Annotated in this window: 204 protein-coding genes, 9 tRNA genes, 2 rRNA genes and 1 pseudogene; 109 read left to right on the forward strand and 107 right to left on the reverse strand. The window is 39.0% G+C overall.

Annotated features, from left to right (window positions below):
• The 3 genes from QXS89_00005 to QXS89_00015 all read left to right on the forward strand — a co-directional run.
• Positions 1-1,119 (forward strand): hypothetical protein (locus QXS89_00005; GenBank protein MEM3830578.1); only part of this gene is annotated, 1,119 nt, incomplete at its 5' end.
• A 189-nt stretch (positions 1,120-1,308) separates the two neighbouring features.
• Entirely contained in the window at positions 1,309-3,036 is a 1,728-nt protein-coding gene (locus tag QXS89_00010; protein MEM3830579.1) for a peptide-N4-asparagine amidase, read from the forward strand.
• Between the two features lie 66 nt (positions 3,037-3,102).
• Complete coding sequence (locus QXS89_00015; GenBank protein ID MEM3830580.1) at positions 3,103-5,565, forward strand: valine--tRNA ligase; 2,463 nt, start codon at positions 3,103-3,105, stop codon at positions 5,563-5,565.
• Here QXS89_00015 and QXS89_00020 read toward each other — a convergent pair.
• Together QXS89_00020 and QXS89_00025 are read right to left on the reverse strand one after the other, a co-directional pair.
• Complete coding sequence (locus QXS89_00020) at positions 5,558-9,406, reverse strand: hypothetical protein (GenBank protein MEM3830581.1); 3,849 nt, start codon at positions 9,404-9,406, stop codon at positions 5,558-5,560. The two genes, QXS89_00015 and QXS89_00020, sit on opposite strands and share 8 nt — an antisense overlap.
• A 69-nt stretch (positions 9,407-9,475) precedes the next feature.
• Entirely contained in the window at positions 9,476-11,047 is a 1,572-nt protein-coding gene (locus QXS89_00025) for a hypothetical protein (protein ID MEM3830582.1), read from the reverse strand.
• A 102-nt stretch (positions 11,048-11,149) separates the two neighbouring features.
• Between QXS89_00025 and QXS89_00030 the strand changes: the two genes are divergently transcribed.
• Both QXS89_00030 and QXS89_00035 read left to right on the forward strand, forming a co-directional pair.
• Positions 11,150-12,352 carry a thiolase family protein gene (locus tag QXS89_00030; GenBank protein MEM3830583.1) on the forward strand — a complete coding sequence of 401 codons (1,203 nt, stop codon included), beginning with the start codon at positions 11,150-11,152 and terminating at the stop codon, positions 12,350-12,352.
• A 4-nt stretch (positions 12,353-12,356) separates the two neighbouring features.
• Complete coding sequence (locus QXS89_00035) at positions 12,357-13,091, forward strand: ATPase domain-containing protein (GenBank protein ID MEM3830584.1); 735 nt, start codon at positions 12,357-12,359, stop codon at positions 13,089-13,091.
• Positions 13,092-13,096: 5 nt separating this feature from the next.
• Here the strand turns inward: QXS89_00035 and QXS89_00040 are convergent, their stop codons facing one another.
• Positions 13,097-13,456, reverse strand: coding sequence for a hypothetical protein (locus QXS89_00040; protein MEM3830585.1), 360 nt, complete (start codon positions 13,454-13,456; stop codon positions 13,097-13,099).
• Positions 13,457-13,553: 97 nt separating this feature from the next.
• On the opposite strand from QXS89_00040, the gene QXS89_00045 reads away from it, so the two are divergent.
• Complete coding sequence (locus QXS89_00045) at positions 13,554-13,769, forward strand: hypothetical protein (GenBank protein MEM3830586.1); 216 nt, start codon at positions 13,554-13,556, stop codon at positions 13,767-13,769.
• A gap of 25 nt (positions 13,770-13,794) precedes the next feature.
• Here the strand turns inward: QXS89_00045 and QXS89_00050 are convergent, their stop codons facing one another.
• Entirely contained in the window at positions 13,795-14,487 is a 693-nt protein-coding gene (locus QXS89_00050; protein MEM3830587.1) for a TIGR00296 family protein, read from the reverse strand.
• Between the two features lie 97 nt (positions 14,488-14,584).
• Between QXS89_00050 and ade the strand changes: the two genes are divergently transcribed.
• Positions 14,585-16,480 (forward strand): adenine deaminase, encoded by a 1,896-nt coding sequence (gene ade / locus QXS89_00055; GenBank protein ID MEM3830588.1) that lies wholly within the window; start codon positions 14,585-14,587, stop codon positions 16,478-16,480.
• A gap of 119 nt (positions 16,481-16,599) precedes the next feature.
• Here the strand turns inward: ade and QXS89_00060 are convergent, their stop codons facing one another.
• Together QXS89_00060 and QXS89_00065 are read right to left on the reverse strand one after the other, a co-directional pair.
• Positions 16,600-17,526, reverse strand: a complete 927-nt coding sequence (locus tag QXS89_00060) for a CBS domain-containing protein (GenBank protein ID MEM3830589.1) — start codon at positions 17,524-17,526, stop codon at positions 16,600-16,602.
• Positions 17,527-17,529: 3 nt separating this feature from the next.
• Positions 17,530-18,336: a CBS domain-containing protein gene (locus QXS89_00065; protein ID MEM3830590.1), complete on the reverse strand. Its 807-nt coding sequence runs from the start codon at positions 18,334-18,336 to the stop codon at positions 17,530-17,532.
• A gap of 105 nt (positions 18,337-18,441) precedes the next feature.
• On the opposite strand from QXS89_00065, the gene QXS89_00070 reads away from it, so the two are divergent.
• A complete protein-coding gene (locus QXS89_00070; protein MEM3830591.1) occupies positions 18,442-19,293 on the forward strand; it encodes a CBS domain-containing protein in 852 nt (283 codons plus the stop codon).
• Here the strand turns inward: QXS89_00070 and QXS89_00075 are convergent.
• The 5 genes from QXS89_00075 to QXS89_00095 form a co-directional block, all read right to left on the reverse strand.
• On the reverse strand, positions 19,290-20,234 hold the full coding sequence (locus QXS89_00075) for a hypothetical protein (GenBank protein MEM3830592.1): 945 nt from the start codon (positions 20,232-20,234) through the stop codon (positions 19,290-19,292). The genes QXS89_00070 and QXS89_00075 overlap by 4 nt on opposite strands.
• A 31-nt stretch (positions 20,235-20,265) precedes the next feature.
• The gene (locus QXS89_00080) at positions 20,266-21,078 is read right to left on the reverse strand and encodes an S-methyl-5'-thioadenosine phosphorylase (GenBank protein ID MEM3830593.1); all 813 of its coding nucleotides are present in this window, start codon (positions 21,076-21,078) and stop codon (positions 20,266-20,268) included.
• Positions 21,079-21,186: 108 nt separating this feature from the next.
• Positions 21,187-22,002 (reverse strand): KEOPS complex subunit Cgi121, encoded by an 816-nt coding sequence (gene cgi121, locus QXS89_00085; GenBank protein ID MEM3830594.1) that lies wholly within the window; start codon positions 22,000-22,002, stop codon positions 21,187-21,189.
• 2 nt (positions 22,003-22,004) lie between these two features.
• Positions 22,005-22,334 (reverse strand): DUF2175 family protein, encoded by a 330-nt coding sequence (locus tag QXS89_00090; protein MEM3830595.1) that lies wholly within the window; start codon positions 22,332-22,334, stop codon positions 22,005-22,007.
• On the reverse strand, positions 22,331-22,588 hold the full coding sequence (locus QXS89_00095; protein ID MEM3830596.1) for a 30S ribosomal protein S17e: 258 nt from the start codon (positions 22,586-22,588) through the stop codon (positions 22,331-22,333). Before QXS89_00095 ends, QXS89_00090 begins: the two co-directional genes overlap by 4 nt.
• Positions 22,589-22,743: 155 nt before the next feature.
• Between QXS89_00095 and thsB the strand changes: the two genes are divergently transcribed.
• Positions 22,744-24,402, forward strand: coding sequence for a thermosome subunit beta (gene thsB / locus QXS89_00100; protein MEM3830597.1), 1,659 nt, complete (start codon positions 22,744-22,746; stop codon positions 24,400-24,402).
• Between the two features lie 317 nt (positions 24,403-24,719).
• Here thsB and QXS89_00105 read toward each other — a convergent pair whose 3' ends face one another.
• Genes QXS89_00105 through QXS89_00115 form a run of 3 tightly spaced genes read right to left on the reverse strand, consistent with a single transcriptional unit; the run spans position 24,720 to position 27,253 of the window.
• Positions 24,720-25,505 (reverse strand): ABC transporter permease, encoded by a 786-nt coding sequence (locus QXS89_00105; protein ID MEM3830598.1) that lies wholly within the window; start codon positions 25,503-25,505, stop codon positions 24,720-24,722.
• Positions 25,496-26,299: a hypothetical protein gene (locus QXS89_00110; protein MEM3830599.1), complete on the reverse strand. Its 804-nt coding sequence runs from the start codon at positions 26,297-26,299 to the stop codon at positions 25,496-25,498. The genes QXS89_00105 and QXS89_00110 overlap by 10 nt, the downstream gene beginning before the upstream one ends.
• A 6-nt stretch (positions 26,300-26,305) precedes the next feature.
• Positions 26,306-27,253, reverse strand: a complete 948-nt coding sequence (locus tag QXS89_00115; GenBank protein ID MEM3830600.1) for an ABC transporter ATP-binding protein — start codon at positions 27,251-27,253, stop codon at positions 26,306-26,308.
• Between the two features lie 195 nt (positions 27,254-27,448).
• On the opposite strand from QXS89_00115, the gene QXS89_00120 reads away from it, so the two are divergent.
• On the forward strand, positions 27,449-28,405 hold the full coding sequence (locus QXS89_00120; GenBank protein MEM3830601.1) for a triphosphoribosyl-dephospho-CoA synthase: 957 nt from the start codon (positions 27,449-27,451) through the stop codon (positions 28,403-28,405).
• A 271-nt stretch (positions 28,406-28,676) separates the two neighbouring features.
• On the opposite strand, the gene QXS89_00125 is transcribed toward QXS89_00120, so the two are convergent.
• Positions 28,677-29,387 carry a phosphoribosyltransferase family protein gene (locus QXS89_00125; protein MEM3830602.1) on the reverse strand — a complete coding sequence of 237 codons (711 nt, stop codon included), beginning with the start codon at positions 29,385-29,387 and terminating at the stop codon, positions 28,677-28,679.
• A complete protein-coding gene (locus QXS89_00130) occupies positions 29,384-29,845 on the reverse strand; it encodes a CBS domain-containing protein (protein ID MEM3830603.1) in 462 nt (153 codons plus the stop codon). Before QXS89_00130 ends, QXS89_00125 begins: the two co-directional genes overlap by 4 nt.
• A gap of 346 nt (positions 29,846-30,191) precedes the next feature.
• Here QXS89_00130 and QXS89_00135 point away from each other — a divergent pair, with 346 nt between their 5' ends.
• The 3 genes from QXS89_00135 (at position 30,192) to QXS89_00145 (ending at position 33,168) form a co-directional block, all read left to right on the forward strand.
• Positions 30,192-31,085, forward strand: a complete 894-nt coding sequence (locus QXS89_00135) for a fumarate hydratase (GenBank protein MEM3830604.1) — start codon at positions 30,192-30,194, stop codon at positions 31,083-31,085.
• 3 nt (positions 31,086-31,088) lie between these two features.
• Positions 31,089-31,700, forward strand: coding sequence for a FumA C-terminus/TtdB family hydratase beta subunit (locus QXS89_00140; protein ID MEM3830605.1), 612 nt, complete (start codon positions 31,089-31,091; stop codon positions 31,698-31,700).
• 220 nt (positions 31,701-31,920) lie between these two features.
• Positions 31,921-33,168, forward strand: a complete 1,248-nt coding sequence (locus QXS89_00145) for an amidase (protein MEM3830606.1) — start codon at positions 31,921-31,923, stop codon at positions 33,166-33,168.
• Here the strand turns inward: QXS89_00145 and QXS89_00150 are convergent.
• The 5 genes from QXS89_00150 to QXS89_00170 are packed head-to-tail and all read right to left on the reverse strand — an operon-like array spanning position 33,163 to position 37,000.
• A complete protein-coding gene (locus QXS89_00150) occupies positions 33,163-34,278 on the reverse strand; it encodes a DUF373 family protein (GenBank protein MEM3830607.1) in 1,116 nt (371 codons plus the stop codon). The genes QXS89_00145 and QXS89_00150 overlap by 6 nt on opposite strands.
• Positions 34,229-35,155, reverse strand: a complete 927-nt coding sequence (locus tag QXS89_00155) for a hypothetical protein (GenBank protein ID MEM3830608.1) — start codon at positions 35,153-35,155, stop codon at positions 34,229-34,231. Before QXS89_00155 ends, QXS89_00150 begins: the two co-directional genes overlap by 50 nt.
• A gap of 45 nt (positions 35,156-35,200) precedes the next feature.
• Positions 35,201-35,869, reverse strand: a complete 669-nt coding sequence (locus QXS89_00160) for a hypothetical protein (GenBank protein MEM3830609.1) — start codon at positions 35,867-35,869, stop codon at positions 35,201-35,203.
• Between the two features lie 41 nt (positions 35,870-35,910).
• Positions 35,911-36,429, reverse strand: coding sequence for a hypothetical protein (locus QXS89_00165; GenBank protein ID MEM3830610.1), 519 nt, complete (start codon positions 36,427-36,429; stop codon positions 35,911-35,913).
• Positions 36,422-37,000 (reverse strand): hypothetical protein, encoded by a 579-nt coding sequence (locus QXS89_00170; protein MEM3830611.1) that lies wholly within the window; start codon positions 36,998-37,000, stop codon positions 36,422-36,424. Before QXS89_00170 ends, QXS89_00165 begins: the two co-directional genes overlap by 8 nt.
• A 107-nt stretch (positions 37,001-37,107) precedes the next feature.
• On the opposite strand from QXS89_00170, the gene hutU reads away from it, so the two are divergent.
• Positions 37,108-38,811 carry a urocanate hydratase gene (gene hutU / locus QXS89_00175; GenBank protein MEM3830612.1) on the forward strand — a complete coding sequence of 568 codons (1,704 nt, stop codon included), beginning with the start codon at positions 37,108-37,110 and terminating at the stop codon, positions 38,809-38,811.
• A 59-nt stretch (positions 38,812-38,870) separates the two neighbouring features.
• A complete protein-coding gene (hutI, locus tag QXS89_00180) occupies positions 38,871-40,103 on the forward strand; it encodes an imidazolonepropionase (GenBank protein MEM3830613.1) in 1,233 nt (410 codons plus the stop codon).
• A 41-nt stretch (positions 40,104-40,144) separates the two neighbouring features.
• Here hutI and QXS89_00185 read toward each other — a convergent pair whose 3' ends face one another.
• Positions 40,145-41,083: an arginase family protein gene (locus QXS89_00185; protein ID MEM3830614.1), complete on the reverse strand. Its 939-nt coding sequence runs from the start codon at positions 41,081-41,083 to the stop codon at positions 40,145-40,147.
• A 152-nt stretch (positions 41,084-41,235) separates the two neighbouring features.
• Between QXS89_00185 and QXS89_00190 the strand changes: the two genes are divergently transcribed.
• The gene (locus tag QXS89_00190) at positions 41,236-42,741 is read left to right on the forward strand and encodes an aromatic amino acid ammonia-lyase (GenBank protein MEM3830615.1); all 1,506 of its coding nucleotides are present in this window, start codon (positions 41,236-41,238) and stop codon (positions 42,739-42,741) included.
• Here the strand turns inward: QXS89_00190 and QXS89_00195 are convergent.
• Complete coding sequence (locus QXS89_00195; GenBank protein MEM3830616.1) at positions 42,738-43,034, reverse strand: acylphosphatase; 297 nt, start codon at positions 43,032-43,034, stop codon at positions 42,738-42,740. The two genes, QXS89_00190 and QXS89_00195, sit on opposite strands and share 4 nt — an antisense overlap.
• Before the next feature lie 80 nt (positions 43,035-43,114).
• On the opposite strand from QXS89_00195, the gene pth2 reads away from it, so the two are divergent.
• Positions 43,115-43,477 (forward strand): peptidyl-tRNA hydrolase Pth2, encoded by a 363-nt coding sequence (pth2, locus tag QXS89_00200; protein ID MEM3830617.1) that lies wholly within the window; start codon positions 43,115-43,117, stop codon positions 43,475-43,477.
• Between the two features lie 37 nt (positions 43,478-43,514).
• Entirely contained in the window at positions 43,515-44,774 is a 1,260-nt protein-coding gene (gene truD / locus QXS89_00205) for a tRNA pseudouridine(13) synthase TruD (GenBank protein MEM3830618.1), read from the forward strand.
• Between the two features lie 2 nt (positions 44,775-44,776).
• Here the strand turns inward: truD and QXS89_00210 are convergent, their stop codons facing one another.
• Both QXS89_00210 and QXS89_00215 read right to left on the reverse strand, forming a co-directional pair.
• Positions 44,777-45,295 carry a transcription elongation factor NusA gene (locus tag QXS89_00210; protein ID MEM3830619.1) on the reverse strand — a complete coding sequence of 173 codons (519 nt, stop codon included), beginning with the start codon at positions 45,293-45,295 and terminating at the stop codon, positions 44,777-44,779.
• 169 nt (positions 45,296-45,464) lie between these two features.
• Positions 45,465-46,490: a glycosyltransferase family 2 protein gene (locus QXS89_00215; GenBank protein MEM3830620.1), complete on the reverse strand. Its 1,026-nt coding sequence runs from the start codon at positions 46,488-46,490 to the stop codon at positions 45,465-45,467.
• A 163-nt stretch (positions 46,491-46,653) separates the two neighbouring features.
• Between QXS89_00215 and QXS89_00220 the strand changes: the two genes are divergently transcribed.
• Genes QXS89_00220 through QXS89_00230 form a run of 3 tightly spaced genes read left to right on the forward strand, consistent with a single transcriptional unit; the run spans position 46,654 to position 49,465 of the window.
• On the forward strand, positions 46,654-47,049 hold the full coding sequence (locus QXS89_00220; protein ID MEM3830621.1) for a translation initiation factor IF-5A: 396 nt from the start codon (positions 46,654-46,656) through the stop codon (positions 47,047-47,049).
• Positions 47,050-47,071: 22 nt separating this feature from the next.
• Positions 47,072-48,445 (forward strand): signal recognition particle protein Srp54, encoded by a 1,374-nt coding sequence (locus QXS89_00225; GenBank protein ID MEM3830622.1) that lies wholly within the window; start codon positions 47,072-47,074, stop codon positions 48,443-48,445.
• A 51-nt stretch (positions 48,446-48,496) separates the two neighbouring features.
• Positions 48,497-49,465 (forward strand): isoaspartyl peptidase/L-asparaginase, encoded by a 969-nt coding sequence (locus tag QXS89_00230; protein MEM3830623.1) that lies wholly within the window; start codon positions 48,497-48,499, stop codon positions 49,463-49,465.
• Between the two features lie 38 nt (positions 49,466-49,503).
• Here QXS89_00230 and QXS89_00235 read toward each other — a convergent pair whose 3' ends face one another.
• The 3 genes from QXS89_00235 to QXS89_00245 all read right to left on the reverse strand — a co-directional run bounded on the left by QXS89_00235 (position 49,504) and on the right by QXS89_00245 (position 53,189).
• Complete coding sequence (locus QXS89_00235; GenBank protein ID MEM3830624.1) at positions 49,504-51,336, reverse strand: type II secretion system F family protein; 1,833 nt, start codon at positions 51,334-51,336, stop codon at positions 49,504-49,506.
• 10 nt (positions 51,337-51,346) lie between these two features.
• Positions 51,347-53,032 (reverse strand): type II/IV secretion system ATPase subunit, encoded by a 1,686-nt coding sequence (locus tag QXS89_00240; protein ID MEM3830625.1) that lies wholly within the window; start codon positions 53,030-53,032, stop codon positions 51,347-51,349.
• 81 nt (positions 53,033-53,113) lie between these two features.
• A tRNA-Asn gene (locus tag QXS89_00245) sits at positions 53,114-53,189 on the reverse strand.
• A gap of 145 nt (positions 53,190-53,334) precedes the next feature.
• On the opposite strand from QXS89_00245, the gene QXS89_00250 reads away from it, so the two are divergent.
• From QXS89_00250 to QXS89_00280, 7 genes are all read left to right on the forward strand, one after another.
• Positions 53,335-54,057, forward strand: coding sequence for a hypothetical protein (locus QXS89_00250; GenBank protein ID MEM3830626.1), 723 nt, complete (start codon positions 53,335-53,337; stop codon positions 54,055-54,057).
• Between the two features lie 71 nt (positions 54,058-54,128).
• Positions 54,129-54,752 carry a hypothetical protein gene (locus QXS89_00255; protein ID MEM3830627.1) on the forward strand — a complete coding sequence of 208 codons (624 nt, stop codon included), beginning with the start codon at positions 54,129-54,131 and terminating at the stop codon, positions 54,750-54,752.
• A 23-nt stretch (positions 54,753-54,775) separates the two neighbouring features.
• Positions 54,776-54,904 (forward strand): hypothetical protein, encoded by a 129-nt coding sequence (locus QXS89_00260; GenBank protein ID MEM3830628.1) that lies wholly within the window; start codon positions 54,776-54,778, stop codon positions 54,902-54,904.
• Positions 54,905-55,006: 102 nt separating this feature from the next.
• Complete coding sequence (locus QXS89_00265) at positions 55,007-56,590, forward strand: DNA topoisomerase VI subunit B (protein MEM3830629.1); 1,584 nt, start codon at positions 55,007-55,009, stop codon at positions 56,588-56,590.
• 11 nt (positions 56,591-56,601) lie between these two features.
• Positions 56,602-57,768: a DNA topoisomerase IV subunit A gene (locus tag QXS89_00270; GenBank protein ID MEM3830630.1), complete on the forward strand. Its 1,167-nt coding sequence runs from the start codon at positions 56,602-56,604 to the stop codon at positions 57,766-57,768.
• A gap of 181 nt (positions 57,769-57,949) precedes the next feature.
• Positions 57,950-59,653, forward strand: coding sequence for a S9 family peptidase (locus tag QXS89_00275; GenBank protein ID MEM3830631.1), 1,704 nt, complete (start codon positions 57,950-57,952; stop codon positions 59,651-59,653).
• Positions 59,650-60,003, forward strand: coding sequence for a hypothetical protein (locus tag QXS89_00280; GenBank protein ID MEM3830632.1), 354 nt, complete (start codon positions 59,650-59,652; stop codon positions 60,001-60,003). The genes QXS89_00275 and QXS89_00280 overlap by 4 nt, the downstream gene beginning before the upstream one ends.
• Here the strand turns inward: QXS89_00280 and QXS89_00285 are convergent.
• Complete coding sequence (locus QXS89_00285; protein MEM3830633.1) at positions 59,995-61,116, reverse strand: NAD(P)/FAD-dependent oxidoreductase; 1,122 nt, start codon at positions 61,114-61,116, stop codon at positions 59,995-59,997. The genes QXS89_00280 and QXS89_00285 overlap by 9 nt on opposite strands.
• A gap of 385 nt (positions 61,117-61,501) precedes the next feature.
• On the opposite strand from QXS89_00285, the gene QXS89_00290 reads away from it, so the two are divergent.
• A complete protein-coding gene (locus tag QXS89_00290; GenBank protein MEM3830634.1) occupies positions 61,502-62,617 on the forward strand; it encodes a methylenetetrahydrofolate reductase C-terminal domain-containing protein in 1,116 nt (371 codons plus the stop codon).
• Between the two features lie 203 nt (positions 62,618-62,820).
• Here QXS89_00290 and speD read toward each other — a convergent pair whose 3' ends face one another.
• The gene (gene speD / locus QXS89_00295) at positions 62,821-63,186 is read right to left on the reverse strand and encodes an adenosylmethionine decarboxylase (GenBank protein MEM3830635.1); all 366 of its coding nucleotides are present in this window, start codon (positions 63,184-63,186) and stop codon (positions 62,821-62,823) included.
• Between the two features lie 395 nt (positions 63,187-63,581).
• Here speD and QXS89_00300 point away from each other — a divergent pair, with 395 nt between their 5' ends.
• A complete protein-coding gene (locus tag QXS89_00300) occupies positions 63,582-64,091 on the forward strand; it encodes a hypothetical protein (GenBank protein ID MEM3830636.1) in 510 nt (169 codons plus the stop codon).
• Here the strand turns inward: QXS89_00300 and QXS89_00305 are convergent.
• Both QXS89_00305 and QXS89_00310 read right to left on the reverse strand, forming a co-directional pair.
• Positions 64,088-64,819, reverse strand: coding sequence for a hypothetical protein (locus QXS89_00305; GenBank protein ID MEM3830637.1), 732 nt, complete (start codon positions 64,817-64,819; stop codon positions 64,088-64,090). The genes QXS89_00300 and QXS89_00305 overlap by 4 nt on opposite strands.
• 411 nt (positions 64,820-65,230) lie before the next feature.
• Positions 65,231-65,812, reverse strand: coding sequence for a Snf7 family protein (locus QXS89_00310; protein MEM3830638.1), 582 nt, complete (start codon positions 65,810-65,812; stop codon positions 65,231-65,233).
• Positions 65,813-66,018: 206 nt separating this feature from the next.
• Here QXS89_00310 and QXS89_00315 point away from each other — a divergent pair, with 206 nt between their 5' ends.
• The gene (locus QXS89_00315; GenBank protein ID MEM3830639.1) at positions 66,019-66,414 is read left to right on the forward strand and encodes a helix-turn-helix domain-containing protein; all 396 of its coding nucleotides are present in this window, start codon (positions 66,019-66,021) and stop codon (positions 66,412-66,414) included.
• Between the two features lie 8 nt (positions 66,415-66,422).
• Positions 66,423-66,908: a hypothetical protein gene (locus QXS89_00320; GenBank protein ID MEM3830640.1), complete on the forward strand. Its 486-nt coding sequence runs from the start codon at positions 66,423-66,425 to the stop codon at positions 66,906-66,908.
• Positions 66,909-66,913: 5 nt separating this feature from the next.
• Here QXS89_00320 and QXS89_00325 read toward each other — a convergent pair whose 3' ends face one another.
• The 5 genes from QXS89_00325 to QXS89_00345 are packed head-to-tail and all read right to left on the reverse strand — an operon-like array spanning position 66,914 to position 70,702.
• Positions 66,914-67,645 carry a 50S ribosomal protein L2 gene (locus tag QXS89_00325; GenBank protein ID MEM3830641.1) on the reverse strand — a complete coding sequence of 244 codons (732 nt, stop codon included), beginning with the start codon at positions 67,643-67,645 and terminating at the stop codon, positions 66,914-66,916.
• A 9-nt stretch (positions 67,646-67,654) separates the two neighbouring features.
• Positions 67,655-67,924 carry a 50S ribosomal protein L23 gene (locus tag QXS89_00330; protein MEM3830642.1) on the reverse strand — a complete coding sequence of 90 codons (270 nt, stop codon included), beginning with the start codon at positions 67,922-67,924 and terminating at the stop codon, positions 67,655-67,657.
• Positions 67,921-68,739 (reverse strand): 50S ribosomal protein L4, encoded by an 819-nt coding sequence (rpl4p, locus tag QXS89_00335; GenBank protein MEM3830643.1) that lies wholly within the window; start codon positions 68,737-68,739, stop codon positions 67,921-67,923. Before rpl4p ends, QXS89_00330 begins: the two co-directional genes overlap by 4 nt.
• Before the next feature lie 9 nt (positions 68,740-68,748).
• Positions 68,749-69,765, reverse strand: a complete 1,017-nt coding sequence (locus QXS89_00340) for a 50S ribosomal protein L3 (protein MEM3830644.1) — start codon at positions 69,763-69,765, stop codon at positions 68,749-68,751.
• Between the two features lie 40 nt (positions 69,766-69,805).
• Entirely contained in the window at positions 69,806-70,702 is an 897-nt protein-coding gene (locus QXS89_00345) for a putative RNA uridine N3 methyltransferase (GenBank protein ID MEM3830645.1), read from the reverse strand.
• A gap of 237 nt (positions 70,703-70,939) precedes the next feature.
• On the opposite strand from QXS89_00345, the gene QXS89_00350 reads away from it, so the two are divergent.
• The 5 genes from QXS89_00350 (at position 70,940) to QXS89_00370 (ending at position 74,892) form a co-directional block, all read left to right on the forward strand.
• Complete coding sequence (locus QXS89_00350; GenBank protein ID MEM3830646.1) at positions 70,940-71,083, forward strand: hypothetical protein; 144 nt, start codon at positions 70,940-70,942, stop codon at positions 71,081-71,083.
• An 83-nt stretch (positions 71,084-71,166) separates the two neighbouring features.
• Positions 71,167-71,346 (forward strand): chromatin protein Cren7, encoded by a 180-nt coding sequence (locus QXS89_00355; GenBank protein ID MEM3830647.1) that lies wholly within the window; start codon positions 71,167-71,169, stop codon positions 71,344-71,346.
• A 377-nt stretch (positions 71,347-71,723) separates the two neighbouring features.
• Positions 71,724-72,500, forward strand: a complete 777-nt coding sequence (locus QXS89_00360; protein ID MEM3830648.1) for an ATP/GTP-binding protein — start codon at positions 71,724-71,726, stop codon at positions 72,498-72,500.
• A 199-nt stretch (positions 72,501-72,699) separates the two neighbouring features.
• Entirely contained in the window at positions 72,700-72,993 is a 294-nt protein-coding gene (locus QXS89_00365; protein MEM3830649.1) for a 30S ribosomal protein S26e, read from the forward strand.
• A 66-nt stretch (positions 72,994-73,059) separates the two neighbouring features.
• Positions 73,060-74,892 carry a ribosome biogenesis/translation initiation ATPase RLI gene (locus QXS89_00370; GenBank protein ID MEM3830650.1) on the forward strand — a complete coding sequence of 611 codons (1,833 nt, stop codon included), beginning with the start codon at positions 73,060-73,062 and terminating at the stop codon, positions 74,890-74,892.
• Between the two features lie 6 nt (positions 74,893-74,898).
• Here QXS89_00370 and QXS89_00375 read toward each other — a convergent pair whose 3' ends face one another.
• Positions 74,899-75,396, reverse strand: a complete 498-nt coding sequence (locus tag QXS89_00375) for a ZPR1-type zinc finger protein (protein MEM3830651.1) — start codon at positions 75,394-75,396, stop codon at positions 74,899-74,901.
• A 49-nt stretch (positions 75,397-75,445) separates the two neighbouring features.
• On the opposite strand from QXS89_00375, the gene QXS89_00380 reads away from it, so the two are divergent.
• The 4 genes from QXS89_00380 to QXS89_00395 are packed head-to-tail and all read left to right on the forward strand — an operon-like array spanning position 75,446 to position 77,970.
• A complete protein-coding gene (locus QXS89_00380) occupies positions 75,446-75,721 on the forward strand; it encodes a hypothetical protein (protein ID MEM3830652.1) in 276 nt (91 codons plus the stop codon).
• 1 nt (position 75,722) lies between these two features.
• Positions 75,723-76,748: a hypothetical protein gene (locus QXS89_00385; GenBank protein MEM3830653.1), complete on the forward strand. Its 1,026-nt coding sequence runs from the start codon at positions 75,723-75,725 to the stop codon at positions 76,746-76,748.
• A 41-nt stretch (positions 76,749-76,789) separates the two neighbouring features.
• Positions 76,790-77,083 (forward strand): hypothetical protein, encoded by a 294-nt coding sequence (locus tag QXS89_00390; protein MEM3830654.1) that lies wholly within the window; start codon positions 76,790-76,792, stop codon positions 77,081-77,083.
• The gene (locus QXS89_00395) at positions 77,080-77,970 is read left to right on the forward strand and encodes a PfkB family carbohydrate kinase (protein MEM3830655.1); all 891 of its coding nucleotides are present in this window, start codon (positions 77,080-77,082) and stop codon (positions 77,968-77,970) included. Before QXS89_00390 ends, QXS89_00395 begins: the two co-directional genes overlap by 4 nt.
• Here QXS89_00395 and QXS89_00400 read toward each other — a convergent pair.
• The 7 genes and pseudogenes from QXS89_00400 to QXS89_00430 form a co-directional block, all read right to left on the reverse strand.
• Positions 77,954-78,439, reverse strand: a complete 486-nt coding sequence (locus tag QXS89_00400; GenBank protein MEM3830656.1) for a metal-dependent transcriptional regulator — start codon at positions 78,437-78,439, stop codon at positions 77,954-77,956. The genes QXS89_00395 and QXS89_00400 overlap by 17 nt on opposite strands.
• 41 nt (positions 78,440-78,480) lie before the next feature.
• A complete protein-coding gene (locus QXS89_00405) occupies positions 78,481-78,918 on the reverse strand; it encodes a hypothetical protein (protein ID MEM3830657.1) in 438 nt (145 codons plus the stop codon).
• A 73-nt stretch (positions 78,919-78,991) separates the two neighbouring features.
• The gene (locus QXS89_00410) at positions 78,992-80,011 is read right to left on the reverse strand and encodes an AIR synthase family protein (GenBank protein MEM3830658.1); all 1,020 of its coding nucleotides are present in this window, start codon (positions 80,009-80,011) and stop codon (positions 78,992-78,994) included.
• A gap of 20 nt (positions 80,012-80,031) precedes the next feature.
• A complete protein-coding gene (locus QXS89_00415) occupies positions 80,032-80,436 on the reverse strand; it encodes a hypothetical protein (GenBank protein MEM3830659.1) in 405 nt (134 codons plus the stop codon).
• 25 nt (positions 80,437-80,461) lie between these two features.
• The gene (locus tag QXS89_00420; GenBank protein MEM3830660.1) at positions 80,462-80,635 is read right to left on the reverse strand and encodes a preprotein translocase subunit Sec61beta; all 174 of its coding nucleotides are present in this window, start codon (positions 80,633-80,635) and stop codon (positions 80,462-80,464) included.
• A gap of 41 nt (positions 80,636-80,676) precedes the next feature.
• A complete protein-coding gene (locus tag QXS89_00425; protein MEM3830661.1) occupies positions 80,677-81,123 on the reverse strand; it encodes a metal-dependent hydrolase in 447 nt (148 codons plus the stop codon).
• 656 nt (positions 81,124-81,779) lie between these two features.
• Positions 81,780-82,058 (reverse strand): annotated as a pseudogene (locus QXS89_00430) (MGMT family protein).
• Positions 82,059-82,303: 245 nt separating this feature from the next.
• Between QXS89_00430 and QXS89_00435 the strand changes: the two are divergent.
• Positions 82,304-82,762, forward strand: coding sequence for an archaellin/type IV pilin N-terminal domain-containing protein (locus tag QXS89_00435; protein ID MEM3830662.1), 459 nt, complete (start codon positions 82,304-82,306; stop codon positions 82,760-82,762).
• A 55-nt stretch (positions 82,763-82,817) separates the two neighbouring features.
• Positions 82,818-84,332 carry a hypothetical protein gene (locus QXS89_00440; GenBank protein MEM3830663.1) on the forward strand — a complete coding sequence of 505 codons (1,515 nt, stop codon included), beginning with the start codon at positions 82,818-82,820 and terminating at the stop codon, positions 84,330-84,332.
• On the opposite strand, the gene QXS89_00445 is transcribed toward QXS89_00440, so the two are convergent.
• Genes QXS89_00445 through purB form a run of 5 tightly spaced genes read right to left on the reverse strand, consistent with a single transcriptional unit; the run spans position 84,329 to position 89,510 of the window.
• The gene (locus QXS89_00445; protein MEM3830664.1) at positions 84,329-84,910 is read right to left on the reverse strand and encodes an adenylate kinase family protein; all 582 of its coding nucleotides are present in this window, start codon (positions 84,908-84,910) and stop codon (positions 84,329-84,331) included. The genes QXS89_00440 and QXS89_00445 overlap by 4 nt on opposite strands.
• 6 nt (positions 84,911-84,916) lie before the next feature.
• Complete coding sequence (gene gatB, locus QXS89_00450; GenBank protein ID MEM3830665.1) at positions 84,917-86,353, reverse strand: Asp-tRNA(Asn)/Glu-tRNA(Gln) amidotransferase subunit GatB; 1,437 nt, start codon at positions 86,351-86,353, stop codon at positions 84,917-84,919.
• 10 nt (positions 86,354-86,363) lie between these two features.
• Complete coding sequence (gene gatA / locus QXS89_00455; protein MEM3830666.1) at positions 86,364-87,818, reverse strand: Asp-tRNA(Asn)/Glu-tRNA(Gln) amidotransferase subunit GatA; 1,455 nt, start codon at positions 87,816-87,818, stop codon at positions 86,364-86,366.
• The gene (gene gatC, locus QXS89_00460) at positions 87,819-88,124 is read right to left on the reverse strand and encodes an Asp-tRNA(Asn)/Glu-tRNA(Gln) amidotransferase subunit GatC (protein MEM3830667.1); all 306 of its coding nucleotides are present in this window, start codon (positions 88,122-88,124) and stop codon (positions 87,819-87,821) included.
• A 42-nt stretch (positions 88,125-88,166) separates the two neighbouring features.
• Positions 88,167-89,510, reverse strand: coding sequence for an adenylosuccinate lyase (gene purB / locus QXS89_00465; protein ID MEM3830668.1), 1,344 nt, complete (start codon positions 89,508-89,510; stop codon positions 88,167-88,169).
• A gap of 60 nt (positions 89,511-89,570) precedes the next feature.
• On the opposite strand from purB, the gene QXS89_00470 reads away from it, so the two are divergent.
• Positions 89,571-90,173 (forward strand): AAA family ATPase, encoded by a 603-nt coding sequence (locus tag QXS89_00470; protein MEM3830669.1) that lies wholly within the window; start codon positions 89,571-89,573, stop codon positions 90,171-90,173.
• Here the strand turns inward: QXS89_00470 and QXS89_00475 are convergent.
• Positions 90,151-90,804, reverse strand: a complete 654-nt coding sequence (locus tag QXS89_00475; GenBank protein MEM3830670.1) for a hypothetical protein — start codon at positions 90,802-90,804, stop codon at positions 90,151-90,153. The genes QXS89_00470 and QXS89_00475 overlap by 23 nt on opposite strands.
• A 77-nt stretch (positions 90,805-90,881) precedes the next feature.
• Here QXS89_00475 and QXS89_00480 point away from each other — a divergent pair, with 77 nt between their 5' ends.
• Together QXS89_00480 and QXS89_00485 are read left to right on the forward strand one after the other, a co-directional pair.
• Entirely contained in the window at positions 90,882-91,721 is an 840-nt protein-coding gene (locus tag QXS89_00480; GenBank protein MEM3830671.1) for a D-aminoacyl-tRNA deacylase, read from the forward strand.
• Complete coding sequence (locus QXS89_00485; GenBank protein ID MEM3830672.1) at positions 91,718-92,479, forward strand: ribonuclease Z; 762 nt, start codon at positions 91,718-91,720, stop codon at positions 92,477-92,479. Before QXS89_00480 ends, QXS89_00485 begins: the two co-directional genes overlap by 4 nt.
• A 3-nt stretch (positions 92,480-92,482) precedes the next feature.
• On the opposite strand, the gene QXS89_00490 is transcribed toward QXS89_00485, so the two are convergent.
• The 5 genes from QXS89_00490 to QXS89_00510 form a co-directional block, all read right to left on the reverse strand.
• Positions 92,483-92,644: a hypothetical protein gene (locus tag QXS89_00490; GenBank protein MEM3830673.1), complete on the reverse strand. Its 162-nt coding sequence runs from the start codon at positions 92,642-92,644 to the stop codon at positions 92,483-92,485.
• 66 nt (positions 92,645-92,710) lie between these two features.
• Positions 92,711-94,096, reverse strand: a complete 1,386-nt coding sequence (locus QXS89_00495) for an NfeD family protein (GenBank protein ID MEM3830674.1) — start codon at positions 94,094-94,096, stop codon at positions 92,711-92,713.
• Positions 94,093-94,917 carry a slipin family protein gene (locus QXS89_00500; protein MEM3830675.1) on the reverse strand — a complete coding sequence of 275 codons (825 nt, stop codon included), beginning with the start codon at positions 94,915-94,917 and terminating at the stop codon, positions 94,093-94,095. Before QXS89_00500 ends, QXS89_00495 begins: the two co-directional genes overlap by 4 nt.
• Before the next feature lie 117 nt (positions 94,918-95,034).
• A complete protein-coding gene (hjc, locus tag QXS89_00505; protein ID MEM3830676.1) occupies positions 95,035-95,493 on the reverse strand; it encodes a Holliday junction resolvase Hjc in 459 nt (152 codons plus the stop codon).
• Positions 95,490-97,064, reverse strand: coding sequence for an ATPase, T2SS/T4P/T4SS family (locus QXS89_00510; GenBank protein MEM3830677.1), 1,575 nt, complete (start codon positions 97,062-97,064; stop codon positions 95,490-95,492). Before QXS89_00510 ends, hjc begins: the two co-directional genes overlap by 4 nt.
• 155 nt (positions 97,065-97,219) lie before the next feature.
• On the opposite strand from QXS89_00510, the gene ndhC reads away from it, so the two are divergent.
• The 13 genes from ndhC (at position 97,220) to QXS89_00575 (ending at position 112,562) form a co-directional block, all read left to right on the forward strand.
• On the forward strand, positions 97,220-97,588 hold the full coding sequence (gene ndhC / locus QXS89_00515) for an NADH-quinone oxidoreductase subunit A (protein MEM3830678.1): 369 nt from the start codon (positions 97,220-97,222) through the stop codon (positions 97,586-97,588).
• Positions 97,573-98,136: an NADH-quinone oxidoreductase subunit NuoB gene (gene nuoB / locus QXS89_00520; GenBank protein ID MEM3830679.1), complete on the forward strand. Its 564-nt coding sequence runs from the start codon at positions 97,573-97,575 to the stop codon at positions 98,134-98,136. The genes ndhC and nuoB overlap by 16 nt, the downstream gene beginning before the upstream one ends.
• A gap of 11 nt (positions 98,137-98,147) precedes the next feature.
• Complete coding sequence (locus QXS89_00525) at positions 98,148-98,681, forward strand: NADH-quinone oxidoreductase subunit C (GenBank protein ID MEM3830680.1); 534 nt, start codon at positions 98,148-98,150, stop codon at positions 98,679-98,681.
• Complete coding sequence (locus tag QXS89_00530; GenBank protein ID MEM3830681.1) at positions 98,672-99,919, forward strand: NADH-quinone oxidoreductase subunit D; 1,248 nt, start codon at positions 98,672-98,674, stop codon at positions 99,917-99,919. The genes QXS89_00525 and QXS89_00530 overlap by 10 nt, the downstream gene beginning before the upstream one ends.
• Positions 99,916-100,953: an NADH-quinone oxidoreductase subunit NuoH gene (nuoH, locus tag QXS89_00535; protein MEM3830682.1), complete on the forward strand. Its 1,038-nt coding sequence runs from the start codon at positions 99,916-99,918 to the stop codon at positions 100,951-100,953. Before QXS89_00530 ends, nuoH begins: the two co-directional genes overlap by 4 nt.
• A gap of 1 nt (position 100,954) precedes the next feature.
• The gene (locus tag QXS89_00540) at positions 100,955-101,527 is read left to right on the forward strand and encodes an NADH-quinone oxidoreductase subunit I (protein MEM3830683.1); all 573 of its coding nucleotides are present in this window, start codon (positions 100,955-100,957) and stop codon (positions 101,525-101,527) included.
• A 9-nt stretch (positions 101,528-101,536) separates the two neighbouring features.
• A complete protein-coding gene (locus QXS89_00545) occupies positions 101,537-102,022 on the forward strand; it encodes an NADH-quinone oxidoreductase subunit J (GenBank protein ID MEM3830684.1) in 486 nt (161 codons plus the stop codon).
• The gene (locus tag QXS89_00550) at positions 102,023-102,346 is read left to right on the forward strand and encodes an NADH-quinone oxidoreductase subunit K (GenBank protein MEM3830685.1); all 324 of its coding nucleotides are present in this window, start codon (positions 102,023-102,025) and stop codon (positions 102,344-102,346) included.
• Positions 102,347-102,348: 2 nt separating this feature from the next.
• The gene (locus QXS89_00555) at positions 102,349-103,863 is read left to right on the forward strand and encodes a complex I subunit 5 family protein (GenBank protein ID MEM3830686.1); all 1,515 of its coding nucleotides are present in this window, start codon (positions 102,349-102,351) and stop codon (positions 103,861-103,863) included.
• Between the two features lie 6 nt (positions 103,864-103,869).
• The gene (locus QXS89_00560) at positions 103,870-105,933 is read left to right on the forward strand and encodes an NADH-quinone oxidoreductase subunit L (protein ID MEM3830687.1); all 2,064 of its coding nucleotides are present in this window, start codon (positions 103,870-103,872) and stop codon (positions 105,931-105,933) included.
• A gap of 1 nt (position 105,934) precedes the next feature.
• Complete coding sequence (locus QXS89_00565) at positions 105,935-107,395, forward strand: proton-conducting transporter membrane subunit (GenBank protein MEM3830688.1); 1,461 nt, start codon at positions 105,935-105,937, stop codon at positions 107,393-107,395.
• A 280-nt stretch (positions 107,396-107,675) separates the two neighbouring features.
• Positions 107,676-109,179: ribosomal RNA gene (locus tag QXS89_00570) — 16S ribosomal RNA — on the forward strand.
• Positions 109,180-109,332: 153 nt separating this feature from the next.
• Positions 109,333-112,562 (forward strand): 23S ribosomal RNA (locus tag QXS89_00575).
• The 16S and 23S rRNA genes sit together here, the layout of an rRNA operon.
• Positions 112,563-112,585: 23 nt before the next feature.
• Here QXS89_00575 and QXS89_00580 read toward each other — a convergent pair.
• The 6 genes from QXS89_00580 to QXS89_00605 all read right to left on the reverse strand — a co-directional run bounded on the left by QXS89_00580 (position 112,586) and on the right by QXS89_00605 (position 117,354).
• Positions 112,586-112,807, reverse strand: coding sequence for a hypothetical protein (locus tag QXS89_00580; GenBank protein MEM3830689.1), 222 nt, complete (start codon positions 112,805-112,807; stop codon positions 112,586-112,588).
• Between the two features lie 127 nt (positions 112,808-112,934).
• Positions 112,935-113,696 carry a metallophosphoesterase gene (locus tag QXS89_00585; GenBank protein ID MEM3830690.1) on the reverse strand — a complete coding sequence of 254 codons (762 nt, stop codon included), beginning with the start codon at positions 113,694-113,696 and terminating at the stop codon, positions 112,935-112,937.
• 320 nt (positions 113,697-114,016) lie between these two features.
• The gene (locus QXS89_00590; GenBank protein ID MEM3830691.1) at positions 114,017-114,487 is read right to left on the reverse strand and encodes a Zn-ribbon domain-containing OB-fold protein; all 471 of its coding nucleotides are present in this window, start codon (positions 114,485-114,487) and stop codon (positions 114,017-114,019) included.
• Positions 114,484-115,014, reverse strand: a complete 531-nt coding sequence (locus QXS89_00595) for a Zn-ribbon domain-containing OB-fold protein (protein ID MEM3830692.1) — start codon at positions 115,012-115,014, stop codon at positions 114,484-114,486. Before QXS89_00595 ends, QXS89_00590 begins: the two co-directional genes overlap by 4 nt.
• Positions 115,015-115,019: 5 nt before the next feature.
• Positions 115,020-116,201: a thiolase domain-containing protein gene (locus QXS89_00600; protein ID MEM3830693.1), complete on the reverse strand. Its 1,182-nt coding sequence runs from the start codon at positions 116,199-116,201 to the stop codon at positions 115,020-115,022.
• Between the two features lie 4 nt (positions 116,202-116,205).
• Positions 116,206-117,354 (reverse strand): thiolase domain-containing protein, encoded by a 1,149-nt coding sequence (locus QXS89_00605; GenBank protein ID MEM3830694.1) that lies wholly within the window; start codon positions 117,352-117,354, stop codon positions 116,206-116,208.
• A gap of 308 nt (positions 117,355-117,662) precedes the next feature.
• Between QXS89_00605 and QXS89_00610 the strand changes: the two genes are divergently transcribed.
• Together QXS89_00610 and QXS89_00615 are read left to right on the forward strand one after the other, a co-directional pair.
• Positions 117,663-118,547: a molybdenum cofactor guanylyltransferase gene (locus QXS89_00610; GenBank protein MEM3830695.1), complete on the forward strand. Its 885-nt coding sequence runs from the start codon at positions 117,663-117,665 to the stop codon at positions 118,545-118,547.
• Complete coding sequence (locus tag QXS89_00615) at positions 118,544-119,581, forward strand: DUF1464 family protein (GenBank protein MEM3830696.1); 1,038 nt, start codon at positions 118,544-118,546, stop codon at positions 119,579-119,581. Before QXS89_00610 ends, QXS89_00615 begins: the two co-directional genes overlap by 4 nt.
• A gap of 7 nt (positions 119,582-119,588) precedes the next feature.
• Here the strand turns inward: QXS89_00615 and QXS89_00620 are convergent, their stop codons facing one another.
• Positions 119,589-120,026, reverse strand: coding sequence for a hypothetical protein (locus QXS89_00620; protein MEM3830697.1), 438 nt, complete (start codon positions 120,024-120,026; stop codon positions 119,589-119,591).
• 111 nt (positions 120,027-120,137) lie between these two features.
• Here QXS89_00620 and QXS89_00625 point away from each other — a divergent pair, with 111 nt between their 5' ends.
• Positions 120,138-120,812, forward strand: coding sequence for a uracil-DNA glycosylase (locus tag QXS89_00625; GenBank protein MEM3830698.1), 675 nt, complete (start codon positions 120,138-120,140; stop codon positions 120,810-120,812).
• Here QXS89_00625 and QXS89_00630 read toward each other — a convergent pair.
• A complete protein-coding gene (locus QXS89_00630) occupies positions 120,768-122,747 on the reverse strand; it encodes a S16 family serine protease (GenBank protein ID MEM3830699.1) in 1,980 nt (659 codons plus the stop codon). The two genes, QXS89_00625 and QXS89_00630, sit on opposite strands and share 45 nt — an antisense overlap.
• Positions 122,748-122,928: 181 nt before the next feature.
• On the opposite strand from QXS89_00630, the gene QXS89_00635 reads away from it, so the two are divergent.
• Complete coding sequence (locus tag QXS89_00635; GenBank protein ID MEM3830700.1) at positions 122,929-124,398, forward strand: DUF2139 domain-containing protein; 1,470 nt, start codon at positions 122,929-122,931, stop codon at positions 124,396-124,398.
• 14 nt (positions 124,399-124,412) lie between these two features.
• Positions 124,413-125,402 carry an ROK family protein gene (locus tag QXS89_00640; GenBank protein MEM3830701.1) on the forward strand — a complete coding sequence of 330 codons (990 nt, stop codon included), beginning with the start codon at positions 124,413-124,415 and terminating at the stop codon, positions 125,400-125,402.
• A gap of 338 nt (positions 125,403-125,740) precedes the next feature.
• On the opposite strand, the gene QXS89_00645 is transcribed toward QXS89_00640, so the two are convergent.
• Complete coding sequence (locus QXS89_00645) at positions 125,741-127,270, reverse strand: M28 family peptidase (protein MEM3830702.1); 1,530 nt, start codon at positions 127,268-127,270, stop codon at positions 125,741-125,743.
• A 121-nt stretch (positions 127,271-127,391) separates the two neighbouring features.
• Here QXS89_00645 and QXS89_00650 point away from each other — a divergent pair, with 121 nt between their 5' ends.
• Positions 127,392-128,741 (forward strand): acetyl ornithine aminotransferase family protein, encoded by a 1,350-nt coding sequence (locus QXS89_00650; GenBank protein MEM3830703.1) that lies wholly within the window; start codon positions 127,392-127,394, stop codon positions 128,739-128,741.
• On the opposite strand, the gene QXS89_00655 is transcribed toward QXS89_00650, so the two are convergent.
• On the reverse strand, positions 128,731-128,976 hold the full coding sequence (locus QXS89_00655) for a hypothetical protein (GenBank protein MEM3830704.1): 246 nt from the start codon (positions 128,974-128,976) through the stop codon (positions 128,731-128,733). The two genes, QXS89_00650 and QXS89_00655, sit on opposite strands and share 11 nt — an antisense overlap.
• Before the next feature lie 16 nt (positions 128,977-128,992).
• Complete coding sequence (locus QXS89_00660; GenBank protein ID MEM3830705.1) at positions 128,993-129,187, reverse strand: 30S ribosomal protein S30e; 195 nt, start codon at positions 129,185-129,187, stop codon at positions 128,993-128,995.
• Positions 129,188-129,374: 187 nt separating this feature from the next.
• Between QXS89_00660 and QXS89_00665 the strand changes: the two genes are divergently transcribed.
• Positions 129,375-130,286 carry a methyltransferase domain-containing protein gene (locus QXS89_00665; protein MEM3830706.1) on the forward strand — a complete coding sequence of 304 codons (912 nt, stop codon included), beginning with the start codon at positions 129,375-129,377 and terminating at the stop codon, positions 130,284-130,286.
• Positions 130,287-130,763: 477 nt separating this feature from the next.
• On the opposite strand, the gene meaB is transcribed toward QXS89_00665, so the two are convergent.
• The 3 genes from meaB to QXS89_00680 are packed head-to-tail and all read right to left on the reverse strand — an operon-like array spanning position 130,764 to position 133,920.
• On the reverse strand, positions 130,764-131,744 hold the full coding sequence (meaB, locus tag QXS89_00670; protein ID MEM3830707.1) for a methylmalonyl Co-A mutase-associated GTPase MeaB: 981 nt from the start codon (positions 131,742-131,744) through the stop codon (positions 130,764-130,766).
• The gene (locus tag QXS89_00675; protein MEM3830708.1) at positions 131,741-132,199 is read right to left on the reverse strand and encodes a cobalamin B12-binding domain-containing protein; all 459 of its coding nucleotides are present in this window, start codon (positions 132,197-132,199) and stop codon (positions 131,741-131,743) included. The genes meaB and QXS89_00675 overlap by 4 nt, the downstream gene beginning before the upstream one ends.
• Positions 132,200-132,219: 20 nt before the next feature.
• On the reverse strand, positions 132,220-133,920 hold the full coding sequence (locus QXS89_00680) for a methylmalonyl-CoA mutase family protein (protein MEM3830709.1): 1,701 nt from the start codon (positions 133,918-133,920) through the stop codon (positions 132,220-132,222).
• Positions 133,921-134,176: 256 nt separating this feature from the next.
• Here QXS89_00680 and QXS89_00685 point away from each other — a divergent pair, with 256 nt between their 5' ends.
• Both QXS89_00685 and QXS89_00690 read left to right on the forward strand, forming a co-directional pair.
• Positions 134,177-135,952, forward strand: coding sequence for a long-chain fatty acid--CoA ligase (locus QXS89_00685; GenBank protein ID MEM3830710.1), 1,776 nt, complete (start codon positions 134,177-134,179; stop codon positions 135,950-135,952).
• 58 nt (positions 135,953-136,010) lie between these two features.
• The gene (locus QXS89_00690; protein ID MEM3830711.1) at positions 136,011-137,093 is read left to right on the forward strand and encodes a lysylphosphatidylglycerol synthase transmembrane domain-containing protein; all 1,083 of its coding nucleotides are present in this window, start codon (positions 136,011-136,013) and stop codon (positions 137,091-137,093) included.
• Between the two features lie 8 nt (positions 137,094-137,101).
• Here QXS89_00690 and QXS89_00695 read toward each other — a convergent pair whose 3' ends face one another.
• From QXS89_00695 to QXS89_00705, 3 genes are all read right to left on the reverse strand, one after another.
• Entirely contained in the window at positions 137,102-137,815 is a 714-nt protein-coding gene (locus QXS89_00695; protein MEM3830712.1) for an ABC transporter ATP-binding protein, read from the reverse strand.
• Positions 137,816-137,819: 4 nt separating this feature from the next.
• Positions 137,820-138,617 carry an ABC transporter ATP-binding protein gene (locus QXS89_00700; GenBank protein ID MEM3830713.1) on the reverse strand — a complete coding sequence of 266 codons (798 nt, stop codon included), beginning with the start codon at positions 138,615-138,617 and terminating at the stop codon, positions 137,820-137,822.
• Between the two features lie 331 nt (positions 138,618-138,948).
• Positions 138,949-140,271: an ABC transporter substrate-binding protein gene (locus QXS89_00705; GenBank protein MEM3830714.1), complete on the reverse strand. Its 1,323-nt coding sequence runs from the start codon at positions 140,269-140,271 to the stop codon at positions 138,949-138,951.
• Between the two features lie 179 nt (positions 140,272-140,450).
• On the opposite strand from QXS89_00705, the gene QXS89_00710 reads away from it, so the two are divergent.
• Entirely contained in the window at positions 140,451-141,404 is a 954-nt protein-coding gene (locus QXS89_00710) for a branched-chain amino acid ABC transporter permease (GenBank protein ID MEM3830715.1), read from the forward strand.
• 4 nt (positions 141,405-141,408) lie between these two features.
• Complete coding sequence (locus tag QXS89_00715; protein ID MEM3830716.1) at positions 141,409-142,476, forward strand: branched-chain amino acid ABC transporter permease; 1,068 nt, start codon at positions 141,409-141,411, stop codon at positions 142,474-142,476.
• A gap of 13 nt (positions 142,477-142,489) precedes the next feature.
• Here the strand turns inward: QXS89_00715 and QXS89_00720 are convergent, their stop codons facing one another.
• The 5 genes from QXS89_00720 to QXS89_00740 form a co-directional block, all read right to left on the reverse strand.
• On the reverse strand, positions 142,490-143,143 hold the full coding sequence (locus QXS89_00720) for a Kae1-associated kinase Bud32 (protein ID MEM3830717.1): 654 nt from the start codon (positions 143,141-143,143) through the stop codon (positions 142,490-142,492).
• A complete protein-coding gene (gene kae1 / locus QXS89_00725) occupies positions 143,131-144,138 on the reverse strand; it encodes a KEOPS complex N(6)-L-threonylcarbamoyladenine synthase Kae1 (GenBank protein MEM3830718.1) in 1,008 nt (335 codons plus the stop codon). Before kae1 ends, QXS89_00720 begins: the two co-directional genes overlap by 13 nt.
• Positions 144,139-144,152: 14 nt before the next feature.
• A complete protein-coding gene (locus QXS89_00730; protein MEM3830719.1) occupies positions 144,153-144,371 on the reverse strand; it encodes a hypothetical protein in 219 nt (72 codons plus the stop codon).
• A 61-nt stretch (positions 144,372-144,432) separates the two neighbouring features.
• Positions 144,433-144,507, reverse strand: a tRNA-Val gene (locus QXS89_00735).
• A gap of 60 nt (positions 144,508-144,567) precedes the next feature.
• Positions 144,568-145,614: a pyridoxal-phosphate dependent enzyme gene (locus tag QXS89_00740; protein ID MEM3830720.1), complete on the reverse strand. Its 1,047-nt coding sequence runs from the start codon at positions 145,612-145,614 to the stop codon at positions 144,568-144,570.
• A gap of 289 nt (positions 145,615-145,903) precedes the next feature.
• On the opposite strand from QXS89_00740, the gene QXS89_00745 reads away from it, so the two are divergent.
• Complete coding sequence (locus QXS89_00745; GenBank protein MEM3830721.1) at positions 145,904-146,803, forward strand: radical SAM protein; 900 nt, start codon at positions 145,904-145,906, stop codon at positions 146,801-146,803.
• A gap of 29 nt (positions 146,804-146,832) precedes the next feature.
• Here QXS89_00745 and QXS89_00750 read toward each other — a convergent pair whose 3' ends face one another.
• Positions 146,833-147,882, reverse strand: a complete 1,050-nt coding sequence (locus QXS89_00750; protein MEM3830722.1) for a radical SAM protein — start codon at positions 147,880-147,882, stop codon at positions 146,833-146,835.
• 116 nt (positions 147,883-147,998) lie between these two features.
• Here QXS89_00750 and QXS89_00755 point away from each other — a divergent pair, with 116 nt between their 5' ends.
• The 4 genes from QXS89_00755 to QXS89_00770 are packed head-to-tail and all read left to right on the forward strand — an operon-like array spanning position 147,999 to position 152,813.
• Positions 147,999-149,267 carry a BMP family protein gene (locus QXS89_00755; GenBank protein MEM3830723.1) on the forward strand — a complete coding sequence of 423 codons (1,269 nt, stop codon included), beginning with the start codon at positions 147,999-148,001 and terminating at the stop codon, positions 149,265-149,267.
• Between the two features lie 56 nt (positions 149,268-149,323).
• Positions 149,324-150,862, forward strand: coding sequence for an ABC transporter ATP-binding protein (locus tag QXS89_00760; protein ID MEM3830724.1), 1,539 nt, complete (start codon positions 149,324-149,326; stop codon positions 150,860-150,862).
• A gap of 32 nt (positions 150,863-150,894) precedes the next feature.
• On the forward strand, positions 150,895-151,893 hold the full coding sequence (locus tag QXS89_00765; protein MEM3830725.1) for an ABC transporter permease: 999 nt from the start codon (positions 150,895-150,897) through the stop codon (positions 151,891-151,893).
• Positions 151,890-152,813: an ABC transporter permease gene (locus QXS89_00770; GenBank protein MEM3830726.1), complete on the forward strand. Its 924-nt coding sequence runs from the start codon at positions 151,890-151,892 to the stop codon at positions 152,811-152,813. The genes QXS89_00765 and QXS89_00770 overlap by 4 nt, the downstream gene beginning before the upstream one ends.
• Before the next feature lie 2 nt (positions 152,814-152,815).
• Here QXS89_00770 and QXS89_00775 read toward each other — a convergent pair whose 3' ends face one another.
• The 3 genes from QXS89_00775 to QXS89_00785 are packed head-to-tail and all read right to left on the reverse strand — an operon-like array spanning position 152,816 to position 155,039.
• A complete protein-coding gene (locus tag QXS89_00775) occupies positions 152,816-153,817 on the reverse strand; it encodes an alcohol dehydrogenase catalytic domain-containing protein (protein ID MEM3830727.1) in 1,002 nt (333 codons plus the stop codon).
• 33 nt (positions 153,818-153,850) lie between these two features.
• On the reverse strand, positions 153,851-154,669 hold the full coding sequence (locus QXS89_00780; GenBank protein ID MEM3830728.1) for a hypothetical protein: 819 nt from the start codon (positions 154,667-154,669) through the stop codon (positions 153,851-153,853).
• 4 nt (positions 154,670-154,673) lie between these two features.
• Positions 154,674-155,039 (reverse strand): hypothetical protein, encoded by a 366-nt coding sequence (locus QXS89_00785; GenBank protein MEM3830729.1) that lies wholly within the window; start codon positions 155,037-155,039, stop codon positions 154,674-154,676.
• Between the two features lie 102 nt (positions 155,040-155,141).
• Here QXS89_00785 and QXS89_00790 point away from each other — a divergent pair.
• A tRNA-Ser gene (locus QXS89_00790) sits at positions 155,142-155,228 on the forward strand.
• A 58-nt stretch (positions 155,229-155,286) separates the two neighbouring features.
• Here the strand turns inward: QXS89_00790 and QXS89_00795 are convergent.
• The gene (locus QXS89_00795; GenBank protein MEM3830730.1) at positions 155,287-156,783 is read right to left on the reverse strand and encodes a gamma-glutamyltransferase; all 1,497 of its coding nucleotides are present in this window, start codon (positions 156,781-156,783) and stop codon (positions 155,287-155,289) included.
• Positions 156,784-157,015: 232 nt separating this feature from the next.
• Between QXS89_00795 and hisS the strand changes: the two genes are divergently transcribed.
• Together hisS and QXS89_00805 are read left to right on the forward strand one after the other, a co-directional pair.
• Positions 157,016-158,326 (forward strand): histidine--tRNA ligase, encoded by a 1,311-nt coding sequence (gene hisS, locus QXS89_00800; GenBank protein MEM3830731.1) that lies wholly within the window; start codon positions 157,016-157,018, stop codon positions 158,324-158,326.
• 2 nt (positions 158,327-158,328) lie between these two features.
• Positions 158,329-159,156: a GTPase gene (locus QXS89_00805; protein ID MEM3830732.1), complete on the forward strand. Its 828-nt coding sequence runs from the start codon at positions 158,329-158,331 to the stop codon at positions 159,154-159,156.
• 193 nt (positions 159,157-159,349) lie between these two features.
• On the opposite strand, the gene QXS89_00810 is transcribed toward QXS89_00805, so the two are convergent.
• The 4 genes from QXS89_00810 to QXS89_00825 all read right to left on the reverse strand — a co-directional run bounded on the left by QXS89_00810 (position 159,350) and on the right by QXS89_00825 (position 161,901).
• Positions 159,350-159,649 (reverse strand): hypothetical protein, encoded by a 300-nt coding sequence (locus QXS89_00810; protein MEM3830733.1) that lies wholly within the window; start codon positions 159,647-159,649, stop codon positions 159,350-159,352.
• A gap of 4 nt (positions 159,650-159,653) precedes the next feature.
• Positions 159,654-160,478 (reverse strand): SagB/ThcOx family dehydrogenase, encoded by an 825-nt coding sequence (locus tag QXS89_00815; protein ID MEM3830734.1) that lies wholly within the window; start codon positions 160,476-160,478, stop codon positions 159,654-159,656.
• A 219-nt stretch (positions 160,479-160,697) separates the two neighbouring features.
• Positions 160,698-161,249: a hypothetical protein gene (locus QXS89_00820; protein MEM3830735.1), complete on the reverse strand. Its 552-nt coding sequence runs from the start codon at positions 161,247-161,249 to the stop codon at positions 160,698-160,700.
• A gap of 97 nt (positions 161,250-161,346) precedes the next feature.
• On the reverse strand, positions 161,347-161,901 hold the full coding sequence (locus QXS89_00825; GenBank protein MEM3830736.1) for a hypothetical protein: 555 nt from the start codon (positions 161,899-161,901) through the stop codon (positions 161,347-161,349).
• A gap of 350 nt (positions 161,902-162,251) precedes the next feature.
• Between QXS89_00825 and QXS89_00830 the strand changes: the two genes are divergently transcribed.
• From QXS89_00830 to QXS89_00865, 8 genes are all read left to right on the forward strand, one after another.
• Positions 162,252-162,842: a hypothetical protein gene (locus tag QXS89_00830; protein ID MEM3830737.1), complete on the forward strand. Its 591-nt coding sequence runs from the start codon at positions 162,252-162,254 to the stop codon at positions 162,840-162,842.
• Complete coding sequence (locus tag QXS89_00835) at positions 162,839-163,120, forward strand: winged helix-turn-helix domain-containing protein (GenBank protein ID MEM3830738.1); 282 nt, start codon at positions 162,839-162,841, stop codon at positions 163,118-163,120. The genes QXS89_00830 and QXS89_00835 overlap by 4 nt, the downstream gene beginning before the upstream one ends.
• Positions 163,121-163,163: 43 nt before the next feature.
• The gene (locus tag QXS89_00840; protein ID MEM3830739.1) at positions 163,164-163,703 is read left to right on the forward strand and encodes a hypothetical protein; all 540 of its coding nucleotides are present in this window, start codon (positions 163,164-163,166) and stop codon (positions 163,701-163,703) included.
• Entirely contained in the window at positions 163,682-164,644 is a 963-nt protein-coding gene (locus tag QXS89_00845) for a DUF4350 domain-containing protein (GenBank protein ID MEM3830740.1), read from the forward strand. The genes QXS89_00840 and QXS89_00845 overlap by 22 nt, the downstream gene beginning before the upstream one ends.
• Positions 164,623-165,570: a MoxR family ATPase gene (locus QXS89_00850; GenBank protein MEM3830741.1), complete on the forward strand. Its 948-nt coding sequence runs from the start codon at positions 164,623-164,625 to the stop codon at positions 165,568-165,570. The genes QXS89_00845 and QXS89_00850 overlap by 22 nt, the downstream gene beginning before the upstream one ends.
• On the forward strand, positions 165,567-166,790 hold the full coding sequence (locus QXS89_00855; GenBank protein ID MEM3830742.1) for a DUF58 domain-containing protein: 1,224 nt from the start codon (positions 165,567-165,569) through the stop codon (positions 166,788-166,790). The genes QXS89_00850 and QXS89_00855 overlap by 4 nt, the downstream gene beginning before the upstream one ends.
• A gap of 1 nt (position 166,791) precedes the next feature.
• Complete coding sequence (locus tag QXS89_00860; protein ID MEM3830743.1) at positions 166,792-167,559, forward strand: hypothetical protein; 768 nt, start codon at positions 166,792-166,794, stop codon at positions 167,557-167,559.
• Positions 167,560-167,603: 44 nt separating this feature from the next.
• Positions 167,604-167,678 (forward strand) — tRNA-Val (locus tag QXS89_00865).
• 155 nt (positions 167,679-167,833) lie between these two features.
• On the opposite strand, the gene QXS89_00870 is transcribed toward QXS89_00865, so the two are convergent.
• The 9 genes from QXS89_00870 to QXS89_00910 form a co-directional block, all read right to left on the reverse strand.
• On the reverse strand, positions 167,834-168,325 hold the full coding sequence (locus QXS89_00870) for a Tfx family DNA-binding protein (GenBank protein MEM3830744.1): 492 nt from the start codon (positions 168,323-168,325) through the stop codon (positions 167,834-167,836).
• A 253-nt stretch (positions 168,326-168,578) separates the two neighbouring features.
• Entirely contained in the window at positions 168,579-169,595 is a 1,017-nt protein-coding gene (locus tag QXS89_00875; GenBank protein MEM3830745.1) for an alcohol dehydrogenase catalytic domain-containing protein, read from the reverse strand.
• Positions 169,596-169,606: 11 nt separating this feature from the next.
• A complete protein-coding gene (locus QXS89_00880) occupies positions 169,607-170,842 on the reverse strand; it encodes a glycosyltransferase family 4 protein (GenBank protein ID MEM3830746.1) in 1,236 nt (411 codons plus the stop codon).
• On the reverse strand, positions 170,839-171,453 hold the full coding sequence (locus QXS89_00885) for a hypothetical protein (protein ID MEM3830747.1): 615 nt from the start codon (positions 171,451-171,453) through the stop codon (positions 170,839-170,841). The genes QXS89_00880 and QXS89_00885 overlap by 4 nt, the downstream gene beginning before the upstream one ends.
• Positions 171,437-172,159 (reverse strand): hypothetical protein, encoded by a 723-nt coding sequence (locus tag QXS89_00890; GenBank protein ID MEM3830748.1) that lies wholly within the window; start codon positions 172,157-172,159, stop codon positions 171,437-171,439. The genes QXS89_00885 and QXS89_00890 overlap by 17 nt, the downstream gene beginning before the upstream one ends.
• A gap of 80 nt (positions 172,160-172,239) precedes the next feature.
• Positions 172,240-172,314 (reverse strand) — tRNA-Val (locus tag QXS89_00895).
• Between the two features lie 125 nt (positions 172,315-172,439).
• A tRNA-Ala gene (locus QXS89_00900) sits at positions 172,440-172,513 on the reverse strand.
• A 170-nt stretch (positions 172,514-172,683) separates the two neighbouring features.
• Positions 172,684-173,922, reverse strand: coding sequence for an NADP-dependent isocitrate dehydrogenase (locus QXS89_00905; GenBank protein ID MEM3830749.1), 1,239 nt, complete (start codon positions 173,920-173,922; stop codon positions 172,684-172,686).
• Positions 173,923-174,093: 171 nt separating this feature from the next.
• Entirely contained in the window at positions 174,094-175,536 is a 1,443-nt protein-coding gene (locus tag QXS89_00910) for a glycosyltransferase family 2 protein (protein MEM3830750.1), read from the reverse strand.
• A 159-nt stretch (positions 175,537-175,695) separates the two neighbouring features.
• On the opposite strand from QXS89_00910, the gene QXS89_00915 reads away from it, so the two are divergent.
• Both QXS89_00915 and QXS89_00920 read left to right on the forward strand, forming a co-directional pair.
• Positions 175,696-177,051: an aspartate aminotransferase family protein gene (locus QXS89_00915; GenBank protein MEM3830751.1), complete on the forward strand. Its 1,356-nt coding sequence runs from the start codon at positions 175,696-175,698 to the stop codon at positions 177,049-177,051.
• Positions 177,052-177,482: 431 nt separating this feature from the next.
• Positions 177,483-177,556 (forward strand) — tRNA-Ala (locus QXS89_00920).
• Between the two features lie 39 nt (positions 177,557-177,595).
• On the opposite strand, the gene QXS89_00925 is transcribed toward QXS89_00920, so the two are convergent.
• Both QXS89_00925 and QXS89_00930 read right to left on the reverse strand, forming a co-directional pair.
• Complete coding sequence (locus QXS89_00925; protein ID MEM3830752.1) at positions 177,596-178,633, reverse strand: hypothetical protein; 1,038 nt, start codon at positions 178,631-178,633, stop codon at positions 177,596-177,598.
• 21 nt (positions 178,634-178,654) lie between these two features.
• Complete coding sequence (locus tag QXS89_00930) at positions 178,655-179,230, reverse strand: helix-turn-helix domain-containing protein (protein MEM3830753.1); 576 nt, start codon at positions 179,228-179,230, stop codon at positions 178,655-178,657.
• 70 nt (positions 179,231-179,300) lie between these two features.
• On the opposite strand from QXS89_00930, the gene QXS89_00935 reads away from it, so the two are divergent.
• The 3 genes from QXS89_00935 (at position 179,301) to QXS89_00945 (ending at position 181,705) form a co-directional block, all read left to right on the forward strand.
• Positions 179,301-179,630, forward strand: coding sequence for a 4Fe-4S dicluster domain-containing protein (locus QXS89_00935; protein ID MEM3830754.1), 330 nt, complete (start codon positions 179,301-179,303; stop codon positions 179,628-179,630).
• An 84-nt stretch (positions 179,631-179,714) separates the two neighbouring features.
• The gene (locus QXS89_00940) at positions 179,715-180,632 is read left to right on the forward strand and encodes a 2-oxoacid:ferredoxin oxidoreductase subunit beta (GenBank protein ID MEM3830755.1); all 918 of its coding nucleotides are present in this window, start codon (positions 179,715-179,717) and stop codon (positions 180,630-180,632) included.
• A gap of 101 nt (positions 180,633-180,733) precedes the next feature.
• Positions 180,734-181,705, forward strand: coding sequence for a hypothetical protein (locus QXS89_00945; GenBank protein ID MEM3830756.1), 972 nt, complete (start codon positions 180,734-180,736; stop codon positions 181,703-181,705).
• Here QXS89_00945 and QXS89_00950 read toward each other — a convergent pair.
• Positions 181,680-182,453, reverse strand: coding sequence for a 6-hydroxymethylpterin diphosphokinase MptE-like protein (locus QXS89_00950; GenBank protein ID MEM3830757.1), 774 nt, complete (start codon positions 182,451-182,453; stop codon positions 181,680-181,682). The two genes, QXS89_00945 and QXS89_00950, sit on opposite strands and share 26 nt — an antisense overlap.
• Positions 182,454-182,996: 543 nt before the next feature.
• Here QXS89_00950 and QXS89_00955 point away from each other — a divergent pair.
• The 9 genes from QXS89_00955 to QXS89_00995 all read left to right on the forward strand — a co-directional run bounded on the left by QXS89_00955 (position 182,997) and on the right by QXS89_00995 (position 190,732).
• The gene (locus QXS89_00955) at positions 182,997-183,410 is read left to right on the forward strand and encodes a DUF120 domain-containing protein (protein ID MEM3830758.1); all 414 of its coding nucleotides are present in this window, start codon (positions 182,997-182,999) and stop codon (positions 183,408-183,410) included.
• A 42-nt stretch (positions 183,411-183,452) separates the two neighbouring features.
• The gene (locus QXS89_00960; protein ID MEM3830759.1) at positions 183,453-184,301 is read left to right on the forward strand and encodes an ABC transporter substrate-binding protein; all 849 of its coding nucleotides are present in this window, start codon (positions 183,453-183,455) and stop codon (positions 184,299-184,301) included.
• Positions 184,302-184,355: 54 nt separating this feature from the next.
• Positions 184,356-184,982, forward strand: a complete 627-nt coding sequence (locus tag QXS89_00965) for a methyltransferase (GenBank protein ID MEM3830760.1) — start codon at positions 184,356-184,358, stop codon at positions 184,980-184,982.
• A complete protein-coding gene (locus tag QXS89_00970) occupies positions 184,979-185,932 on the forward strand; it encodes a ketopantoate reductase family protein (protein MEM3830761.1) in 954 nt (317 codons plus the stop codon). The genes QXS89_00965 and QXS89_00970 overlap by 4 nt, the downstream gene beginning before the upstream one ends.
• Positions 185,892-186,737 carry a 3-methyl-2-oxobutanoate hydroxymethyltransferase gene (panB, locus tag QXS89_00975; GenBank protein ID MEM3830762.1) on the forward strand — a complete coding sequence of 282 codons (846 nt, stop codon included), beginning with the start codon at positions 185,892-185,894 and terminating at the stop codon, positions 186,735-186,737. Before QXS89_00970 ends, panB begins: the two co-directional genes overlap by 41 nt.
• Positions 186,738-187,658 (forward strand): helix-turn-helix domain-containing protein, encoded by a 921-nt coding sequence (locus QXS89_00980; GenBank protein MEM3830763.1) that lies wholly within the window; start codon positions 186,738-186,740, stop codon positions 187,656-187,658.
• 133 nt (positions 187,659-187,791) lie between these two features.
• Positions 187,792-188,520: a CdvA-like protein gene (locus tag QXS89_00985; GenBank protein ID MEM3830764.1), complete on the forward strand. Its 729-nt coding sequence runs from the start codon at positions 187,792-187,794 to the stop codon at positions 188,518-188,520.
• A gap of 29 nt (positions 188,521-188,549) precedes the next feature.
• Positions 188,550-189,539, forward strand: a complete 990-nt coding sequence (locus QXS89_00990; GenBank protein ID MEM3830765.1) for a hypothetical protein — start codon at positions 188,550-188,552, stop codon at positions 189,537-189,539.
• A 74-nt stretch (positions 189,540-189,613) separates the two neighbouring features.
• The gene (locus tag QXS89_00995) at positions 189,614-190,732 is read left to right on the forward strand and encodes an AAA family ATPase (protein ID MEM3830766.1); all 1,119 of its coding nucleotides are present in this window, start codon (positions 189,614-189,616) and stop codon (positions 190,730-190,732) included.
• 4 nt (positions 190,733-190,736) lie between these two features.
• Here QXS89_00995 and QXS89_01000 read toward each other — a convergent pair whose 3' ends face one another.
• Positions 190,737-191,915: a TGS domain-containing protein gene (locus QXS89_01000; protein MEM3830767.1), complete on the reverse strand. Its 1,179-nt coding sequence runs from the start codon at positions 191,913-191,915 to the stop codon at positions 190,737-190,739.
• Between the two features lie 81 nt (positions 191,916-191,996).
• Between QXS89_01000 and QXS89_01005 the strand changes: the two genes are divergently transcribed.
• The gene (locus QXS89_01005) at positions 191,997-192,326 is read left to right on the forward strand and encodes a hypothetical protein (protein MEM3830768.1); all 330 of its coding nucleotides are present in this window, start codon (positions 191,997-191,999) and stop codon (positions 192,324-192,326) included.
• A 178-nt stretch (positions 192,327-192,504) separates the two neighbouring features.
• Here the strand turns inward: QXS89_01005 and QXS89_01010 are convergent, their stop codons facing one another.
• Positions 192,505-192,723 carry a hypothetical protein gene (locus QXS89_01010; protein ID MEM3830769.1) on the reverse strand — a complete coding sequence of 73 codons (219 nt, stop codon included), beginning with the start codon at positions 192,721-192,723 and terminating at the stop codon, positions 192,505-192,507.
• A gap of 50 nt (positions 192,724-192,773) precedes the next feature.
• Positions 192,774-193,682, reverse strand: a complete 909-nt coding sequence (locus QXS89_01015; GenBank protein ID MEM3830770.1) for an MBL fold metallo-hydrolase — start codon at positions 193,680-193,682, stop codon at positions 192,774-192,776.
• 136 nt (positions 193,683-193,818) lie between these two features.
• On the opposite strand from QXS89_01015, the gene QXS89_01020 reads away from it, so the two are divergent.
• The 3 genes from QXS89_01020 to QXS89_01030 all read left to right on the forward strand — a co-directional run bounded on the left by QXS89_01020 (position 193,819) and on the right by QXS89_01030 (position 197,196).
• Positions 193,819-195,009, forward strand: a complete 1,191-nt coding sequence (locus tag QXS89_01020; GenBank protein MEM3830771.1) for a DUF763 domain-containing protein — start codon at positions 193,819-193,821, stop codon at positions 195,007-195,009.
• 77 nt (positions 195,010-195,086) lie between these two features.
• Positions 195,087-196,073, forward strand: a complete 987-nt coding sequence (locus QXS89_01025; protein MEM3830772.1) for a hypothetical protein — start codon at positions 195,087-195,089, stop codon at positions 196,071-196,073.
• 205 nt (positions 196,074-196,278) lie between these two features.
• Positions 196,279-197,196, forward strand: coding sequence for a geranylgeranylglycerol-phosphate geranylgeranyltransferase (locus QXS89_01030; protein MEM3830773.1), 918 nt, complete (start codon positions 196,279-196,281; stop codon positions 197,194-197,196).
• 78 nt (positions 197,197-197,274) lie between these two features.
• Here QXS89_01030 and arcC read toward each other — a convergent pair whose 3' ends face one another.
• Both arcC and QXS89_01040 read right to left on the reverse strand, forming a co-directional pair.
• Positions 197,275-198,213: a carbamate kinase gene (gene arcC, locus QXS89_01035; protein MEM3830774.1), complete on the reverse strand. Its 939-nt coding sequence runs from the start codon at positions 198,211-198,213 to the stop codon at positions 197,275-197,277.
• A 49-nt stretch (positions 198,214-198,262) separates the two neighbouring features.
• Positions 198,263-199,426: a hypothetical protein gene (locus tag QXS89_01040; protein ID MEM3830775.1), complete on the reverse strand. Its 1,164-nt coding sequence runs from the start codon at positions 199,424-199,426 to the stop codon at positions 198,263-198,265.
• Between the two features lie 85 nt (positions 199,427-199,511).
• Between QXS89_01040 and metG the strand changes: the two genes are divergently transcribed.
• Both metG and QXS89_01050 read left to right on the forward strand, forming a co-directional pair.
• Entirely contained in the window at positions 199,512-201,230 is a 1,719-nt protein-coding gene (gene metG / locus QXS89_01045; protein ID MEM3830776.1) for a methionine--tRNA ligase, read from the forward strand.
• 9 nt (positions 201,231-201,239) lie between these two features.
• On the forward strand, positions 201,240-202,247 hold the full coding sequence (locus QXS89_01050) for a hypothetical protein (protein ID MEM3830777.1): 1,008 nt from the start codon (positions 201,240-201,242) through the stop codon (positions 202,245-202,247).
• Between the two features lie 56 nt (positions 202,248-202,303).
• Here QXS89_01050 and QXS89_01055 read toward each other — a convergent pair.
• Positions 202,304-202,412 (reverse strand) — tRNA-Arg (locus QXS89_01055).
• Positions 202,413-202,464: 52 nt separating this feature from the next.
• Positions 202,465-202,574, reverse strand: a tRNA-Pro gene (locus QXS89_01060).
• A 349-nt stretch (positions 202,575-202,923) separates the two neighbouring features.
• Here QXS89_01060 and QXS89_01065 point away from each other — a divergent pair.
• Together QXS89_01065 and QXS89_01070 are read left to right on the forward strand one after the other, a co-directional pair.
• Positions 202,924-203,232, forward strand: coding sequence for a 4Fe-4S binding protein (locus tag QXS89_01065; GenBank protein MEM3830778.1), 309 nt, complete (start codon positions 202,924-202,926; stop codon positions 203,230-203,232).
• 4 nt (positions 203,233-203,236) lie between these two features.
• A complete protein-coding gene (locus tag QXS89_01070) occupies positions 203,237-205,003 on the forward strand; it encodes an aldehyde ferredoxin oxidoreductase family protein (GenBank protein ID MEM3830779.1) in 1,767 nt (588 codons plus the stop codon).
• 18 nt (positions 205,004-205,021) lie between these two features.
• On the opposite strand, the gene QXS89_01075 is transcribed toward QXS89_01070, so the two are convergent.
• Positions 205,022-206,284 (reverse strand): Glu/Leu/Phe/Val dehydrogenase, encoded by a 1,263-nt coding sequence (locus tag QXS89_01075; protein MEM3830780.1) that lies wholly within the window; start codon positions 206,282-206,284, stop codon positions 205,022-205,024.
• 195 nt (positions 206,285-206,479) lie between these two features.
• On the opposite strand from QXS89_01075, the gene QXS89_01080 reads away from it, so the two are divergent.
• Positions 206,480-207,322: a cation transporter gene (locus QXS89_01080; protein ID MEM3830781.1), complete on the forward strand. Its 843-nt coding sequence runs from the start codon at positions 206,480-206,482 to the stop codon at positions 207,320-207,322.
• Positions 207,323-207,426 lie beyond the last annotated feature (104 nt).

A 207,426-nucleotide genomic window follows, 5' to 3' on the forward strand; every position in this document is an offset into this window, starting at 1 on the left:
GACGCTATATCTTCTGTGAATACTCACGTGAGCAGATGGACTGCTGATAGTAATGGTGTTCTCACAGCAAGCTATCCAGGTGTTGGCGTGATAACTCCAGCTCTATGGATACCTGTGATAGAACCTGGAGCATATGCTATAAAGCTCATCTTCTTCAATGGAAGCACATATGGTGCGACAATGGCTGGCTATGTATTTGTCATCAACAACCTATCAAGAGTTGCAACAACGGAGCAGGTTTCAAGCATTGTAAGCTCTTCAACAGCAGCCATATTACAAGCTCTAAGCTCTCTAGATAACAAGCTATCAGCCTCCATAGCAGAGCTCTCAGGAAGATTAGATACATTAACATCGCTCCTTACCTCGCTTAACTCCAGCTTATCAACACAGATAAGCTCTCTATCATCGCAGATAGCATCAGCGAGATCAGATATACTGAACTCCATCTCATCGGCAAGATCAGATATACTGAACTCTATAGCATCAGCGAGATCAGATATACTGAACTCTATATCCTCTGTAGACGCTAAGGTATCAGCTCTTCAGACATCTGTAGCAGGATTATCTGATAAGATCGATAGCCTGACTACGACTATCAACAGTGTAGTAGCTACGCTAACCAACGTGACATCAGGACTTAACACAGTGTTATCACAGCTGAAGAGCTTAAGCGACCAGCTCACAGGAACACTGGCAACACTAACAACAACTGTGAGCGGTCTTTCAACGGCTGTCAATGATCTGAAGACATCCATAGCCACAGTCAGTAGCAAGATAGACACAGTAAATAGCAAGATAGACACACTATCAGGAACTCTGACAACCCTTTCAAACACCTTGAATACGGTTAATAGCAAGGTAGACACACTATCAGGAGCTGTATCAACTCTGTCAAACAATGTAAATACTGTTAGCAGCAAGGTTGACGCAGTGAGTAGCAAGATAGACACTGCTTCATCAAGTCTTAGCAGTGCTATATCAGATGTGAAGAGCAGTCTCTCATCACAGCTCGGAACAGCTTCAATAGTACTATACATAGCAGTAGTACTGGCACTACTATCATTCATATTCGCACTGCTATCCTATCTATCAGTGAGAAAGGCAACTATATCTAAATAAGCGCGAGTAGAGATCGCATCAGATAATTTAAAAAATATATTTTTTATATTGTATCCATCTCACAAGCTTTTACTCTGAAAACAAGATTTTTACATTAGAAGTCTTCAATAGCTTCTACATTTTATCATAATATTCTATCGGATGAAGATTTATAAGGGTATTATTTTCAAAATTTTTGAGTGTGACTATATGAAAGAGGTCTATACAATCCTTAGAAGAATAATAGTCCTAGCAGTATTTCTAATAATTCTAATACCTTCAACACTTAATGCCGAGAGCGTGAGCATAGTATACAGAAATCCTAGAGAGTTTTCCTCATACTGGTCTTTCGAACCTTTCAAACCACTACCACCTCGAGATGTGGAGCCTGTCGTGGTTAAGATATTCGAGAACAGAGAGTTTGCGACCACAGGATATACTCCTATAAGTACTGTGATTGACATACCTCCGGGAAGCTATGGCAGAGCTATTCTCAATGTAAGTCTGAGACTTACAGATAGACAGTACGATAGAATACTCTGGATCTTTGCAAACGGCATTCCCATATGGTGGGGATCTACAGTGCAGAGACTCAACTCAACAGCTGAAGCTGATGTCACTCTCTTCCTGAATCTCTTTAGAGGTCGTGTCAACTTCAGCATGGTTCTAGCCAACTGGGTTGTTCCAAATATTGCTCCAGGAGTATTCATTGTCAATGTAACCCTCTACCTCTACCCAGGTCCCACACCTAGATGGGTTCCAACAGATTACATACCATTATTTAGAGATCCTGATGGAAATTCACTCGCCGAATTCACCCCAGATAGAACTACTATAAACACCTCAGTATCACTTCCAGAGGGGAGCTACAGAGTTGCGGCATACCTCTTCACAAAACCTGGAAGACTTGATGAGTTCTTCTACGCCAACATACCATCGGTTAGAGACATACTAGTATACTATAATGAAAGGCTTTCAGGAGTTTTCCACGTGTTCCCAGTAATATACACAGGAGGAATATTCCCACTATACTGGAGACCTATGACTTCTGTGAATACCCACTATACTAAAAGTCCTGAGATAATAGATCTCACACCAAATCTAGTAGACGGTTTGAATGCTAATCTAAGCCTTAGAATAGTAGGAGTGAAGGAGGCTAGCTACAGAGCATCAAGCCCTTACTTTAGTGTGATTATTGGAGGAGCTCTACTGGTGTGGAGAGATCCTAGTGTGAGAATATTCGGAGGTTCTCTGATATCTTCAGAAGCTTGGTATAATACTTCTAGAAGTATAATTGATGTAGGAGATAGATCTTATTACACTGAGGTTGCAAGATACAGAATATCATACACAGCAAGACTTAATACAAGTTCAGGTATTCTAAATATATCAACACTATCAACAGGATACACAATCTCCACTATACTCTCAGGAAGTGATTTCACAAATCTAACACTTCTTCAGAGCTTTATAAACTACGCTACAAGCCCTGGATCTGGTTCTATAGAGAGATTTCTCGAGAGGCAGATAGGAACATGGTATATTGATCTGAGAAGCATTTATAAAGAGATCCTCGTATCTCCCACTAGAGAGATACCATATGAAGAAGATCTTGTGGAGACAGATCTTATAACTGTCACCCAGACCACTATGATGAGATTTAGAGTTGGTGATGACTGCTATAGAGAGGATATAAGCGAGAGTGTATATGTTGAAGGAAGTTTCTCGGTAAGACTAAGAGTAATAGATCCTCATGGAGGTGCTGTGATCATAGGACTTTCATCAGCTCAATCAACAACGAGAAAAACTCTTGACGCTACAATACTCTATAATTTCCAGGGTTATAGAGAGAGATTTAACATCGTCACAGAAGCATCTCTGGCAAAGATCTTTGGAGACTTCAAAGAGTTCTATATCGAATACATGTTAGTTCCATAAAGACCTTCTTCTAAAGAGAATTTTTTTATCTCTCCTCCTAAAATAGGTTCTAGGTGCTATCTTTAGGTGGATAAGACCGGTCTACAACCACGTATTAAAGAGACTAGGTGGAGAATAGATCTTGAGGTAGAGATATTAAAAGAATGGGAGAGAGAAGGACTTTATAATCATGAGATCTATGGAGATCCCGAGAAGATTATAGTTGTAGACACACCCCCACCATATCCTTCGGGTAGATGGCATGTAGGAGCTGCAGCACATTATGCTCATATAGATATGATCGTGAGATATCTAAGAATGAAAGGCTTCAGAGTTCTAGCTCCATGGTATGCTGATAGGAATGGTCTTCCAGTAGAGATACTTGTTGAGAGAGTCAGAGGTGTTAATCCTCATGAGATGGCTCAAACACCTGAGGGTAGAGAGAGATTTCTAGAGATGTGTAGAGAGGAGCTTGATAAAATAGAAGGAGAGCTTGTGAACATATGGAGAAGACTTGGATGTTCTTTCGAGTACTGGAGGAGTGGAACTGATAGTCCTGAGTATAGAATGATTACTCAAACAACATTTCTAGATCTCTTTAAGAGAGGATTGATCTATGAGGCTGAAAGACCTGTCTACTGGTGCCCCAGATGCAGAACAACATTAGCTGAAGCAGAGTTAGAATATACACCTCAGGATCTGAAGCTCTACTATATTAAAATAGAGATCTCAGACGGTTCAGAGAAGATTATAGCAACTACAAGACCAGAGCTTTTAGGTGCAATGGTTGCTCTAGCATACAATCCTAAGGATGAGAGATATAAGGGCTTAGCAGGATTAAAAGGTGTTGTTCCCATATACAGGTATGAGGTTCCTATAATAGAACTCGACGATGTAGATCCTAGTTTTGGAACAGGTTTCATGATGATATCAAGCTATGGAGATATAAGAGATGTTAGAGTTGTGAGAGAGCTAGGTCTCAAACCAAGAGTTATAATAGACAAGAACGGTCTTATGAACGAGCTTGCAGGACCTTTGAAAGGTCTTTCAATTTCAGAGGCTAGAGATAAGATCGTGAGCATGCTCAGAGAAGAAGGTTATATAGTTAGAGAGGAGGTTCTAAGAGGAAGAGATATTCCAGTATGCTGGAGATGCAAGACTCCTATAGAGATAGTACATTCAAGAGAATTCTTCTTAAAGCAGTTAGAGTTTTCAAAGGATCTTCTAAAGATAATAGATATGATAGAATTCTACCCTAGCTTTCATAAGAAGAAGCTCGTGGAATGGATACAGAGTCTTAGAATGGACTGGCCCATATCAAAGACCAGATACTACGCAACAGAAATACCTCTTTGGAGATGCAGCAGCTGCGGAGGTTATATAGCTCCAGAGCCGGGAAGATACTACAGACCTTGGAAAGAACCTCCTCCCGTTGATAGATGTCCTTATTGTGGAGCTTCTAGAGAGAAGATCTATGGAGAGAATAGAGTTTTCGATACATGGTTTGATTCAAGTATTTCAGCACTTTACGCGAGTAAATGGCTTAGAGATAGAAAATTCTATGAGAAAGCATCTGAATTTATAATAAGACCTCAGGGGTATGATATTATAAGAACATGGCTTTACTACTCTATACTAAGAATCTACCAGATCACAGGAAAACCAGCGTTCAAGGTTGTAAGAATCAGCGGCATGGGCTTAGACGAGAAAGGTGAGGCTATGCATAAGAGCAAGGGTAATATAATAGATCCAGAGCCTATCATAGAAAAATACGGAGCTGATGCGATAAGGTTCTGGGCAGCTTCATCGGCTAAGCTAGGTTATGACTACAGATACAATGAATCTATTATAAGAACAGGATCTCTATTTATCACAAAGATATTCAATATAGCTAGATTTATATCATTCTTCGACAAACCCTCTAGAGATGAGGTGAGACTGAGAGAGATAGATAAAGCACTTCTAAAGAAGCTCAACAAGGTAATAAGAGAGTGTGAAAACAGTTTTAGAGAGTATGATGTGTTTAATGCGATTCATAGTGTGTATAACTTCACGTGGGATATCTTTGCGAGCAACTACATAGAGATGATCAAAGGTAGAGCTTATAACAATGATAAGAAGTATAGTCTAGAAGAACAGAAGGCTGCATGGTATGTTCTTCACGAGACATTATCGATAATACTAAGACTTCTAGCTCCTATAATGCCTTTCGTAACAGATTATCTCTGGAGAAGAATATATGGATCTAGGAGTATTCATCTAGAGAGATTTCCACAACCTATAGCAGATTATGATTCATTCAACGAAAAAACACTCGATCTAGCGGTTGAACTTAATAGCATACTATGGAAGTATAAGAAGAGATCTGGCGTGAAACTCTCACAGCCACTAGATAGAGTAGTTTACATAAGCGATCCAGAAGCTATAAGTATTGTAGAAGAGTTGAGAGATCTTCATAAGATAAAAGAGATCAGAATAGGAGAACCTGAGAATCTCGAGAAATTTGAGAACTTAGGCAGAGGAGTTTTCATAGAGAGAAAAACTATATAACCTCCTCCTCTAATCTCTTCAGAATAACTCTTCTCAGCCACATTCCTATAATGATTATAGCTATGATAACACCTATACCAATATACAGTAATGTGAATCTAGAAAGAAGTGTAAATATTGTAGGACTTAGCACTATAAGCCTCTCCCCATCTTCATTAACACTGAGAGCAGTCTTACTAGGTATATATCCATTAGAATCCACAGAAACCTCATAAGAACCCGCCACAATCCTTACACTAGCGATTCCATCAATAGTGCTAACCTTATAAGAGAACGCTGGGTTCTCAAGATTCACAAGTTCTATAAACGCATTCTCAGGCTGATTAAGATCATTAACAACTCTAAATGTCAACGTGTATAATCTTCTATAAAGCTCTATAGATGTGTTTAAGGGAGAATCCACTCTACCGAGATTCTTTCCCACGCTTTGATAGAGATCCTTATTCTCATCAGATGGATCTATTCTCAGACTCACATCATAACCCTTAGGAACCGATACCTCGAATACAGATCTGTTTACTATAAAAGTAGTGTATGCTCTTCCTCCAACATAGATCATCACGTTAAGAGATCCTTTGATCGGTACTCCAAGCTGATCTACCAATTGTATCCCTATAGGTATTAGAATACTCTCTAGAGAAACTCTATATATATTAGTATCATTAACAAGATTTGAAGGATCTATTCTTATAGTAGTGTTAACATAATTAGTTGCATTAATTAGCACTATGAAGAATCCGTAGGGTAGTGTGATCTCATAAACACCACGACTGAGAACACCTGAAAACTTCATATCTTCTCTTTCAATGCTGGATATCGTTATGAAACCTTCTACAGGATCTCCGAACATATCTACAACCTCGAATCTAAACCTATAGAGAAGTCTGTCAATTCTCAGAGTAATAGAACTATCATCGGTAAAATTCATCGTAAACTCCTGAGACTGGTAGATATTCAAACTAGCATCCGTAGGTCTTATCACAACCCTTAGAGATCCTGTTGGGATCCTGATACTCAGATTACTCGTATTAACAACTCCTCTGAACATCTCTATACCATCTATATAGACCACAACATTTAATGGAGCTATGATCCTGCCCGATACAGGGTCTACAAGATTTATGTTTAAATTCTTCTTAACAGGTTCTACAGTGAATAAGATATAAGTAGAATTGATCGTTATCTCTCCATAAGTTGTGTTAAAATACTGAGCTTCAAGAGGTGATACCGTTATAGCATATCTATCATATGTGACATCATGAATAATAGCCTCACCAAGATCATCGGTCATAGCATTATATTCAGCGCCTGTTCTCATGTTCTTAAGATATATGAAAGCTTTACCAACATTCCTACCATATACATCTCTAAGAATCAGCTTTGTATCGAATGTAGTGGGTATGATACTTAGACTTCTATCCAGGTTTGCAAACAACTCTATGTCAGCTGAAACAGGCATGTAGAATATAGAGTCAATGTTAATTCTGTAGAAGCCAGCTGGCAGTATATAATATCTCCCAGGTGTTATAGCGAATCTCATGCCAGACCAGAAAGGTCCATTGAATATTATGCTCATATTAATAGCATCAGGATCTATCTGACTTCCATCAAGACCGTTCACAACATTCACTCTAGCAACATATGTTTTCGCGATAAGATCTCCGTATAAAATACCAGGGCTATCTACGATAATAGATCCGAGAGCTATTACATGGTCTCCGTAGAAGAGGTTTACAGTGTAAACCCCTTTAGCCATGTATATGGGAAGAGGATTAGAAGTGAGAGGCAGCTTCATACTATAGTTAAATCCTGTGTTAATTATCTCTACAGACAAACCCGAACCGGAAACCGATATAGGAGGTAGTGTGAACGTGGAATTATCAACTCTCACTCTTATAAATAGATCTATGGGAATAACGGGGGCGAGAAGAAAGATTTTTTCACTAGATCTGTTGAAGTCTACCCCATTATAAACTTCTCTCCCAACCTGAGCACTCTCGAGAATGATCGAATATGTTGAATACGGAAGATAGACAACACCTACAGAGCCGTTGACAGAAGCTCTAGCAATCTCAACACCTCCTTCGAAAAATCTTAGAACACCTGAAATCTCTATATACCTCTTTTCAGCAGATTGAATCTCAGGTATGATACTTATGGTAAATCTATCTATAGGACATCTTAACATGATTCTCCTCGCGTCAAGCACCATAGCAGTTCTACTACCTACGAAGACATTGTATGAGGAATCTCTTGAGATATAGGTATAGAGAAGAGTTGAATCTACCGGGTAACCTGAATACCCACCACTTCGAAGACATGGTATGAGTAGATTATTAGATATCCTAAACAAATGTGATCTTCCATCTTCGGTAGATACTGAGAGTATATTATCAGATGAAAGACTTATATCTGTTATTAAACTGCTAAATACATAAGAAGATGATGCAACATGCCTGGCAAGAGCCGGATCATATGAGAATAGATATAATCTTGAATCTAATGATACCAGGATCATAGAACCATCGCTTGATACCATGGAATTCACGGTAGAGAGATCTGATATAGGTGTGTAGTATCTCACATAATCCTCTGAATCAACTCTAATGATCCTTAGATTACTATCATAATAACTAATGTATACACCATCTTCTGAGAACATCAGCGAGAGAAATCTATATGGATATATGCTCTCCATAACCTCATAGAAGAAGACTCTTTTTATATTAGAAGGAATTATTAGTGTACTAAGTTTAGTTATATTATAAGGACTTCTAGATAGATCTATACTGATAAGAGATATGAAACTCCTAGGAGGCACTCTCTCAAACAACTCTGAAACACCGGCTCCACTTAACATTACAATTCTTATAGATCTAACCTCATCAGGATATCTAGGTCTCGTTAGAATTATAGAATCTAAGAATGTTTGATACATAGGATGTGTTACTCTAAGCTCATAAATAGAACCATTAGGATCAAGTATAGGTACATCGAGTTCCACGCTTCCATTAACCGAGATCGCTTTATAATATATATCTCTATTACCCGTATACGTTAGAGTTATAATAGCATTATCAATAGGATTACCATTCTGATCTGTTATATTTATAATAAGCCTGATCTTGGGAGGTGTATAGATCATGAAGATCCTTGAGACATCATAGCTTATCAAACTACTGCTAACTCTTATAAGAGGTGATATATCTACGACAGAAGCAGGGTAGAAACCAGCTAAAGCGCTACTTTCTATAGGACCTATCTCAAGCCATCTGGGAGAGGCGTATTTATAAGCGTAAATAAAAAGACCATCGTAAGCTACTATATAATACTCTCCACCGATTCTACCTATGAAAACTTTTGATATAGGATATCTAGAAGCCTGGATATATGTGATCTGATCTAAATTAAGATCTATTACATCAATCTCGCCGAGCTCCGTACCCACTACAATAAATCTACCGCTACTATCACTTGAAGAAATATAAGTAGCTCTACCATGAATAATGTAATCTCTAAAAGAATATCCAGAGAGATCTGATGAGAATCTAACCACTCTAATAACATCCCCAGAAGAACTTCTACCAGCTAGAACAAGAACCCTATTATCCATAGAAAGAACTTTGTAAACATCTAGATCTAGAGATGCCAGTCTTGCATAATACAAGTTGGACATACTCGTTTCCTCAGTACTAGTCTCAGCTCTGACTAACGCGAGATTCTGAAGATCTGAGTGTTCGCTAGTGAGGTAGAGATTTATAGGTAGTATGTATGCTAGGATAAAAACTATCATAATAACTCTTAAGAGAATTCTAAGAGTAGTTACTTCTCGAACTCTCAAGATCCCGCCATTAAAAAATCCTTTTGAGAGCTTTTATTATACTATTATATAGATCGTAGTAGACCATATCTAGATATAATGAAGATGATCTCTGATAACCTCATATTGTCTTGCAGTAGTCTCCTCAACCATGCTACCAAGATAAATCCTATCCCAAGGAAGATCTTCTCCGTATCTATATCCCTCGAAAACGTATCTCGTATCAATCTCTCTGATTATTCTCATGAAATAACTAATCTTCCTCCCAGATCTACTCCACTCAGCTAATATTCTTCCCAGTGGTTTCGGAGATAATGCTATAACAGCCTGGACTATACTCCATTCTATATCTAGAGGTCTTGTATCGATAAGCCCTCTCAATTCTCTACGGTAAACATCTAGGATCTTTCTAAGTCTTTCTCTATCGCTCATACCGATCCACTGGAAGACTGTTTTAGGCTTCGGGATCAGAGGATTGAGAGATAGAGATATTCTTTTATTTCTCTCACGCGCGTGTCTTGCTATTCTTCTGAGAGCTTCTATATTAGCTTTTACATCATCCTCCTTCTCCCATTTCACCCCATAGATCATATATATCTTGAGATCAAAACCTTTGTCAAGAATTTCTATAATTCTTCTCTCTAGAAGTTCTGAAGATTCTAAATACTTGAAGAAGCCCCTCCTAACTTTGAAGCTAAAACTTTCCGGAGCTATCGTCACTGTTCTCTGACCGAGTCTCTTGATAATCTCTAGTAAGTCTAATGAGAATAGATACAGATCATTCAATCTAATAGAAGGTATGGAAGCTATATAACCCTCTCCAGCGAGATACTCAAGAAATCTAACTTGATTAACAGAGGATGGTGTTAGAAGAGAGTAAATCACAACTCTTCTACCGGATATAGTATATCTAGATCCTTCTTCAAGAATTCTCTTGAGAGTCTCATAGCTTCTCTCTCTATAAGGTTGAGTAAGTCTACTTTCCATGCAGAAAGAACACCAGAACTTACAACCTCTACTGATCTCAAGCTTGAAACCTCTTCCAAACACAGGTTCAATCTCCATATTTTCTATCTGTCTTATTGGGTAGAATGATCTATCTAGATCCTGGACATATCTTCTGATAACTCTTTCCTCACTATATCCAGGCACATACACGTACTCCAATTTTGAAAGCTCTTCAAGAAATCTTTTCTTATTATCTACATACTCTAGTCTTAGATCTATTATCTTATCTAAAGTGTTCTCAGCCTCTCCTATCACGAAAGCATCTATAATATCCTCGAATGGTATTGGATTAGCCATGATACCAGGACCTCCAGCTATTATAGGTGTCTCTCTCACATTTCTGAAGAGAGGGATTCCTCCAGCGTCTAAAATACTCAGCAGATTAACTATGTCGGGTTCGTAATGTATGCTTGTTATATATAGATGAAAGTCTCTTAATGGTGAGCCGGTCTCAATACTCCTAGGATCAAATTCTCTACCTTGCAACCTCTCTGCATGAAACCTCTCTAGATAGACTTCATCTCTAGAATTAACCAGATGATATATGGTATCTGTTGCAAGACTTGATATCATTACTTGATAGAGGCTGGGGTATATAAATGCTATTCTAAGTCCTACTCTCATAGGGTTTTTCTTTACTATGTTTACCTCCATACTCCTACAACTAGTAACAATATACTCCTCATCAGAAAAATATTTCTTCAGATCTCTGGTTAATATCTTTCTAGAGCAGATCTACATGGGGGCTTTGTTCTCATGATAGTTAGATTCAGGAATGTAGTTGTTCTAGAAGCTCTGAGAACACCTATAGGCAGGTTTGGTAAGTCTCTGAAGGATCTTCATCCTTCAATTCTTGCGGCAGAACTCATTAAAGAAGCTTTAAAGAGACTAGATCTAAAACCTGAAGAATTAGACCTGGTAGCTCTAGGTAATGTTGTGAGATGCGGTTTAGGACAGCTTACAGCTAAGCAGGCTCTAATAAGGGCAGGACTGCCTCCTACTATTGAGACTATGAATATAGATATGGTATGCTCCTCAGGTATGGCATCTATAGAGATTGGAGCCTTGCACATATCTCACGGATCTGCAAGGATCGCTGTTGTAGGAGGTATGGAGAGCATGAGCTATACACCATTAATTCTCTCGAATAGATTCAGATGGGGTGTTCAACATCTTACGGGAAGAAGTATTGAGATCATAGATTCTATGGTATACGACGGCTTATCAGATCCTTTCACAGGATATCACATGGGCAAGATAGCAGATCTATTTGCCAGAAGAAGAGGCTTCACAAGAGAAGAATTAGATCTCATAGCATTTGAAAGCCATATGAGAGCTGCGAAAGCAAGAGATCATGGATTATTTAAAGATGAGATAATCCCCTTGAAAATATCTATCGAAGGTACTTCTATAGAACTTGCGAGTGATGAAGGTATTAGAGATGATACATCTCTGGAAAAGCTTTCTAAACTAAAACCAGTATTCACACCAGAAGGACCTCATACAGCTGGAAACTCTTCTCAGCTTAGCGACGGAGCTTCAATACTGATCCTAGCAGATGAGAACTATGCTAAGGAGAGAGGTTTCAAGGCTAAGGCCAGGATTCTCGGTTTCTCGGGAGTTGACACAGATCCCATGGATTTTCCAGGAGCTCCGATACCTGCTGTTCTTGAGCTTCTTAAAAGCTTCTCCCTGAGAGTATCAGATATAGATCTTTTTGAGAATAATGAGGCTTTCGCAGTGTCTACAGCTGTATTCACAAAAGATCTCGAGGTGTCCAGAGATAAACTCAATATATTCGGAGGAGCAATAGCTCTAGGTCATCCTATAGGTGCTACAGGAGCTAGGATAACTACCACGCTTATAAATGCTCTTAGGATTAGAAACCTCAGGTATGGAGTTGCATCATTATGTCATGGACTTGGAGGTGCTACAGCTCTTCTAATAGAGAGGTTGTAGGTATATGATGTCATTCGAATCATTATTTGGACTTGCCAGTCTAGATAGTTGTATTAAAACCTCTTCTAGAAATCACTTGGTTTTCATAGTAGGATCCTCTGGATCTGGTAAATCTCTTCTAATTAAGAACTCCGTGGCAGTTCATCTGAGAAGCGGTAGAGGTGCTATAGCTGTTTTACTAGATGAAGACATGGAATCTTTTCTAGACGGGCTTACTCAGATCATTCCTTCTAAAATAGTTCTAGAAGCTCTTAGCAGTAGAAAACTGAGAATAGTAGATACATTATCATCTAGAGGAGGATATACTACGATGAAGAAAGAAGAGTGGGATCTAAGAACCGCTAATCCTTCTAATCCTACGAGCATAGTAGATGTTGTGAGAATAATGCTTGAAGAAATGAGATCCTCTAATATTGAAACAGTTGTCATCATAGATTCTCTAAATGAAATATTTACATCAAGCGATCCTGTTAGAACGGCTGAGTTCGTTAAAACAGTTAAATCTCTCTTCACAAGATTCTTCAAAGTACTAACACTCATAACACTACACACAGATTCGGAAGCTATAGCAAACTGGTTCAGCGACTACACCTATCTCGCAGATGGATTAATAATTATGGGAGTAGCAGAGGATCCCAGAGGTGGCTCATATAGATTCTTCCAAGTGAGAAAATTCAGAGGCACAGAACATTGTACTGAAAGAATTGTATATAGAGTTGAATCAGGAAGAATCATGTGAAGACTCTAGATAACGCATTCTTGAGCTTGGTATATGAATTTTTCATCACTTGTTCCATAGATCTCAGGCTCTATATTGGGATCTCCTTCAGAATTCTTCTCTAAGATATTCTTTATAAACCATTCTACTGGTGGAGGGTTGTATTTTTTATAAATTCTCTTATCTATCTTGATATAAACACTTCTACTACTAAAATCATAGAGATCTTCTAGAAGACTGAATACAGGTACCGCAACCACTTTCTTCTCATATTCAAGTCTTAGAATTCTACTAGCCTCAATAGCATTTCTAAGAGTTTGATAGAAGATCTCATTCGTAGATCCCATGATCTCTATCATGACCTCGTGAGAACCTATATCATTCAAAATACTACAACCTCTAACTCTGGGGCTGGTCTAAAGAGCTTAAAAAACTATCCTATCAAGATCATAAATCTCTGATAGCTATATTAAGACTAGAAAGATGAAGAGAACAAGTATAGCGAGAATAACCATAGACAACACAATAAAAATCCTACCAGATCCCTTAATTATGATGGGTATAGGACCTATCAGGATAACTCCAAAAGCCTTACTCCTACTTTTATCAGGCTTGTACGAGAGTAGAAATAGGGCTACTCCTAGAGCTACTAGTAGTAATCCTGCTATAATGATTGTTAAAGCTAGTATCTCTATCTAAGACCACCTAGTAGAGCTTCTCATAATTATACATTGATAGCGCCACATTTATCCATATATTCTTTCACAAGATCTCTCATTATAACTCTTCCTCTAGGAGTTTCTTCTATATAGATCCTTCCTGGAATCCTATAGATCTCTGTATCCTCATCAAGCCAGCAAGAAGGCTCAAGCCCAGCTTTTATACATGTCTCCGCGAGAAAAGTCTCCACATCCCAACAATAATCAACTGGAACCTGAGGAAGCAGTATTCCACTGAATAGCTTCTTAACCATATAAAGACCGTCTCTGCCTATAGTTACTTCTTCAAGTGGTTTTCTCACTCTCTCAGGCATGCCCAGTATGGATATTTCTACAACTATTTCTTCTAACTCGGATTTCTCAACAGGATCAAATCTAGGGTCTTTGAATGCGGATGATATCGCAGATTCTATCACAGCTCTCCATAAAGGCATGTGGGGAAGCACAAATCCTATACATCCTCTCAGCTCTCTTACTCCTCCTGAGATCTTCTCTAGAGTTATGAATACAGCGCTATTCTTCTTCAGAACAGGATATTTCTCTATAGTATCAGGAGGTTCTGAAGGAGTCTCCTCATGATCTAGATAGTACTCTATAGCATTTCTAGCCATAATAATTAAAATTTTCGCAATTTCTTCATCTATATCCTCCGGCTTGACCATATTCTCGGCATTATATCTTCCTATAAAAATACTCATATATCATCCATATAGAAAGAATTACAGTGGTAGCTAAAAACCATTCATACGATTCTCACAAGCTCTAGCTTATAAGCTGTTCTGATAATATTAATAGATGGCATTAGAAAGAACTCTTAGAAATAGATCTTCAGACGTGATATCAGAGATTAGAAAGCTTAGATACTCATTAGAATTCCTAAGAGAACTTATTCTAGCTAGCAGAGGATTTATAAAGTCTGATATTATAATAGAAGGAACCAGAATCGTTAACACAGCCTCTGGGGAGATCTTAGAAAACGTCTCTATAGCACTGTACAGAGGTTTTATAATAAGAATCATAAGTAAGAAGGATTATAGCATGTATAAAGGAGATAATACTATAATTCTCGATGGTAGAGATCTATATGCGATCCCAGGATTTATAGATGCTCATGTTCACATAGAATCAAGCCTTCTATCTCCTGAGGAATTTTCCAAACTAGCTATAGCACACGGTACAACTTTAGTTGTTGCAGATCCTCATGAAATAGTCAATGTAGGAGGTGTAGAGGCTTTGAAACACTATTTCAGACTTTCAACAAGCACTCCTCTAAAGATCTTGCTTCAAGTACCCAGCTGTGTTCCTCCTGTAGATCCCTCTCTTGAGATAGATTCTCCAGGTGCTGTTCTGAGTGAAAAAGATCTAGAAGATCTGATCTCTGATCATATGTTCCACAGTCTTGGAGAATACATGGACTATTACTCTGTTATAAATGCATCAGATAGATCCATTAGATCTATAGCGAGCACCCATAGAGCAGGAAAAATTATCTATGGACACATACCTTCATCTGATGAAGAAATTTTAGACCCTTACATAGTTACTGGAATATCCTCATGCCATGAATCAACATACTATGAAGAAGCTTTAGAGAAACTTAGAAGAGGAATGTATGTTATGATTAGAGAAGGTTCTTCATGGAGAGATCTAGATTTAGCAGTAGATCTCTATAGAAAAGGTATAAGTCTTAATAGAGTTATCCTCGTCTCAGACGATATAAGTATAGTAGATCTCTATGAGAAAGGTTATATGGATTACATCGCAAGAGAATCTATAGAGAGAGGGATAGATCCTATTAATGTTTTCAAGATGATCACATTAAATCCCGCAACATATCTTAGAATAGATGATCTCTTCGGATTAATAGCTCCAGGAAGAGTTGCAGATATAGTGCTTCTTAGAAACCTAGAGAAGGTATATATAGATACTGTCATAGTAGATGGTAAGATACTATTCAGAAGAGGTATTTTAAACCTTCAAGAAGATTCAGAAGATCGTATCAGCACATCATGTAATACCATGTGCAGAAAGATAGGAGAAGGAGTTTCAAAAATCACATCAAGCGATCTCATTATAAGAACCAATGCGAGAAGAGGACATGCCAGAGTAAATGTGATCAAGGTCATAACCGGGAAAACTGTGACTCTAAAAGAGGAAGAGATACTACCTATAGAAGAGAACTTCATAAGAGCAGATCCTAGCAGAGACATACTACATGTAGCAGTCATAGATAGATATAGAGATGAAAAAATCGTGGGAAGAGGATTTGTAAAAGGTCTGGGAATAAAGAGAGGAGCTCTAGCTCAGACCATAGCACATGATACTCATAACATAATAGTAGTAGGATCAGATCCCGGCGATATGTTCGCAGCAGTGAGAGAGATAGTAAAATCTGGTGGTGGTATGATTCTCGTTGTAGATGGAGAAGTAGTAGCAAGGGTAGATCTCGAAGGATATGGACTCTTCTCTACATCAAACTATGAGAATGTATACAGGAAGATGAAGAATCTAGAGAAAAAACTTATATCATTAGGAGCTGCTGAGGAGAGGATCTACATGACACTATCTCTAATCCCGCTACCTGTAATCCCTGAGATAAGACTCACTCCAAGAGGTTTAGTTGATGTTAGAAGTCTCAGATTAATAGATGTGGTTGCAGAGATCCTTCCTAAAACAGGTGATATTAGCTAGATATCTAACCTTAATAGTATGAGTAGGTTCTCTTTATTTACTCTAGAGATTCGTAGAGAAATCAAGTTTTATAGCACTATAAAACCCGGGTTCAAGAAAGTAAGGAGAAATTAATCTTACTACGAGAGCACTGCTAAACCATATATTATATCTCTCTCAGTTATAATCCCTTTAATCTCCCCCTCTGAGAGCACAAGAAAGTAGTCTATATCTTCGCTGAGCATTCTCTCTGAAGCTTCTCCTATATCTCTATCATCTGATATAATGCTAGCCTCTTTCATCACAAGATCTACTGGAAGCTGGCAGAACTCATCATATGAGCCTTTTGTTAGATATCTGAAAACATCGTGAGATCCTATGAAATAAACTATATCGATAGCTCTCACAATACCTGCGATGCTTCCATCACTCCTTACAACAGGAAATCTTCTGACATTTAATATATTCATCTCTCTAATAACATCACAGAGCTTATCACCGTACCTCACAAAAGCTATGTTCTCGGTCATCACATCTCTAACTTTAATACCTGTTATCTTTTCTCTAAGATATCTTATCAAGTCTCTCTCTGTTATTAATCCAATAAGGTTTTGATCCTTGTCTAGGACAACTACATAACCACCCTCGCTTAAGACTATTGTCTCCAGAACTTCTCTAAGATCAGAGTCTTCTCCCACGGATGGAAAATCTCTTCTTGAGATAGACCTCGCAGTTTCTCTATTGAGTGTCTCTATGAAAAATCCTCTGTGTTTGATCTCTATGAGAGTGCTGAAAGATCCTCCTAGAAGAGATATGAATTCTCTTAATGACACTACAGAATCAACTTTTCTACCTATTTTTATCAGAGGGATCACTGTAGATCTATCCTGATAAGCTATTTCAAAAGCTTTTAGAATACTTATGTTAGGTGAGTAAATATTTTTAACAGGCTTTGATATAAGCCTCGCATAACCAGGTTTCCTAGAAAGTCTCTGACTAAAGTTAGGAGTTCCATCACTTCTGAGCCATCTAAATCTATCATAAATCCTCTGAACTCTGTGCAACATATATCACCTGAGAATCCTTATGATCTCTCTCACTATATCAGATCTATCTATAATACCTTTTAAAATACCTTTCTCATCAACAACAGGAACTCTACCTATGTTTCTTTTGATGAGAATCTCAGCTACATCTAGAACCCTATCATTCTCTCTAACAGTTATAGGAGGTCTGCTCATTAGAGTAGAAACCTTAGGACCTTTTCTAGGTCCTCTCTCACTTTGAAATGCTATGGATGTTCTAAGCAGATCATGCTGTGTTACCATGCCTACTACAACACCTTTTTCATCCACAACTGGAAAACCTGAGAACCTGAATTTGATCATATTCTTCCAAACTGTTGAAACATAGGTATTAGGAGTCAGGTAGATAGGTTTTTTACTCATGATATCAATAGCCTTAACCTCTTTAAGTATGCTGATAATCTCTGAATCTCTTATCATCTTTTCTATAAAGAATTCAAATCCGAACACTCCTTTATAGATCATCTCACTCCTAGAATCAGCTACAGGTATATACCATATATCATTATCAAGCATTCTAATAACAAGATCCAGCGTGTTATCACCGTGAAAACCTACTAGCTGAGGCTCTACCATGAGATCTCTTACGAGAAGATTAGATCTAGATGATGCAATAGCAAGAATATTCTCACGCCATAAAACTCCTGAGATCCTGCCATTACTCTCGACTACAACCAGAATTCTGAGACCTAGCTCTCTCATAAGAGCTCTAGCTTTAGTAGCAATCTCATCTTTAAATATGTAGGGATTTCTTCTCGTGAAATTTTCAATAGAAGAGATTTTGCTTTGCATAAGGAGTTAAGACCATAATAATAATTGCTTATCAAATTATTATTTTTGAGGATTGAAGCATAGAATATATATGGCTGAATTGAATATAGTCTAGAGAGGATTTTCATGGTTTCTAAAGTTGAGAGGTATATGAGCTCACCTGTTATATCTGTTTATGCCTCGGATAATGTTGCTAGAGCTAGAAATCTTATGTTGAGACATAAGATAAGCAGGCTCGTAGTTATAGATAGCTCTGGGAAGCCTGTGGGGATTATCTCTAGATCTGATATAATAAGATTCTTTCTTAACAAGAAGAAAGCGGTTAGACCTCTCGAAGAGGTTCTAGTTGAAGAGATCATGAGCAAACCTCTTATAACTATACCACCATCAGCTTCTCTGAAGAAAGCTTCAGAGATCATGTTGAAGAAAAATATAAGCAGTCTTCCTGTGGTGTCAGTGGAAAAAGGCTTGATAGGAATTCTCACAGCAACAGATCTTGTAAGAGCATTTAGAGATCTGGGTTCCGGCAAAGCTAGAGTTCTAGATTATATGAGAAGAGATCCTCTGAGAGTATCTCGAGGACACTCGATATTCTACGTAATAGAATTAATGAAAGCAGATCCCGATAGAAAGATCATTGTAGTAGAAGATCAGAAACCTATAGGAATTATAACAGAGAGTGATCTAGCATTTATAGAGCCTAGATCTATTTCAGAGTCTCGAGAAAGCTATATAAAGAAAAAAGGATATACAGCTAGAGGCTTCATTGGTGTTGTAAGAGATTATATAATACCAACAGCAGAGGATCTCATGACGCCAAATCCTATCACAATAACCGAGGAAGAAGATCTGAGTAAAGCTTCTGATACTATGGTTAGAAATAAGATAAGCTCTCTACCAGTAGTTGATTCTGGTGGGAATCTAACTGGATTGATCTCGAAGAGAGGAGTTCTGAAAGCAATTATAGATCTTCTTTAGATCTGAATTTTCATAAGATGTTTAAGAAATTGAAGTAGAATTCCAAAATATATTGGTGATATAAGAGGATCTGTTTTTAAAACTACTTCATGAAAACTCTGCTTGTTAAAAAGAATCTTCTTTCTAATCTCCGATATCATCTGCTGTTCGATCTCGCTATAGAATAAGATCATATGAGAATCACCTCTTATAATAACAGGTCTATCATAATCCGCTATGGATATCTCAGAATTTAAGCTATTCTGCACATACATTGTGATAAGCTCTTCACCTACAATCATAGAAGAAGGTGTTAAAATCACATCTACTCTAGAGAAGGGTTTTAGTAAAATCTCTCTTATTCCGATCAGATCTTTCTCATATCTTCTACACAGATCTTTTGCCACATCTCTTAAATTCATGATCTCGTTATAAAGTCTCGAGATCCTTGGAGAGGACCTATCTCTTCTTAAGGCTTCAAGACCTGAGTAGAGTAATAGGATGCTTGCTTCTAGTGAAAAGAATTCTTCATCTACAGATAAGCTATCGAAAGAGTCTCCTGTGTAGCTCCTGATCTCATTTAAATCTCCTGATGATATGATCACACCTCTGTGACCTGTTAGCTTAAGTGGTGGCAGACTTCTCATGAGTCTATTAAACCCCTCCCTAGAAGATATGATGATCAGATCAGGTTCTCTACCTTCATTGTAGGGTGCTATATATAGCGAGTAGCTCTCCAACCTGTTCAAGCACACGCTTCTACCTATGGACAGGCTTCTTAGTAGAAGATATAAAGATAGTGCCGGGCTACTTCTATAATCAGCATATAATATGTAAAGCTCTTTCGATGAATCTCTGATTCTCTCGGAGATTATCCTACTATCTAATTTAATTCTCCCAGCGATTCTCTCAATAAACTCATTCACATGCTCAACAGTATCGCAAACACTATTCTTACTCATTATAGTACTCTAACCTCGCTCTTGTAGTAATCTATATTAGAGCTACCTCGTGAGCTCTACAGCATGAGCACTTATCGTGAGGAGGTTCCTTGGCTAGTCTAGGTATTACTCTCTCTAGAATCTTTCTAGCCTTAGAAACGTTCTCGGACATAACTCTCGAAACCTCTTCAGCTGTCACAGGCTTTTCAGCCCACACATCGTAATCTGTGACAAGAGCTAGTGTTGCATAGCATAGCTCAGCCTCGCATGCCAAGCTTACCTCAGGTACTAGAGTCATTCCAATTATATCAGCTTTGAAGACATCCCTCCAAACTCTCGACTCAGCTTTAGTGCTGAATCTAGGACCTTCAATACATATGTAGGTACCTCTCTCATGTATTCTGAAACCTAGCTCTACACCAGCTTTATAAAGATTCTCTCTAAGATACTCACAGAAAGGTGTAGCCATAGAAACATGAGCTACCACAGGTCCTTCAAAGAATGTATTCTTTCTATAACCCTTAGTCATATCAATAAATTGATCTGGAACCACCAGATCTCCAGGCATGTAATCCTCCCTAAGACTTCCAACAGCACTCACCGCTATAACGAATCTCGCACCTAGATACTTTAGAGCCCATATGTTGGCTCTGTAGTTAACCATGTGAGGAGGTATTCTATGTCCTCTGCCATGTCTAGGTATGAAGCCTACCTTCCTACCTTCAAGCTCTCCTACTATGACATGATCACTAGGCTCTCCGTAGGGTGTGTACACCTTGTATTCTCTAATATTTCTAAGAATTCCCGGATCGTAGAGTCCTGAGCCTCCGATTATTCCAATCTCTATTTCCGTAGGAGGTTTCACAAGAATCTTACCCACCCAAGAATATTCTTAGAGATATTATTTTTAAAGTGATTGAAGATTCTTGTGAGAATGTGATCTTTTTTTAACATTCTTTAATTAAAGCTTTAATTAGAGAATTAAAGAGATCTTATTGAGAATAGATTTTTCAAGGCATTCAATCCTGGAATCCACTTTATCTATGTTATCACATATCACGGTATTAATCTCAAATTCTTTAGAGAGATTAGTAAGCCATCTAATCCTAGTCTCTTGATCTGGATTCAATTTTCTGAAAGAAATCTCAGGCTCATAATTCTCTTTACAAGAGATCACCGATATGACAGCTTTCTCTCCATCTTCAACACCTAGAAGTTTTAAAGCCTTTCTAATATCTCTAGAACCTCCTAATCTGAGAAGAAGTTCTATACTAGCGTTCTTCGCTATGTTAGTACCAGTCTTAAAAGCTCTGATAACCTTCGCAACTGAGAATAATAGGATCCTCTCAGTAGGAACTTTATCAGGATTAAAAATCTGAAAATAAAATCCTTCTCCCAATCCTTCTAACTCCTTCCAGAACTCTTTAGACCAAGCCTCCACCATATAATAGTATACTCTGCATCTTCTCTCAAGATCTAAAAACATGACCACAAGATCCTCAAGACCACCTGCAGAACCTCCGTGGCTGACAGGCATTATTGTAACGATATCTCCATCTCTAAGCTCTTGATCCAATCCCTGGATCTGATAGTCAACCTCATTTACAAAAACAAGATACCCTGGCCTAGGACTTCCATCATTATTAACAGCTCTCGAAAACTCTCTTCTACTACTCAGGATCTCTAGAAGAAGCTTTCTCAAAGATATTCTCTCATTGAATGTATAACTCTCTTCACGACCTAGAATAAGAGCTAGAGAACCTAGAAACCTGACTTTGATCCTGATCATTCCTAGGCAGCTTCCTTTAGATACTTGGATAAACCACTACTAAGTTGTGCCGAGTATTTCTCTAATTCTTTTCTAACTCCTATGAGCAGATTTTTAATCTCCTGATCCGAGGCTTTAGCCTCGGCATCTTTAAGCCTTATTATCGAGTAAGTGATAACCTCGTTTGCATCTAGTAGAGCTGTTAAATCTCTATTGACATTCTCGAGGTTTCTTGTAAGTTTTTCTACAACACATTCGAAATGTGCGAATCCTATATCTCTTATAAATAGAAATCTCTGACCTTCAATAACTGTTTCACCGCATAATCCACATTTCCAAGTTTTATACTTCAAGTTGTCACATCCCCCTTTGTTTCCTCAGTCATAGTTTCTAAGCTTGTTTCTGCACTTTGTTTCTCTCTCTCTTTAATCTTCAGAAGATGTGTTATATATCCTGCGATCTGATTTCTAACCTTCTTACTTCTGGTAGTTATAAGCTGTGCTACTAACTTTTTATTGTACTCAAAATCAGGCTTAAATAGATCTGGATATGATTCAAGTAGCTTTCTGGCTGTTGATTTAATATACTTTGTTCTTACATTCCCCAATCCGGCTACCTCCCTATATTCTCAGAGAGTATATTGGTTATAAAGCCTATTAAGATATTCATAACTATATGTGTTAGATCCTGTGATCCCTGGCGAGAGCTCTGATGTGAAAAAGCTTATATAGAACCTCAACTAATTGAGTTTGGGGTACACGAATGGCTCAGACAGGTTATATTGAACCTACAGGAATTCCCGTGATAATACTAAAGGAGGGTAGTAGCAGAACAACAGGAAGAGACGCCCTAAGAGTTAATATGATGGCTGCCATAGCGGTAGCTGAAATGCTTAGAACAACCTACGGTCCTAGAGGCATGGATAAAATGCTTGTAGACTCTCTAGGAGATATAACCATAACAAACGATGGAGCAACAATACTCGATAAAATGGATCTACAGCATCCAGCAGCTAAGATGCTGGTTCAGATCGCTAAAGGTCAGGATGAAGAAGTTGGAGACGGTACTAAGACTGCTGTAATATTCGCCGGTGAACTACTTAAACAAAGCGAGGAACTCCTTCTCAAAGAAATCCATCCTACAACAATTATATCAGGCTATAAGAAAGCTCTTGAGATAGCTACGGAATACCTATACAAGATAGCTGAGTCAGTAGATATATCTGATAGAAATACTCTCAGAGATATCGCTAGAACAGCTCTTACAAGCAAAGCAGTTCACGGAGCTAGAGATTATATTGCCGATATATCTGTTGAAGCTGTTCTAACAGTTGCCGAGAATAGAGATGGCAGATGGTATGTGGATCTCGACAATGTTCAGATAGTTAAGAAACACGGAGGATCTATACTAGATACAAAACTCGTGAAAGGAGTTATACTAGACAAAGAAGTTGTACATCCTGCAATGCCTAGAAGAGTGACTAACGCAAGAATAGCTCTTCTAGATGCTCCATTAGAAATCGAGAAACCCGAGATCGATGCAGAGATTAGAATAAACGATCCAACTTACATGAGGAAGTTCTTAGAGGAAGAAGAGAATATATTAGGCAAGTATGTTGATAAGATTGCTTCTGTTGGTGCTAATGTTGTTATATGTCAGAAAGGTATTGACGACGTAGCACAACACTTCCTAGCTAAGAAAGGTATAATGGCTGTTAGAAGAGTGAAGAGAAGCGATATGGAGAAGCTAGAAAGAGCAACAGGCGGAAGAATAGTGAGTAATATTGATGATCTCACAGAAAACGACTTAGGATATGCAGAACTCGTAGAAGAGAGAAAGGTTGGCGAGGATAAGATGGTATTCATAGAAGGCACTAAGAATCCAAAGAGTGTATCAATACTAGTGAGAGGAGGTCTTGAGAGACTTGTCGACGAAACAGAGAGAACCTTAAGAGACTCTATGAGCTCTGTAGCAGATGTTCTCAGAGATAGTAGAGTAGTATATGGAGGAGGAGCTACAGAAATAGAGCTTGCATTGTATCTCAGAGAATACTCTACTAAAGTAGGAGGAAAAGAAGCTCTAGCAATAGAAGCATTTGCAAAAGCTTTAGAAGGTCTTGCAATAACTCTTCTAGAGAATGCTGGAATGGATCCTGTAGAGTATATAATGAAACTCAGAGCAGGTCATAGAGAGGGTCAGAGATGGCTTGGAGTAGATGTTCTCAGAAGTACTCTAAGTGATATGAAGACTTTAAGAGTAATAGAACCTGTAGTAGTAAAAGCTAACGCTCTAAAAGCAGGCACCGAGGCCGCAACACTTATACTGAGAATCGATGACATGATCGCTGCAGCAAGAACTAAGACCACCGAAGAGAAGAAGAAGGAAGAGAAGAAAGAAGAAGAAGAGAAAGAGAAAGACTAAGGGTAGCATAGAGATTTAAATATTTGAACTAAAAACTCTCTTAAGACTTCCTGAATCTTTTTCTTTTAATTTTCCCACATCTAGTCATCTCACATTTTCTTCATCTAACGTAATCGCTTCTGGTTTCATATAGTGTTATAAGGTGTAGAAGCGCGTTAAAAGACTAGTGGTGAGATGCTGAAGTGCATTAGGTGCGGACCCACAGGAGATAGAGGTGTAATTACATGCGTCAACCTATTCCTAAGGATACTCAATAAGAGTTTGAGAGTGCTATTGAAAGCCTTCGAGAAACTAAGAGCTCTGAAAAGAGTTTTTCGCTATCTCTCAAGATTTCTCAGGTAGAAGTATCCTCCTAGTACTAGTGCTATTATAAGCCATACCCCGAGAAGCATTAGTATTTGGTATGTGGAGAATGCTGAGGGTGATATTCCCAGGATCTCTCTATAGAGAGATACTGTTAGAGATATAGGATTTAGTATTGCCACAGTATATAGAGGTTCCGGAAATCTCGTTTTTATCAAAGGATCTGGATAAAATACATTCGATATAAAGAATAGAATGAAATAAGAAAAGCTTCTTAATGTTGCTTGCATATCAAAGTTTTTCGTTGATGTAGAGATAGCTATCGAAAGGCTTGACATCGTAGATGCTAAGAGAGCTGAGGCTAAGATCATCTCAGCAAGGTTGAGAGGTTCTGGTATTTTGATTAGTATTATAGTTAGAATCATAAAAGGAGTCTGATATATCAAACCTCTTACAGTTCCTGATAGAATTCTTCCAATTGCAAGTTCATATCTTGATATGGGTAGTGAGAGGAGATATTGAGTGTATTCTCTCCTCACCTCTACCCCGACCTCTCTACCTATAGAGAATGCTGAGGCGAAAGAAGCTATGGCGGTGATACCTGGAGCCATGAATATGAAGTAGTCAGGTATCAGATCTCTTCTAACCATGTTATTAAATACAAGTGCGAAAATAAATAGATCTGCTAAATTCATTGTCACCAGCCCTGCAAGCCACCATCTGTACTTCCAAAATCTATTCAGATCTCTATCTATCACTATATAAAGAGATCTGGGATTAAGCATGCGAATCACCTCCATCCTCCTCCTTCAACTCTTCTCTCTATATATAAGCTGCTGAGAACACCTACAGAAACAGCGAAACCTAGTAGAAAGAATCCTAATCTAGCGGGATCCTGAAGTATCATCTTTCCAAGCTCTTGAGGATAGAAGATCCATCTCAGAAGATCCGCTAGATAGGATAGAGGATTTGAAGAAGCTATATAGTAGTATGGTAAAATAGACAAAAGTACTATAGCTGGATAGAATATAGTGCTAAGCCTAGCAAGCAGAGAATCCAGAATACCGAAAGTTATATCAGTTCTATCTCCTGACTTTAGTAGGAATACTAGAGAGATAGATAGACCTACTATCCCTACGGAGAATATTAAAGCTGATAGCATTGCCAGAGATATAGAATATAGATCCATAGTACCTAGAAGAATTAATACTATAACTAGCATAGGTATTGTAAGAATAAATGAAGCGAGACTTCCACCAATAATTCTACCAATAGCCAGAACTCTTCTTCTTATTGGTAGGGCTAGCATATACTCTATCATACCCTCCTCAAATTCCTGTGCAATCTCATACCCTCTAAACATAGAAATGGAAAAGAGTATAGAGGTATAAGCACCCAGAAGATAAAAATGATAATATGTGATCTGGGAACCAAATCTATAGCTTACCACAGCAGCTATAAGATATGCAAAGAATCCTACCTGAACGGTGAACCATGCAACCCTCATTAATATGAAGATCTTGTATCTTAGAATCTTTCTAAGATCATATATTATAAGAAGATAGAGCATCCTAAGATCTTCTTTCCAACTCATATACCTTCAACTCTCTAGCTTGGCACCCGTGAAGAATAGAAATACATCATCTAGACTAGGTTCTTTCATCGTGATCATTCTAACCTTAACACCTAAAGATGTTAATATATCAAGTGCTCTAGCTATCTTCTCCTCGCCCTGGTTAACATAGATCCTGATTATCTTATCTACCACGTCTACCTTATATGCATCTAATCTCTCTGCAAGCATGCTTTCTAAAGTACTTCTCGGAGGAGTTTCCAGCTGTATCTCTATGATATCTCCTCCAGGTATTTTGTCCTTTAGCTCTTTTGGCGTTCCCAGCCCCTTCAGCTCTCCCTTATATATTATCCCTATTCTTTCTGAAAGTATTTCAGCTTCATACATCTCATTAGTAGCAACTATCACTGTAGATCCTTCTCTGGCAAGATCTCTTATAGCATTCCAGACATAGTGCTTAGCTATAACATCTAACTGTGCCGTAGGCTCATCGAATATCGCTACTCTGGGTTTTTGAATCAGAACTTTAGCAACCTCAACCTTCTTCCTATTACCACCACTGAGCTCTGATATCATCTTATTCCTATGCTCCCAGAGATCTAGTCTTTCCATTACATCTCTAACAATAGCTTTAGCATCTGAACTGCTATACCCTATAACTCTTGCATGCCACATAAGTATCTCTATAGGTTTATCGATCCAGAGAGCTTTAGGTTCTTGAAAGGCTATTCCAACGAATCTTCTAACCTCATCACTTTCTCTAGAAACACTTTTGCCGTAAACAATTACATCTCCCTCAGAAGGTTTATAAACTGTTGCAATGGTGAGAAGCGTCGTAGATTTTCCAGAACCGTTCGGACCTAGAAGTCCGAATATCTCTCTATCATATATATCTAGATTAAGCCTGTTAACAGCTACAACCTTTCCAAATCTCTTAGTAAGATTGACAATCCTAACAGCTATATCTCTCTTCAATTCCACGATACCAAAGATAAAAATTTTCACGTCGTTAATAAGTTCAAACACCTATTAACGGAATATCGTGTCAGACCTCGCACCCTTTCTTCACTGATCTGATCATAACCCACTCATCATCCTCTACATATTATCTGCAACCCAGCATATAATCATTGATAAGGCTTCTGACGCATAATATATTTTGAAGATATAATGAGATACAATGATATAAGAGAAAGGCTCTTTATAGAGGTCTCTGTTTTACTAGCATCAGGACTATCTATAGAAGCATCGGTCCACAAACCTGGAACAACCAGTCCTCTTAAACCGGGTAAAGACATGTATCATCATGGATTCATAATAGCATCATCCATGATCTCTCACGCTATACAAATTCTTATGGAGAGAGCTTACCAGAGTAGCAGATGTACTGACATAGGGGAGGGTGTGAAACTTCTCTACGAATATGGTGAGAGAATACATGGTATGGGTAATCTACATCTGGGTTTCAGCATTCTTATAACACCCATAGCACTAGGTTTTGTTAATATGTATAGAAGATATGAGAATGAAGATCTAGAATCTTTGAAAGAAGCCTTGAAAAATATAGATCCTCTGATCAATGAATCATATGATTATCTAAGAGTTTGCGGAAAGATCTCTAGAGCTAAACCTGTTCTAGAGATCATCAAAAGAATCTCTAGAGATAAGATTGCAATTCACTCAGGACCTACTCCAGATGTATTTAATGAGGATGGCGAGGAAAGCATATGGAATCTTATAGTACATGGTAGGAAGGTAGATCTAATTCTTCTAGAACTATACGAGAAATATAGAAGAACAAGTATGATCTCGAAAGAACTTAAAGAAACTCTAGATAAGGATCTTTATAAAAAGATCTTCAATTTATTTATCGATCTCTCAAGCTCCTACATAGATACGCATATAGCTCGAAGGAAAAGTTTTCTGAGAGCATTCATCTACAGAGATTCAATAACCTATTGTATCTCTCTAGAGAATGAGGAGAAAAAAGATACATGCATCAAAGCTTTAGATCAGATCCTTAGAGAAAGAAATATAAACCCTGGCTCCATAGCTGATATTATTGCAACGGCTATCTCACTAAGTAATCTAGCTAAACATATCACACATGACCCTGCTAATAGCTGAAAGCTCATACTCTAAAACTAGATAGAGCATCAGATAACAATCGATCTCAGCAAATAGTTTAGAAAGATTTGAAGGCAATAGCTCTGAGAAGAGATCAAGATATACACCACCTATCAAATGCTCCTAATGCAAGACCTTAGATTAAAGTTTTTATTAGAATCTTTTAAATCATGGTTATGTTGTTGCAGAAGATCATAATTAGAGATGTAAACTATTCTATACTCCTCATAAAGATCTTATGCGTAGTCTCGTAGAGAGAAGTAGAGGAAGATCACTCAGGCAGGTGAACCATTACGTGAACCTTATCGATAGAGAATCTTCTGACAATCTCCATCCAATCGCTTCCCACTGCTACTATTGAAAACACACCTCTTGGAACAGCTCTTGCTTCTTTAATTATGTTGATGAGCGACGCCAGAGTTCTTCCACTTCTCAAAAGATCATCTACTATGAGTATTTTCGAATTTTTAGGAATGAGATCTTTCGGAACATATATCGAGGTTAGAACAGGTGGATCTCTTAAAAGATATGTTTCCTCATAGAACTCTTCATGACCTAATTCTTTCCTTCTCTTAGCAACTATCATATTTATGTCAAATAGCGCCGATAGAACAGTTGCAAGAGGTATTCCATCGATCTCTACCGTTGCCACAGCATCAATATCTGAGTTTCTAAAGTAGTAGTACGCCTCGTAAGCGGCTAGTCTAACAAGATCCTTGTTATATACCAGATCGAATATGTTCACAATATTTCTACCAATCAGCCTTATATGTCTAGATATGATACTTCTTAAAACTCCATTCTCTACCAATGATGATAAGATCTTCTCAGCTCTTTCATGACTTGGTCTCATATTGTTAGAGATATATCTCCACAGAACTGGAGGGGGTAAACCCGTGTACTTGTAGAGATCCTTATACTTCATATATCTCTTAACTATAATTAGAATCTCTCTTGCCACATCTCTTAAATCTCTCATCATGTTCTCCGAACTCTCCTGCCTAATCTAATCTTCTTCTGTTCTCTCATAGATGCTGTATATATTTCAAGGATCTCAAAGATCTCCGGACCTAATGCTATTATATCATACTCAGCAATGATTCCAACAAGTTTCTTCTCTTTATTAACCACAGGTATATGCCTCTTACCATGTCTTATCATTAACTCTACGATCTCCGATATAGGTGTGCTCTCCTCAACATATATAACGGGTTTACTCATAATATCGCTAGCAGTAACAAGATTCGGATCCTTACCTAACGCAACAACTTTCGAGATTATATCATGACTTGTTATTATACCTATAATATCTCCTCTGCTATTCACCACTACTACGGAACCTATTTTAAGGTCTGACATGATCTTTGCTATATCAACTACTGTGGTATCTGGATCTACGGTAATAGGGTTTGGAGTCATCACATCACTTGCCACGATCATCTCTATTCCTTACCCAATATATTTAGGTAGAACTCTTTAAAATAAAAAATGAAAATCTGCTTAACCCTTCTAATGATCTCCTCATAAATGGTTGAACTCTGGCATGGTATGATAGGTAGAGATCGACCATAGATTTTCTACATAATCTGCAGATGAGAATAGAACTGAGAAGATCTGTTTGTGCTTGAACAAGATAGAGGTATGGAACAACAATGTTCTATCCATATGTGAAAAGACGAGAAAATATAAACATCTCATATATTCATCGGATGCTATGTGAAGACTCCGGGATCTCTATAATTTATTTATATAAACTGTTTTCAGGCATTTATTAGTGGTGTTAGTATTGAGTTCTATAGAATCTATTATCAGGGATACTGCTATTAAGCTTCTAGAGAAGGCAGCAACAGATCTTCCTGAAGATGTTGAGAAAGCCATTAGAAATGCCTATGAGAGAGAGGTTAATCCTATGGCTAAATCTATGTTGAAATCTATTATAGATAATATCCATGTAGCTCGCAAATGGAAATATGCTGTATGTCAGGATACTGGGATAGTTATATTCTATGTGAAAGCAGACCCAACCTATCCTCTCTTAGGGAGGATCCCAAGCCTTCTCAGAGAAGCAACCATAAAAGCTACTGACATGATACCTCTAAGACCTAATGCTGTAGATCCTTTTACAGGCAGGAATAGTGGAGACAACACGGGAAGATACATACCATGGATTGAATGGGATCTTGTTGAAGGACTTGGATATCTAGAGATAACAGCAGTACTTAAAGGAGGAGGATCTGAGGCTCCTTCTATAGCCAGAACCTTGACACCAGCCGAAGGTGTTAAAGGCTTGGTTAAGACTGTTCTCGAAACTATCTATGAGAATGGTGCCAAACCATGTCCGCCGGTAGTTGTAGGTGTAGGGATCGGTCCTACAGCAGATATAGCAATGAACCTAGCTAAGAAAGCTATTTTCTTAAGACCTCTAGGAGTTAGAAGTGATGATCCTAATGCTGCAAAACTCGAAGAACTACTCCTAGAAGCCATAAATAAGATGGGTCTGGGAACACATGGGGTGGGCGGTGTTGTCACAGCTTTAGATGTTCACGTTGAATACGCTTATAGACATGTTGCTACATATAGTGTAGGAGTTATGGTAAGCTGCTGGGCTCTTAGAAGAGCTTCAGCAAGAATCTATCCTAATGGAAAGGTTGAATACCTGACACATAGGGAGGTGTCATGAATAATGGCAGAGTATAGACTTAGAACACCTCTTGAGGAAGAGATTATAAGAGCTCTAGATATAGGAGATATCATATGGCTCTCTGGAGTTATAGTTACTGCAAGAGATGCAGCTCATAAGAGAGCTTTAGAATTCTTCTCTAGAGGTGAAAAACTTCCAGTAGATCTGAAAGGTCTTGCAGTATACCATATGGGGCCTGTTGCTAGGAGAACCGAGAGAGGATGGGAGATCATATCTGCTGGGCCTACCACAAGCACTAGAATGGAAGCATATGAAGCAGAGTTTATAGAGAGAACAGGAATCAGAATGATCATTGGTAAGGGAGGTATGGGTGCTAAGACTGCTGAAGCTTGTAAAAAGTATGGAGCTGTATACGTCATATATCCTGGAGGAGTTGCCGCTCTAGCTGCAAAGGCTATAAAGAGAGTTATTGATGTACACTGGCTAGACCTAGGAATTCCAGATGCTATGTGGGTTCTCGAAGTAGAAGACTTCGGCCCCCTCACTGTGATAATAGATTCTAAAGGAAATAACTTCTACGATAGAATCTATGCAAGTGTAAGAGAGAGACTTGATAGGGAGATATATCCAGAGATCTTCTCTAAACTAAAATGATACCCAACACCTCATCTCTAAAAACCCTCAAATGATATAGAATTTTTTTCTACGTCATAGCTTCAAGCTTCTCTAAGCATATGTGATCTTTTGAAATTCTCTGCGCAATCAAGATAGAAAGGAAACAACATATTTTGATTAAGCTTGATTGAAAACCGGTATCCGCTGAAGCCGGAGAAATTAAATTATCATGTGAGTATCAAATTATCTAGGTGGAATTTTGGGAGGAGCAGATCTTGTGAGGCATGCTCTTTCGCTGAAGAGATTAAATGAAGAGATAAACGCTATAGTCACATGGAATGAAAGAGTGTTAGAGGAAGTAGAGCTTCTGGAGTCTAGAGAGATTCCTTCATATCCTATAGCAGTCAAAGATATCATAGATGTAAGAGGTCTAAGAGTGACTATGGGATCAAAGGTTTTTATAGATAGGATATCTAGTAGAGATGCAGAGGTTGTAAGAAGAATAAGAGAGTCTGGAGGAGTAGTAATAGGCATGGCAAACACCCATGAATTCGCATCCGGAGTCACAACGACCTCATCTGTTTTCGGACCCACTAGAAATCCTCGAGATAAGATGAGGATAGCAGGTGGGAGCTCTGGAGGATCTGCAGCAGCCGTTGCTGCAGGCATAGTTCCCGTCGCTCTGGGAACTGATACAGCAGGATCTGTGAGAATACCAGCATCATTAACAGGTGTTTACGGAATTAAACCAACTTATGGAGCTATAAGTCTTGATGGGGTGTTTCCATTAGCACCTTCTCTTGATACTGTAGGCATACTAGCTAAGGATCTATTCTGGCTGGAGAGAGTTTTTAGAGTAGTAGTAGAATATGAAAGCCTTACCAAGATGAGAAGATACCAGAGAGAAGTTCATGAAGCTAAAAGAATCAAATTCGGAGTTCCTAAGTGGTTTAGAGCTAGTGATGAGGTCTATGATAAATTCATGAGTCGAATTTCGTCTCTTAATTACGTGGAGATCGAAATGCCCGATACAGAGAAGAGAATCCTTAGATACTTTCCAGCAGTGAGACTTTCAGAGGGTTCATATATTCATTTAAAATATAGAGATAAATGGGATCTATATTTTCCAGATGTTAGAAGACTTGTTATGAAAGGGCTTAGTATATCGGCTCATGAATATATTGAGGCTGTGAACGCGAGGAGTGAGATGTACAGAGAATTTAGAAGCGTAATGAAGAAACATGGTATAGATGCACTCATACTACCTACAACGCCTGTGCCAGCTCCTCTTATAGAAGATGTGATAGGAGTAGAGGATAGTAGTATAAGAGATATCCTAGCATCGATAAATGTCACGTATCCTTCATTCCTAGGTCTTCCAGCTATTTCAATACCATCTATAGAGATCTCTCATCTTCCTGTGGGGATAGAGATTTTCAGCGATCGATTTAGAGATCTGTTTCTCATAAGCTTGGCCAGAGCTCTGAAGGAAGAGAAGATCCTATAATTTTTCTCTCTTCTTTCTAAAGTAAAGCCTGTTTATCATCTGAAGAATTGATGATGCTATAACAAGAACTACTAATGCTATCAATGCTTCTCCTAGAAAACCGCTTTCGATAATTCTTCTAACAAGTATATCGGTCGGTTCTGTAGGAGGTGTTCCTGATAGGATGATTCCGAGATCTCTTAAGAGCAATGATATGTATGCTACTGCAGTTAACGCCATGAAATACTTCCATGCGCTGAAAGATCTCTTAAACACTCTATTTAATCCCTCGCCTATCAGAGGTAAGGATATGCCGAGAGCGTAGATCCATACCAAAGTATTTAGGATGACACCGATTAAAGAATAAATACTTGCACCCTCATAGATCTTTGATGATGCTATGATATATGTAAGTCCTACAGCTATGAGAATCACTACAGCACTGCTTATCGAAGATATAACCCTCGCAGGATTTTTCTTCCAAGAACTCAGTACAAGCTCTTCAATATTAAAACCTCTATAGATCATCATAAGCGCTAGTATTAGTAGTGACACAAGAACCCCTTGAATGAGTAGGTTGTATAAAGCGAGTATTGAGAAAGCTAGAAGTATGACTCCTGGATATCCGATCAGAATTTTAGCTAGTCTAGGCTCTTCTAAAACCTTTCTAAAATATCTCCATAGCAGAATGTATGTAGCTTCAACACTTCTAACCTGTTCTACAACAACTCTCTCTATGTACTCCACAGGTATCATAGACTGAATAAGTGGATACACCTTCTCATCCTCGCCCCCATCAGATACTATTATAGCTGAATCATACACACCCTCTTCTAAAACCTTTCTCATCTGAAGTTTCACGTTCTGAAAAGCTTCTAATCCTCCTTTCTCACTTCCTGACACAACAACTATCTCGGGTTCATAACCTTTATCGATTAAATCTCTATAGATCTTCAATCCAGCAAATAAAGCATTAAGATCAGAATCTTGAGGCTTTCTAAGTCCAAACTCTTCAGCTATCCTTATAACTCTTTCGAATCCCACAACCGGGGTTTTTACTCCTACCTTGCCTATATCATTGTCATAGTCTATGATTACTATCAGAATCCTGTTTCCCACCACTTTCTTCATATGCTTCGTCAACCCCGTAGAGTGCTTGTAGCTCTTCAAATGTCAGCCTACCACCACTCATTAATTTCTCCTCAGCCTGCTTCTTTATTCTGTCAAGAATCTCTTTCTCCCTAGATCTGTTTCTACTCTCTCTAAGCTCTCTCAATCTCTTGTTGATCTCAGAGATCTTGTTTCTAAGATCTCTTCTCTTATTATTAAGATCATCTAACTTACTTCTTTTCTCACTACTTAGAGTACTGATTTCATTTATTCTTCTACTAAGCTCAGAGATTCTATTTCTAATCTCACTCTCTCTAGCCTTGACACTGTTTAAAGATCCTATGACCTCTGAGAAAGCTTTTTGAATATCTGCTAACTCCATTCTCTTGCTGATAATCTCTGCTCTCATCTCTCTGATCTCATTCTGAGTCTTCCTAGCCTTAGAAATTCTTTCTAGCAGATCCTCTAATCTAGCTATTTCTTTAATAAGTCTTTCTTCCTCCTCAACATCTACCTGTCCTGTCATAATCTTCCACTCGATCTTCTCAATCTTCTCTCTTAAAGCCCTAGGAGATGTTTTAAGAAGCTCATTAAGTTCGGGTATCACTCCTCTCATCTTATCAAGTCTGCTTAAAATCTCTTTAAGAGCTTCTCTCGATTTCTCTCTCTTACTTCTAAGTTCTCTAATCCTCTCTATAAACTGGTTCTTCACTTCTTTCAAGGATTTAAGTTCTTCTCTCAGAGATCTCAGCTCTTCCACGAGCTTTACCTTTTCTTCTCTAAGTTTTCTAAGTTCTTCTATGACGACACCTACTTCCTCCTCGATCTTTTTAAGCTCCTCATAGTATTCTGATCTCGTTCTCAGAAGATCACTTTCAGAAAGGTTTTCAACACTCAATATGTAGCACTCATATGAGAAATTTGTTAGAAGCCTAATAATAGGTTAGTAAGGATCCATATAAAGTTTTCCAACAGCTTCATATATTTCAATAAGATCTTCTGGTGAAAGTTCTATGACACGACCCGAATCAACATTTAATACGAAAAGCTTCTGTACCAAGGATCTTTCTATAAGCTCATAATCTATAGGAGGATTTCTATAGTACTTATCTACCAGAGATTTAAGCTCCTTAAGAATTGTGGGGGCTCTCTCCTTAGGCTTTTTAAGTAAGATCTTTGGTATTGGAGGAAGATAGTATGTGGGAAACGCAAGTATAAATACATCAGCTAGAGCACTATAGCGAGCTATCTTACTAGTAAGCCTCGCCTTAAGATATTGAAGTGGTTCATGAGAATACTCAGCAGGAACAAATCCTGTCTCGATCTCTACAACAGTTCTAGCACCTTTATATCCTACCACATCTGCAACAAGATCGGCGTCTAGCTTTATCTCAATATCAACATTCTCAAAACCTGATTCAACGAGGTATCTTGCTACAGCCAACTCCATCATAGAGTGGTTAAGAGATAAAGCTCTGATCTTATTAAGTTCAACAAGCTTATCTATGAATGATATGAGTATTCTATAACTTTTCTCTGATGAAGATGATATCTTATTCACATAACCTACCAATGCGGTGTATATATCATCAGCATCTATTTTTCTCCACACCTTAATATTATAGTATCTTACAGAAAGATATTATACATCGATCAGCTCTTCCCTGTAGCACTAGGATTTATTATAGCAATTTGATCAGTTTCTGAAACATCTAGATCTCCTCCTCGAGCTATGCCTATTATGAGTTCTGCTATAACTCTTCTTATACCATTTGACTTTATTATTATAATGCTACTACCTCTAGATATTATTAGATCTGATGATCCTCCGAATCTTTCAATAAATGATCTAATATCCAAAAACATCTCTTTGAGAACTCTACCAACTCTTTCACCATATTCTCTAGCCCTTTTTAAATCTTCTTCATCAAACTTCTTATCAGATAGGATATCTTGTGGTATATAGATGAATCTGAATGAAGAAAGAATCATGCTATCCCTAGCCTCCTCCAAGATTCTAGGAGCATACAGACCTTGTTTCTCGAGATCAATAGCTGAGCTTAATAGCTTCCTAAGATACTCCGATAAGGTCATACCTCTGCTCTTTGCAATAGCTTTTATATCCTCAGCAAGCTTTCTATCAATAGCAATATTCTTCCTAACCTTATCCAAGTTTGACCACCATTGATAGAACGCCTTTTCTTATATCTCTTGAAATTATGATAGCATCAAGTGATTTCACAACCCCCTCTACAACTGATTCAGCTAGCTCTAGAACCTTCCCTTCGTGAGAAGGTGTTGATACAATGATCTTGTAGGTGTTCTTTTCACTAGAGTTCGGAATCACATCTACTTTAAAATCGGGAAGCCATACTCTAAGGATTCTCGATAGAACCTCCAGAGTTTCTCCTCTCTTCACCTTAGCTAGCAGAGCTAGCCATGAAGCGGTTTTTCTAAGCTCTTCTTTAAGAATCTCTAAATCTTCTTCACTTAGTTTATCTATAAACTTATACACAAAAGATTGGGGGAGTGCAACTCCTCCTACTCTCCTAAGATCTTCTATAAGATCTAGGTCGTATATCACGTTCAGAAGATGAGGATTTGTTCTAGAAACCTCTATAAAAGAGCTTAAGATCTTTTCAATAAGCTCTCTAAAAGGAATTCCAAGTCTGCCTGAGAGTTCTACCACTTCTCTAATTATGTTTTCAGATATGGGAACTAATCTTCTAGTAGGAGAGGACAAGCATATCCCAGACTATTTACCATAAGAATTATATATAAATCAAGAGTTTCCAATCAAGGATCAGCTAATTTAAGTATTGATAAGCTAATAATACCCTGGGGAGTTTCTTGAGCTCTTATAGACCTATTCAAAAACTCATAGAGAAAGGATTCTATGATCCTTCTACTAGGACTGTGAAAGCTATCATTGGAAAAGAGATGTACACAGAATCTCGAGACTGGCAGATTGAAGGAGCTCTAAGAATGCTTTTCCACGTTCTAGATCCCGACGTAGCTAAGGATCCTAAGAATCTTATAGTCTATGGTGGGACTGGTAGAGCTTGTAGAAGTTGGGAAGCTTTCGAAGCAATAGTAGACACCCTACTTACCATGGGTAGTGATGATACACTTGTTATTCAGAGTGGAAAGCCTGTTGCAGTATTTAGAACACATAGAATGGCGCCTAGAATTGTGATGGCTAATGCTCTGATAGTTCCTAAATGGGCTGATTGGGATTACTTCAGAGAACTTGAATCAAGAGGACTCACAATGTTCGCCCAGATGACCGCAGGATGCTGGGCTTACATAGGTACTCAGGGAATTCTTCAGGGTACTTATGAGACTTTTGCATTTGCAGCAGAGAAACATTTTGGCGGAAGTCTCGAGGGGAGGCTGGTTCTAACAGCAGGTCTCGGTGAGATGGGCGGTGCTCAGCCTCTTGCGGTTAAGATGAACGGCGGTGTGGCCATAGTTGTTGAGGTTGATAAGAGAATGATTGAGAGGAGGATTAGATTTGGATATCTAGATACATGGACTGACAGTCTTGATAAAGCCTTAGATCTCGCGAGAAGATACATGGAGAGAGGAGAAGGCTACTCCATAGGACTTCTAGGTAATGCATCTGATATCTACTGGAAACTCTACAAAGAAGGTTTTAAACCTGATGTGGTGACAGATCAGACTCCTGCACATGATCCTTTGAGCTACATACCTTCAGGCTTTGACGTTGAAGAGGCTGCAAGACTGAGAGAAAGAGATCCGGAAAAGTATAAAAGATTAAGTCTTGAAAGCATGAGAAGACAGGTTGAAGCTATGGTAGGCTTCCAGAAGAGAGGTTCTATAGTGTTCGAGTATGGTAATAATATAAGAAAGATGGCTTACGAAGCAGGCTTCAAAGAGGCGTTTTCTTTCCCAGGATTCGTTCAAGCTTATATAAGACCTATGTTTGAGGAGGGTAGAGGTCCGTTTAGATGGGCTTCTCTAACAGGAGATCCCAAGGATATAGAGGTTCTAGATGATGAGGTTTCATCAATGTTCAGAGAAAATAGAAGACTTGTAAGATGGATCGAGAATGCCAGAAGATTTGTAAAATTCCAAGGACTTCCTTCAAGAGTTGTGTGGCTAGGCTACGGTGAGAGATCTAGATTCGGTCTCAGAATCAATGAACTCGTAAGAAGAGGTGTTATAGGACCTATATGGATTGGCAGAGACCATCTTGATGCAGGTTCAGTAGCATCACCATATAGAGAAACCGAAGGTATGAAAGACGGTTCCGATGCAATAGCGGACTGGCCCATCTTAAATGCTCTTCTGAACGCAGCAGCAGGCGCTACATGGGTTTGTGTTCATCATGGCGGTGGTGTTGGTATAGGTTATAGTATTCACGCAGGGTTTGGACTTGTTCTTGACGGAGAGAGAGAAAGTGATCTGAGAGCTGAGAGAATGCTTACAACAGATCCAGGGCTTGGTGTAGTGAGGCATGCTGATGCAGGTTATGAAACTTCTATAAGGATTATTAAGGAGAAAGGAATCAGAGCTCCCATGATCAAATAGAGAAATAATATCAGAGATAGAACCCGAGCTAGGATTCTATGTAGATCGGTGCTTTTATATTGCATGAAAAAGTAGACATAATGATAGTTAACGCTTCAGAAATCCTAACTCTTCCAAACATAGTTAGAGGACGTGCTAGAGAAAAAGATCTAGGATTGATATATGATGGAGTTATTGCCATCAAGAATGGTATGATTGAATTCGTAGGAGAGAGTAAAGATCTTTCGAGGTATACTCCTAAGAGAGTTATAGATGCAGAAGGAGGTATAGTGACTCCTGGACTTATAGATTCTCACACGCATCTCGTGTATTATGGTTCTAGAGAAGATGAATTCGAGGAGATGCTTCTGGGAGGATCTTATGAGGAGATATTGAGTAGAGGTGGTGGGATTGCGAGAACTATGAGAGAAACCTCAAAAGCTTCTATAAGAGATCTTGTTAACCATAGTATTAGAAGAATCAAATCTATTATAAGATCTGGTGTGACAACGATCGAGATAAAAAGTGGATACGGCTTAGATCTCGAGTCAGAGATTAGAATTCTAGACTCTATAGAAATCCTGAGATCTATTGGAATAGTTGATGTGATACCAACACTGCTGGCTCACATACAGCCTCCCGGAATGAGAAGAGAGGAGTTCATAAGGATCTTTGTAGAACATCTTCTTAGAGAAGCTAAAATCAGGAGCTTTCCCTTTGTAGATGTGTTCTGCGATAGAGGAGGTTTTAATCCTGATGAGAGTAGATTCATTCTATCCAGAGCCAGAGATGCAGGATTTGGAATAAGAATTCACGCAGATGAGCTTTCATATATTGGATGTAGCGATCTAGGGGTCGATCTAAATGCTTCCTCTATAGATCATCTTAATCACACTCCACAGATTATTCTGAGAGAAATTGCCAGAAGAGATATTACAGCAACTCTCACACCTACAACAGCCTTGTATATTGCCAGGAAAAAACCTGATGTAGATACTCTGCTCAGAGAGAATGCTATAATCTCTATAGCAACAGATCATTCTCCTGCGCTTATGAACTCAGATATTATCCAAACTCTCAGCTTAGGAGCTTTATACTTGGGGATTCCACCAGCGAATCTCATAGCTAGTGTTACGGTGAATGCAGCATATAGTCTAGGTCTTAGGTTTAAGGGCTCTATAAAACCTGGTTTCATAGCAGACCTAGTCATATGGAGTATTAGAAGCTATAGATATATAGGCTATAGCATGAGCAGAGATAGTGTCAAGACTGTTATTAGAAGAGGAGATATAGTATACTCCTCTGAAGACTAGAAACTAGTAGCTTGTTAAGAATCATAATCAGAAGCTCTATACTAGGAGGTTATGAGAGATGTTAATATTCTATACACTACATAGGCTATGTTTCTAGAACATATCTCATTAACATCTTTATCGGGAACTACTTCTACTACATCAAATCCAAGGATTCTTATATTATATTCAGCAAGCCTCTTTATAATCTTCTCTAGAATTTCTACAAGTTCTCTCAGGTAAAGCCCGTCGGGAGATACAGCGTTAACTCCCGGACATTGGGAGGGGTCTATAGAATCTGCATCTATACTTATATAGATCCCGCTCCCCTTCATTGTTTTCAAGATCTCTTCTATAATCTCGTCAGATCTTCTTTTAACATCCTCGATACCTATTATGGAGACACCCTTCTCTCTAGCGTAGTCAATCATATAATAGGGGTTGGAGTGGTCTTTATATCCTACTACAAATACCTTGAATCTTTCTCCGAATTCTTCTAGTAGATCTCTGAGGTAAGTTCCAGAAGATCTTCCCTCAGAAAGTTTTCTAAGATCCAGGTGTGAGTCGAAAACAATTAAACCTGCTCTCGAATATTTCTCTAGAAGAATCTTCATGCTAACTCTGGTGAGAGAGTGATCTCCTCCCAATATTATGAAGTTCCTACAATTCTCAGAGACTCTCTTTACCACTCTCGCAAGTCTTTCTTCGCTTATCTTCTGATCTCCAGGAGCGATCTTTACATCTCCTAGGTCGCATAAGCAGAGGTTCTTATGAGGATTAAAGTTCAACCCGTATAGATGTCTTCGAATATAGAGCGGAGCATATCTAGCTCCGGGTGTGCCAGCTGTATTCCAATCCCATGGGTATCCTACTATACAGATACACTCACTATTACACCTCCTAGGATCTCTTATTACGAGATCTCTCACTCTATAGTCTTTAGGATCTCTTACTAGAATAGAGCCTGGTTCTACCAGAACCTCTGTTAAATCTTCGATCATATGTCTTATGACACCCAGATCTATAATGCTAACTCCAGGGATATTATGCTAGTATTCAGCGTATTCAAACCTTCTCACACCATAAGAGACAGACCTACAGTTGTAAACCTCTTTTAATTCTTGCTATTCTTTTTAGATATGGAGTGATTTTATTGCGTGAACCGATTCTAATAGATGTAAGTAGAGATCTAACATGTAGAGATATTTATGAGATCTCTACTTCTAGAGATCTTTACAAGATTTTTCTGCCCGAGGAAAAAGAGAGAGAGTTGAAAACTATTAGAGAGAATTTCAATAGATACATAAATTCAGGAGGTTCTTGCTATGGTATTACATCAGGATTAGGTGGGCAAGTGGTTCATAGGATCTCTGATGCTCAGGACCCTATAAAGTTGATCAGGCAGCATGCTGTTGGAGTCGGAGATCTTCTTCCAAGAGAATTCGTTAGAGGAGCTATGATCATATTAGCCAGACAGCTAAGCTTAGGATACTCAGCTGTGAGTCCCGAGGTGATTTCTCTTATAGTAGAAATGCTCAACAAAGGAATAACACCTCTCATTCCCAAATACGGATCTCTAGGTGCTAGTGGTGATCTGGCTCCGATGTCTTATATAGCTCTAGCTATATATGGTGAAGGTTTGGTTGAAGATAGTAGAGGTAGAAAAGGTTTCTCAAGAGATCTCTTCAGAGAGGAAGGATTAGAACCTTTAAAACCTGATACTAGAGATGTTCTGAGTATTATGAATAACACTGCTATGAGCAGCTCTATAGCAGCTCACACCATAGCCACAGCCGAGATTCTCCTCATGTCTCTCATCATAGCTTCGTCTATATCTGTAGAGGCTATGGCAACACCTAAGGAGCATTTTTCTGATAAGCTGGTTAATGCTAAGAAGCATAGAGGTTCTAGTATTATATCTAGGATAATTAGAGAGATCCTTATAGATTCATCTGCTGAATCCTCTGAAGTGCTTCAAGATAGGTATAGCTTTAGAACGATACCGCAAGTTCTTGGAGGATTCTATGATGCTCTAGAATTCTCTAGAACACTCGTTGAGAGAGAGATCAATTCTTCATCTGATAACCCTCTATTTATAGACGGTAGATGTGTAAGTGGAGGCAACTTCTATGGGAGTTATATAACGATATCTATGGAAACGCTTGTGCAATCTGTCATACAGCCTTTAATACAATCTGATAGAAGGATCTTCAGCATTCTAGATCCTTCTCTGAACAGAGGGTTACCACCATTCTTAACGACAAGAAGTGATGTAGGTCTTATGATATCTCAGTACACGACAGCTGCTTTGCTGAACAGAATCTCCACACTAGCATACCCCTCATCAGCATTTAGTGCTCCTACATCAGCATCTCAGGAGGATCATGTTAGCAATTCATATAACTCGGCTCTTAAAGCTTACGAGATAATAGATCTAGGGTTCTACATAGCTTCTATAGAATATCTTGTCTCAAGCTATGCTCTAACATATAGAAAGTGGTATGATAAAACCAGTTCTAAGGTAAGATACTACGTAGAACAGATCAAGGATCTTTTCGATGTATTATATGAAAAACCTCTGGATCAAGCGATAAAAGTAGCAAGAGATAGACTGTTTAAAATAGCCTATAAAGAAGCCAGAGCTAATAATATAATCTAGAAGGCTATGGAAAATTCTTTAAACTCACCTCTATACTCCTCCCACGATACTGATATATCCTCGACAACAGCTTCAGGAGGACCTTCTCTCGCAAGTTCTATAACCTTTTCAAGATCTGTTTTAGGACCTTCGGCAACTATAAGCACAGAGCCTTCGGGCTCGTTCTTCACAAACCCTGTAACTCTTAATCTTCTCACATTCCTATAGATCCAATATCTAAATCCTACTCTCTGAACTATTCCTCTAACTCTAATAATAACTCTCTTCAGATCCTCTTGAGAACTGGAACTCATATATTAAGTTCACCAAAAGTTACATGGTTATCTAAATTAAAAATTTTCCATTCCCTAATAATATATCTTCGGGTGAAAAGATTAAAAACGAAGAGTTTAAACAAGTTATAGTTGTAAGAGTGGATCTCATGATGAGCGTTGGCAAGCTGGCAGCCCAGGTAGCTCATGCTTCAGTAGATGCTGTTTTAAAAAGCTTCGAGAAGAGGAGAGAATGGTTGGATAGGTGGATCGAGAGTGGTATGAAGAAAGTTGTTGTAAAGGTTAGTAGCGAGAGTGAGTTAACTGAGATCTATAGAAAATGCGAAGCTCTAGAGATCCCCTGTTCAATCATAAGAGATGCAGGCAGAACAGAGATAGAGCCGGGAACCCTAACAGCTGTCGGTGTAGGTCCCGCCCCTTCTAGAATTGTTGATAAGGTGACGGGAGGATTACCTCTTCTATAGATCTATAGATCTCTGAATACACCTCTTTGTGAGAGAGATGGTTAACAGATCTGTTAGATGTGTGGAATCTAGTCTGAAAGAAGATCTTTTTCTTAAAATCGAATGCTATGAAACAGGGTTCAGAGGCTTAGAAGCGATAGGTAGACTCAATTCTTCAAATTTCAAAGTCTTTGAAGTATCTAGAATACATGGAACTGCCGGTGAAGTATATCTACCATCAGAAGATTTCTACAGATATCCTATGTATCCTCCATCTTCTTCCTATTCTTCTCTTCATATATATATTTTGAAGAAGAAGGATCTCGATACATTCCAAGCTTTAAGAAGAGTTAAGAGAATCACAAAAGCTGAGAGAGTATTCTATCTAGGTCTTAAGGATAAGTCTGCTGAGACATTTCAATTCATAGCTCTCGACAAAGTAGGAAAATTCATGCCATACTACTATTCAAAAGATCTCGAATTATACTTTATAGGTTTAGATTCGAGAAGAAGATTTAAGAGAGATATCCTCGCTGGAAACTGTTTTCTAGTAGATCTCTCTGAGATCATAGAAGAACCTGGGGGAAGAGCTGGAGAGGTCTTAGAAATTCTGAGCACTATCAAAGATATAGGTTTCATACCAAACTACTACTCCTATCAGAGGTTTGGATTGAGAAGAATGATAACTCACCTAGTAGGAAGATACATTATCAGAGGAGATCTGGAGAGAGCGATGGAGAAAATAATATGCTACCCTCAGGATACCTGTGATACTAGAGAGAAATGTAAAGAGATACTAGAGTCTAGACATAGATGGATGTGGATCGAGAAGATCATTTGCAGAGATCTTGAGAGAGAACCTATAGAGAGGATCTTCTCAAAGATCCCCAGGAGAATTAATCTACTCTTCGTAGAAGCATATCTCTCTTACTTATTCAATTCATATCTGTCAAAGAGATGGAAGCTACACGGCCTGAGTTTTCATAGATTAGAGAATGAAGTAGAATGTCTAAACCCTCTTAGCGGGATCAAGACTCCTTGTATATCTATAAAACTTGATAAGAAAGGCGCCGACCTTAGAAGTATCAATAAATATATATTCTATGAAGTTTCAGAAGAACTTCAAGAAAAATTAAGATATGAGGTGATCAGGAAATTAACCGGTTTAAAAAGAATTGTTATAAAAAGATCTCTTGTATGCCCTCTATCCCTTATAGAGGTCGATGGATTGAAGATTAAATTCTGTCTTGACAGAGGATGCTATGCTACAAATCTACTGAGAGAGTTATTTAAAGAAAACATATCAAAAATACTCTAGATCTACTCTATTCTTATCTTTACACTCTCTCCGCTTATTACCTCAACTATCTTCTCTATATTCTCTATTGGAAGAGTTATATACCTGAGATCAGTTCTAGGGATTCTCACTATATGCTGCTGAGATCCGTCTGGAACCCATACTATGTTAACACCAAGTATTCTGGCAGGGAATATGAGTTGTGATATGAGAGATTTCACATCTTTCTTATTGCTAGGCGAGATCACTCTAACTCTCATATTAAGCTTATCGCTTAAAACCTTTGAAAGCCTCTGGAGAATCCTTTGATCTGCCTTATGCGAGAATTCACCTACTATAACTATATTATCTGAAAATCTGTAGGCTTTCACGTATGTGAAGTCTGATAGAATATTTTTAAACTCGGCATCATTCTCAACATCTATCATAGCTCTCATGAGATCTATTTCAAACTCCTCAACCATCCCGATCTCAACAAGCCTTCTACATCTAGGGCAAAGCACACCGGTTTTAACACATATATAGTCTAGAGGTATTTTCACCTATTGATCCCTCACCGAGTAGAGACTACATCACCATACTACAGTATATCTTGTAAACACTTATATATTATAGAATTCCACTATAGAACATAGAGTAGAATCTCTCCGGTCGTAAGTTTTATGATATTTCGAGAGATCTTGAAAAGATTCTAACTTGATTCAAATTATTTTAACTCTCAGAAAATTTGACAGTATAGTAGACTGTGAAGAAAGCGTGTAACAGTAATCCTATGTATCCTAGTAATCCTGTGAAGAATCTAGGTCTCTCTACAAGCTTATAGCTTCTTAGCTGGAGAAATACTATCGCCATTACTATAGATATTAGGTAGAATAAAGCTATAGATATAAATCCTGCCACTGAGAGAATTATCATGATCACATTATAAAGTAAGAATGATAACCACATATAAAGATCAGGGGGGTATCTATATTTTATCATTCTGCTACACTCTACTAAACCCTTAACTCTAGCTCTCTGCCATTTAATAACATCTCTAAAGCTATCCGGGATCGATACATACACAATAGCATTACTGGCATGCTCATACGTTATTTTACTTCTGAAGTTCTTATACAGATAGTAAGAGAATATATAATCTTCACTTCTCGTGCAAGGCGGGTATACAAAGAATCTATAGACTTCTATATCCTCACACTTATTATTCCCCGGCGCATGCCTATCTCCAACGCCGATGGGAAAGAGCTGGTGATATGTATGATACCAGAAGAAAATATGAGACCATATACTTGTATTTCTTACTATGCTCTCTCCCGAAACTATAACAACCTGATTTTTTCTAAGACTCTTTATCTTCTCAAATCTCTCTAGAATCTCTCTCACATAGTTTCTATCGTATATGTTTTCAGAATCTCCCCATATAACTACTCTATAGCCTTCTCTCATTAGTTTCTCTATGATCTCTCTTCTAGCAGGTCCTGTACCCCCCTTAATACTTTGTTCTATGAAGAACATGCAATCCCTACCTCTACTTATAAGGTTGAAGACCTCTCTAGAGCGATCTCTGCTACCTCCGTCAACAACATATATATCAAAGCATTCACAAGGAGGACAACTCTGATCTATTAGACTTTCAAGAGCTCTCCTAAGACCTTCAGCATTATCCTTGTTAAGTATTACTACAGCGATCTTGCCTAAGCTCTCACGTATCTGCTTATTCTCATAAGAATCTTTCATATGATCACATCCTAAACATTATTAAATAATACATAGGTATAATATTCGCGGTATCATTAGAACTCCTCTTTAATTCACAATAGATAAACCTCTATAGAATTATCTCACAGATCATATCTGACAGAATATAAGGCTTTATCATAGTTATTTATTGGGTGAGAGGTTGAGCATAACATATGCTGAGCTTGGCGAGCTGAAGGAGGGAAGCTTTATAGTTATAGATGGAGAGCCTTGTAGAATTGTTGAGATTACAAAGGCTAAGACAGGTAAACATGGTTCTGCTAAAGCTCACGTAGTAGCTATATCAATACTCTCGGGAACTAGGAAAACTCTTGTAGCACCTGTTGATACAAGAGTTGAAGTACCTATAATAGATAAGAGAACAGGTCATGTGATAGCTATAACAGGAAATAGTGTTCAGATAATGGATTCTGAGACTTATGAAACTTTTGATGTTCCAATGCCTTCTGACAAGGATCTTGCTCAGAGGATCAGTGTTGGAAGAGATGTTGAGTATTGGGTTGTGATGGGCAACAGAATAATTACCTCTGTGAGGTAATATTTTTCTAGTGGTATTATAAATGAAAGGATTAGAAGGGTTAAAAGATCTTGTAGTGAGATTTCTCAAAGGATCAGATACCTACGAGAGATCTGTAGATAACTTCGTAAGAGAACTTCAGAAAACACTTATATCAGCTGATGTGAATATAAAAGTAGTATATGATCTATCTAAGAAGATAAGAGAAGAAGCTCTGTCAACAACACCGCCGCCGGGAGTTACGAGAAGAGATTGGTTTATAAAAGTAGTATATGATAATCTGGTTTCTATATTTGGCGGAGATACTCTTCCTAATGTCACGCCACATAAACAACCTTATATAATAATGATGATCGGTGTTCAAGGTTCTGGAAAGACCACCACATGCGGTAAAATCGCTAATTACTATAAAAAACTCGGGTTTAGACCTTGTCTAATTGCCGCCGACACCTATAGAGCTGGAGCTTATGAGCAGTTGAAACAGATAGGGGATAGGATAAATGTGAAGGTTTATAGAGAGGAGAATTCTAATGATCCTGTCGAGATAGCTAGGAAAGGTGTTATGAAAGCTATAGAGGATAGATGTAACATAATAATCATAGATACAGCGGGAAGACATGGTTATGGAGAGGAGAAGGCTTTATTAGATGAGATGGAAGCTATAGCCAAGGTTGTTAATCCTGATGAAATAATGCTTGTGATAGATGCTTACATAGGACAGAAAGCATATGATCTCGCTAAGAGATTTCATGAGAGAACTCCTATAGGCTCTATAGTGGTTACGAAGGTTGATGGAAGCGGTAGAGGTGGAGGAGCTTTATCAGCTGTTATAGCCACGGGAGCTAAGATAAAGTTTATAGGTACAGGAGAAGGGATCGATGATCTCGAGGTTTTCAATCCTAGAAGATTTATAGGTAGAATACTAGGTTTAGGAGATATAGAAGGTTTAATAGATAAACTCAGATCTATTGAGGAGAGTGAAAAGCTTGAGAAGAGAATGAAGAAGATAATTAGCAAAGGAGAGATCTCAATACCTGATCTCTATCATCAGCTGAGAAATATAATGAGGCTAGGACCTCTATCAAAGATTCTTCAGATGATTCCTGGAATTTCAATGTTCACGTTAAATGAAGATGAGGTGAAGCTTAGTGAGAAGACTATGAGAAAATGGCTTCATATAATAGATTCAATGACGGAAAAAGAAGTTAGAGATCCCGGGTTATTAAATAGATCTAGGATGAGAAGAATCGCTATAGGATCTGGAACTAGCTTTGAAGATGTAAAACAGCTGGTGACATACTATAATAACATCAATAAAATGCTCAAGAATATCAAGAGAAGAGGAGGTCCTCAGCTAATGAGAAAAATAATGGAACTAGATCAATCTAATCTTCCTTTTGAAAAATCCGAAAAATAGATTATAGCAAGACTTTACTTTTCTTTAATCTCTAGAGTCAAATATCTCAGGGTGAGCTCTATAAAACCCTCCGGAAGAACCTTTCTTCGAGGAAATCTCGCTAAGCCAGCTATATTGATCCACGGAGGAGCTGGAAGCTGGAATGTAGATCTTCAAACTCGTGAAAGAATAATAAGATTTCTCAGAGATCTGGCTAAAGATTCCTACGATAAACTTGAGCAGGATTTCAGCGCGTTGGATGCTGTAGAATATGCAGTGGCGAAACTAGAAGATTCAGGGATCTTTAATGCTGGTTATGGTAGCGCGCTAAATATAAAAGGATTTGCTGAGATGGATGCAGGAATAATGGATGGATCTACCATGAAAGCTGGGGCGGTAGCTATGGTTAGAAATGTAAAGAATCCTGTTAAGATAGCTAGAAAGATCTTATCAGAAACAGATCATGTTCTCCTAGGAGGACTCTATGATGAAGATTTAATCAGAATTTTAGGAATAGAGAGATCAGAGGATAATCCTGAGATCAGAAGAAGATATAGAGAGATCATATCCTCAGGAAATTTCCCACAATACTACAGAAGAAACATAGAACTGATAAAAAGAATAAGACCTACAATCTCAGATACCGTAGGAGCAGTAGCGTTAGACCGCAAAGGAGGACTTGCAGCAGCTACAAGTACCGGAGGTATATGGCTTAAGCTTCCAGGAAGAATTGGAGATTCACCAATACCAGGCGCTGGATTCTATGCAGATAGAGAGATAGCATGCTCAGCAACAGGTGTTGGAGAGGCTATCATGAGTGTATCTCTCTGCAGAAGTATAGCTCTGCATAATCGCTATCTCAGAGATCTAGGCAGAGCTGTTGAAGAGAGCTTTGACGAGTTAGAAAGATTCTTTGGATCAGATACAGCCGGTGTTATAGTGCTAGAAGTATCTGGCGATTATGTGATCTGTTATAATACGAGAGGTATGGCTAGAGGATTTATGGCAAGTTCTTTGAAAGATCCTGTGGCGGATCTCTGAAATTCTGAAATAATAATTTTTCAATTTAAAGGCTTATGCTATATATTCACATAGAATGAGATCATTATAATTTGTATGATTAGAGATATTATTAGAAGTATGAATCCATGTTTAAAGCCTTCTCCAAGGCTTAACTCAGAGATCTTACCTGCTACTAAACCCATGATCCAGGAATTTACAGAGATACCTATGCTGAGAAGGATGATAAAATTATAGAGCGCCGAGGGATCTATCTTCGTTTGAACACCTCCGGTAGAGATAGGTGCTTGTAAAAGCATTGTCAGGAATAGTATTGAGGATATTGATAGAAGAACTGCCGCTATGTAAGGCATTATAACATAGGATCTTAAAGAACCTCTCAGCCTGCTCTCCAGCTCAGAAAGAGATCTGGAGAATTTAGCTAGAGAATACATTACATCGGGGCTGCCTCCTCCAACATTTATAGAATCAATTAAGAATCTAAACATTATTCTTACAAATCTACTTTTTATCTCACTAAGACTAGATCTAATGGCTGTAGATACGTCCATTCCAATACTTAGAGCAATACCAATCCTTCTTACTATAGGAGTTAGAGATCCATAATCTCTTCTCATCGCCTGAATAATAGCTCTCTCAGGTGAAAGACCCGTTCTTCTAGCTTCGCTCACATCTTCGAGGAAGTATGTGGTCTTCTCATTAATACCTTTCGCTTCACGAGTTTCTCTTCTATAGTAGTACCATACAACTCCTGAGAGGACTATAAGAGGTATTGTTGCCGAGGTTATAACACCTAAGGCGGATACCTTGTTGATAACACCATAGAGATATAGATAACCGTTAGTGAGTATTAGAAGTATAAGACCTGAGACCACGCCCAAGATAGAGCCTATGATTACACCATCAAAAGTTTTTCTTAAAATCACCACCTGTTTTGGCTGTGAGTAGTGTACTATGAAGATGGTTATTACAGACATTAGAGGAAGGAATATGAAGAGATATGCTCCGATAAGCATATTGCTTATACCACCTTGAACACCTAGAATCTGAAGTCCTCCAGCTGATACAAATAAAACGAAAAGTGATAATGTTAATACCACAGCCAATATCATATAGATCTCTATGATCAAACCCATTCTTTCTATTATAGATTTAATTCTCTCACTAAACTTCGTAAAAAGATCATCGGCTTTAGATTCGAGATAAGATGTAAGATCACCTCCTATTCTCAGTACAGTCACATAACCCATCAAGAGATCCTTAAAGAGAGGACTTGGAGTTTCTGCCGCTAGATTCTCTAGAGCTGTTATAGGATCTCTTCCAAATACTTTGACCTCTCTAAGGAATAGCCTAGCTTCTCTTCTTAAACCCTCGAAAAGCTTGATCTCTGAAAATCTCTCTAAAACCTTAGGTAGAGATATGTTACCCCTAGACATTATAGCTGCATATGATACGAAGAAAGGTAGTTCTGCTTCTAGAGTATTTCTTCGAGATGAGATTCTAGCTATTGGATAGAGAAGAGATAGAGAGAATACTAGAACAGGCGTGAATACGCCTGCAAGAATAAATATCAGCATGATCATTGGCGTGTTAATATAGATCATGACACCCACGAGAATGATGGAAATTCCTATAATTATCGAGGCTATGAGCATTGTTGCTACTCTTGCTGAGTATATCAATGGATGAATTGGTATACCTGCAGATCTTATAACTCTATCAAGATCAAATGTTTTTCTAATTCTCTCTGCCAAGCCTGAGAATAAAACAAGCGAGAGCACATCTATTATGGTTATAGTAATGGTAGAGCTTCCACTTAAAACTCTTCTATCTTTAACAACCTTCCTTCTTCTCTTCCGTGGAATAATTCTTCTCAGACTATCTCTTAACATTGTATACCTCCTAGAATATATCTTCTTCTAGATCTATCTTCATGCTCTTGAGATCTTCTCTCACGGTATTAAGGATCTTATCTCTATCTAAGTGATACATAGATATATATCTAGCTATCTCTCTATAATTTCTCACACCTCGTCTATTGAGCCAGACCATGATAGCTGCTCTATCCATGATCTCTTCTAGAAGATCATCAGGAGAACGTTCTTCTAATTTCGATAACCTTGATATCATAACACTCTTGCTGAGCTCTGCAATTATCTCATCCCGAGAAGGACTCCAGTAGAATATCTTTACATAGCTTCCATCCTTATCCAGCTCCCATACATCGGTAACCCTTCTAACACTTCTAGGTCTACCATCTTCTCTCACCGAAACTCTTCTCACCGCTAACACGCTGTTTATCAATGGTATATAGCTCTCGGGTATGTTCATTGGAGGGCTTTTCAATCTTTTGATCATGGAATCAATATCTTCAGCGTGGATAGTGGTCACACCACCATGACCAGTAGCTATAGCCTGAAAGAGAACATATGCCTCTTCACCTCTCACCTCACCTACAGCTATTATATCAGGTCTATATCTTAGCGATACCCTGACCAAGTCGAAGAGAGTTATCTCTCCAGCTCTGCTCTCTCCAGCAGCATAGCTAGGTCTTGAAACTAGCTGAACCCAGTTCTCTATAGGGAGTCTTAGCTCCGGTGTGTCTTCTATGGTGACAACCTTATATGTTGGTTTTACTAGATTGAGAACGCTGTTTATTAGGGTTGTTTTTCCCGCTCCTGTAACTCCTAGAACCATAATAGGTGATTTCCTGTCGATCAAAAACCAGAGATATCCTGCTAGAAGTGGTGTTAGTGTTTTAAATGATATGAGATCTATTATTGTTATGGGATCTTCTCTAAACTTTCTTATAGTAAATGTAGAGCCGTGTGTTGATACCTCCTTCATATACGTTGCAGCAATTCTATGACCTTCTGGTAGTATTGAATCTAGTATCGGGTGCGCTACAGATATATGCTTCCCAGATTTGTGAGCGAGCTTCATAACAAACTTATCGAGACTATCATGAGATCTAAACCATAGATTTGTAGGTATAGATTCATACTTACGATGCCACACGTATACAGGGTATCCTACTCCATTACACGATATATCTTCTATGAAAGGATCTCTAATCAAAGGATCTAGAACATCATATCCTAGGACATTTCTCTCAACATAGTAAAGTATCTTTGACCAGCTAACTGAGGGAGTTGTGCCAAGTCTCACTCTAAAGAGATCTATAGCTTGCCGAGCCTTATGAGATATATAGTCTACAGGGTTCACATCAGGTGAGATCTCTCCGACACTCCAGATCATATAATCTAATATTCTTGAGAAAATCTTTTTCTCCAGATCTGTGAGAGAAACCTCATCTATTTTATATATGATCTCTTTAGTATCCTCCTTCTCAACTATAACTATATGAGCCCATGGGTCGTGTACAGGATATCGATCCAAGATCCTGCCCTTAACATTCTCGTAATGAACCTCGATCATTCCATAGTACTCAGGTGCTGAAACACCACTTCTTATATTAAATACTCCACCTAGCTTCCTATCCAGATCCTCAATATTACTCTCCTCAGTTTCAAAACTCTTCTTTCTAATTCTAAAACTTTTAATCAAGCCTTTCATACTCTTCAACATAGTATTACTATCTAAAAATATTCTTGATAACTTAATATTTAATACTCTCTAGCGCATGAAACACACTTGCATATTAGATGATGGCGCCGGAGGGAGGATTCGAACCTCCGACCACCGGGTTAACAGCCCGGCGCTCTACCAGCTGAGCTACTCCGGCCCGTTACCTTACTACTAGAGTGGAGGGTTATAAATTTTTACAATTCTAAAGCCTCGCTCTTTAGAGCGGGGAGGAGGTCAGAAGCCTATGTGGTCATATTAAAAGCTTAAATATCTATTACATTGTTACATGTAACGGTGATTACATGTCATCTGAAGAGTTTAATAAGAGAATTAATGATATATTTGAGAAAGCTGAGAAGAGGTTGAAAGAGATCTATGATAATGTAGAGAGAAAATTAGAGGTGGGGCCTTGGAGAGATGTTCTGAGATTCTGGAGGCATGAAATAAGATCTCTTGTAAGAGATCTGAGAAGATCTCTTGAAGAAGTTAGAGATGATATAGAGAGAGCGAATCTTAGTAGAGAAGAGGTTGAGAAGATAGGAGTATATATGAGAGATAGAGTTGAAGCATTCATAGATCGCATGAATGAAATAATAGATGAACTTGAGAGTAAATTAGAGGAGAAGAGGGTCTTCCCCCATCACATGTGGATGGGGTTAAGAAGAATACCTGACATAGTCATCGCATCTATAGGAACCACAATAAGAAGTCTTGATAAAATGATAAGAGATCTTAGTGAGGAGATAGCGAAAGTTGCAAGCACACCTATAAAGACCTATGAAACTGAGGTAGTATCTTCTGTAAGAGTTAGATCTGAGGATCTAAAGATCATAGATCAACTCGTTGAAGGAGGTGTTTTCAAGAGTAGAAGTGAAGCAGTTTCTTATTTCACTAGAAGAGGTCTTGAATGCAGCCGTGAATGGATTGAAAAAGCGCTAGAACAAATCAAGAGAATTAAAGAGATCCAGGATTCTATAAAGAGAGAACTTGAAAAAGAGAAAGATAATGGTGAAAAGCTAAAATAACTAGAGAATATAATAAGGATATAAAGAGAACTCTAAAAGGAGTCATGTGATTAGAAGAGTTTGATATATCTATGATCCCTTTGGAAGCATGGGAGGATCTTAAGAGAAAATTTTATGAGAGAATGATCAGAGATCGATATATAGGATATCTAGATCCAGGGATCGAAGAGATTCTTATAAAGATATTTAGATTGCGAGAAGCTTTTCCAACAAGTTCATGCAGTGGTAGAATAACTGCTATAGATTCTATATACCCTTGGATCAGAAAAGATTCTTATGTGTTCTTTAAGAAACACGGTGAGATAACATTAGAAGAAATGAGATCTATAATTAAAACTCCAGCTGTGAATTCTATATGGGTTGTAGTTTCAGGACCTATAATACATGTGAACACGTATACACTATCTGAAGCTGTTAGAATACTTAGAACAGCTAGAGATGCAGGGTTCAAGCATAGTGGTATTCTCTCGAGAAGTAAGAGAGGATACATAGTAGAGATCCTATCTGGAATCAGATTAGATACTCTGGTAAAGACTCGAGATAAGATCCTCTTAAGAGAAGAAGATATACCATTGATAGTAGAGACTATAAACAAAGCTTATAGAATGGGTAGAGAGAGAATAAAAAGACTTGAGAAAGCTTTAGATAAACTATTAGAAGATGAGAACAGGGAAGAAGCTTTTAATAGTTCTTAGGAATATCTATTAAAGATGATTTCATGGGTAGAACTAGAAGATCTCGTAAGAATATAAGAACAAATAAAACTCATAGAGAGTATGAGAGTGAATGTATAGATGCACATTGTGTTCTAGAATATGTGATTCCTCAAAGCAACCTGGATCTGTAGATCTTCAAAAAGAAAACCTTTTAAGCATATCTATACATAAACTATTAAGGCATTATACTCCACAGCTAATAATAAAGTGAGAATAGAGGTGGTATTGTGAGCATAACAACAGCAGAGAAGTATAGAGCTATATCTCCTTCAGAATTCTTCTATAGAAATAAAGAGATCGCTGGATTTTCCAATCCCGCAAAAGCATTATATCAAGCTGTCAGAGAACTTGTTGAAAACTCTCTAGATGCAACAGACACACATGGTATTCTTCCTAACATAAAGGTGATATTAGATCCTGAAGAATCTTTAGGAGAAGATGTTTTTATACTCACAGTGGAGGATAATGGAATAGGAATTCCTCCCAGCCATATACCTCAAGCTTTTGGAAGAGTTTTATATAGTAGCAAGTATGTTCTGAAACAGACTCGAGGAATGTTTGGTCTAGGTGCTAAAATGGTTGTTTTATACAGTCAAATAACATTAGGAAAACCTGTTGAGGTTATTAGCAGTGTAAGAGGATCTGATTCGATATATTATTATAAGCTTATGATCGATATAAAGAATAATGAGCCTATAATTCTAGAAGAAGCTTTATACCCTAATGAGAGCATGTGGCATGGAACTATTGTGAAGGTATATATTAAAGGAGATTGGATCAGATCTAAAAATAAGATTATAGAGTATATAAGAAGAACAGCTATCGTGACACCATATGCACAGATAGTATTCAAAGATCCAGAGGGTGGTATACATTTCTTTAGAAGACTTACAGATAAGATGCCGAAACCTCCTCGAGAAGTTAAACCTCATCCTAGAGGTGTTGACGTTGAAATGCTTAGAGATCTAGTTCAGAGATCTAGAGCTAGACGTCTCAAAGATTTTCTAATGGAAGAACTCGATAACGTAGGAGAGAAGACAGCTGAAGGAATTATAAAGCTTGCTGGGCTCAGAGCTAATCAATCTGTGAAGAAAATGAACCTAGAAGATCTTAAGAAACTTGCGGATGCTCTCAATAGATATGAAAATATTAGAAGACCTTCATCAGAACATCTATCACCTATAGGAGAAGAACTGATCAAGATAGGTTTGGAAAATATGTATAAGCCCGAGTTTGTTGATGCTATAACGAGAAAGCCTATAGCTTTTGAAGGGCATTCTATGATAGTTGAAATCGGTATAGCCTTTGGAGGAGATATTCCAGAAGCACCATTCCCAGAAGAGATCCTTCTTCTCAGATATGCTAACAAGATACCCCTTCTATATGATGAGACCAGTGATGTATCTTTTAAAGTAGTTTCACAGATTGACTGGAAGAACTACGAGATCGAATTTCCTGCAAGACTTGCAGTCTTAACACATATCTGTAGCACTAAGATTCCTTATAAGGGGGTTGGTAAGGAGAGCGTTGCAGATGTGCCCGAGATAGAAAAGGAGATAGAGAACGGTGTTAAAGAGCTTGCAAGAAGACTTAGAACCTATATTAATAGAAGAAAGAAATTAGAAGAGGAGCTTAAAAAAGCGTATACTTTTCTGAAATATATTCCAGAAGTGGCTAGAAGCCTAAGCGTGTTCTACGAAGATAAGAGAGAAAACAGATATAATGAGCTGAAGGATATGCTGTATAAGATGCTTAAAGAAAGAGTTTCCATAAAGGATCTCAAGAGCGTAGATGAGGTAATTCTCTCTATTGAGTAGGGTGAGACTTCTTGACATCCTATACTTCGAAAGTAGATCTAGAGGCTAGGAAGAGGATCAGCGAAATCCTGAGAAAAAGGTTTCTAGAGATCGCTGAAAAGATCGAGAGAGGAGAAGAACCTGAAATGCTTATCCCGAAGAGAACTCTCTCAAACACTATATATGATCCGAAGAGAAAATTACTTCTGCTAGGAGATGAAAAATTCTCGAGAAAGTTTTTCGATCTTAATGAGGCTAGAAAGTTCATGCAAACAACTCTAATGGCATCAATAATATATGAGTCTCTGATCAATAACGAGTATCCTACGATAAGAGATCTCTATTATAGAGGTAAACACACTATAAGATACAAGATCCATGATAAGAGAATTGAAGAAGAGAATACATGGGATGAGCAGAAAGAAAGCGATTCGGTTCTGAGAGATATAGAAGTATACACTAATCTCCTTAGAGAAGATATGCTAATACTATCCAAGGAGAAGGGTAAAGTAGTTGGTAATATGAGGATCAAAAGCGGAGATGATGTTATAGATCTAAGTAAGATGGGCCATGGAGCCTACGCCATAGAACCTACGCCAGATCTCATAGATTTCATAGATGTAGACGCTGAATACGTGCTTGTAGTAGAGAAAGATGCTGTATTCCAGCAACTTCATAGAGCAGGTTTTTGGAAGAAATATAAGGCGATACTTATAACTAGCGCCGGACAGCCTGATAGAGCTACTAGAAGGTTTGTTAGAAGGCTTAACGAAGAGTTGAAGCTTCCAGTATATATAATAACAGATTCAGATCCCTACGGATGGTATATATATAGCGTGTTTAAAATAGGATCCATAACTCTCTCATATGAAAGCGAGAGACTGGCAACACCCAATGCAATATTTCTGGGAGTTTCAATGACCGATATATTTGGAGATCCTTCTAAGGGTAAGAAGCCTTATCTTACCGAGAGCGAGAGGAAGAACTATATTATAAAAGCTAAAGAGAGAGATCTTAAGAGAGCTAAAGAACTTAAGAATTATAAATGGTTTAACACTAAAGAATGGTTGAAAGAGATTCAGATCTTTGAAGAGAAGAAATCAAAACTAGAGATCGAAGCCTTAACTAGTAAGGGTATGCAGTTCCTTATGGATGTATATATCCCAACGAAGATTAATACAAAAGATTGGATCACCTGAGCCTCATAAGCATAAGAGGATTCCTTCAGATCAGACCTATCTATATATACCTTATACTGTAAGATGCCAGACCATAATCCTTTAGATCCTATGATAATCATCTTCATATTTGAAAGGCTCGATCATAATATTATTTTTACTTTATTAGTTCTCAACACCTATTAATGAACCGGGATCTTGAATGAGCTTAGAAATAGGCGAACTCGCTGAAATGCTAGCCACGATCAAGTCTGTTTTTAATCTGAGTGGAAGTCCTTCAGAGAATCTTCTTGCATTTAATTGGAATAGAGATGGTAAGTGGGATGTGTATATATATGATCTTAGTTTAGAGAGAATCGAGAAGATAACCTCAGGGCCTGACTCCTATCTAGAGCCTTCCTTCTCTAATAGGAGAAGATTAATAGCTTATCTAAAGGATAGAGAAGGTGACGAAATGTATCAAGTTATACTGAGAGATCTTGAAAGCGGTGAAGAGCAGGATCTAACTAGAGATCCTTCTCATTACCATTTTAATCCAAGATTCGATCCTAGAGATGAGATGATAGCATTTACTTCGAATAGAGGTGGGAGACCTTCTCAACTGTTTTTATGGAGAGATCATGAGATTCTTGAGTTGACAAGATGGAATGAGCCTATATTCAATTTTAACTGGGTTAGTGAGAGAGAGATCGTTTACATAAGAGGAATATATGACACAGAGCTGAGGCTTATCGATGTAGAGAATCTCTCGGATGAGCTTTTGCTAAAATTCGAAGGATCTGAGATCTATCTAGGCGATGTAAATAGATCTAGAAAGAAAATATTATTTACATCTAATAAGAATGGATATCTAGACATAGGAGAGTACGATCTTGATGAGAGAACCTGGAAGTGGATTTATAGAAGCAATAGTGAGAAATACAGCCCTAGATATTATTTCGATGATATACTTTTTATAGAGTTCACTGATGGAAGGAATATACTCAAGAAGATTCGTAGAGAAGAGATAGAGATTCTAGCAACCGGAGTTGTTGAATTCGAGGTGTTCAGAGGTGGCATAGCTTATGTTAGGAGCACCTCTGACGAGCCTAGCTCTCTCTATGTGAATAATAAGCTTGTGATAGATAATACACCAGGAGGTTTAAAGGGTAGGCTGGTGAAAGCCTATTCAGACTACTATACGACCTATGATGGGAGAAGAATTCATGCAATGATATACAAACCCGATAACTGGAATAAAACTGCTGTGGTTCATGTGCACGGAGGACCCGATGCACATTCAATGGATTCCTGGAATCCTATCTCACAGCTTCTAGCTTTAAACGGTTTCATGGTGATCCAGCCTAACTACAGAGGTAGCACAGGTTTCGGGAGAGAGTTTCAGCATCTTAATGATAGAGATCTTGGAGGAGGAGATCTTCAGGATGTAATCCACGCCGCTAAATATGCCAAAGATCTTGGGGCTGAGAAGATAGTTATTATAGGTGCATCATATGGAGGATATCTAACAGCTCTGGCTCTCGTGAAAGCTCCAGAGATATGGGATGCGGGGGTTGCTATAGTAGGCTTCTATAACTGGTATACAGAGTATGAGAACGAAGCTGACTATCTTAAGAGCTATGATTCTATCAAAATGGATCCAAAGCTTTTTAGAGAGAGATCACCTATATTCTTTGTAGAGAATATAAGAGCACCAGTTCTATTCATACATGGCGAAAAAGATCCTAGATGTCCTGTAGAGGAAGTTTATCAGATGATAGAAGTGTTAAACAAGTTAGGGAAAAAAGTAGAGCATCTGATCTTCCCAGACGAAGGACATGGTGTTAGAAAAGATGAGAATAGGATTAAGATGTATAAAAGAATCATAGAATTCTTAAATAAATATCTCACTGGTAGAGTCGAATGAGCTCCAAGAAAAGGATCGAAATAGGAGAATTACAAGGATATCCTTATGTAGAGTGCGATACTAGTACGGGTATCAACCTCTTAAACAAGATCAGCGAGAGACTAGGATATGTATCAGAAGATCTCAGAGATTCAATTAGGATCTTAAGCAACTATGATGACTTCTACTCGTATATGAAGAAAAAAGGTAAAGAATTTATAGTACCTAGTAAGAGAGAAAGTGATTTCATAAGAGGAAGAGTTGTAATAGATAAGATCAAATTATTAGAAGGAAGAAGAGCTGTAATAGTATTCGATAGAAGAATAAATAGAAGTCTTATAGAGAACGTAGTTTATGAATTTCTATCTTGAGATTATCCTCCTAAGAACCGATGAATGATAATCATAGTCTATGTAGAGAGTTCTCCCCAGGTATCTTACAACATATTTTCTTAGAATATTTTCTACGCCTAATCTTTCAGCTATTTTTGTCGCCATTCTCTGAAAATAAAGCTCTGACAGGATTCCTTTCATATTATTCTCATAAGATTCTCTAAATCTATCTATATCCCTATCTATAGAATTTCTAATTGATAGAGCTTGATATAGAGAGGTATACAATCCACCACCTGTGAAAGGCTTTGTAAGTCCTGCAGCATCTCCTGCTATAATATATCTTTTCATGATATTTCTCTTGATAAAACTTCTAACTATAATTCCTCCATAGAGAGATGCAGCTCTCGCCTCCTCTACTACTCCGATTTTTTTCAGTCTATAGAGAAAGTATCTGAAGAAAATACTAGTACTAGTTTTAAGGCTGAATCCAGCTCCTGCTATAGCTCTCTTCTCTGATACAGGGACGATCCATCCAAAGAATCCTGGGAAGAGTTTGTCATCTATGAATACCAAGATCTCATCTATATCTGCCATATCATATCTCTTAATCGGGGCAAGCCCTTGAATTCCTAATAAAAGATCTCTCTTCTCGTTTCCTATGATCTTCTTAGATATGATTCCATTCACTCCATCCGATATTATAGCTACATGATTTTTCAAGCATCTTCTAAATAAGGTATTCTTTCTATCAATAACTAAGCAGATCTCGTTATTCTCTCCTTCTTCTAAACTTAAAATCTTTGATCCTAGCTCTACCCTAGATCCTCTGTCTATAGCTTCTTTTAATAACATTCTCTCCAGATTAATTCTATCAAGTCTATAAATCCTATCAGTAAATCTTAGATTTAAAATCTCACTGCCGTTAAGATCTAGAACCTTAATTCCTTTATAGATGTTCATGATATTTTCTACGGCTATGGAGCCCAGGATCTTCACGAATCTACTGCTTACTATACCAGTACAGTGAGGAGGGTATCCTACTATGTTATGCTCCTCGAATAATAAAGAATCTTCTATCATATATGCATTTGCAAGGCCGGCGAACCCTCCGCCAATGATTACAAATCCTTCTATATCTTCTGGCTTCATCTTCCCTCAGTATTAGATCTCTTGACATTATTTAACTATTCGCAGACATCATCTGAAGACCTGTTCTAATGTGGAGAGATCTCTCATCTATTCCTCTACTAACTAGAGTGCAGAATGTAAAGAAAGTATGAACATGCATCATGCTAAAGCCTTTGCTGAAGCTAGCAAAGAGAGTAACAGAAGGAAGTCTATTCTTAGGAGTTTAAAAAAGAATATTGATCCTGAAACTACGCTGTGTAGAGAAGTTAAGCTGAGAGTGGGAGTATCTAGAGAGAATAGAAAGGTATAGGGGGTGGAATAACCTGTATAAGAGCTGAACCCTGTACTTCCTGGTGTATTAAAGATATATTTCTCTATTAAATTCTCATCTAGTAGCTGAGATACGATGAGTTGCCCGAAAAGAATGCTTAACGGGCCTTGTGGAGGGTATAATGGGGTATTTTGCGAAGATTCCAGTATAGAATGTGTTTGGATCAAGGCTTTTAATAATCTTAAGATCTATGGGAGAGAAAAAGATATGTTTAGGCTTAAACTTGATTCATTTTTCATGATAAGAGATCACAGACCTTCTATCAGAAGTCTGAGAGATTTCTTGAGATCCAGAGGATTCAAGTATTTCCTTATATATGAATATGTTCCTAGAAGAGATCTTAGTACAGAAAAATTGAGAGAAGATCTTGAGAAGATATATAGGGTCTATGAGGGTGTGGATTTCGTAGATAATCCTGGTGGGAGGCCTCTTCAGAGTTCTATAGCTCTTGCTAGTATTGCTAAAACTTTATTTCCAGATAAGCATGTGGGCTTCCAGATCACTGGAAGAGATCATACTAGAGATATGATAGCAACATATATTATAACAGCATTAAGCTTTGGAATAGATTCGATTATAGCAACAACAGGGGATCTAAAGTTAGGAGTTCAGAGTAAAAGTGTTTGGGATCTTGATTCTCCAAGAATAATATATCTAGCGAAGCTGATAAACGATCTCGGGAGAGACCATATGAGAAGAAGAGTCTACACAGGAACTAACAAGATATTTATAGGAGCTTCTGTAAACCCATATCTAAACCCTCTAGAGCCTGAGATTTATAAGATCTCTGTTAAGAGAGATGCTGGTGCTGATTTTTTTGTCACACAACCTATATACGACGTAGATATTCTCAGAGTATTCCTATCGGGAATTAGAAGACTGCTTTTAATAGATCCAAGAGAAATTGATATAGTAATAGGATTAGGAAGTATAAGTAGTAAAGAAATCGCGAGATTCCTCTTCGAGAGATCTCACGTAAAAATACCTCAAGGTATTAGAGAAGCTCTCGAAAATGAGAATAAAGAAGCTTTGGAAGAAGAGAACATAAGATTTGTGAGAAATCTTACCAGAAATATCATTAGAGAATATCCTGAGAATCCTCCGATCTTCTATATATCAACGTTCGGAGAGGTGGATCTAGGAGTTAAAATTGGAGAGCTTGTAAGAGATGAAATAAGAACCATAATATGATAAAGGAGGAGCCTGACCCGGAGCCGATGAGAACCAAGTATAATCCTCATCGGGGGGTGGGGTCCGGATCAGGCTCCATTATATTATATTGTGATAGAGGGGTTAAAACTATTTATCCTTTAATCCTGTGTAGGAGTTTAAAAGCTGATTTGAATATTGAATGAGGATTAAAAAGTGATCTAAAATATGAATCTAGATATTAATTAGATCAGACTTCTATCGGCGAAGCCTTTTTCCACCTTTGATGCTTTTAAGGCTGAGACTATGTACTCGAAGGCTTTCTCAGGATCTGTATGCTCTCCGCAGGAGTATACATCTACTGTAGCAAAACTATACTCAGGCCATGTATGTATTGAAATATGACTTTCTAGAATAATACCCACTATAGACACTCCCAAGCCTATCTTCCACGCTTTAACATCCAAGAGCTTCATCCCGCCTACTTCAGCTGCCTTTCTTACAACTCTCTCAAGATACCCTAGATCTGAAAGGAGTTGAGGATCGCATCCATAGAGATTCCCATAGACCTGTCTTCCAACGACTCTTGGAGATTTCTTCTCTACTAACATAGACTCTGAAAATCTTTCGTTCTTCAGAATCCGAATCACCAGACCCCACCCCCCAATCACCTCCTTCTACATATAGATATCATTAAAAAATTTTTAAGTTTAACCCCCTGTCTCTCGCGTAGGCTTCTTCAACCTTTGATAATAGTGACTTTCTATATAAATCTTCATAGGATCAGAAGATCTCACGCTCAAAATCTTGAAGTCTCAGCAAAAGAATTTATCGAAAGATCTCCGGGATCTACAATTATTTATTCTCTGATTCATTAATTTTTCAGATTTTTTACAATAGATGTAGCTCCGAAAATATCTTTCAAAACCCGATCCTTGCATATGGAGAGAGTTGATTCCGTTAATAGCTTATAAATCTACTCAAGCTAAAATCATAGGAGATAATATTGGTAGATCTACATAGTATAGTAGGTGATCTAAGAAATAGAATCGATGAAGTAGAAGTTTCTAGACTGAGAAGATCTGATGCCCAGGTTCTCAGCTTATTTAAAGAAGCTATCTCATTATTACATGATGTGACATCCAAGGCTGGATGTCTTCTTAACCATTCTAATGTGAAGAATGTAGGAGCTATATGTAGTAGAAAATGGATTGCATCGATAGCTGATCAGAAGATCTACTCAGTCACAAAACTTACTAGAGGAATAGGATTTTCAATAGATCTGGTAGAGAGAAGTGTGAAGATATTCAATAGAGGCTATCTAATGATATTTGGCAGAGATAGAATCATTGTTGTCACACCTGTGAGAGAGCTGGAGATAAATCTAAGGAATCTAGAAGGTGTTTCGGAGCATCTTCCACTCATCTCTAAGACTTTCAGTTATACCGTAGAAATGCTTAGAAAGGCGGATGAAGATTTCAGCAGATGCATAAAATATGAAAGAATAAGATGCTAGATCTCTAGAAGAGCATAGATAAAAACCTTATAATTATGATCTGAGAACCAGAATAAAATCAAATCTCTATTCAAGATCTTTTCAAGATCTAAAAGGATCTTGAGAAGATCCTCTGAAACCCTCAGAATCTTATTCAAATCTCCCGCCTTATATACATGAGACCTTTCTATATAATATTCGAAAATCTTTCCAGAAGATCTTTCTATGAATATCTTACTAGACGAAGAAAAAGGATCTATTAGTTCTACTAGTATGTAATCTCTTTCGAGTGTTAAAGGATTGAAAGGATATACAACACCGTTAAATATCATCGAGCTAATAGGAGAAAGAATTATAGTAGTTTTTATATCTTCATCAGAAAACCTAGCAATATCGCATACTCTACGTAGGAATAGTTTCAGATCAGAACTAGTGTTCACTATATCTATATCGTGATCTATTAGGAGAGGTCTGCTCTCTCCTATGAAGCCATACGCTATATAAGCCGCGAGTATGTTACTTCTCTCTCTAGAACTTCTCAAGAACCTCTCAACACATATCCAGATCTTCTCAGACAATCTATTTAAAATCTCTGGATCCCTTAAGCAGGATTCTAATACTTGTTGAGCTTCTAAAACGTAGACATGTTCTAAGATATGCCTCCTCAGAAGTTCTCTGACAGAGCATATTAGAGTTTGTGTAACATCTCTGCATATGTTATCTTCACACTCTATAAAGCTGTCGTACAAAAATCTCTCCCTATTCACTAGATAGAATCAATTTCCTAACTTTTATTGATTATAGATTGAAAGAGCAGTGAGAGGGTAAACTGAATAGACCGTGTCTATCGTAAGAGTTTCAAACCGTTTCAGCTGTTATAGGTTCTTAGAAGATGTATCCCGCCTCCGAAAGCTATCACACCATCATCGAGGTGGGAGGATATATGCATACCTCGAGGCGGGCTCAGTGGTGCCTGCTGATATAGCTTTTCGACGACCCTGCGAATGGTGAGCAGGTGATGAGGGAGAAGTCCATAGCTATAATACTCGAGATAGTCAAAAACACCTGAACAAACCAAAATAAGTGGCGCGGGCAACCACTAAGTATTAGCTATACGATGGAAGTTTTGTAGGATCTATTCTATTTCTACAAATAAATGCTCAGCTTTTAATCTTAAGATCTCTATCTCCAACTTTAGGCATCGAAGATCTTATTCTCTCCTCAGCTACTAGATAGGCCTCTTCGAGAATCTTCTTAGCATCAGAGGAGGCAGAGGGGTTATACTCCATACTGTTATATATCGAGAAATCTTTCATTTCTGTAGCTACGCCTTTAAGATCCTCTTCCAAGGCTATGAACTCTATCTCCATTCCAGGGAAGACCCCCTTAATTATGTTTCTAGCTTCTCTTACAATACCTAATAAGGTTGGAAGATCCTTTGATATATCTCCGATAAGGATTATATTGTCAATTCTCAGCGATATGTTCTCAAGTACTACCTGGAAAGCTATTAAATGCTTTTTCAAGTTTCTTATCTGTGATATCTCTGAGGCTACTATATTAGCTCTCGCACTATCTTTATACTCAATAAGAGAGACAAGTCTTTCAAATAGAATCTTCTCTCTCTCATCGAGTATAGATATCTGATTGTTAAGCTTAGCCAGCAACTGTTTTACTCTGCTATTAGCTATTGTAAGTCTCTCCATAATCTTCTCTCTCTTACCACTCTTACTTGCAAACATCCTAATACCCTCTAAAGATAAAGCTTCTCGTTCTAAGTCTTATAAATCTTACTCCTAACAGATCCTTTAAAGCTTTTCAAAGATGCGAGTTATTTAATTTAATTAATTAGAGAATCTCTCCCTAGACTTCTGTCTTCTAAGATCTTTACTAATATTTATAAATAAATATATTTTAGATTTATATCATATATAGATGAGGACAGGTTATGTTTCAATCTATTGAAATCCCCAGATGTAAGCTACCTTCTGGTAGAGAGGTTTCTATAATAGATGTTCTCAAATTCTTCTACGATCTTAACGAGACTGATGTGATAATACTTTTGAAACTATCTAGAGAGGGAGGAAAAACACTTGAAGAACTATCTCAGAGCATATCTATGAGTAAAGCTAGTATTAGTAGGAGTATTTCTAAGCTTCACTCTCTCGGATTCATTTCCAGGAAAAAGATCACTGGAAAAATGATCAGAGGCAGACCTAAGTATATATATGATATAGATAGAGAAAAAGTTTTAAGAGATATACTGGAGAACATCAATAAATGCAGTGAAGTTGCGAAAAGTATCATAGATAACTTATTCCGTTCTGAGGAAAAAACTATATAGGATATATATTGAAAGAGATCTGCATCTTCGATCTAGATGGAGTACTCTTCGACGTAAGTAGAAGATATTCCATAGCTCTTGAGAGAGATCCTGATAAGAAGAGTGTCTTCTGGAACATATTTTTCTCAGAAGAACTTCTAAAACTTGACATCCCCTCCAGAGAAGGCTTTAATAATCTAAGAAGATGTCTTGAGAGAGGGTTTCTAGTTTATATAATAAGTGGAAGACCTGAAAGACTTAGAAATGCAACCATAAGACAGCTAGAGGAGTCTGGTTTATCCGATGTGATTAAGAATATAAGGATTATTCTCAGAAGAGATAGAGATCTTAGAAGATCATATGTTTTCAAGCTTGAAGTTCTAAAGAATCTCATGAGAAAGTATAGTGTGAGAGAGATTCATGATGATGATATAGAATTCTTAAGAAGAGCTAGAGAGATTCTTCCGAGAGATGTTGCGGTATTCTACTATGAAGACAATGTGAAAACAGTCTAGATCTCTTATCTCTTTCTCCTGCCAGTCCTTCTAGCAGATATATGCCCTACCTTTCTACCTGGAGGAGCTCTTCTCGAAACTGTTGTTGGATGAGATTCGCTTTGATGAGATCCTCCGCCAAACTTATGAGAAACAGGATTCATTGCAACACCTCTAACTCTAGGCCATTTCCTAGCTTTTCTCTTCCACTTATGATATGCTGCCCCAGCTTTTAGAAGAGGTTTTTCGATTCTGCCAGAACCGGCTGGAACTCCTATAGTAGCTCTACACTCTGCTAAGACTTCTTTAGTTTTACCGCTAGGAAGCTGTAGTATCACTCTGCCGTCAGTCTTGGCAAGCACTATTGCATAGCTTCCTGCTGTTCTTGCCAGTTTTCCTCCGTCTCCTGGAAGAAGTTCTATATTAGAGATCTTAGTACCCTCGGGAATGTATTTGAGAGGTATTATACTACCTAGGGTTATAGGAGACTTATCTCCTATAAACACCTTAGATCCTACTGAAATCCCTTCTACAGCTATGTTATAGAACTCAACACCATTTTCAAGAACTATATGTGCTAGAGGAGTCCATCTTCCTGGATCATGAACTATCTCCTTCACATATCCTGAGAGAACACCTGAGCTTGATACAAGCTTCTCTATAGGAGGATATTTTGCCGGTGCAACTCTGAGATGTGATGGCGATCTAAATGTAGGAGATCCTCTGCCAGCTCTCTGCTGTAGAATTCTCTTACCCATACAACCACCTCATAATACTCCTAGCTTGGTTGCTATGTCACTAGCCTTATATTCTCTACTCAGCTTTATATAAGCCTTCTTCTCCCCTGTTCTAGTTATGATTGTTCTAACTCTCTCAACCTTAACCTCGTAAAGTCTTTCAACAGCTTCTTTGATAACCTTTTTATTAGCTCTCCGATCTACTATTAATGTTATCACGTTCTCTTTCTCAATAAGAGATAGAGCTTTCTCCGATGTCACAGGTCTTATTATAACAGCTAGAGGATCAAGCTCGCTCATACGGATATCACCACATACTTCTCACTTAACATTTCTAGAGCAGGTTTTGAGATCATAGTAAGCCTTCCAGGAACACCTCCTGGAGCTAAATGCTGAATCCCAAGCCCTCCAGGCCATATCACATCAACACCAGGCAGGTTTCTGAAAGCTTTCACAGCAGGTGAATCCGGTGATGAGAGTATTACAAGAAGACTTTTAGGTTCTACGTATCTCCTACCTCTCATCTTACCTCTCCCAGCTCTTATTCTAATTCTCTCCATAACTCTCTCAATATCACTCCACAAACCTATCTTGACTAAGAACTCTCTGGCCGAGGATGTACTAGAGATCTTTTCAACGTCCTCGGACACCACTATAGGAAGACTTGAAATCTCTCTGGGGATCACATGCCCTCTCCTAGTCACCATATCAATTCTTCTTGTTGCTGCTAGAGCTGATACTATGGCTAGTCTCATCTCCTTTCTATTAATATCTTCATAAACTTTTTTCTCAACCTTCGGAGGGTGTGTTCTTCTACCTCCCCTAGTCATCGGAGCGAAAACAGCTCTCCCATTATCAAGCCTGGGAACTCTAGCAACACTATGATCAGCTCCCCAGCTCTCTCCAACCCTCCTCTTACCAGCCAGAGGATCCCTGCCTTGAGGTTGTACTCTCGCTGTAAATGCTGAGAGAAAAGCTCTTCTAATGAGATCAAGTCTTACAGGAGCTCCGAAGAGAGATGGCAGTCTCATTCTACCTACTTCAGATCCTTCTAGATTTATAATAGAAACTTCTCCTGGATCCTCTATATATGGAATTAATATTCTGAAGCTCATAGAAACACCCTACATCTTCGAATCAAGTGAGATGAATATAATCCTGGGAGGCTTGTCATATACTATAGAAGGAGGTCTTACAGGATATCTGAGTACTACAGGTCTCTTAGGAGGTCCTTGAATAGATCCTAGAAGCGCTACATAACTACTTCTAACCAACCCGTAATGTGGAAATCCTCCTGATGGATTTATCTTTGATGGATCGTTATCTATCATTATAATCCTCATATTATGTATAGTTCTTCTATGAAATCCCATTTGACCAGCTTGAGGAGCCTCCGAGATAGTACCTCTCCCAGGACTTCTAGCACCAATTCTTCTAGAGCCCTTCCTATGTTTATGCCATCTAGGAAGTTCTCTGACACCAAATCTCTTGATAACACCTTGGAACCCTTTTCCTTTCGTTACTCCTATTACATCAACAAATCCTCCTGCTGTGAAGACTTCTGATACTGAGATCTGCTGTCCTAAGATCTTTTTTGTATAATCTATTCTCTCATCAATTCTGCCTCCGCCCACGAGGATCTCTAGAAGATCCGGTTTCTTCTTCTCGAGACCTCCAGTGAGTTTTGGCTGAGTTGCCGCTATAACGGATACTCTAGCTATTCTACTTATATTCTCTTCTACGATCTTAAAGATCTTCTCATGATCATTGGGTTTGAAGGTTGATATCTTCCTATGTATCTCAAGCTCTTTAGAAGGTTCTATCCAAGCCTCTGTAAGGGTTGTAAGCCCGTATCCTGGTTTCTCTACGTAGAATCTAGCTGCTAGAGGCACTATAGGAGGTGTTTCTATAACTGTCATAGGGATGAATATCTCTCTACCATAGGTTGGACTGTTAGGTCTATCATCTATAATTATAGCATGAGTCATACCAACTTTGTATCCTAGAAACGCTAGTAGTCTAGGCTTCTCAAAATCTATATCAGGCCAACTCTTGATCCTAGGGATCAGTCTTGAAGCTCTTTTCCTAGGTCTTACTCCTAGACTTCCACGTCTTGGAGCACTCTGCTTCCTGCGAGCCATCTATGGTAACCTGCACTGGTATTAGATTTGGTAATTCAGCTTATATCCCTTTAGAAATATAGATCATGTTGTTAATAAGTGATAGAGTTATGAAGAGAGCTTCATAAGTTCTGATATTTCTAACACCCTGAAGAGGTGCTGTATTAATGCTGTAATTTGCTAATTCATTGAGATTCCATCCCTCTAGCTCGGCTATCTCATCAGGATCCTTGTCAGGAGACCCGAAAACTATGGATAGATCCTTACCCTTAAGATCTCGTACAATGCTTCTGGCAAGATCCTCTGTTAGATAGGATCCCTTACGAGTTGATATTATAATAAGCGAATTTCTAAATCTCTCTAGAGAACTCCTGAGACTGTTATTCACAGCTACATCATAAGACCAGTAATTATTCTTGAGAAAAACATCTTTCTCGATAAGATCAACTATCCTTCTATTTGAAACCGCTACAAGAACAATATCTCCTTCTCTCAGACTCCCGGTAAAATCTCTCGAAGAAGGCTTGAAGCAAAACTCACTCTCTAAACCCGCCTCTAGACAGATTACTTTTCTCTCTATCTTTGTAACCAAAGCCTCTCTAACATGATCCTTATCCAAATCCTCCTCAGATATCTGATTAGGAGTTGTAAGCGGAGGAAGAATTCCTACACCTCTCAAATCACGATCCAGAGGAATTATAAATCTCCTAAGGTAATGAGGTGTTCTCATGTAATCAAGGATCTTCTTAATAAATCGCATACTTCTATTACTTGAATCAGGATCCTTATATAAGCTGATCACATCAACTCTAAATATTCCACAAGCTCTACCAATAAGTCCTGCTACCATTGTTTTCTTTAGCAAACCCTTCTCAACATCAATTATAGAAGAAGGTATGTGAACAATCATCTTAAAATCTCTCCTAGGTATCATGTTAATAGCTTTCAGATTTTTCAAGAGTCCTCTTCCAATAAATTACTAGGTTTGCTATATTACAATTTATGTTAAAGCTGTGAAGATCTATAAATGATTCATTCCTAAAATCTTTTTATAAGCTGGAGAATCTCTATAGTAACCTAGGTGGTTTAACTGAGCTTTCTAACTAGCGAGTGCAGAGACCTTGATCCTAGAGCATGCCTGTGCAGAGCCCAGGAGAAGGAGAGAAGTCCTTCAATAGGTTGTAGAGATGATGAGGTGTGTTATGTATGTCTTAGATGTGGAAAATATTTCGGATACAGTTATCTAGTTCTCTCAGAGAGACTTGTTTGTCCTTGTTGTGGATATTCTGTTGTTGCTAAAGTTAGAAGAGCTAGTGGGAGAGTTGTAAGAGCTTACTAGAAGGCATAAGAAGAGTTCTCAAGATTGGAAAACTGATATATTTATAAATGCTTTCAATAGTATACTGAGTTTGGTGAATAATTATGCCTTGCAAACCTATTAAGATAGTTGACAGAACAACAGGAAAAGAAGTGGAGATTGCCCCTATAAAGATCTGGAGTGTAGGTCCTAGAGGAAGAAAAATGGTTAAACTAGGACTTTTCAAAAGTCCTGAGACCGGAAAATATTTTAGAGCAAAAGTTCCTGACGACTACGAGTGCTAGAGATATGCAAAGGATCTTCGACCATTTAAATTGAAAGCATAATTTATTTAATAGATCTGACAAACAATATTAATCCTTTTAATGATTTAATGATTCTCTTCTAATAAGAGGTCATATGATAATATTAAGAGGACAAGCTATTGCAGGCTATGAAGTGTATGAAAGAGATCTCGCTATCAAGCAAATCAGTCTAATGAAACATCTTCCACTTGCTCAAGATGTAGAGAGACTAAGAAAAAAGCCTAAATGCCGTATCACAGCCTATATCTGAAGATCCAAAGCTGTGTAAATGCAAACACTTATTATAAGATCTCTCTAGAGACTTTCCCATGAATATTTTTATACCTATCCGCAGATTTCTAGTTTGAGGATAGCAGATGTTCTTCATAATAGTAGTAGGATTAGCAGGTTCTGGCAAGTCAACTCTCGCATCAGCTTTTAGTGAGTGGCTTTCATCTCATAATCTGGATCCAGCTATTATAAATCTGGATCCAGCTGCTGAAAGCCTTCAGTATACTCCTGATTTTGATATTAGAAAATATGTTGATGCTAGAGATATAATGTATAGGTATAGGCTAGGACCTAATGGAGCTCTTATAACAGCTGTCGATCTCATGGTGAATCACGTGGATGAGATAAGAGAATTTATAGATGGTAGGAAGGCTAACTATTATATAATAGATACTCCGGGGCAGATGGAAATATTCGCATTTAGAGAGACAGGTCCTCTAATTCTCGATGAGATCATAGGTGATAGAAAAGCTGTCACAGTATTTCTAGTAGATTCATCTCTAGCCGTAAGACCTTCTTTCTTCGCTTCATCATTATTTCTGGCTCTCTCAGCCTATGCAAGGATCAGAAGACCTCAGATAGGTGTTCTCTCAAAAGCAGATCTATTTCCGGAAGAACAGCTTGAGAGAATAATCTCATGGTCAGAAGATCCCTATCAACTTCTAACAGATCTAAAGGAAGAAAGATTAGGACTAGTTGAAGATGTGATACTAGCTCTCGCAGAATCAGGTTCTCAATCTATAGAACTTATACCAGTGTCCTCAGTAACATGGAAGGGCTTTGACGAGCTCTACGCTGCAATACAAAGAGTGTTTGCGGGAGGAGAAGATTACTATACTGAAGAACCCTCTGAGTTCTTCTAAAAATCTTATAATGGAAGCTCTAGAAGTAGAATTCTCAGAGATATATAGATCTTTCTGTTCATTCTTAGATGTTTCTACCCATTTCGATCTGGGAAGATGTATCTTCTTCTATGGTGAGAAATCCTCTCGTACTAGAAGTCTGTTGCTCTCAACATGTTAATAAGCTCTCTAATGGTAATAATAAACCAGGCTAAGGTGTATGCCTAAGAAAAGAGAGAGTAGAGGTAGAAGAAAAGGAGATAAAGGATATATAGGAAGAATACAATGCGATCAATGTGGAGCTCTTGTTCCAGAGGATAAAGCTATCTGCGTGACTAGAATGTACACACCAGTAGATCCTCAGCTAGCTATAGAGCTTGAGAAGAAGGGCGCTCTAATACCTCGATATCCTGTTAAAAGATGCTATTGCGTGAGCTGTGCAATATTCATGGGCATTATCAAGGTCAGAGCTGAGGAGGAGAGAAAGATACCTCCGAAAAGATCTGCATTATAGTAAGACTGTATCTTTATACTATTTAGAGCATATTATTTCTTAGGATCTTCTGTCCAGGTGTTTAAAATGACAAGACTAGCAGTAATAGACTACGAAAGCTGTCATCCTGATAAATGCGGTGGAATGCCTTGTGTTAGATTCTGCCCAGTGAATAGAGGTGGTACGATAGCTATTGAACCTAGTAAAGAAAAAGAAGGAAAACCTGTGATATATGAGGCTACATGTATAGGTTGTGGAATATGTGTTAAGAAATGCCCCTTTGAAGCTATAAGCATATTAAATATACCTGATGAATTGGAGAAGAAGGTAATCCACAGATATGGTGTGAATGCATTCAAACTATATGGTCTCCCCACACCCGTTGAAGGAGGGATCGTAGGGATTCTGGGTAAGAACGGTACTGGAAAAACCACAGCACTAAAAATACTTGGAGGAGAGATCCTTCCTAACCTAGGAGATTATACCAGACCTGCTGAGAAAGATGAGATCTTAAGAAGATTCAGAGGATCAGAGATCTATAACCACTTCAGAGATCTTTTCAATAAAAAGATCAGAGTCGTACACAAAATCCAGAATATCGAGATTATACAGAGATATATTAAAGGAAGAGTCAGAGAAATCCTATCGAGAATAGATGAAAGAGGTCTTCTAAAGGATCTTGTGGAAAGGCTTATGATGCATAATATGATCGATAAGGATGTGAGAGAACTGAGCGGTGGAGAGCTTCAGAAACTAGCTATATCAGCAGCTCTTCTCAGAGATGCCAATCTATATCTTTTTGATGAACCATCATCATATCTAGATGTAGGTGAGAGACTTAGAATAGCTATGAGTATTAGGGATTTTATTCCGAAAAATGCTAGAACTCTGGTTGTAGAACATGATCTAGCAGTTCTCGACTATATATCAGATTATGTTTCCATAGTATATGGAGAGCCTGGAGTTTACGGGGTTTTCTCCAGGATCTACGGTGTTAGTGTTGGTATTAATAACTTCCTTCAAGGTTATTTACCTTCAGAGAATATGATGATCCGTAGAGAGCCTATAAGATTTCTAGATAAAGAAGCTTCAGAAGATTATAGAGGTGATAAAAAGATTTTAACAGGTTGGAGTAGACTTAGGAAAAGTATTGGAGGGTTCTCTCTGGATGCTGAGGAAGGAGAGATCTATAGGTCTGAGATCTTAGGAGTTCTAGGACCCAATGCTATTGGAAAAACCACCTTCATAAGAATAATAGCTGGCGAGATAGAACCAGATGAGGGTTTCACACATACTACAGGTCTTAGAATAAGCTATAAACCCCAGTTTATATCAATAGCATCAGTAGGAGGATCTGAGGATGAAACCGTTGAAGAATATATTAGAAGAGAAGCTCCAGATCTCCTCCAACAGGAGAGCTGGCTATATGTAGATGTTACGAGAAAACTTGGGATTCATAAAATGCTTACGAAGAAACTTGAAGAACTGAGCGGTGGAGAGCTTCAGAAGATAGTTATTGCTAGAAGTCTCGCTAAAGATGCAGATATATATCTTCTAGACGAGCCTTCTGCACATATAGATGTTGAAGATAGGATCACGATCTCTAGAGCTATTAGAAGAAGTGTGGAGAATAGAAATAAAGCTGCCATAGTAGTGGATCATGATCTAAGTATAATTGATTTCATAGCAGATAGAGTTATAGTCTTCAGTGGAGAGCCTGGTGTTAGAGGTCTTGCTTCAAGTCCTACAGGTCTTAGAAAAGGTATGAATAAACTTCTCTCACAGCTTAAAGTCACCTTTAGAAGAGATCCTAAGACTAGAAGACCTAGAATGAATAAACCTGGAAGTTATTACGATAGACTTCAGAAAGAAATTGGAGAGTACTACTACACTCCTAAGGAGGAGACTGGGGAAGAATGATAAGGTTTAGATGTTTTCTAATTCTCTAGAGAGCCTACTAGGATCTCTTATCAAGATGGTTATCTTCTCACCGTATTCCAAGACTCTTCTAAGCTTCCCAACTATATTCATGCATTCTTCTTGGTTTTCAGAATTTTCACAATACCCGCTAATTCTATCAATATACTTCTCAAGCAAGCCTTCTACAGGATATATCTCATCTCTGGCATCAGGACCTGGATATATCTCGATCCCTAGCTCAGGTATTTCAATGATAGCATGCCTAGATTTAAGAATATATCTTCTTAGATCACTTGGATTCTCTATTCTTAATATGATCTCCTCAGGACCGTACTCTAATGGTTGGATCAGGTGTTCATCAGAGTGTTTGTACCCGCAGAAATCGCATGATATAGATCTCACCTCAACCAATCCTATCCTTGTCTGAATCCTCTTAACTCGGTGCCAGGCTTCTCTACCGCATACAGGGCATGTTGTTTTCTCTTCAATATACGCCTCCTCCATATCTCTACAACATATTTCTTATATAAAAGATAGAGATAAATAATTATTGATGATTTGGTTCAGCTATGTGACAGGACCTAACGGGCCTAGCGTAAGGATCATCTATACAGCTGTAGCTTATATAGGTTCTAGAAAGGAGGTTGAACTAGTTGGAGAGTTTCTAAAGTATAGGGAGAGCTTTGATGTTGATATTTTATGTATCAATGGATATAGGGATCTCTATTATCTGGCTCGCATAGATCCAGATCTGGTTGATGTTCTGAAGAATAGCGGGGAATGCGCGTTAGTGATCTCTGCTAGGACGAAAGCTATGGGGAGCAGATGAAATGGAGGAGAGGAATTTCATAGTCCTAGGCCTAGATTTTTCTACGATCCCGCTTGTAGCGGAAATCTGCTCGAGGTATTTAAAAAATATTTTGGTAATAGATCAATCTATCGAGCCAGGATTGTATACTGGAACATATTTATCAGGAGGATTCTCTGTAGAGAAAATCTATGTATTTTTTGATAGGAGTAGTGGAGATATTTTAAGAGAGTTAGGTGCAGATGTTAAATGTCTAAAGCCTAAAATTAGGGAGGCTAAACCAGGAGACTTATTCTATAAAGCATCTTGTTGGATGAGAAACTTGGAAGTCTGGTGGCTTCCAAAAGATCTTTCTGAGATATGTTTTGTAGAAAACGGTGTCGGTAGATTCGTTAGAGAGAAGATCTTGGGAGGATGTGCTGAGTATACATTCTATACTCCTAGGAAGATAGATGCCGAGAGAAGAATCATGGTTCTGAGAAATGGAAGAATAATCAAATACAAAAAGATCTTTGCATCATACCCCTTAACCAAGCTCTTAGAAGTGGTTCGAGGCATAAGAATTGATGAAGAGATCTCTAGAAGTATCTCATTATTAAGATGGGTTGGTGTTATCAGCATAAATTTTGGAGTTAGAGGTGTCGAACCTGAGTGGGATATGGTTTCCCATGCTACGAGAGCTTCTAGAACTCATCTCTTCATCATAGCATCCAGGATCTACAGAGGATCTGCTCCTGAAGGTTTTTACACCCTGAATTTACAAATGAGTTTTTGCGATAGAAATCCTCCTCCACCAGATGCTATTTCTAGAGGTGCTGCTGAAGCTAGGTGGGCTAAGCTTCTTGAGAGTAGGGAGAGCATTGTTTTGGAGAGAGAAAGTGTTATATCTCACATGATCCCCTACGGTTTGAGAGAGGAAGATGTGAAAATAGTTAGAGAAATTCTTTCAGAGAATAACATCCACATCCTAGGCATAAGAGGCTTGGGAAAAAGTGCAGGGGTTTATGAACAGTTAAACATGTCTAAAGATCTCATAAGCTCTATTTAAATACTGATTGAGATAAAAGCTATTCAATTCGGGTGGAGTTCTTGTATCAGTGGAATCCTCGATGGGTGAGAATTAGAGTGAGTATAGAGGGTAGAACTATAGAGACTTGCAGAGATACCACTACAGGTCTTATAATATGCCCCATATGCACGGATATAAGCCGTATATGTCCTAGCGATAGAGAATATGGTAGTATCACACCTGATAAGGCTGTGTACTTCTTCACTGAAGATGATCTAAGAAATCATATTGAAGCTCATTCTAGAAGTAGTGAATGGGGTAAGATCACAACGTTTACCGAGGAATCTGAGGAAGAAGAGGAGGAAGAAGAGTGATCTATCTTATATCAAGCTTCACAGAAGATATAATAGATCTTGGTGGAGAGAAGAGGAAAAGCTTAGGAGGCCCAGCTCTCTACGGAGGTTATACGCTACATATTCTTGGAAATAGATTCATTATAGAAACCTCTCTAGACTCCTATCTAAGAGAGATCCTTGAGAGAGAATATCCTCAATTATCTAAAGTAATTAGAATTAATAGATCTTGCGAGAAACATTTTATATTCAGACATTTCTACAGAGCTTCTAGAAGGATCTCATATCTAGATGAGGAGGGTTGCGAGATAGATTTTGATCTTGAAAGCTTTGAGAAGAGTGGGATCTCTTTCATAATAATCTCTCCAGTGTATAGAGAGATCTCTCTATATAATCTCGAGAGAATAACGAAAATCGGAATTCCTGTAGCAGTAGATCTTCAAGGTTTTGTGAGGTATACTGATAATGATAAGATCATAAGAACTAGTATAGGCATAGATCTTCTGAAGAAATTTTATAGGGTATCACTGATTCATGCAGGAGTTGAAGAAGTTGAGGAGCTGTCAAGAGATCCTTTAGAGTCTCTAGATATAATAGCGAGAATCACCAAGGCTATGATAGTGGTCATATCTATGGGGAGAAGAGGTTTTCTCTCAAGAGTGGATGGAGAAGGGGTGTATCATGTTGAAGCTTTAATGGGTGGTGTCAGCGGTGATGAAACAGGATGTGGAGATATACTTCTAACATCTCTGCTATCATCTATCTTGAAGGGTTTTAGTATATCTGAAAGTCTTAGAATAGCGTCTTTTGTAGCGGGTTTGAGAGTCTTAAGAGGATTTCCTTTTCATATAGATCTCGAGGAAATCATAGGTAATATTGATAAAATTGGTATCAGAAAGATCTCTTAAGATTCGAATCTTTTAGAAAACATCCTAGAAAAACTCCTTTCAGACCTTCTCCACAACCTCTATGAGGTATCTCTTGATTATGAGGGCATTTGGATGGATGTCCTAGCATTATACAGAGCTTCTCCACGGCTTCATAGGGGAGAAGATAATCGATCTTTGAAGCGATCTTGCAGGCATCATCAGGATCCAATCCTAATACCTTATGGAAGAAAATCTCAATTACACCATGAGACCACATAACATTCTCAAGACTTTCTAAACCTTTCTCGGCTATAGTATACCTACCACGATCTATCCTGGAGACAAGACCTTCATCAATAAGTTTTGTAACATACTCATGTGCTGAGGAAGGCTTTACGCCAGCTCTATTATAGATATCTCTAAGTCTTAGACTGCTTACACCTTTCTCCAGCATCTCACTCCTCATAATAGCCAGGTACTCATAGATTCTTCTGCTTTTCAGAATCACTCCCATGAATATTAGAGAATACTAAAATTAAAATATATAAATCAATCTTGTCTCATAACCGCCTCTATAGGGTACATCTCTCCCGAGGATAAGATCACTATAATAGTATATTGCACGTTATTCTTTAATTTATCTACGCAATCAGTTGCATTGAAAACCACGCTAAGAGTAGTGTTGGCACCACTCTCCAGAGACCTACTCTTGGGTGATAGAAAATAGGTTGTTTCACATGAGGGAATACCCTTAATATATGCTTTCTGGAATTGAATCGTTGTTGCTCCAAGATTTCTCACGGTGACATTGAGAATGGCTTGCGTACTGTTTTTTACAAAGATCACATCTTGGAAAATCTGGATCTTGTCTGAGGATTTTATTGATGTGTAGAGAACTCCATAGATCCATGTGATAGCTAGAAGAGCTATGCTTATTACCACTGCTACAAGAATTATTGTAGTTATGAGAGAATGAATCGCTTTCAAGTATATTTTCATCCATATAAGGCATCCTATAAAGAGGTTAATAAGTTCTAGTATGAGATTAGAGCTTATTTTCTTATCCAAGCATGCTGTTGAAAAGCTTTATAACGGGATCCTCTACATAGGGGTTTTTAATATATATTCTTCTACTCTCTGATATCAGGCTGAGAAGATATTCTTTCTTTTCAACAACCTCTCCTATGATCTCAGCATCTATACCTTTTTCTCTGAGAGCTGAGAGAGCTTCATCAACTCTATCTCTAGGTACACATGCGAGAAGAGATCCTGAGCTAAGCATCTTAAGAGGGTCTATACCCATAGCTTCGGAGAGCTCTCTTGTCTCTTGAGATATAGGTATTCTCTCTATGTAAACCTCTATTGATTTACCTGATGCATAGGCTATCTCTGCAAGTCCTGCAATGATCCCGCCCTCCGTAGGATCATGCATAGAGGAGGGAATACCTTTTGAAGCCAGTGTTAATGCTTCCTCTAATACTGATATTTTATTATAATACTCCGATGCTCTTCTAATAACACTCTCACTAACACCCTTCTCTAAGAGTATCTTCCTAAAGTCTCTTGCTAGGATTGCCGTACCCTCTATACCTGCTGTCTTAGTCATTATAACAAGATCTCCTGTCTTAGCACCTCTTGTGGTAATCACTTTATCGCTAGACCCTATGCCGAAAATAGTTGAAACTATCACAGGTCTTTTCACAGCATCTGTATACTCTGTATGTCCTCCAACAATGGCTATTGAAAGTCTTTCTGCGGCTTCGTGGATCTGTCTTGTGATCCTATCTATCTCGCTTTCTGTGGTCTGGGGTGGTAGGAATATATTTACTGAAGCCCAGGACGGTTTCACCCCTCTCACCGCTATATCATTTGAAGGAATCATGATCCCTAGGAACCCTAGTAGATCTAGAGATCCTGTTATAGGATCAGTATGAACTACTAGAGCAAGACCTCCTCCGATATCTATGATTGCAGCATCTTCTCCTACGCTCCCTCCAACTATGACCTTAGGATCTCGAGCACCTGTTCTTGAGAGTATGAGTCTATTAAGCTCTTCAGGTGTGAGCTTACCTATTCTCATTCTCCGAGAATCCTCTAGATCTAGTTTTCCTTACACATATCTTCAAATTTGATTCTGGAGATCTCTACAGCAATCACGTGATAAGGATTATCTTCGTAATTCTTATTCAGCCAATCAATATTCATATCTATGATCTGTCTAATGATATCACATGGGTTTATCTCTTCTAAAAGCCATTGAGGAATCGATCCAAAATTAATTCTGGAAGCTCTGAAATTTAGAAAGGGAAGATTATCATCGATATTTTTAGAGATCACTAAAGGTCCTGCTCTATCTATATAATAACTAGCATTATAAGTGGATCCTATGAGAACACCGTAATCCTCTCCTGGAGGTATGAACATAGTGATCTCTCTTAGAAAGTCTGTTAAAGTTATCTCACCACGTGAAAATCTTCTGAGGAGAATATCAAGTTTTTGAGACAAATGAGATACACCATGCTGTCTTGCTCTAGGATGGAGTTAGAAATATTCTTGCAACAGCTACCGCTGCTGTGAATGATGCTGTGATCAGAAATACGAGGAGAGGTTTTAATTGGATGAGAGGTTCCACATCTCTATAGAATGATACAAGACCTGCTGCTGTGACAGGTCCTGGACCTTCTTTCTTTCTTCTAACACTCATTGTAATACCCATCTATTAATCTATCAGGAGAGCTTATAACACTAACTAAGTTTCATGTAGATGAAGAGGATTATCATGATGAATCCCAGCATATACCCAATCAAGTTTACAACCAGAGAATCACTAGAGCCTAGAGGAGTTCTAAACATTCTCTTGCTGAATGGATAGAAGAGAGCTACTCCTCTATATGTGATCAGATCACCTAATATATGAGATATATATCCTATGATAAAGCCTGCGAGAACAGGTTTCAGAAGATCTGGAGGTGCTCCAAATAAGGTGAGAATCACATAGATCGTGATCGATATCACTATCAAAGAAGTTATATTATGGAGAAAAACCCTGTGCCTGAACCTAAGATCCATATCAGGAGCTGTAGATCCTACTAATCCTCCTAAGACCACTAAAACTGTTTTTTCCAGAGGAAGAGTAAATCCTGCTAGAACACTCATGCCGATTCCAAACATCAGATGAGCAGATCTCTTCATCAACACACCTTAGAATATATCACTCGAAAATATTAACTACAAAAGATCTAAAAAAGAACATGATTCTAACCCCTTCAATTCCTATCCAGACCACCTAAATCCCACCAAAGATCTGAGGTTAAACGGAATCCCCTGAAACCCTAAGACGGTTGTCATCCCATGAACGGAGATCATCTACATAGAATGATTGCCCCACCCCTCATTTTCACATGGAAGTATGCTGGATTAATAATTTGTATAGAGAAATCATATATGATTTGCATTCGTTGTATTAGTTATTTGTTGTCATAATACTGATCTCAGACGATCGATTATCATCATAAAATATTCTAACCACAAGATCTTAGATCATTTTGATTTGGGTCCCTAGAACAATCTTTTAGATATCTCCATAAGAAACAAGGGGGTGTGGGGGTCGGCGAATAGGTTATCAGTTCAATATCTTGAGAAGGAGAGGATAATTTGGATTAGGTGGAAAAAAGAAGATGTTTATAAAGATATTTCTTGAATCAAGAGGTTGTTAACCCCTTCATTTCCTGTGGAGACCATTTTAAGCCCACATCTTTTTATCTTCTCAAAACATGTTTTCTCTAAGCCCCTATAAGTTCTCTATCAATTTCTATGAGATATTCTCTAGATACAATTCTTTCTCCCGAGATTTTCACACCCTCAAGCTCTAGAAGTTTTTTCTTAAGATCAACACCAAGGCTATAGCCTCCGATCCTCAGATCACTCATTACAACCCTGTGGCATGGTATCACTATAGGATTTTTATTCTTCTTAAGAACAGATGCAACCTTTCTAGGATGAACTCCTACGACTCTTGCTATAGAGCCATAGGTTGTAACCCTGCCTACAGGGATTAACTGAACTAATGTTAGAATCAGAAAATCTCTATCGTGATCTCTAGATCTCTTCATCGTAGATCTAGACATTTAATTCTAGCCTCTGAAAAAAGATATATTAAGACTTATTAATTGCATCTTCAAAATTTGGTGTAGTGTGCCAGATGGAAATCGATATCAGAGCTATAAATAGAATATAAAATATTCGAATAGATTATAAGCTTAGAACTATGAAATCTATCTATAGAAGCTGATGAAGAAAGAAAAATTTTAAACGAGGTAAAAGAAGTTGTTAAATATAAGCTTTGAAGTGTATATAGAAGAGGAGATGAAACATGAGATCTGTTAGGAAAGCAGTTTCACCCTTAATAGCAACTATAATTCTCATAGCAGTCACCCTAACAGTAGCAGTCATAGTGATAGCATGGATCACCGGGATATTCGGAACAACAACAGGCCCCACTGAAAAACTTAAAATCTTCCAGGATGCCAGACTTGTAGTTAACCAAACCGGCAACTATGTGAATTTCTCAGTAACCATTAAGAATGAAGGTACAACTATCGTGACATTTAACAGAGTCTATATTAAAGAGCTACCTTCCTGTAGCACCACTTCTCCCACCGACATAAAACTATCAGGTGGTAAGACTCAACTCCCAAGTGGTGATGATGGAACTTTAACGGTTCAGTTCACCAATTGTCAGGTACAGCCTGGTATAACATATAATGTTGTTATACTCACGAACGCTGGTAATGCGTATACGGTTCCTGTGACTGCCGAGCTTGGCGGGTGATTTAGCCAGTATTTATTTTCTAAATAATTTTTTCTAGATATTTTATAGTGTGTTTTTGATGTGGAGGGTTAGGATCTCTAGATCTATTGTTCTCGGCTATGTTTCTCTTATTATTAGATTCCTTTCTTCTCTTCTCTTCTCTATTATTGTCGTTAGATCTCTTTCTTCATCTGAGTTCTCTGTCTGGGTTTTCGGGTTTTCTATTCTTCCTCTATTCTCTATGGGTTACGATTTCTGGGGCTGGATCTATGCTCGTAGATATGCTCTAGGTATTAGATCAGCTCTTTACGCAGGTGTTATTCTAAATGTAGTTTACGCTGTTCTATCATCCTCTATTCTCCTGCTTCTCTCAGGTTATTTGCTAGGATATTTAGGCTCTCAATACATTTATCTCTCATTATTTGTTTTCAATCTCTCCTTGAGTGCTCTAGCATCTTTCGCCTCCTACACCTCCTCAACCCTCAGACCTGATATATTTCTTTCATCATCTCTTGTTTTTGAATTATCTAGAGTTGCCACAGCTGCTATCTTGATAAGAGCTCTGAAGATGGGGCTTTCAGGAGCTATACTCTCTCCTGCGATAGCATCACTCATATCATCTTTATATATAATAATTCTTCTGAGAAGATCAGGTCTTCTAAAGTTTTATCTAGATCACGTATGGAGAGAGATTATAAATACGCTGAGAATGTCTGTAGCAGGTGTGGCAGGTTCTATAGCGAGTGTTATGTGGAATCTTGACAGGATCTTCTTAACCATAATATCCAAATCCTATGAAGCAGTCTCATACCTAGGAGTAGGATACTCTTTGAGAGGTATTATAATTCAACTAACATCAGTTCCTTCCACAGCTATATACGCTAAACTTCTTGAGGATAGCAAGTATCCTCTCAAGGATCTCACGATGCTCACACTCTCTATATCGATACCATCTCTAGCAATAATGATCCTTCTCTCTAAACCTTTAATATCTCTCTTAAACCCTCTCTACATCAATGCTTTCATGATAACTTCTATAATGATATTCGAAGGATTCATATCATCACTCTCCTCTCTCATGATATCGATAGCTACGGGAATTGATAGAAGAGATCTTCAGGCTGAGAATCTTAGAGGATTTCTCTCATCCTCCATAGCCAGAGTCAGGATCGCAAATTTCATAAGAGCTACAGTATTCTCAATAACATCTCTAGCGTACTCTATAACACTCTCCCTCAGAATCCTCCCGGAAAATCCTCTGCTCTCTATGCTTATAATATCATTACTTCTTCTGATACTCTCAACATCATACATGTTCTTCTCACTATCTGAGATGAGAAAATATGTGAGAATAGGATTAAAATTAGGAGATCTAATCCCTATAATAATCTCATCAACTATGGCGATATTATATCTCTCTCTAGTGAAAGCCTATGACATAGTTATACTCTCTGTATGGAGAGATCTACCTATCCTTCTAATTCATGGACTCATAGCTCTAGGTATCTACATACTAGCTCTCTATATACTATCCGACTGGTTCAGATACTTCATAAGAAGATATGTGTTAACTCTCGTACAAAAATTCTAGCCACAAGATCTCTTTACGATCTCTTCTGGAGTCTCATCCTCTAAGATCCTCAGCCAATCCACGTATAGAATCTCACATTTTTCCTCTCCTGATATTATTCTTAAGATCCTCTCTACAGCTCTATCAAGATCTTCTTCCAAGATCTCACATATTTTAAAAGGATCCTGTTCTTCAACTGCGTTATAAAGACATACACCTAGTATCTCAGCCTCCACATTCTCCAAGATCTTCTCCTTAGACCAGCCTCTCTCACAAAGTCTTCTTGCAATAATCCTAGGATCCGCTCTAAGAACAAATAATCTCCATAAGATCCCTGGCTGTATTATCTCCGCATAATGACTGTCAACAATAATATATCTATTCTTATTCTCTTCACAGATTCTTCTCAGAAAGCTATTTATCTTATCAGGATCTGCAATATAAGAATCTCTCTCATGATCATAGCCTTGGTATAGTTTTTCCTCTAAAATCTTCTGAGATAGATCTATGTATACACCATTTAGAAGTGTAGAGAGTTTTCTTGAGACATAACTCTTCCCAACACCAGGTGTTCCTGAGACTCCTACTATGATGCACAAGATCTATCACTTCTCATAGCCTAACTTCTTTCTCAGAATAGAATTAACCTTTTCAGGATCTGCTCTTCCTTGTGTGAGCTTCATCACCTGGCCTACGAGATAGTTTATAGCCTTAGGATTTCTTCTCGCATCTTCAACAGCCTTAGGATTCTCTCTCATAACTCGATCGATTAGCTCTTCAAGGATCTGATCCTCTGAGACAACAGTTATATTTTTCTCTTCAACAAGTTTTCTAGGATCTATTCCCTCGAACATTACTCTGCCAAGAATCTCCTTCAGAATCTTTATACTTATGATCTTCTTATCGAGAAGATCTAGAAGCTCCGCAATCTGCTCAGGTCCTGCTTTCACGAGATCAAATCTTCCACCGGCTTCATTAACTCTACCTAGAAAATCATTTATAAGAAGATCTGCAACCTTCCCAGGATTCTTATAGATTCTCACAACATCTTCAAAGAATCTTGCAAGCCATTTTCTCGAGACGAGAACCCCAGCTTCATATTCAGAGAGCTTGTACTTCTCTTCAAATCTTCTCTTCATAATCCATGGAAGCTCTGGCATAGAACTTCTTATCTTTTCTATATACTCTTCTGATATCTCTAGAGGAGGTATGTCTGGCTCTGGCATGTATCTGTATTCCTCCTCGAACTCTTTATGTCTTGCAGATACAGTGCTTCCTGTGATATCATCCCAATGTCTTGTCTCTCTTCTTATCTTTTCACCACTTTCTATAATTCTCTTCTGTCTGAGAATCTCGTATCTTATAGCTCTATCAAGATCCTTTAAAGATCCTATGTTCTTTATTTCAACTCTCTCTCCACCTTCTACAGATATGTTCGCGTCAACTCTGAAAGATCCCTCTAGAGAAGGATCTGTTATATCAAGATGATCCGCAAGCTCTAAAAGTTTTTCAACAAATTTAACAGCCTCCTCAGCACTTTCAAGATCTGGTTCTGTGGCTACCTCGATTAGAGGGATTCCAGATCTGTTGTAATCTATTAGAACATAAGAGCTTTTCCAAGGATCTCTCTCCGGATAGACTATCTTCGCAGGATCTTCTTCTATATTAATTCTTCTTATACCAATCTTCTTTCTAACACCTCCAACCTGGATCTCTAGAGATCCTCCGTAAGCTATAGCTGAGATCCTACCATATGTGAATTGAGATATCTGATAGCCCTTAGGAAGATCTGGATAGAAGTAGTGTTTTCTCGAGAAGATAAGATGAGAAGAGATCTTAGATTCGAGAGCTAGCGAGAGCATTAAAGCCTTCTCAATAACATAAGAATTAGGCTTGGGAAGAACCCCTGGAAGTCCTAGACATATTGGACATATGTTTCTATTAGGAGGAGATCTCCTATAATCTGAGGAGCATGAGCAAAAGAGCTTAGTCTTAGAAGATGTGACTTGAAGATGTATTTCAAGACCTATTACAGCTTTCATAGTCAACCCTCTACACAGCCTCCTGAGGTAGTAGATTATAAAGCCCTGTCTTAAGCTCTGAAGCTCTTGCAAGCATTAAAAGATCCAGATCTCTTCCTGGAATAGATGTCAGCTGAATCCCTATAGGAAGTCCTCTCACAAAACCAGCTGGAATACTTATAGCAGGTCCTCCTATGAGATTAGCTATAACAGTCTCCATATCTGCTAGGTAGAGGAGCATAGGATCTTTAGATGTGTCGCCTATTTTAGGCGCTGGGAAAGGTGTTGTAGGAGATACAATAGCTGTTGCATCTCTAAGCATATCTCTTATTTTATCTCTTAGAATCCTTCTAATCTTAAGAGCTTTAATATAATACTGTTCGTAGTATCCCACGCTAAGAACATGAGATCCTAAAATGATTCTCTTCTTAACCTCTTTCCCAAACCCCTCACTCCTAACCTTAGACATGTAATAGCTCCAGTGAGTATTCTCAACATCTTTCATAAGACCGTATAAGATACCTTGATATCTAGCTAGATTAGAGCTTGCCTCAGCAGTAGCGATCACATAATATGCTGGAAGGGCATAAGAAGCTTCTGGAAGAGATCTCTCTATAACATCTAAGCCCTCAGAAGAGAGTTTATTGAGATATGAAGAGATTGTAGTTACAACATCTTTCTCAACCCCCTCCCAAAGCTCTTTGATCATTATAAGAGTTTTTCCCCTCAGAAACCCTGGATCTACTTTCTCAACATAAGAGCTAAAGCTTTTCACACCATGATCTACCGAGGTAGGGTCTAGAGGATCTAATCCTGATATAACATCCATGAGAATAGAAGCGTCAAAAACGTTGCGAGTCATAGGACCAGCTTGATCTAATGAAGATGCGTATGCTATGATCCCGAATCTACTCACAAAACCGTAAGTAGGCTTAAAACCTGTGATCCCAGTATATGAAGCAGGATTTCTTATAGAACCTCCCGTATCTGTCCCCAGAGCAGCATGAGTCATATAGGCTGAGACGGCAACAGCAGAACCTCCCGAACTTCCTCCAGGCACATGCTCTCTATTCCAGGGATTTCTAGAAACTCCAAAATAGCTTGTCTCATTTGTAGATCCCATGGCAAACTCGTCTAAATTTGTTTTTCCAATAATCACCCCACCAGCTTCTTTTATTCTAAGCACTATCGTGGCATCATAGGGTGGTGTATAATTTTCGAGAATTTTAGACGCGCATGTTGTTCTTATACCCTTAGTAGATATATTATCCTTCACAGCTATCAGAACTCCTGATAGAACTCCTCTTCTCTCGATAGATCTCTTCAGATCTTCTAGAACCTCTTTTAGAGGTCTTAGCGTTATGTACGCTCTTAGATCATTCTCATATCTTCTAATGTTCTCATAAACTCTATACACTTCTTCTTCGCATTCTGAAAAACTATTGATACATAGATCTCTTATTTCGCGAAGTGATCTAACTTTCAACTACCTCTCCTCTACAGTTTTCGGAGCTTTTACAAATCTACCTTCAATTCTACTAGATCTAGCCAACCATTCGAAGATCTCTTCGCCCATGTCTACAACAAGATCTTCTCTGACAGGGTTAGATTTCTCCCATACATGAAATAAAGGCTCTACAGGTCCTAGCTCGATCTCGTCGAGTCTTCTAACCAGCTTCATAAGGGTTTTTATCTCGCCTAGAAGCTCTTCAAACTCTTTTTCATTAACATCGATCATTGCAAGTCTAATACTTCTCCTAACCATCTCAGCTAGATCTCTGTCCTCGCTCATAAAGGTATTACTCCCCAAACTATTTCTCTGAACAGACTTTTATTAGCATCTATTAACAGCGTTTAGATAGTATTCTACGGCTCTACCTATGATCTCTTTGTAGGAACCCAGATAACTCTCAGGCTTGAGAAGCTTCTCTATTTCTTCTATGGAAAAATATCTTCTAATAAGATCATCTTCTAAGAGAATATCCTTAAAATCTCTCTCAGAGGAGATAGTCTTCATGCTTATTTCATGAAGTTTTCTGAAAGCTTCTTCTCTTGATACTCCTCTCTCTACTAGCTTGAGCGCTATTCTCTCGCTAAATATCACACCTCTGCTAAGATTGAGATTTCTCTCGATAGATCTCTTATCAATCTTAATCTCTTCTAATAATCTTGTAAAATCTTCTAGCATCTGATCTATTGTTAGAAAGAGATGAGGTATGAGAATCCTTTCAGAACTCATATTAGTGAGATCTCTTTCATGCATTATAACTATGTTCTCCAGAAAAGCTGTAGAAAGAGATCTGGCAACTCTAGCTAGACCTGAGATTCTCTCAGATCTCATGGGATTTCTCTTATGAGGCATGCTACTACTATCATACCCTTTAGAGAGCTCGTAAACCTCGTTAATCTCGCTTCTACTTAGCTCTCTTATCTCTAAAGCAAACCTATCTATCTGAGATGCTAAAATAGCCATAATGAATGCTATCTCTGCGAAACCGTCTCTAGAATAGATTTGTGTTGATATCTCGTGAGTTGGAAGACCTATATATTTTGAGAAAAGTTTCTCAATCTCAAGACCTTTATCCTCCCATGCTCCCATAACTCCTACGGCTCCAGAGATCTTACATTTCAAAACTCTTTTCTCGCTATCACAGATCCTTTCATAAGATCTAGAGATCTCATAGAGATAGTTTGCAAATTTAAAACCTAATGTTATAGGCTCGGCATGCTGTCCATGAGTTCTTCCTATAACAATTAGATCTCTATAATAATTGGAGAGATCTGCTAGTCTCTCCAGGATTCTTCTAAGCTTGCTCTTGATCACTTCTAGAGATTCTCTCAGAATTAAAATCCAAGCACTATCGATAATATCACCGCTACTAGCTCCGTAATGAATGAACCTGCCACAATTACCGCACTCTCTTTCTATGGCACTTATCATAGCGTTTATTTCATGACCGTATAATTTCTCGTAGGCATTGATCTTCTCAGGATTTACATTCCTAGAACACTCTAGAAGTTCTCTATAACATTCAGATGGTATTACTGAGAGCTCTGAGAGAGCTCTTGCTAGTGTCATTTCCACCTCTATATATTTTCTAAGAATATTCTCTCGAGAGAAGATCCTTCTCATCTCATTAGATCCATATCTCCATTCAAATACGCATACTTCACTCATATAGATCTCCTATATTCTAAAATTTCATATTCTACTTATACAAAAATATGTTTGAGAGTATTGAGAGAGATAGTCTGTGATCTGAGGAGTGTAAGAGCTATACTGATCGCAGGAATGCCAGGATCTGGAAAAAGCCTTGTATCAGATGTAGCAAGAGAATGTGGTTTACCAGTATATGTTATGGGTGATGTTGTCAGAGAAGAGATCCTGCGAAGAGGTCTAGAGCCTTCCCCTGATAATTTTAGAAAGATTGCTTCAGATCTAAGACTTGAGAAAGGATCTGATATAATAGCTAGGCTTACTCTTTCAAGAATATGTGAAGCAGGTATTAAAAAAGATATTATTATTATAGATGGAATAAGATCTCTTGACGAGCTGAGATTCTTTAAAAACCACTTCAAAACATGTATTATACTTGCTGTTCATGCAAGTCCTAGAACCCGTTTTATGAGGCTTTATAAAAGAGGGAGAGAAGATGATCCCAGGACTTGGAGTGATTTTGAAGCTAGAGATCTTCAGGAGCTTTCCATAGGTATAGGATCAGTGATTGCTCAGGCTGATATAATGCTTGTCAATGAAGGAGAGGATCTAGAGAGTTTCAGGAGGTCAGTTAGAGAGGTTATAGAGAGAATTACAGGGGTTAAGTGTTCTCAGAATTCTTAGTATTCTTAAGAGCTTCTATAAGATCTCTTCTAGTTCTGATATCACTATATAAAGTCTCTAGATCCTCGATATTTCTTCTTAGAACGTCGATCTTATGTCTAAAGCCTGGAGCTATGGCATCTGGAAGATCTATTGGACTTAAGAGATTGTATATTTCTCTCATTAGATCTATGATTTTTCTCGAGCTCTCCAAATCCCATTCTCCGATTAGATTTATAGCTATTCTTCTCAGCTCTCCTGTCATATCTAGAACTCCTAAAACTACTGCTTCGGGAGGTATCTGGGAAGGACATTCTATATTCAGATCTAGTGAAGCTCTAGCCAGATATACTGCTTCACAGTATTCTACAAGACTTTGAAGTCCTAGTCCTCCTCTCACGAGATCTTGCTCTTTATTATATATCTCTAGCAATCTTGATACAAGATGATTGCATGTTTCTAGCTCTCTGATCCCTCTCTCGATATCTTTTGATACTATGTAAGAAATAACTCTTCCAGAACATCTTATGATCTCTCTTGAAAGTCGTATAATTTCTTCCCTAGTAAAATCTCTACTTTGAAGACTTTCTAACGCTCTACCTAGGGTGTTTCTCAGATCCTCTCTAAATCTATTTGTAATGCTAGGTTTCATGATATTATCAGCATCTTCTTTATATGATTGCATCTATATAAAATTCTAATTCTTATATTCTTCCTGAGTATAATAAGATGATGATCGGTTTCGCCTATAGTGTTCAAGACCCTGCTGGGAGAGGTATTGCAGAAAGTCTATCTAGAAGGCTTAGGATCTCATGTAGCAGTGTAGAGGATTTGAAAGCTTCTATAGTATGTGATTCTAGGATCAGGGTCATAGGTTTCATAGATGATGTCACAAGCTTTGAATATCTAGATCAATATTTTCCAGAGACTGATCTCATAGCCATTCTCTCAAGACATAGATCGGAATCAGAGATACCCAGCCTTACAGTACACTACACGGGGAATCCCAGGAGAAGCAATCTCTATGGAGGAAATCCTATGGAGCTATCATATACAAGACCTTCTATATCAAATGCTTTTCTAAGAAACATTAAAGATGTTGCTATGGAGAGAGGTTTGGATAGAGATTATGAGATAAGCTTTGAAGCCACTCATCATGGTCCTACCACTAATAGAAAACCTCTAGTCTTTCTAGAGATAGGTTCTACAGAGGATCAGTGGAAGGATCCTGTGCTTCATGATGCGTGGGTTGAAGCGATAGCCAGAACTTTATCAGGCTTGAGGGTAAATTGTAACGGTGTAGCAATAGGTGTGGGAGGTACTCATTATTCTGAAAGATTTACGAGATTAAGCATTGAAGAGGGGGTGTGCATGAGTCATATAATTCCTAGGTATGCTTTAAAAGAGCTTTCCGAAGAAGATCTTATTTTAATAGTGGATCAGGCTATTAGAAAGACCTTGGAGAAGGTGGAGCTTCTTGTAGTAGAGAGGAAATCTCTCAGCTCTTCACATATTAGATCTTTAGAGGAGAAGTTTTCTAGAGAGGGTATAGAGGTTAGAAGAATATGATTAAAATATATTTTCTAGGTACCGGAGCTGGCTCTCCAACTCTCATGAGATGGGCTCCTTCAATTGCTATCTCAAACGAGGGTGAGATAGGTCTTCTAGACTGCGGAGAAGGCTGTCAGCTAAGGCTTCAAGATGCTGGCATATCTATTCAAAGGATAAGATTTATAGCCTTAACACATACCCATGGAGATCACATCTCAGGACTTCTTCCACTGCTTCAATCTATGACTCTTCATGATAGAAAAAACACTCTAGATATCATAGCTCCTCTTATGATAAAAGATCTTGTTGATTCTTTTCTAAGAATATCAGGTCACAAGCCCTCTTTCAACATAGAGTTCAGAGATCCTCTTTCTACTAATACTTATAATAGAGTCAGTGTTAAAGGTTTTAGATCTTGCCACACAATAGAGAGCTATGGATATCTAGTAGAAGCTAGATCTAGAAGAGGTTTTGTTAGAATATGCTACACCGGAGATACAGAGTTTTGTAGAGAAGTGATCGAAAGGTGTAGAGGAGTTGATATTATGATTCATGATTCAACATTCTCCTCAGAACACTCTCAAGAAGCATTGATCTCAAGACATAGCACCGCCGAGGATGCTGCTAGAGCTGCTGCGGAATCTGGTGCAGAAAGACTCTACCTATTTCACATAAGCTCTAGATACAGCGATCTAGAGGAGATCCTTAGAGAAGCGAGAAAAATTTTTAAAAACACCTACATTGCTAATGATCTGGATACTATTGTTATATTGTAAAAATTACTCCTCTTCTTCTTCCTCCTCCTCTTCCTCCCACTCTTCTTCTTCCTCTTCTCCCCACTCCTCTTCTTCTTCCTCCTCCCACTCCAGTTCTTCTTCTTCCCATTCTTCCTCTTCTTCTTCCTCCTCTTCTTCCTCGAATCTCAAAGGCTTTGGCACCATGAACCCACCACAGAATAACGCATTATGAGAGCTTATAAATAAAATTTTGAAGAGACTTCCACAGATCTATGCTCTTCTCACTATTAATAGAAAATCTTTCTTCGCGACTACCACAATTCTATCTCCAGGTTTTATATAATCCTTTTCTGAGATCGCTCTCCAAAGCTCTCCTTCAACTAGAACGAAGCCTTCTTTCTCAGGTGTTATCTCATCTCTCGCGACACCCTCCTTACCAGTAATCTCAAATATTCTATGCCTGATTCTCATGGATCTGACGAGTTGTAGTGCTATGAAAGCTCCTATAGATCCTGCTCCTACACCTATTCCCAGGGATGCATAGTATAGTGAAGTTAAAACTCCTTCGGTTCCTGACACGAGTATTTCTCTTCCTACTACTGGGAGGAACATTCCTCCTAATCCTAGTAAGATTAAACCTGAAACTATGAGAATACCTCCATCGCTCCCTCCTAAGATTATTCCTCCTCCTAGAAATGCTATTCCAAGGACTATCATTATAACTGATATTAAACTGATATTGAATCCAGAGCCTAGAAGACCTAGAAAGAGGAATATAAGTGCTATAGGTATTCCTATTAAATGTCCTGATGCTATCGAGAATATTATCGAAAATACTGCTATAGTAATCATTATACCACTGATCGTGGGATCTGAGAAGAGACTTAGAACACTACATGTGATACACTCAGGAGCATTTTCCAATCTCTCTATATTGAGCACGTATGTTACATCTCCTATCTTTACCTCTCTCCCTCTAATCTTGTTCACGAGATCTTCTAGAGATACAGCATTTAGATCTGCTACCTTATATCTTACTGCTTCAACACCGTTCACAACCGTGGCATTTAGTATGAATTCCCTTACCAGGGTCGCGTTTCTCCCTCTTATCTCAGCTATGTCGGTATACTTTTTTATGAGAGGATTTATGATCTTAGGCTCTGTAATAGGTGTGATCTCGCCTGTAGGACCTATGGTCACAGGTTGTGCATCACCTATATTAGCATGTGGATTCACAGCAAGTATGTGTGTGGGTATGAGTATTAGAGTAGCTCCGCTATAACTATCTCCTGATGCAAATCCTATTACCGGTACTTTAGAGTTCATTATCATATCTGTTATATCCATTGTATCTCCTAGAAAGCCTCCTGGAGAGTTTGTATCCATAATCAGCGCAGCTCCTTCTGATTCAGCTTTATCTAATGCTATTCTAAGATAGTTTTTAACTCCCTGATCAATGGTTCCTCTCACATAGGCTACATAGGCTTTTGTAATAACAGAAGTCTGGTTCTGGAGATCTATAAAACCTCTGTTATATGTGATCTGGGAAGCATCAGAATTATTTGATAATAACAATAGTAGGAAGAGTATTAAAACAAAGACCAGAGATCCTCTGAAAAATCTCTTGGAGAAGCTAGAATATTTTAGTCTCATCATTTCTGCTGTACCTTCGATCCTTCTCCTTCTCTAGAACCTTTGGATATCGGTGTTTGACTCAAGATACTTGCCAGTGCTGTTGCTAATGCTGTGCTATCGCTTCTACTGGTATCTGTGATAACTATTAAAGCTCTCTCTTTAGCTATCTCAACAAATGTTTGAAGCTCTCTCAATCTAACTCCGATTGGATAGTCTTGGTAGAGTTGTGCTGCTTCTCTCATTATAGATGCAGCCTGTCTCTCTCCCTCGGCTTCTATTACTCTAGCTCTTCTAATTCTCTCGGCTTGAGCCTGAAGAGACATTGCCTTTATAAGCTCTTCTGGAAGGACGACATCTCTTATAGTTACTGCAACAACCTTAACACCCCAAGCTTCCGTCATTTCATCGAGTATCATTTGAATTCTCTTGCTAACCTCTTCTCTATGAGAAAGCAGCTGATCAAGTTCTACGGTACCTATTACATCTCTTAATGTTGTCATGGCTAGTTGTGTCACTGCATAGTTGTAGTTTGAGACTTTTACAATAGCCTTCACAGGATCATCAACTCTATAGTAGACTACTGCATCTACCGAGACACTTACATTATCTCTAGTTATAACAGCCTGCCTAGGCACATCAACAGTGTTAACTCTCAGATCCACTTTAAAGAACTGGTCTACTATGGGTATTATGAAAAACAATCCAGGGCCTGCAACACCTTTTAATCTTCCTAATCTAAATATAACTGCTCTCTCATATTCTCTCACGATCTTTATAGCCGCAGCTAGGAATGGGATGAGTATTATCAGCAGAGCTATTATAAGATATAGAAACCCATCCATAGTACCACCCTCATTTTATTAACTGTTATTAAGCTAATAACATAGTATTGATCTGTGTTCTTTATTATTTCAATCTTCTTGAAGAGTTAAAATCCAACCTTTAGAATAGATAGGAGATCAACTCTTAAGATACTCTGTAAGAGCTTTGTCTCCAGATGCCTCTCTATATAGATCTTCTATTTTCAGTCCTTCTGAGAAGATCTTTCTATCAATCTTGTATCTGCCACTCTCTATCTCCTCGAGCATTTCCAGAGGTATAAAAATCCAATCAGTTTTATTAATGATCTTCACCGCAATAAAAGCTCTTCCCCCAGATCTTCTCGTGAATTCTTTTAACTTCTCAACCTGATATCTCTCTAGGTATATATTTTCCTCCTTTTCTCTGGTTTTTATCTCGAAGACATATATCTTTCCATTCTTTATCGCAATGAGATCAGGATACACAAGTCTTTTAACCTTCGCACCACTGGCAGGTCCTCTCACAACTGCAAAACCAAGCTTCCAGAATTTTCTTGCAAGATCTCTTTCTCTCTCGAAAGCTTTTTTAGTTTGAGATCCTTTAGTTTTCTCACTCATACACTCTTTTCACTCACTCTAACTCTGAGCACCACGTTATACTTCTTCTCTAGTTTTTTCTTTAGTTTCACAAAATTCTTCCCAAGACTAGCGATTCTGGTTCTAGGTATACTGATCCAAAGAATCTCTCCTTCTCTCTCTATCTCGGCCTCTGGCATGTGTCTCTTTATTTCTTCGTACATCTTCCTATCTCTACTACTTCCGCTCTCCTCTCTGATTCTTCTCACAGGAACTATAACAGTCTGCTCTCCAAATGTGTATATCTCATACTCTAGCTCTCCACTTTCAACGTCTCTGACCTCTACAACTGGTCTTGCAAGTTCTATTTCTTTTAATCCTGTTGGAAGCTTAACTGTAAGCTCTAATTCATAGATCTTCTCAACCCTACCTTTATTTATGAATATAACTGTGTCAACTATACTAGGTATCATCCCGAGATCTACTCTCCTGAGAAATCTCTGTATAGCATCTATAGGACTTGTAGCATGAAGAACGCCAACCATTCCAATTCCCGCAAGTCTTAGATCTACATAGAGTTCGAAATCTCTATCATCTCTCATCTCATCAAAAACTGTGTAGTCAGGTCTGCTCAGCAAAAGTATGTCATGAAGTTCTTCGGAAGAACCTTTGCTCTTAGAATACTGAGAAACCTCGTCTGGTAGATGCATATCTCTAGGACTTTCTATGGTCTTCACGATCTTACCTTTCTCAATATAGAACCTGGCAAGAGCTTGTGCAAAGGTGGTTTTACCCATTCCCGGAGCTCCTGCAATGAGTATTCCCTCAGCCTTCTCAAGAAATCTCTTTATAAGCTTCTCGTTTAGATTATAACTTTCTAGAGTAGGCATTGCAACAGGTCTTGTGATTGTTACCTCTAATGTATCACTCAAAGGAGGTCTTACGATAACTATTCTATAGAGTCCTACTTGTATGATTGATGAGTAAGGTCTCTCGCTCTCTAGAAAACCTCTTCCTCTTACCTTAACCTCCTCAAGTATCTCGCTAACTATTCTCTCAACTTCTTCAGAAGTCAGAGGTTTGCTGTCGAGGTATTCAAAGAACCACCTGGCCGGGCTACCTTTCTTAGCTCTAGGAGGTGCTCCTGCTTTTAAATGTACTGACATGGTGGTATCATCGAAGTATTTCTCGAATAGAAGCTTCTCTTTACCTCTGCTGATTCTAACAACCTCCAAACCAAGGGTTTCGGCTATTTTCTCTTGAAGAGGATCTGCTGTTATGAGGATTCCTCCTATCTCATAGGCATAATCTCTAGCAAGCTGCTCTAAACTTCTACCAGCTCTGATCCTCTCGAGATCGCTTATGATTCTAACTTCAATTCCCTCAGACTCTAGATGATCTCTTAATCTAATGAACTCATCGAGAGCTCTTGAAGCTTGCGAATCCCCTTCTTTTATTCTCTCCTCAAGTTTTTCTATTAGAGATCTTAGTATGTGAACCTCTTTGTTCTCTGTATTTTCAAGTCTTTTTCTAATGATCTCCACTATGCTCTCATCTATCTCTAGCAGAGCTGAATAGTCTATCACATATATTTGTTTAAATGCTTCTCTCAATCTCTAGCACTACTCCTTATTAGAGATATTTTTAGAAGGGTATAAGCTGTTTATCGTATAGAACACTATAGATATTAAGAGTATGTATTTTATCTGAGGTAGGCTTATATATCCTCAAAATAATATTATATCGGAAACACTCGCCGGTGTTATAGTTGATCGATTTGTACTCTCTGATAGTGATTGCACTCCTCATAATTCTATCTTTACTTATCCCTCTACTAGCTTATATAGTTACGGCGGTTATCTCTCCTAGGATCAGCTTTCCAACTAAAAGAGAGAGATTTGAGAGCGGTAATCCTCCGATCGGGAGAGCGAGAGGTTATTTTCTGATGCAGTATTATCCATATCTTCTAATGTTTACTTCTTTAGAACCTCTTCTGATAATGCTTCTCTTTCTAATTCTCATTCCTTATACTAGCACACTTGTTTATATTTTAATCTCCTTGATTGTTATAATAATTCCATCTTTTGTGTACGCGTATAAACATGCGGAGGAGATAGATCTATGGAGAGAGGATTAGAGAGAGGTAGTGTAGTGTTTGTAGGTCAGATCGACGTGTTTGTTAAAAAGGTTATATCATCTCTCATAGAAAGAAGACCTGTAAAAGATATCATTGAATGGGGCGTCATGTATTCTTTATGGCCCGTTCACCTCATGACAAGCTGTTGTGGTGTTGAACTTGCTGCAGGATATGCTCCCAGATATGATATAGAGAGATATGGATCGCTTCCTTTCGTCTCTCCTAGGCAGACTAATCTCATAATCATAGAAGGAACTCTGACCAGGAAGATGGCGCGCGTCGCCAGAATCACCTGGGAACAGATGGCTGACCCCAAGTTCGTGATTGCTATGGGTGCTTGCGCTATTGATGGAGGTCTCTTCTGGAATAGCTTTAACATTGTAAGAGCTAATGAAGTCCTGCCCGTAGATGTCTACATACCGGGATGTCCTCCAAGACCTGAGGCTCTTGCGAGGGCTATTCTAATGCTTCAAGATAAGATCAGGAGTCAGGGTGTTAAGAGAGAGGATATAGAGCTTCTGGAAAGATATGTGGGTAAGAGGTCTTAGGATTGGCTCAGGTGCAGCCCACTCAATCTTCTTCTGTCATATCTAAGGATTCTGATCTTGAGATGCTGCTACATATTTTAGAGAACAAACTACAGAATATCATCATAAGACTTTATCCTGATAAGAGTGGAAGAGCTATTTATATAGAAGTCTCACCAGATAAAATCAAGGATCTCGCTTTAAAACTGTTAGAGCTGGGATTCGAACATGTTAAATCGGTGACAGGAGTTGATTATCCCAGTGAGAATTCTATAGAAGTCTTAATCCATGTAGGTTCTTATCTGAGGACTTTGAGGAAGTATATCGTGATTATCAAGACCAGACTTGATAGAAATAATCCTAGGATTTCTACGCTTACCGATGTATGGCCTAGTTCTGAGTTTCATGAGAGAGAAGCTTGGGAGATGTTTGGTATTTATTTTGAGGGTCATCCAGATCTTAGAAGATTGCTTCTTCCAGAGGATTTTGAAGGGGTATGGCCTCTTAGAAAAGATTTTCACATTAGAACTAGAAAACCTGGAGAGGTGGAGCCTCCGTGGAAGTAGAGAAAGTGTCTGAAGAAACTCTCAAAGAGATCTCCAGAGAAATGTTTGTGGTTAGAGATACTGGTGTAAAAGAAGAGGGAGAAAGGCTTCTAGAGCTTCAGATAGGTCCTGCTCATCCTGGCTCGGGGCATATGAGGATTTTAGCTTGGGTTGACGGGGATATCGTTGTAAGATGCGATCCTGATATTGGTTTCGTTCATAGAACTATTGAGAAGCTTAGTGAGAATAGGGCTTATATAAAGACTATACCTCTTGTAGAGAGACCTAGTCTTCTTGATACAACTCCTATGACTATAGGTTATGTTAATGCTGTTGAGAAGCTTATGGGCTTGGAAGTTCCTCCTAGAGCTAGGTATCTGAGAACCATATTGGCTGAGATTACTAGGATAGCAAGTCATTTCTACGGTATAGGAATTCTATCTATATTTTTAGGTCATTCCACAGGGTATATGTGGGCTTTTGGAGATAGAGAGATAATGATAGAACTTGCTACAATGCTTACAGGAGCTAGAATAACATACGCCTATGTGATTCCTGGAGGGGTGAGGAGGGATATGCCTCAGAACTTTCCAGACCAGCTTGAGAAAGGGTTAAGATATATTGAGAGGAGGTTGAAAGAATGGGAGAAGATATTTCTAATGAATCCTGTTGTTGAAAGAAGACTTAGAGATATAGGTATTTTAAAACCTGAGATTGCGAGGATCTACGGTGTTACAGGGCCTAATCTAAGAGCCTCAGGTGTTGACTTCGACGTTAGAATGGCAGAACCTTATGAGGCTTATGATGAAATTGATTTCATGATACCTGTAGCAGAAGAGGGTGACGCCTACGCCAGGGGTCTGGTGAGGTTTAAAGAGATTGAGCAGAGCATAAGTATTATAAGACAGGCTCTGAAGAAGATCCCTGATGGAGAAATAATATCACCTCAAATCTCAAGACTTTTCAACCCGCTTATGAAGAAGATCTATAGCGAGAGTAGAAGAGTGAAACTTCCAAGTCTCATGGCCACTCTCAAGCCTCCTAAGGGAGAGGCTGTTGCAAGAGTTGAGGCTGGCCGGGGTGAGGCTCTGTTCCATATTGTAAGTGATGGCTCTCCTAATCCTTATAGGTTTAGGTTTGTGACTCCATCATTTAGAAATGTAATATTATTTAAGTATCTGATCCCTGGACATAGAATAGCTGATATACCAGCTATATATGGTTCTCTGGATTACTTCCCTCCGGAGGCTGACAGATGATGGTGGTTTTAGGACCTATAAGTATACCTGGTAGATTCATATATGATTTCTTCCATGTATTCATTCTACCAGGCTTTCTCGTGTTACTGATCGCCGTAATACTCCTTATATGGGCTGAAAGAAAGATCGCAGGATTAGTACAGCTCAGGTATGGTCCTTTGTATGTATCTAGAAGAATTGGAGGAGCTCTTCAACTTGTTGCAGATCTCATTCGCTATTCTTTCCAAGAATTTATAATTCCTGAAAGAGCTGATAGGATTCCATTTCTAACAGCCCCAGCACTAGCACTTCTATTCGCAATAGTGCCTATAGCATTCATACCCATAGCTCCCGGAATAGCTCCTCCAATAAATACCAGCTCTAATCTACTCATAGTTCTAGCAGTTTTAGCTGTAGCTCCCATATATGTGGTTCTAGCAGGTATTGCTTCTGATAATAAATTCTCATTTATAGGATCTCTCAGAGAAGTTTTTCTAATAATATCTTACGAGATACCATTCTTCATATCCATTCTTTCAATAGCCATGATCTTCAGAACACTAGATCTATCAGAGCTAGTTTATCTTCAGAGTTCCTTACTATGGGGCGCCTTGTTAAATCCTGTCGCTGCTATAGCTGCCTACATAGCTATTCTGAGAATCACATCTAGATTCCCCTTCGAGATTAGCGAGGCTGAATCCGAGATTGTAATGGGTCCTTACACCGAGTATAGCGGGCTTATGTATGGAGTCTCAATGGGGATAAGCTATATAAAGCTATATATATACTCTCTCCTCTACACAATCGTTTTTCTAGGAGGATGGCTTCCATTCCAAGGCGGCATGGGATTTGTAGGAGATTATATCATTGGAAGTCTTGTTATAATAGCTAAGGCTTCGATTCTTATGCTTATATCGGTATTTCTTAGAGCTGTGTATCCTAGGTACAGAGTTGATCAGGCTATAAGATTAGGTTGGTCCACGGTTTTTATACTTTCTATCGTATCTCTCATATGGTCTCTCGTTGTATCATATCTAGTAGGGAGGTGGTTATAGAGTGAGGAATTTCGGAGAAATTCTGAGGAAGCTAGATCCAGATATAATAAAGCTTGTTGAAAGTGGTAGTGATAAGACTAAGGTTCTTAAAGTGTCTCTTCCAAAACCCGGTGGGGTTGTAAAGAGAAACATTGATGCTCTATCTACAGGTTTCAGATATATTATAAAACCTTCTAGAATGACTATAGACTACCCATATAAGGATAATGAATATCCAGAAGGTTATAGAGGTATGTTCAGAGTTGATGCGGATAAGTGTATAGGATGCTCTCTATGCGATATAGTATGTCCTTCTGATGCTATAAGACTTCAGCTAAGAGATAAGAAGAAAGTCCCTACGATAAATTGGGGTAGATGTATATTCTGTTATTACTGTGTGGATATATGTCCTGTCGAGGCTTTTGAAACTTTCAAGCTACATGATGTCGCGTTCTATAGATTTGAAGATATGCTTACAACTCTAGAGGAGTTCACTAAGAAACCTGAGGAGTATGTTCCTCCTAGAAGGATTTCTCCTAAGAAGTTTAGAGTTTCTCTAGATGAGAGAAAAGGATTAAGATACGAACCTTTGTAGGGGTTGAAAGTGTTGTTAGCAGATCTGCTTTCAATAATTCTCGGAATACTCGCTATAGGTAGCGGACTTATGGTGTTATTATCGAGAAACCTGGTTTACTCAGCTGTATATCTCTCCATACTAGGGCTTCTAGTAGCTTCTTTAATAGCTTTGCTAGGGCTTCCTACAATTGGCACGATTCATCTTATAGTGTATGTGGGTGCTGGTGTTCTATTCATAGTCATGACTCTTTCTCTCATAAGAGAGGAATTCTCGCGAGAGGAGATTAGGCTGAGACCTATTGCAGTTATCATGGCATTAGTTCTAGGACTCCCTCTAGCCTATCTCTCAACCTTCTTTAGCAACACAACTATCTCACTTGATAGACCTGATTATACCTATATATCGAATTACCTCAGCACATACCCCTATGCGATAGTAGTCATGATAGTGGTCTTCGCGCTTGCCATGGTTGCATCGATATCTATAGTCATGAGAGAGAGGAGGGGGATGTAGTTGAACGTATTCATGTTGGTGGCATCTATACTCTTCATGATAGCTGTATACGGTATTATATCTAGTAGAAATATTGCTAGGATACTTCTCTCTGTGGAGATAATGTTCAACTCGGTGGTTCTCTATATTCTATCACTGCTCATATCTATGCTAAGATCTCCAGATATTATTTCAGAGATTTCAATCCTTATCATATTCGCCATAGGCTTAGCTGTTTCAGAGATCATAGTGACTTTCTCGATACTTCTAGCACTCATAAGATTTAAGGTTGTTAGAAAGATTGATACAAGAGAAATCATCATAAGAGATCTTGAGGGGAGATGATCTTGATCCTGCTATCCACAATTTTAATTCCTCTGATCGCTACCTTCTTCATAGCTCTCAATCCATCTATAAAAGGTGATACTGCTTCAAAGATCTCTTTTGCATCTCTTCTTTATTCTCTAGTGGTCTATATAATATTAGCAATTCTAATGAAAATGCCCTACTACGAGAAGTTGTACACGATACCTATGGTTGGTTCTATAGCTTTCATACTAGACGGGTATAACCTTCCATTTCTAGTAGGGATCTCGCTGGTAACATCTCTAGTCTCTCTATACTCCTATCCGTATATGAGTCATAGATTCCATGAGCTCGAGAGAGGTTCTTGGAGAACTTATTTTGTAAATTACAACCTCTTCTCGGTTTCAATGCTTGGAGTAGCTCTCTCCACTAATTTAATTGAATTCTATATCTTCCTAGAGATCTCTCTCATAACATCATTCTTTCTAATAGCATTATACGGGTATGGAGAGAGAATTAGAATTGGCATTATGTACTTTATATGGACTCATGCGGGAGCTCTTCTATTTCTCATAGCCTCCTTCATCTATGGATTGAATGCTAATACATTTGATTTCATATCACCTAATCCTCCATACTATATGCCAGGTTTCGGTGAGAGAATTCTAGGGGGATTGGCGTTCTACGTCTTTCTATTCTTCCTGGTAGGGCTTCTAATAAAACTTCCTGCATTTGGCTTCCATATATGGCTTCCTTACGCGCATGCGGAAGCTCCTACACCTGTTTCCGCTCTTCTAAGTCCTAATCTGATAGGGCTTGCTGCTCTGGGGATTCTGAGGATTCTCATAGTCTTATTCCCATCTACATATCATGTTTATCAGCTTCTGATAATTTTCTGGGCTTTCATTAGCATAATATACGGAGGTCTCATGGCATTGTTCCAGAGAGATTACAAGAGGCTTCTCGCATATAGTAGCATATCTCAGATGGGTTATATACTCTTAGGTCTTTCAACTTTAAACCCTGCTGGACTCATAGGTGCTGTTCTCCACTATCTAACTCATGCGGTGGGTAAGGCTTCTCTATTCATGACAGCTGGGAATATAATAGTCCAGGGGAAAGGGCTTAGAGATATAGAGAGAATGGGAGGTTTAGCCTCGAGTATGAACTTTACAGCTGGATCTGCTTTGCTGGGATTTCTCTCTATATCAGGTCTACCTCCTACCATTGGCGTTATAAGCAAGTTCTTTATAATAGCAGGGCTTGTAGAATACATGATCTCTATCTCCAGCTATGCACCCTTATTGGTAGCGCTCATACTCATGAGCCTAATAGGTTTCGGTCTTACTCTCGTGTACAGTTTTCATACTATGAGAAGAATATTCTATGGAACAAGTAAAGGTGGAATAGAGATTTCTGAAGCTTCTCCTAGTGCTTCTTACACAACCTTTTCAATAGCTCTCTCATCTATAGTTCTCATGATCATGATATTCATATTCACAAATCCCCTGTATTCAGCTTATCACACTATAAGTTTTCTTACTAGTCTGAGGTGAGTCTGTATGTACGTATCTAATGTGGTTGAGATCTGGTGGGTTGATCTCATATATATAATACCTTTTCTAGGTGCGGCACTTGCAGGTTTGATCGGGCTGTTTGATAGAAGGCTTGCAGGTTTGATCGGTGTTACATCTATATTTATAAGCTCTTTACTCACAATACCTCTTCTAGTAGATATAATATCAGATCCTTCCCGGGTTATAGTATCTCCTTCTAGAACATGGTTTATAATACCCTCTCTATCTCCTGGTATGCAACCTATTCCAGTATATCTGTCATCGTATCTTGACGGTCTTTCTATCATAATGTCTTTCATGGTTGCATGGATTTCTCTTCTCATAGCTCTCTACAGCCTGAAATATATGGAGGGAGATTATGGAGAGCATAGATACTGGCTTTTCTTCACATTCTTCGTAGGCTCTATGCTAATGCTTGTCATGACCTCAAACATAATACTCTTTATCATAGGTTGGGAGGGTACTTCTCTAGCTTCATATGCTCTCATAGGACACTGGTATCGTGATGATGATGAGAACACCTTTGTAGGAGATCGGGGTAGGAAAGCATTAGGTAGGTCTATGTTTTTCTCTCCTAGTCATTCTGGTGTGAGAGCTATCGTAATGACAGGTGCAGCTGATATAGGTCTTCTAATAGGTCTCGGCCTTATACTGGTGAGTACAGGAACAACATCTATACCAGATCTCTACTCAAGTAGTTCTCTGGCGTCTCTCTTCAATTACCTAGCCAGCTTAAAACTCCTACCTCTCTTCCTCTTCATTCTAAGCTTAGGAGCTCTTGCTAAGAGCGCTCAATTCCCGCTACATGAGTGGCTTGTCACAGCTATGACAGGTCCTGCAAGTGTTTCAGCTCTTATACATGCTGCTACCATGGTTAAGGCTGGTGTTTATTTCATGCTCAGGTTCTCACCTATATTCCTTAATGTCTCAAGTGCAGCTGGAGATCTTGCGATTCTCCAGGTTAGAGAGTATTTCACTTTGATCATGATATTAGGTGCTTTCACAGCTTTTATGATGGCTACGATGGCTGTTGTAGCTAGAGAGCTTAAGCTTATATGGGCTTTCTCCACGGCTTCTCAGATAGGCTATATGTTTGCTGCTACAGCGTCATCCGGTGTGATAGGAGAGCCTGGACTGGGTATTGTTGCAGGATTCTCTCATCTGTTGAGTCATGCAGTGTTTAAGGCTGCTCTATTTCTAGCTGCAGGTGCTATGATTCATGCTGTAAATAGCAGATTTATAAATGATATGAAGGGTTTGGCGAGATATATGAGAATAACAATTTCTTCTAGCTATATAGCAGCTCTCTCTCTAGCTTCAGTACCTCCTCTAGCAGGTTTCTGGTCTAAGGATCTCGTTCTAGAGTCTGTCGGGCTTTCACCAGATTTTCTAGTATTCCTGCTACTAGTGATCACAGCTTTTATAACAGCTTTCTATTCGATCCGTGCTATAGGTTATACTTTCATGAGTTCTGAGAATGTTGAGAAGATGCATTCTCACGAGCCTCATCCTCTTATGTATCTGCCATATCTCATATTAGCTATAGCCTCTATAGTTCTAGGCTTCTTCTGGTGGTTCTATTCATCTGTTTTCGCGCGGATTGTTTTAACTACATTGCCTCTTCCTCACAGTGATTATATTATGACGATACATTTTGATCCAGGTATTGCCATGCTTTCCATAGCTGTCAGCATTTCAGGTGTTATGGTGGCTGTTGTTCTATATCAGATCATTAAGAAAGAAGTCTATGGTTATCTAGCAGGTAGTACTGTTCTCAGAGGTCTTCACAGCTTTCTCTATGATAGATGGTATTATAATTCGATTCTCTATATGATATTCGTGGAAGGCTTCAGCGGTCTGATAAGAGTTCTGGGATCATATGTTGAATCTATGGGTATTGACGGCTTTTATCATAGGGTTCTAGCGAGATTTGGTTCTCTCATTAGTAGAGGTCTTAGATCTATTCAGATAGGATTTGTTAATATGTATCTTATCGCGATTATTATAGGCATTTTAATATTGATTCTTGTAGGGTGGGGTGTAGCCTGAGATGGATTACATGCCTGTTCTATATATAACAATTCTAACATCTGTGGCTGTCAGTGTTTCTATAGCTACATTCATCTCGAGGTTCTTGGGATTCTCTAGAGATCTTGTAAGAAGAATCTTTCAGATCTCTCTGGTTATAATGCTTATTCTTACGCTCTATCAAATGTATGCACTCTATCAAAGCGAGTATACTGTAGCTTTATTATCAGGATTCAGACTCTTATCTCCTGATAATGTTTCTCTTATAGCTGTTCTAGGAATACTCTTAGGAGGATTCATAGCTTTATCTTCTTATCCGTATGAGCGGGGTGCTTACGAGATTGTATTGGCTGTATCTCTCTTAGGGATCTTGGGATCTGTGTTGGTATCTATGGCTGTTGATTTTATAACTTTAATAGTTCTGTGGACTTTAATTTCTCTAGCTTCCTACTCTGTGATAGCTCTTGCTAGAGACCCTGAATCTCTAGATGCTTCATCTAGGTATATAATAGTAGGTGTTCTAGCATCTCAATTCCTCTTGTTAGGAGTAGGTCTTCTTATAATATATCTAAGATCTCTTCCAGGATCTTTTTACATTTCTTCAGATGTTTCTAGGGTTCTTCCTCTAATCTCTCTAGCCTTTATATTAGGTGCTTTAGGTTTTAAACTCGGTTCAGCACCATTCCACTTCTGGATTCCTGATGTTTATGGAAGAGCTTCTCCATATGCTATAGCTATGATCGCTGGATCTATTAAGCTTGGTCTTGTTGTTTTTCTCGCAAGACTTGTGTTGGGATTCAGAGGTTATGATCCGTTGTTCTACATGATTGCTCTGCTCAGTATCCTAAGCATGATCATAGGTAGTATTACTCCGCTAACCCAAGGCAATATCCAGAGGATTCTTGCTTTCAGTTCTGTAAATCATATTGGATTTATATTGATTGGTGTGAGCGTTCTCAGTCTCTCGATTCCTCCATCTGGTTATTACATATATAGCCTAGCTATGGCTGGTATCTCTCTTCATATTCTTAGTTATGCTATGAGCAAGTCAAGTCTCTTTAGCTTGATTGGTTTTATAAGAAGTTCTACAGGGTCTCCCGAGCTCTCGGTTATCTCCAAGAATCTTCAGAGTTCTCCTGAGTTGAGATTCTCAGCTGTGCTTCATCTCGCTAATCTGATAGGAGTACCACCTCTTCCAGGTTTCTGGAGTAAGTTATTTATATTTCTATCAGCTGCGTATAGCGACCCTAGGCTTTATATAGCAGGTGTTCCATGGCTCGTAGTTATGGGTGTTATAGCTAGTGTGTTTTCTGTATTCTACTATCTCAATATCATAAGAGCTTTATACCTAGAGAGATCTTCGGAAAGCAATGGAGGAAGCTCTCTCTCTAGAGATGTGTTCTACCCATACATAGCTTCTATACTGCTAATAATAATAGGTAGCGTAATACCTGTTATTCTAGTTTTCATGGGCTTTCTATAGGATTCAGCGGAAAATATTATAAGCTCTGTAACACTATAGATATATCGGCATCAGTCAAACCATAACAACATCCCGCGGCTCCCGGCGGCGGCTCACCCCAACAGAGGGTGAAACCCTCAGGATGAGGAGGTGGCCTCCAGCCGCGGGAATAATGAGATAACAATCATACATGGGGGTCTGGGAACCTCAGAGCTATCTAGCTCTGAGAAACCCCAGACCCGACGCAGGCACCTCAGCAGGTACAAACTCCACCCAACCTCACGGCCTGCCTGCGGCCGTGACTCCGCTTGATCCTGGCGGACCCGACCGCTATCGGGGTAAGGCTAAGCCATGGGAGTCTGACACCCCTGACAGGGGTGTGGCGGACGGCTGAGTAACACACGGCTAACCTGCCCTCGGGACGGGGACAACCCCGGGAAACTGGGGCTGATCCCCGATAGGCGATGACACCTGGAATGGGTCATCGCCGAAAGGCTTACGCCAAAATGGTGGCGTAAGCGCCCGAGGATGGGGCCGTGGCCCATCATGGTTGTTGGCGGGGTAAAGGCCCGCCAAGCCGATAACGGGTAGGGGCCGTGAGAGCGGGAGCCCCCAGATGGGCCCTGAGACAAGGGCCCAGGCCCTACGGGGCGCACCAGGCGCGAAAACTCCGCAATGCGGGCAACCGTGACGGGGTTACCCCGAGTGCCCCGAAGAGGGGCTTTTCCCCGCTCTAAAAAGGCGGGGGAATAAGCGGGGGGCAAGTCTGGTGTCAGCCGCCGCGGTAATACCAGCCCCGCGAGTGGTCGGGACGTTTATTGGGCCTAAAGCGGCCGTAGCCGGCCCTGTAAGTCCCAGCCTAAAGACCCGGGCTCAACCCGGGGAGTGGCTGGGATACTACAGGGCTAGAGGGCGGGAGAGGCGGGGGGTACTCCCGGGGTAGGGGCGAAATCCTATAATCCCGGGAGGACCACCAGTGGCGAAGGCGCCCCGCTGGAACGCGCCTGACGGTGAGGGCCGAAAGCCGGGGGAGCGAACCGGATTAGATACCCGGGTAGTCCCGGCTGTAAACGATGCGGGCTAGGTGTTGGGCGGACTTAGGGTCCGCCCAGTGCCGCAGGGAAGCCGTTAAGCCCGCCGCCTGGGGAGTACGGCCGCAAGGCTGAAACTTAAAGGAATTGGCGGGGGGGTACCACAAGGGGTGGAGCCTGCGGCTTAATTGGAGTCAACGCCGGGAATCTTACCGGGGGCGACAGCAGGATGATGGCCAGGCTAACGACCTTGCCTGACGCGCTGAGAGGAGGTGCATGGCCGTCGCCAGCTCGTGCCGTGAGGTCTCCGGTTAAGTCCGGCAACGAGCGAGATCCCCGCCCCTAGTTGCTACTCGGGGCTTCGGCCCCGAGGCACTCTAGGGGGACTGCCGCCGTTTAAGGCGGAGGAAGGAGGGGGCCACGGCAGGTCAGCATGCCCCGAAACCCCCGGGCTGCACGCGGGCTACAATGGCGGGGACAGCGGGTTCCGACCCCGAAAGGGGGAGGTAATCCCTGAAACCCCGCCGTAGTTGGGATCGAGGGTTGAAACTCACCCTCGTGAACGAGGAATCCCTAGTAACCGCGCGTCAACATCGCGCGGTGAATACGTCCCTACCCCTTGCACACACCGCCCGTCGCTCCACCCGAGCGAGGACTGGGTGAGGCCTGCTTTCTCCGGTTCTGCCGGAGAGGGCGGGTCGAACCTAGTCCTCGTGAGGGGGGAGAAGTCGTAACAAGGTAGCCGTACCGGAAGGTGCGGCTGGATCACCTCCTATTACTCAAAAAGGTTGGGTGGAGGTACTCTCTGCTGAGGTGCCTGCCTAATGAGATCTGGGATCTATTCCCAGATCGAGGTGTGAGGAGTGTCAAACGCTCCTCCTATGAGCACCACACACCCAGACACAAACCAGACCAGCCTCGCCCAGGAAGCTCACGGCATTAAGCCGCGCGGTGGATGGCTCGGCTCGGGCGCCGAAGAAGGGCGCGGCAAGCGGCGATATGCCCGGGGGAGGCGCAGGCAGCCGTCGAACCCGGGATACCCGAATGGGAACTCCTGCCACGGGGATAACCCGTGGCGACCGAGACCTGGTTAAACCAGGTCTCGGTCGGGAACCCCCCGAACGGAAACATCTTAGTAGGGGGAGGAGAAGAAACCAAACGGGATCCCCTGAGTAGGGGCGACCGAAAGGGGGATAGCTCAAACCAAACCCGCCGGCGATAAGTCGGTGGGGATGTGGTGTTACGGGTCCTCAGCTGGGCTTCGAGCCCAGGAAGCCGACCCATGGTAGCCGAAGTGGCCTGGAAAGGCCCGCCGTAGAGGGTGATAGACCAGGGTTTCAGGCGATTTCTAAAATATTGCCTGAACCCTGGGTCGAACCCCGTAGGCGAAACCATGGGGGCTTCCGCTGAGGACCAGAGTACCACGGCTTGGTTTTGCCGTGGGAAGTTGGGGGTCTCCGACCTCCAAAGCTAAATACGTCCCGAGACCGATAGCGCACTAAGTACCGTGAGGGAAAGCTGAAAAGAACCCCGTGAGGGGGTGTGAAAAGAGCCTGAAACCGCGCGGCGACTCATGGCGTGGCCCTTAAGGAATGAAGGTGTCAAAGGAAACCCTCGTGAGAGGGGAGTACGAGACACCTGACCGGGGTCACGCCTTCCGTCTTGAAACACGGGCCGGGGAGTTCACGGCAGTGGCGAGGCTAAGGGGGTTATCCCCGAAGCCGTAGGGAAACCGACATGCCCGCAGCAGGGTTTAAATCCCTGCGAGGGGCGGGGTCTGCAAGGGCCTGGAGTCACTGCCGTGAGACCAGAAACCGGGCGATCTAGGCGGGGGCAGGGTGAAGCCGGGGGAAACCCCGGTGGAGGCCCGAAGGGGTTCTGACGTGCAATTCGTTCCCATGACCCCCGTCTAGGGGCAAAAGACCAATCTAGCCCGGTGATAGCTGGTTCCCGCCGAAGTGCGTCTCAGCGCAGCCCCGCCGGAGGCGGGCTACGGGGTAGAGCTACGGATTGGAGAGGTATGGAGGGGAACCTCCAGCCTCTCCAGTCCAACTCCGAACCCGTGGCCGTCTTAGATGGCGGGAGTGGGGTCCTCGGGGTAAGCCTGAGGGCCGAGAGGGGAACAACCCAGACCGGGGTTAAGGCCCCTAAGTGCCGGCTAAGTGCCAACTAAAGGGCGTCCCGAGCCTTAGACAGCGGGGAGGTGGGCCTAACAGCAGCCATCCTCTAAGGAGTGCGTAACAGCTCACCCGCCGAGGCTCGGGGCCCCGAAAATAGGTCGGGGCTAAGCCGGCCGCCGAGACCCCGGGGCACGGTCTCTATGAGACCGTGATCCGGTAGGCGGGCGCTCTGGTGGGGCAGAAGCCAGGCCGTGAGGTCTGGTGGACCCGCCAGAGTTGTGGATCCCGGCGGTAGTAACAGCAAAGAGGGGTGAGAATCCCCTCCGCCGGAAGGACAAGGGTTCCTCGGCAATGGTCGTCAGCCGAGGGTTAGCCGGTCCTAAGGCAGGCCGTAACACGGTCCTGCCGAAAGGGAAACGGGTTAATATTCCCGTGCCGCGGGGGTAGGTGCGGCAACGCAAGCCCCATCCCCGACGCCTCGGGGTAGGCTGACCGAGGCAGTCGCCTCGGCTAACCACATAAGCCCGTGGAGTGCCGTAATGGCGAGAAGCGGGTGAAAGTGGGAATGGGCTCCCGTATGGGGGCTTCAGCCGAGCCCTGGGGCCCTTGAAAAGGGGATGGGGATCGATCCCCCGCGCCCGTACCGAGAACCGACACAGGTGCTCCTGGGTGAGGAGCCCAAGGCGTGTGGGGGCTAACCCGGGCTAGGGAACTCGGCAAATTGGCCCCGTAACTTCGGGAGAAGGGGTGCCTGCGGTTTTCAGGTATAACCTGGGAACCGCAGGTCGCAGTGACCAGGGGGTCCTGACTGTTTAATAAAAACATAGCTCCCCGCAAGCCCGAAAGGGTTTGTACGGGGGGTGAATCCTGGCCACTGGCGGTTCGTGAAACCGGGGTTCAACCCGGCGAAGCGCCGCTGAAGGCCGGGGGTAACTCTGACCCTCTTAAGGTAGCCAAATGCCTTGCCGGGTAAGGCGGATATCCTGGCTTCTATGATAGAAAATCAGGAGTCCGCCCTCGAGAGTTCCGGCGCGCATGAATGGATCAACGAGGGCCCCACTGTCCCAGCCCGGGACCCCGTGAAGCCCACGGAGCCAGTGCACAGGCTGGCATCCCCCCGTAGGGAGAGAAGTCCTTGTGGAGCTTTACCGCAGCCTGGCATTGGCCTCTGGGCCTCGATACGTAGCGTAGGCAGGAGACTGTGAGGCAACTCTTTCGGGGGTTGCTGAGTCGCCAATGAAACACTGCCTATCGGGGCCTGGGGGCCTAACCCCGGGAAACCGGGGGACAGTGTCAGGTGGGCGGTTCGGCTGGGGCGGCACGCCCGCGAAAAGATAACACGGGCGCCCAAAGGTCGGCTCAGGCGGGTCAGAACTCCGCCGTAGAGTGTAAGGGCAAAAGCCGGCCTGACCAGGCCCTTGACAATAAGGGGCCTGGCCGGGAAACCGCGGCCTAGCGAACGCTCATGCCCCCCTCGGAGGGGGCTGGGCATGACAGAAAAGTTACCCCAAGGATAACAGGGTCGTCGCGGGCGAGAGTCCCCATCGACCCCGCGGATTGCTACATCGATGTCGGCTCTTCCCATCCTGGGGGTGCAGCAGCCCCCAAGGGTGGGGCTAGGCGGGTATGGGAATTATTGTATGCATACAAACTCCCAGCCCGCCCCCTAAGCCCGCCCATTAAAGGGGAACGTGAGCTGGGTTTAGACCGTCGTGAGACAGGTCGGACTCTACCCACGGGGGGTGCGGGCCGCCTGAGGGGAAGGCAACCCTAGTACGAAAGGAACGGGTTGCCGCGGCCTCTAGTCTACCGGTCATCCGGCAGGGTGTATGCCGGGCAGCCACGCCGTAGGGGGTAACCGCTGAAAGCATCTAAGCGGGAACCCCTCCCCGAAAAGAGGCGGCCGTCTCACCCAGGTTCATCCTGGGTGGGCGAGGGCTCCCGTAGAAGACGGGGTTGATGGGGTGGGGGTGTATGTCCCGAGGGATTTCCCGAGGGACGAGCCTGCCACTCCCAATAGCCCGAGGCTGTGGGCTCCTCCTGGGAGTGACTGCCCGTAGCTATTGCTGCGGGCTCTGGGGGCTGGTCTGGGTGTTATCTGGGTGTGTGGTGCTCTCTACTTCTTCGATTCTTCCTATTATATCATGGAATGTATTCTTACCACATACTCTGCAGTAATGATATAATGTTCTGTAGTCATCTATTTTATAGCTTACTCTAAGAATCCATTCTGTCCCACAATTTCTGCATCTAAGCTTCCAGCCTCTTTCCAACCAGATCATCTCCACAGATTCTTTGGCTTCTCGAAAACATATTTGCTTACAAAGCAGATATTATACATAGGCCCCGATGACCACGACGGGCGGTCTGAGAATGTGAAGAGCCATTGTAGCTATGAGGGGCCTGAAATCATAGAGATCTTCCTGTTGGAGAGATGATCTCGATATCAGGATCTGATTCTTCTAAATTCTTCCTAATAATCCCAGCAGTAACAGAACCTACAGCCGGTATAGACACATTAAAGATATTTGAAGCACCTATCCTAGCTCTTAAAACTCTAGAACCATGAGAATGAGCGTGGAGAACTAGATCAGGTCTTGTCTCCATTATAACTCTCTCAAAACCTCTATGCCCGAGAAACTTATATATAGACTCCGGCTCTCCTCTGAGAGTGAGATAGGTTGGGGCATAATGAAGAAGAAGAATCAGATAATAACAAGAAGCTCTAAGACTGCTTAATATGCTTCTCGCATTCTCAATCCTCCACTCATATACATCCCTAAGATGAGGAGCACTCCTGCTCTGCCAAGGAGTAAGCTTCTCAAGAGAACCTCTAGAGCCGAACACACAAAGCCTCACACCATTGATATCATGATACCATGAAGAATCATCAAGCCATATAATATCGCTATATCTCTTTCTAAATTCATCATGCATCTCAGTATACTCCTCATTACCAAAAACAGATACTATAGGAGTGCTTCCATACTTACTCCTAAGAAATCTTCTAACAAGATCAAAACCTCTCACATCCCCGCGATCAACTATGTCACCGGCGAGCAGAATAATATCAGGTCTAAAACCTACTAGAGAATTCACAGAAGAAATAAAAACAGGAAAATATCGAGGAACATGAACATCCCCAAAAGCAAGAAATCTAAGAACATGCACAAGACCACACCAGAATACATATGCTCAGGAAACTAAAAACATAAAAACTCCTTATAAGAGAGCAAAGAATAAATCATAAGGGTGTTTAAAACGCCTTTAATGATGCTAGGAGTAAACACAAGAGGACATAAAGGATGGACAACACTTAGATGTAGCATATGCAATAAAAAACTAACCGTAGGAGAAGAAGTCATATATATATGCCCTAAATGCAGCTCCCAGACCCAGAACCAAAGTAAAAAAATAGCTTTCTGCAGAGCATGCGCAAGAACAACACATTATAGATGCCCATACTGCTCAACAGAACTACAGATCTATCCCTAACCAGTTTTTTCGAAGTACATTATATCAGTAATAGAACCCCTCCTCTCATCTCTAAACACAGGTCTAACCCTCATACCACTCTTAATATCCTTAGGATCTGCTTTAACCTCATGGATCAAACCTCCGAACACTCCTGGAAATCTTATTAAAGCAATAACCCTAGGCTTCTCAAGTCTTCTACCACTATCATCAACATAAATTATAGTATAGCTGCTAACATAGCCCTCCTCAACTATCTCAACAAGCTCCGAAACCTCCGAGAAACACTGAGGGCAATAGATTTTAGGAGGCATGAATTTAAGACCGCATCTGCTACACCTAGCAGCCTTCAAGACACCCTGCCTAAGAGCTTCAAGCCATTTAACTCCTAAAGGCCCTGCCGTATAATGATACTCATTGATCTCCATATCAACAGTCTTATGATAGTGAATATGAGAACGAGATCCTAGACTCATAGAATCTTTCAAGATCTCACCACCTCAAAACATTCGATATCATTAATATCTCCTCTTCTCTCCTCTTCTTTCTTCCAGCGAGCTTTCACCCTCGCATCAAAAATTCCTTGAGATACAAGATCCTCAAGATCAGCACCACAGATCCTGTGAAGAATCCCTGGAAATCTATAGCTCGAAAACCTCATCCCCGGAATATCAAGTTTTATTATACCTATGATCTCAGGCTTCTCCAGTCTCTCCATATCAGCCGAGTAATAGCTGGCAACAGCACTCACCACCTTACCCTCATCAGATGCTTCAATCCATTTATTAACAGGCTTAAAACAATAAGCACAGAAGATCCTCGGAGGAATAAATACCATTCCACAACTCTCACAGTAAGTACCAAGGATCTTCCCCTGCTTTAACCCTTCAAAGAACCTACTATAAGCCTCCCCAGCACTCATGTTGTATCTAGCTCTAGGCTTTGACCTCTCCTTTAAAATCTCTTTAAACTCACGATCAGAGAGATAAGTACCTCCTAAAAGACTCGAGCTCACACCACTCACCTCCTAAGTACAATAACAGTGCCTACCTGCATCAGATCCCCCCACGCCTGAGCAAGTCCTGTGGTCACAGGCTTCTTAACCTGCCTCCTACCAGCTTCACCTCTTAACTGCCAGAATATCTCCGCAACCTTCATAAGACCTGCAGCCGCGATAGGATTTCCAACACCGAGAAGACCTCCACTAGGATTTATAGGCAGATCTCCATCTCTCTGAGTTAACCCCTCTCTAGTCATCTCAGCAGCCTTACACCTGGGAGCCAGCCCCAGACCCTCCATATGATGAAGTTCTTTATAATCAAAAGGATCATAAGGTTCTGCAACATCAATCTGCTTCATAGGGTTCTCAATACCAGCCATTCTATACGCCATCTCAGCAGCAGCTTTAACATATACAGGAAATGAAAGCTCTCTGTTAGTCCAGTAAGATGAATCTAGAACAAACCCCACTCCTTCAACCCATACAGGATTATCGGTATACCTCCTCGCAATATCCTCAGAAACCATTACAAGAGCTCCAGCACCATCGCTAACAGGCGATATGTCAAGCCTGTTAACAGGATAGACTAAAACCTCACTCTTGAGAACATCTTCAACTGTGATTCTAGCAGCAGCCTGAGCAGATGGATGATCTAGAGCGTTAGCCTTATTCTTCACAGCAACCAGAGCTATATCCTCCTTTGAAACACCGCACTTATGCATATACCTATGCATCTCGAGAGCAAAGATCCATATAAGATTAGGATTAAGAGGTTTCTCAACGAGAGGATCCCATATATGTCTGAACACAGCCTGAGGATGAGGATCAGCGGCACAGCTCATCTTCTCCTCAGCAATGATAAGAGCCTTCCTACATAATCCTGAGGCAACCATCCACCAACCTGAGATAGGTACGAAAACACCGGTTCCACCACCAACAAGAACTCTATGATGAAGCTTCCCGAAAGCTCCAGCCCCCTCAGAATAGTACTCACCCTTCATATGAACTCCATCAAAAGCATCAGGAGCACTACCGCTTATAACACAATCTATATCTTTAAATTCTAAGCCAGCCTGATCAAGCGCTCTTCTAGCCGCGATCCATACTAACTCTTGAGGTGTCTCAAGAAGTCTTCTTCTAAATAGGGTAAGACCGGCACCTATTATAGCGACCCTCTTTTTAACATATAGATTGGTTTTCATGAGATCACCTCGACAATATAGCTACCGTGGTAGTTCTCAGCCCAGGCCATCTTCTGCTATGAACCAGGATCTTCTCAACACCTTCGATCTGAGAAGCTCCAGCTCTTCCCTTCAGCTGCTCATACGCGGCAACAACTCTAGCTAGTCCATGAACTTCAAGAGTGTTTCCCTCGCTCAAAGCACCTCCCGAAGGATTCACAGGCATGCCTCCTCCTCTATCAAAATAGCCTGACTCCAGATCCTTTCTAAGATCTTTTGAGAATCCAAGAGAGCTCAAAACCATGAGAGGTATATAGCTGTATCTCTCATCAAGTTCTAGAGCATTTATCTCTCTAAGAGGATTCTTGATATTGCTCAGTTTAAAGGCTTTCTCAGCAGCAGTTCTAACAATCCAATCTCTAGAAAGCTCATCAAAAGGAGGTGTAGGGGTTCCAGAAACACTCCAAATACCAGAGATCCAAACAGGATCATCTGTATACCTTCTTGCAATATCCTCAGAAGATAAAACTATAACTATGGAAGCATCAGAGAAAGGTGCTATATCATACATGCTTAAAGGATCTGCAATCGGGTCAGCAGATATATAACTATCAAGAGAGAGATTAGAAGCATAAACAGCTCTAGAACTTGAAAAACCATTCCTAAGACTTCTAACCACATACTCTCCCAAAACCTCTCTAGAAAGCCTCTCACTATCCATAAAAGCTCTAGCCTCTATAGCATTAAGAAAATGAATACTCTCAGGATTAAGAGGTCTCAGATATATAGGATCGAATGAGAAGAGCACTATATCCCTAATGGTAGAGATCTCACTAGGCTTTCCATGGGACTCAACAACAACAACATCGAAAGCCCCGGTCTTGATCATGGCATAAGCATTCAGAATACACTGAAGACTGTCACCGGCAACTGTAAAACCAGGCTTAAGCGCGCCACCCAATTGATCGGGCATGAATTCATTAGATATAGCCACACCCTCCCAGAAATCCTCTTGGCAAGATATGAAAGCATCCACCTCTGTTCTAGGATTAATTCCTCCAGCATCCTCATAAGCTCTCTGAGCAGCTTCGAATATCATCTCTCTAAAAGAAAGAGAAGGAGTTGAAGATTGAAACCCGTAAAAACCCACACCTATAATAGCCACTCTACTCATTAAAAGACCCTACAAAACATACCTTAAAAGATTATATAAAGTTTTCAGAGAGTATAGAATGTAAAACTATAAAACAGATCAGCTCTGATATAAATTTTACCAGACTTAAAAGCTCTCGAGATACACCTTTAAAACCTGCTACCACACGTATCTAAGAACCAGCTTATTTGCATGATTACAGCCCTCTATTCTACGAATATAAAACTATGAGGTATTGGAAACATAGTAGTTGAAGAGATCAGCTGTCATAATATTTAGAAGTTCTCCTACCTAGATATAAGTGTATTAGGAAGAGCGGTGTGGTTGGAATGTCTATATGCTGTATAATTCTCAGTGGAGGTCTAAGCAGAAGATTCAGAGAGAGCATGGGAATTGAAATAGATAAAGCTTTCTACATGCTAGAAGGAAAACCTATGATATATCATGTGTATGAGAAGATGTTAAGCTTATGCGATACTAAAGATATCATAATATCTCTCAGAGACTACGAAACAGTGAAACTCTATAGAGAAAAAATCCCGGAAGCTCAATATTCGGTAGATATAATAGGTGGCAGTGGTCCTCTAATAGGCTTGTACTCCTCACTTGCGAGTTGCAGAGGAGAGATAGTAATATCAGCTCCGAATGACATGCCTTATATATCAAGCGGTCTCTTAAGAGATCTAGTTGATATTGTGGATAGAGAGAGATCAGATGTAGCATCTCCTATGCTATCTAACACTGTTGTTGAGAATCTTATAATAGCTTCTAAAAGAGATCCTCTTAAGAGATTCTTAAAACTCCTGATCTCGATGAAAAGATCTAAGGCCATAGATATTATCCGGGGGATGCCTAACATATATCTCTTCAATATACAAGAACACGGATACGATGATAAAACCCTTGCTAATATAAACACGATAAGAGATCTTCAGAAGCCTAGGAAACCTAGAAAACTAGTTTCTTCAGATATATCAATAGAGAGATCATTTGATCTATATGATATAGAGAATAGAATTCTAGAGAAACTTAAGAGAAGTATTTGGCATACCATATTTAAACAGGATCCATGTGACGAATACACATACTATCTCGAGAAGAAATCATATTATATGGCATTTCAAGTATTTCTTGATCCGACGATCAGAGGACTAGAAAATATCAGAACAATGATTAAGACAGCCTTAAAGGAATTATTCTGGGAGCAAGAATGAGAGTCCTCGCAATAGATCCAGGGAGTATCACAACGTCTGTAGCAACCGTGGAGAATGACAAGATCTATAGATATAGAGAGGTTTCATCAAAAGAATTAAGTAGGAATCCAGAGATGCTTTTCGAGATGATAGAGGAAGACCAGCCAGATATAATTGTTGCACCCTCGGGATACGGTCTTCCGCCTGTAGATATAAGAGAGTTAAATACTGAGGAGAGATTAAAAAGTCTTCTTCTGAGAGAAGATGATCCGGGTATTGAAGATCTTAAATATATATCATATTTTCTAAAGCATGTTGAGAGAATTAAGGTTCCTGTAATAGGTGTTCCAGGAATATATAATCTTGCTACAATAGATCCTTCTAAAAGGATTAATAGAATAGATCTTGGAACAGCCGATAAAACAGCTACAGCAATTCTAGCCATCTATGTGCACAGTAGAGGAGATCTTGAGAGACTTAGCAGAAGCAATATAATAGTTATGGAGCTAGGAGCCTTTACATCGGGGATAGCTGTAAAGGAGGGAAGAATCATAGATGGAGTAGGAGGCACTTTATATCCTATAGGCTTGATATCAGGAGGAGGCTGGGATGGAGAGATCGCGGTTATTCTAGGAAGAAGGATCTATAAAAGAGATCTATTTAAAGGAGGTTTGAAGAGCATATGTGGAACAATAGATCTCGAGGAGATATACGTTAGATGTAGAGAAGGTTTTGAAAGGTATATAGATGATATAGCTAAAACAATTGCAGTCCTAGAGAGATCTATAAGAAGAGGAGGTTTAAAAGAAGATGAGATCAAGATATATCTCTCGGGTAGAGGAGCCAGGAATATAGTAGTCAAGGCTCTGAAAGAATACGGCTATAATCCAGAGATTCTTCCAAGATTCTTCAAAGGGTCTGATGAAAAGATTAAAAGCTCAGCCGAAGGATCTGCTTTATATGGTATTCTGTGGAAGAATAATAGAGATTTTCTGAGAAGAATAGGTGTATTAGAAGACTGGATTCCCTACGATATGAAGCTTATATACTACTAGGACAACTCTATCTTCTTCTCATCTCACTCTCTGCTAAAAGCATTGATATCTTTGGCTTCAACTCTTCTATCTTCGCCTTAGCCTTCTCTATGAAATCATTATCAGGATTATTTGATATAAATTCTCTGCCGAGACTGGTGAGGTTAAGAATTCTACCTTGTTGGGTTGTCTCAAGAAGCCCTACATATAGCAGTGACGTGAGATCTTCTTTGAGATCCTTTGACACAGGACTTCCAGCTACCAGAACTATGTTATAACCTAGGTCCAATCCTGATTCTTTTAATTCTTTAATTATCTGAAGCAAGTTTTTCTCGGAAACTTTTCCTAGCAGATTAATCAGATGGAGTAGTTTCAAAGCTTTCTGATTGTTCTTAATCTGATCTATAGTGATCACAGGTCTTGATACTATCTTCAGATCCTTAGACTTAGAACTCTGTTGAGACATGAACCCACCATATAATAATAGTGATGATAACATTAAAAACATGGTAGTGAAAAAAGATAAAGATCTAGATAATATGAATCAGAATATAATAAAGATAGAGGTGGGATGCTATTGAATGATGAATGGAGTGTACTTATAAACGAGATAAGAAATTGCCAGAAATGTCCTCTTTCAAGAACAAGAATCAATGCAGTTCCCGGGGAGGGAAGTGAGAGAGCTGAGATAATGATAGTAGGAGAAGCTCCAGGAGCTACCGAAGATGAGACCGGAAGACCTTTTGTAGGGATCGCAGGAAGCCTGCTGAGAAAGATTATGAAAGATATAGGTTTGAGAGAAGATGAGGTGTACATAACTAACGTTGTTAAGTGTAGACCTCCTAATAATAGAACACCTGAGAAAGAAGAGATCATAGCATGCAGTGATTATCTTAGAAGACAGATAAAAATGATCAAACCAAAGATAGTGATAACTCTAGGAAATGTAGCAGGAGAGTGGTTTTTTAACGAGAATAAAATGAAGTGGAATGGTATAAGCAGGCAGCATGGTAGAAAGTATGAACTAGAAGTATCAGGACATAGATTTAAATTAATACCTTCTTATCATCCTTCTGCAGCTGTTAGAGGTTCTGTAGATCCAGATATAATAAGAGAAGACCTTCTAAAAGCTCTAGAAGAACTTAACAAGCAGAATAGAGGAAGTTCAGAGAGGATTAAGACATTATACGATTACCTAAGCAGAGATTCACAAACCTCTACTTCTAGAGATTCTAGTAAAGTAAAGCATTAGAGAGAAAGATACTAAGATAACTACAATAGATATAATTCTTCTCATAAGATCTAGAGGTCTTAAGCTCTCTGAATAACCTATGATACTTGTGAGATTTTTATAGGTTTTCGTCTGATAGATCTCTTCACACTCGCTAGGTAGAAAAGCTTTCGAGAGAAAGATGATCTTAGGAACTTCAAGAGATCCATAGAGTATATCTAGCAAGATGTCTTGCGACATAAGAGATGCTAAAGTCCTGAGAGCTGAGATATATAGGCTGCTGTTTACCAGCTCAGGATCTTCTAATATGACGAAGGCTTGAAAATACATAGAATAGATCAGGCCTAGACGTGTGGCGTTTCTTCCCTCTAGAACCATAGATCTTGTGTAGTTTATATAGTTATACTCTCTAAGAACATCTTCAACACCGCTAAAACCTACAGAACTATAGATACCAATAAAAGTCGAGTACTTCAGATTGAATGAATAATCCTCTAGGATATTCTTGATATTTATAAGCGATGCCAGCATTTCATATAATCCTATCTTATTTTCAGAGATATTCTCGAGACCTAGAGTTTTTAAGAGCATTTTTGTTTCATTCGATACAGAATCTCTAGAGATGTTAAGACTTTCCATAAGAGACTTTATCTTAGAGGATAAAAGATCTAATGTTAAAACAGGCGTAAAGTTTGTACTCGAATTCATCATTAGATCTCTAGTACTTCTAAAGAGATCATACCAGTAGCTTATAGATAGAGACCTCATATATGCTATCGCAAGCTCTGATATGTTATAAGGGTTCTGAGAAGAGAAATAGTTATTTCTCTCTACTAGTGAGATCAGATCAAAAATTCTATCGAGAAGTATCAGGTAGAGATTCAGTAGATAGTAAGATTCTATAGTTCTATTATCCAGATCTTCTAGAGCTTCTCTTGATATATATAGAGATCTGTTTATACTGCTTGTAAAATCTCTATAGAGAGAGTTGAAAAGGCTTCTCTGATTATAGTATAATATAGGGAGCTCTCTCTGGTATAATGTTGTAGCCATAATATATAGGAGATTAGTCCTCAGATAATAATATTCAGGATCCTCTGGAAGATTTTTTAGAACTCTTTCAGCTAGTATCAGATCTCTATCCATAGATAGGTTCAGATCTCTAGCCAGATTAAGAGCTCTAGAATACTCTCTATACAGTATTTCCTCATACTTCCTCTGTATGTCTGTGTAAACACTTAAGCTTAAAGTTTCGGTAGTATAGTCTTCATAAGATCCAAAGAGATTACTCTTTAGATCATTAAATATATAGCTAGAAAGATTTGAGACGTCGAGATTAAATAGATCTAGTATATTACCGACGGGAACTATCCTAAGACCTCTATAGGAGCTTTCCAAACCTTCATACAGATACGAAGAGAACGGTATAAATACCGTCTTAACAGACTCTATACTACTCAGAGCATTTAACTTGCTCTTAACACCACCAACCATTTCTATAGATCCGTCTAGATTTATAGCGCCAGTACCTGAGATGCTAGTGTTAAAACCGATACCGAGAGCTGATCTAATCAGAAGATAGGTTAGGAGTGCTCCAGCAGAAGGCCCTCTTACAATTGATATATCATCTGGAAAGATAATGTAGATCCTATGGTTCTCAAGGAAAGTTTTATTTACAGAACTAGATAGAATTGAAGAGAGAAATAAACTTATTAATGTATCTGTAGCAACTGAAGATACTCCCACCACATATATGCCGCTGCCTCCTTCAATAATGTAGATAATTGTTCTCACGGCTTCTCCCCCTCTATCTGATACAGCTGGAATATAGATCTGATATGAATAACATGTGTTATTCTGCGAGAAAACTTGTGAAGTCATTTGAAGAAAAAATCCTATTAGTATCATAAGAAGAATTATATATGATGCAACTTTAGCTCCCGCTAGTGATCTCAACCAGATCATCCTCTATAAGAGGAGTCTAGCACTGGTCTCTCAGAATTTTCTATACGTTAGTAAGCTAATATACTGAAATTCATAAGTTTTCAGAATTAGATCCTTGTTATAATGCTAAGAGAAGGTATGCTATTTGCTTAAAGTTTTAACAGGGTACAAGAATATTGAAGAGGTGTTGTGTATGAGTTTAATCGAGCGTATCCCTAAAACATTTCAACCTAGCTACGCGCCCGAATGGGGTTCTGGAGGGGTTTTTGGTCTGAAATATCATAGAGGAGTACTTTACTTCACATTAGCTTTTGAAGCAGAATCATTCTTTATAGAGAGAGACTATCAGCAGAGATATAAATACGATCTAGTAGGACCTCAACCTGTGTCAGGCGGAGATACATATGGTGCTGTAGAGGCCGTAGATGAGAAAATATACTTCGGAGGCTGGGTTCACGCACCTGCAGTATACGGACAGAGAGGAGCAGGAGGTTCTACAATTCTATTCAATAATAAATACAGTCATGTACACGAGTATGATATTAATGAGAGAAGGGTTAGACTGCTTTGGAGAGATACTATAAAACATCCCGAGAAATGGGCTGGAGAGATCTCTGAGATAATATATGATCCTGTGTCTACAGAGCTACTACTAGCAAGAGCTGACGGTCATGAGAATCTAGGTATATATACTTTAGACCCGAGAAGCGGAGAGGCTAAGAGACTTAGCTCCAGACCTGCTCTGAAAGGCTCTAAATACCTGGATTATATATGTTTTGACATATCGAAGTTCGATGGTGTTGAGGGATTTCAATGTCTAGATCTAATCTCTCGAAAGATCTTGTATTATGAGCTTGAAGATGTAAAAAGAATATCTGTAGATGAAGATGGAACTCCCATATACTCTATGGGACCTGCTACCGAGGCCTATGGCAGGTTCTTTGCCTTTGTAAGGTCTGGAGTCTTTGTAGGGAATCCTGTAGAGCCTGTACTCGATGATATGAGATTTGTAAGATTATTCGACTACGGAGTCTCAGGTCTAAGTCCCAGAAGATCTAATGTTATAAATGTTGGAGGAGGTATTCTTGTGGCTTATAATGCTAGTGTCGAGACAGCGTATCATATAGATGATCTAGGGCTTTCAAAAAGACTTAACTATGTAGTCTCACCAACAGTTCTTCTATATATAACACCTCCCGCGGCAAGGATCGTAGGTGTTCTAGGTGCTAGAGCGACTTCTCTGGAAAGTTTAGGAGATAAGATTCTAATAGGATATTCAACGACAGCAAATCTAGGAGGCAGAGATGCTACCATAATAGATTCAGGTGTAAGAGGTATTACCGTTTTAAGTGAAGATATAATATATTCACCAAATCCTCCTTACTCAGCTAGAGTACCTCTTAGAGAGATTTCGGGAAGAACTTTCGGAGGAATCCCACTCTACGGCTATAAAGAGAAGTATTTAACCATATACTCAAGTAAAGATCTGGTTCTCCAGATCAATGAATACGATCTAGGTTTACCTCCTCAGTTTTACGGCAGAGATCTAGTTCATGTAAAGAGCGGAAAAGATATAATAGATCTAAGAGGTTACAGACATATAGTATCATTCAAGATACATAATGGACCATCTGATGGAATAGCAGTTATAGATCTCCTCTAGAGGTTTTAGAAGCTATGAGGGAATTACAAGGACCGGTACTAGCATACGACATAGGAGCTACCTGGATTAGAGCTGCCATAGTAGCTGAAAGAAATGGAAATATAGAGATCCTGGCAAGAAACAAGGTTAGAACCAAAGGCGACACCCCCGAAGAATTTAGAGAAAACTTTGAAGAAGTTCTCCAAGGGATTCCTAGAGATTTTCTGAGAGAAATTAAAGGTATAGGAATCGGAAGTATAGGACCTATGGATCTGAAGAGAGGTATTCTTACAAATCCTCCTAATATAAAAGCGAAAAATATAGATCTCAAATATATAATGAGTAAACTATTCGAGGGCAAGCCTGTATACCTGGCAAACGACTGTGTGGCAGGAGCTTTAGGTGAGTATTTCTACGGATCTGGAAGAGGGTTTGATAACATCGTTTATATAACTATTAGCACGGGTATTGGAGCTGGAGTAATAGTAGACGGAGAACCTCTAGTAGGTAAGGATGGGAATGCGCATGAGATAGGTCATCTAGTTATAGATAGATCTATTGGTATAAAATGTAGTTGCGGAGGCATAGGACATTGGGAAGGTATGTGTAGCGGTTCTGGAATCCCGAAACTAGTAGAATACATCGCTTCAAAGAAGAGATATGAAGGATCCAAACTACAGAAGATGCTTAGTGAGAGAAGTATCACTGCTGTAGAAGTCTTCGAATCATATTACACCAGAGATCCTCTAGCTGTTGAGGTGATAGAGGAATGTAATGAGATAAATGCGGCAGGGGTTGCATCAGTTATAAACGCGTATGATCCCGAGATAGTGATCTTGGGCGGTTCCGTGGTTCTTAATAATAGATGGATTGTTGATGAAATAAGAAGGAGAGTACATAAGTATTCCATAAACAGACTGCCTAGAATAGAGGTCACGAGATTTGAAGATGACATAGTTATTATAGGAGCAGCAGCACTGATTCTAGGAGAATATAACAAGAAGAAGTTTTTCAGAATAGTATGAGCCCTATTCTGCCCGAGAAATGATAACTATTTTAAGGGTTCAGTTCTCATGTGAGCTCATACTACTATGATTTCATCCTCTCCCTCTCTACAGATCTTTCTTACACATTTTCTTAGAAGCGTTCTTCGAACTCCTAAAATTCATAATTGAAACCTTTTCATCTTAGATTTCACTCGGTACAGGCAGTGTTCTTGCGAAAACATGAGGAGTATTCTATCAAATTTACTGAGCAACTATTATGCGAAGATAAATCAGATATGAAGACCGAAACTTTTGAAAAAGAATCAGCCAGAGCTTTATGTCTAAGAGAGAATGAAAAGATCCTAGTATGTAGTATACTATTTAAATATGTTTCTCTCCAGTTCTTCTAGTAGCAGAAGGTTTTCTCTCACGAGATTTTCTCTAGAGATTTTATCAGTAGGATCTATTATTTTCTCTTCGCCTGCTATAGTTATCTTCTGCGAGATCAGACCTCTATATATCATGGATGCGAGATCTGGATATGATACTAAAGATAGATCACTGTATAGTTTTCTATAACCCTCCAAGGCTATAGGTTTCAAAAATAATCTGCTAAAGTACATGTAGAATTTATAGATGTCTTCATCATCGGATAATCTCTCAAGTATCTTCATAAGAGGATCTTTTAATTCTCTGATGAGATTTCTCTGAATTTCTTCTATGAAAAGAGTGATCCTAAGATGCTCTCTAGGATTATAATGATCTATAGCTTTCAAAATATTTTTTGAAAATCTCTCAATAAAACCTCTCCATGAGTCTGAGGGTATATCTAGATCTGTGTGATATACAGGATAGATATCTGTAGAAAAGTTATGTAGTGTGAGAGCAGGAACACCCCTCCTTATGAATGATATAGAATCCATATAGACATGACCAAATCCTTCTACATAGGATTCCAAAGATATAGCATTCTTGAAACTGTAGGCTATGTCAGGAACTGTGAATGATATCTTAAGAGGCTCTTTATAAGCTACGTCGAGAACCAACCCTAGAGACCTGTTTCTCACAAAATCTTCCTCAGGGATCCTATCTAGATAAACTCTGGATCCATAAGCCCAATACCATGCAGGATTTCTAGGATCTCCGAATTCTTCGGCTGTGAAACTTATAATCTTGATCTTATTTCTTATAGATTTTTTTCTTATCATCTCAGCTAATCTAATCAGCGTGAGAACACCCACGGCGTTATCTCTGAAGCCTTTCAACCATGCATCATGATGCGCCGATACTACTACCTCTCCCCTGCTTCCTTCTTTCACAACCTCTACGTTATAACCCTTAGAACTTCTGACAGATGATGCGATATGCAACTCTATCCTTCTTCCTATATACCTTTTCATGAAAGGATAGTACTCTAGAGGAATATGAACAGCTGGAATGGAGACTTCTATTGGATCGTTAAACCCGTAGCTCCACTTACCGGAGATTACGATTCTTCTTCTTCTCCAGGGATAGTAGTCATAGAAAACCACTGCTTTCGCACCTCTCTCTACAGCTTCGTTGTACAGGATCCATATATTATCGGGTTGATCTGTTGTGGATATTAGAAGGATCTTATCAGAACATTGTTTCATCTCATCTGTTAGGATCCCCGAAATAATATCTTCTTCCTCATATGGAGGTAGAATACTGCATTTCACGAGATCTCTCTCAACATTCATAATACTACAATATTTCTCCTCCCATGTTATCACATCAATCTCATGTATTTTAGAAGAATCACATGAAATCTTCTCGCATAGAAAGTCTCTAAGCTCTGTCGCGAAATTTCTCTCTTCAATCCATCCAGAGATCCTCTCTCTAAGGAGGTAGCTTTCCAGAAATCTATCAAGACCTTCCTCGTTCACCAACTATCTACCTCCTTCATTATACATAGAAACTATGATTTTATTAGAGATCTATTGTATTTATAGAAGAGGTTATATGCTTATATCCTTTATAAAGATACTCACTATCAGGGAATATTCTATGGATACGGTTTTTCCCAAGATTTTAACAGAGATTCCAGGTTCTAAAGCCAGAGAGATCATAAATAGATCTAGAGAGTATATAGCTACATCAACCCATGACCCTAAAAACCTTCCTCTGGTCGTAGAAAGAGGTGAGGGAGTATGGCTGGTAGATGTAGATGGGAATATATACTTAGACTTCACATCAGGAGTTTCCGTTAATAATTTAGGATGGCCTACTCATCCTGAGATACGTGAGGTAGCTATAACCCAGATGAGTCTGCTAGCTCATGCTGCAGGAACTGATTTCTATAATGAATATCAGCTTAAACTCGCCGAAAAGCTTACATCAATTACCCCAGGAGGGTTTAAGAAGAAAGTTTTCTTTAGCAATAGCGGTACTGAAGCCAATGAAGCTGCGATCAAGATCTCTAGATATTCTACGGGGAGAAAATATTTCATAGCATTTATAGGGGCTTTCCACGGTCGTACCATGGGTTCTCTAAGTCTGACAGCTTCTAAACCTGTTCAAAAGAAACGCTTCTTCCCCTCAATGCCTGGGGTAATCCATGTACCATATCCTAATCCTTATAGGAATCCGTGGGGTATCGACGGATATGAGAACCCGCAGGATCTTGTTAATAGAGTTATAGATTTCATAGAATACTGGGTTATGCAACATCTAGTTCCTCCAGATGAGATTGCAGGGATCTTCGTAGAACCCATACAAGGCGAAGGAGGTTATGTGGTTCCTCCGAAAAACTTTTTCATAGAATTAAAGAAGCTAGCTGATAAATATGGAATCTTGATCGTAGACGACGAGGTTCAGATGGGCTTAGGAAGAACTGGTAAAATGTTTGCAATCGAGCACTTCGGAATAGCACCTGATATAATAACACTAGCTAAGGCGTTGGGAGGAGGATTAATACCTATAGGAGCTACCATATTCAGAAGAGATCTAGATCTAGAGCCTGGAGCTCATAGTAATACTTTCGGAGGACATGCCCTAGCATCTGCAGTAGCTCTTAAGACTATAGAACTCACCGAAAAAATCCTCCCCTCTATACCGAGACTTGAAGCTCTCTTCTTGAAGAGATTGCATGAGATTAAAGAGAAATACGAGATCGTAGGAGACGTAAGAGGTCTAGGTCTTGCATGGGGTGTGGAGTTTGTGAAGAGTAAGAAGAGCAAGGAACACGCTCCAGAGATCAGGGATAATGTTATATTTAACTCGCTGAAAAAAGGACTTGTGATACTAGGTTGTGGCAAGAGTTCTGTAAGATTGATTCCGCCTCTAATTATAACTCCTGAACAAGCTGAGATAGGTTTGGAGATATTCGAGAAAGCCATAAAAGATTCTATTGATTGATTCTTAATATAAATTTATTTCTTCTATTGCTACTTATCATTTTCGCGATAACTCCTCTTCTTATGAGATCAGATACAACTCTCCTTATGTATAGACCATCATAGTATAAGCCTTCTATTTCTAGAAGCTCTCTAAGCTCATCGAATGTAATCTCATCTCTGTTTTTTATGATCTCTAGGATCTTCTCTTCTAGAAGTCTTCGATTAAATTCTTCTCCAAGATTTTGCTCGGACAAGAAAACACCTAAAATTCTACTTACTCTTCCTAGGAACAGAAGATGGAGGAACCACTGTTGGAACTGGAAGTCCCTGAGCTTTTCTCTCTCTAATCCAGAATTCTCTTCTATTTCTAACTCTGGGAACTAGATTCCTCTTAGGCTTCTTAGGTATCTTAGGTGTCTGGCTTCTCACTTTACCAGCCTTAGTCATTGAACCATGTGTGGGCATTCTAACACCCTAATTTATGATTAAAGATTGAAGTATTAAAAGCTAAGATCTTTCGGATTAATATCATTAGGCGGGGAAGCAGGTCTCTAGGACAATTCTTTATAGTAAGCATGCTAAGCCTAATAATATTTAAATCTTAACAACAACAATTGTTTATAGAATAGACCCTAGGAAAGTGACTCGATCTATGGATGAAACCTCAGATGAATCGCTTCTCCAAAGAGTTAAATTACTTCTAGAAAGAGAAAAACATGAGATCAAATATAAGCAGAAATCTGACGAGAGAATTTTCATATACGATTTAATAGCAGATAAATACGAAGATCTGGTCATATCTAGATCTTTTTTCTACTCCAATCACTACAGAGAAATAATAAGATTCCTGAGAAAACAGGTTTTGAAACGCGTGAAAAGAGGAGGCTTAGTAGCCGATATAGGCTGTGGCACTGGTTTCTGGAGTCTTCTTCTCAAGAAATTAGGCTACCAGGTTATAGGCATTGATATTTCTAGTAGATCCATAGAGATAAGCTTCTCTAGAGGAGTTGAAAGCCTCGCTGGTGATGCAAGACATATGAGTTTTAGAAGAGAAGCCTTTGACTTGGTCTTGTCACTGGCTTCGGTGTTAAACCACCTGAAAAATCCGCGAGAATTCTTCAGAGATGCTTCATACATACTCAAACCTGGAGGCTTTCTAGTTTTTGACTTTGATAGCTCTTGGGCGCTTGATAATCTATATGAAGCGCTTATCTATAAAAATTACTCCAAAAAGATTCTTAAATCTCTTATAACATTAAAGATCCTAAGAGAAGATCTGGATCTTGAGTGGAGTTTTGGAGGAATTGAAATAAAAATGTTCAGTCCTATAGAGATCATGAGAATCCTAAAAGAGTATGGGTTAGATATAATACGTGTAGAACCTATCCATATATTTCCAGGATTTATACCAGTTAGAATTCAGGAGAATACAGAGAATATAACGCTCAAAAAGATTCTAACAGCATTATATAAGATAGATCATCTCGTTAAAAAAGTTCTACCAATGCCTATACCATTACCTGTATCATATATAGTTCTCGCAAGAAAAAAAGAAACTCAGTAGTTCTCGTTTTTTCTCATTTCTACTATTATGACAGATATAATCTGCCCTAGAGGTGATATTATAGGTATATATCTTATGTCTTTCATTTATATTGTCACCCTATTATTTATACATATGCTACCAGGCTTAAAAATATTAAACAATAGATCAAAGATAGATCTGAGAGAGTGTTTTCAGTGTTATTCTAAGTATTAAGCTGGTATCTGGTAAGCACCTATACAACGAAGGACTTTCTAAATAGATTAAGATCATACCTCATACTATATTATTGGATCTCTAGAATTCTCTCTTGACATGAATCGACTTATTAGAAATCACAACCCTTATACTGATCTCTATGAAGAAATATTTAAAATATCTCGAAAAGACCAGATAGTAGAAAGGATTAATTAGATCTAGCAAGTAAGTTCACTTGGCAAGATTCTTAAATTTTAGAGCATTATTAGATGTATTTCGTGGAATAAGTGATAGATTAATTTATCTGATTCGATGTATTTCTCTCACAAATCTTCTGAAGATCTCCACAGATCCTGTAAAAGGATCTATTTCTCCTAAAGCTATTCTGTCTAGATACTCCTTCTCTCTATCTATGTAATTTTCCAAGGTTTTCTCTAGAAGGTGTCGTAATATGATCTTTGCTGAATATTTTCTTCTTCTACTCACAATATTCCCAAAGCTTCCTGTCTTCATTAGATACTCTCTATGTTCATCTAATCCTTTAACTAGATCTTCTATACCTGTTCCTAGTACTGCAGAAACCTTATAAGCCTTAGGTTTCCAATCAGATAAGCCTTGATTCTGGAGTATTTCTAATATCTCGCGTAGAGTTTTGAACATCTGCTCGGATTCGGGCTTGTCAGCCTTATTTAATACATAAAAATCTCCTATCTCCATAAGACCCGCTTTAAGAAGTTGTATATCATCACCGGCGCCGGGTATGAGAACGTTGATCAGTGTATGAGCTATATTGTGTATATCCACGTCAATCTGACCAACACCAACACTCTCAATAAAGATCCTGTCGAAGCCTAAGCCATCGAACACCTCAACAAGCATAACAGTTGAGATACTCAGACCACCACTAACTCCACGTGTTGCAGTGCTCCTTATAAAAACATTAGGATCCTGTGAGTGATGTTGCATTCTAATTCTATTCCCCATAAAACTGCCTCTGCTAAAGGGAGATGTAGGGTCTATTGTGATCACACCTATTCTTTCTCCTCTGCTTCTATACATAGATATAAGTTTCGAAATAAGAGTACTTTTACCGACTCCGGGGCTTCCTGTCACTCCGATCACATGAGCTCTACCACCATTTTTAATTACTCTCTTCACTATCCCTCTATAAATCTCAGGATCTATTTCACCTGGAAACTCTGCTATAGTGAGAATCCTAGATATAGATCTTATATCTCCTTTAAGAGCTCTCTCAAAGAGTTCTTCGGCATCTATTCTCACTTTCTCCTCTCCTCTACAAGTTCTTTAATTCTTTTAACGATATAAGAGAGAGGTGTATCAGGGGGAAAGACTTCTGCTACACCCATCTCTTTAAGCTTTTCAGCATCGTCTGGGGGTATGGTTCCTCCAACAACAACTTTTATATCTTCAGCACCATTATCTTTAAGAAGTTTCAGCACCATAGGTACTAAAGTCATATGAGATCCGCTTAGCATGCTAATACCAATTACATCGGCATCTTCTTGTAGAGCTGTGTTCACAATCATTTCAGGAGTTTGTCTAATTCCTGTGTACACTACTTCGAATCCCGCGTCTCTTAGAGCTCTTGCAACGACCTTAGCTCCTCTATCATGTCCGTCTAAACCTAGCTTCGCGACTATGATCTTAGGTATTTTCCTATATTCTCTAAGGCTTGACTCCTCAGACCCTATAAGTTCTTCTGAGTAGAGGATCATAATATCCCTCGGTATTAGTTTTAAAGATATATAGGCTCACTCCACTCACCATAGATCTCTCTGAGTGTTCCCATGATCTCTCCCAGTGTTGCTCTACTAATAGCCGCATTATACACATACGGCATTATATTCTCTCCTCTCATGGCAGCTCTCTCTAATTCTAGTAGTGAACTTCTCCACTTTGCAGGATCTCTCTCACTTCTAACCCTTCTAACTCTCTGTATCTGTTGTTCTCTAACTTTTTCTTCATCGATCTTGAGAAGAGGTATTCTCTTCTCTTCTTCAAGTATCTCTCCTTTGAATGCATTAACGCCGACCACGATCTTTCTCATCTCCTCTATAGACTTCTGCTTTCTATATGCACTCTCGGTTATAAGAGATTGTGGGTATCCCTTCTCTATAGCGTTGATCATGCCTCCCATCTCTTCTATCTTATATATAATCTTCCATGCTTCTTCTTCGATTCTATCTGTGAGCCACTCAATATAATAAGATCCTCCCAAAGGATCTACCGTATCAGCTATCCCGCTTTCATATGCTAAGATCTGCTGGGTTCTTAGAGCTATTTTTGCAGAGAATTCTGTAGGTAAAGCTAGTGCCTCGTCGAATGCATTGGTATGAAGACTCTGAGTTCCTCCCAGAACTGCTGCCAGAGCTTGTAGAGTGACCCTGATAATATTGTTATAAGGCTCTAAAGCCGTAAGCTCAACACCACTAGTCTGGGTATGAAATCTAAGCCACATACTCCTCTTCTTAGTAGCTCCAAACCATTCTTTCATAATCTTAGCCCACATTCTTCTTGCAGCTCTGAACTTAGCTACGTGCTCGAATACCTGAACCCCTGAAGCAAAGAAGAAGGAGAGCCTATGAGCAAAATCATCTACCTTATATCCTCTTCTAATCATTTCTCTAACATACTCTATACCATCAGCTAAGGTTAGTGCTAGCTCTTCAACCGCTGTTGCTCCTGCTTCATATATATGATAACCCGAAATACTTATGGGATTCCATTTGGGAAGATTTTTAATACTCCATTCAATGAGATCTACTCCGATCTTAAGAGCAGGCTGTGGCGGAAATACCCATGATTTCTGAGCTATGAACTCTTTCAACTGATCATTCTGCGTAGTTCCTCCGATCTTCTCATCAGGAACACCCTGACTTCTAGCTGTGGCTACATAGAAGCTTAACATAACAGGTGCAGGAGGATTTATAGTCATGTTAGTGGTAACCTCCCCCATGTTTATCCCATTAAATATCACCTCCATATCATTGAGCGTAGGTACTGAAACTCCTACTACCCCCACCTCTCCGTAAGCTCTAGGATCATCAGGATCTATGCCTAACAATGTAGGGAAATCAAACGCTATAGAAAGCCCTGTTTCTCCATGTTCTATCAGGTACTTAAATCTTCTGTTAGTATCTTCCGGAGTTCCAAATCCGCTGAACTCTCTCATAGTCCAAACTCTTCCGCGATACATATTGTAATGTATTCCTCTAGTGAAGGGATACTGCCCTGGCATCCCAAGCTGCTGTATATAATCTTGATCTGAGATGTCTAGAGGAGTATACACGTTCTTTATAGGAATACCTGATTCTGTTTCAAAAGACTTCTTACGATCTCTATATCCCTCCTCTATTTTTTCCTTCTCCCAAGCCTCTATAATAGAACTAAGGATCTCTATAAACTCTCTATTAAAAACTTTAAAAGAATAATCCACTGCAGTCCCCTTTAACTAATAGAGAGGTACAGGATAATAAACTTTATAATAAGTTAAATAATATTATTCTGAGAAACTATTATTTTGATCGCAGATCTAGAATATAATTCTTAAACAGGGTTTTTAATAGTAATTCAATTTTCTTATTTCATATATTAAGATCGTAAATATTTCTATTCTTAATAATTCTTTTAAAGATTCTGTCTTCTATAATGAATTTAAAAACTTTGATGAGAAATACATCTATGGTGGTATTTTGAGCCGAGATTATAAGAACGTGCTAGAATGGATTCTATCAACGCCTTGGACTAAGGTTTATGATAATTACGTAAATAAGAAAATAGATCTTGAGATTGATACAATACATGGAGTCTTTAGAAGGGTGGCGAGAGAGGTTGCTAGAAAAGATTTTCTGATATTCTTCAACAGAAGATACACTTATAGAGAAATAGATCTATTATCGGATGCCATGGCTCTTATGCTTGCCGAAGATGGTGTTAAAAAAGGTGATGTAGTAGCTTTACAGCTTCCAAACACTCCACAGTATGTGATCTCGTTATTCGGAATTCTAAAGGCTGGAGGTATTGTATCTCCTATGAATCCTCTGTACACATCTTCAGAAATAGCGTTTCAGCTCAAAAACTCTGGTGCGAAATATTTTATAACTCTAGATCTTTTTCTCAACAGGTATAGAGAAATAGAAGAAGAAGTACCTCTTAGAAGGGTTTATGTTACAAGTATATCAGATGCTCTAGGGTTTCCGCTCAACCTGCTCTATAGATTAAAAGAGAAACCTCCTAAAGTTGTTGAGAGTAATAGAATTAAGAATCTCTATCCCATATTGAAGAGATACTACTCTGAGATCGGAAAAGGTGTTAGAAAACCTCCTGAAGTAAATGTTACACCAGATGATCCTGCTCTTATAATGTATACTGGAGGAACTACTGGAATCCCTAAAGGAGCTCTAATTCTCCACAGGAATGTTGTATCTAATATGCAACAAGTTGCTGAGTGGCATCCTCCGAAAAAAGATAATATAAAGAGAGGCTATGTCTACGCTGGTGTCCTGCCCTGGTTCCATATCTATGGTCTAGTAGTTACTCTAATGACCTGTGTATACACAAGATCAACAATAGTAGTATTCCCAAGATGGGATCTTAAAAGTGTTCTAAAAGCTGTTCAGAAGTACAAGATCGATGTACTTCATGGTGTTCCCACTATCTATACGTACATAGTGAACAGTCCTCTATCGAGAAAGTACAAGCTTAACTCTCTCATGGCAGCAATAAGTGGTGCAGCGCCTCTGCCTGTGGAGATCCTGAAGAAATTTGAAGCTCTTACAGGAGCTAAGCTTAGAGAAGGATACGGGCTTACTGAGACTGCTGTGGTCACTCATGTTAATCCTCTGATGGGTAAATATAAGGAGGGTTCTATAGGTGTTCCCATACCAAATACCTATGCAGCCATAGCTCACCCTGATGAACCTATTCTACTACCTCCCGGCGAGATCGGTGAAATCGTGATAAGCGGACCTCAAGTATTCGCAGGATATTATAACATGCCGGAGGAGAATAAAAGAGCATTCTTCGAATTAGGTGGTTTAAGATGGTTTAGAACAGGAGACATAGGATATATGGATGAGGAGGGATACTTCTTTGTAGTAGACCGGAAGAAGGATATGATAAAGTATAAAGGATATTCTGTGTATCCTAGAGAGATTGAAGAAATTCTCTACAAACACGAGGCAGTATACGAGGCTGCGGTAGTTGGCATAAGAGATCCCGAGGGTGTATCAGGAGAGCTGCCCATAGCGTTTGTAGTCTTGAAGAAAGAGTATGAAGGCAAGATAAGCGAGCAGGATCTCATAGAGCATCTCAGAAAACATCTAGCACCCTACAAGATGCCTAGAAAGATTTTATTTGTAGGAAGTCTTCCTAAGAGTGCTGTCGGTAAGATTCTTAAGAGAAGTATTAGAGAAAGAGTTAAGGCTGAGATAGTGGGAGGAGAGCTTGTGATCCGATATCAAGAATGAGAAGTAGTTTATAGTTTATGGTTTTTATTTTTCAAGATGAAATTCCACAAGGATTAGGTTGAGCTTAAGAGATCTAGAATCTCATGTGATACTTCTAGTAGGATTGGCAGCGTTTATAGGATATCTGTTCTTCATAGGTTTTAATAATATCATCGTGCTGGTTCTAAAACTCTCGCCATATACTCTAGCCCTGGTCTTATTAACCATGATCCTTGGAATGATTCTTCATGCTCTCACATGGTTCTTCTCTTTAATCTCTAATCGGTTTGAGAGAGGTGTAAGAGTGAGAGATTGTATAGGTATAACGGGCGTATCTCTTCTATCGGGATACCTACTTCCTGTAGGAGCTGTTACAGATATTGTTAGGGTGGTTCTCTCGATGAGGAGAATGAATCTAAAGCCTTCTACAGCTATATCCTCAGTAATACTTCATAGATTATATCTATCTTTATCAGGTTTAATATTATTCGTAGCAATCTACTTATTAGGTTTTCTCCTCTATGGTACCTATTTAAAGTCAGCGCAATTACTTATAATAACATTCTACGTAGCTCTAGTGATCCTTCCTACGCTAGCTTTTGCTGGAATTATTGGAAGTTCTTTTTTCAGAAATTTTATGTATAAAATTACTATCTTTGTAGAGAAAAAGTTTTCTAGGAAGTATTCTTTCAATCCAGAGATCTTTGTCTATGAATATAGAGATTCCCTGAAAAGATCTTTTACTTCGATACCATATTCCTCTCTAGCTTTCACCACTTCAATAGGAGAATGGTTTCTCTTAACAGTAACAACATATCTTATTATATCAGGCTTCACCACGTATACAAGTATCATGGAATCTTTCACTGTTGCTTTATCTGTTCAGCTTATCTACTGGATCATGCCTCTCTCATTCAGTAGTTCAATAGGTCTTCTAGAACTTTTCACGACACTTCTACTCCAGCTCTCAGGACTTTCACCTCAGGTAGCTGCAAGTTTCGTAATACTCTATAGGATCTTTGGATTTCTAGCAATCTTCACACTCTCCTATCCAGCTCTCAGAGCTATGAAAATTAGAAGACTGAAAGATCTGATAGAACCTATATCCAGCGGCTACTATGAAGATAGAGGTATGCGGGAAATGTCTCAGAATAGAAAATAAATAAACTCTTATGTGATCCCTAGATATAGTCTTGCAAAGTCAGGATTCTTAAGAAGCTCTTGAGGTTCTCCCTCATACCTTATAGTTCCACTTACCAGCAGGTAAGCCTTATCTCCTATCTGAAGGGCTTTTGCCGCGTGTTGCTCTACTAATATTATTGTTATCTTATGTCTATCTCTGAGTTCAACTACGGTATCTAGAACTTTTTTGACTATCTTAGGTGCCAGATCTGTTGTCACTTCATCTAGAAGCATTATCTCAGGTTTTCTCATAAGAGCCATGCCAATTGCTAGCATTCTTCTCTCACCACCACTTAGCGTCCCAGCTTTTCTTCTTCTAAATTCTGAAAGCACAGGAAATATATCTAAGATCTCTTCTATTCTATCTTTAATCTCCTCCTGAGGAAGAAGATATCCTGCCATTCTAAGATTCTCTTCTACTGTTAACGATGAGAATATATTACCTATTTGAGGCACGTATGAGATCCCTAGCTTAGCTATCTTGTATGGGGGCATTCTACTTATATCCTTATCTTTAAAGAATATGTTTCCTGAGAAAAGAGTTGCGAGACCTACTATAGAGTTCATCAGAGTTGTTTTTCCAGCTCCATTAGGTCCTACGACAACTGTTATCTTATTAGCTTCCGCACTAAAATTAACGTCGAAGAGAACTTTGAGACTTCCATATCCCGAGAAGAGTTTTCTGGTCTCTAAAAGAGGCATTAGATCACCCTATGTAAACTTCTATAACCTGAGGATTATTAACAATACTCTGAGGATCTCCCTCCGCTATTACTCTTCCTCTATCCATAACATAGACATAATCTGCGAAAGGAAGCGCTATATCTATTCTATGCTCTATAACCAGAAAGCTCACACTACTATTCTCTCTAATCTTTCTAATCTGTTTAAAGATCTCGTGTGCGTATGCAGGGTCTGTGCCTCCTATAGGCTCGTCTAAGATTATAAGATTCGCTCCTGTCGCGAGAGCTCTAGCAACTTCTAGCATCTTAAGTTGTCCAGCTCCGAGAGCTTTAGCGGTCTGATCCCAGTTCTTTTCAAGACCTACCATTCTTAATATATTAAGAGCTTTAGAGATATTCTCCTCTTCACTCTTACGCCATAAATTTTTTATAGGAGCTATAAGAGGATTTTCACCGGGGTTGTTCATTGCAACAAGCACGTTGTCTAGTACTGTGAGAGATAAGAAGGGTTGTGGTATTTGAAAGGTTCTAACTATACCCATCTTATACCTCTTATGAGGTTCTAGATCTGTTATATCAATAGAACTTCCGTCAGGATCCGGTCTATATATGATTCTCCCTTCATCAGCTTTTAACACACCTGTACATAGATTTACAAATGTCGTCTTCCCAGCACCATTAGGTCCTATCAGAAGAGTTATCTTATTTCGTAAAATCTTCATATTAACCCTGTTAACGGCTACTAGACCACCGAATCTTTTCACAAGATCCCTGGTCTCCAGAATGGGAATAGAAGTTTTTTCGCTTAATTCTCTGCTCAATAGAAACACCCCATGATCTTCTCAATGCTTTGAGGAATTAAGACTCTCTTCGAAATAGAGAGATTCAGCTTTGTGTATTCTCTCCTCAGAGAGTTAGATCTCTTGCCGAATCTCTGGTATTTGAAATTCATCTTTTCTTGATCGGAATTCGAGAATACTCGCCCTAGATGTATAGATAGAGAGCTAATTCTAGAGTATTTTGAGAAAGCTATTGGTTTCAAGAGCACCATCAATATGCCATGATGTATGAACCCTTATAAACTTTCTATTATGCTTCTGACTTAAGAGAACAAAGATATACTAGAAATATAAATAAAAAAGTTCTTTGTTTTTATGTATAGAATTCTATTGTCTCTGTAAGCCCACGATATAGTCCTACTACCTTCCACGTATACGTGCCATTTTCGAATACCACAGCCCACAGATCGTAATCTCCTAGAGCTCTATCACCGTTGCTATCAAGAACAATGAACCCTGAGGCTCCTATGTAGTGTGAGAGAATTAATGGTAATGTGTTCTTAATTGCTTCACCATCATACTTGCCGCATGCATCTATGGCCAGAGCTACAGTCCATAAAGCATCATATACGAAGTATGTATATCCCATAGGCTCCATTCCTAACGCATCTTTAACCCACTTTCTGATCTTCTCAGTATATGGAGATATTCCTGGTGAAGCCATTGTATTCCACAGCTTAACTTTAACGGCGAACTCAGCTATAGGAGGATCTAGAAGCGGTTGCACTGCTGCCGTTCCATCGGATCCCTGCCATATAACGCTTCCAAGAACCGGATAATTCTTAGCTGCAGCTATTAATGCAGCTGCTTCTTCAAAGCTTATCATGAGAACACCTACTTTATTAGCACCATACTTAGACACAGCGTCAGATACTATAGAATTCAACCTGCTTGCCTCTACAGAGAACTCCTTAGCTGCAGGATCGTATCTTACTCCTTCAAGCACTCCACAGGATTCGCCACTGGCCTTGCATATGCTATTAAAACTCTCTACAGTAGCCTTCTCAAGCCCGTCTCCCCAGGTATCTCCTCTCCATATAGGAGCAATCCATCTCACACCTCTGAGCCACATGATCTTAGCTATAGCCTTACCCTGATAAAGATCATTTGGCGTGTATCTCAGTATCATATCATTAAGAGCTAGAGCCGGAGAAGTCGAAGAAGGCGATATAACCAGAAGTTTATTAGCATCTACATAACTCTTTACCTCAGCAACCTCAGCACTGGATGCGAGACCAATAAAAACCTTAACCCCTCTACCATGTAATGCCATAACCTTATCTAGAGCTGTCTTAGGATCTGTAGCAGTGTCTTCAAATATTAAACGTATCCTCCAAGGCCTCCCGAGAGAAGCTAGATAAGAGTTGATTTCCTCAGCAGCTTTTTCAGCTACAACTCTATATTGTTTTCCAAAGGTTGATAGAACGCCTGTAAGTGGTATTGTCATACCAATAGGTATATCCCCGCTAAGCCCAGTCGCTGGTGCTGTAACAGCGACAGTTGCTGTGGTGGCTGTTCCCACACCCGCTGGGGGTGCCATGGATATTCCAAGTAGATAACCTCCTATAAGTCCTACCACTAGAAGTGCTATTGATAAAGCCACTGCCGTGATCTTGGATATACCGGCTTTACTCATGTTCAAAACCCAAAGGATTCTGTCTTAGAAAGTATATAAGTTTTTTGTATTATAAATTTTAAAATAAGCTTCTAGATAATAATTTTATATAAGATAAGACTCACAAATCTAGAAAAATGATGATCCATCTTAATAAAAATATATAAGATGAACCTAACAAAGTATTCTGGTGCTACAATTTGATAGAATCAGATCTCATAGTTAAGGCTCTGGCGTATGCTAGTGGTATAGGTATTGGTGCTGCTGCTATAACCCTGATCTATAGTACTACTCGAACATTTAATTTCGCTCATGCTAGCATGGTTGCATGGGGATTCTATATTGTATTTACCATGACTACATTCTTTGGAGGTTCTCCTTATTACTATCTACCTCTAGCAGGATTGTTCTCTTCGCTCCTAGGAATTATACTCTATTTAGCAGTTAACAGAAGACTTTTAGAGAGAGGAGCTAGCGAAGTCACCCTTATGATGTCTACCTTAGGAGTTGATCTTATTTTCTTCGGATTTCTTAACGTCTATATAGACTATATAGCGAGATTAATAGCAGCAAGGAATATTCCTGTTAATCCATTCTTCTTCGTGCTTGAAACGAAAGATTTCACAATACCATATCTGAATATAAGAGGTGCAGGTCTTGTAGGTCCTCTGATCCTAGTAGTAGGTGTGTTATTCCTTCATCTGCTTCTAACGAGAACAAAGATTGGTATTGCTATGAGAGCTTCTATAGAAAATCCTAGTCTCGCAGCTAGTCTCGGTGTGAATCCATATATTATATATCTCGTAGCCTGGATATTAGGAGGTTTCATGGCCGGGCTTAGCGGGGGTTTTCTGAGCCTGGTTCAAACCGGTAATAATTATGTTGGAATGCTTCTAATAGTCTCATTCTTCGCAGGATCTATAGTAGGAGGTCTATACTCTATCTTCGGAAGTCTTTTAGGAGGTCTTCTTATAGGGTTAAGCGAGTATATTGGTATATATCTTCTCTCAATATACCTAGGAGGAGGAATTCTAGCTTACAGACCTGCAATCCCTCTAGCTGTAATGGTGGCAACTCTACTAATCCAGCCTTCAGGATTAGCTGGTGTTAATTGGCAGGGTTTATACAGAAAACTCAGAGAGATACTGAGGTGATCTTATGGATGGTGAGCTGTCGATATTTATAATGCAGATCTTACTTAACTTCGGTATATATCTTATAGTGACCTTAAGCCTTAATCTAGAGGTGGGATTTCTAGGACTTCCTCAGTTCGGTCGAGTCCTCACAGTTCTCATGGGAGCTATAGTTGCTGGAGGTATCTCTGGAAGGATTATAGCATTCTACCTAGGATTTCCTTGGGGTATGGAGTATACAGGATATGATAATTATAGGATTGTCAGCGAGATATCAGATATCCTAGCTAACAATCCTCTGCTATCTTTACAGTATCTAATCATGACATTGATCCTAGCAGCACTCTTAGGCGGTTTAATAGGATATCTAACTGCATATCCAGCTCTCAGACTTAAAGAAGCTTATCTAGGAATAACACTGCTAGCATTTGGAGATATAATGAATACCATTGCCTGGAATTTCGAACCTCTAGCTGGGGGGACAACAGGTGTTCTCGTGCCTGATCCATTTAGATTCTTAGGCGGTTATAGATTTGTTGGTGCAGTAGCTATAATTCTAGCGATAGCTATTCTAGTGTATGTCTATGTAGAATATTTAACAAGATCCCCTTATGGAAGGGTTTTAAGAGCTGTAAGAGATTCTGAGGTAGCTGCAGTTGTTTATGGTAAGAGTATCACTAGTCTGAGAAGAAACACTCTGATCATAGGAGGAGCTCTTGCAGCAATAGGAGGAGCTTTATGGAGCATGTACACTGGAAGCTTTAAAGCTGTGACATATACAAGACTTGTATGGACCTTCTGGCCTTGGGCTTTCATGATGCTTGGTGGAACAGGTAATAACTTCGGTGTGCTTCTAGGCGTGCTCATATTCTCTATAGCGAGAACCTTTATAATTGTCTATAAAGGCCTTATCTCCACATATCTTATGATCAGTCCAGAATGGCTTGAGTACATATTGGTAGGTCTCGTTATAGTGCTCTTAGTTCTATTCAGACCTCAGGGTATCATACCGGAGAAACCTTTATCCACTCTCGGCCGCAAAGAGATCAACAGACTTGTAGAGGAATATTTGGGAAGAACCGAGAGAAAATAAGTTATTTCATTTTTCAGAATTTGTATACACCTTTAATCTTTCTCTCAGCTACATATCTACCCATCATACGGATCTCATAGGCTCTTTTTAAAACTTCATCAGCTTGCTCATACATATTTTTATATCCCTTGAAGAATAAGTTTTTCAATTCATCTGTATTGGATAGAGGTAGTGTTTCTAAGGATCTATAAGCAAGATGGAGGTCCACAGCTTTCTCCTCTATATCTTTGCTATATCCTGATAACCCGAAATCAAGGATCCATACTCTTCCCAGAGCGTCTACTAGATAGTTTGACACCGTAGGATCTCCATGAAATATATTGTTCAAATGAATCTTACCCAAAATCTCTCCAGCTTTAAGAATTTTCAGAGGATCTCCTCCTTTCATCAGATAATCTCTGAGAGAGATTCCCTCGATAAATTCGATCACTATGATACTTTCCTCAGGATTTACGTAGAGCACTGAAGGAACCTCAACTCCTCTATCTCTGAGTTCTTTCATTACTCTAGCTTCATTAATAGTTCTTCTTTCTCTCATAACCTTATCAAGCTTTGGATCCATATATCTCTTAGGTTCTCTATACTTGATAACAACATCAACTCCAAAGAATCTAGACCTATATAAAACCGCTTCAGCTCCTCTACTTATCTCTTTCAAGATCTCCATATGATCTCAACCTCATCAACCCTCCATCGAGGTCTTATAACGCTTCTTTCAATATCTATAGAGATACCAGACCTATACATGAGAAGACCTGTCCAAGCTATCATAACACCGTTATCAACAGCATATTTAGGAGGAACCACATAAACCTCCGCTCCATGTCTCTCTCCGGCAATCTCCATCTTTCTTCTTAGTACAGGACTTGCTGCAACCCCTCCAACTATCATGAGCTCTTTCTTTCTCGTGTGAGCAATACATCTCTCGGCAACTTCTGCAACCATAGAGTAAGCTATCTCTCTTAGTGTGTAGCATATGTTCTCGAGCTTCTCACCTCTTCTATAAGCTTTCAGAGCCGCTGTTAGTATTCCTGAGAATGAAAGATCTTGGCCTTTAACAACGTAGGGTATCTCCTCAACTATATCATTACCTTTCTCAGCACATCTATCAACCACGTGAAGTCCATCCACAACATATGGAGGTCCTAAACCAACTTCTCTAGCAAATGTGTCGAGAAGATTCCCGAGAGCTATGTCAAGAGTTTCACCGAAGATCCTGTATCTTCTCTCTACTAATGCTATCACAGCTGAATTACCTCCTGAGAGATATACTATAACAGGATCTCTAGCTCCTGTAAGTCTCAAACCTATCTCTATATGAGCAACAGCATGGTTAACAGGTATTAAAGGCTTTCTATAGAAGCTTGCCATAGCTCTAGCAATTGTAGCTCCAACCCTGAGAACAGGTCCTAGACCCGGGCCTAGAGACACTGCTATAGCATTAATTTCACGTAGTTTGATACCGGAACTCTCTAGAGCTCTCTTAATAACCTCTGGAGCTTCGGATGCTAGGTATCTAGAAGATTCTCTTGGATGGATCCCTCCTCTCTCCGGTTTATATACAACCCTCTCATCAGCTAATATGAAATTCTCCTCATCAGATACTATACCTACACCAAAAGTATGAGCAGTAGATTCTATACCGAGAACAAGATCCTCCACGTATAACACCTTTCTTAAACAAGTGCTCTAGAAGACCTATACACGCCTAGACCACTACTGAGAAGTATCACACCTATTATAAATGATAGGAGAGAGGCAAGAGGTCTATCATATATTAGATAAATAACTGAAAGTAGGAGAAACATGAGAGAGGATAAGGTGAGCACAAGAGTAAGAAGCCTATCAAAATCCCTCTTCTCTCCTAGAATTCTTTTTAAAATATCTCTCGACACGAGATAGCCCCACTAGATATAGATTGTTGAGAAGTAATATAACCTCTCCATAAGTCTTCTATGGGCCCGCGGGGACTTGAACCCCGGACCTCCGCCGCGTCAGGGCGGCGTCCTAACCAGGCTAGACGACGGGCCCCCACTATTATCTTAAGATGTGGATAATAAGTGTTTCGGTATGGAAGTTAGATATGTACGATTACATCTTCAGACCTGAACCTGTTAATGGTAGGAGTACTTTCAATCCTTCGAGTTTCTTTCTGATCTTCATATAAGCCGCATAAACTGTTGCAGATGTAGGCTCTACTAGAAATCCTCTCTCTAATAGCAGATTCCATGCGGCTCTAATATCGCTGTTTCCCACGAGAACAACCTCTCCATTATATTCTCTGATCTTACTAGCTATCTCATTTAATCTAGGTGGGTTTTGAACCATTATTCCATCAGCTAAACTTGAGTCCTCCCCTATAACTCTTTCCCCATGGATCTTCACGTACAAGGGTTGAGAACTATAACCTTGAACGGCTATCGGTCTAGGCATTCTTCTAATCCTACCTTCCTTCAATAGATTCTCGAAACCTCTTATAATTCCCAGGATTAATCCTCCAGAGCCTACAGGAGCTATGATTGCGTCAGGAGCAGAGTATTCTTCAAATACTTCATAGGCTATTGTAGAGGCTCCTATGATGTAGAAAGGGCTCCACAAATGAGCTACATAATATGAATCACCTAGAAAGCTTAGTACTTTCTCTGAAGCCTCAGATCTTGTCTCTGTCTCTATAATCTCTCCCCCAAGCATTCTGACAAGTTTCTTCTTACCCTCAGGAGCTGTTCTAGGCATCACAATCCTGGATTTCATACCATAGAGTTTCGAATATAGTGCAACAGAGATCCCTGTATTACCACTAGTATCTTCCACTATATTCTCAAATCCAAGCCTTCTGGCGTAATATATAGAGAGAGCCGTACCTCTATCCTTAAAACTACCACTAGGATTGAGATACTCTAGCTTAAAAAGTAGAGAAACCTCTTCTTCTTTCTCTATAACTAGAGGTGTAGATCCTTCACCTCTACTCTTCTCAGGCACGAAAGGTAGCATACTCTCAAATCTTGAGAAACCTCTTCCACCACGTGTTTCATAGGAGACATCGTATCTGACATCTAAAGGTGCGCCGCATCTAGGGCATTTATAATAATATTTACGCCATATATCTTCTGTAAAACCACATTCAGGACAATACCACATGCTTCTCAATTGTCAGAACCATTCTATCTAAGATAAGGAATTATTTAAGATCAGATCCGAAACTTAAATCATGAAAAGAGTAGAGAGATCAATACTTTATATATACCTCAGACCACACCTAACAACTCTGCAGAGTTTTTACGAAGCCAAAACATATTCTACGAATACACAAGATATAAAGAGATGAGAATATATCCAAATATTCTTTTATAGCAAGATATTTAAGACATTCAAGTAGCTATTAGAAATAGAATTTTAGCTGATTACACCTAGAAATATATAAGAGAGTATGAATAGATGGAGAGTTATCAGACCCTTCGATCCTTGGAATTCTCCTCTATGTACATGTCCTCTCAAATGGACTGTAAATCCTTACACAGGTTGTGGTCATAAATGTCTTTACTGCTATGCCTCTAGTTATATAAAAGATTTCTTCAGACCAAGACTCAAGGAGAGAATTCTTGCTGATGCTAGAAGAGATCTTAATAGTATACCGAGAGGATCTGTAATAGAACTTTCTGCAAGTAGTGATCCTTTCCAGCCTATGGAGAAAGATCATATGATAACATATAGACTCTCTAGAGAGATCCTTTCTAGAGGGTATAAGATACTTTACACAACCAAAGCACCAAATATACTTCTTGAATATAAAGATCTCATAGAAAGATATCGTAATAGAATAGCTGTTGCGGTGACCATAACAACCTTAAACGAGAAGATAGCATCAGTTCTCGAACCTGGAGCACCACCTCCATCTATTAGATTAAAAGCTATTCAAGAGCTGGGCAAGCTCGGGATCCCTATAACTGTAAGAATCGATCCCATAATACCTTATATCAATAGCGATGATGAAAGCATAAAAAGATTAGTAGAGAAAATAGCTGAGGTAGGAGCTCTCCAGATAACATCGTCAACATACAAAGCCAAGCCTGATAATTTTAAAAGAATTTCAGAAGCATTTCCTCATCTCAGAAAGAAGCTTTACGATTTATACTATGTTGAAGGAGAGAGTTTCAAAGGCTACAAATATCTCCCCAAGAATCTTAGGCGCGAGATGATGTCTATGGTAAGAGAGTATGCAGTGAGTATGGGACTTAAGTTTGCAACATGTAGAGAAGACCTTGTAGAGCTTCATACAAGAAATACGGTGTGCGATGGCTCTGGATTTATTAGAGATATAGATGGATAGTTCTCGAAGAAACTCAAGATCTATTCTTACTAATGTTTATCTATGTAGGCTCCTCTCATATAGATCTTATAACCGCATCTAGGGCATCTATATTCTCCGCCTGTTCTATCTAATCTGAAATATACAACTCTATACATGAATCTTCTGACAAGAATCTTGCCGCATTTGGGGCATCTAGTAGTTTCAAGTTCAGGATCTCCTATATTACCTATGTACACATACTCTACACCATTTCTTCTAGCTTCTTCAGCAATTCTATAGAGTTTCTCTACAGGTGTGGAAAGCTCTTTCCAATAATTAGCTGGATAGTATCTATTCACATGCAAAGGTATATTCTCTCCAAGAATCTCCACATGCTTATATATAATCCACTTATAGCATTCCTCGAAATCATTTGTATTAGTCACGACAAGATAAACCATCTCCACATGACCTCCTTGATCTAGTATTCTTCTCGCATTTCTGAATATAATCTCATGATCTATTGATGCAAGAGCTCTTCTCATCATAGGACAACCTTTTATATCTATACTCCATCCATCCACCCCAGATTCGACTAGCATGTCTATAGCTCTCTGAGTCAGGTAGCCGTTAGTCACGATAGTAGAATAAAGTCCTCTCTTCCTCCCCAATGAGAAGACATCTATCAGATAATCAAAGATTGTAGCAGGCTCGTTGAAGCTGGCGCAAAGACCTTCATCTCCTGATTCAATAGCCAGCTTTACAAGTTTCTCAGGAGGTATGATCTCTTTATTCTGGGGAATTGTCCTAACAAAACTAATATGATGATTCTGACACCAGGGGCAGTAGAAATTACATGCATAGCCTGAGAAGGTAAGCGAAGTGCTATTAGGCCAGTAATGATATAAGGGTTTGATCTCTATAGGTCTGCTCTCAACAGCACTTAGAGCACCGTATCCTAAGTGATACAGTTCGTTATTTATATTTGCGTAGTTTTTGCAGATACCTGTAGAGCCATTCCTTATCATACATCTTCTCTCACATACAAGACATTGTATGATGTCTTCATCGATTCTCTTATATAATATAGCTTTTCGAAGAACTCCAGAAGAATTCATAGAGCTCTTCAAGAAAAATATTTTTACATCATTAATATAAAACTATCCTAGCACTCTTTCTACATGAGATGGTTAATCTTTTTAAGTTTTATGATTAAGAGTTCTTGGTGAATGTATTGAGAGAAGCTTTCTCTAGAACAGTTGCTGTAGTTGTTATAGGGATTATATTAATAGCCGTTGTGGCGGGTGTGATCTACTATTACACTATGCAATCAGGACCTACATCTACTATTACGACTACCCAGATGACCACTGCAACAATGCCTGGGAAAATTAAGATCGCTATTCTATTCGATGTAGGAGGTAGAGGGGATCTGAGTTTTAATGATATGGCTGCTCTAGGAGCTGAGAGAGCTAGAAGAGATCTGGGTGTAGAGATCGTTTATCAAACCCCGAGATCTTTAGATGACATGGTACCTCTACTAGAGAGTTTAAGCAGGTCTGGAGAATACCAGTTGCTAGTGCTGGTAGGATTTCTATGGACCTCGCCACTCAATGTCACCGCTGATAAATATCCTTCTCAGAAGTATGCTCTGATAGATGCTACAACAGGAGTATATAGACCTAATGAGGTAGACATATTATTCAGAGAGCAAGAAGTAGGAGCCATAGTAGGTATTCTAGCTTCTGGGATGGCTTATAGTATTAATAGCAGTACTATAGGTGCTGTAGCTGGAATGTCTATACCTCCTCTATGGAAGTTTCATATAGGATATCTCTTCGGAGCTAAATACTTTGAGAAGATGACTGGTAAGAAGATCAATCTGATATGGCAGTACACAGGAACTTTCGTAGATCCTCAGAAAGGTTATATAGCTGCAATGCAAGAGCTCGAACAAGGAGCAAGAGTACTATATGGGCTTGCCGGCTTGACTCATGTTGGTATGTTTAACGCTGTAATCGACTGGAATAGACAAGGTAAAGGTCTTGCTTTTGGGATAGGTCAGGATGCGAGTCAGGAGTGGTATGCTCCTCAGTATATACCTCTGAGTGGTTCTAAGAGAGTTGATGTTGCAGTTTATACTGCTATAAAAATGATTGTTGAAAACCGGTGGACGCCTGGGATCATCACTCTGGGAGTTGCTGAAGAAGGTGTGGGTATCTGGGATCTAGATGGTGTTAGGTATTTTGCTGAGATAGCCTATGAAGAGGGTAAGCTACCTGGAGGTATGAATCCGGATGACATTGTTAGGATAGTTAATGAGACTAGAACCAAGTATATACCAGCCTATGCAAAAGATCTTGCAGATAATCTCATGAAAATGCTTAAGAGTGGTGAGATAGTGTTCAGAACTCCTAGAGATGAGAACGAATACAATTCGATCATATCAGAGCTTTTGAAAGGAAATCTTAATGCTGCTCTAGAGAAGGGCTCTATAACCTGATAGTAGATTCTAATTCTTTTTTAAATATGTCAATATCTTAACGATGGTAGGTCTTGATGACACAGCAGAAGATTATTATAGAAATGATAGGTATTGAGAAGATCTATCCTGATGGTCAGTATGCTCTCAGAGGTGTAGATCTGTCTGTAGAAGAAGGAGAGATCCATGGGATATTAGGTGAAAACGGAGCTGGTAAGACTTCTCTTATGAGGATCTTGTATGGAGAGATAAAGCCTACACGAGGAATCATAAAGATCTTTGGTAAAGTTACTAAGTTTAGAGGACCTTGGGACGCTATAAAGCATGGTATCGGTATGATCTACCAGAACTTCTCCTTAGTACCAACATTTACTGTAGGTGAGAACTTATATCTCTCGCTTCTTTCTATAAGAAAATCTGTTAGATATGAAGATGCTATAGATCTTGCTGAAAGATACTCCAAAGCTCTGGGATTTAAACTCCCTTACGAGGAATATGTCGAAGATCTTCCTGTAGGTATTCAGCAGAGGGTTGAGATCGTAAAAACATTGATGAGAGGAGCTAGAGTTTTGATCCTGGATGAACCAACATCAGTTCTAAACCCATTAGAGGTAAGAGAACTCTTTAATATTCTTAGAAGACTTAAGGAGAAGAACTATAGCATGATATATATAACACATAGGTTAAGAGAGATTAAAGAAATAGCTGATAGGGTTACAGTTCTAAGAAGAGGTAGAGTGGCTGGAGTATTCAATGATCTGAGTAGGGTATCTGAAGAGGAGCTGGCGAAGGCAATGGTTCAAATAGAAGCCTACAAAGGCTATGAAAGTAAGATCATTGATAAGAATATTGATACTGAAAAGATCTTGGCTGAGAGTTCGGAAAGCATCTTAGAAGTATCAGATCTCTGGGTAAGAGATCAAAGAGGTTTTGAAGTGGTTAGAGGTATTTCCATAAAGGTTTTCAGAGGAGAGATCCTAGGTATAGCAGGCATTCAAGGTAATGGACAGACAGAGCTTTCAGAAGCTTTAGCAGGTGTGAGAAAGATAGAGAGAGGAAAGATCTTTTTTAAGGGTATAGATATAACGCATATGAATCCTTATAAAAGATATAGCTTAGGGATCTCCTTTATACCAGAATCTAGAGATGTAGGTCTCGTGCATGGGATGAGCATTGTAGAAAACATTATTCTTACAAACTTCAGAGAATATCTTAACAGAATAGGTATGATAAGATGGAGAGATGCTGCTAGGAAAGCTAGTGAAATCGTAGAAAAATTTAAGGTTGTAGCAAGATCTCTTGATACTGATGTGAGATATCTTAGTGGAGGGAATCAACAGAAATTAATGCTAGGTAGAGAAATATCTAGAGAGCCAGACCTGATAATAGTTTCAGAACCTACAAGAGGTCTTGACATAATGTCCACTAAGTATATAAGAGATCTTCTAAGAAACTTCAGAAATAGAGGTAGGAGTATAATATTATTCTCCTCAGATCTTGATGAGATATTTGAATTAAGCGATAGAATAGCCGTCATGAATAGAGGAGAGATAAAGGCCGTAGGAAAACCTCATGAATTCACTCTCGAAAGATTAGGAGTTTTAATGGGAGGCTGAAGTTGACAAACAAATGAGAAGAGGGTTAATTGTTGAGAGGTTCTGCTTATAGATTCTTAGAATCCTTATTACAACCCTTGATCTCATTAGCTATAGCTATTGTTATTAGCATATTCTTCCTTCAGATCACAGGATATCCTTCTTTAAGAGTTATAAATGTGATGTTCAGCACGGGTTATAGCGATATACAGTATCTTCTGACTAAAGCAAGCCCATATATTTTAACAGGTCTAGCATTCTCAATACCTTTTACAGCTAGAGTATTCAATATAGGAGGAGAAGGACAGCTATACTTAGGAGCCTTACTAGCTTTAGCGTCTTCTTATTACACGGGAAACCCTATATTTGTTGCACTAGCTGGAGTCTTAGGAGGATGCATACTTGCACTTTCAGTAGCTCTGCTGAGGATTTATAGAAATGTTAATGAAGTAGTGTCTGCTATAATGTTGAACTGGATTATGTATTATCTTGTATCATTCTTCATAGGTTCATATCTTTACGACCCTAACGCGCCTTACCAATCTAGACCTGTTCCGTCAACAGCAACCATAGACTCTAATATAATGTTTCTCACTGCCTTCATGGTAGCTGTCATATCTTACATAATATTAAGACATACTGCTTTAGGATTCATGATCCGAGTTTCAGGAACCTCTGTTAAATCAGCTATATATGCTGGGATAGATCCTAGGAAAAGCATTCTCTACTCAATGATCCTAGGAGGTTCTCTTGCAGGTTTAGCAGGTGCTTTAATACCCATGGGTGTAAGACCTCATGTGATTGACAGTACAATGGCAGCTTTATATGGTATAGGATTTTTAGGAATAGGAGTAGGATTATTAGGTAGAAACAATCCTTTTGGAATAATTCTCTCATCTATATTTGTAGCAGGTCTAGTAATAGGAGGTCAGAATGCTGAAAGAATTACTGGAATTGCTCCAGAGATAGTAGATGTAATAATAGGGATAATAGTGATCTCATTATCCGCACCCATGATATTTAAAATAATTAAGAGAGGTGCTGTAGAGTGATAGAGGATCTACTAGGCCTGACCTCTCTAACTCTCATCTCAATGACACCTATACTATTAGCATCTGTAGGAGAGATTCTTACGGAGAGATCTGGCATAGTTAATATAGGTATTGAAGGTATATTTCTCCTATCGTCTTTCACAGCAATATTGGTATCATTTAAAACAGGAAACCCATATCTAGGGCTTCTCGTAGGATTCATAGTAGGATTTTCCTCAGGAGCTCTCCACGCATTTCTCTCTTTGTATCTAAAAAGCGATCAGATTATAATTGGAGTAGGTTTTAACATGCTTGCATACGGATTAGGAGTGTTCGGGCTTATAAGTGTATGGAATGCCCATGGTGCATCTCCGACATTGATGAATAAAACCTATACTATAACGCTTTCTCTAGAGGGATACACCATGATAATTCAACCGATAGCCTTTATAGCTATAGGCATAGCTGTTCTTATCTGGTGGATTCTTTACAGAACTTCTATAGGGATTATGATAAGAGCCTGCGGAGAGGATCCTAGATCTGCTGAGATCTCAGGGGTTAACATCTATCTGATAAGAATTCTCGCTACAGCAGTAGGAGGAGGTTTAGCAGGACTGGGAGGAGCCTTTCTATCTGTGTCATGGATAGGACAGTACACTAGAAACATAGCAGCTGGGAGAGGTTTTATAGCTCTGGCTAATGTGGCTTTCAGTAATTGGAATCCTCTTCTAGCTATAGCAGGAGCCATGCTCTTCAGTTTCTTTGATGTTCTATCAACATATATACCTATAAAACTCGCTACATTGTATGGTCAGGTTTTCATAGCTCAAGAGAAGTTATTCTTAATACTTCCCTACCTATCAACACTGGTGGTAGTGATTTTAATAGCTCGAAAGATTAGAATGCCTAGAGTTCTAGGTCAGCCCTATGTCAAGGAATAGCTTTAGGGTTCTAAATGTATTTTTATCTGATCTCTTTCAAAACTTCTCTCAAAAGCCTCTCCACCTCTTGATAAAGGATACACTCCGGTGACTAGCTCACTAGTTTTTATAAGATCTGATCTCAGAAGATCTATAGCTTTATCAAAAGGTCCACATCTACTTCCTACGATCTTTAACTCCTTGACAATCATAGACGTGTAGTTGAAGCTTACGCTCGAACCGTGAGTAGATTTAGACGCTATAACTCCTCGAGGTCTTGTTATATCTACTGCAAGGTCTAAGGCTCCAGGATCTCCTGTAGCTTCAACAACATAATCAAAACCTGCTCCTTCTGGAGTGTTTCTTCTTATATACTCTCTCAATTCACTGAGCTCAACAACCTCATCTGCTCCAAGTAGTTCTGCAAGTTTCTTCTTAGGAGAATCACTTCTCACAACGGCTATAAGTCTTCTAGGCTTGAACAATTTTAGAACCTGTATCGAGAGAAGACCTATGCTTCCTACTCCTATAACAGCTATGTTAGAGAAAGGTCTGGGAGGATCCATTTCAATCATCTCTATTACCGATGCTAGAGGTTCTATAAATGCTATTTTTTCGTGAGAGAGATCTTCTACTACGTGAATCACATCAGACCTTGTAGTCATGTATTCGGCCATTCCACCATCTACTGTTATCCCTAAAACTCTTCTGTATGGGCAGTGAGTGTACATGTTATTTCTGCAGAACCAGCATCTTCTGCAGGGTATGTTAATCTCGCTCGTAACTTTCAAGCCGATAAGGTCTTTTGATACTCTCCTTCCAACATCAACTACCACTCCACTTATCTCATGTCCTAGAATTATCGGAATCTTGCCTGGTTTATATGTCCCTTTGTAGAAGGCCTTATCTGTTCCGCATATACCAACTCTTTTAATTCTTAGAAGAACCCAATCATCTTCAAGAACAGGATCTTGTACTTCCTCATATTTAAGATCCTTAGGTTTGTGAAGTCTTAGAGCTTTCATACCTGTATAGTTTTTTCGGAGGATATTAAATTTCTACTGTTTCTGTTCTTTCTCTCTTCTAAAGTTTATAATTGTATAGATATTCTCAGGAATCTCGGTTCCTGGTGTGACTGTTACAAGATATTTTTCCGAGGCTAGTCTATACAGCCTAGAAGCTAATGATATGCTTCTGCTACTTACCCTAGGATGTGAGATTCTTCTCAAAGTAATGCTTTCGCCAAGACTGAGAATAAATCTACTACCTTTCATTAGAGGATGATAGAATAACTTGATCTTTCTCGCATGAGATAGCTTCTCTTCGAGAAAACTTTTTTCATCATCGGAAAGTCTACCCCCTATATAGAATTCTCTTACCTTAGCCTCATCCCAGCTATCCTGTGTGAGCATATGAACCCTTACACCAGGAATCTTCCTTCGAAGAGTGTATATGCTGACGCCACTTCTATAAGCTATCAAAGCTACTGCCATGCTATTGAGAGATTCGCCTAAGATCATTATACTACCGCTCACTCTCTTAAGAAGATTCTCACCAATCCCCAGATCATAAGCTAAGCCTATTTCAGGTCCTCTAATCCATGAGCTTCTAAGCTCTATAAGATCTGTTACATGAGCTGGGCATAGTCTGCATAGAGGTTTTTCAAGATCTATCTCATAAAGAGCTAGCTTACCTACAGCACTCTCACCTGTTCTATACGATTCTGCTATTCTTCCTACACCGATAGCACTAGAGATCTTCACACCTAGATCCTGCGGTAGTGATACGATGATATTTCTACTCAAAACCTCTCTCCTACTGAGATCCACCGCTTTCACCTCAATCCATTTTCTTTCTCCATGACTCCAGCATAACATATTCTCACCCATAAGATTTTTGAAGCTTCACATAGCCTAAAACCTCTGCTGCTTCTATGCACCATACAGCAAGAACTCTAGCTAGCATTTGAACAGCTGTTCTCTCATCAACATCTACCTTTAGGTATCTTTTATAAGTCTCTCTGGCTATATAGGGATCTATCCTATCCGTAAATCTCTTAGAAATAAGATCTATTAGAAAATCTAATTTTCTCGAGGCCATATTCTCAACAGCAAGCTTCACATAACCGAGATCTTCGGAAGAGATAAGTATACTACTGTAATCCTTGTTCATCTCTCTGGCAACTTCAATATAGAACTTTACAACAGTATAATCAGCTCCAATAACACCTGAGGCTAGCAAGGGCATCCATTCACTCTTATTATTAGAAGTAGAATTGGACTCCATCAATTTATTATTAGTCGTTAGGAAAAATAAATATCCCTTTAGAACTGATATACATATACCGGGGCCGGGGTGCCCGAGCGGTCTAAGGGGGAGGGCTCGAGACCCTCTAGGGGTAGATCCCCTGCACGGGTTCGAATCCCGTCCCCGGCGCTAGGAATATTATCATGTCCGAGCTTTGAGAGAATCAGGTTTCTTTTGCTCAAAAGATTTACGAAGAAATAGAAATTCCTTCGGTTCTAGGATCGCTGGCGAGTTTTATAATTCCTCTTTCGCTCATAACACCTATATGTGCATGTCCTGTTCCTTTATGATATCCTACTCTAGATACCTTGATAAACTCTGATCTCGGAGCTTCTAAAGGTTCTTCTATCTCTACTATCTTCTGGATATCTAGAGGCTGTGTATATATAAATCTTGGTGCTGCTAATGCTTCGACAAGATTCATATTATATATGAAGAGATTTTCGTAAAGCCTTAAGTGTATTTGAGGTCTGTAATCTCCTCCTGTGCAGCCGATTACATACTTCATTTTATTATCTTCTACAGCTAGAATCGAGAGTGTATGAAGAGGTCTCTTTCGAGGTGCTGGGCTGTTTGGCAAGCCTTTCTCTTTAGAGAATCCATACCCTCTATTCTGTACTGGAAAACCTCCGGCGATAAGACCTGAGCCGAAGGGATAGAAGAGACTTTGTATAAAACCTATTAAACTTTCTCCATCTGATACTATGAAGAATGTTGTGTCTCCATCTCTAAGATTGGTAGAACTTCTTATCTCATATTTTTTAGGTATCGTAGAGTATCTAACATGATTCTCCACGTTAATTCTCATGTAATCAATGTCTCCTATATTGAGATCTCTGAATCTATATACTTCTTCAACAGGCTTACTCCACGCATATATTCTTTCAGGATCTTTGAACTCGTACTTGTACAATTCAAGCTCGTAGAGGGCACTTATAAGTTGAAGAGTTGATATCCCCTGAGTATTTGGTGGTAGCTCGTACAATACTCTTTCATTTATATCGAGTTTCAGAGGCTTTATACTAAAACCTTCGTGATCCATCAGATCATCAAGATCTATATTTACACCTTGATTCTGAAGCTGAAGTACTATCTCTTCAGCAAGAGATCCATAATAAAACTCATCCCAACCCCTGGAAGCTATAATTCTAAGAGTTCTAGCCATATCCTTGTTGACAATAAGATCACCTTCTCTAACCCCCTTAAAGTATTTTCTCCACTCGTAGGCATCAAGTTCTGATTCATATAACCTAGAAGATCTTGAGAGAAACCACCCGGCATAGAAGCCGTTATAGGCTAGACTAATGGCAGGCCTCAAAAGATCCTCCATAGAGAGTGTAGCATACTCATCATGTATGTAGCCCCATAGATATACGAGACCGGGAACCGTGACTGTTAGAGGACCTCTATAAGGTTTTTCTCTAAGATATCTTTCAGCATCAAAACCCTTAGGAGCTCTTCCAGAAGATGCATAAGCTATAAGATCATTACCTGAGAACGCTATCATAAAACCATCACCGCCAGGACCTCCCATCTGAGGTTGGACTACAGAGAGAACGGCACTAACAGCTATCGCTGCATCAAATGCATTACCTCCTCTCTCCAGAACTTCTATGCCAACTTTAACTGCTAATGGATGATCTGCTGAAACACCCTTTCTCCCTACTGAAAATTTTACGGACATGTTAGATCACTAATGATTATGATAGGAAGGCAATATAAGATCAAATCTCTTGTAGCGTATTCACATTCTCATAGATCTATGGAAGAGTCTAAGGAGTGCAGTACTTTATCCAGAGCACTAGAAGATCTTGAAAGCCATCTGTTTTTCAGAGACCGGATTCTTTATAGAGATAAACCCCTTAGCTAAATTACTTTTCTACTTCTTCTGAAAGATAGTTACTAGTGATGATATATTGAGCGGGATAGGTATTCCCAGAGGCTTTAGAGATTTCCCTAGCGAGGTTATGATTCTCAGGAAGAAAGTATTTTCAGTCATAGAAGAGGTGTTTAGAAGCTATGGTTTTGATCCTATAGATACTCCCGCGATAGAGTATCTCGAAACATTATCTGGTAAATATGGTGAAGAAGCTGAGAACAAGTTAATGTGGAAATTTAAGGATCCTTGGAGTGATAGATGGTATGCTCTCAGGTATGATCTCACAGTGCCTATGGCAAGGTTCATAGCTTTAAATAGACATATACCTCTCCCCTTCAAGAGGTATCACATAGCTCCTGTGTGGAGACATGAAGAGCCTCAGAAAGGAAGATACAGAGAGTTCTACCAGTGTGATGTAGATATAGTTGGATCTCCTTATCCTGAGGCCGATGCCGAGATACTCGAAGTTATCTGGAATGTGTTTAAGAAATTCAATTTCGAGAGTATAAGTATTTTGATCAATGACCGGAGGATATTGAGAGGTTTATTTGAGAAGGAACTAGGAATCGAGAACCCCCTCCCCGTTTATAGAGCTATTGATAAACTGGATAAGATAGGGTTTGAGGGTGTTTTGAAAGAACTTGAGAAAACAGGGCTTTCCACAGGTATTATAGAAAAAATCCTAGATCTAATAGATCTGAGAGGCGAGCCCATAGACATAGTTAGAAGACTCAAGAGCATGTACAGCTCTAACACTGATATAATCTCAGGCTCAAACTTTATAGAAGAGATGATAAGCTACATACCTCAAGATGTGAAAGTGGTATTTAACATGTCTCTAGTAAGAGGCTTAGACTACTACACAGGACCTATTTTTGAGGTTGTAGTAGATAAGCCTAGAATAGGTTCTCTAGCAGGTGGAGGCAGATATGATGATCTAATACAGATTTTTACGAGAGAAAAAATACCGGCTACAGGAGGGTCTATAGGTGTTGAAAGGCTTATAGACGCGGGACTGGAGTTGGGTTTGTTCAAATTAGATAAGAAGAGTTATACGGATGTATATGTAGTTCTTTTAGAGAGGTCTGATGATGTGATTAGATATGGATATGAGGTGGCTAGAAGACTTAGATCTGAGGGATTTAAAGTAGCATTAGATCTTATGAGAAGAAGCGCTTCTAAGCAGAGAGAATATGCTAGGAAACTATCTATACCGCTACTTATATTTATAGGAAGAATCGAGCTTGAGAACAGGAGTATAACTCTCTACGAGACGTCATCAGGTGAGAGAAAAGTAGTTAAACTGGAAAACCTCATAGAAGAATTAAGAAGGATTTTGGCACAATGATAATGAAAGGATTTAAAGTCTCTGAGATAATTCTCTTAAGCAGAAGAGAGATTCATAGTATTATAACTGGATCAGATATAGTGGTAGAAGTTCTCGACATAAGAATCCCCGAGATGCTTAGGAATCATTTTCTAGAGAACACCGCGATTAGAAGTGGTAAGAGACTTGTGATACTACTGAATAAATCAGATCTTATACCAAGAGATGTTGCAGAAGAGTGGGTCAGGTACTACAGGGAGAAGGGTTATGAAGCTTATTCTGCTAGTGTTATAGAGAGAAGAATCGGTGGATTAAGAAGGGTTATCAAAGAGCATCTTAGCATGAGCGGAGGAAGAAGCATATACATATCTATATTCGGAGCTCCTAAGGTTGGAAAGTCTTCACTTGTAAATCTTCTGAAGGGAAGAAGATCTGCTACCGTGAGTAGGTATCCAGGAACTCCAGGGTATACTAGGTATACTCAGACCTATAGAGTGATGCCAGGAGTATATCTTATAGACACTCCAGGAGCTTTACCTATCGAGCTAGATACTCTTGAGAGCATCATAAGAACGAGACCTCCCGAGAAAATAGAAAACCCTATCCCAATCGCAATAAGACTTATGAACAGGATCCTGAGCTTGGAGCATCAGAGTTTAAGAGAAGATCTTAAGGTTTTATCTACGAGAGCTGAGGATATACTAAGCGAGTATGCTCTGAGAAGAGGATGGGTTCGTAATGGAGAACCTGATATGAGAGAAGCTGCAATAGACATTATCAGGAGATATCTAGATGGCAGAATCAGGTTCTATATAAAACCTGAGGATCTAAATATTCTACAAAAGATCTAGCTGGCAGGAGCTCCTATAGAGTATAACACTTCCAGCTCTAGTTTAAGGATTTCAGCTTCACTTACCATACTCTTTCTCTTAATACTCCTACCCTTAGAGGTTGTTACTATCCTCATACTTATACACCATGATCTTGCTTTGCAATCTACGAATAAAAGTATGTGCATTAAACTTTTAATACAGTTGTATAATTCTACAGATGATCTTGATCTATACATTCTGATAGAAAAACTCTATAACACTCGTAGAGGTCGTATAGATGATGGAATCCTTTCTCAAGCTTTTTAATCACTTCTGTACATGGCATCTTTCTCTCTCTGGATATTCTAATAGCTTTTCTTAGAATTTTCATACCCTCGCTTGTGGGAATCAGATTTCTATCTAGATATTCTTTAGATCCGCTCATCATATTAATAAGATTCAGAATCTCCTTAACATTTCTACAGAGAATATCCTTATCCTTATTCTCATTACAGCTCTCTCGCGTTTTCAAAATCCTACAACCTCTTTCCGATAGGAAATATTAGGGCAGGCATCTCCTCCTCGCAGTCAATCTCTAGAAATCTACACAATCTCTCATCATAGAAGGCACCTACAGCTACTGTAGCAAGTTTCAAAGCTTCAACCACAAGATATAGGTTCTGACCTGCAAAACCTGTGTCGAGATGCGAATACTTATAACTTCTCAAACCATATCGAGATGCTGTTCTTCTATAGACTATCGTAAGAACCACACTAGCAGCAGCATCTCTTATAAAATCCTGATCCAAGGCTATGGAGCTAAGTTCTCTACTAAAATCACCTTCTCTAAGTAGCTCTAAAGAATGCTCACCTGGGTTATAATGATATAATCCTTCATCAAGATCTCTGACTCTAGATGCTACAACATACGCTTCAACGGGCTGTAGAGCGCCAGCACTAGGATAAACCCTCTTAGGACCTCCCCACCAAGCTTTTCCACTGATTCCTACTGAATAGTATAGTATAGTAGACAGCTCTTCAAGACTTATACTCTCCTTAGAATATCTTCTTCTACTTCTTCTAGCTAGAATAACGTGAAAAAGATCTGTGCTACTACTTTCGATAGGTTTAGGAAGCTTCACCCTTGGCTTCTCCTTGTAAGACTTATAATAATCCTCAGCAGTATAATCTAGATCTCCTCCAGAAAAATTCTCACTGATCATTGAGATATAATGATATATCATTGTTAGATCTCTTCTAGCAAAAGCTCTTAAAATACCTCTCTCAATAGCTTTTCTCAGCTCGTAAGAAGATCCATCTAAAAGCTCTTTGAAAATACTCATAGGATCCTGCGAATTCATATGGCTACTCCATCATAATTAGAATACTTAGGATATAAAAGATCAGGTGTTCCAGCCTTCATCACATGTCAGAAGACCCTCTTCTCATCCTCGTAAAATTATTCCTAGAATACAAGGAAAATATTTTTTAACCTTCTACAGTAAAAATAACCTGGAGTAGCCGGGTCGTCTAGCGGCCAAGGATGCGGGGCTCTGGATCACAACTGCCCTCCCGAGTTCTCAATCACTGCTTCTCTCAGATCTTTCTTCTCCATATCTTTTTTGGATTTTCTTCTCTATCTCAAGACATTCTTTCTCGTATTTCTCCCTATATATACACACGCTCTTACCAACCTCATGATCCGAAGATTTGTTGACATAGATCGCTCTTGCAATAATAATTTCTCTCCCCTTACCCTCTTTAGCTATTATTTTTAACCCTACGAAACTTATGTTCGAATTATGTAACAGTTCTATGTAAGAGCTGTTTGGAACCTTTACATACATCTCGAGAACTTCACCTCTGACCTCTACAAGAATCTTCACAATATCAGGTTCGTCACTTGAAACCTGAAGTATGTTGATAACTCTACCAGAATCACTGTAGACTCCAGTATAGGATGTAGAAGCGATCACTGTATCAAAATAATTTGAATATCCTACATCTTCACCTAGCACACTTCTACTGGCAAGAACCGTTTCAAAGGTATCCATAGGATAGATCAGGAAGCCTACTAGGAATACAAGTACGGGGAACAACATTACAACAGCGTACTCTATTCCTTTTTTCATGAGAGACACCTCTTAAGATGATCTGGGTAGAGGGGGAAAAAAGAATTATTTTTAGCTCCCACTAGTACATCTCTTATCTTTTATCTTTCAAGATTATTTATCCTTTAAATGTGGAATAATGATAGTACATTGGCGTTATATATGTTTCTCCATTTATACTGATCGAGAGTGCTGGTAGGACGGTCTTATTAGCCAGAGATGTGATCTCGAGAGTGGTTCCGGGCGAGATCTTGTTAAAGATCCATAATCCAGATACCAGTGCACCGTCACTTGATCTCACATAAACTGGTAGTATTAGTACAGTGTAGTTGACATTATCCACGGATAACGTTAGTCTCATACTTGTACTACTCTTAAACACAACAGTACCTGTATAGGTTGTCGTAGTTAGATTGAAAGAGATCTTAGAAATACCTTTCCAACCTTTTTCCATTTTATACTCTCCGTACTGTTCTTCATGCTGTCCCTTGATTCTTATCATGGCTTTCGTAGCATTACACTCACAAATGCATGTGGTGTTTGTGGTAGGTTGAGTATTGCTAGTCTGTGTGTAGCTACCGCTAGTTTGAGATTGTGCTAGTACGTATGTGAGTCCTAATCCTATTATTGCTACTAGAAGTATTGGTATCAATATTTTTCTATCTTTCAACATTTCTCTCTCCTCCGTGAAGGTTTTGTAGAAGAGGTTTTAAACCCTTACTCACCTCAGGTGAGTTTCGTCGCAAAACATAGCTGCTGATCTCGGATTACCTTATATTTTATAAGCTATAACTATGTTAAGGTTTTTAATAGAGGAATTCTCTTTTAGAATAAAGCTGGTTGGTGTTAATCCATATGAACTATTTATCGTTCTATTCTTCATCTTTTTATGTTTTTTCAAACTTGTGCTACTCTTGATGCTATTATATCCTGAGCGTCAAAGAAGGGGGATTTGATAATCTGTATAATATAAGAGTGAGTTCATAGTTACTCTAGGAATCAGAGGTTATCGTGGTAGAGACTATGGATTCCATTTTTTTGATAGTGATGGTTTACAGTGTGATGATATTAAGCTTACTCTCTGCAGTTCTATTCCTAGTACTCTCATCTATATTTATACGTATGTATAGGATTTATCCTGATGAGATTTGGATCAGAATCTCTCTAGGTTTTATTCTTCTCGCAATAAGTCAAGCAACGATCCTTCTCTCTATAGTACTTAAGGAAGCTCGAATATTATATGCGTTATTTGTATCAACACCAGCATTTGCAGTCTCCGGAGCTTATATGCTCTGGTCATCAAGAAGATCTTTTAACACTTCTTATATGATATCTATTACGAGCTTCTCTATAAGCTTACAAGAACTTCTTCGCATACTACCCTCAGCATTAGATCTGTTGGCTGGGATCTTTATACTAGCCGTAGGATTAAATTCTCGCAGATTCATTAGGTTAGGATTCGTGTTAGTATCAGTATCCTATATAGTTAGAAGTATATGGTTTCTTTCACCGACATCAATATATGCTTTGTCAGTGCTTCTGATAGCTGAGATAATAAGATCTTTCGGAGCACTGATTATGACAGCAGGTTATCTGAGGCGTTCAATATTATGAAAAAAAGAAGGAGTAGGATAAGCATAATCGCAGATATTCTGACATTTCTAGAAAAGGAGGGTGGAGAAGCCTCAACCACTAGAATTGCTACAGCAACCGGTCTCGCTTATGATCGTATGATCAAGATCTTAGAAGAGCTAGAGAGAAGGGGAATAATTAAATTAATAGCTGACGAGAAGAGTAAGAAAGCTATTATGACGGAGAGAGGTTTTCATCTATTAATAAGACTTAGAGAGTTAAGAAGACTATTAGAAGATCTCGGGCTAGAGATCTTTTAGAGAATTATTTATTTTCAGGCTATAAGCTATTTAATGAGGGAAGATGTCTTATATATCAAGATACACTATAATACCTGAGGAAGTAGCTTCTCAGCAGAATATAGCTAATCTACTGATCAATAGCTCTAAAGCTAATACAACACAGTTAATTAATGCTGTAAATTCTCAAGAGACTTCATTCGGAGGTCTTCCTCCAGAGATCTCGTATATTCTCGTAATGACTATTATACTGGCCGTAACCATACTACTTCTAATAATGATCTCACCGTCTCTATCGAGAAATATGGAACGTCCTCTAATATCCTCTGCTTCAGCAGATGCTCGTGGGGAAGGCGAGGGATCTATATATAGGTATGAAGGTGTAAGGTTGGTTCTCAGGGAGATCTATCTGAGATTAAGAATTTTATTAAGATGTAGTATATGCACACCCAGAGAACTTAGTGGAAGTTCTTTTAAAACAGATCTGGATCTTAAGACTTTTTCTTACTTATATGAAGAGATAGTATATGGAGGCAGAGAACCTATAGATGAAGAGTATAAAAAGATTGAGAGTCTGAGAAAATGCTTAGAGAATTCACGCTGATACTACTCATTCTTTTCATTCTCTCAGGCTCAGTCTACGGTATACAACTTAAGCTAGCACCTCAATATGATCCTCCCTCTATATATAATTATGGAGGAGGTGGCTATACCCGGATATACTTATCGCTAGCCGAAAGCGGGTTCAAGGTTTATCATATAACGAACTTTAACGAGCTGAGTAGATTTAATCCCTCTACAACAGTGCTCATCATAGCCAGCCCTGACAAGCCTGTTGAAGAAGACTCCGTGGAAAATGTGATCTCATGGGTTAGAAAAGGTGGTCTCGTGCTTGCTCTAGATGAGATAGGAACATTAAATCCTCTAGCTAATTCAATAGGTTTTAGGATAGGTTCTATAATTTCTTCTGTTTCTCTAGGTGAATGTCTTATAGAGAATCACTCCTTTCCGCTATATGTTAATGTATACTCTCCTCTAATATCTCTTCAGAACATGAGTTTAGAAGGTTTAGAAGTGATTGGCAGATGTTATGCTGAGGGGTTTTTGATAGGAGTTCTGGTGAGAATAGGTATTGGAAGAATCTTTCTACTAGGAGATTCTAGCATTCTCATAAATTCTATGATAAGGTATAACAAAACTACTTATAACATAATTCTTCTCAGAACATTGATCGGAGAGAGAGATTCGGTAGTATTCTACGAGGGAGGTAGAGAGTATATCTTCATAGATACAAGAGTACTCTTAGATCTTGTTAGAATACCCTTAAGTTTTCTAGCATACATACTGGGCAGTGTAATGAACTCAGATCTCTTAGCAGGAATTCTACTATTTACATTCATATCTACATTATTCCTCTTCATATATCTTAGAAGGTATGTCACATTTCCATCTTACAGAGAAGAATGGAGGGGAAAGCCTGCATATAGGATTAGCAAGAGCCATATTATTGCGAGGTATAGAGATTGGATAAAAGAAAAGAGATAGAATTCTTTCAAGAAGTGTTCTCTAAAGCGGTGGAGAATATATCAAGGGTTATAGTAGGTAAGAGAAGAGAGATCGAATTAATTCTAGCCTCGCTTTTAGCGGAAGGACATGTAATTTTAGAAGGAGTGCCAGGCGTTGCCAAAACTCTTCTCGCAAGATCTATAGCCAGTTCTTTCAATCTATCATTTAAGAGAATCCAGGCCACACCAGATCTTCTCCCCTCAGATATAATAGGAGTTAACATATACGACCCTCGATCTGGTAGCTTCAGATTCAGAGAAGGCCCTATATTTTCTAATATACTTCTTATAGACGAGATAAATAGAGCTCCTCCTAAGACTCAAAGTGCTCTCCTAGAAGCCATGCAGGAGAGGCAGGTATCTGTTGAAGGAGTTTCTATAAAACTTCCGAAACCTTTCATGGTTATAGCAACTATGAATCCTATAGAGGTTGAAGGAGTTTTTCCTCTCTCAGAAGCTCAGGTAGATAGATTTCTTGCTAAAGTCTACATAGGCTACCCCGATGTTAATGAGACTGTAGAGATCCTCAAAAGATATCATGAGATCAATGAGATCGCTTTAAAACCTGTAATTAGCTCCGAAGAGCTTTTGAAAGCTCAGGAGATTGTGAGAAGTGTGAAAGTCGATGAGAACCTACTCAAGTATATATCTCTCATAGTTCAAGCTACGAGAAATCATTCTATGGTTAGGCTGGGTGCGTCTCCAAGAGGTGCTATAGCTCTCTACCTTCTATCAAGATCCATAGCATTGATCAGAGGGAGAGAATATGTGATACCTGATGATATAAAGTATGTAGCAGAAGCAGCTCTCTCGCACAGGATCATTCTTAAACCTGAGGCTCTGTTAGGTGGTGTAAGAGCTGAAAAGATAGTTGAGGATGTCTTATCAAGGGTAGATATTCCATGAGACTTTCTCTGAGAGGTTTCAGCATAGGATTAATGTCATTCTTACTACTGCTTATTTCAATATACACAGGCTCTGTTCTACTATTTTCCACATCTATTTCACTACTCTTAATTCTGACTAGAGCTAGAATTCAAATCGAGAGAATTCTAAGAGTTAGCAATAGGATCCATGTTAGGAGGAGTATTGAAAGATACAGAGTGTATGAAGGAGGAGAAACAGAGATCAAGATATATGTAGAGAACAGATCTGAGAATACTATACCTTATCTAGTAGTAGCTGATATGATACCAAGAGAGCTGAAAGTTTCCGGAGGCAGTAATCAGATAGCTTCAATACTCTCAGGAAACAGCTTCATAGAATATTCATATAAAGTTAGAGTAGATAATCCTGGTCGTCATGATATAAGATCTATAAAATTGATCTTAGGAGATTCATTGGCATTGTTTCTCGAGGAGATCTATGTAGATTATTATTCATATATAACAGGAATTCCAAGAGGTATCCCCATTGATATATCTGAGAAGATCAGATCTCTCAATCCAGGATCTATGATTAGAGGAAGAACCCTTGGAGGGATCTATGATCTATGGGGGTTCAGAGAATACACACCAGGAGATGACGTGAGAAAGATCTACTGGAAAGGATTTGCAAGAACTGGTAAGGTTTATGTTAGAGAGGATATTGGAGAGAGCAGACCTAGAACTCTACTGATTATAGGGCTTACAAAATACTCTTGGCTTATAGGATCCGGATTCAATAGCTACTCTGAAGCTCTCTTACGACTAGCGAGATCTGTTGGAGAGGCTATTCTAAATAGCTATGGCTCTCTCGATGTAATGATATGTGAAGAAGCTGTAGTTAAGATCTTTAGAAATATAACCAGTAAAACTAGAGAGAGGTTTCTTTCATTATTCGATGAAATACCATATAGAGGAGGTTGTTCGAGTATTGGTATCATCCTGCTAAACCTCTATAGAGCCGGTGAGGCAGGTTATGATCTTGTTCTAATAACATCAACACCTGTTGATCTAATTACATCAGATCCTGAGGATATCATCAGATATGCTAGAGAAAGCGGATTTACAGGTGTTATTATGATGCCCAACCTAGATTATGAGAAGGATATAGGTGAGGGAATTATGAATATAATCTCTAGAACTCTATCTTCAGCAGGTTTTCCTCCTATTATTCTCGATAGAAGTTTTAAGAGAGTGTCCTGATATGAAGTATCTTACGGCTAGAGATCTTTCTTGGATCGTCTCATACTCGATTCTTATAATTTCACTATCTCTAATGCTGAAGGAGCTCTTGTTATTAGGTCTGGCATCTGCTATAATATCTCTCTCAATTATACTAACCAAACTTCTTAAAACTGATCTTATCTCGTTATCTTATCTTCTGATCTCTATATTATTTCTCATACTCATAAGAGATCCCATAATCTATCTAGCATACTACGCGTTAGCTCTGTCGTTAGTAGTATATATTCTATTAGATTACATGCTTACACCCTCGACCATGGGGGTTCTAGCTAAGATCTATGAGGTGATGTATATAGTGCTGATAGTGTTCGTAGCACCCCTGATTTCTTGGTTTAACAGCTTCCAGCTAGGATCTCTAACGGATCAAAATTTAGATAAAAATTTTGTTATAGGTTTTCTAACAGCTCTATCCATTTACTTCTCGATTTCAATGCTCTTGAAAAGCGATCTAGAAGCTCTAAGCTTCTTCTACAGGCTTATGACAAGAGATCTTTTAAATATAGTAAGGTTCCTTGTGTATTTAGAGAGATTCTTAATCCTAGTAGTATTCATGATAGTGATCTATATGGGAAGCATACCATTGATAACTTTATTAGTGATAGGAGAAATAACAAGATACATCATCAGAAGGATAGTAAGAATTCACGAGAAATATAGGCAGCCAATAGATCTAATAACGCCGGTGATGATGCTGTTATACATTGAGCTGATAAAACTCCCAGCATAAAATATAAAAAGAGAGTATGAAGAAATATCTAATGGCACCTGCGCGGGCCCGTCGTCTAGCCTGGTTAGGACGCCGCCCTTACGAGGCGGAGGTCCGGGGTTCAAGTCCCCGCGGGCCCATCCAGTATTTTACATATTCTTATTCGCGGTTTATAGATAATTAGGATTACTGAAGCATTTATTAGAACTATCATGAACTAAGTTCTTATAATTAAGCTTCTATATGCTATAGGTTAGTCAAGATTTAGAAGCGCTATTTTCAGGCTATTAACTCCTTAAGAACAATGGTCTCTTGGAGCCATGTAGATTCCCATGCAGATAGTTCTAGATCTTTTGATTCTTCTCGGTATAGATATGATTCCTACGCTTCCGCTTCTTAGTATGAATACTCTTAAAGAATTTCTAATTTTATCACTCTCAATATCTGCTCCTGAGAATCTTATAATTAGATCCATTAATCTAGGCATGGTTTCCTTAAGTTTCACACCCGATCTATTAGCTTCTCTGAAGATCTTCTCGGTAGCCTCTTTAACGCTGGTGCCTTCACTAATTTCTACCTGTGATATTGATAGGATCTCTATGTAAGCCTCTAGAGTAGATAATGCCTTAAGTAATTTATTGAACGCTCTTCTTTCTATAGTAGATATATTCTCCCTAGAAGAACTCATGATCTTGGCGATCTCACGCTGGGTAAATCCTCTGGATCTGAGTTTTAAAACCTCTATTTGTTTATCTGTTAGGAAAGTGTTTCTTCTACTTCTACTCATAAAACCTCATAATATCATGTGGATTCAGCCTTAATATCTCATCATATTCTTATCTCATATTTTGAGATCTCTTATGATTCTTTAAAGAGTCGGAAAGCTTCTCGTGTTCTTCACTATACTATCTATATACTTAGATGATCTCATTGAGATCAGATGTTAAAGCATAAGGTGACAAAGATCTAACATGAGATCTGCAGCTTAGAGATAAAGAAATTGATATAATCACGATAAAAAATCTGGAGCTTGTTTGCAGCTAATAGCTTAGAACTATCTTCCCTATAGAAGCTCCCTCCTCAAGAATCTTATGCGCTTCGACAACTTCTTCAATTCTCATGATCTTAAATATATATGGTTTTATAAGACCTTTTAAATAGTATTTTAGAACTTTCTCAAACTCCCATCTTGATCCTATATACACTCCATATATAGAAGATTTTTTCAGATAAAGAGACCTTAGATTCACGTTAACCTCAGCTCCTGATGTTACTCCGAAGAGCACGATCCTGCCACCTTTTCTCAGAAGTTCTATAGATAGGTTGAAAGTACTAGAACCTATATAATCTACTACCACATCGATCTTAGATCTATACTTTTCAATAGCACTCCTATAATCTCCTACAAAAACTTCATCTGCTCCAAGTTTTTCTAGAATAGCAGCCTTCCATTCACTTCTCGTATGAGCTATAACATGTGCGTTAAGTAGCTTAGCTATCTTAAGCGAGGCGATACCAGCACCACCACTAGAACTCCATATGAAAACACTCTCGTCAGGACCTAACCCAGCTTTTGTGACGAGTCCGTGGTATGCTGTGGTGAATGTTAAAGGAATTGATGAGAGTTCTGCTAGATCAACTTCTTCTCTAATCTTATAAACAACTGTTGCAGGGACTAGAATCTTTTCGGCATAGCATCCTGGAATAGTGTACCCTAGTATTGTATAGTTCTCACACTCATTTTCTCTACCCATTAGACATTTTGTACAAACACCATCACCCCATCCAGGAGCTACCACTACCAGATCCCCTCTCTTTATATTCTCAACATTTTCTCCCACTTCTTCTACAACTCCCACAGCATCAGAACCTGGTATTCTAGGGTACTCTACTGGAAAGTATGGAGATCCTCTTCTCTGCCATAGATCCAAATGATTTACACTACAGAACCTAGTTCTAACAAGTACATGCCCTTTTAATACCTTCGGATCTTCTAAATCCTTGATCTCAAAAGCTTTTTCAGGAGGCCCCGGCCTCATGATGACAGCGGCTCTCACGAGTACCACCTCTAACTTCTTACTCTCTCAAATAAATTTTTCATTAATCTCGACATAAGCATGTCCTTAGCTCTTTCACGAGCGTTTCGAGACATGAGATCTCTTCTCTCGCGATCTTTTACAAGTTCTCTTATAACCCTCGCAGCACCTTCAATATCATCAGGACCTCTGAGATGAACCCCGTCAACACCGTCTCTCACCAACCATTTCTGTCCATACACAGCACTGGTTACCACCGGAACACCTCCATACATGAATTCAAGCTGGGTTAATCCAAAAGCCTCCATTCTGGACATTATAATGTTTATATAGGAACTCTTGATAAGAGAAGCTTTAACCCTCTCATCTATCTCGCCAGTTATAATAACATTGGGCAGATTCTTAGATTCTTTAATAACTTGAGACCACTGATCGCCAGGTCTGCCAGCTATAACGAAGATAACATCCCTAAGATCCTTCAAAGCTCTTGCCACTCTAACGATGGCGAGAGGATTTTTTCTTTCTTCGATAGTGCCTAAATAAGATATGATAATTTTATCTCTGTCGATCTTAAATCTATCTAGAAAGAGATCTGGATTAGCTTTATCTATTAGAGAAGCTTCCTCATCATCTAGACCGCCGGGGAAGATATGTATCTGTTCGGGTCTTGCACCCATAGAGATCATATCTTCAGCTTCTATACTAGTGAGACATATGATCAGATTAGCAGTTCTAAAGATCGAAGGATATACTGTCGAGTTCCATGCTATTCTATAGGTTCTCTCTGCAGGAGAGTATCTTATAGGATCTGGAGGCTGGTAGTGGGACATATGAGCGTAGAATACATCCTTCTTCTCTTCACCTAGTGTAATCATAAGCCTCTTCCAAAGAACCCATCTAGAAGTCTCTTCAGGACCGTTCCATAGAGTTGAATGGGTCACGATGAAGTCTATGCCAATATCTTTATCGATAGCTCTTAAGGTCGATATAAAATCTCTAAAGAAGATTCTTCTAGGAGGCCACATAGTAGAAGAACTATCAACCCTGATCGTGGGTATCCCAATAGCCGGATCTTTTTCATATATCATATAACCTTTTTCAGTCTTTATAACATCTTTTCTCGAGATTATACTCCTCCCATCGTGGTAGAGACTTGTGAGAACCCATGCCTCATGTCCTAGAATTCTAGCCCATTTAACCATTCTCTGAGCAAGTAGCTCTTGTCCTTTACTATTAGATGTCTGGTACATTACTGAGAAGAATTTCATTTTTTCAAAACCCTTTCCAGGATGTAACCGGTTATTAAAATTATCATAACTATTGTAAGACCCCACATGAGAGGTGTGAGCATGTCTCTGAGAACCCCTACATTTATACCTCCAACCTCTAGTGCGAATACTAGTGCAACTATATAGAGCAGGATCCTTAGGTATTCAGCTATAGATGTTAGAATTCTTTCATCAGATGATCTAAGCTCAGAGCTCTTATAAAGATAGTTTATGAAGGCATCTACAAGTAGGAAACCGATCACTATTATGATGAAAGTTTTTACAAATCCTGCCACATATACTGTAAGGATCTGGTATGATAGGGTAGAAACCTCAGCTATATTCAGATTACTAGAGAGATAATATACAGCGATTAGCATGGATGATATGTATATGATCCAGGATGTCACAACACCGAAAAATTCGCTAGGAGTATAACCACCTCTGATCATAGCTCTGCCTATAGCGAATTTCCTGAACCATTCGTCGAAACCTAGCTTCTCAAGAAAAGCTCTGACAGCCATGCGAGATAGGAATCCTGCTACATATCCTACTACAGCTATGAGTATTGTTAATCCTACTATGATGAGTATCTCATAAACTCCTTGCATAATCTAGAACCCACCTAGCTACACTGTCAAACTCTACTATGTAGTCTACATCAGGATTAAAATGCTTATTATACTTGTGTCTAACGAGAACTCTGACATCGGCTTCCTCGAAAGCTTTGAGATCATTCTCACTATCTCCTAGGTAAACGATTTTGTCAACGCCTAATAAAGTTCTGAGGATCTTTACAGACCAGTCTTTCTCTCGATAGGAAGTGTAGATATCTAAAAAAGGATAGTACTTATACTCATAAATCTTTAAACCCAAGGATCTAGCTAGATCTATTATCGAATCAATTTCTGAAGGTCTTCCACCAGAAAACCTCCAATCTATACCGATCCCTCCTACGTAGGCGTCCAAAACTTTTTTAATCTCTAGCGTCACCTGATTCTCTAGAGCTTTTAACATACTAAGAATCTTCTGGATCTTTTCATTGCTCTCTCTTTCAACACTTTTTTCATCAACAACAACATACCCTCCACCTCTGATCTCTAGAGCATATATACATGCCATACCATCAAGATTCACAGGTATCTTACTCCTCAGAAAACCACAGTCCTTGCTACTTATAACAGCGGTTCTAAAACCTTTTTCTCGCAAGATCTCAAGCATTTTAACATTATCCTCAGAGACTCTCAGATCTTCTCTCCTCCTATCCAGAGGCGCCAGAGTGCCATCAAAATCAAAGAAAAACCCTATAACATGCAATATAATCAGCGTAATCTATTATCTATGATAAAATATAAATTATTGATCCTCTTAATACAGGCGTGCTAGAGAACGTTTAATGGGCCCGCGGGGACTTGAACCCCGGACCTCCGCCGTGTGAGGGCGGCGTCCTAACCAGGCTAGACGACGGGCCCCTCTAATATCTCGGAGAAGCAGGTAAATAAATCTTACAGCCTGTAGTAATTGATGGATGAATTATTTTATTTACTAGAATGGGTTTTTAGAAGAATCTGAGCTTATCAAGGGCTGACGGTTTAAATGGACCGGCCGGGATTTGAACCCGGGACCTCTGCCGTGCGAGGGCAGCGCTCTTCCAGTCTGAGCTACCGGCCCCTATTTTCTATAAGAAAATTAGCAATTTAAGATCTTCTAAAAATCACCTGTTTTTGTCGCTTTTACAACCTTTCCTCTTACTCTTCTTCTCTTTCTCTTCCAAGACTTACACCATTTTGATGGGTGTTCTAATTATTCTTAAAAGAGTTTCTATGATCCCTGAGCTGATATTATCTAAGGATTCCTCTCTTCTCCACGAGCATATCTAGATTTCTTCTTACAGCATCGATGAACTCTTCTGTATATACTACAGCATTTATAGGAGGTTCTGAAACTCTTGCAACATCTTGCGTCATGATCCGATCTATTTCTATAGTCTTTTTAACAGCTTCTTCAAGTATCTCGGAGAATGTAATAAGATCTCTTATACCATCTCTCTTACCTCTCTCCTTAAGAGCTCTAGTCCATGCGAATATAATTGCTGTAGGGTTGGTAGAGGTCTTCTCACCTTTTAGATACCTATAATAATGTCTCTGCACAGTTCCGTGAGCAGCTTCAGACATATAATAGCCTTGGGGAGAGTAAAGCTCTGATGTCATTAGAGCTAGGCTTCCTGAGAATGCTGACGCGACAAGGTCTGAGATCACATCTCCATCATAATTCTTGGTAGCCCATACAAAACCTCCTTCAGATCTAACAGCCCTAGAATAGGCGTCATCTATTAAATAGTATTCATATCTCAGACCCTCTCTATTGAATTCTTCTTTAAACTCCTCCTCATATATTCTATTAAATATCTCCTTAAATCTAGCATCGTAGATCTTCGATATGGTATCCTTAGTGGCAAACCATAGATCTAGTCTGTTCATAAGAGCATATTTAAAGGAGGCTCTCGCAAAACTTTCAATAGATCTGTCTAGGTTATGATATGCCTGAAGAACTCCTGAATCTTCGAGGCGAGGTAGCTTAACTCTGATCTCCTTTCCCGAAACAGATCTGTATATGATCTCAGCTTCTCCGGCTTCCTCAAATCTTAACCCAACACCAGAGTATATGTCACCATAAGCATGTCGAGCTACCACAATAGGTTTCCTCCAAAACCTTACTGCGGGAATTATATTGCTTAGAATTATAGGTGCTCTGAATAGAGTTCCATCGAGAATTTCTCTGATTGTGGCATTAGGACTTCTCCATTCTTTCTTTAGATTATATTCTTTAACTCTCTCGGCATTGGGAGTTATAGTAGCGCATTTAACACCTACACCCCATCTTTTTATAGCTTCTGCAGCTTCTATAGTGATCCTATCAGCTGTTTCATCTCTCCTTTTAATATGAAGATCATAGTATTCTGTCTTCAGATCCACATAAGGATTTATAAGCTTCTCTTTAACCCAACCCCACATAACTCTAGCCATCTCATCTCCATCTAGCTCTACTAGAGGTTTATCCATGGGAATCTTGCTAACCATATAATCTCCCAATAAGGTATTGTAAATATTGATAGATATAAAAATAATTATAAAAGCTCAGTAGCTATAGAATGGCTAAGTGTTTTCTCATAATCAGTGATCTCTAGAGATATCTTATTACATCGAATAAAAGAAGTTAGAAGGTCTTATGATCTAAGCTCGATTATTTCTTCATATAGAGGACGACCCCACGGAGAAAGTAACATAGAGATAGGATGCAAGCATGGCGCCTGATACTATAAAGACTCCTATATGATGTAACACAATTGATGCTGTAAAGCCTATGAAAACTACTGGTGAGAAGAGTATTTCAGGGATAAGATCTTTTATTCTAGTTCTCATCTTCTCAGAATCTCCTTTAGGTGTAACCTTATATCTATACCTCTTAGGATTAGCTAGAGCCTTCAACTGGCTAAGCCCTAGTACAGGTGTCAACACAGAACTAGTAGCTGAAGAAGTTCCCAACCATTTCAGACTTCTAAGTATTGGAGCTCCAGCTCTTATCTTTAATATGGCTATGTAGAATGCTACGTAGAGTATTGAAGATGCTATCCATAGATATAATAATGATGAAACCTGTAGCACAGGGTCTTCAGAAGGTCTTATCACGGCATAGGACAAGTAAAATAGAGGAGTTATAATTAGAAGTACTAGAGCTGGGATGTATTGTAAGGCGTATAAGATCAGCTCTAATTTTCTAACTATGCTATCTCGTGCTCTTATTATAAGTTTGAATCCTCTTAAAACAGCTTGCATCGCTCCATAAGCCCATCTACTCTGTTGAACCTTGAACGCCGTATAGGTTGATGGTACTAAGACTTCTACCAAGGCATTGTCTTCATAACATGTCTTGAGACCGCTTCTGAACATTTTAATTCCAATCCAATAATCATCCTGAACAATGTCATGATCTATAGGACCTATATTTGAAAAGATCTCTCTACGGAAGACTGTTCCACTGCCGAGAGGAACAATGTAAAACCCCCACGAAGATCTTCCGTAGTATAACAGTGTTTGTATAAATGTAGTGGAAGCTGTTAGAGCGTAGCCTATTCTAGATCTAAAGTAGCTCCTGCCAATCCACCTACCAACTACAGCATCACACTTCTCGGATATCATTTTCTCATAAGCTCTTAACAGAAAATCCTGAGAGAGAGTAGTGTCAGCATCAACTATAGCTATTATTTCTCCAGAAGATCTTGCTATAGCCTCGTTAATAGCACCGTTTCTCCCTCCAGCAGGCTTCTCTCTATATATAGTAATGATCTTTGTTTTGGTATCTCTGCTTATCATATCAACTAGATCTTCTATAAGAGTTCTTCTATCCCTCGAATCATCTGCCACGAGAATTATCTCGAGAAATTCTCTATCCCATTTAAGTCTCGCACTACTTTCAATAGATCTCTTCAATATATCTAGATCTTCATCTTTCTCTGGAATAATAACTGAGGCTCTAATCTTTGGAAATGTATCATTATTTTTCTCTTCAACTCCTGCAATACCCGTATTCTTTCTGTATACTCTTAAAAAGCCTATTGCATAGAATGTATGTATAATCTGCACAGATGCAAGAGATAGGAGCATAACTCCTGCGAGAATCTGTAGAAATATCATTATCCTCTCCTAATAGGTTTTAAAAAATCCCTTTAATATATAGGAGGTTTTTGAGGGTCTATTATATTCTTTTCTTTCTATCAGAATAGATTTTTCTAGATAAGATTTTAACTTTGATAAGTATAAAACCCTCGCTTATCATTCTCTAAAGGGATTAGTGTGAAGTCTTTAAAAGAGAAGATCGAAAAGATCGTTCATGAGAATACAGAGATCTACCTTAAAAGAACTCCAAGTTCTAGAAAGCTTTTTGACAAGGCCAGAAGATTCCTCCCAGGTGGTGTATCCTATTCCATAAGATTCTTTTCACCTTATCCTCTATACATAAGTAAAGCCAAAGGATCTAAAGTATGGGATGTTGACGGAAACGAGTACACAGATTTTTGGATGGGTCATGGAACACATGTACTAGGACATTCACCTGATCTCGTCGTCGAGGCTGTTAGAGAGATTATAGGAAGAGGAACCCACTTCGGATATGAGAATCCTTATGAGGTAGAGTTTGCGGAATTCCTAACCAGAACATTGCCAGGAATGGATCAGATAAGATTCAGTATGAGTGGTACTGAGAGTAACATGTATGCTCTGAGACTAGCCAGAGCTTATACTAGGAGAAAATATGTGATAAAATTTGAAGGAGGCTGGCACGGAGGCTTAGACCAGCTTCATGTAGGGGTATCACCTCCTTATGATGATCCCGAGACCTTAGGTCTTCCAAGAGATTTTGTAAAGTATACTCTAATTGCAAGATACAATTCTATAGAAGATGTGGAAAAACTGCTGAAGATATATGATGTAGCGGCTGTTATAGTAGAACCAGTGCTAGGTGCAGGAGGATGTATCGAGGCTAGGCAGGAGTTTTTAAAAGAATTGAGAAGACTTACAGAAGAGCATGGATCTGTACTTATATTTGATGAGGTTATAACAGGTTTCAGACTTGCTTTCGGAGGTGCTCAAGAATACTTTAATATTAGAGCAGATCTCGTGACATACGGAAAGATCATCGGAGGAGGATTTCCAGGAGCTGGTGCTTTCGGAGGGAGAAGCGATCTAATGGATCTCCTAGATCATATTAAGAGGCCTAAGTCGAGAGAGAGAAGTGGTCATGGAGGAACGTTTACAGGGAATCCTGTTAATTCTGTTGCTGGCTATGTGCTTTTAAAATATTTATATGAGAACAGAGGGCTCTATGACGAGTTTAATAAAATATGGGATCAAACAAGATCTAGAATAGATAAGATCTGCGAGGAATCAAATAGAATATGCTGGGCCACAGGTGTTGGAAGCATGCTTGGGATTCATTTTACTAGAGAAAGACCATGGGATAACAGGAGTGCTAGACTTAATAGACTTGATGAAGAGATTCCTAGAGCTCTTCATCTTTTCATGAGAAACCACGGGATGTTATACATGACTGAAGACATGATACATCTACTGCCTTCTATGGTTCATGACAGGAGTGAAATAGATAAATTTGTAGATCTATTCGCGCAGTTTATAGAGCTGCTCAAGCTATGAGACTAATAAATCAGATAATCGAGATCTGGAATCAATCCTAAAGTTAATTCCTCAATATTTATTAAATTAAGATCATCATTGAAATATAAGCTCTGTCTTCTTTCTGATATTTATCCAGGTCTATATTTCTTGGTTTAATATCTTTATCTATCAAATAAGTCTTGGTGTTATAATGCTAAGCTCGTATGGTAGATCCTCATAGAAGGGTTTTTAAGTTCTCTGAGCTCATAAGATCAATATACTTTTAGAGTTTCAAGATTTTAGAGCAACAAGCTTCGAGCGATGTGAAGAAATTTCTACGGCAAAAAGGTTCTGGAGAAACCGCTAAGAAGCAGACGGTTGAGAAGCCTGAAAGCCTGTGAATAGCTATCTATCGGGAAACGGTTAATCTGTAAACTTTTAAATTTACTATATAATCAAAGTTAAATGGTGGGCCGGTAGCTCAGACTGGAAGAGCGCTCGGTTTGCACCCGAGAGGTCCCGGGTTCAAATCCCGGCCGGTCCATCTTGATTTTACAAGCGAGTTCTGGCAAAATTTTATATTCTATCGATCGAGTGGTGCTACTAGAGATCTGCATTCTCTCGTGCCTAGAGATATGGTGTAGTATTCCTCTCCAGTTCTAAAATCATAGACTTTCTGTAAACTTCCTCTTACCTTTACAAAACCTCCTTCGTAGAGTATCGGTGAGAAGGATCCTTCATAGATCATGATTTTAACCTCGCCATCTTCATCTTCTATATCAGATCTATATGAACCCCTTAATTTGATCAGAGCTTCTCCCGGATATTGAATAGCTCCACATTGTTTAGGTTCTACAAATCCTTCGACCTCTACACATTTAATTGTTTTCGATGTATATCTGCAGGGATAAGCACAGTAATCCTGTGGAAATACAATGGAAACATGCTTATCCTTGTAAACTCCTCTTCTGTAGATCCTATACATCATCTTAGCTAGATCTAGATCTATTCCATGTAGGGTTGTTTGATTAGAAATCCAATTAAGGAGATCTTCATTTTCAAGAGGTTTTAAAATTGACTCTATATTCTCCAGTATACCTCTTATATTGTCGCAACCATAGATCAGGAGATCTATATCACTGTAAGCTGTGTTATGAAAACCTCCTAGAATACTACCTCCAACACCTATACTGTCTAATGGCACACCTACGTAGCTTTTTATCAGGTCTATGAATTCAGCTACTTTAAATTCTAGACTATCTCTAGGTCTTAAATATATCTCGTAAGCTCTTTCCTCAGGGTTTAATATCTTATAAACACGGTCTCTGGATACATAGGGTATCTCAGCTCCATAAGTTATCTCATATGCTTTTTCTTGATATCTCTCGAACACTCTTCTTACATGGTTTATAGAGTATCTCTCTACAACACGTTTAAGAGGTATATTTCTATAGATCCATATGCTCTTACCACCTGCTTCTAAATATTCTTGAGGTATGTATTTAAGATATGCATATATTCTGCCAGGTGGGTGCACTGATCCGAAGACTATATATATTCTCTGCTCTAGATCTACGATCATATCATGATCAAGAATAGCATCATGTCTTGCCCTAGCCAAGCTTTCTGCTAGCCCTCCATCTTAGGGTATATATCTTACGTAATAATTTAACATGATTCTTTCTATAATCTTTCTAATGTGTTCGTGTAAAGTAGATATGGAGCATCCTAGATCATTAGATAGCTTAGATAGATTCACTTTCCTGGGATAGCTGAAGTATCCTTTCTCGATGGCTTTTATAAGTACTTCTTTCTGTCTTTTTGAAAGTATTGGAATATATTCATCGAACCTAAACTGATCTATTAGTTTCACAGAGCAACCTTTCTCATAGATCTCTTTTAATATTTTCTTTAGATCTTCAAATTTTTCGATCATAAGATCTATATATAGTTTGCCTTCATCAAATAAGACTGATATCAGGCTATACTCTTTTATCACATCCTCTAAGATATGAGATCTTATAGAAAGTATTCCAAGATTCTTACGAAAGTAGATGACCTTGCCAAGAGATCTTATGATTCTTCTGCTACATTTTCTAACATAGATTCTTATATCATGATCCTGAACCGCTATGAACCATCCTTCGCACTCTCTAGCTATCTTATTCAGAGGATCTTTTTCACAACCTATATATATTCTCACGATAATAGGTTCCAAAGATAGTACCCGTATATTTACGGTGCTCTATATATTTATGTTCTTCACATTATTTTCTGAGGTGAATAAATTGTCTCACGGCGAGAAGAAAGAGTATCAAAAGATAGTGATAGATCAGGATATATGTATAAGTTGTGGAGCATGCGTAGCAGTATGCCCTGTTCAGGCATTAGAACTAGATGAAAATGCAAAAGCAAGACTGATCTGGGATGTGTGTATAGATGACTTCTCATGTGTTAAAGTATGTCCTGTAAACTGTATATGGCCTACATCACAGGCTCCTGCCGAGGCTAAGGCTAAGAGTAAATGGTACAGGTTTAATGCACCTCTCCAGGGAGCTTTGAAGTCAGAATTCGATACATGGAAGTCTAAGTATGGCGTATCAGGAGAACCAGCATAATCTTATAACATTGAATATTTTCAGCGTGGTTCTGCTTATATTTTTTTAAAACCTCTAGAAGTATGGTGGCACACTCTGAGTTTGATGCAGTCTCTGAAGACGTTTAGAAGCGGTAAATCTCCAGACTGGTGTCCTGGCTGTGGAGACTATGGTATTCTCTCAGCATTAACGGGTGCTCTATCAGATCTTAAGCTAGATCCTTCTAAGCTTGTTATCGTAGGAGGTATAGGATGCTCTGGAAAAACTCCTCACTACGTCTTCGGAAACGGAGTTCACACACTCCATGGAAGAGCTATTCCATATGCAACTGGTATTCGTATTGCAAATCCTGAGCTGACCGTGATAGTCACGGGAGGAGACGGAGATCTTCTGGGTATAGGTGTAGGTCATTTTGTGTCTCTAGGCAGGAGAAATATTGATATGACAGTTCTTGTTTTCAACAACCAGGTATATGGGTTGACTAAGGGGCAGGCATCGCCAACGCTTCCTAGAGGTGTTAAGACCAAGGCTCTTCCCAAGGCTAATATACAAGACGCTATAAATCCAGTAAAGCTGGCTCTAGCCTCAGGCTATACATTTGTTGCAAGAGGCTTTGCATATGATGTTCCACATCTTAAAGAGCTTATCAAGAGAGCAATTCTTCATAGAGGATCTGCTGTTATAGATATTCTACAGCCATGTCCAACTTATAATGATGTATATACTAAAGAATATTATCTTCAGAGAATAGTAAAGCTTGAAACATTAGATGGCTGGGATCCTGTAGTAAGGTCCGAGGAAGAAAGAGAAGAAAAGATTGAGAAAGCTTTTAGATATGCAGAGTGGGGTGAAAAGATCTATATAGGGTTATTCTATCAGAATGAACTAGTTCCAACGTATGAAGATAGACTGGCACAGAGAATACCTGGCTATCTTAAATATCCTCCAGCGAAGATACCTATATCAGTTGATGGGAGAAGTATATTTAGCGTCTCACATATAGTGAACCAGAGGATCTTATGATATAGATCTTCATCCTGAAGCATTTCAGCATCTTCTTCCTGAAAGGTCTTTGTTTGATTAAGCGTTTTTAAATCTGTCTAAAATATTTTAGTTGGTATATCATGACGTATGATCTTCTGATCTTTCATGGAATCATATTTTCAATATCTTTCATACTCACCACAATAACTCTCCTTATAATCATGCGACTGTCTTTTGCAAGAGGTATAGTGGGTAAAGATGTTCACAAGCCCTGGAATAGTTATGCCTCCGAAATAGGTGGTGTATCTCTCATAATAGGATCTCTTATACCCTTTCTTTTTCATCCTAGCGAGAGAACTCTGGCGTTTTTTATATCTTCTCTAATAGCTCTCGGAATAGGATTATATGATGATCTCAGGGTTCTCAGTGGAAGAGTAAAACCTATTCTCGCTATAATGCCCTCGCTACCTGTTATAATACTAGGATTGTATAAACCTACTCCTTTCATCCCCTTCATCGGTGAAGCCAGGCTGTTTCTCTTATATCCTATCATAGTTGCGATAGGATACTCTATAGCTCTTAATGCTATTAATATGAGTGATACTCACAATGGATTGATTGCCGGTATTAGTCTTATAGCTTTATCCGTTTTAGCACCTTATCTCATAGAAAAGAATCCGTTTGACGCTGTGATCTTTATATCGCTAATAGCCTCATTATCCGCATTTTTAATATACAATGCATATCCCGCGAAAAGTTTTGTAGGAAACTCGGGAAGTTTTATCATTGGAAGCTGGTTTGCTTCTATAGCTTTTATAAGCTCTGTAGAGTTTCTAATAGTTCTATCACTTCTTCCTCTAGTGATAAATGGTTTTACTATACTGGTCTCTATAAGAGGTTTTAAAGAGAGAAGAGAGATCAAGAAAAGACCTGTATCGGTGGTTCAAGGCTTTATATATGGTAATAGAGATCCTGATGCTCCTGTGACTCTAGCTAATATAGCATCGATCAAAAGACCTATTAGAGAAGCAGATTATGTAATAAGCATGTATATATTGATCCTCATATCATCACTCGCAGGCTTACTCATATGGATTCTAACTCAGGCGTAGAAGAAGAATCTATATATATAGGAAGAGAAAGCTGGTAAATAATTCTCTTAGCCCATCTCAGCTTCTCAGCTTTCTGAAGAGATACAAGAGATCTCCCGCTTAACCAGGGCTTTGAGTACATGCTTGAATAAGGTGAGTCTAGGTCCATTCCTAAGGTATCAATCTCTTTGATCTTAAGCAGTACCTTGGCTATCATATATGCTCTATCACCATCTGTAAAGCCTGGTATGATAGTTGTAAGATTGCAGAGTGGTGGTGTCTGGACTGTAATTAGGATCCTGTCTCTATAGTTTCTTATATAATACATCAAAGAAGAGATCTTACTATAATTATCTCCGTGAAACTGTATGAACCCGTAACCGCCAGATCTTAATATTCTTATCAGAGACTCTAAACCTCCATCCAGATCTCCTGCATATATGCAGAGTATATGATCTCTACAGGATCTATTTGGTATACTCATGCAGGCTCCATCAGCGCATACTATTGTATCATATTTTTCTATGATAAGATCCAAGGTAGCACTCTCTATACCAGGTCCGGCTCCTATTACTAAAGCCTTTCTCTTGGAGGCTAATCTCTCTAACTCCTCTAAAACCATAGTAGGCTCTCTAACATCTAGCGATCTAGAAACTAAACAGGCTGCTAGAGAGGCATCCCACTCTCTATCAAGATCAACTCCTGTCAGATTTTTAAGAACATCCTGATAGATCATATAAACCTTGAAGATATTATATCTAGTTCTCATACTACTTAATCTCCTTTACTATTCGATATAATATTCTTAACATGCGTAGGCTATGACTTGAAAATACTATCTAACTAAACATACTCCATATATTAGCTCTTTATATAGGTTTACAATTTTGAAAGCCTCGCCCTTTAGGGCGGAGGCAGATCACATAGTTCATCACATAATTTCTCTCATTAACAAGTTATGAGATCACGTAATCCTCTGAGAACAGAGGTATATTAAAGTTTCATATCATGCGTATATGTATCTACTATAGGTTTCTCTTGTGTTCAAGGTAGCATGATATGAGGTTTGTAAGGTTCTTGTCAGATACAAGGTGCGAGTTGAAGAGGTTAAAATATTGATCTTGATCGAAGAGTGATACAAGCTAATGTGAACCACTTTAGAACCTGAAGAATTTTGCTAGAAGCTCATATTAGATCGAGGGTCTCATCATACTGTCTCAGAGATCACCTCCCTAATCATCCACTATATATTATACATCGTATACTTAAATATGCTCTTCAAATATAGATTTTAGGATGTTGGGTATATAGATTGAAAGTCTCCTTCAAGGCTGTGTATGTCAAAGGATTTGATAGAGCTAGATATTTTATGGGGCTCGAACCCTATAAAAACATGTTCAGAAATCTTTTAGGTAGAGAACCTTACGAAGGGACTCTTAATATAAAGCTGAATAATAAAAGCTATAGAGATCTTCTAAAGGAATGCGGTTCTTCATTAGTGATAGAGAACTTTAGCTATAATGGAAGAGAGTATGGAGGGCTTTACATATGGTTTGGAGAGGTTAAAGAAATAGGTAAGGTTCTCGTAATAAGACCATTCAGATCTGGTCATGAGGAGAATGTGCTTGAGATAGTATCAGATCAAAAGATCTCAGATGTATTGAATTTAAAACATGGAGACTTAATAGAAGTGCACATAGAATGTAATCCTCCGAAGAATAAATAATAAAATCATTGTTAAAGAATTTAAATTTGTAAGGGGCTTATAATGTCTAAAGTCTACTCTCCAGAGATAGGATATGTAGAGATCCCTGAAAAGCCTAAGAGAATAATTAGCATGTCTCCATCGGCTACAGAAACTCTATTCATGTTAGGAGTAGGAGATAGAATCGTAGGTGTTGACTCATGGTCTTACAGACCTCCGGAGGCTATGAACAAGAGAAGAGTTGGTAGCTACACTACTGTGAATCTGGAAGTAGTAAGAGAGCTGGATCCTGATCTCATAATAACGACAACAGGTGTTCAGAGAGCGATCTTGGAAAAACTTAAAGATCTTAATAAACCTATCTATCCCATACCAGTACCAGCCAGTGTATATGAGATCTTTAATAACATAGTAATTATAGGAGGCCTGGTAGGAGAGTATGATAGAGGATTAAAACTCGCAGAAGAGATGCTGGAGAAATTAATCAAACTAGTTGAAGAATTTCGAGTAAAGAGTAAACTTAGAACCTATGTAGAGATAGACCTTGGAGGTCCTACGATTCCAGCATACTACTCTCACATAACTTCTGCTCTCTCTCTATTCGGGTTATATAATATCTTTATGAATCATAAACAGTCGTATCTATACGGTTTCAAGGTGGCGGACTTCCCGGTGCTAGATCTAAATCAGGTTATAGAATTAGATCCGGAGATAATAATCTATGAAAGTAAGAATAAAAAACCTTCCAGAGAAGAGTTGGAGAACCTTATAAAGGTAAGAAGATGGGAAAAGATCTCTGCGGTTAGAAATAGCAGATATATCGTGATACCAATGGACACGCTAGCTCATTATGGGCCAAGCTTTCTAGATAACCTTAGGATAGTTCTCGAGGAAATTAGGAGAATTCTTTAAATAAGATCATGATTTTATTTAGGATCAGAAGATTTTCATGAGGTTTGAAAATGCATGAGTTATAGGAAGAATAATTCTATACGCTCTCTCACAGGTATCCTAGAGAAGATCTTTAGCTACTGTTCTGAGAGTATCTACCTACCCTCGGATGATACATATCTTCTCTATGAAATTCTTAGAGAGAATCCTGAGATTGAGGAAGGAAAGAAAGCTTTAGAGGTTGGCAGTGGTAGTGGTTTGTTATCCTGTGTCATTTGTGAAAAGATGGAATTTCTAGTTGCAATAGATATAACAGATCATGCTGTTGAATGTAGTAAGAAGATTTTATATGAATGCGGATGCTCGGATTTCTCAGATGTTGTTCAGTGTAGATCTGGTTCTTGTTTTAGAGATAACTCTTTTGATTTGATCTTTTCAAATCCTCCTTATTTACCCGATGAAGATGATCCTAGATGGAGTGGAGGTGCTAGAGGTATCGAGATCTCCCTAGAGATCATGAGAGAAGCTTCTAGAACTTTAAAACTTAATAAAGGCATGCTATTCCTAGTATCAAGCAGCCTAGGAGCCCTTCGAGAGCTTCTAGTAGAATCTCTAGCCATGGGTTTCAGACCTAAGGCTGTTAAATGGATAAGAAAATTTTTTGAAGTTATTATCGTATTTAAATTTAATAGGGGATCTTGATAGAGATTAGTATTATAGGAGCTGGAAACGTAGGAAGTCTGTTAACATATCTTATGAACAGATCTTATGTTTATCCTAGACTTGTGTTCAAAAGAGATCGAGTAGCAGAAGATATGTATCTAGAGAATATAGATGGTAGGAGAGCTATTTTAAGGTATAAACCTGTGGTTTATGATGATTATGAGAACTGGATCTACTCCGATATCATTGTGATCGCTACTAAGGCTTATGATGCAGAGAGTATTATAAGAGATATCAGTGCTAGGATTCCCAGAAATAAAGAAGAGTTGTTGGTAGTGGTGACGCAGAATGGATTAAAAATACTTGAGATAGCAGCAGAGCTTATAGGACCTGATAAGATCTCGCAACTAGTTTTAAATCAGGGTGTCCATAGGATCAATTCTAACACTTTTAGATGGATCGGAGGTTCTCAGAGTTATCTGGGTATGTTGAAAGGTTATAGAAACAAGTATCTAGAGATCTTTAAAGATCTATTGAGAGAGATTAATATAGAGGTGGTAGAAGATATACAGCCTTATAGATGGCTTAAGCTAGCCGTTAATGCCGTGATCAATCCTATTACAGCTATCATGAGAGCTAGAAATAAAATAATTGTGGAAAATAGCTATATAAAGGATCTAATAGCCAGAAAGATCTGCGAAGAAGTAGAAGAGGTTGCAAGAAGAAACAGCATAGAAATGCCTGCGGATCCCTATGAGGAGGTTATAAAAATTGCTAGAAGTACTGGAGATAACTACTCATCAATGCTCTCGGATGTGCTCAATTGTAAGAGAACCGAGATCGATTATATAAATGGTGCAGTTATTGAATATGGTTTGAGAAGAGGATTTAAACCTATATATAATGAAATATTGTATTACATGGTTAAGGCTCAGGAGGAGGCCTGTCATGCCAGAGAAGATCTTGCCAAGACACTTTATAAGAGCTAAAAAGGAGGGTAAGAAGATCGTTATGGTGACAGCATATGACTATATACAAGCCAGCATAGCTGATGAAGCAGGTGTAGATGGAATACTGGTTGGAGACTCTCTGGGTATGGTTATAATGGGGTTTAAAACCACACTACCTGTCACACTCGATATGATAAAGCATCATCTCAGGGCAGTCTTAAACGCAGCACCAAAAGCGCTTGTAGTAGCTGACATGCCTTTTCTAAGCTATGAAATTAGTAAGGAGGAAGCTGTGAGAAACGCTGGTGAGATGATTAAGATGGGTGCTGACGCGGTTAAAGTTGAGGGAGGTTCAGAGATCATTGACAAGGTAGAAGCTATGATCCGTGCTGGCATCCCTGTGATGGGGCATATAGGATTAAATCCTCAGAGGCAGATGATATATGGGCTTAAGCTGAGAGGTTCTACTGCTGATGATGCTAAGAAAATAATTGAAGATGCGAGAGCGCTAGAAGAGGCTGGTGTGTTTTCTATAGTAATTGAATTTACTACAGCCGAGGTCGCTTCTGAGATAACTAAGATCCTTAAGATCCCTACGATATGCATTGGATCAGGTGTCGAGTGTGATGGTCAGATCCTTGTATTTCATGATCTCGTAGGCTTAACACCTTCGCCACCTCCATTTGCTAGAAAGTATGCAGATACTAGAGAGATTTTCTTTAACGCTTTGAAGAGATATGTACTTGATGTAAGAGAAGGTAGATTCCCAAGCGAGAAGGAATTCTTTAGAATGCCTCCCGAAGAATATGCTAGATTTAAGAAATATATGTCTGGTAACAGCTAGATGAAAGAAGATCTAGAAGTAAAACTTTTAGATATACTAAGAGAACTGCTCGATCTAACACTCTATGAAGCTAGAGTATATCTATACCTACTACTCAGAGATCAGGCTTTTATAAGAGATATAGCTAGAGATGTTAGGATACCTCGGACAAAGATCTATCAGATCATCAGAAGCTTAAGAGATAAAGGCTTCATAGAAGTCTACAGAGACAAACTATTGAAAGCTAGAATTAGGGATCCTTTAAATACTATAGCATATTATACTGAATCTAGATGCAGACGTTTAAAAGAGCTTTCAGATACAATGAAAGATATAGTTTCTAGGATCAGAATAGAAAGATCAGAGGGTTTAAATGCTAATGCCATAGCTAGTGTGGATATTCTCAATACATATGAAGAATTCGAGAACTCTCTTATATCGGATTTAAACATGATGAGATCTCAGGCTACTGTGGTAGTTAGTAGAAAGCCTATTGAGATAAACTGGAGAAGATTAGTTCTAGAGCTCTTTAGAGCAATGATAAAGCGTGAGATCAGATTTAGGTATATAACGCCGCCATATAGCAAGGGAAGCTCTATTATAAAAGATCTTATAAGGCATTTTTGTATGTCAACACAAGAAACTCTTCCTCATCTTTTCAAGATGATAATAGGTGAGAATCTCTCCATCGATATTGAATCAGTTAGAAGTATGATTAGCAGAATAGAGCTTTATGAAACAGAATTCGATATACCTCTTATCATTATAGATGGATCAATATCGTATAATCTTTTTACAGATCCTATTAACAATAGATTTTTATTTGCTGTAAGATATGTTAACGATAATTATACAAAGAGCTTAATGAGTTATATAGATCTAAATCTGTCAGTAAAAAACTCTAGAAATCTAACAGCAGATCTGATCAAATACTGTGAATAGTTATAGTAATTATATGATGTGGTCCAGCTCTGCAGGTTATGATGTCTTATTATGGTAAGCATTGAGAAGATTTTCGGAAGGGTTTGAGTTTTTAAGCTCTTTATAATAAAGCTCTTTATCACGAGGTGTTGAAATGGTCTCTATAGAAGAAGTGGAGAGATTCCTAGGTAGTAAGATAACAGATCCCTATGGAAGAATCTTAGGAGTTTTATCATCAGTATACTCTGATGTAGATGGTAGTGTTTCAGGTGTCGAGGTGGTTAGTGAAGATTATTCGATAAGATATATTCCTTCAGAAAGATTGGTAATATCTCACGAAGGTTTGATCATACTTCCAGAGTGGAAGGTTGAAGCTCTAAAAGTTGAAGCCCAGCTTGACAGAGCCAGGAAAAGAGCGAGAGCTATTGAAGATCTCTATATTAATAAAGAGATAAGCGCTCAAGCTTATGAAGATATGAAGAAACAAATAGATTCAACGTTAAGCAGACTTAAAGAGAAAGCTAGACAGACCAGATCTCTCCTAAGAAAGAGATTAGGAGAAGTTGAAGATGAGATACTTCATCTCGATAAGGCTTCTAATCATCTTAAATTAATATACACTTCTGGAGAGATCTCTGAGCAGAGATTCAAGCAGTCTATGGATATGCTAAGATCTTCTAGAAATAAGTATGTTGAGGAGAAAAAAGATCTTGAGAAACATATTGAGATAATTGAAAAACTTGAAACAGAGATCACGACACCTATAAAAACTACGCAAATACAGCCTTCAACACAGCCTGCGACAACTTCACCTCCGCAGCCTCAGATTCAGGCTCCATCCAGTCAGCAGACTCCTATCAATGTTATCATAACCAACAGCTAGATCTTCTTAAGAGTTCTTGGTGATCGCTCATGGTGACAAGCTATGGAGGTGATGTTGAGAGAAAATATAGAGAAACAGGGTTCTTCGGAACTCTTCTAGAAGGTTTTATGAAGATCTTTAGAAGAGAAGTATCTCCTATGAAGAGAACAATTGAAAGCATACTAGCAGAGATAGAAGCCGCAACCTTATCTATTGAAGAGGTTTTAGGTAAGCTGAAGAGAAGATACGAGGACTTATATACCTCAGCCATTAAGTCTGTGACACAGAAGAACATTGCCAAAGCCACTATATATGTCAATGAGTTAGTTGAGATAAGAAAGATCTTTAGGAGGCTTATGATTTCTTATAATTTCCTAGAGCAGCTGAAGATAAGATTACAGACGTTGAACGAGCTTGACAAGGCGTACCCGCTACTACTATCTCTGAGCAGAACTATAGATTATCTGAAGCCTCAGATACTACCCATAGTTCCAGGAGTTGCTGTGTCTCTAGAGAAGATATCATCCGAGATAAATTCAGTTCTTGGAAGCACCTCAGTTCCTTCATCAGTAGTAGAAGAGAGCTATCTCAGACTGGGTAGTAGAGAAGCAGAGGAGCTGATGAGAAAGATTGTTGAAGAGGCTGAGAAATCCGTTAATTCGAAGCTACCAGAACTGCTACCTGAGTTATCAAAGCTCGTACCCCCCGAGCGTCTCGAAGAAGACGTAGTTCTACCTAAGGATATACTAGCTGTAAATATACTCAATCCGGATAGAGAAAAGGATAGAACCAGCATAAGTAAAGAGGAGAATATTTCAAAATCCAGAGCTTCTCACACTGCTTCGAGTCAGAAACATGATATTCCTAAGCTAGAGGATGTAGAGAAAATGCTTCTAGACTATATAACTACCAGAGGAGGTTTTCTAGATATTAAGGATTTTAGCACCCAGTATAAGATACCGAGAGAATATGTGATGGCAGCATTGGATAATCTAGTTAAGAAAGGTAAAGTAAATATAGTGAGAAGCGGAGGAGGATAGTATAAGATAGTGATTTTAAGATCCTGATTCTTCTTTCATGGATTCGGGTGGTCTCCGTGTCAGGATCTTCTACGATGATTCTTGAAAAGATGGCTAGAGAGTATGCTGATAGAGCTATTATCATGGAGAGAAGGGGAAACTATGAGGAAGCAGTCAAGAATTATAGAAAGGCAGCAGAGATTCTCAAAAAAATACTGACCTTATATAGAGATCTTCCCATGCGAGATACATATATAGAATATATAAAAGAATATGAGAAGAGAGCTGAGTTTATAGAGAAAAACCTTCAACAGATATTATCGGGGGGAGGAGGTGCTTATCAGAATAATGTAGAGATTGAAGACCTGGTGTCTCCACCACCTAATATAAGTTTTAATGATATAGTTGATCTTGAGGAGATTAAGAAGATTCTCAGAAGAGCAATAGTCTACCCTATAAAAAGGCCAGATCTCTATCCAAATGAGATAGGATGGTCTAAGGGTGTCCTTCTCTATGGTCCTCCTGGAAATGGTAAAACCATGTTAGCTGGAGCTCTTGCAAGAGAGATAAACGCAGCTTTTATAGCAGTTGATGCAGCTTCCATCATGTCTAAATGGCTTGGCGATGCTGAAAAGAATGTGAGCAAAATCTTTTCTAAAGCTAGAGATATATGGCTTAGCAAGGGTGTTCCGGTGATAATATTCATAGACGAGGTAGATTCTCTGATGGGTGTTTATAACGCTGAGATCGGTGGAGAGGTTAGAGTTAGGAATCAATTTCTAAAAGAAATGGACGGGATACATACCAAGGGATCTTCTGAGCTCATATTCGTTATAGGGGCAACAAACAAACCATGGGTTCTAGACATGGCTTTCTTAAGAAGATTTCAGAAGAGAATCTATGTTCCTAATCCCAGTAAAGAAGTTAGAGAAGCTCTACTCAGGCATTATACTAGATCTCTAAAGCTAGATCCTGGGATAGATTTTAACAGGCTTGCAGAGATGACAGAAGGTTATTCTGCCAGTGATATTAAAGAAATTGTTAGAGACGCCTATGAACTCACACTAGACGAGATGTTTGAGAAAGAAACTAGAGAACCTAGACCTGTGTCTATGGAAGATTTTGAAAAAGTTCTCTCGAGGAGAAAGCCTAGCGTCTCTCAGGAGATGCTTAGATACTATGATGAGTGGACTAAGAAATTTGGAGCTCTATAAGATTTTAATCTCCCACTATTTTATAATGGATCTCTATTATATCTCCATCTTTAACAACATGGTCGCGACCTACTCTAACGCCTGGATATCTTACAGAAGGTCCCCAAACTCTGGCGTATAGAAATCCTTTGTAGAGATCCTCGTGAACAGCTCTAGCGACATCTAACACGGTAGCTCCTCTTCTCAGGACTAGAGGTCTTTTTGAGATCTCTCCGTGTGGAGGTTTCGTATAAACCCTGATAAGATCCATTGTTTCTATGATTAGATCTCCTATTCTTATAAGGTTATTCTGATCTGAGGTCTCAGTACAGAGAATTGGGATCTCTTTCTCAACTTCTTTTCTAAGCATCTCGCAATTAAATCCCTTAGGATCGAGATCTTTTTTGGATGCAATGATTATAGTAGGCTTATAATGTGAAACTCCTATTAGGTAGCTCTCAATATCTTCTAATGATATTTCTCCATAGATTCTCACTTCAACTCCTTGAATCTTATATGATTCAAGGAGTTTTCTTATATCATCTATTGATGCATCAAGTAATCTACCGAAGTTAATTATACTAACACCTGTAGAGCCAGAGGATCTTATGATTTCGATCCTTCCTCTAGGTTTGGTTATTTTGATCCCTTCATCCTCTAGAAGTTTTCTCACATAGCTATACTGGTACACAGGATCTCGAGAGAGATCTATAACCAGTAGAAGACAGTCAGCATTTCTGGCAAGGCTTATGCTCATTCTATTGATCCTGGCTTCAGGATCTTCCGAAAGCGATGGAGCTTCTACAAGCTGGAAGTATATATCTTTATAAACGAACATACCAGGAATAGGAGCAGTGGTTAGAGATGGAGTGTCAGATACAATAACTCTAGCATTTGTAAGAGTTTTCAGGATCGATGATTTACCTGATTTCATTAATCCTAGCATAACTATCTGAACATCGCCCTCCCTAGCTATGAAAAAGGATCTACCACCACCTCTAGAAGAAGATCTCTTTCTTTCTTCAATCTCCTCCCTAAGCTCTGCCATTCTTCTCCTGATCCATCTAACGAGATTCTCTGTTCCCTTATGCTTGGGCACAGCCGATAGAAATTCTTGTAATGCTTGAAGCTTCTCCTCAGGAGTTCTAGCCTCTTGATATTTCACAAACTTAGCTCTAGCCTCTGGAGGTAGATTTGTCACCATATTTAACTCAGCTCGTTGTTCAGAGATTTCTCTCTATTAGTTTTAATAGGGTTGGGATTATAATAATTATCCGATAGCAAGATGAGAGAGAAGGAGAATCGAGAGATCAGAAATATTGAAGATAGCGGAATTCCACATGATATATCTCTAGATCTTATACTTCCAAGACTAGAAACTATTAAGTCATCGCTAACGGGCTTACTTCTGGTATATGCAATAGGATTGTCACTCATGTTAGGATATCTCCTAGTATTAAAGATCTTTAGAGATATAATATTAGAGATAGAAGATCCCTTTATAAGGAATATCATGCTCATAGGAGCTGGAGGAATTCTAACTATCACATGGCTCTATACATGGTTCACGTCGGTCAAGAAGATAAGAAGCATGCTCGCAAGGTCTGCCGTGTAATTACCCTTGGAAAAAGTTTTCAATAGGGCATTCAAATCATACAGAGTCTTAAGTTATGCATAACGAGCTTTATAAAGAGCTGTCATGAAAACGAGAAAACAATTATTCCATATAAAACTACTTAATTAGAGAAGAGAGTGGAATCACGTATTCAGACTTATTCCAATGCAAGTCTTTATTATCTGATTTTTGCAATTATAAATTCATTTCGCGAATTTCTACTAACGATCTTGATCACACCATGTCTTGTAAATAGCTCTAGGGTTTCCTCTAACTCCTTAATCTGATCATCTCCAGCTATGATTCTCATTTCATCACCGCTACGAAGCTTTCGCAAATATGTTAGCAAGGCTGCAACTACTCCACCACAACCCTCAGCTTCTTTCTTAAGATCCAATATCATAGTATTCTTTGAAGAGATTATACATCACCATAGATAGTTTAATACTAGAAAGATTTTAATCTCTTGATCTCCTCGAGAAAACCTCTGATACTTAGCTCTATATTAAATGTAGCGATCATACAATCTTTATCTTCAAACCTGAGATATCTATTTGTGAATTCATCTTTTTCACCAAGTATCTTCAGAATATCGTCTTCTGATTTTGTGATAAGAAAAGTTTCAAGCCATATTCTCATCTGATTTAAATGCTTGAGAAGAAGATCTCCATCTTTCCTAATACCTCTATGTGCGAATGCTATATCCGAAGGTTTTAAAGAGATCATATTTCTAAGAGATTCTATGTAGAGATCGTATCTGAAAGGAGGAGGTGTCGTGGGAATTATAGAATCAATTTCAGGAATATAGATCCCTGCTGAATCTCCTGTGAATAGTAGTGACCTGTCATGCCAGAACAATGAAATATGATGTGAAGCATGTCCAGGGGTGTGGAGTATCTTAAGAGATACATCATCTAGGATGAGATCTGTTTCGTCTCTAGCCTCTATAATCTCAACATTATCTCCATTAAGAGGTCTCCCATATCTCTCGGTAATCTCACTTCCTTGAACCTTTCTAGATTCCTCCCACAATCTAGAGGGATCTCTTATATGAGGTATTCCTCTAGGATGAACCATTATAGCTGCGCCAGATCTCTGAGCTATATAAACCGCTGCCCCGGCATGATCTAGGTGTACATGTGTTGGAATGATCATCTCTAGAGTTCTTAGAACACCCAGTTTATCTAGCACCTTTACAATCTTCTCGCCCGAGTTCATAGGACCTGGATCTATTAGAATAGCTCTTCTAGCAGCAGTTATGATAAGATATGATGATATATACTTCTCGCAAGGAGGAATGCCTGTGTGTATTATATAGAAGTTATCAGAGATCTTCTCATATGCTTCTTCCGACATGATAAGACCTCTCTATAAATATAATGATGAGATTATTAATATTATTCCTCGGAGATCAAAGTTTTCTTCGCATCTCAGAAGATTCATGCTAGTCTAATAGTAGCAGTTAAATATTAGTTTTCAGAAGAGATTTTAAATGAAGATAATGAGCGGCATAGCGTATCTACCACTCCACGAAGGCCATGTACCTAGATGGCTTTTAGAATACATGATGAGGCTTGCGTCGTCTATTCTAAAAGCTCTCTATGAAATCTATGATCCTAGAGATATTCTAAGAAGATTCTCGGATCCTCTTTGGTTTCAAGCGTTTAATAACGTAATTGGAATGGATTGGGATAGTAGTGGTTCTACTACTGTGGTAACGGCTATTGTGAAAAGCATTACATGGAGAAATGATCTAGGGTTTCTAGTTCTAGGAGGTAAGGGTGTTCATTCTAAGGATACGCTTAAGGAGATTCCTGAAGCTGTTAAGAGGTTTGATCTAGGTGAGGATAGTATTAGTATGTATACTAGGATCAGCAGGCTCACCGCAAAAATAGATTCATCATTATTACAAGATGGGTACTCTCTATATCATCACACGCTCTTTATATCAAGAGATGGTTTCTGGTGTGTCGTGCAACAAGGTATGAACACTGCTGAGAAGATGGCTAGAAGATATCATCTGAGTCAAGATACTTTCAAAGAGGATCTTCTATCAGATCCTCATTCAGGTCTAGCATCAAATGTAATTGTAAAACCTCTTAACATGATCGATAAAGAATCTGCTGAAGCTAGGAGAGTAATCGATGATCTCATCAGCGAGGAATCTAGTAGACTTGTTAGAATGATCTCGGAGGTGAATAGAATTTTAAAGGGATTAACATCTCTACACACATACTCAAAAGGTTCAGATCTTAGGAAAAATGATATTCGAAGAAGAGAGTTCACGATACCGTATTATAAGCCTATAAATATATCGAAAAGCTTTATAGAAAGTATAAACAATCTTCAACTGAGAAATGCACGAAATATTATCGAAGCACTCGAATTAAAAGGTTTTGGTCCTGAGCATGTCAGAGCATTAGCGCTGGTATCAGATCTCATCTTTAACGCTCCTCCCTCTAATAGAGATCCTGTTACGCATCCTATAGATCCTTTCTTGTACTCGTTTGCGCATGGAGGTAAAGATGGTATACCTTATAGAGTGAGAAGAGATTTAATCGAGAGAACTATCATGACATTAGAGGAGGCTATAGAAAGATCTAGACTTGGAGAACAGGATAAAATGAAGATGTTAAGAAGACTCTCAAAATACTCTGATAGTCTATTAAAACTAGAGCATTGAATCATGAGAAAGATTATTGATAATTTGAGATAATATTTATTAGGAGTAGCCTATATTCTAGCTAGTGAGTGAGACTTATGTGGCTAAGTGGTGATACTGTATTCATATCTTCACATGATCTTCGAGAGGTGTTAAGAAATAATAAAAAGATTATATCACTAGAGACATTTAGCGAGTTCAGAGATCTAATAGAACAGGTTTATCTTGTCATGGTGCTAGAATCACATCAAAACCTTAATTATGCAACTTGTAAATGGAGGGTTCTGATAAATGATTTTAATATATCCAGAGTTCTTAGACCATACTCAGAGTTTTTATATAAAGAGAAGAGATACATGATCTTAGCATATGATCTTACGCCTATAAAACATATGCTTTCGGATGTTAACAGGATCTCTATAGAATACCAAGGAGATCAAATAATTAAAGTTCACATAGCAAGTCTCATATCCACATACAGTATAGCTTCTAAGATTAGAAATGTGAATAAAAGCGAAAGTGTGTATCTAGATCTAGAGTCTAAGATATTGGAGACAGGTGCTTACACACTGGTAAGCTTTCCAAGAGATTTAGCATATGATGTAGATGTATCTCTCTACATAATACCTCTCACAGAAGCTTCTGAGATCTCTATAGATAACAAGAATATAATCCTGAAGGATTTGGAAGAAATTAGTATGAGGATCACGCCAGATAAGAAGAGTATTCCACTAGCTGTAGCGAGTGGTGCTGTTCTTATTCCTATAAAAGTAATGCAAGAGAAAGGTTATAAAGAGCCGAATTATGTAATAAATGATACACATATAGAGAAAATAGATCCTGATAAGATAAGGGTTAGAATTTTAATAGATAATCTAGGTGATATAGATTCCAAGGAGATACTGGCAGTTGCCATAAATAAGGGTAGAAACATTGCTGTGGCGAAGGCCAAAGGTGATGAAAGAGAATTTACTCTAGAGCTTAGCAAGAACATTATTGACAGAGGAGATCCTTATATTACTATAAGGGTAATATGGAAGTGGGGTGATAAAAAATATTTTACATCGAGAAATATTGCTCTCTAGAGCGAGGTGAAGCTGTTAGTATCTATAGATACCTATCTCACGTCTTTAACTATAAGGGGCTTAGGTTGAAAGGCGATCTCGAAAGATCTGAGGGAGATCTCATATATGGAAGGCGTATATCTCGCTTTTGAAGTCATGATACACAGCTTTACACCTATGAAATCTGAAGGAATCATGACCTTCCAAAGTGGTGAGGAGAAAAATCTTGCATAATATATGGGGGAAATTAGTTCAATGGATTAAGCTTGTGAGGATTCATAATCTACTCATAGTACTTATAGGACTTCTCATAAGTGTGAGAGCATCAATGATACCACACCTAGAAGATCTGAGGTATAATAACTATGCAGAACTTATAGAGATAGTATTAATAATAGCGCCTCCAGCTCTTCTAGCTGCATCAGGGGGTTATATAAGAAATGACTATTTTGATCTCGAGAGTGATAGGATCTCTAAACCTTGGAGACCTCTTGCGAGAGGAGTTATAAAACCTGAGTTAGCTGATAGAGTTGCTCTGGCTATGTACATCTTAGCCCCCCTATATTCTTTACTGGTAATCGGGTGGATCACAGCTATATTCACGTTGCTAAATGTAATCCTCATAGATCTCTATAATTCAAATCTTAAGAGAAAGGGTTTGGCTGGGAATATAGTAGTGTCTCTAGCTACAGCCAATGTATTTATATATGGAGCTTTATCATACTCAGAAAAATATATCGGTAGAATAGAGATCTCTATATACGCTCTGATACCGTTTCTATTCGCATTTCTTCTAACATTAACGAGAGAAATAATAAAGGGTATTGAAGATCTGGAGGGTGATACTAGAATAAGCGCGGGAACTCTAGCTCTTATCTATGGATTTAAAAAAGCTTCTGCCATTGCTTTACTTATAGGAGTTGTAATAGGTCTTATACTTGTAATACCCTTATATCTTATATTCTCTTATCAATATCTCGTATTGGCAATACTCACAGTAGCTCTGGCTATATATTCCTCATATTATATATTAGGGTCCGTTAACACTAGTGAGGCTATCAATAGAGCACGTAGAGCGAGAAGCCTAACTAAAATATCATTATTTATAGGAACAATAGCATTCCTAACATGGTTATTCACATAGATGATGTAGGAAGGAGTTAGATTATCTATAGAGAAGAAAAGATTAGAATTGAAAACAATTCTTTCTAGAGTAGCTGGATCAGCTGTGTATCGTTGTACCACTTTTACCTTCAACAACCTCCACTGCTTTCTCTAGATGCCCTATATGGCATGTGAATCCTGTTTCCGCAACATATTTTACACATGCTTCAACCTTAGGCTTCATAGAACCTTCTCCTAGAAATCCTCTTCTGATAAGTGTCATAGCTTCTTCAAGATTTATATCTTTTATAAGCACAGCATCAGGTCTTCCGAAATTGAGGTACACTCCATCAACATCTGTTAATATCACTAGCTTTGAAGCTCTTAGCCCTATCGCCAGCACTGAAGATGATAGATCCTTATCTATCACAGCTTCAACGCCTTTAAGAATATTCTTATCGCGATAAACGGGTACTCCACCTCCTCCAGAGGCTATGACAATGAAACCCTTCTCTAGAAGAGTTTTTATAGCTTCTATCTCTATATTCGCTACAGGTTTTGGAGATGGAACAACTCTTCTCCAACCACCTCTAGGATCTTCTTTAAAAAGCCATTTCTTTTCCAAAGATATTTTAAGAGCTTCTTCGCGAGAGTAGTAGGGTCCTATGAATTTTGTTGGATCATCAAAAGCCGGATCTCGAGGGTCTACTAGAACAGTGTTTATGATTGATATAACTTTTCTTTCGAAACCTTCTTCTTCTAATATATTTCCTATTTCGATCTGTAGCATGTATCCGATCCATCCTTGAGTCATAGCTCCCGCTATATCTAGTGTGAGAGGTGGTATTCGGTTCTTCAGAGATTCAAACCATTCTGCTAGATTCCCTACCTGAGGACCGTTTCCGTGAGTAACAACAATGTTATAACCTCTCTTGAAAACGCTTACGATAGCTCTAGCAGCTGTTCTTATATTGTTCCATTGTTCCTCAACAAGACCTTTTTCACCTTTCTTAAGGATGGCATTACCTCCCAAAGCTATTACGAGGAGGGGTCTCAACTGAGAATACTTCCCCTAAATAGTATGTGAATATGAGATTATAAGAGAGCTATGTTTTTCCTGCTATGATCATTCTTCTATATGCTTGGAGAGGATTTCTGTAAGTGCAGCTATCATCTTTAATGCCCATGATCTTTCTAATATAGTTGCAGGATGGAGGGATATAGTATATGTTTCGAGATCTAAGATCTCTTATTCTAGTTATTATGCTCATAAGGTAACCATGTTTTTCAGATATTAGCGATCTTATAATCTCTAGATCTAATCCAGTATAAGCTAGGAATGATGCCAGCAGATATACCTCTACATCATTCAACTCCTCATTTCTATGAGTCTTCTCTATCAGGGTTTTGATACATTCAGGTATTATATCGAGAGATCTTCTACTAGCAGGTGCTTTATTTAGACTCTCTATTATTCTTATGATATTTCTAGTGTAGAGATCTGTAGCTTCTCTCTTAGCTAGATCCACTATCTTTGATATTTCACTTTCGTAAGCTTTTACCTGGGGAAGTTCTCTGAGCTCTTCATATATTCTCAAAAGCTCTTTCATTCTATATCTTGCTATATCTAATATCAGCTCACTCAAGCTGATACCTCCGCGAAGGTCTATGGATGGAAGATATATATAACCATTTTTGACAGGGATCTTTTTTAGATCATATTTATCTACTATTTTTAGCGTAGATATGATTTTGATAAAATCAAGTACTCTCATTTCGAAAGAGTACAATCTTGTTGTAGGCTTTAATCTATCTTTCCTTTCGCTAAATGATATATATATGATTCTTTGTCTGCTCTGGCTATGTTCGTCTGTTTTCACGTGATTTATTTGAAGCCCCAGGTCTGGTGCTATCTCTCTTAACAGGATCTCTCTATTTAGATCACTGTTTCTTTCTAGAGTTCTTCTCATGTACTCTATCTCTCTATCAATGATTCTTTCTCTCAGAGAATGATCTTGAATCATGTTAAGTATTATAAGAAGTATGTGAAGGGATATGATACTATCAATACTTCCAATACTTACCCCGGTATAATTGTTGTTCAGACCAAGATCTCTCTTAAGTCTTTCAATAGCTAATCTAAAGTATTTTCCAGAGATCTCTGGATCTAAAAAGCTTTCAAGTCCTATCTTAAGCTTCTCCGCCACAATATTTCCTAGAAGTTTTTTAAGAGAGAGTATCTCGAAACCTAGATCATCCGGTCTACTCATTATACAACTCTTGATAGTAATTATCATAGAAAACTCATATATGTTTTAAGGCGTGAGATGCTATCAAGATATTAGAGTGTCTGAAATGAGTAAGTGGGTTGTAGCAGCTGCATGGCCATATATCAATAGCGTTCCACATCTCGGGACAGTGCTTCATCTGCTTACAGCAGATGTGTATGCTAGATATCTGAGGCAATTAGGTGAGGATGTGATATCTGTAAGCGGCTCAGACGAGCATGGAACTCCTATAGAGGTTGAGGCTAGAAGAAGATCTATAGATCCTAGAGCTTTAACCGATGAAGCTCATGAATATGTAGTAGGACTTCTAAAGAAATGGGGTATAGAACTTAGCAACTATTCTAGAACAGAGAGTGAGGTTCATAAGGAGTTTGTAAGAGATTTCATGAGAAGACTTGAAGAGAGAGGATATATACAGCCTAGAGAGCAGACCCTCCCATACTGTGAGAAAGATAAGATCTTTCTTCCAGACCGCTTTATTATAGGTACATGCCCTAGATGTGGGTATCCAGAGGCCAGAGGAGATCAATGTGATAACTGTGGAGCACTTCTAGATCCTACTGATCTGATTAATCCTCGATGTGTTTTCTGCGGTTCAAAACCTGTTTATGCTACTACAGTTCATTGGTTTTTTGATCTTAGTAAGGTTGAGAATGAGATCAGAAGATGGCTAGAAGAGCATCCTAGGCTAGATGATAGGGTTAAAAAATATTCTCTGTCATGGGTTAGAGAAGGTTTGAGACCGCGAGCTGTGACAAGAGATGTGAGATGGGGTATAAGAGCTCCTTTCAAAGGCGCTGAGGAGAAAACTATATATGTGTGGTTTGATGCATTGCTAGGATACCTCTCAGCATCTAAGGAATATCTTGAGAAGAATGGAAGAAGATTTGAGGATTTCTGGAAGGATCCTAATACTAAGACCGTGTATTTTATAGGTAAGGATAACATCCCATTTCACGCAGTTATTCTCCCGGCAATGCTTATAGCATCTGGAGAAAACTATCCACTTCCCTATCACATATCATCTACAGAATATATTCTATATGAAGGTGAGAAGTTCAGCAAGAGCAGGAGAATAGGTCTCTGGATAGATGAGGCTCTTGAGATAATTCCGGAAGCTGATTACTGGAGATATGCTCTTATGAGAATGAGACCTGAAGAGAGAGATTCAAACTTTAGCTGGAGAGAGTTTCATAGAATAGTAAATAGCGAGTTGAATGATGATATAGGAAATTTCGTTCACAGAGTTCTTATCTTTATCAGAAGATTCTTCAACTCGACAGTTCCAGAGCCTGGAGAGTTTGATGATATAGATCGTGAGACTTGGTCTGAGATTGATGCTAATTATAGAGAATATATAGATCTCATGGATAGATTCAAGATCAAGCAAGCTCTCGAGAGGATCTTGAATCTAAGCAGGATAGGAAATCACTATCTAAATAGAAGAGCTCCTTGGGATGAATTGAAAAAAGATCCTTCTAGAGCTGCGACAACGATCTATATCTCTGTAAATATAGTAGGACTTATAGCTCTTCTATTATACCCATTCACGCCATCTTCTTCGGAGAAACTCTGGAAGATGCTTGGTATGATGCATCCTATAAGAGATATAGTGATCAGTAGGAGAGCCTTCTACCCGATAGAACCTGGAACGAGGTTATCTGATAACATAGAGCCTTTATTCAAGAAACTTCCAGAAAACTTCTTAGAAGAAGTGGAGAGAGTACTTCTTCCAAAAGTCAGAGAGAAGATTCAAAAGATTAGACCGGAAAGCCTTAGATTCTGAGGTTCTGATATGAATAGTATTAGAATCAGAAGTGTTTCGAGGATTCATATCACGCTAATAGATCTATCTGGTGTGTGGGGTATTATAGATGGTGGAGCAGGTGTGATTCTAGAAGAACCTTATTTCATGGTATCCGTAGGCGTATCAGATCAAGATCTAATACATATTATAACTTCTCAAGAATCTTGCAAAGGTGTTTGTGAAGAAGAGCTTCTGAGAATCGCCGGAAAATGCCTTTCGAGAATTAAAGATTATCTGGGATCTAGAAAAGGTTTTAATATTCTGATCGAGAGACTATACCCGCCTCATATAGGACTAGGTTCTACTACTCAGTTATGCATGTCTATAGGCTTGGGAGTATGGTTGCTTGAGAGAGGAGAGAAGCCTGACTACATAGAGCTGGCTAGAGCTGTTAAGAGAGGAGGTACATCAGGTATTGGAGTTCACGGATTCGAGTTAGGAGGGTTTATAATTGACGGAGGTCATTTGAAAGATATTGAGAAAAAAGAGTTTCTACCTTCAGACTACTCTAAAGCACCTCCGCCACCCCTACTTATTAGAGAGAGTATACCGGAAGAATGGAGATTTATACTGATCATCCCTAAAGTCTTGGGAGAGAGAATATACGGGTCGAGAGAAGCCGACATATTTAGAACTTACACACCGCTCCCAGAGAAAGAGGCTTATGAAGTATCCTATCATGTCTTCATGGGACTTCTAAGCTCTATAAGAAGAAAGAGTATTAAAATGTTTAGAAGGCATCTGAGAAGAATTCAAGACATAGGTTTCAAACTAATCGAGTGGAAGATTCAAGATCCTAGAGTGATAGAACTAGCAGAATATCTAGATAGAAGCGGATTAGAATATGGACTCAGCAGTATGGGGCCAACCATATTCATCCCCGCATCATTTGAAGAAATCCCAAAGGTTCTGGAAATGCTACAACCATTCTCAAACGAATTTCAGATAATAGAGAGCAAGGGAAGGAATAGAGGAGCGGAATACAGTATTCAGTGATATAACAACTTCTCTATATTAAACTAAAAGAATATAAAGAAATCAAAAGGATCATGTGGCGGGCCCGCGGGGATTTGAACCCCGGACCATCGGCTTTCCACAGTCCGCGCAGGAGTTGTTAAGGCTTAGAAGGCCGACGCCCTATCCTGGCTAGGCGACGGGCCCTCCAGCCATATTATATATGGTATTAGAGTTTAAAAACTTATGGAGAAAATCATGGGCCCGCCGGGATTTGAACCCGGGATCACGGGGATTCTATCCTATACTTAGGTCCCGAGTCGGGCCTTGACGGTGCCCCGCATCCTGGCCAAGCTAGACTACGGGCCCCTAATCTATTGTAGGATCGCTCCTAATATTTCTTTTTCAAGTTTCAACAGCTTTTGATCTAGTATCGGCTTGTAAGGATGTGTTATATCCTGGCTGTAGCTTATATCTTATGATAATGTGATAATATAGCTCTACTTGAACTAGTGCTAAAACTAAATCTCTTGTATTATACTTTGGCAAGAGTTTTTACTTACTTTTTTGATTTATTTATCGAAGATTTATAAATGCACTTAGAATTTTATAGATGGTAGATATCTTGGCTAAGAGACTTGTGGTATTAGACTATAATATGTGTGTAGGTTGTCAACTTTGTATGGAGGCGTGTAGCAATAGATTCGGTTATGTGGGGATGTCTAGATCAGCTATATTAGTAAGATCTGCAGGAGGTATTGAGAGAGGTTTCACCATCGTAGTATGCAGAGCTTGTAAAGATCCTCCTTGTGCTAGGGTTTGTCCTACAGAAGCTCTATCACTAAGACCCGGCGGAGGTGTTCTTCTGATTCCTAGCAAGTGCATAGGATGTGGTAATTGTGTTTCAGCTTGTGATATCGGTGCCGTCATGTGGGATTATGAGAGCATGAAGCCTATCATATGCACTCACTGCGGCTATTGCGTAGGCTTTTGTCCTCACAACGTGTTAGGACTGGAAGAGGTGTAGTGATATGAGTGACTGGGTTAAGAGTTTATCAAAAGTTCTTTACATAGATCTCACGAGAAAAATCTTCTGGGTTGAAGACAGAGAAGATCTGTTCTCGAAATGGCTTGGAGGTATAGGTGTTGCAGTACAACTCTACAAAGAAGAAGTACCTAAAGGCGTAGATCCTCTGGCTCCTGAAAATGCAATTATAATGGCCGTAGGCCCTGCAACAGGTGTATTTCCAATGGCTTCTAAAACTATAGCCGTTTTCAAATCTCCATTAAACGGGTATATAGCAGAATCTCATGCTGGAGGAAGATCTGCTGCAGCAATAAGATTCGCAGGATATGGAGCTATAGTGATTAAAGGCGCCAGCGACAGGCCAGTGTATATTGTGATAGAAGATGATAAGATCAGATTTAGAGATGCAGGAACCATATGGGGTATGAGATCTTCTGAGACTGTAGGTAGAGTTCTAAGAGAAGCTCTTCCAGGAGCCGGTATGAGGACGATAATGAGAATTGGAAGAGCTGGTGAAAGGCTTATCAGGTATGCCAATGTCACTGCGGAAACCTATAGACATTTCGGTAGAATGGGCTTAGGTGCTGTATTCGGCTCGAAAAAGCTTAAAGCCTTGATAATCATAGGGAGAAAAGGCTTTAAACTACCTGATGTTAAAAGCTTTAGAGAGATATATAAAGAACTCTACGATCTAACAAGAGGTTCGGCTACTAGAAAATATCATGATCTAGGTACGGCAGCAAATGTGATTCCTCTAGATAAGATTGGAGCTCTTCCAACTAGAAACTTCACCTCAGGAAGATTTGAAGGTGCTCGAGAGATCAGTGGTGAAAAGCTTGCTGAAGAGAATCTAGCTAGAAGAGTAGCCTGTGTAGCATGTCCTGTGGCATGTATACACTTAGCTTATATAAGAGAGGAGTATGAAACCGAGAAGTACTTCTACAAGACAGAGTTCATTCCATACGACTATGAGTTGATATACGCTCTAGGAAGTAATCTAGGTGTCAGCGATAGAATCGGATTACTGAAAATGATTAAGGCCGTTGAAGAGGAAGGACTTGATGCTATATCAACAGGAGTGGTTCTGGCGTGGGCTACGGAAGCTTTAGAAAGAGGTATTATAACTGAGAAGGAAACCTTAGTACAGCTAAGATGGGGTGATTGGAGAAACTATGTGAATGCCATCCATAACATAGTTTTACAACCCAACGAGTTCTACAGATACCTAGGTCTCGGTGTTGAAGAGGCTTCAAAAAGATATGGAGGAGTAGACTTCGCGGTAGCATTCAACAAAGTTGAAGTAGCAGGTTATCATACAGGGCCTCTCTTCCACGCGTCTGTATCTATAGGGTTTAGACATTCTCATCTAGATGCGGGAGCATACTCCATGGATGAAAAACTAGTAGCATCAGGAGGTAGCATACCTGATGCCGAGAAAGCTTTTGAGATGATAAAAGAGGAGGAAGCTTGGAGGCAGGTGCTTAATTCATATACTCTATGTCTCTTCGGCAGAGGTGTCTACACGAAAGAGCTCGTAGCAAGATCCCTTAGGTCTATAGGTTATAATATTTCAGAGAAAGATCTCCTTAGATTAGGAGAGGAGATCTATATGGAGAAACATAGGATCAAGCTAGAGGAGGGATTCAACCCTCTAGACATGAGAATTCCCAGAAGAATTCTAGAGACACCAACACCTCTAGGACAGGTATCCGAAGGATTTATTAAAAATATTGTCTCACAATATGTTGAGAAAATTAGAAAAAGCTATTAAAACATTCTTGGTATTAGATCAGATCCAGCCTCTCAGCTTCATAGCTTTATAAATTCTCTCAACAGCTGACACAAATGCTGCATCTCTCATTGTCACAGTCTTCTTTTCACTTCTAAGAGATTCATACTTTGATATAAGTCTCTTAATATTATTCTCCATAATAGATTCGATCTTCTTCAGAGTTTCCTCTTCGCTCCACCAGTACCACTGTAGGTTCTCTACCCACTCTAGATAGGACATTATCACGCCTCCAGCATTTGCAGCTATGTCTGGAACTATGATCACTCCACGCTCATATAATACTTTCTCGGCCTCCGGCGTTGTAGGACCGTTAGCTCCTTCAGAGATAATCTTCGCCTTAATCTTGTTGACATTGTCTTCTCTGATCACATTCTCTATTGCTGATGGCATTAGCACTTCACAGTCTACGTATAGGGATGCATCGGGATCTAGTATCTTCTCACCTCTGGGATAGTTCACAACTTTCCCTGTGCTTTCCTTCACTTTTATCGCTAGCTCTACATCTATACCATTAGGATCATAAACAGTGCCAGAGGTATCACTTATAGCAATTACTTTCGCGCCAAACTTCTGTGAGAATAATGCAGCATACTGACCTACATTTCCAAATCCGTGAACAGATACCCTAAGACCTTCAAATCTACCTAGATACTTCTCTGCAGCTACTCTGCCAGCTACAGCAGTTCCAAACCCTGTTGAATAGATCCTCACAGGATTACCCCATAGATCAGGTGGTTTTGCTGTGAACACTCCAGGAACATTATAACCCTTGAGCTTGCTGTACTCGTCAACCATCCAAGCCATTATCTGTGGATTTGTACCAACATCTGGCGCTGGTATATCTATAACGTCTCCTATGAGAGGTGCTATAGCTCTTGCATAGCCTCTTGATAATCTCTCAAGCTCTCCCTGGGAGAGCTTCTTAGGATCTACTTTGACAGCTCCCTTACCACCTCCATAGGGAAGACCATTGAGAGAATTCTTAAGAGTCATTCCAAGGGCTAGAGCCATGTCTGTTTCGAGATCTACCTCGGGATGGAATCTGATCCCGCCCTTATATGGTCCTAAAGCACTGTTATACTGAACTCTATACCCCTCGAATACAGTTATCTTTCCGTTATCCATTCTAACTGGTATGCTTACCATTAAAACCCTCTCAGGTTTGCTTAACATCTGGTAAAGCTCTTCAGGAAATCCTCCTAGCTCTATAGATCTTCTTAGAACCTGGAGCATCCATTGGAAGTAACTTACATTCTTCACAAGACTTCACCATATATATAATTTGAGGAGAGCTTATATATTTATGAATTGGAGAGTGTAGGTATAAGCAATATATTATTTAACCTCAATATTTAAATAAGTTATACAAGCTTCAAACATCATGATCTTATTATTATCAAGAAAAGAATCTGTGTATGGTATTTATGCTTATAATCCTTCAAATATAAGAAATTATTGAGTATATTGATAGAACTCTACAGGAACCTGAAAAGAAATGATCTCTATATAATATTCGTTGCACTCGGGATTCTTGCTGGTATTCTAAAGATCATCGGAGGACTTATGTATTTCTCGAAGGCTGTCCTAATAGATGCTGCTACAAGCATGGCAAATATCGCATCAATAATACTAATAAATTACTTTCTAGCAGTAAGCATGAAACCTCCGGATAAGGATCATCTCTACGGGCATGTTAGAATGCGATTTGGAGGCGAGTTCTTTACTATTCTCCTCTACTCATTTGTAGCAGGTTTAATGCTACCGGATCTCATAGAAGGTCTTGAAACACCTTACAAAGTAGATGTTAGAGCTTCCATGCTATCCTCAGCTGGCATGATGCTCTACGCAGTATCAATATATCTAGGTATAAGAATGGGAAGATCTTTTGCAACATATGTAAGGCTAACCTCTATAGAAATAATTGAAGGAATCATAGCTTTATCCTCTTCTCTAGCAGGCGCTCTAGTGAGCTACCTAATAGATCTCACTGGAGCATATGTTCTCTACATATATCTTATTAGAGAACTGCTAAATTCATCGAAAAGATTTATATATGATATAAGTGATGGAGTTGAAGAAGAGATTGTAGAGAAAGTAATGAGAATCGTAGGAGAGTTCAGACTGAGAATTAAGAGTATTAGATTGAGAAAGGTATATGAAGGATTATACCAAGGAGATCTTGTTATCTTCATAAAAGGTGATGAGAAGATTCATAAAGCTCATGAAATAGCAGAACAACTTGAACGAAGACTTTCTAGTGAAAGGATCTATGTTTCTATACATATGGAACCAGAATAGTTAACTAGAAATTTTTAATTCATATGTATTCATATGTATAAACATATGAGAATTTCTTAACATGCATAACTGGAGGCAGGTGCTTGAAGATGGATAAGAGACCT

The organism is Sulfolobales archaeon, from assembly GCA_038881635.1.
Taxonomy (GTDB): domain Archaea; phylum Thermoproteota; class Thermoprotei_A; order Sulfolobales; family AG1; genus WYEN01.

Excerpts from the sequence above, each read along its gene's own strand:
- QXS89_00285 (MEM3830633.1), bottom strand. The coding sequence starts at position 61,116 with ATGAAGCCAGAAGATATAGAAGGATTTGTAATCATTGGCGGAGGGTTC.
- panB (MEM3830762.1), top strand. The coding sequence starts at position 185,892 with ATGCCAGAGAAGATCTTGCCAAGACACTTTATAAGAGCTAAAAAGGAG.
- QXS89_00495 (MEM3830674.1), bottom strand. The coding sequence starts at position 94,096 with ATGATGAGACTAAAATATTCTAGCTTCTCCAAGAGATTTTTCAGAGGA.
- nuoH (MEM3830682.1), top strand. The coding sequence starts at position 99,916 with ATGATGGTGGTTTTAGGACCTATAAGTATACCTGGTAGATTCATATAT.
- QXS89_00355 (MEM3830647.1), top strand. The coding sequence starts at position 71,167 with ATGCCTTGCAAACCTATTAAGATAGTTGACAGAACAACAGGAAAAGAA.
- QXS89_00255 (MEM3830627.1), top strand. The coding sequence starts at position 54,129 with ATGATCCCTTTGGAAGCATGGGAGGATCTTAAGAGAAAATTTTATGAG.
- QXS89_01025 (MEM3830772.1), top strand. The coding sequence starts at position 195,087 with ATGTGGCTAAGTGGTGATACTGTATTCATATCTTCACATGATCTTCGA.
- purB (MEM3830668.1), bottom strand. The coding sequence starts at position 89,510 with ATGAGTGAAGTATGCGTATTTGAATGGAGATATGGATCTAATGAGATG.
- QXS89_00780 (MEM3830728.1), bottom strand. The coding sequence starts at position 154,669 with ATGTTATGCTGGAGTCATGGAGAAAGAAAATGGATTGAGGTGAAAGCG.
- QXS89_00225 (MEM3830622.1), top strand. The coding sequence starts at position 47,072 with ATGAAAGGATTAGAAGGGTTAAAAGATCTTGTAGTGAGATTTCTCAAA.
- QXS89_00105 (MEM3830598.1), bottom strand. The coding sequence starts at position 25,505 with ATGGAGGTGATTCGCATGCTTAATCCCAGATCTCTTTATATAGTGATA.
- QXS89_00195 (MEM3830616.1), bottom strand. The coding sequence starts at position 43,034 with ATGAGTTCCAGTTCTCAAGAGGATCTGAAGAGAGTTATTATTAGAGTT.
- QXS89_01065 (MEM3830778.1), top strand. The coding sequence starts at position 202,924 with ATGTCTAGATCAGCTATATTAGTAAGATCTGCAGGAGGTATTGAGAGA.
- QXS89_00605 (MEM3830694.1), bottom strand. The coding sequence starts at position 117,354 with ATGAGTAGAGTGGCTATTATAGGTGTGGGTTTTTACGGGTTTCAATCT.
- gatB (MEM3830665.1), bottom strand. The coding sequence starts at position 86,353 with ATGAAAGCTGTAATAGGTCTTGAAATACATCTTCAAGTCACATCTTCT.
- QXS89_00360 (MEM3830648.1), top strand. The coding sequence starts at position 71,724 with ATGTTCTTCATAATAGTAGTAGGATTAGCAGGTTCTGGCAAGTCAACT.
- QXS89_01040 (MEM3830775.1), bottom strand. The coding sequence starts at position 199,426 with ATGAGTAGACCGGATGATCTAGGTTTCGAGATACTCTCTCTTAAAAAA.
- QXS89_00940 (MEM3830755.1), top strand. The coding sequence starts at position 179,715 with ATGCAGTCTCTGAAGACGTTTAGAAGCGGTAAATCTCCAGACTGGTGT.
- QXS89_00475 (MEM3830670.1), bottom strand. The coding sequence starts at position 90,804 with ATGAAACCTAGCATTACAAATAGATTTAGAGAGGATCTGAGAAACACC.
- QXS89_00820 (MEM3830735.1), bottom strand. The coding sequence starts at position 161,249 with ATGAAAAAAGGAATAGAGTACGCTGTTGTAATGTTGTTCCCCGTACTT.
- QXS89_00870 (MEM3830744.1), bottom strand. The coding sequence starts at position 168,325 with ATGAGTAGAAGTAGAAGAAACACTTTCCTAACAGATAAACAAATAGAG.
- QXS89_00070 (MEM3830591.1), top strand. The coding sequence starts at position 18,442 with ATGGTTTCTAAAGTTGAGAGGTATATGAGCTCACCTGTTATATCTGTT.
- QXS89_00885 (MEM3830747.1), bottom strand. The coding sequence starts at position 171,453 with ATGCAAGGAGTTTATGAGATACTCATCATAGTAGGATTAACAATACTC.
- QXS89_00215 (MEM3830620.1), bottom strand. The coding sequence starts at position 46,490 with ATGAAAGATTCTTATGAGAATAAGCAGATACGTGAGAGCTTAGGCAAG.
- QXS89_00565 (MEM3830688.1), top strand. The coding sequence starts at position 105,935 with ATGGATTACATGCCTGTTCTATATATAACAATTCTAACATCTGTGGCT.
- QXS89_00945 (MEM3830756.1), top strand. The coding sequence starts at position 180,734 with ATGACGTATGATCTTCTGATCTTTCATGGAATCATATTTTCAATATCT.
- QXS89_00715 (MEM3830716.1), top strand. The coding sequence starts at position 141,409 with ATGGATGGTGAGCTGTCGATATTTATAATGCAGATCTTACTTAACTTC.
- QXS89_00140 (MEM3830605.1), top strand. The coding sequence starts at position 31,089 with ATGGCAGAGTATAGACTTAGAACACCTCTTGAGGAAGAGATTATAAGA.
- QXS89_00985 (MEM3830764.1), top strand. The coding sequence starts at position 187,792 with ATGGTCTCTATAGAAGAAGTGGAGAGATTCCTAGGTAGTAAGATAACA.
- QXS89_00365 (MEM3830649.1), top strand. The coding sequence starts at position 72,700 with ATGCCTAAGAAAAGAGAGAGTAGAGGTAGAAGAAAAGGAGATAAAGGA.
- QXS89_00815 (MEM3830734.1), bottom strand. The coding sequence starts at position 160,478 with ATGAATTCGCAGGATCCTATGAGTATTTTCAAAGAGCTTTTAGATGGA.
- QXS89_00075 (MEM3830592.1), bottom strand. The coding sequence starts at position 20,234 with ATGAGTAAGAATAGTGTTTGCGATACTGTTGAGCATGTGAATGAGTTT.
- QXS89_00310 (MEM3830638.1), bottom strand. The coding sequence starts at position 65,812 with ATGTTTGCAAGTAAGAGTGGTAAGAGAGAGAAGATTATGGAGAGACTT.
- QXS89_00380 (MEM3830652.1), top strand. The coding sequence starts at position 75,446 with ATGATTTGGTTCAGCTATGTGACAGGACCTAACGGGCCTAGCGTAAGG.
- QXS89_00330 (MEM3830642.1), bottom strand. The coding sequence starts at position 67,924 with ATGAGCGAGCTTGATCCTCTAGCTGTTATAATAAGACCTGTGACATCG.
- QXS89_00950 (MEM3830757.1), bottom strand. The coding sequence starts at position 182,453 with ATGAGAACTAGATATAATATCTTCAAGGTTTATATGATCTATCAGGAT.
- rpl4p (MEM3830643.1), bottom strand. The coding sequence starts at position 68,739 with ATGAGCTTCAGAATATTAATTCCATATATAGAGGATCCAGGAGAAGTT.
- QXS89_00275 (MEM3830631.1), top strand. The coding sequence starts at position 57,950 with ATGAGCTTAGAAATAGGCGAACTCGCTGAAATGCTAGCCACGATCAAG.
- QXS89_01020 (MEM3830771.1), top strand. The coding sequence starts at position 193,819 with ATGAAGATAATGAGCGGCATAGCGTATCTACCACTCCACGAAGGCCAT.
- QXS89_00120 (MEM3830601.1), top strand. The coding sequence starts at position 27,449 with ATGAGATACAATGATATAAGAGAAAGGCTCTTTATAGAGGTCTCTGTT.
- hjc (MEM3830676.1), bottom strand. The coding sequence starts at position 95,493 with ATGAGTGAGAAAACTAAAGGATCTCAAACTAAAAAAGCTTTCGAGAGA.
- QXS89_00980 (MEM3830763.1), top strand. The coding sequence starts at position 186,738 with ATGAAAGAAGATCTAGAAGTAAAACTTTTAGATATACTAAGAGAACTG.
- QXS89_00125 (MEM3830602.1), bottom strand. The coding sequence starts at position 29,387 with ATGATGAGAGATTTAAGAGATGTGGCAAGAGAGATTCTAATTATAGTT.
- QXS89_00500 (MEM3830675.1), bottom strand. The coding sequence starts at position 94,917 with ATGGATGGGTTTCTATATCTTATAATAGCTCTGCTGATAATACTCATC.
- QXS89_00745 (MEM3830721.1), top strand. The coding sequence starts at position 145,904 with ATGAATAGATGGAGAGTTATCAGACCCTTCGATCCTTGGAATTCTCCT.
- QXS89_00965 (MEM3830760.1), top strand. The coding sequence starts at position 184,356 with ATGAGTTATAGGAAGAATAATTCTATACGCTCTCTCACAGGTATCCTA.
- thsB (MEM3830597.1), top strand. The coding sequence starts at position 22,744 with ATGGCTCAGACAGGTTATATTGAACCTACAGGAATTCCCGTGATAATA.
- truD (MEM3830618.1), top strand. The coding sequence starts at position 43,515 with ATGGTTAACAGATCTGTTAGATGTGTGGAATCTAGTCTGAAAGAAGAT.
- QXS89_00420 (MEM3830660.1), bottom strand. The coding sequence starts at position 80,635 with ATGAGTGTTAGAAGAAAGAAAGAAGGTCCAGGACCTGTCACAGCAGCA.
- QXS89_00490 (MEM3830673.1), bottom strand. The coding sequence starts at position 92,644 with ATGGTGCCAAAGCCTTTGAGATTCGAGGAAGAAGAGGAGGAAGAAGAA.
- QXS89_00260 (MEM3830628.1), top strand. The coding sequence starts at position 54,776 with ATGGGTAGAACTAGAAGATCTCGTAAGAATATAAGAACAAATAAAACT.
- QXS89_00025 (MEM3830582.1), bottom strand. The coding sequence starts at position 11,047 with ATGGAGGTAAACATAGTAAAGAAAAACCCTATGAGAGTAGGACTTAGA.
- QXS89_00615 (MEM3830696.1), top strand. The coding sequence starts at position 118,544 with ATGAGAGTCCTCGCAATAGATCCAGGGAGTATCACAACGTCTGTAGCA.
- QXS89_00130 (MEM3830603.1), bottom strand. The coding sequence starts at position 29,845 with ATGATCGTGGCAAGTGATGTGATGACTCCAAACCCTATTACCGTAGAT.
- QXS89_00805 (MEM3830732.1), top strand. The coding sequence starts at position 158,329 with ATGAAAGGATTTAAAGTCTCTGAGATAATTCTCTTAAGCAGAAGAGAG.
- QXS89_00960 (MEM3830759.1), top strand. The coding sequence starts at position 183,453 with ATGTCTAAAGTCTACTCTCCAGAGATAGGATATGTAGAGATCCCTGAA.
- QXS89_00435 (MEM3830662.1), top strand. The coding sequence starts at position 82,304 with ATGAGATCTGTTAGGAAAGCAGTTTCACCCTTAATAGCAACTATAATT.
- QXS89_00640 (MEM3830701.1), top strand. The coding sequence starts at position 124,413 with ATGAGGGAATTACAAGGACCGGTACTAGCATACGACATAGGAGCTACC.
- QXS89_00610 (MEM3830695.1), top strand. The coding sequence starts at position 117,663 with ATGTCTATATGCTGTATAATTCTCAGTGGAGGTCTAAGCAGAAGATTC.
- QXS89_00340 (MEM3830644.1), bottom strand. The coding sequence starts at position 69,765 with ATGGCTCGCAGGAAGCAGAGTGCTCCAAGACGTGGAAGTCTAGGAGTA.
- QXS89_00620 (MEM3830697.1), bottom strand. The coding sequence starts at position 120,026 with ATGTCTCAACAGAGTTCTAAGTCTAAGGATCTGAAGATAGTATCAAGA.
- QXS89_00760 (MEM3830724.1), top strand. The coding sequence starts at position 149,324 with ATGACACAGCAGAAGATTATTATAGAAATGATAGGTATTGAGAAGATC.
- QXS89_00030 (MEM3830583.1), top strand. The coding sequence starts at position 11,150 with ATGATAGTTAGATTCAGGAATGTAGTTGTTCTAGAAGCTCTGAGAACA.
- QXS89_00185 (MEM3830614.1), bottom strand. The coding sequence starts at position 41,083 with ATGATCGAAGATTTAACAGAGGTTCTGGTAGAACCAGGCTCTATTCTA.
- QXS89_00845 (MEM3830740.1), top strand. The coding sequence starts at position 163,682 with ATGCTTAGAGAATTCACGCTGATACTACTCATTCTTTTCATTCTCTCA.
- QXS89_00635 (MEM3830700.1), top strand. The coding sequence starts at position 122,929 with ATGAGTTTAATCGAGCGTATCCCTAAAACATTTCAACCTAGCTACGCG.
- speD (MEM3830635.1), bottom strand. The coding sequence starts at position 63,186 with ATGTTAGTAGAGAAGAAATCTCCAAGAGTCGTTGGAAGACAGGTCTAT.
- QXS89_01015 (MEM3830770.1), bottom strand. The coding sequence starts at position 193,682 with ATGTCGGAAGAAGCATATGAGAAGATCTCTGATAACTTCTATATAATA.
- QXS89_00580 (MEM3830689.1), bottom strand. The coding sequence starts at position 112,807 with ATGATCTGGTTGGAAAGAGGCTGGAAGCTTAGATGCAGAAATTGTGGG.
- QXS89_00650 (MEM3830703.1), top strand. The coding sequence starts at position 127,392 with ATGGATACGGTTTTTCCCAAGATTTTAACAGAGATTCCAGGTTCTAAA.
- QXS89_01005 (MEM3830768.1), top strand. The coding sequence starts at position 191,997 with ATGAGAGAGAAGGAGAATCGAGAGATCAGAAATATTGAAGATAGCGGA.
- QXS89_00385 (MEM3830653.1), top strand. The coding sequence starts at position 75,723 with ATGGAGGAGAGGAATTTCATAGTCCTAGGCCTAGATTTTTCTACGATC.
- QXS89_00835 (MEM3830738.1), top strand. The coding sequence starts at position 162,839 with ATGAAAAAAAGAAGGAGTAGGATAAGCATAATCGCAGATATTCTGACA.
- QXS89_00050 (MEM3830587.1), bottom strand. The coding sequence starts at position 14,487 with ATGAGTATTTTTATAGGAAGATATAATGCCGAGAATATGGTCAAGCCG.
- QXS89_00990 (MEM3830765.1), top strand. The coding sequence starts at position 188,550 with ATGGTGACAAGCTATGGAGGTGATGTTGAGAGAAAATATAGAGAAACA.
- QXS89_00425 (MEM3830661.1), bottom strand. The coding sequence starts at position 81,123 with ATGAAGAGATCTGCTCATCTGATGTTTGGAATCGGCATGAGTGTTCTA.
- QXS89_00750 (MEM3830722.1), bottom strand. The coding sequence starts at position 147,882 with ATGAATTCTTCTGGAGTTCTTCGAAAAGCTATATTATATAAGAGAATC.
- QXS89_00410 (MEM3830658.1), bottom strand. The coding sequence starts at position 80,011 with ATGAGAATAGGTAAGCTCACACCTGAAGAGCTTAATAGACTCATACTC.
- QXS89_00675 (MEM3830708.1), bottom strand. The coding sequence starts at position 132,199 with ATGATCCTCTACTCAGAAGAACTTATAGGGTCTGAGGAGTCAAGCCTT.
- metG (MEM3830776.1), top strand. The coding sequence starts at position 199,512 with ATGAGTAAGTGGGTTGTAGCAGCTGCATGGCCATATATCAATAGCGTT.
- QXS89_00795 (MEM3830730.1), bottom strand. The coding sequence starts at position 156,783 with ATGTCCGTAAAATTTTCAGTAGGGAGAAAGGGTGTTTCAGCAGATCAT.
- QXS89_00240 (MEM3830625.1), bottom strand. The coding sequence starts at position 53,032 with ATGTTGAAGAGTATGAAAGGCTTGATTAAAAGTTTTAGAATTAGAAAG.
- QXS89_00830 (MEM3830737.1), top strand. The coding sequence starts at position 162,252 with ATGGATTCCATTTTTTTGATAGTGATGGTTTACAGTGTGATGATATTA.
- QXS89_01000 (MEM3830767.1), bottom strand. The coding sequence starts at position 191,915 with ATGGTGACAAATCTACCTCCAGAGGCTAGAGCTAAGTTTGTGAAATAT.
- QXS89_00855 (MEM3830742.1), top strand. The coding sequence starts at position 165,567 with ATGAGACTTTCTCTGAGAGGTTTCAGCATAGGATTAATGTCATTCTTA.
- QXS89_00150 (MEM3830607.1), bottom strand. The coding sequence starts at position 34,278 with ATGAAGAAAGTGGTGGGAAACAGGATTCTGATAGTAATCATAGACTAT.
- QXS89_00775 (MEM3830727.1), bottom strand. The coding sequence starts at position 153,817 with ATGAAAGCTCTAAGACTTCACAAACCTAAGGATCTTAAATATGAGGAA.
- QXS89_00905 (MEM3830749.1), bottom strand. The coding sequence starts at position 173,922 with ATGGTTAGCAAGATTCCCATGGATAAACCTCTAGTAGAGCTAGATGGA.
- QXS89_00840 (MEM3830739.1), top strand. The coding sequence starts at position 163,164 with ATGTCTTATATATCAAGATACACTATAATACCTGAGGAAGTAGCTTCT.
- QXS89_00290 (MEM3830634.1), top strand. The coding sequence starts at position 61,502 with ATGAGTTGCCCGAAAAGAATGCTTAACGGGCCTTGTGGAGGGTATAAT.
- QXS89_00485 (MEM3830672.1), top strand. The coding sequence starts at position 91,718 with ATGATTAAAATATATTTTCTAGGTACCGGAGCTGGCTCTCCAACTCTC.
- QXS89_00995 (MEM3830766.1), top strand. The coding sequence starts at position 189,614 with ATGATTCTTGAAAAGATGGCTAGAGAGTATGCTGATAGAGCTATTATC.
- QXS89_00280 (MEM3830632.1), top strand. The coding sequence starts at position 59,650 with ATGAGCTCCAAGAAAAGGATCGAAATAGGAGAATTACAAGGATATCCT.
- QXS89_00665 (MEM3830706.1), top strand. The coding sequence starts at position 129,375 with ATGGATGAAACCTCAGATGAATCGCTTCTCCAAAGAGTTAAATTACTT.
- cgi121 (MEM3830594.1), bottom strand. The coding sequence starts at position 22,002 with ATGATCAGGATCAAAGTCAGGTTTCTAGGTTCTCTAGCTCTTATTCTA.
- QXS89_00250 (MEM3830626.1), top strand. The coding sequence starts at position 53,335 with ATGTCATCTGAAGAGTTTAATAAGAGAATTAATGATATATTTGAGAAA.
- QXS89_01070 (MEM3830779.1), top strand. The coding sequence starts at position 203,237 with ATGAGTGACTGGGTTAAGAGTTTATCAAAAGTTCTTTACATAGATCTC.
- QXS89_00785 (MEM3830729.1), bottom strand. The coding sequence starts at position 155,039 with ATGCCCTTGCTAGCCTCAGGTGTTATTGGAGCTGATTATACTGTTGTA.
- QXS89_00315 (MEM3830639.1), top strand. The coding sequence starts at position 66,019 with ATGTTTCAATCTATTGAAATCCCCAGATGTAAGCTACCTTCTGGTAGA.
- QXS89_00880 (MEM3830746.1), bottom strand. The coding sequence starts at position 170,842 with ATGAAATTCTTCTCAGTAATGTACCAGACATCTAATAGTAAAGGACAA.
- QXS89_00705 (MEM3830714.1), bottom strand. The coding sequence starts at position 140,271 with ATGAGTAAAGCCGGTATATCCAAGATCACGGCAGTGGCTTTATCAATA.
- QXS89_00695 (MEM3830712.1), bottom strand. The coding sequence starts at position 137,815 with ATGCCTCTTTTAGAGACCAGAAAACTCTTCTCGGGATATGGAAGTCTC.
- QXS89_00560 (MEM3830687.1), top strand. The coding sequence starts at position 103,870 with ATGTACGTATCTAATGTGGTTGAGATCTGGTGGGTTGATCTCATATAT.
- QXS89_00740 (MEM3830720.1), bottom strand. The coding sequence starts at position 145,614 with ATGTGGTATTGTCCTGAATGTGGTTTTACAGAAGATATATGGCGTAAA.
- QXS89_00720 (MEM3830717.1), bottom strand. The coding sequence starts at position 143,143 with ATGGAGATCTTGAAAGAGATAAGTAGAGGAGCTGAAGCGGTTTTATAT.
- QXS89_00370 (MEM3830650.1), top strand. The coding sequence starts at position 73,060 with ATGACAAGACTAGCAGTAATAGACTACGAAAGCTGTCATCCTGATAAA.
- QXS89_00235 (MEM3830624.1), bottom strand. The coding sequence starts at position 51,336 with ATGTTAAGAGATAGTCTGAGAAGAATTATTCCACGGAAGAGAAGAAGG.
- gatC (MEM3830667.1), bottom strand. The coding sequence starts at position 88,124 with ATGAGCGAGGACAGAGATCTAGCTGAGATGGTTAGGAGAAGTATTAGA.
- QXS89_00375 (MEM3830651.1), bottom strand. The coding sequence starts at position 75,396 with ATGGAGGAGGCGTATATTGAAGAGAAAACAACATGCCCTGTATGCGGT.
- QXS89_00860 (MEM3830743.1), top strand. The coding sequence starts at position 166,792 with ATGAAGTATCTTACGGCTAGAGATCTTTCTTGGATCGTCTCATACTCG.
- nuoB (MEM3830679.1), top strand. The coding sequence starts at position 97,573 with ATGGAGAGAGGATTAGAGAGAGGTAGTGTAGTGTTTGTAGGTCAGATC.
- QXS89_00480 (MEM3830671.1), top strand. The coding sequence starts at position 90,882 with ATGATGATCGGTTTCGCCTATAGTGTTCAAGACCCTGCTGGGAGAGGT.
- QXS89_00060 (MEM3830589.1), bottom strand. The coding sequence starts at position 17,526 with ATGTTGCACAGAGTTCAGAGGATTTATGATAGATTTAGATGGCTCAGA.
- QXS89_00045 (MEM3830586.1), top strand. The coding sequence starts at position 13,554 with ATGAAGAGAACAAGTATAGCGAGAATAACCATAGACAACACAATAAAA.
- QXS89_00660 (MEM3830705.1), bottom strand. The coding sequence starts at position 129,187 with ATGCCCACACATGGTTCAATGACTAAGGCTGGTAAAGTGAGAAGCCAG.
- QXS89_00600 (MEM3830693.1), bottom strand. The coding sequence starts at position 116,201 with ATGAAAACCAATCTATATGTTAAAAAGAGGGTCGCTATAATAGGTGCC.
- QXS89_00010 (MEM3830579.1), top strand. The coding sequence starts at position 1,309 with ATGAAAGAGGTCTATACAATCCTTAGAAGAATAATAGTCCTAGCAGTA.
- QXS89_00065 (MEM3830590.1), bottom strand. The coding sequence starts at position 18,336 with ATGCAAAGCAAAATCTCTTCTATTGAAAATTTCACGAGAAGAAATCCC.
- ade (MEM3830588.1), top strand. The coding sequence starts at position 14,585 with ATGGCATTAGAAAGAACTCTTAGAAATAGATCTTCAGACGTGATATCA.
- QXS89_00035 (MEM3830584.1), top strand. The coding sequence starts at position 12,357 with ATGATGTCATTCGAATCATTATTTGGACTTGCCAGTCTAGATAGTTGT.
- QXS89_01050 (MEM3830777.1), top strand. The coding sequence starts at position 201,240 with ATGAATAGTATTAGAATCAGAAGTGTTTCGAGGATTCATATCACGCTA.
- QXS89_00825 (MEM3830736.1), bottom strand. The coding sequence starts at position 161,901 with ATGTTGAAAGATAGAAAAATATTGATACCAATACTTCTAGTAGCAATA.
- QXS89_00325 (MEM3830641.1), bottom strand. The coding sequence starts at position 67,645 with ATGGGTAAGAGAATTCTACAGCAGAGAGCTGGCAGAGGATCTCCTACA.
- QXS89_00910 (MEM3830750.1), bottom strand. The coding sequence starts at position 175,536 with ATGATATTTCTACAGATTCTCGCAGGAGTTATGCTCCTATCTCTTGCA.
- QXS89_00110 (MEM3830599.1), bottom strand. The coding sequence starts at position 26,299 with ATGAGTTGGAAAGAAGATCTTAGGATGCTCTATCTTCTTATAATATAT.